Raw genomic sequence first — 230,686 nt, 5'->3', positions numbered from 1 at the left:
GGTCAGATAGTCCAGAAAGAGAAACCCGTGGCCAAGCAGGTGCAGAGGCGACGCCTTGGAATGGTGGACGATGTAGAGCATTTCTTCCATCATATTCATCCGAAGCTCCTTGGAATGGGAGTGGTAAACCGGCTGGTCAGGAGAAAGACCTGCCAGCTGCAGGGATTCTTTGACTCTCAGACCGTCGAATTCGATCCAGACATATTCCCACGGAAGATTGACATCAGCCCAGTAGGAGCAGACCTGCTGTGGAAACAGCATGAAGCCTTCCCCGCTTTTGATATGGTATTCATGAGATTTCCCATTTTTATTCTGAGCGGACAGCACTCCGGTGCCGGAAATGACATAGTGAAAGAGATAATGATCTTTGGCAACCGGACCAAATGTATGGGCGGGAGCACACTGCTCCCAGCCATATTGATAGAGTGCAAGGTCAATGAAATTTTCGTTTGGAAATACGGAAAACAGGTAGTTGTCCATCGGTGCGCTTCCTCCTTTTTTTGTATTATATACCAAAATGCTAGATCACTTCAAATAATTTTCATAATTCAAGCATATGGGTATAAAAGCAGGATAATACTGGTATTTTTGCAAGCATATTGCTATGTTATAATAATTCTACCATAGAGAACAGACAAGAAAGGAGACAAAATTATGAGAAAGGGGAAAAAAGTGATTGGTGCTGCCCTGGCAGGATGTATGACAGCGTCCATGTTTCTCACTGCGTGCGGAGATGGAAATGAAAACAGTGGGAAAACAGAAATCGAGATCCTGCAGTACAAACCGGAAGCGGCAACCTACTTTGATCAGGTGGAAGAAGAATTCAATGCCACACATGATGACATTCATCTGACCATTGATTCACCGAACGATGCTTCGACTATCATGAGGACACGGTTTATCCGGGAGGACTATCCGGATATTATCGGTATCGGAGGGGATATCAATTATTCCTATTATGTGGATGCGGGTATTCTTGCGGATGTTTCCGACAGTGATGTCATGAGCAATATCAAACAGTCCTACAAGGATATTCTGGAGGCGCTTGAGATTGTTCCGACCGACGGCACCTACGGTATCCCGTATGTGGCAAACGCGGCAGGAATCCTCTACAACCGGGATATGTTTGAGGAACATGGATGGGAGATTCCGACAACATGGAATGAACTGATGACACTCTGTAATGATATTCAGTCTGAAGGCATTCTTCCGTTTTATTTTGGATTTAAAGACACATGGACCTGTCTGGCACCGTGGAATTCCATGGCAGTTGCGCTGGCACCGGCGGATCTGTGTAAACAGGTCAACAGAGGCGAGGCGAACTTCACTGACGAATACAGAGAAGTGGCAGAGAAATATCTGGAACTTCTGGAGTATGGACCGGAAGATCCGTTTGCGTATGGATACAATGACGCATGTACGGCGTTCGCAAACGGAGAATCCGCGATGTACCCGATCGGAAGCTATGCAGTACCGCAGATCCAGCAGGTGAATCCGGACATGAATATCGATTCCTTCGTGACTCCGGCAAGCGATACAAAAGAGGGCAACACGTTAAACTCCGGTGTCGATTTGATGTTTGCGGTGACCGAGGCCTGTGAAAACAAGGAAGCGGCCTATGAAGTGCTGGAATTCCTCTATGAAGATGAAAATATTCAGGCGTATATCGACGACCAGAATGCCATTCCTTGCAAGGAGGGAGACTTTGAGCTTGCTTCCCAGCTGGACGGCATGACTGAATACGTTGAATCCGGAAATATGACAGACTATCAGGATCACTATTATCCTTCCGAGATGGCAGTGGATGCACAGATCCAGACTTTCCTGATCAATAAAGATGTGGATGCGTTCCTGAAGAAGTTCGACAGCGACTGGACAAGATACAACCGGGATATCATCCGGGAAGTACAGGAGTATGAGGAAGAAAACGGGAATGACTAGACAGGGGAAAGGAGAGCAAAAAGATGAGAAAAATGAACGATAGAAACCGTACCTTTCTGCTGATCACGATACCGATTCTGGCATTGTTTATCTGCTTTAACACGGTTCCGCTGATCAGAGGTGTGTACTACAGTTTTACAAACTTTAAAGGATTTGGAGACTATGATATGGTAGGACTTCGGAACTACATGGATCTGTTTACCGATTCCCGTGTGGGAAGATCCTACTGGTTTACCTTCCGGCTTGCGGTCTGCGCAACTATTATCACAAATGTGATCAGCCTGATTCTGGCCCTGGGACTGAACAGTAAAATCCGGGGGAAAAGCTTTTTCCGGGCTGCCTACTTCCTTCCGAACGTCCTGGGAGCACTGGTAGTCGGCTACATTTTCAACTATTTCTTTACATATATTCTTCCGGAATTTGGAAAGATGATCGGAAGCGAAGCATTGAGCGGCAGTATGCTGTCCAATGAAAAGACCGCATGGATCGCGGTTGTGATTGTCTGTGCATGGCAGTCCATCGCCATGAACACCATCATTTATATTTCCGGACTTCAGACCGTGCCGGAGGATGTGTACGAGGCAGGATCCCTGGACGGAGCAACGGGATGGAAGAAATTCAAACATCTGACATTCCCGCTGATTATTCCGTTCTTCACCATCAATATGGTTCTCTGTGTGAAGAACTTCCTCATGGTGTTCGACCAGATCATGGCTTTGACAAAGGGAGGTCCTGCGCAGAGCACGGAATCCATCTCCTACCTGATTTACAATAACGGTATGTCAGGCGGACAGTTCGGATTCCAGAGTGCGAACGCGGTTATCTTCTTCATCGTGATCGTGGCAATCTCAGTAGCACAGATGAGCTTTTCAGCACGGAAGGAGGAGCAGTTATAATGAAAGAAAAAGCAGAACATAGAACAAACTGGACTGTGATGGTCTTGTTAATTCTTGGATTGATTACGATAGCATTTCCGCTTTATATGACAATAATTATTGCATTTAAACAGCCTAGCGAAATGACGAACAGTATTGCCGGAATTCTTTCTTTACCGAAAAGCTGGAGCCTGGATAACTTCAGAGAGGCAATGAGAGTGACGGATTTCTGGAATTCCCTGAAAAACAGCCTGATTATTTCAGTCCTGACAGTGGGACTTTCCATTATCATTCATTCCCTGATGGGGTATGCCGTGGGAAGAAATAAAGCACACAGTAAATTTTACAATTTTGTCTATCTGTTTATCGTAAGCGGTATGTTTGTTCCGTTTGCAATCCTGATGATGCCGCTTGCAAAACAGACAGCAGAGATGGGACTTGGAAATTGGGTTGGCGTAATTATCTTATATGTGGTATTCTATATGCCGATGAATGTTTTACTGTATTCCGGATACCTCACCAACATTCCGATTGCGCTGGAAGAGGCGGCGCGTGTGGACGGCGCGAGCACATGGAGAACGTACTGGAAAGTCATTTTCCCGATTATGAAGCCGATGCATGCGACTGTAGCTGTCATTACAGCACTTTCCGTATGGAATGACGTGATGACACCGCTTGTTATCATGGCAGGTACAGGGCAGAATACACTGCCGCTGGCACAGCTGAACTTCCAGACTCAGTTCGGAACCAACTACAACCTGGCATTTGCATCCTATCTTCTGGCATTGATCCCGATCGTGATTTTCTATGTGATCTGCCAGAAACAGATCTTAAATGGTGTTGTGAACGGTGCAGTAAAATAAATATAAACTGTACAAGGAGAGCAAAATGGGTATTGGATTTGAGAAAGAGAACAGAATTTTTACATTACAGACAGACCATACAACATATCAGTTTCAGGTAGACGCATACGGATTTCTGCTTCACCTGTATTACGGAAAGACGATTTACGGCGGAATGGACTATCTTCTGACCTACTACGACAGAGGATTTTCCGCCAATCCGTATGACGCCGACCAGGATCGAACCTACTCCATGGACGCTCTGCCGCAGGAGTTCCCGACAAGCGGGACGGGGGATTTCCGGAGTCCGGCTCTTACGATCAAAAACAGCGATGGTACTTACAGCTGCGATCTGCGGTATCAAAGCCATCGGATCACAAAAGGCAAATACGGACTTCCGGGGCTTCCGGCGGTCTATGCGGACGAGGAAGAGGCGGAGACGCTGGAAATTCTGATGGAGGATGCTGTCACAAAGGTACAGGCAGTGCTTTTGTACGGAGTGCTTCCGAAATACGATATCATTACGAGAAGTGTCAGAATCATCAATCAGGGGGAAGATACGATTCATATCAGTAAGGCGGCTTCCGCTTGTCTGGATTTCGTTTCAGGAGACTATGATCTGATCAGCTTCTATGGACGCCATGCCATGGAGCGTAATTTCCAGAGAGTACCGGTAAGCCACGGAAAACAGATTTTACGAAGCCGGAGAGGAACATCCAGCCATCAGTACAATCCGGCCATGATTCTGGCGGGAAAAGATACGACAGAGGAAGCAGGAGACTGCTATGCCATGGTTTTTGTATACAGCGGCTGCTTCAAGGCGGAGGCAGAGAAAGACCAGTTCAACCAGACGAGAGCGCTGATGGGACTTGCTTCCGAGATGTTTTCCTATCCGCTTGGAACCGGAGAAAGCTTCGTGATCCCGGAGACGGTAATGACGTATTCTGCAGAAGGTCTGTCCGTCCTGTCACACAATCTGCACCGTTGTTTTAGAAACAACCTGTGCAGAGGCAGATGGAAAGATCAGGTCCGCCCTGTTCTTGTAAACAGCTGGGAAGCGGATTACTTTAATTTTACCGGGGAAAGTCTCCTGAGACTTGGAAAACACGCGGCAGAACTTGGAATCGAAATGCTTGTTCTGGATGACGGATGGTTTGGCGAGAGAAATGATGATAATACCAGCCTTGGAGACTGGGTGGTCAATGAAAAGAAGCTGGGATGTACCATGGGAGAACTGATCGACCGGATTCATGATCTGGGACTGAAGTTCGGACTCTGGATTGAACCGGAGATGGTTTCCGAAGACAGCGATCTGTACCGGACACATCCGGACTGGGCACTTCAGATTCCAAAAAGGAATCCGGTCAGAGGCAGAAACCAGCTTGTGCTTGATTTCTCGAGAAAAGAGATCCGGGATCATGTTTTTGACCAGATCTGCGCGGTTCTGGACCAGGGAAATGTAGAATATATCAAATGGGATATGAACCGGAGCCTTTCTGATATTTATTCGTCTGAGACGAAAGAACAGGGAAAGGTACTCTACGATTATATGCTTGGCGTATATGATTTCCTGGAACGCCTTACCGAACGTTATCCGGATACTCTGATTGAAGGATGCAGCGGAGGAGGCGGACGGTTTGATGCCGGAATGCTTTATTATACACCGCAGATCTGGTGCAGCGACAATACAGATGCCATCGACCGTCTGGAGATCCAGTACGGAACATCCTTTATCTATCCGGCTTCCTGTGTGGGCGCCCATGTATCCGCGGTTCCAAATCATCAGACCGGACGGATCACTTCTCTCAATACAAGAGGTATCGTTGCCATGGCAGGAACCTTTGGATATGAGCTGAATCTGGGACTGTTAACCGAGGAAGAAAAGAAAGAAGTCAAAGAACAGGTGAAGAAATTCAAACAATATGCTCCGCTTATCCAGAGAGGAGATTACTACCGCCTGTCCAGTCCGCAGAAGGATGAGTTTGGCGCCTGGGCTTTCGTATCGGAGGATCAAAGTGAGGCGCTCATCAGTATCGTAATGTTAAAACAGCATGGCAATATGACTGTCAACTATGTAAAAATGCGCGGCCTGATTCCGGATGCATTCTATCAGATTGAAGGACATGACCGGATCTACAGCGGGGCTGCATTGATGCAGGCAGGGCTTCCGGTGCCGATTGAGAGCGGAGAGTACCTTGCCTACCAGAGATATTTAAGACGTGTAGAACATAAAGGGGCTTAAGAACATTGGGAAGAGCAAAGAAAAGTGATAAAGAATTTCAGGCACGCATGGAGAAGCATCAGGACGAGCTGAAATGGCTTTATATGGAGCTGTATCAGAATGAAGACATGTATGCGGAACTGTGCAGCCAGATGTATCAATACTATACAGAAAGAAAAGCCGCGTTGAAAAAGCGGGATCGTGAGAGAGAAGCACATCCGGACTGGTATCGCAGGAAGGGTATGCTTGGCATGATGCTCTACATCGATAATTTTGCCGGTAATCTGAAGGGAGTGCAGAAAAAGCTCGATTATATTAAAGAGAGCAATGTCTCCTTTATTCACCTGATGCCGTTTCTCGATACCGTAAAAGGAAAATCAGACGGCGGATATGCGGTGGCAGACTTCCGGAAGGTCCGCCCGGATCTGGGAACCATGGATGATCTGGCAAGACTTGCCGCCAAATGCCATAACATGGGAATCGATGTGTGCATGGATTTCGTCATGAACCATACATCCGAGGAACATGAATGGGCTGTCCGCGCAAGAAACGGCGAAGGCGAGTATATGAGCCGGTATTTCTTCTACGACAATGCCTGGATTCCGGAACAGTTTGAAAAGACCGTGCCGCAGGTATTCCCGACGACGGCGCCGGGGAATTTTACCTGGATTCCGGAGATCGGACACTATGTGATGACGACGTTCTATCCATATCAGTGGGATTTAAATTACGGAAATCCAAGGGTATTTAACGAAATGATGTATAATTTCCTCTTCTTTGCCAACCAGGGAATGGACATCATCCGGATTGACGCGGTTCCATATATCTGGAAAGAGATGGGCACATCCTGCCGGAATTTAAAACAGGTACATACCATTGTCCGGATGATGCGTATAATCGGAGAGATCGTCTGCCCGGCCGTGGCACTTCTGGGAGAAGTAGTCATGGAACCGGAAAAAGTCGTGCCATACTTCGGAACCGTGGATAAACCGGAATGTCACATGCTTTACAATGTGACAACCATGGCAACCACCTGGCACACCGTGGCCGTACACGACATCAGACTGCTGAAAAAGCAGCTTGACATTGTAAACCGCCTTCCAAAGGAATATACATTCCTGAATTATCTCCGCTGCCACGATGACATCGGATGGGGGCTGGATTACGACACACTGAAACAATGGCAGATGGAGGAAATTCCACACAAACAGTATCTGAACGATTACTTCACCGGAAAGTATCCGGGAAGCGAAAGCAGAGGAGAACTCTACAACGATGACCCCGTGACAAAAGACGCCAGATTCTGCGGAACAACCGCATCCATGTGCGGCATCGAAAGCGCCGGGTTTGAACAGGATAAAGAAAAAATGGAAAAAGCCGTCCGCAAAGATCTCATGCTCCACGCCTACATGTTCATGCAGGCCGGCATCCCGATGATCTACAGCGGAGACGAAATCGGGCAGGTCAACGACTACACCTATAAAGAAGACGAAGAGAAAAAAACGGACTCCCGGTATATCCACAGAGGCACCTTCAAATGGGATCTCGCCCAAAACAGGGATGACCAGAACACCGTAGAAGGACAAATCTTCCAGACCCTCTCCTACATGGAAAAAATAAGAGCACAGGAAGATATCCTCGGACCGGAAGCAGAAGTCACCACCTGGGACACCGGAGACCAGGAAGTCCTCGGAATCATCCGGAAACACAACGGAAAAAGTCTCACAGGCCTTTTCAACTTTAACAATTGTAAAAAACAGTTAACACTTCCGGAAGAAGGGATCTACCACGAACTCTTCACAGGCGAAATCCTGGAAAACGGCACAATTACACTGCCCGAATACGGATTCACATGGTGCATAAAACAATAGATTTTATTTTTGGGGACGTGTTCCGATGCATCGGAACACGTCCCCAATGGAAAAAGTGTGACAAATATGAAGTGAATATTGTAAATGTTGAGATTCTGTTACGTCTGGGCGTAATGGAATTTTTTTAGTGTTTGTGTGTTACACACCGTTGTCCGGGTTACAGGAATCCGCCGTCGAACCCGATGATCTGTCCGGTCATGTAGGCGGGTGCGTTGAGGGTGTTCCAGATCATCCGGGCTGCTTCTTCGGGTGAGGCGAAGTAGCCGGCCGGGATCTCCTCTGCGAGGGCGCGTCGTTCTTCGGCATCGAGCATCCGGTTCATGTCGGTGTCAATGACGCCGAAAGCGATGGCGTTGACCTGGATATTGCTTGGAGCGAGTTCTTTGGCGAGGGCCTGGGTCAGTCCCTGGATGCCGGCTTTGGATGCGGAGTAGGCTGCTTCGCAGGATGCGCCGCTTCGTCCCCACATGGAGGAGACGTTGAGTATTTTTCCGGATTTTTTGGACACCATATGAGGGATGGCTTCCCGGCAGCAGTAAAAGGCGGAGGAGAGGTTGGTGGCGATCAGGCGGCTCCACTCCTCATCGGTCATGTCGCTCAGAAGGCCGATGTGGGAAATGCCTGCATTGTTGATCAGGATGTCGAGTCCTCCGTCTGTATGTTCGGAACTGGCAATCGTTGCGAAGATTTTACGGACCTGGTCCGGGTTGCCGACATCCCCCGGGCAGAGTTCGCAGGAGCCGCCTGGAATCGAGAGAATTTCCTGGCGGACTTCCTCCAGTGCTTCTATATGATGTGCGCTGTTTAAGAAAATATGAAAACCGTGTCCGGCAAGGAGAAGGGCGCATGCCCGTCCGATGCCTCTGGAAGCGCCGGTGATCAGTACACCTGATTTTTGTTTCATCTTAGATATCCCCTTTTTGAACATTTTTTGCATATATGTTGACATTACATATATGTTGACATCATCCAGTATACGTCAGAAGTGACATGTATGAAAGAAAAAACTTGATTTTATTTTTCAAAGTGGTAACCTTAAAGTGTAAATGCAAACAGTTGGAAAGGAAATCAAATATGATGATAGACCGGGCAATCGAATTTGCGACAAAGGCACACGAAGGACAGTTTCGAAAAGGGACCAGGCGTCCTTATATCGTTCATCCGATTGAAGTGGGAGATATCGTCTCGACGATGACAACCGATGAAGAGGTGATCAGCGCGGCGATTCTGCACGATACGATCGAGGACTGCAAGGGGGTGACGCGGGAGGTCCTTGCGGAGAATTTTTCGGAGCGTGTTGCATCGCTGGTTGCCCAGGAGAGCGAGGACAAATCCAAATCATGGATGGAGAGGAAAGGTTCGACCATCGAGCGGATCCGGACGGCGTCTTTTGAGGTGCAGATGATCGGGCTTGCGGACAAGCTTTCCAATATGCGGGATATTGACCGTGACTATCCGGTGGTCGGCGAAGACTTGTGGAACCGTTTCCGTATGAAGGATAAAAAAACAATCGGCTGGTATTACAGGGGAATTCAGGAGGCACTGCGGGGGAGATTTGCCAGAGTGCCGGCGTATGAAGAGTACTGCCATCTGGTGGACCGCCATTTTGGCGGGAACTGACAGAAAATGTGATAGATCAAAAAACAGCAGGTGAAGAAGTGGTATGATGCCCAGGCAGGACATTCACTTCCGCACCTGCTGTTTTCTTTCCTGAATATGTTATGTTACTGCGCTGCAGGCCGAAATGCCATCTTTTTAAAGGCTGCCGTAAGGACAAGCCCTTTGAAAATACTGGAAATCGTGATACTCCACCAGATTCCGTTCAGTCCGAGCGGCGTAGAGATCAAAAGCAGGGCAAGAGGAATTCTTGCTGTCGTAAGCGTGATGCTGACGACAGATGGAGGAAGTGTCCTCCCAAGCCCGGAAAATGCTCCGGCGGTCGTGATTTCCATACACATGAACAGCTGTGAGACCCCGAGGATCTGCAGGTAAGCCACTCCCATCGGGAGGACGTCCGCCTCCGGAATGAAAATCCGGAAAATCGGCGCCGGAAAGACGATCAGGACGATCGTACAGAAGACACCCCACAGCAGGACGACCACCATGGAGCAACGGTAGCCTTTCTTTGCCCTTGCAGCATTGCCTGCGCCGAAATTCTGGGCGATAAAAGAATTGACCGCGGCGGCGAATCCATCCGACGTCATCCAGGAAATAGACTCGATCTGAGAGCCGACTTTCTGGACAGCCACGGCTGAATCTCCGAACCCGGCAACAATCCGGGCGATTACCATGGAAATGCCGGTGAAAATCATGCTCTGGACAGAAGAAGGCAGTCCGATACGGATCAGCTCTTTTAGCACAGAAAGCTGAGGCTTTGTAAAAAAGTGAAGATTCATAAAAATATCCGGCTCTTTACGGACGGAAAGCAGGAAAACGACGGTAACCACAGCCTGGGCAAATACTGTGGCAATTGCAGCACCTGCCACATCAAGTTTCGGAAACGGACCGATGCCGAAGATCAGAACCGGATCCAGAACGATGTTGATGATAAGACCGGCAGCGGTTGCGAGAAAGGAAGTACGGCTGTTGCCCATGGCAGTCAGAATTCCTGTAAAAACCTGATTTAAAAAGGAAAAAACGACAAGCCCGCAGGTGATGGCAAGATAAATTTCTGCATTCTGGATGACTGCCGGAGAATTCAGCCGGAAAAATCCGATCAGCGGCTTTTGAAAAAGAAGGCAGATGATGCCGTAGGCAAGTCCGAGAATCAGGGAAAGCTGGATCGCATTCCGGGCATAGCCGCATGCCTCGGTCCGTTCGCCGGCGCCAAGAGAATGTCCGACCTTGACCTGTCCGCCCATTTTTGCAAGTACAGTGATTCCATTCGCAAACCACATGTACATGCCGGCAGCCCCGACAGATGCGACCGCGTCACTGCTGATTCTTCCGATCCAGATCATATCGGTGAGATTGTATGCCATCTGGACAAGAGATGTCGCCATAATCGGGAGAGCAAGTCTGGTCAGTGACGGGAAAACCGGTCCGTTCAGTAAATCAATCTTTTGTCTCATTTGTAATCCCCCATTTGTAAAAGCTTTATTGCAATCAGGCCTTGTGGCCGAATATCTACATTTTATCATAAAAGGATGCAAAATCCTATAAGCCGGTTGATTTCCGGCCGGAATTTCCTTATACTAAAATCATAGAATAATCCCCATCCGGACATCCGGTGGGGCTTTTCACTGATGGAACGAAGTATGTAAAGAGAGGAAAACCAAATGAAGAAAATATTGATGATTGGAACCGGAGGGACGATTGCCTCAAAGCAGACGGAAAACGGACTGGCCCCGGGCCTGACGCCGAATGACATTCTGGCCTGCATTCCTCAGGTGAAACATGTATGTGGGGTGGAGACGCTGCAGGTGTGCAATATCGACAGTACCAATGTAACACCGGAGCACTGGAAGCTGATGGTGGAAGCGGTGGAGAAGCACTACGATGCCTATGACGGGTTTGTGATCTGCCATGGAACCGACACCCTTGCCTACACAGCAGCGGCGCTTTCCTATATGATTCAGAATTCCCCAAAGCCGATTGTCGTGACCGGAGCACAGAAGCCGATCAATATGGACGTGACGGATGCAAAGACCAATCTGCTGGACAGCTTTATCTACGCGGCGGATGACGATTCCGAAGATGTCAGCATCGTGTTTGACGGCAAAGTCATTATTGGAACAAGGGCGAAAAAGGAGCGGGCAAAAAGCTACAATGCATTTTCCAGCATTAATTTCCCGTACCCGGCTGTGATTCAGGACGGTCAGGTGATCCGGTACATCCCGCCGGTACGGCATAAGGGAGAAGTACGGTTTTACCATGACATGAAAGATAGTGTTTATGTGCTGAAACTGGTTCCGGGCATGCGAAGCGGCGTGCTGACTCAGATTCTGGAACAGTATGACTGTGTCGTGATCGAGAGCTTTGGCGTAGGCGGACTTCCGGACAGCATTACTGCGGAAGTCTATGAGGGAATGAAGAAGTGGAAAAAAGAAGGAAAACTGATTGTCATGACGACACAGGTTGTAAGTGAAGGAAGCAATATGACAGTCTACGAGGTCGGAAAAAAGGTAAAGCAGGATTTTGATCTTCTGGAAGCCTATGACATGACACTGGAGGCTACGATTACAAAACTCATGTGGCTGATGGCGCAGCCGGCAAAAGATTATGAGGAAATCAAAAAACGATTCTACAGAATGATTAATCACGATATCCTGTTCGCGGGATTCAGAGAGGATAAGTAAAAGAGTATGGGAAAACGGGAACTAATGCGGGACAGATTGAAGACGCTGTCCGATGAAGCCTATAAGGAATTCAACGACCGGATTTTAAATGCACCGTCCATGCCGACGCTTGGCATCCGGATACCGAAGCTTCGGGAACTTGCAAAAGAAGCGGCAAAAGAGCCGGAGGGCGGATGGCTTGATGAAATGCTCCGGGATCATGGGAGCTGCGTCTATCAGGAAGAGCACATGCTCTTTGGGATGGCTTCCGGATACAGAAAAGCATCCAGAGAAGAACATGCGGCCATGCTCGATATCTGGGTACCGGGAGTTCTGTCCTGGGCGGACTGTGATTGCAGCACTTCCACGTATAAATGGATGGAAAAGGATTCGGAATTCTGGTTTTCCTATCTGGAAAAATGGCTGAACAGCAGCCGGGAATTTGAGCTCCGGTTTGGTGTAATCGCACTGATGGACCATTTTCTGAATGACCGGTATATAGATGAAGTACTGCGCCGGTATGCGGATATCAGGTCAGAAGACTATTATGTCCGGATGGGGATCGCCTGGGGCGTGGCAACCGCATATGTGAAGTACCCGGAAAAAGTACTTGGACTTCTGAAAGAAAAGAAGCTGGATATCTGGACCCACAACAAGGCGATCCAGAAATGCAGAGAGTCGAGACGGGTCAGCGCTCAGGACAAGGAAATGCTTAATGCACTGAAACGAAAACAGGAGGAAGAACATGGGAATACCAGGATTTGACACCGTCTTTCTGGATCTGGACGGAACGCTCATCGATTCGGAGCCGGGAATAATCAATTCAGTAGTCTACGCTCTGAAAAAATTTGGAATTGAAAAGGAACGAAAGGAACTGCTTCCGTTTATCGGGCCTCCGCTTCTCACTTCGTTCCAGAAATACACCGGGCTGAGTGAAACAGAGGCAAGAAAAGCGGTGGAATATTACAGGGAAAATTTCGGAACAAAAGGTGTGTATGAGTACCGTCTGTACGACGGGGTGGAAACCATGCTGAGGGAGCTCAAAGAAGCAGGCCTCCGCATTGTCATGGCCACCTCCAAGCCGGAACATTATGCCGGAATCATTGCCGGAGATGCCGGGATTGAGTCATACTTCACTTACATCTGCGGGGCGACTATGGATGAGAGCAGGCTGACAAAAGAAGATGTCATTGCCTATGCGCTGGAAACGTGCGGAAAAAAAACGGGAGATCCATCGGTTATCATGGTGGGGGACAGGGAACATGACATCCTTGGCGCCAGGACATTCGGACTTGCCTCAGCCGGAGTCCTCTACGGATTCGGAAGCCGGAAGGAGCTGGAGGCGGCCGGAGCGGATATGATTTTTGACTCGGTCGAAGAATTGAAAGAGTTTCTGAAGGGAGAGGCCTAGAACCTTAAGATTCCATGAAAATTCCATGAACTCCTTGACAAACCGGGGGCTGATGACTATGATTATCATAGTTTCATATTTAAAGGTGTTGATAAAGAGGAGTACACACCTGCCCTTGACAGAGAGAATTACCCGCTGGCTGGAAGGTGATTACAAGAAGGAGTTGTGGAAGGTAGCTTTGGAGCCGGATGTCTGAATGTGTCCGATTGAGAGAAAGGACAGTAGGAGATCCCGGAGTAGTTCCCGTTATAGAACGAAGAGATATACATCTGTCAGAGAGGACAGGTGTATAAAAAAGGTGGTACCGCGTTTTGACGCCCTTTACATATGTAAAGGGCGTTTTGTTATTCACAGGAACGCTTGAAATGAGGAGGTAATGATGAGCAGACAGTTGGACAAAACGTACAATCCGAAGGAGATTGAACCGAAGCTTTATGAAAAATGGTGTGAGAATAAGTATTTTCACGCAGAAGTAGACAGGAGCAGAAAGCCGTTTACGACGGTGATGCCGCCGCCGAATATCACAGGAAAGCTGCACATGGGACATGCCCTGGACAATACGCTTCAGGATATCCTGATCCGTTATAAGAGAATGCAAGGATACAATGCCCTCTGGATTCCGGGTACGGACCATGCGGCGATCTCCACCGAAGTTAAGGTGACGAATCAGTTAAAAGAAGAGGGCATCGACAAGAGGGAGTTTGGAAGAGAAGGCTTTCTGGATCGTGTCTGGGAGTGGAAAGAGGAGTATGCAGGGACGATTGAATCCCAGTTAAAGAAACTTGGCGTATCCTGTGACTGGGACAGAGAGCGGTTCACGATGGACGAAGGATGCAGCAGGGCTGTAGAGGAAGTGTTCGTACGCCTTTATGAAAAAGGATATATCTACAAAGGTTCCCGGATCATCAACTGGTGTCCGGTATGCCAGACTTCCCTTTCTGATGCGGAAGTAGAGCATGAGGAACAGGCAGGACATTTCTGGCACATCCGTTATCCGATCGTAGGCACGGACAGAAGCCTTGTGATCGCGACGACACGTCCGGAGACGATGCTTGGAGATACTGCGATTGTAGTAAATCCGGAAGATGAACGTTATACCGATATTATTGGAAAGAAAGCGCTTCTGCCGCTTGTAAATAAGGAAATCCCGATCATTGCGGATGCCTATGTAGACAAGGAATTCGGAACCGGTGCCATGAAAGTGACTCCGGCACATGACCCGAACGACTTCGAGATCGGAAAGAGACACGGCCTGGAAGAGATCAACATCATGAATGATGATGCGACGATCAATGAAAACGGCGGCAAGTACGCAGGCATGGGACGCTACGAAGCAAGAGAAGCGATCGTGCAGGATCTGAAAGACCAGGGATATCTGGTAAAAGTGGAAGATTATGCACATAATGTAGGTGTACACGAGAGATGTAAGCAGACGGTCGAGCCGTTAATCAAGCAGCAGTGGTTTGTCAAGATGGAAGAGCTTGCAAAGCCGGCCATCAAAGCGCTGGAGACAGGAGAATTAAAGCTGATTCCGGAGCGTATGAACAAAATATATCTGCAGTGGCTGAACAATATCCGTGACTGGTGTATTTCCAGACAGATCTGGTGGGGACACCGGATTCCGGCATACTACTGCGACGAATGCGGCGAAATGATTGTACAAAGAGGCGGAGCTCCGGCCGTATGCCCGAAATGCGGATGCACGCACTTTACACAGGATGAGGATACACTGGATACCTGGTTCTCCTCCGCACTGTGGCCGTTCTCCACACTTGGATGGCCGGATCAGACAGAGGAGCTGGATTACTTCTATCCGACAGATGTCCTTGTAACCGGATATGACATCATCTTCTTCTGGGTAATCCGTATGGTATTCTCAGGATTTGAGCAGACCGGAAAATGCCCGTTCCACACGGTATTCTTCCACGGCCTGATCCGGGATGACCAGGGAAGAAAGATGAGCAAGTCGCTTGGAAACGGGATCGATCCGCTGGAAATCATCGACGAGTACGGTGCTGATGCGCTCCGTCTTACGGTGGTGACAGGAAACGCGCCTGGAAACGATATGCGTTTCTATAAAGAAAAAGTAGAAGCAAACCGTAACTTTGCAAACAAAGTATGGAACGCTTCCAGGTTTATCCTGATGAATATGGAAGATAAAGTGATCAGCCGTCCGGATGCCCAGGATCTTACAGCAGCTGACAGGTGGATCCTTTCCAGAGCAAACCGTCTGATCAAAGATGTGACGGAAAACATGGATAAATTTGAACTGGGAATTGCAGTACAGAAAGTATACGACTTTATCTGGGATGAATTCTGTGACTGGTACATCGAGATGGCAAAATACCGTATTTACCATTCCGATGAAAATTATAAGGCAGCCAATGCAGCGCTTTGGACCTTGAAAACGGTTCTTGCGGACGCACTTAAACTTCTGCATCCGTACATGCCGTTTGTGACAGAAGAAATCTACAGTGCCCTTGTTCCGTCAGAAGAATCTCTGATGATGTCTGACTGGCCGGAATACGATGAAGCACTGAACTTCCCGGAGGAAGAAAATATCGTTGATCATGTCAAGGATATTGTAAGGGGTGTAAGAAATGCACGTGCTGAGATGAACGTGCCAAACAGCCGGAAGGCAAAAGTATTTATTGTTTGTGAGAATGAGACACTTTGTGAGGGGTTTGAAACATTAAAAGAATCAGTGAAACCATTGATGAATGCAAGCGATCTCATCATTCAGGGAACGAAAGAGGGAATCTCTGAGGATGCGGTTTCTATTGTAGTTCCGGATGGAGCAGTGTATATGCCGCTTGAGGATCTGATTGATTTTGAACAGGAGAAGGAACGTCTCTTAAAAGAAGAAGAAAAGCTGAAAAAAGAACTTGCCCGTGTAAACGGCATGCTGAACAATGAGAAATTCATGAGTAAGGCGCCGGAGGCAAAGGTCAATGAAGAGCGGGCCAAGCTGGAAAAATATACACAGATGATGGAACAGGTTCAGGAACGTCTTGCATCGATCATGAAATAGCAGACAAGGGGAAATCATGAAGAAAATCCATTTTAAGAAACCGGATATCAAAGGAAAAATAGAGAGACTGCGTCACCTGAGCAGAGAGGATATTAAGAACAATTTGAAAAAAAGAAAAGAACGCCGGCAGCGGATTCTGGAAGAACGCAAAAACAGCGCTTTTTCCAGAAAGATGGCGCCGGTGTACAAGTGGATGAATATTTTTTCCCTTCCGCTTCACGCGGTTTGGGCAATGGTCATCAACCTGATCATTGAAAGTATTTCACGCCATTCTGTTTTCGCGGCATGGAATTATATGGTGGAAACGCCGCTTGTATTTCTTTACAATGCGTTTATGATTTTTGTGACCTTTTCGATTGTGTATCTGTTCCGGCGGAGGGTGTTTGTTCGGATTTTGATCAGTGTATTCTGGCTGATGCTTGGAGTTGTAAACGGAGCGATGCTTTTAAAGAGGGTCACGCCGTTTAATGCACAGGACCTGAAGGCACTGACCGAAGGACTGTCCCTGTTTACCAATTATTTTGCTGTCTATGAGCTGATCATTATGGCAGTCGGTGTTGTTGCGGTGATCATATGGGTGATCGCTATGTGGCGCCGGGGCGGACAGTATCAGGGGAAGATGCACAGGTGGCTCGCGCTGGCCGGTGTCGGGATCTGCTGCGGAGCATATGTGGTTTTGACAAATCTTGCGGTTGACCATCGTGTGGTATCGACTTATTTTGGAAATATTGCTTTTGCATATGAAGATTATGGACTTCCGTACTGCTTTTCTGCCAGTCTGTTCAACACGGGAATTGATAAACCGAACGGATACAGTGAAGAGACGATCGATGAGATTAACAAGGACGGAACTTTGACAAAGAGTGAAACAAGTCTGAAAGAAGGCGAGATGCCAAATATTATTTTTGTGCAGCTGGAATCCTTCTTTGATCCGACGGAGGTGGAATTCTACCAGCTCTCCAAGGACCCGATTCCGTTCCTGAGGTCATTGTTTAATGAGTATTCGACCGGATACTTCAAGGTACCGTCTGTCGGTGCGGGAACTGCAAATACAGAGTTTGAGGTATTGACCGGAATGAACATGCGGTATTTCGGACCGGGCGAGTATCCATTTAAGACAAAATTAAAGACGGAAGTCTGCGAAAGTGCGGCAACAGCGCTTTCTGCTCTCGGATACGGGACTCACGGAATACACAATAACGGTGGAAACTTCTACAGCCGTGCGCGGGTGTACAATAATACCGGATTTGATACGTTTACGAGCAAGGAATTTATGAATATCCTTCAGACTACACCGAATAACTGGTCAAAGGATGATATTCTTGTGGAACACATCATGGACGCACTGGATTCGGATGAACAGCAGGATTTTGTCTTTACTATCAGTGTGCAGGGGCATGGTGATTATCCGACAGAGAAAGTGATTGAGAATCCGGAGATTACCGTTTCCGGAATGGAAGACCAGGAGAAGCAGAATGCATGGGAATACTATGTAAACCAGATCTATGAAATGGATCAGTTCGCCCGGCACCTTGTGGAAGAGGTGGAAAAAAGAGATGAGCCGAGCGTCATCGTATTTTACGGGGACCATCTTCCGACCATGGGACTGGAAGCGAAGGATCTGAAGAGCAGGTATCTCTATAATACCAATTACGTGATCTGGGACAACATCGGACTTGAGAAAGAGGACAGAAACATACCGTCCTACCAGATTATGGCAGATGTGTTTGAACGTCTGGGAATCCATTCGGGAACGGTGTTCAACTATCATCAGCAGAGAAGACAGACCGAGGATTATCTGAAAGATCTGGAACTTCTGCAGTATGACATTCTCTACGGAGAACAGTATGTGTACGATGGCGACCCGCCGATTACGGAAGGACATATGAGAATGGGTGTCAAGGATGTGACGTTGAATAATATTGTGCCGCAGCCTGGAGAGGAAAATTCCTACAGTCTGTACGGAGAAAATATGACGCGGAACAGCAAGATCTTTGTCAACGGGGAACAGCAGGACAGTAAGTTCCTCAATAATACCCATGTGGTGTTAAATGACTGTGCTTTGGAGGACGGAGATATTATCACTGTGATCCAGATGGGATCCAGCAGTACGGTATTTGCCACCTCTCAGAAATATGTCTACCAGAACGGAACGCTCACCTTGGCTCCGGAAGAGGAACAGGATGAGCCGGCAAAGAACTGGGTAGAAGCGTTTGAAGGCACAAGTGATGAGGAATAATATGATGAATTATGAAGAAGCGGTAAACTATATTGACAGGCTTCAGATGTTTGCAAAAAAACATTCCCTGGACCATACGAGAGTATTTTTATCGTATCTGGGTATGCCCCAGCGCGAGAAAAAGATCATCCATGTGGCAGGGACCAACGGGAAAGGAAGCGTGTGCAGATATCTGCAGGCGCTTCTGACCGGAGAGGGGAAGAAGACGGGACTGTTTACTTCCCCTCATCTTGTTACGATCCGGGAGCGGATCCGTATCGGCGAAGAAATGATATCCGAAGAACAATTTGTCCGGATATTTGAGGAAGTTCGAAAAGCCGCCGGAGAGATGGAAAAAGAAGGACTTGGCCACCCGACTTATTTTGAGTTTTTATTCGGAATGGCGATGAAATTCTTTGACGAAGAAGAGGCGGAATATATCATTCTGGAGACCGGTCTCGGAGGAAGACTGGATGCGACAAACAGCATTGAACATCCGGTCCTGACCGTGATCACGTCCATCGGAATGGATCATACGGAGATTCTGGGAGATACGATCGAAAAGATTGCTGCGGAAAAAGCGGGAATCATCAAACCGGGTGTGCCGCTGATCTGTGACGCGACAGATGAAAAGGCACTTGGTGTCCTGAAAAAAACGGCGGAAAATGCCGGCGCGGAATGTAGAGAAATCTCGGAAAATGCGTTCAAAATCATGAAAATTACGGGAAAGGATCTTGAATTTTCAACGTCAAATCGGTATGATGATACTGCAATGTGGAAACTGCCGACGACAGCATCGTATCAGCCGATGAATGCAGTGCTCGCGCTGGAGGCAATGAAGCGTCTGGTCAAAGAGCCGACGGCATCGTGGAGGAAGATTCTGGAGACGACGTCCTGGAAGGGAAGGATGGAGGAAGCGCTTCCGGGGATCGTACTGGACGGTGCACACAATATGCCGGCTGTCAGAGCGCTTGCGAAAAGTATCCGGATGCAGGAGAAATTTCGCAGTCCGGATGGAAAGCTGATCGTATTGTTTTCCGCGGTGAAGGAAAAGGACTATCATGAAATGATCCGTTTTGTCTGCCGTGAAATTCCGGCAGATTTGATTGTTGTAACAAAGATTCCGGATGAGCGGGGAGTAAATCCCGGAGAGCTTCAGAAGGATTTTGCTCAATGGACGGACAGCCGCGTGGTAGTCAAAGATACGGTAAAAGAGGCGTGCAGCTATGTCACTGCCTGCAAACGGGAACAGGATCAGGTATACTGTTTTGGTTCCCTGTACCTTGTAGGAGAAATGGAAACATTACTAAGGGAGGCAGCCAGATGTTAAATTTTGAAGAAGAACTGAAGAAATTTCAGCCAAGCCTGGAAGTAGACGAGATCGAAGAAGAGGCCTTGAGTGAGGATCTGACGGATCTGTCGGATCTTTTAAAAGATATCTTGGAAACAACGAGATAACAGAACGGGGAGATATAAATGGATATCAGAGGAGAACTGAGGTACCGGTCCCTGTACTGGTATAATGATGGATTGAGAAAAGCGAAAATACGGGACCTGACAGGAGCAGAAAACTCACTGAAAAAAAGTATTCAATTTGATAAATATAATAAGGATGCAAGGAATCTTCTGGGACTTGTCTATTATGGCAGAGGAGATGTGACGCGTGCGCTTGTTGTCTGGACAGTGAGCCTGAAGCTGGTTCCTGCTGACAATATCGCATCCGACTATATCGATGAATTCAAATCTTCCAGGGGGGATCTGGAAGCAGTCGATCAGACTGCGAAGAAGTACAACCAGTGCCTGCAGTACTGCAGACAGGGAGGGGAAGATCTGGCTGTCATCCAGCTGAAAAAGATCGTAACCGAACACCCTGATTTTCTGAAAGCATATCAGCTTCTGGCACTGTTGTATCTGCACACGGAGCAGTATGCTAAGGCAAGACAGGTGCTCAGAAAAGCACAGAAACTGGATACGACAGATCCGATCACGCTGAACTATATTTACGAGCTGAACCGGATGCACAGAAAACGTACGTCCGGACAGAAGGATGTGAAGGAACAGCAGACCGTAAGCTATAAACTCGGCAATGAAACAATCATCCAGCCGGTGGAAACAAAAGAACGGGAAAAAGGAATGGCGTTTACGATTGCCAATATTGTCATCGGCCTTGTGGTCGGAGCGGCAGTGATGTGGTTTCTGATTATGCCGGCGGTCAATGAGTCCCAGGCAAGACAGATGAATGAAAGCATTGTGGAGGCAAGCGACCAGATCGCTTCCCAGGAGTCTGAGATCAGCGCCCTGGAAAAGGAGCTGGAAAGCTACCGGACCCAGAGTGATGAGGCACAGACGGCAAAAGAGACCGCGGAGTCCACAAAGAGCAGCTACGAGTCTCTGATGGATATTCAGACCAAATACCGCAACGGCTCGGAGTCGAATGAAAACCTGGCGGATGAGCTTCTGGCCATCAATCAGGATTCTCTTGGAGATCTGGGAAAAGAACAGTTTACAGAACTGACAGAGAGCATTTACCCGTCAGCCTGCCGGAGACAGTACAACCGGGGAGTGGCCAACTCGGATGTGGAAAACTACGAGGCGGCAATCGAGAATCTGTCGAAAGTTGTCAGGATGGACGAGACTTATGACGATGGAAACGCCATGTATCTTCTTGCTCAGGCTTATGAGGAGACAGGCGACATGGAAAATGCAAAGAACTATTATCAGAAAGTAACGGAGCAGTTCTCCGGTACATCTCTGGCGGAGGAGGCGCAGTCGGCTCTTGAGAGCCTGAATGCAGCCGGTTCGGGAAATACAGGAGAATAACAGCCGGATAAAAGATCCGATACTACAAAAGAGGATGGTGCACAGTGTGCATCATCCTCTTTTTGTTCCGGCGGACATCCCGGGAAGGCGGTGTCGTGAAAAACCGGAAAGGAAACAACGGAAAGGGGAGAGACCGCATGAAATATCAGATAGAAGAAAACTGTCTGACAATCTTTCTGCCAAAGGAGCTGGACCATCATCAGACGGAAGAAATCCGCAGGGAGGCAGACCGGCAGATTGAAAGAAATCATGTGAAATATGTGATTTTTGATTTTGGGGAGACAAGCTTTATGGACAGCTCCGGAATTGGGGTGATGATGGGAAGATACAGAAAACTGAGCCTGACCGGAGGAGAAGTCTGGGCGGCGAATCTGAATGACCGGATGAAAAAGATCCTGAAAATGTCAGGAGCTGCAAAGATTATTCGAATTTACGAGGAGGAAAGACAATGAAACAGGATACGAATGAAATGGAGATTATATTTGACAGCTGCTCGGAAAACGAAGGGTTTGCCAGGGTGGCAGTGGCATCGTTCATGACACAGCTCAATCCGACACTGGAGGAAGTGGCGGATGTCAAGACCGCTGTCTCCGAGGCGGTCACCAATGCGGTGATTCATGGCTACAATCAGGAAATACATAAAATCTACATCCGATGTGTGACAGCAGGACATGCGCTGGAAATCGAAGTACGGGACGAAGGAAAAGGAATTGAAAATATTGAAGAAGCAATGCAGCCGATGTTTACGACACGGCCGGAACTGGACCGTTCCGGGATGGGATTTGCCTTTATGGAGGCCTTTATGGATGAGCTGACGGTGGAATCAAGTCCCGGATGCGGGACAACCGTCCGTATGAAGAAAATCATCGGCAAAGGACGTGACGGATGGATCATACCGCAGAGCTGATTGAAAAGGCACATCAGGGTGACGCGGATGCAAGAGCACTTCTTGTAGAAGAAAACGTCGGGCTTGTCTGGTGCATTGTTCGAAGATACAGTGGACGGGGAACCGAGGCAGAGGACCTGTTCCAGATCGGGAGTATCGGTCTGTTAAAGGCGATTGACAAGTTTGATCTGACATACGACGTTCGTTTTTCGACCTACGCGGTACCAATGATATCCGGGGAAATCAGACGGTTTCTCCGGGATGACGGAATGCTCAAAGTCAGCCGTTCTCTCAAGGAAATTTCCTGTAAAGCATGTCAGGCGAAAGAAGAATTTACGAAAAAGTACAACCGGGAACCGACAATCCGGGAACTGTCGGAGATTTCCGGAATCGGAAAGGAAGAACTGGTAGAGGCTATGGAAGCATCTGCCGAAGTGGAGTCTTTGCACCGGCCGGTCTACAAGAAAGACGGAAGCGAGGTGGAGCTTCTGGAAAAACTGGAAAAGGAGGAAAAAACAGAAGAAAAGATTATTGACCAGATGTTTCTATATTCCCTTCTGGAAAAGCTGGGAAAAGAGGAACGGCAGCTGATTTATCTCAGATATTTTGAAAACAAAACCCAGTCCGAGACCGGGAAAATGCTTGGCATGTCGCAGGTGCAGGTCTCGCGGCTGGAAAAGAAGATACTGAAACGGATGAAAGAATACGGCAGTCCGCCGGCGTAAAAAAGAATCAGGCATATCCGGTATAAAAAAAGCCAGAACAGACATACTACCTTTGAAAGAAAGGAAAGGTGAAGGAGAATGGAACAGGCAAAAAGAAGAATCCGGATATGCCTGATCTGCGTTGTCACATCAGCTGTTATCCTGGGAATTCTGTATTATGTAATGTCACAGCAACGGCCCGTATCGGAAGAAAACGGAACGCTTGTCAGTGTCAGCATGGAAGAAGGAGGAAACGATGGGAACATCCGGACATACACTCTATATCAAAGGGGAGAAAAATAAGGAACTGGCAAAAACAGAAGTGCTTCTTGGGGATGTGCTTTCGATGGAATGTACCGATCAGACTGTTGTCAGCCGGTTAAAGACAGTGAAACTTCTCCGAGGCTCTTTAAAGAAACGGTATGTCGTATCCATTCTGGAAGTCATCTCCAGAATCCATGAGATTTATCCGAATCTCACCGTGGAAAATATGGGCGAGACAGATCTGATTATTACCATCGAAGATCAGAAAAAGAACGGGAAAGTGATTCCGTTTCTGAAAAGTGTGTTTGTACTTCTTGTAACCTTTATCGGTGCCGGGTTTTCCATCATGTCGTTTAACAATGACGTGGATGTACCAAAACTGTTTAATCAGATTTATTTCCTTGTGACAGGAAACCGGTCGGACGGCTTTGGAATTCTGGAACTGACATACTGTATCGGGATGAGCGTGGGAATTCTGCTGTTTTTCAACCACTTTGGGAAAAGACGTTTTACTGTGGATCCGACGCCGATGGAAGTGGAAATGCGGACGTACGAGGAGGAAATCGAGATGACACTGATCGATGAATACTCACGGAAGAAGGAAGAAAAAGATGTGGGCTGAGCAGATCGTTCTTGGAATCATCGGATTTTCATCCGGCGCGGTCATTGCAGGGGGAATGTTTTCTTTTCTTATCGGGCTTGGGCTGATTTCAGTGTTTGCGGACAGGACCCATACCGGGAAACACATTTTGATGTATGAAAATGCTATTGCCCTCGGCGGAATTCTGTTCAATCTGTTCTTTATCTATCAGATAAAGATACCGGCAGGCAGCTTCCTTCTGGCGCTGTTCGGTCTGTTTTCCGGAATCTTTGTGGGCTGCTGGGCCATGGCGCTTGCAGATATTCTCAATGTATTTCCGATCTTTATCCGGAGGCTGAAAATCATTAAAACCATACCATATATTATCATCGGCCTGTCTCTTGGGAAAACAGCGGGAGCGCTTGTTTATTTTCTGGGAAGATGGGGCGTGTAAGGAGGGATCTGTTTGAAAGAACCGATTAACAGACAACAGGCGAAAAAGCAGAAAAGCTACGAAGAATATGTAAAGCAGAAGACACCGGTGCATAATGTCTGGAAAAACATGTTCCGCGCATTTATCACAGGAGGAACGATCTGTACGATTGGCCAGATCATTTCCAATTATGTGTCCGGCACCGGCATGGACAAGGAGATGACAAGCTGTTATACATCCATGATTCTTGTTCTGTTAAGTGTCGTTTTGACAGGACTGGGACTGTATCCAAAAATCGCGAAATGGGGCGGGGCGGGAGCGCTTGTCCCGATCACCGGATTTGCCAATTCTGTGGCGGCGCCTGCAATCGAATATAAAAAAGAAGGCCAGGTGTTCGGAATCGGATGTAAGATTTTTACTATTGCCGGACCGGTCATTTTGTACGGAATCGTCACGAGCTGGCTGTTTGGACTGATTTACTATTTCCTGCTGAAAGCGGGAATCAGCTGGTAGAGAAAGGTGGGATTGCAGATGAAAAGCGGAATGGCAAAAGGAGCGCAGAGTCTTGGCTTTACAGAGGCGCCCTTCCTGCTGAGCGCGGGAACGATTGTCGGGCAGAAAGAAAGCCAGGGGCCGCTTGGAAAACTGTTCGACGAGTATGGAGAAGACAAGGAAAATCTTTTCGGGAAAGAAACATGGGAGGAGGCAGAAAGCGAAATGCAGAAACGGGCCTGCCTGCGTGCCATACAAAAGGCGCAGATTCCGCAGGAGAAGATCCGCTTTCTGTTCGGCGGCGACCTGTTAAGGCAGGGAACGGCCACCTCCCTTGGAATTGAAAGCCTCCAGATTCCTTTATTCGGACTGTTTGGAGCATGTTCCACATCAGGGGAGGCCATTGCCCTTGGGGCGATGAGCGTGGCCGCCGGATATGCGGACTACGTTCTTGCGGTCACATCCAGCCACTTTGGAAGCGCGGAAAAGGAATTCCGGTTTCCGCTTGGATACGCTTCCCAGAGACCCCTCTCGGCACAGTGGACGGTAACCGGAAGCGGAGCCTTTGTCATCGGAAAGGAAAAATCGAAGGTGCGGATATCCGGAGTGACAGTCGGGAAAATCGTAGACTACGGGCTGAAAGATTCCCAGAATATGGGAGGATGCATGGCTCCGGCGGCATGTGACACCATTCTGGCAAACAGAAAAGATTTTGGCAGGGAGATGGAAGAGTATGATCAGATCGTCACCGGAGATCTCGGATATATTGGAAGCACGATCCTGTTGGAACTTCTGAAGAAAAACGGAGTGGACATTGAGGAAAGACACATGGACTGCGGGATGAAAATTTTCGATCAGAAGACACAGGATACCCATGCCGGAGGCAGCGGCTGTGGGTGCGCGGCAGTGACACTGGGATCTTATGTTCTTCCGAAAATCATAAAAGGTGAGTGGAAGAAAGTACTCTTTGTCCCGACCGGTGCATTGATGTCAACGGTCAGCTTCAATGAAGGCGAGAGCATTCCGGGCATTGCTCATGGCATTGTGCTGGAACGTTCATGTTGACAAAGGAGGAGAAACGATGGAATATTTTAACGCGTTCTGGGCAGGAGGCCTGATCTGCGCGCTTGTACAGATCCTTCTGGACAGGACAAAACTGATGCCGGGAAGAGTCATGGTACTTCTGGTGACATCCGGAACCGTGCTGGGGTTTCTGGGCGTGTATGATCCTCTGATTGAAATGGTCGGCTGCGGAGCAGGCGTTCCGCTTCTCGGGTTTGGAAACACTCTGTTTCAGGGAGTCAAAGAGGCCGTCCTGAAAGACGGATTCATCGGGATCTTTGAAGGAGGATTTACCGCAAGCGCGGCAGGAATCTCGGCGGCACTGGTCTTCGGATATCTTGCATCCTGGATTTTTGAACCGAAAATGAAAAAATAACGGAGGGAAGCCCTCCGTTTTACATAATGCAGCCGCTCTTAATCTTCTTCGATGACCTGGATTTCCAGAAAGTCAAAGTCAATACTGTCAATAAAACTGTCCTGGTAAAACCGCGCTTTGGCATGACGCCGGAACTCATTGATATTGCTGTCAAGCCAGATCGGCTGGCTTAAATCAAACTGATAACAGATCTCTTCCAAAGCCCGGAATACTTTATGTGTTCTTGTGTCGGATGAGTCGTCACAGATCACCGTATCTGACAGCATGCGGTTGTTCTTCCATGTCTTTGCCCACAATCGAAACATCCTGAAAACTCCTTTCTCTGTTTGATCATCATACCATTCTATTAAAGAAATGTAAAGTCTGTCCAGGGTTCCTTTACGCACTTTGGAAATCGTGTTACAATACAGAAAACATGCAGGGAGGAGGAAGAAAATGAAAGAACTTCTGGTCGTGATTGATATGCAGAATGACTTTGTGACGGGAAGCCTTGGGACGAAAGAGGCCTGCGGGATTGTGGACAATGTCAAAAACAAGATTGAGGAATATGTAAAGAAAGGGCAGGAGATTGTCTTTACAAGAGATACACATACAGAGCAGTATCCGGAAACTCAGGAGGGACGTCTCCTGCCGGTGGAACACTGTATCAAAGGAAACAAAGGATGGGAGCTGATTCCGGAGATCCGTCCGTATTCGGAAGGCCGCAGTGTCTTTGACAAGACGACATTCGGAAGCGTTCCGCTTGCAGAGTATATCCGGGACGGTGGATTTGATGCCGTGGAGATGATCGGTCTTTGCACAGATATCTGTGTTGTGTCCAATGCCCTCCTGGCAAAAGCGTATGTGCCGGAGCTGCCGGTCCGGGTTGATCCGGCCTGCTGCGCAGGTGTTACACCCGAAAGCCATGAATCGGCATTATGCACAATGAAGATGTGCCAGATTTTAATATAGTAGAGAAAATAATATAGAAAATGTGAAATAAATGACAAACATATGAAAATATGTTATACTATAAAATGGCGCGTAAATGCGGTAAGCATAAAAATGCAGTCTTTTTCGTGAAAGGTGGAAAAGGATGAATGTAAAAAACTATGAAGATGTAGACAGCTGGAAAACCATGATGTTTCTATATAACGCGGCATTAAAAGAAGTAGGCACAAAGCTGGAAATTTTAAATGATGAGTTCCAGCATGTACATCGGTACAATCCGATTGAACATATCAAAAAGAGAATCAAGACACCGGAGAGCATCGTCAAGAAGCTGAAGAGACAGGGACATGAAAGTTCCATTGAAAATATGGTAAAGTATATCAATGACATTGCAGGAGTCAGACTGATCTGCTCGTTCACTTCGGACATCTATCGTCTGGCTGAGATGATCGGCAATCAGAGTGATCTGAAAGTGCTTTCCATAAAGGATTATATCAAGCATCCGAAGGAAAGCGGATACAAAAGTTATCATATGCTGATCTCGGTTCCGATTTTCCTGACGGACAGTGTGGTAGACACGAAGGTAGAGATCCAGATCCGGACGATTGCCATGGACTTCTGGGCCAGTCTGGAGCACAAGATTTACTATAAGTTTGAAGGAAATGCGCCGGAGTATATCAGCAGAGAGCTGAAAGAATGTGCAAAAATGGTATCAGAACTGGACGATAAAATGCTCTCGCTGAATGAAGCGATTCTGAAATGTCTCGAGCAGGCGGAAGAGGAAAGCAGGCAGCTTGAACTTTTAACGGATCGGGACGGGAATCCGATTTTGAATGAATAGAGGAACACTATGAAATCATTAGTAATCGCAGAAAAGCCATCTGTGGCAAGAGACATTGCCAGGGTGCTGAAATGTAAGAAAAACGGACAGGGAACCATCGAGGGAGAACGGTATATTGTCACCTGGGGGCTTGGCCATCTTGTGACACTTGCTGATCCGGAAGAATATAAGCCGGAATGGAAAGAGTGGAAGATGGATGTGCTTCCGATGATGCCGAAGACATGGAAGCTTTCCGTGATCCGCCAGACAGCAAAGCAGTACAATGCGGTAAAGAGCCAGATACACAGAAAGGATGTCGGAGAGATCATTATTGCCACGGACGCAGGACGGGAAGGAGAGCTGGTGGCAAGATGGATTCTTGAAAAGGCAGGAAATCAGAAACCGGTGAAGCGGCTCTGGATTTCCTCCGTGACGGACCGGGCCATCCGGGAAGGATTTGGACGTCTCCGTGACGGAAGAGACTATCAGAATCTCTATGATGCTGCCCGGTCCCGCGCAAAGGCGGACTGGCTTGTAGGAATCAATGCGACCCGGGCGCTGACATGCAAATATAACGCAAAGCTGACCTGCGGGCGGGTGCAGACACCGACCCTTGCGCTGATCGCAAACAGGGAGGATGAGATTCGTTCTTTCCGGCCGAAGCCGTATTATGGACTGAAAGTTTATGCGGACGGGATCTGCTTTACCTGGCAGGATGGAAAGTCCGGCAGTACGAGATCCTTTGATCCGGAGCGGATCCGTCGGATTTCCGAAGAGATCCGGGGAGAACGGCTGGTGCTGGACAGCGTGGAGAAAAAATCCAGAAAGACGTATGCACCGGGCCTTTATGATCTGACGGAGCTTCAAAGAGAGGCGAACCGTCGTTTCGGATATTCTGCCAAAGAGACTCTCAATATTATGCAGAGATTATATGAGCACCACAAAGTGCTGACCTATCCGCGGACAGACTCCAGATATCTGAGTTCAGACATCGTACCGACCTTAAAAGAACGGATCGAGGCATGCCAGACCGGGCCGTACCGGGCGCTGGCACGGGCTCTTCATGGAAAGCAGTTTACAGCGGACAAGCGGTTTGTGGATGACAGCAAAGTCAGTGACCATCACGCGATTATCCCGACAGAACAGTACGTGGATCTGACTCATATGACTTCGGAGGAGCGTAAGATCTATGATCTTGTCGTACGCAGATTTCTGGCGGTGCTCTATCCGCCGGCTGAATTTGAGCAGATCAGCGTCAAGGCGTCGGTCAAAGGAGAACACTTTGCGGCAAAAGGCGAGACGATCCGGGAAGCCGGATGGAGAGCCGTATATGACAGTGATATCGAAGAAGAAGACGAAGATGACAGCCTGAAAAATCAGATTCTGCCGGAACTGAAGAAAGGGCAGAGCCTGCCTGTCAAAAAGCTGGAAGTGACGGAAGGAAAGACAAAACCTCCGGCACACTATACCGAGGCAACTCTTCTTACCTCCATGGAAAAAGGCGGGCTTGGAACCGTTGCCACAAGGGCGGATATCATTGAAAAGCTGTTCAATACTTTTTATATGGAGAAAAAAGGGAACGATCTTCTGATTACCTCCAAGGGCCGTCAGCTTCTGGAACTTGTTCCGTCAGATCTGAAAAAGCCGGAGCTGACAGCCAGATGGGAGAAGGAACTGCAGAAAATTTCGGACGGCAGGCAAAAAGAGAAGACGTTCATGAAAGAGATTGAGCAATATACCAACAATGTGATGCAGGACATCCGTACAAGCGAAGCGACCTTCCGGCATGACAATCTGACAAACCGGAAATGTCCGCGGTGCGGAAAACGGATGCTGGCAGTCAATGGAAAGAACAGTAAACTGCTTGTCTGCCAGGACAGGGAGTGCGGATATCGTGAGACGGTTTCGCGGACAACCAATGCCAGATGTCCGGTCTGCCATAAACGGATGGAGCTTGTCGGAAAAGGAGAGGACCAGACTTTTGTCTGTGCCTGCGGCCATAAAGAAAAGATGGCGGCCTTTGAGGCAAGAAGAAAGCGGGAAGGCAAAGATGTCAGCAGACAGGATGTCAGACGCTACATGAAACAGCAGCAAAAAGAAGCAGAGCAGCCGCTGAACAACGCGTTTGCGGAAGCTCTGGCAAAGATGAAGATAGAATAAACCGAACAGGAACGGACGTTTCAGTAAGTACCGAACTCGTCCAGATAGAGGTCGATCTTTTTGAGCTTGCGCTCGATGGATCGGCCTTTGCATTTCCTGCTGATGGTATTTAAAAGCACCTCTGTCAGAAACTGGGCGGCACTCAGAGAATTAAAGAAAGAAGTGCTGTTGACCGGAATGGTAAACAGAATGTCGGCATATTCACTTAACAGGGCGCTTGGCTTGTCGGTAAAGAGAATCACTTTTGCGCCTGCGGATTTAGCAAGTTTCAGGGCCAGTTCGTCTATGGAGGAGTAGCGCGGGAAACTGAAAACGATCACGCAGTCGTCGGACGAAATGTCCGCCATCAGGTCAAAAGGACTGACCGATGCGGAGGCGGTATGGATGACGTGATCGGTCATGTGGTGAAGATACAGATTCAGATAGACGCCAAGACAGGCATTCCCGCGGGAAGCAACAATGTATTTCCGGCCGGAAGCAAGAATCAGATCCGCAGCTGCATCCAGCGTCTCCGGACGGTTGGAGGCAAGGGCCTGCTCCAGATTGCCTAATGTATTCTGATATTCATTTGCAAGAATATCGGACGGAAGATCAAGCCGGGAAAGGGCGGCGGCACGGTCGGAAGGGACAGGGAGCCGGTCCGAGATCCGGAAGAGATCACCGTGGTATTCTTTCCGCAGCGCGTTTTGAAAATCGGTGTAGCCGGAAAAGCCAAGAGCCCGGCAGAACCGGATCACAGAAGGCTCACTGATGCCAAGTTTTTCCGCCAGCTTGGTGGAACTCATAAAACAGACCTCTACTGCATGGTCTAATACGAATGATGCAAGGGCCGACTGCACCCGCGTTAATTTTTGGTTTTGAATGAAATTCTGGATTGCTTTCATAGAGATCCTCTTTTCTGTTTGATATAGCTTGATTTAATCACAAATATCTGCAAAAGGCAAGCCTGAGGCAGAAATATGCAATAATTTAAAAATTAACAATTATTGCAAATGCAATTCCGATGTTGTATCATGAATTTAGAGAAATGTAGAAAACGATACAAAGAGAATCGAAAAATTAGGCGATTCTACAAAATGAAATGAAGGAGGGCAAACGATGAAAATCGGATGTGTGAAGGAAATCAAGAACAGAGAGTACCGTGTAGGACTTATTCCGGACAATGCAAAAAGCTATGTAAACGCAGGACATGAAGTATGGATTGAAAAAGGAGCAGGACTTGGATCCGGTTTTACGGATGCGGAATATGAAAAAGCCGGAGCAAAGCTTGTAGATACAGCAAAAGAAGTATGGGACGGCGTGGATATGATGGTTAAGGTCAAAGAGCCTCTTCCGGAAGAGTACGGCTATTTCAGAAAAGATCTCGTTTTATTCACCTATCTCCATCTGGCGGCAGACAAACCACTGACTGATGCGATGCTTGCATCCGGCATGAAAGGATTTGCCTATGAGACACTGATCGAACGGGACGGAAGTATTCCGCTTCTGGCGCCGATGAGCCAGATTGCCGGAAGACTCAGCATCCAGGAGGGAGCAAAGTACCTGGAAAAGACATTCGGAGGATCCGGAGTTCTTTTATCCGGTGTTCCTGGAACACCAAAGGCCAATATCGTCATTATCGGAGGCGGATCCGTGGGAACCAACGCCTGCAAGATTGCGGTCGGAATGGGCGCCAATGTGACGATTCTTGATATCAGCCTTCCAAGACTTGCGTACCTGGATGATATTTTCGGCGCAAGGATCCAGACACTGGTAAGCACGGACACCAATATTGAAAATGCAGTCAAGGAAGCGGATCTCGTGATCGGAAGCGTGCTGATTCCGGGGAAAGCAGCGCCGAAGCTGATGAAAAAAGCCTACTTAAAAGAGATGAAGCCGGGCAGTGTGATCGTGGATGTTGCTGTAGACCAGGGCGGATGCTGTGAGACAACGAAAGTCACATACCACGATGATCCGATCTACGAAGTAGACGGAATTATTCACTACTGCGTCGGAAATATGCCGGGGGCGGTACCAAGAACATCTACCATTGCTCTGACAAATGCGACACTGCGCTATGGACTTGCGATTGCGGAGCACGGACTGGAAGAAGCGTGCAGGAAGAATCCTGTCATGATCTCCGGCGTCAATACCTATGATGGAAAACTGACCTGTAAAAATGTGGCAGAAAGCTTCCAGATGGAATATACTGATCTGCAAAGTCTTCTGTAAAAGGAAATATTAAAAAAGAATGAATGCCGGCTTTCGGACCTTCAGAATATCTTCAGTTTCTAAAGAATATCTTTCGTTGAAGAAATATGAGGACAGTGCTAAAATTACCTCATACCAGAACGAAGGAGGGATATTTATGAAAAGAACTCTGGGAACGAAGGCCGGTTTTGGGATTGGAGCATTACTGGATAAACTGCACAGACACTTTTATCAGGATCCGAACGGGCGTGATCAGGATGAAATAGATATGATTATTGTGACAGGGGACGGCGTTATCGTGAACGATTCCTACTATAATAAAGAGCGGATTAAAGAACTGGTTCAGGAAGCCCTGGATACAAAAGGACGAAAAAGAAGAGTCCGAATTGAAAGGACAGGAGTGCTCTCATGCTGGATTCCTGAAGTCGGGAAAGCGGTACAGAGAAGCGATGGATCCATTGAGATCGGCGGCATAGAGATTCAGAAAAGATCCTGGCTTCATCACGAAATAGAAAAGCTGTTTGCGGAGGAATGTCCGGCGTAAAATAGAAAGAAAAAGAGCTCTGAAAAATGTTAATAATTTTTCGGAGCTCGTTTTTTGTGTCCTTTTATAACCGTTTTTCGAAGTTTCCTTCCACCGAACAGCCTTCGGTAAAGATCATAAAGGCGTTCGGGTCAATGCTCTGGACAATCCGGCGGATCTGGTTCACTTCGTATTTGGAAATCATGACGAAGAGAATATAGGATGTTTCGTTCGTGTAGGCACCGGCCCCCTCCCAGTTGGTGACGCCGCGGCCCGTCTCTTCCATGATCGCCTTGGAAATCCCAAGCTTTTTCGTGAAGATCATGACGCTCATATTGATGTTCTGGATATGGATCCGGTCACATGCTACGGAAGAAATGACTCCGTAGATCAGGGAATAGATCACGGTTTCCAGATTGAACATCAGAAGACAGATCCCGTACACAAAGACATTGATAATAGTTGCCATCTTGCCGACACTGAAATTGCGAAACTTCTTTGTAAAATAAAGGCCAAGGATGTCCTGGCCGCCGCCGGAACTGCCGCCGCGCAGTACCAGCCCGGTTCCAAATCCGGCCACCAGACCTCCGATGACACAGGAAGTCAGACGGTCATCGATGAGAGAGCGTTCCGGAACCGGGATAAAAGTAAGGGCTGCGGTTTCTACAATGACGGTGACAACGGTACGGAAAAAGAATCCACGTCCCATTTTGCTCCACGCCAGATACAGAAGAGGCAGGTTTACGATAAAATAAATGATACCTGCGATATCGGTCTGGCCGAAAGAAAGATGCAGAGCCGAAGTTAAAAAGGTACGAATCAACTGAGCAATTCCCATGAAACCGCCGTTGTACAAGTCAAGCGGTGTAATAAACAGATTGACACCGGCTGCGAAAAGCACCCCGCCGCATACGGAGTAAAGCAGGCCTGTGATCTGTTTTTTCTGATCTGATTTTACTGACATTTCTTTTCCCCTTCCTACTGATATAAAATCCACATTCCTTCTATAATAAAGAAATGGTTCAGTACATTTTGCACTCATTCTATCATTCTGTAATCGGAGTGGCAAGTATTGTTTGAAATATAACAATAAAATTCATGTAAAATTCTCGGATGGAAGAAAAGTGATTTTACAATTTCTTCATATAAAAAACTAATTTTCCGTTTCTGGAATGAAAAATCAAGAAAGGGAGAAGATATTTTACATAGATTTAACCGTTTATTTTTAACAGATTTAACATTTGTGCTTTATGATAGGCACTGTCGACAAGGAAACAAGAAAAAATGTAAAATATGAAATCAGGGAGAGAAAAAATATGAAATTCAGAAAAGTTACAGCAATTATTGGAGCAGCAGTTATGATGATGTCTCTTGCAGCATGCGGAAGCAGCAATGACGGAGGAAGCAGCGACGGCGGAGACGGCGGATCTTCTTCAGGCGGAAGCATCAACGTTATTTCCCGTGAGGACGGTTCCGGAACAAGAGGAGCTTTCGTAGAACTCTTCGGTGTAGAAGAAGAAGTAGACGGAGAAAAAGTTGATAATACAACAACAGATGCAACCGTTACAAACAATACATCTGTTATGCTTTCCACAGTAGCACAGGATCCAAACGCAATCGGATATGTATCCCTCGGATCTCTGAGCGATGATGTAAAAGCAGTGAAGATCGATGGAGCAGAAGCAACAGCAGAGAACATCGAAAGCGGTACTTATAAAGTGTCCCGTCCATTCAACATCGTAACAAAAGACGGACTCAGCGATGTAGCACAGGATTTCATCAACTTCATCATGAGCACACAGGGACAGGAAGTAGTTGCTGATGAAGGATATATTCCGGTAGATACAACAACAGAGTATGCAGCTTCCGGATTAAGCGGAACAGTTACAGTATCCGGATCTTCTTCCGTATCTCCGGTAATGGAAAAACTTTCTGAAGCATATCAGGAACTGAATGCAGATGTTAAAGTTGAACTTCAGACAAGTGATTCTACAACAGGTGTATCCAATGCGGTAGAAGGAATCAGCGATATCGGTATGGCATCCCGTGAACTGAAAGATTCTGAAACATCTCAGGGTGTAACAGCAACAGTTATCGCAACAGATGGTATCGCAGTCATCGTAAGCAACGACAACAGCGTAGATGAGCTTACAACAGATCAGGTAAAACAGATTTTCACAGGTGAAATCACTTCTTGGGATGAGGTAACAGAGTAATTATGAAAGATTGGAAGGAAAAAGGCATGCAGGGAGTATTCTTCCTTGCTGCCTGTGCTTCCGTTTTAGCGGTAGCACTGATTTGTATTTTCTTGTTCGCAAATGGTATCCCGGCCATGTCAGAGATCGGAATCTTTGACTTCCTGCTTGGGGAAGAGTGGAGACCGAGCAATAATATTTACGGTATTCTTCCGATGATCATGGGAAGTATTTATGTAACAGCGGGAGCCATCGTGATTGGTGTGCCGATTGGTATTTTTACATCCGTATTTATGGCACATTACTGTCCGAAAAAGATTTATCCGTTTTTAAAATCAGCGACAGAGCTTCTGGCAGGAATTCCGTCTGTTGTATACGGTTTCTTCGGTCTGGTTGTGATCGTACCGATGATCAGAAATTATACTGCAGCACAGGGAATAGGCGGAAACGGACAGACGATGCTGACAGCATCCATTATTCTTGGAATTATGATTCTGCCGACCATCATCGGGGTTACAGAATCCGCGATGAGAAGTGTGCCGGATCAGTATTATGAGGGATCTCTCGCGCTTGGAGCAACAAAGGAGAGAACGATCTTCCGTATCGTAATCCCGGCTGCCAAATCCGGTGTGATCGCCGGTATTGTCCTCGGTATCGGACGTGCGATCGGTGAAACGATGGCGGTTATCATGGTAGCAGGAAACCAGCCGAGAATGCCGCAGGGTATTCTGGAAGGTGTGCGTACGATGACAACAAACATCGTAATGGAGATGGGATATGCAGCAGATCTTCACAGAGAAGCACTGATTGCGACAGCAGTTGTGCTGTTTGTATTCATTCTCATCATTAACGCATGTGTATCATTATTGAACAGGAGGAGCGAAAATGACTAAAGGCAGAAAAATAGAAAGTATCATATTGCGGGTACTGATTTATGCAGCAGCCGCGGTCACATTTGCAGTACTTTTGTTCCTCCTTGCGTATATTCTGATCAACGGAGTTCCGAATCTGAAGCCGTCACTGTTTTCACTGGAATATAATACGGAAAATGCATCTTTGATGCCGGCCCTGATCAATACTGTCATCATGACGTTGCTGTCACTGGTGATCGCGATTCCGTTTGGAATCTTTTCCGCGATTTTCCTGGTGGAATATGCGAAAAAAGGAAACAGGTTTGTCGGAATCATCCGTCTGACAACCGAGACATTACAGGGAATTCCATCCATCGTATACGGACTTTTCGGTATGCTGTTTTTCGTTACGGCTCTCGGATGGGGATATTCCATTCTGGCAGGTGCGTTCACCATGTCCATCATGATCCTGCCTTTGATTATGAGAACGACAGAGGAAGCATTAAAAGCAGTACCTGATACATACAGGGAAGGAAGCTTTGGACTTGGAGCGGGAAAGCTCCGTACAATTTTCAGAATTGTACTTCCGGCAGCAGTTCCGGGAATCATGGCAGGAGTGATCCTGGCAATCGGAAGAATTATGGGAGAAACTGCGGCGCTCATGTACACGGCAGGAACGGTACCGGATATTGCGGCAACACCGATGTCTTCCGGACGTACGCTGGCTGTTCACATGTACAACCTGTCAAGTGAAGGTCTTTACATGGATCAGGCATACGCGACGGCAGTTATCTTATTGGTAGTGGTAGTAGCAATGAATGCATTATCTGCATTTGCGGCCAGAAAACTTACAAAGGGGACACGGTAATGGGTAAAATAGATATTAAAGATATGGACTTGTTTTACGGTTCTTTCCAGGCGCTGAAAAACGTCAACCTGGAAATTGAGCCGAATAAGATTACAGCGTTCATCGGACCTAGTGGATGTGGAAAATCCACACTTCTGAAGTCCTTGAACAGAATGAACGATCTGGTAGAAGGATGTCGGATTGATGGTAAAATCCTTCTGGACGGACAGGATATTTACGCAAAATCAATGGATGTCAACACACTTCGGAAGCGTGTCGGAATGGTATTCCAGAAACCGAACCCGTTCCCGATGAGCATCTATGACAATGTGGCTTACGGACCGCGTACGCACGGAATCCGTTCCAAAGCAAAACTCGATGAGATTGTAGAGCGTTCTTTAAGAAACGCCGCAATATGGGATGAAGTAAAAGACAGACTGAAAAAAAGCGCCCTTGGCATGTCCGGAGGACAGCAGCAGAGACTTTGTATCGCAAGAGCGCTGGCAGTAGAACCGGAAGTGCTTCTGATGGATGAACCGACCTCCGCGCTGGACCCGATTTCTACTTCCAAGATTGAAGACCTTGCAGCAGATCTGAAAAAAGATTATACTATTGTTATGGTAACACATAACATGCAGCAGGCAGTACGAATTTCCGATAATACAGCATTTTTCCTGCTTGGAGAAATGATTGAGTACAATAATACGGAAAAATTATTCTCTATACCATCAGATAAGAGAACAGAAGATTATATCACAGGGAGGTTCGGCTAAATATGAGAAACAAATTCGATATGCAGCTTGACTCATTAAAAGAGCAGCTCACAACAATGGGCGAGCTCTGCGAGGTCGCAATCACAAAAGCGACAGAAGCGATTCTGGAAGGAAAAGAAGAGCAGGCAAGAGAAGTCATTCAGGCTGACGAGGAGATCGACCAGGCGGAAAAAGACATTGAGAGACTTTGTCTGAGACTGCTCCTTCAGCAGCAGCCGGTGGCGAAGGATCTACGCCAGATTTCAGCGGCTCTGAAGATGATTACGGATATGGAACGTATCGGAGATCAGGCTTCCGATATCGCAGAGATTCTGCTTTCCACAGATCTGAAAGTGGAAAAAAACAATAAAGACATTGGCGTGATGGCACAGGCAGCGGCTAAAATGGTCAGAGAAAGTGTTCGTGCATACGTAGAACAGAATATGATGCTGGCCAAAAAGGTTATGACCGCGGATGATGAAGTAGACAGACTTTTTGACAAGATCAGACAGGAAATCATCGATTATATTGCCAAAGAAGGCGGCGATGGAGGCGAAGCAGCAGTAGATCTCATCATGGTTGCAAAATATCTGGAAAGAATCGGAGACCATGCAACCAATATTGCAGAATGGGTAGAGTTTTCCATCACCGGAAATCACCGCATTGCCACAGAAGTTCATGAAAACAGAAATTCAGGAGAAACGAAATGATTTTTTGTGTAGAAGACGACAGGAATATTAGAGAACTGGTAGTATACACATTATCAAGTACAGGCATGGAAGCGGAAGGATTTGAAGACGGCGAAGTGTTTTTTAAAGCTTTGGCAGAACGGCTGCCAGAGCTTATTTTACTTGATATTATGCTGCCGGGAGAGGATGGCATGGCCATTCTCAAAAAGCTGAAAAACAATAAAAAGACGAAAGACATTCCGGTCATCATGGTGACGGCGAAAGGAACAGAGTACGACAAGGTTTCAGGGCTTGACGCCGGTGCGGATGATTATGTGACAAAACCGTTTGGAATGATGGAACTTGTTTCCAGAATCAAGGCGGTCCTGCGGCGCGCGAAGAAAAAAGAAGAGATCGAAGTACTCAAGGCAGGCCCGATTGTACTGAATGAAAAGAAGCATGAGGTCCTTGTAGACGGAGCACATGTCAGCCTGACGCTGAAAGAATACGAGATGCTCAAGAGACTGATGCACAATAAAGGAATTGTCCTTACACGGGACCGGCTTCTTGAGGAAATCTGGGGATATGATTTCGACGGCGAGACACGTACAGTTGACGTACATATCCGGACGCTGCGCCAGAAGCTTGGAAAAGCGGGAGAGGAAATCGAGACCGTACGCGGTGTCGGTTACCGGATCACGGAGGACCAGGAGGAAGTATGAGAAACAAGATCCAGAGAAATATGGTGTTTGTCATTGTTCTGACGCTCCTGACATCATATGCATTTATTATCGGGATTGTCTACAACCAGACATACCGGATCATGCAGCAGGACGCAAGGCAGGAGGCTTCCTACATCAAGGAAGCCATCAATCTGCTGGGAAGTGATTATCTGCAGGAAATGGATGATGTCAATAGCGACACAAGGATAACACAGATCGACCAGAACGGGAAAGTACTGTATGATTCCCACGGAATTGACAGCAAGGACGAGAATCATGCCCGGAGAAAAGAAGTCATGGAAGCACTTGAGAATGGAACAGGACAGGACAAACGGGTCTCAGAGACGGTAGGGCAGGAGCTGTTTTATTATGCCACGCTTCTCGATGACGGGACGGTTCTTCGTGTCGCGAAGTCCATGGACGGCGTAAGCAGTACGGCAGTAAGGATTCTTCCTTACATGTTCGGCATCGGTCTGATCCTTGTGATTGTTGCGTGGAGACTTTCCAAGTGGGTGGCAAACCGGCTCGTTCAGCCGATTAATGAGCTGGATCTGGAACATCCGATCGATAACGATGTATACGAAGAGCTGACGCCGCTTCTGCTCAGCATGGAAAACCAGAAGAAAGAAAAAGAAAAAAATGAGCAGATGCGTAAAGAGTTTTCGGCCAACGTTTCCCATGAGCTGAAAACTCCGCTGACATCCATATCAGGTTATGCGGAGATTATGAAAAGCGGGCTTGTAAAGCAGGAGGATGTGCCGGGATTTGCCGAACGCATTTATAAAGAGGCAAGCCGTCTGATTGTGCTTGTGGAGGATATCATCAAGCTTTCCAAACTGGATGAAGGCGGTGTGGGACTGGAAAAAGAAAAAGTGGATCTCTACAGTATCTGCGAGGACGTTCTGATCCGTCTGGAAAATATGGCCAACCGTCACCATGTTTCGATGGAACTGAGCGGGGAGAAAGTGGAATATGAAGGAGTTTACCGGGTTCTGGATGAGATGGTCTGGAATCTGTGTGAAAATGCAGTCAAATATAATAAGCCGGGCGGACATGTACATGTCTGGGTCGGCAATACATTAAGCGGCCCGAAGATTATTGTGAAAGATACCGGAATCGGAATTCCGAAAGAAGAACAGGAACGGATCTTCGAACGCTTCTACCGTGTGGATAAGAGCCACTCCAAGGAGACGGGAGGTACAGGACTTGGCCTGTCCATCGTCAAGCATGGAGCGGTCATCCATAACATTCAAATCCGGACTGACAGTGAGGTTGGAAAAGGAACCGCGATTACTCTTTCCTTTTCAAAAGGCAATTCAGCGTCAGCGACTGAAGAGCAGTAAAGCCGATCCCGGCCAGAACCATGCCGATGACCGGATGAACCAGGATTGCATATCCCAGACCGTGCAGGACGGAAAACAGGATGAGATAACAGAAACAGCTGAATACGGTTCCTGTGAAAAATTTCTTTCCAATTGCCAAGAATCATGGAAAAACTTGTAACGCCCCCGTTTACGATCTCGTTTGGTACGGTAATAAAGGCATATGCTCCGGTAATCAGAAAATTGCCCAGAATGATTTTCAGACAGCGTGCTATGCTTTGACGTGTAACTGACAGTTTCATAACTTTTTCTTCCATTCTTCAAAAATAGTACGGTAGCGGGAAGCAAACATACTTCCCTTTTGCCATATGAGAGTAAAATCATGCGTGATAGAGAAATTTTCCGGCGTGACGTCAAACAGTATGCCGTTTTTCAGCTCTTCTTCAGCAGCGGAACGGTACAAAAATGTAATGCCAAGACCGGCAGAGACAACCGCTTTCAATGCCGGAATATTTCCGATTTCGGAAACACCGGAAAAATCGTGAATGGAAAGATTACGGGCTTCCAGATGTTTTTCAAGGATCTCCCTTGTACCGGATCCGGGCTCCCGGACAATCAGCTTCTGATCAAGAAGCTCCGAAAGAGAGCGGGGACGGCAGTCTTCAAAAAGCGGGGTTCCTGCAACGGCAATATACGGTTCCGAGGAAAACGTCAGATAGTCATACTGGGTCTTGTCAAAATAGCCTTCTACGATCGCAAAATCAATCTCTCCGTCCGAGATGCGGTCGAGGAGTTCGTGAGTGTTTGCCGTGATCATGGTCAGGACAGTATCCGGATGCCGTGTCTGGTATTCGATCAGAAAACGCGGCATGACATATTCACCGATTGTAAGAGTCGCGCCAAAGATCAGGGCCGGCTTTTTTTTCTGCATGGAAAGGAGCTGCTCTTTCAGATAGACCTGGTCATGGCTCAATGTCGTAAAGGCGTGGAGCAGATATTCCCCGGTCTCGGTCAGAACCGGCTTTTTTCCCTGAAATGTAAAAAGACGGGTCTGATAGTATTCCTCAATATAACGGATATGCTGCGAGACGGCAGGCTGCGTGATATGAAGCGCCTCGGCGGCTTTTGTAAAATTCATGTATTTACAGACTTCCAAAAATGTATAAATACGAAAATCCAGCATAAGAATGCCTCCTTTTCCTAATCATAACATATGTTTATACATAAATAAATATATATAATTTTTCATAATCCATTTCCTCTGATATGATACTTCCAGAAATAAAAGAGAGGAGATAACCATGAAAACAATTCAGGAAACTTATAAAGGTATTTTGTTCTGTCTGCTGATCTCCATTCCGGCGTTTCTGCTTGGAAAACAGTTTGAGGTAGTCGGCGGGCCGGTGTTTGCGATTCTGATCGGGATGTGTCTTGCCCTGATAGTGAAAAGGAGCGAGCCTCTTCAGCCGGGAATCAGGTTTACATCCAAAAAGATTTTACAGTACGCGGTGATTCTGCTTGGATTCGGCATGAATCTGACGGATATTCTGGAGAAAGGACGCCAGTCTCTTCCAATTATCATTGCGACGATCTCCACCTCACTTGTGATTGCCTTTGTACTTCACAAGGTCATGCGGATTCCATCCAAAATCTCGACGCTGGTCGGGGTGGGGTCCAGTATCTGCGGCGGTTCGGCCATTGCGGCGACGGCACCGGTCATTGATGCGGACGATGAGGAGATTGCCCAGTCGATCTCTGTTATTTTTCTCTTCAATGTGATCGCGGCGCTGATCTTTCCGAAACTCGGAGCCGTTCTGGGACTGAGCAATGAGGGGTTTGGTCTTTTTGCCGGAACGGCGGTCAATGACACCTCTTCCGTGACGGCGGCGGCAGCGGCATGGGATGGAATTCACGGCAGTAATACGCTGGATGCGGCGACGATTGTCAAATTGACAAGGACTCTTGCGATCATTCCAATCACACTGGTTCTCTCCATCTGGCAGATGCGAAAGGCAAAGAAAAACGGAGAGCAGGCAGGCGGAACCTTTGATCTGAAAAAGATCTTTCCGTTTTTTATCCTGTTTTTCGTGCTCGCTTCTATCATTACAACAGTATTTTCCCTTCCGGTGACAGTGACTGCACCGATTAAAGAGCTGAGTAAGTTCTTTATTATTATGGCAATGGCGGCCATCGGGTTTAATACGAATCTGGTGAAGCTGGTCAAGACAGGCGGGAAACCGATTTTCATGGGACTTTGCTGCTGGATCGGAATAGCGGGAGTGAGCCTTCTGATACAGCATTTTCTGGGAATCTGGTAAATGCGTAAAAGAAAACTTCGGAGCATATACTATAAGAACAATAGATGCTCCGGAGTTTTTTTATGTCTTTTCAGAAAAAAGCATGGAAGAAATACATCCTTTTTGCCGCGGCAGCCTGTTTCCTGCTGTCGGGCGGAATCTGGTATGTAAAAGAATACACCACTGTCGGAAACAGCGTAAACGGTCATGAAATGCCGGTCTGTTCTGTGGAGACGGATGAAAAACAGGCGGCCCTGACCTTTGAGACAGCCTGGGGAGACAAAAAGACCGGGGAGATCCTGGACATATTAAAAGAAGAGAAGATACGCGCCACCTTTTTTGTGACTGCCGGATGGATGCGGGAGCATCCGGATCTGGTCGGAAGAATGAAAGCGGAAGGACATGACATCGGAACGATGGGAGTCAGCCATGAAAATCTGTCGGAACAGACATCCGCGGAAATCAGGGCAGAACTGCAGGAAGCAGAACATACCGCTAAAGAGGAAGGGATTTCCATGGAACTTTTCCGCCCTCCCTATGGACGATACAGCGACACACTGATCCGGACTGCCGCGGAGGAAGGGTTTTTTACGATCTGCTGGTCAATCGATTCACGGGACTGGAAAAACTATGGGAAAAGAAGTCTGATCAAGGAAGTGGTCGAAAGTGAAGAGCTCCGGAATGGAGCCATTATCCGTCTGAACAGCGAAGCAAAATTTACAAAAGGTGCATTAAAAGAACTGATCGAAAACATAGAGGAAAAGTCATATGAGATTGTTCCGGTTTCGGAGATGATACTAAGAGAAAATTATCACATGGATGTAAAAGGAAGACAGATCCCAAGGATGACATAAAATGCCGCTTTTCTTCATACAATACCAGAAAACAACAGGAGGAATTTGTGCAGATGCATTTTGTAAAAATGGAGGGATGCGGCAATGATTATATCTACGTGGATCAGGAAAAAGAGCAGATCGTAAATCCGCAGACCCTGGCGAGAAAAATCAGTGACCGCCATTTTGGCGTTGGAGCGGACGGAATGATTCTGATCTGTCCGTCCGATATGGCAGACTGCCGGATGGAAATGTATAATGCGGATGGGTCCAGAGGGAAAATGTGTGGAAACGGTGTCCGCTGTGTGGCAAAATATCTCTATGATTATAAAAAGATACGAAAAGAGGAGATTGCGGTAGAGACCGACAGTGGAATCCATACGGTCCGGATTCTGGAAGATTCCGGAAAGGCTACAGTGGCCATGGGCACCCCGGTTATTGAGGAGGAGCCTTACGTGATCTCGATGGAAGGACAGAAGACGGAGATGATGATTGTCTCCATGGGAAATCCCCATGCAGTCATTTTCATGGAGCCGGAGGAGGGAAGCTGGAAAACATGGAATATGAAAAAGGCGGAAGCTGTCAGTACCCATTCGGACTTTCCGGACGGGATTAATGTAGAGCTGGTGCAGGTATATTCCGAGACCGGTATGAAAATCCGCGTATGGGAGAGAGGAAGTAAGGAGACCCTTTCCTGCGGAAGCGGAGCCTGTGCCGCGGCAGCGGCGGCCATCCGGAGCGGCAGAACAAAACAGAAAGTGAATATTGAAATGCCGGGAGGTATGATGGAAGTGGAATGGGACAGTGACGGGCAGATGTATCTGACCGGAGGATGCCGTTTTGTATGTGAAGGGGAGTACCCCGGAAGTGTCGGATAGATAAAAAAATAAGCGTAGTACGAAATTGTACTACGGATCTGAAAAATCTCCTTTACGTGTTTCGTGAAATGTGTTATGATAGACGCGGCATGAGTTTAATACACTAAAGAAATAAAGAGAAGGAGACAGGGTATGTTTAAAATTAATGAAAATTATCTGAAACTTCCAGGAAGCTATCTCTTTTCAAATATTGCAAAAAAGGTAGCGGCATATACCGAAGCAAATCCGGACAAATCTATCATTCGGCTTGGAATCGGTGACGTGACACAGCCGCTGGCACCGGCGATTATCGATGCGCTTCACAGCGCGGTGGATGAAATGGCGCACGCAGAGACATTCCACGGATATGCCCCGGATCTTGGATACGAGTTCCTGAGAAGTGCAATGGCAAAGAATGATTATGAGGCAAGAGGCTGTGAGATCTACGCAGACGAAATCTTTATCTCCGACGGAGCAAAGGGAGATTCCGGAAACATCCAGGAGATCTTCGATCAGGACAATAAAATCGCTGTCTGCGATCCGGTATACCCGGTATATGTGGATACGAACGTCATGGCGGGACGTACCGGTACCTATGATCCGAAGTCCGAAATCTGGAGCGATGTGATCTACATGCCGTGTACGGCAGAAAACGGATTTGTGCCGGAGCTTCCAAAGGAAGTGCCGGATCTGATTTATCTGTGCTTCCCGAACAATCCGACAGGATCTGCCATCACAAAAGACCAGCTTCAGGTGTGGGTAGATTACGCAAATAAAAACGGATCCGTCATCATTTATGATGCAGCATACGAGGCATATATTTCCGAGGAAAACGTACCGCACACGATTTACGAGTGTGAAGGCGCAAGAACCTGTGCCATCGAGCTTCGCAGCTTTTCCAAAAATGCCGGATTTACAGGAGTGCGTCTCGGCGCAACAGTGATCCCGAAGGATCTCAAATGCGGCGACGTGATGCTTCACTCCCTTTGGGCAAGACGTCACGGAACCAAGTACAACGGGGCTCCGTACATCGTACAGAAAGCAGGAGAAGCAGTGTATTCCGAGGCAGGAAAAGCACAGTTAAAAGAGCAGATTGCCTACTACATGAGAAACGCAAAGACAATCTATGACGGGCTGAAAGACGCAGGCTATACTGTATCCGGAGGCGTAAATTCGCCGTATATCTGGCTGAAGACACCGGACAACATGACGTCCTGGGAGTTCTTTGATTATCTGCTTGCACAGGCAGGCGTTGTAGGAACACCGGGATCCGGATTCGGACCAAGCGGAGAAGGATATTTCCGTCTGACTGCATTCGGTACTTACGAAAATACAAAGGCGGCAGTAGAGAGGATCAAAAATCTGTAGGACGCTCCGGAAAGCGAAAAAGCAGGCCGAAAGAATCAGGTGAAAAATAAAAGCATCAAAAAAGGACATCTCCGAAAAACGGGGATGTCCTTTCAGGTGACAAGAAGCTGAAGTTCTGTGATGTGTTCATCCGGGTCCGCAGACTGATGGATATCAACCCAGAGCAGCTCAAGAAACCATGGCCCGGCCGTAAGTCCATGCTCCTGGGCGTAGGAGAGCAGTTTCGGGATGCCTTCGGCATTGTGGACGGTGCTTCCATGGTAGCTGTAGGAAAGATAACGTCCTTCCGGCAAGGTATCCGGACCGTCCTCGGCAATGAGAAATACTCCCTCGTAGCCAGTGTAATTTCCTTCCCTGGCAGATGCGGCAGGCAGCAAAGAACCGATATGATTGCTGCCGATAATATAGAGAGTGTCCTGGGACTGGTTAAACAGCTGTTTCATCAGTACATCCATCTCTTCGTCCTTCTGATAACCAGAGTGAAGAATATGGCAGGACCGCGCCGGAAGCCATTTTTCCGTGACGGTCTCAAGAGGCTGATCCTCCGCCTTCCGGATCGTTGCAAGGCGCTCCTGCACATTAGACTGAAGCTTCGTAAGGTCTGTGATTTTCAGGCGGATCGCATCCAGCTCATCCCGGAGCAGCTGTTCCGTCGTATGAATACTCCGGTCATTTAAATATTCCCGGATCCGCTCCATGGGAAATCCAAGCCCCCTAAGATCCCGGATCACATTCAGACGCCAGATATCATTGAGACGATAGAGGCGGTATCCGTTTTCACCGCGCTTCGGTGTCAGGAGACCAAGCTCCTCATAGTAACGCAGTGTGTCCACACTGATCTGATACAGCTTTGAGATTTCTCCGATTTTAAAATACTGTTTCATAAGCGCCTCCTGAAAAACCATTGTTGTTCGTATTATATCAGGGTTTGGAAGAAGGTGGAAGAGAAAATGAAAAAAAGTGTTGACAATCAAAATTTTTTTGATATAATAGTCTTGTTCGCTGATAAAACAGTGACACGGCAAATGCTGATGCGGATTGGTGTAATGGCAGCACAGCAGACTCTGACTCTGTTAGTAGAGGTTCGAGTCCTCTATCCGTAGTTATCGGAGTGTGGCTCAGCTTGGTAGAGCGCTACGTTCGGGACGTAGAGGCCGCAGGTTCAAATCCTGTCACTCCGATCACCGGAAAAACTCAATTTTTGCCGATGAAAACAACATATATTAAAAACGCTTTGAAAGACAGAAAGCAGCGATGCGGATTGGTGTAATGGCAGCACAGCAGACTCTGACTCTGTTAGTAGAGGTTCGAGTCCTCTATCCGTAGCTTTCGGAGTGTGGCTCAGCTTGGTAGAGCGCTACGTTCGGGACGTAGAGGCCGCAGGTTCAAATCCTGTCACTCCGATTTTTTTATTAGATACCGTAAAGCCTTAATATCAGGGTTTTACGGTGTTTTTATTTTTTGCGAAAATATAACTGAATTTCTAAAAAGGTTTTGTCAATACTTATCCAATGAAGTAATTTTTAAAAAGAATGATCCAGTCGGAAAGGGCTACATCCGGTCCGTACTCGTGGCTCTGGCATGAGTATAGTACGGTTCTTAAATCAATGCGGCGCCAGTTAAAAAACTCCCTTTGCCTGTAGACGGGCAGGGGAGTTTTTTGATGAATGACTTTTTAAAGATCTCCTAAAAGAGCTTATCAGACAGAGCAGGAGGCGGAAGTGAAAATAACTGAGATGAGAGATAAAAAGACACTATGAGCGAAATGAAGGACAAAATAGGATAACCTTCTTGTTAAACTGCTGATTTTATTGTAAAAATAAAGAAACTTGATTGTAAAATTTTTATAAAAGGAGATTGACGAGATGAGCACAAAAAGGATGAAGAAGATTGTGGCAGCTGCCATTGTAACAGCAACTGTATGCGGAATGATGGCGGGATGTACGTCGAAAGAAGAAAAAATTGAAGTGAATGCGTCCACTTCTCCATACGAAGATATGGTGGATTATTTTGAGCAGGAAGGACTCATTTTGGAGGACTGCGAACCGGTAGATATCAATGAAACACCAGGATATCTCACAGACAATACGAATGGACAGTTTACTGAGACGAAAGTGGCGGATAAAGCATATGATTATGATGGACTCTGGCTGTTCTGGTGGGATCCGGAAAACAAGACGGATCTATATGAAAACTATGAGTCTATGGCTGCCAACCAAGGAACGATAGTCCTTGCCGGAGGCGCTGCGGTCCTTGAGACGGAAGCGGTAAACGGAACTTACGCAATTGCATTTTCAGAGGATTATGAAAAGAAACAGGATGCGGTTAAAGTGTTTGAAATGATAGAAAACGAATAACAGTTCAATGTGATTTGCACTATTTATATTCTAGTACCAATGCTCTGAAATTAAGAAAAGGTAGGGAAACAATATGGAACGGGTTTTTGGAAAAGACAGGGGCAGCATGGGACGCTTCTTCCGCATGCTGCAGAAGGCAAGACTTCCTTATCTGTGGATTCTTGCATATATTGCCATTACAGCTCTTCTTAGCAATGTAGGAATCAGCGTAACGGAATACACGGCCGAATTATTTGCCGGGAATGTGAATTTTGGTACTGTGGTTCTTCCGTTTTTGGCGTTTACATTATTATCTCAGCTGATCAATTCGGTCAGCAAGATTATGAGTAACTTGTGTGTTGCGCGAATTGACCGTAATATCAGGAAAATGATCTGGAGTAAGACCGTCAGGCTGCCGCTTCGATATTACGAAAAAAATAAGCCCAAAGAAATGATTTCCCGTATTACAACGGATATCACGGCAATCAGTCAGTTAATCATGCAAGTATTTGTTGCGATTCTCACTTCCGCATATACGCTGGTCATTACGCTGAGAAAAATCGGATCCTACGACCAGAAGCTGATGATTGCTCTGATCGCGGTTCTTCCGCTGAATTTAGTCATTGCATTTGTCATGGGAAAGATGAAATTCGGAGTATTGGATCTGGTAAATCAAAAAAATGCAGAGCTGACACAGACGATTGCAGAAAAAACCAATAATCTTCTTCTCGTCAAATCTTACGGAAAAGAAGAAAAAGAACTTCAGACAGGGCGGGAGAAAATGAAAGAGCTCTATAAGAGTTCGATTCTGAATGCATGGCTGGGATTCGCAACTCCAATGTATGCATTGGTGGGAGCTATGCAGTTTATTGTGATCGTGATGGTAGGCCGAAGCTTTTATTCATCCGGCGCATTGACTCTTACCCAATGGATTGCCTATTATGGATTCGCGGTGAATATCGTTAATCAGCTCAGCACGTACTGTGTATATTGGACAACCTTCAAGGGTTCCCAGGGAGCGACCAGAAGAGTAGCTCAGATTATGGAAGAAATGGAAGAAGACGTAGAAGCCGGCGAGCATGTGGAACATCTCAGCGGCGATATTGAATTAAAAGAGGTTGATTTTTCTTATGAAGAGAAACTTATATTCGATAAACTCAATCTGAAGATCCCTGCAGGGCGCGTGACGGCGCTTATCGGACCGTCAGGAAGCGGAAAGACGACCCTTCTGAATCTGGTGGAGCGTATGTATCCGGTTTCGGGAGGCAAGATTTTATTTGGGGGCAAAGATACCGCACGGTATTCGCTCAAGAGCTTCCGAAGCGAGATCTCATACATAACACAGGAAAGTACATTGTTTGCGGGAACGATCCGCGACAATATCCTGTTCGGCATTAAAAGAGAGGTGACGGATGAAGAACTGGAAAAAGCATGTACGGACGCGGGAATTATGGCTTTTATCAGAGAGCAGCCGGAGGGATTTCAGGCGAATGTAGGCGAGCAGGGAGAGAAGCTTTCCGGAGGGCAGAAACAACGGATTGCATTTGCGAGGGCGCTTCTGAAACAATCGGATTACCTTTTTATGGATGAGGCGACTGCGGCTATGGACATCCGGGGAAAAGATCAGGTATGGAAGAGTGTGAAACACCATATGGAAGGGAAAACCGTGCTTATGGTTGCCCACGACAGACAGACCGTACAGAAAGCAGATTATATCATAGTAATGCATAATGGAAAAATCATCTGTCAGGGGGAACCGGCGGAAGTATATGCCAAGAATACATATTATCGGGAATTAATAGGAAGTGAGGAACAGGGCAGATGAAAAACAACAAACATGTAATATCGTTTTTTCTGAGTTTTTATAGAAGGCTTTCAATTCCATGGTGGCTCTACTTGATCGCATTCGGAAGCGGTGTGGTTTATGCCGAGGTCGGAATGAGAGTATCGGAGTATCTGGTCCGAGTGAATAAAGGGGAACTGTATAATTCTGTTATTTTAGGTTATGTCTTTTTTACGATTTTTAATTCATTGCTTGGATTTTTGCGGCCGCTTGTGGAAGAGTATGCCAATCAAAAAGTGATCCTGCGGGTAAGGCTTTCGATGTGGAGGAAGATCCTGCATCTTCCGATGGATCAGTTAGAAAAGGAACAGCCGTCTTCTCTGGTGTCGGCTGTTACGAACGACGTAACGCAGGCGACTCTGGTGATCAGCGGAATATTCTCAGGAGCCGCGTCGCTGTTTGGATTTGTCCGTGCCTGTACGATCTTGTATCAATACAATTCTCCTCTCACAGCATACCTTTTGCTCTGCGTACCGGTTGCGGTGGCAATGTTTATCATCGTCGGCAGGCTGCAGTTTACTATAATGAAAAAGCGCTATGCAGCGTTGAATGAAATGACCACCTTTTTTTCCGAACATCTGTCGTCCGCGAAATATGTAAAAGCACAGGTAATGGAAGAAAAAGAGCTGGAAAGCGGATATGCGGCAATTGATTCACGGTATAAGGCAGATATATACTATGCTTTCATGGAGCAGATTCAGGTTCTGGCCAATTCCCTTTATTCGCTTCTTACGACTGTTGTAATGGCAGTGGGCGGTTCCAGATTGATTAACGCCGGGAAAATGGAATCAACAGGGATTAATATGTTCAGCACCTATATGACGCAGGTGAATCTTTATATGGCGGAGCTTTTGACGGTGTGGCAGAACGTGATGGGCTCAAAAGGCGCACTTGTCCATGTCGGGGATATTCTTGATATGGAAGAGGAACATACAGAAAAAGGCAATTCCTGGACAGAATCAGGGAACAAAGATATTGTATTCAAAAACGTGAACTTTGGATACGGGAACGAAAAAGAAATCCTTCATGACTTTTCCGTTTGCATTCCGGGAGGAAAGACAACGGCAGTGATCGGCGATAATGGTTCCGGAAAATCTACAGTCATGAAACTGATACAGGGATTCTACCAACCTGATTCGGGAGAAATATGGGTCGGAGGAAACAAAATAAGCGAAACGAGTCCCCGGGAATGTCATAAAAAATTTGGCTATGTACTCCAGAACAATCCGCTGATGTCAGGTACAATCCGGGATAACATTCTGTATGGTGCAGAGGGAGAAACGACGGAGAAAGAGATGAAAAAAGCAGCGGAAGAAGCCAGAGCGGATTCTTTTATAGATGCGCTTCCCAACGGATATGATACAACTCTTGGAGAGGCAGGAAACCGTTTGTCAAGCGGTCAGAAACAGAGAATAGCCATTGCCAGGGCATTGATTGCGAAGCCGGAGTATCTGATTCTTGACGAGGCAGGGGCGAGTCTGGATCATGACACGTATATGAAAATCTATCATAGTATCAGGAAAAAGATGGAAGGCAATACGATTGTTTTCATTGCCCATGATATGCGCGAGATTGCAGAAGCAGACTATCTGGTTGTTATGTGTCACGGACGCCTTGAAGCTTGCGGAACCCATGAAGAAGTACTTGCCGTAAGCAGGACTTATCAGGAATATCTGCAGTCTGCTGAGGCATCTTAAAAGAAAGAAGGAATGATTATGAAAAAATTTACGATTGTGTCTTCCCTGCTTTTCGTATTACTGTTTTGTGGGATGGTAGGATATGTGGCGTCGTCTAAAGACTTTATGCCTCCAAAAGAGGAAGAAGCGGCTGTGCCTGAAGAAGAGGATAAAGAAATGCCTGTCTGGAATAAGACAGTGGATGAACTTGTCTCATTTCTGGAGGAGAAGGGGCTGATCCATGCGGACACGAAAGTGACGCTTAGTGCGGAAGGCCTGTGTACGCTCGCGCTAAGGTATGACGGAGCCGAAATATACTGGTGGGATCTGGAAAATCTGGATCCGGAATCTGACGAGTATCAGGCATATGAGAGTCTCAGGACAAAAGGCGAAATCAATTTATATGGAGCCGGTACGATTATTATGCCGAAGAAAAATGGTCCTTTTGCACTTTTATCAACCTATTATGAAGGTGATGTGGAGGCATTAGAAAAAGCGTTTGAAGAATTTGGTCAGGAGAATTGATTGATGAAAATGAAGCTTGTTTTGGTAGAAAGTGATGAAACATTGTGTACAGAACTGAAAGAATTACTGGCGTTTTATAATGTATTTGACATTGTGCATACCTTTGACGGAATCAATGAAGCCAATAAATATATCTGTCTGAACGATGTGGACGCGGTGTTTATCAACATAAAAACAGGAAATCCAAGATATAGCGGGGACGGCTCCTTTCTGGCATACAATCTGTCCCAGATAAAGCCGGATGTCTTGGTGGTGTTGTATTCAGAAGAAAAGTTAGAGGCAGGGCAGGTATTTGACTGCTGCTGCGATGAATATTTTCGGCTTCCGTTCGATAACCGTGTGCTTCAGCGTGTGGTTAAGCGGCTGCAGTATTTGTTTGAGCTGCTCCAATACAAACGGTTATCTGTGAACCGTTCTATGATGATCAAGACGAGAAACGGATATCAGCTCGTGAATATTGATAAGGTTCTTTTTATCGAACGGACGGACCGAAAGAACAAGATGGTGATGGTGGACGGAAAAGAGATGGTCCTTGCCGGATATTCCATGAATGAATTGGAACAGATTCTGGAAGGTTATAATTTTTACCGGTGCTATCAGTCATTTATCGTGAATCTTTCCAAAGTATCTTATGTTCGGGCGGATAATGAATCGAAAAATTTTGCGCTGATTTTCGACGGATATGCAGGGGAAGTTATGGTGAGTCGCGAGAAATATAAGGAAGTACTCCAACTGCTAAAAAGTAAATATGCGAAGCTTACGCTTTAGGAGGAGAAAGATGAAGTCAAAAGTTTTATCGTTTGTCGAATATGATCAGGTGGATATCAGTATGTACAAGAAAGTATTCAAGCTTGATGAGAAGGCGTACAAGAAAGAAATAGATTTTATAAAAAACAAGAACAGCACATGGGAAGAAGCGGGGGAAGTTACGGACGGAGCACTTATTGTATGCGATATGGAATCGGCAAATCCGTTTTTTAACAGAGAGAACGTGAAAATTATGGTAGGACAGGGGTTCTTTCACAAGAAGCTGGAAACGATGTGCATCGGGCTGAAAAAAGGGACGGCCAGTGAGCTGGACATCGACGGAGAGAAAGTGACTGTAACGGTTCGTTCCATTCAGCAAAAAAAGATTCCTGTGATCACGGACGGGATGATAGAAGCTCTTGGAATTGAAGGAGTGAGCAATATAGAACAATATGAGGCTCGTCTGATCCGGGAACAGAAAAAGAAGATTGCAAAAAACGAGGGATACGAAGCAGTCCAATATGTGATAGACAAAGTTTTTGAGGCCAGTACGTTTGATCTTAAGAAGGCGGACTGGAAAGAAATGACAGATCATGAAATTAAGAGATTGAAGACAATTTCCAAAGAACAGGGGTTGAATCTGGAAACCATGACGCCAGAGGAATTTGAAGGAAAGATGCCGTTCTCAAGCTATTATGAATTATTCGCAAGCGTGCAGAACGATTCATGGGACAGACTCTGCGGCTACCTTCTGGGGCGGGAATACGCAGAAAAAAGCGGCGTTGGATATACGATGGAGCAATACCGGGACGATATAGATGAGTACGTGAAATTCTGGCATGAAACGAAAGAAAATGCAGAAAAAATCAATACTTATGAATATTCGGAAATTTTATTTTATGTAAATTATTATTACAATAAGGTAAAAGAATATGTGACAGAGAATTTTTTTAAGGAGGAAAAGTAGATGGCAATTCAATATGCGGATGATGAGAGTTTTAAGGAACAGATTAAGGAAGGATTTGTGATCGTGGATTTCTTTTCCACAACGTGCGTACCCTGTAAAGCCTTTTCACGTATTTTAGAAGAGTTAGACGCGGAACTTCCGTTTATCCATATCGTCAAAGTGAATACTACAGATTATCCGAAGCTTGCCAAAGAGAATCGTATTTTTGCTGTTCCAACCGTTCAATTCTACAAAGACGGTGAAAAGAAGTATGAAAACGTAGGTGTGATGGAAGTGGAAGAGATAAAAAAGAAGATCACAGAATTCATGTATTAAGAGGGAATGGATATGGAAATCGGGGAAAAAATCTATGGATTTGAAGTTAAAGAAAAGAAGTATGTGCGGGAGGTTGAGGGAGATATTATTCAGATGGAGCACCTGTCAACCGGGGCGCAGGTTATCGTCATAGACAATCAGGACGTTAAAAAGAGCTTTTTGATTGGATTTCGGACCATACCAAAGGACAGCACGGGAGTTTTTCATATTCTGGAGCATTCTGTGCTGAACGGTTCCCGCAAATATCCGGATAAAGATACGTTCGTCAATCTGATGAAACATTCCATGGCAGAATTCGTAAATGCAATTACGTATCCGGATCATACAGTATATCCCTTTTGTACAGAGAATGAAAAGGATTTTATGAATCTGGCGGATGTTTATTTAAACGCGGTATTTTGTCCGAATGTTCTTACGGATAAAGAGATCTTTGAACAGGAGGGCTGGCATTTTCAGTGCGAAGACGGAAAAACTCCGGAGATTAATGGCGTTGTTTATAATGAGATGAAAGGTGTCTTTTCATCCCTGGACAACATATTAGAGGATGAAATATCTAAAGCAATGTTTCCGGAAACGGCTTACCGTTTTGTATCCGGAGGATTTCCGGATACGATTCCTGCTCTATCTTATGAGGAATTTCTGGAATATTACAGGACGTTTTATAATGCGTCCAACTGCTGTATTGTTCTATATGGAAGAATGAATACGGAACAACTGTTTGAGTATATTGATAAAGCTTATCTGGGAAAAATGAAACGCTCAGAACCTGCGAAGCCGGTCATGAGACAGAAACCTGTAAAGGGAATCCGAAAAAAGCTGTATGACAAGGATAAGTTCGGGGATCAGGGGGTGTTTGCGTCATGCACCTATAGTCTGGGAGATTTTGACAACCGGGAACGTATGAATGCAGTCTATATCCTTATGCAGGCGATTATGGGGGAAGACGAAGCACCGATGAAAAAAGGGCTTATTCAGAGTCTTGGAATCCCGGAAATTCAGTATTTTATTATGGATGGTATCAGACAACCCTATCTTGCCATTAAAATAAAGAATACGGACAAAGAAACTGCCGGCCAGTTGAAAACGGTTATCAAGGAACAGGCGGACAGACTTTGCAGAGAAGGAATCAAAGAAGAAGTATTGATTTCGGCAATTAACCGTCTGGAATTTTGGATGAGGGAAAAAGGCGGAAACCAGCCGGAGGGAATAGAATGTGTACTGGATATTGCCGGAGGATGGGCACAGGGAACCGGACCTTGCGAGATGATAGAATTTGAAGAAACATACAGAAAGATGAGGACCCTTGTAAAGGAAAGATACTTTGAAGCACTTCTAAGAGAAACCTTCCTGGAAAATGATTATGAGGCAGAGGTTTTTCTGGAACCTCTTGAAAAGGTCGAAGAGAAGAAGCAAAAAGAAGAGACAGAAGATCTGCCGGCGCTGTCTGTGGATGACCTGTTTCAAAAGAAAGAGGAGCCGCTTACAAGGGTAGAGGAAGAGGAGGGGATTACATATCTGAAGCAGGAGATCCCTTCAAAAGGAGTGGCATATCAAAGCTGCTATTTTGATATCAGTGAGCTGGAACCGGAGGAAGTTCCTTATGCCAAGCTGTTTTCCGAACTTCTGGGAAGTCTTCCTACAAGAATACACAGTCTGGAAGAATTAGTGATTGAGAAAAATATGTGGCTTGGAAATGTAAGGACTTATCTGGAAGCGTACACCAATGCAGATGATATCCGGCATGTCAGGCTTAAATTTGTGATGGATGTAAGCTGTCTGGAACAGAATCTTCCAAGAGCGGTAAAACTGGGAGAAGAGTTGCTGTATGACACCATTCTGGAGCATCCGGAGATTATTCTGAAAAGGATCAGGCAGAGCCGGATGGAACTGGAGAGGGGATTTGTTACCAGCGGAGACAGTTATGCATCTGGCCGCGTGGCAGCACACTATATGCCGGAAGGAGCGGCAAGGGAACGTTATAACGGAATTCGCTATTATCAGTTCTTGGGAAAACTTCTAAAGAACTTTGACGTGGATCAGGGGCAGATTATCCGGGAGCTTAAGAAAATTCAGAAGAAGCTTTGCAGTAAGTCTAATCTGGTGATGAGCTTTACAGGCACAGAGAAATCTTATACCGGTTTCCGTAAGTTGATAGCAGCTTCGAGGTTCGTCGGTAGTGAAAGAAAAGGGGATCCCGGGTGGTATCAGGATAAATTGCTTCCCGGGAAATCAGAGGCATTCATTATTCCGTCGGAGGTATCCTATGTTGCGCTTGGAGGAATCGGGGAATATACCGGTGAGGATTATCTTCTTGGCAGAATGGTGAGCTTTGATTATCTGTGGGCCAAAATCCGCGCTGAAGGAGGGGCCTACGGATGCCGGATGTCTGTACTCCCAAATCAAAGCTGGATTATGAGCTCCTATCGAGATCCGAACGTAAAAAGGACGATAGAAGTCTTCCAAAGCGCTTCAGGGTGGTTGAAAAATCTTGAATTAGGAGAGCAGGAACTTCTGAATTATAAGATTGGTGCAGTTGCCGGATATGACCGGACTTCTAAAACATATGTACAGGCAAAACGAATGGATTCCTGGTATCTGAGGCAGGAAGAGCCACAGACCAGAGCAAAGATCAGAGAAGGGATGTTAAAAGCATCGGAAGAAGATTTGAAAAACAGGTATCAGACGATGGAGAGCTTTGCCAAAGAGGGAATTGTCTGTGTTCTTGGAAACAGAGCGAAGATTGAAGAGACAGCCGACCAATTTGACAATGTAACAGTACTGATGGAGTAAATCTTAATAGAGAAATGATAAAGATGGAGAAGGAGAATAAGAATATCTGGGAGAAATTCACCGAATCATGGAAGAAGCCGGTCAAAATCAAATGACCGGCTTCCCTGCTTTTGTGCTATACTGAAAACTGTGAGAGAATTGATCTAAAGAAATGGGTGAAACGATGAGAGAAAAGAAAGATATATCTTATACGATTCGCAGATCTGCGGATTTCCCGGTTATTATGATCGGGGAAGGAATTCTGGTGGGAGCCGTTGCCGGAGGCATTGTGCTTTTGTACCGGATCTGCCTGAACTATGCGGGGACATGGATGCGTCAGATTTTGGAGATGTGCAAAGGAGATCCGCTCCGGTCGGCGCTCTGGATCGGAGCGCTTCTTCTGATGGCGGTTGTGACCGGGCTTCTGGTCCGGTGGGAGCCGATGATTTCGGGCAGCGGTATCCCGCAGTTAAAAGGTGAGATGGAAGGAAAGCTGGAACAGCGGTGGTACCGGATTCTTCCGGCGAAATTTCTGGGCGGCTTTCTGGGAATGTTCGGCGGACTTGCCCTTGGTCGGGAAGGCCCGTCCATTCAGCTTGGAGCTATGGCGGGGAAAGGGATTTCCCGTGTGTTAAAACGCGGAAAGACGGAAGAAAAATTTCTTTTGACCTGCGGCGCCAGTGCGGGAATGGCGGCGGCGTTTCAGGCACCTCTTGCAGGCGTGATGTTTACCATGGAAGAGATTCATAAAAATTTCACGGCTCCGGTGTTCATTTCTGCCATGACCTCGGCGGTTGTTGCCGACTATATGACCTCTCATGTTCTGGGGATGGATCCGGTGTTTCAGTTTGACATTGCAGGGAATTTGCCGCAGAAATACTATGGACTGCTCATCATCATGGGGCTGGTTTTAGGCGTCTTCGGTGTGTTTTATAACTGGTTTACTTTGAAAGTCCAGAGCCTCTACAAGAAGGTCTCCTTTCCGGGCCCGGTCGGGAAAGCGGTGTTCCCGTTCCTGGCTGCCGGGATTCTCGGATTTACGGTACCGGAGATTCTGGGAAACGGACACAGCCTGATCGATACGATGACGCATGAGAGAATGGTGCTGCAGACGTTGATTGTGCTGTTCGTTTTAAGGTTTTTATTTTCAGCAGTCAGTTTCGGCTCCGGGGTCCCGGGCGGGATCTTTTTCCCGATGCTGGTGCTCGGCGCGTTTGCAGGATGCGTTTTCGGGACAGTATGCAATGAAATGTTCGGCGTTCCGGCAGAATATATCAACAATTTCATTCTGCTTGCAATGGCGGGATTTTTTACGGCGGTGGTACGCGCCCCGATGACCGGAATCATTCTGATTTTTGAGCTGACAGGATCGTTGAGCCAGATGCTTTCCCTGTCTGTTGTCACGGTCATTGCATACATAACGGCCATGATGTTAAAGTCAGAGCCGATTTATGAAAGTCTTCTTGCAGGACTTCTGAAAGGGCAAAACGGGCAGATGCCGGAAGAAGGAGGAGAAAAGGTACTGGATTATTATGCGGTGGCAGAAGGTTCTCCTGTTGCCGGATGCATGGTAAAAGAGGTCAGCTGGCCAAAAGCGTGCCTGCTTGTATCGATCCGGCGGGGTGAGAAAGAACTGATCCCGAAAGGAAAAACAAAGATTCAGACCGGGGATGTTATTATCACAATGACCGACGAAGCGCACAACGGCGAAGTGTGTGACCAGATGAAGCAGTTGTGCAGAAACGAGTAAAAGAGGCGATGAAATTTGGATACAAAAAATGATTTCAGTAAAGGAAGCGTGGCAAAGAATATATGGAGTCTGGCTGTCCCTATGACAGTGGCCCAGCTTGTCAACGTGCTTTACAGTGTGGTAGACAGGATTTATATCGGACATCTTCCGGATGCGTCGACAGAGGCGCTGACCGGGATCGGGCTTGCGCTTCCGGTTATTACGATGATTACAGCATTTTCCAATCTGTTCGGCATGGGAGGTGCTCCGCTTTGTTCGATTGCAAGAGGAGCGGGAGACGTAAAACGGGCTGAGAAAATTATGGGGAATTCCTTTACGCTGCTTTTGATGACAGGCGTGATCCTGATGGCGTTCTGCTATCTCACCATGAGACCGATGCTTTACCTTTTCGGTGCCAGCGACCAGACCTATCCGTATGCACAGGCGTATCTTTCCGTTTATCTGACAGGGACACTGTTTGTGATGATCAGTCTTGGTATGAACAACTTTATCAACGCCCAGGGCTTTGGAAAGATGGGAATGCTCACTGTTTTGATCGGTGCAGTCCTGAATATCGTGTTGGATCCGGTTTTTATTTTCGGATTTCATATGGGCGTATACGGAGCGGCGGCGGCGACCGTAATTTCCCAGGGAGTGTCGGCAGCCTACGTGTTCTGGTTTCTGAGAGGGAATCATGTTCTTTTCCGGCTGAATAAAAAAGATATGAGACTGGAGGGGAAACTGATCCGGGAAATTACAGGACTTGGACTTTCCGGGTTTGTCATGTCGGTGACGAACGGTTCGGTACAGATCGTCTGCAATGCCATGCTCTCCCGGTATGGAGGGGATCTGTACGTCGGAGTCATGACGGTAATCAATTCTGTCCGGGAAATTATTACCATGCCGGTGAACGGCCTGACCAACGGCGCACAGCCGGTGATCGGATTCAACTATGGAGCGGGGGAATACGAAAGAGTAAAGAAAGCCATCCGTTTTATGGGTACGAGCTGTATCGTATTTACCTGCGCGGTCTGGGCGGTTCTGTTTGCCGTACCGCAGTTTTTTATTCATCTGTTCAACAGTGAACCGGAGCTGCTTGAAGCAGGGGTGGGCGCGTTTCGGATATATTTTTTCGGAATCTTTCTGATGGCACTTCAGTTTACCGGCCAGTCTACCTTTGTGGCACTTGGAAAATCGAAGCAGGCGGTGTTCTTTTCCCTGCTCAGAAAGGCGATTATTGTCATTCCGCTTACCATCTGCCTCCCGATGATCGGAGGGCTTGGTGTAAACGGTGTATTCCTTGCAGAGCCGGTTTCCAATCTGATCGGAGGTGTGGCATGTTTCGCCACCATGTATGTGACTGTCTACAGAAAACTGGGAAAAAGAGGAGAATGATCTGTTTCTGGTTGCAAAACAGCAGGAACTCTAGTAAACTGATAATAAATTGAAACAGTTTAAAAAAATCAGAAAAAGAGGAGAAAGTTTTGAAAAAGAACCATCTCCGTCTTTCCGGATCCGGAAGGACATCTGACGTAAGGAGGTGTGACATGTGGACGCTCTGACACCGGAAACAATGAGGATTATCTGGCTTTTGCTTGTTGTGATTCTTCTGGTGATCGAACTGATTACCGTGGGACTGACGACAATCTGGTTTGCGGCGGGATCGGCGGCGGCATTTCTCCTGTCTTTGACAGGTGCCGGGATCGGATGGCAGACCGGCATATTTCTGGCCGTTTCCATCGTCCTGCTGATTTTTACAAGGCCGTGGGCCCTCAGGTATGTCAACAGAAACCGGGAAAAGACCAACTACGAAAGTCTGATTGGGAAAACAGTCAAAGTGACACAGCGTATCAGCAACACAGACCAGACGGGGGCAGCGGTCTATGACGGACAGGAGTGGACCGCAAGAAGCGTGAAAGATGACGGGACAATTGAAGCTGGAAAGTATGCGGTTGTCGAGAAGATCGAGGGCGTGAAGCTGATTGTGAGGGAAAAGGAGGAAAAGTAATATGATGAATGCATCCACGATTATGAGTATTCTTGGGATTATTTTACTGATTCTGATTGTGCTGATTCTGATCTCCTGCATTAAGATCGTACATCAGGCACAGGCACTTGTGGTCGAGCGTCTCGGCGCATATCAGGCGACCTGGGGCGTTGGAATCCATTTTAAGATTCCGATCATTGAGCGTGTGGCAAGACGGATTGATTTAAAAGAACAGGTGGTTGATTTTGAGCCGCAGGCGGTAATCACGAAAGATAACGTTACCATGCAGATTGATACGGTTGTCTTTTATCAGATCACGGATCCGAAGCTGTTCTGCTACGGAGTGGCAAATCCGATCATGGCGATTGAAAATCTGACTGCTACGACGCTTCGAAATATCATCGGAGATCTGGAGCTGGACCAGACACTGACATCCAGAGAGACAATCAACACGAAAATGCGCTCAGAACTTGATCTCGCTACAGACCCGTGGGGGATCAAGGTGAACCGTGTGGAACTGAAAAATATCATTCCTCCGGCAGCGATCCGGGATGCGATGGAAAAGCAGATGAAAGCGGAACGTGAAAGAAGAGAGGCCATCCTTCGTGCAGAGGGTGAGAAGAAATCTACGATTCTTGTGGCAGAAGGAAATAAGGAGTCCGCAATCTTAAACGCGGAGGCGGATAAGCAGGCGGCTATCCTTCATGCAGAGGCAGAAAAAGAGAAGATGATCAAAGAGGCAGAAGGTGAAGCGGAAGCGATCCTGAAAGTCCAGAAGGCTAACGCAGACGGTCTCCGTTTCCTGAAGGAAGCCGGCGTCGATGAGGCAGTCCTGACATTAAAGAGTCTGGAAGCATTTGAAAAGGCCGCAGACGGCAGGGCGACGAAGATCATCATTCCATCCGAAATTCAGGGAGTGGCAGGTCTTGTGAAATCCCTTGTAGAAGTCGGGGAGACAGAGAAAACAGTCGGCGAGTAATCGAGAAGCCAGCACTGGCAGCGTAGAATAGAAAGTAGAAATGAAACAGAGGTCCGGAAAAACTCCGGGCCTCTGATTTGCTTTCTGAAGTTATTTTACTGTGATTAATTCATAGGATCTGGTGCCGAGGCCGATTTTCTCAGCGTGGGAGAGACAATCTTCCCATCCGGCTTCCGGGGTTGTGTTGACGAAATGATCGTGGTGGTCACAGAAGCCATCCTCATGCATCCGGTCATCAAGAAGACTTCCAGGAAGCGGATTCTGTGCATTGCATGCGTCCACGCAGGCCTGATCCAGCGCAACCGGGTCGAAGCTTGCGAACATTCCGATATCCGGAAGGATCGGCACATCGTTTTCACCGTGGCAGTCGCAGTACGGGGAAATGTCGATCACCAGATTGATATGGAAATTCGGGCGTCCATCCAGAACTGCCTTGGAATACTCGGCGATTTTCATATCAAGTTCCTTCACCGCGGAAGAATTCTCGTTGTAGATGGCATCAAAATTGCAGGATCCGAGGCAACGGCCGCATCCGACACATCTGCTGTGGTCGATGGAGGCACGACGGTTTTCATCAAAAGAAATCGCTCCGTGGGCACAGTTCTTTGCACAGGTCCGGCAGCCTACACAGCGTTCCTGATCGACAGAAGGTTTCCCGCTGTTGTGCATCTCCATCTTTCCGGCACGGGAACCGCATCCCATTCCGATATTTTTGAGGGCACCGCCAAATCCGGTTGCCTCATGTCCCTTGAAATGATTCAGAGAAATGAAGACGTCCGCATCCATAATGGCAGTTCCGATCTTCGCATCTTTCACAAGCTCACCGCCCTCCACAGGTACATAGGTCTCGTCCGTACCTTTCAGTCCGTCGGCGATGATGACCTGACATCCGGTAGAAAACGGGGTAAATCCATTTTCGTAGGCACTTTCGATATGCTCCAGAGCATCTTTTCTGCGTCCTACGTATAAGGTGTTGCAGTCTGTCAGAAATGGACGTCCGCCAAGCTCCTTTACGACATCAGCAACAGCTTTTGCCCAGTTCGGACGAAGGTAGGAAAGATTGCCCGGCTCGCCAAAGTGGATCTTGATGGCTGTCATTTTCTTCTCAAAATCAATCTCCCCGATGCCGGCTTTTCTGATCAGTTTTTTCAGCTTGCCTGGAAGATTTGTTCCAGGAAGAGCCCGGAGATCTGAAAAATATACTTTTGCTTTTTCCATGTTTTTGTATCCCTCCAAAATATAGTTTCCTCTCAAATTAAATTTCCATTTCCAGAATATAATCATCCATCACAAAACCGTTTCCGATGTCGGTTACCTCAGAGCGGACATCGTGAAAACCAAGATGATGATAAACGTCCAGTGTATGGCTGTTGTACTTGTTGCAGGTCAGCCAGATCTTTTTAAGCCCTTTCTCACGGCAGTAGTTCTTTAAGAAATCCACAGCCTGTGTGGCAAGATGCTGTCCCCGGAAATCCTTGTGAAGATAAAGCTTGCTCAGAAACAGAGCATCCTTTTCCGGATGAATCCCCGCATAGCCTGCAAACGCATCGTCACAGAAGATCCGATAATATTCATATCCGTCTTTCACCTGGTCTTTCAGGGCCGGATAAGACTGGAACCTGCCGACCATGTAGTTGACCTGCTCAAGTCCGATGATCGGGACAAAATGCTCGTGCCAGATTTCATTTGCAAGCGCCGCGATCTTGTCCAGAGCAACATCGGTCACAGCCTGTTCCATTCTGAATGTTCCCATAAAAATTCCTCCTTCGGACTGTTTTTTCAATCCCTTATCTGTTATTATAAAGATAGTAAGAATTTGATGCAAGATAAAATTAGAGGTGACAGACAGCACATGACAAGCTTTGTAACATTGAAAGATGTACGCAAAATTTATAAAATGGGAGAAGTGGAAATCCGCGCCGTGGACGGGATCGATTTCGAGATTGAAAAGGGCGAGTTTGCCGTAATTGTAGGGCCGAGCGGCGCCGGAAAGACTACTGTTCTCAACATTCTGGGCGGGATGGATACGGCCACCAGCGGAGAAGTGTGGATTGACGGGACGGACATCACGAAATTTAAAGCCCGGCGGCTGACCGGCTACCGGCGGGATGATATCGGATTTGTATTTCAGTTTTACAACCTCATTCAGAACCTGACCGCACTGGAAAATGTAGAACTTGCGCTTCAGATCTGCAAGGATCCGCTGGACGCTGCGGAAGTGCTGCGGGAAGTCGGACTGGGCGACCGCATGAAGAATTTCCCGGCGCAGCTTTCAGGGGGTGAGCAGCAGCGAGTCTCCATTGCAAGAGCGCTGGCGAAGAATCCGAAGATTCTGCTCTGCGATGAGCCGACGGGAGCGCTTGACTATAATACAGGGAAAGCAATTTTAAAACTTTTGCAGGATACCTGCCGGGAGAAGGGTGTGACTGTGATCCTGATTACGCACAACTCGGCCATTACGCCGATGGCGGACAGGGTCATTCATATTAAAAATGGAAAAGTATCAAAGATGATCAGGAACGAACATCCGGTTCCTGTGGAGACGATTGAGTGGTAGACTTGAATTTACGATCAAAATGGCAGGTGAATGAATGGAAAATATCGGAATAGAAACGGAACAAATAGAATATAAGAAAACAACTGGAGAGCTAAAGGAAGCAATTTCATCTATTGTTGCTATCTTAAATAAACATGGTTCTGGAGAACTGTATTTTGGCGTCAGAAATAATGGAGATGTTTTAGGACAAGAAATTAATGATGAAACCTTACGTAAAGTAAGTCAGGCAATAAAGAATCATATTACCCCATCTATTTTCCCAGAGATTACAGTTAAGACATTTAAAGATGGAAAGCAAACGGTATATGTAAAGTTCTCCGGAGATCAGCAACCATATCTTGCTCATAATGTTGCCCGTATCAGACAGGCGGATGAAGATCTTGTTATGTCGCAGGAAATGTATTCTGATATGCTATTAGCAAGGGGTGGAGAGAAGTATAGCTGGGAGAACCAGCCATCTGAGTATACAATACAAGATATCGATATGGCAGCTTTTAAGTCATATTTGATGAAAGCAAAAGCTGTTGGCAGAATTGAATTGGATTCTGATGATCCGGCTGTGGTTCTGGAAAAGCTGGATCTTTTTGCTAAAGATGGAATACATTTGTTAAATGCAGGAGCTGCTTTATTTTGTCCGTGTAAGACAAATGACGTACAGATGGCAAAATTCGCTACAAATGTAAAAGCGACTTTTACGGATATTCGCCGTGAGGATAAAGGATCGATCATAGGACTAAGCAAGGTATGTGAGCAATATATTATTGATGCAATGGACTGGAAAGCGGATATTATAGGACTTGAACGGGTAGAAACCCCGGAAATACCAGTAGAAGCTATTCGAGAAGCAGTCATTAATTCGTATGGGCATAGAATGTACAATAACAATCAGTGTAATGAGATTGATGTTTTTAAAGACAGGATAGAAATTCATACAACGGGAGGTTTTCCGAAAGGGCATACACCGGAGGAATTCCTGGATGGTAGTAAGAAAGCAATTCGAAGAAATAAGCTGATTACAGGAGTTCTCTATTATTCAAAAGATATGGAGACGTTTGCTACTGGTTTAAAACGTATTAAAGATGTATGTGATGAGACCGGATGCAAAGTGGAGTTTAGAACCGAAAAAGACGATTTTGTGGTTGTATTTTACAGGAATCTCCGAGAGACATGGAAAGATGAGCAGAATAATAAGAATGCAGAAATTCCAAAACATCAAAATGATGTTTTGAATGATGTTTTAAAAGATGTTTTGCAAAATCAGATAATCCAACTTTTGACTGAGAATAATAGGCTGAGTCAAAAGCAAATAGCTGCAAAGACAGGTCGATCCATAGCATCCGTACAGAGGGCAATGAAGAAGCTTATTAAACAGGGGAAGATTATTCGTGAAGGTGGAAAGCGCTTTGGACATTGGAAAGTAAAGTAGAGTCGAGTTCGAATGGCGGTGATAATATGAAAAAGACGGCATTAAGAAAAGAGTTCTGGATGTCGATCAGAAAAAGTCCGGGCCGTTTCCTTTCGATCTTTCTGATTGTCGCTCTGGGAGTTTCGTTCTTTTCCGGAATCCGTGCCTCGGAACCGGATATGCGGGTTTCCGGAGACAGATATTACGATGAGACAAACCTGATGGATTTGAAAGTACAGGGGAGCCTGGGACTTACGGATGACGATGTGAAGGCGCTGTCCGAAGTAGAAGGTATCCGGTCCGAGGAGGGCGGATACAGCGTTGATGCGCTCTGTAAAGTAGATGAAAATGAAAAAGTCTTACATATTGCATCTTCTTATGAGACAGTGAATCAGACGACTTTATCCGAAGGAAGAATGCCGGAAGGCGATTCCGAATGTGTACTGGATGAAGATTTCATGGAGGCAAACGGCTATGAGATCGGGGATACGCTTGAGCTTTCTTCCGGCACGGAAGATCCTCTTACTGACAGCCTGAAAAAAGAAGAACTCACGATCGTGGGAGCAGGCAGCAGCCCGGAATATATCTCCATCGAAAGAGGAAGTTCTCTGATCGGAAACGGTGAAGTCTCCGCCTTTGCGGTGGTGGCACCGGAGGCATTTGCGCTGGATGTATATACGGAAATTTATCTTCTTGTAGACGGTGCGGAAGCAAAAACCTGCTATACAGACGGATATGACGATCTGGTTGCTGAGGTCAAAAAGCGGGTGGAAGATATTGCCGATGTAGAGTGCGTCCGCAGAACAGAAGAGATCAAATCGAAGGCGCTTCAGGAGATCGCAGATTCTCAGAGCGAACTGGATGATGCGAAAAAAGAAGCCGATGAGGAACTTGCAAAGGCAGAACAGGAATTACAGGATGCCGGGCAGCAGATCACGGACGGACAGAAGCAGATTGACGACGGCAAGGCAGCCCTGGCGTCCGGCAAAGCAGAAATCAGCAGACAGGAGAAGATCTTGCAAAATGCCGAGGCTCAGTATCAGAGCGGAACGGCAGCATTGAAATCTGGAAAATCGGAACTGGCAAGTCAGAAGAATGCCCTCGCGTCCGGAAAAAGTCAGGCTCAGGCAGAATTTGCAAAGCAGGAGGAAGAGATTGCAAATTTGCAGAATCAGCTGGATTCAGCCAAACAGCAGATCGATGCGGCCGAGCAGAAGTTGGAAGCTGAGCTTGCAAATCAGGAAGCGCCACTTCTTGCGGCAAGAGAAGAGCTAGAGCAGAAAAAAGCAGATTTTGCGTCTCAAAAGGAAGCAGAGCTTCAAGCGTTGGAACAGAAGAAAGAAGGACAATTATCTGAACTTGCATCATTTGAACAGCAGGTAGGGGATATACTTACTCAGCTTACACAGAAGCAGAAAGAAGCAGATGGCTTAAAAATAAAGGTTGATGAGTTGAAAGCAGCTATGGAGGCCGATCCATCTTCTGTCACAGAAGAAATGAATGCACAGCTTATTTCACTTCAGACGAAATGGGATAAGAGTAATCAGGAGATTAGCAGTCTGACGGATAAAAAAGCTGAATTAGAGGATAAAAAAGCTTCAGTTCAGGAAGCTTTGCAAGAGATTGAAGAACAAATTAAGCCTCTAAATGAAGAGAAAAACAATCTGGAACAAGTGGATCAGACCCTTTCGGAACAGGAAGCAGTCTTTCAGGAACAGGCAGCCGCAGCGAGAAAGAAGCTGGCGGATGAATTGGCTAAGCCGAAGGCTCAGTGGGAATCTGGTGTAACAGCGCTGGAAGAGGGAAAAGCAGCACTGGCAAGCGCAAAGCAGGCGACAGAAGCTAGGTTCGCCTCAGGAGATGAGCAGATTGCCGCTGCTGAAGCAAAGATCCGTGCTTCCGAGTCCGAACTTTCTTCGGCGGCATCTCAGATTGCAAGCGGAAGATCACGGATTGCGGCTGCAAAAAATACGATTACGGAGCAGGAGGCAAGTCTGGCACAGGCGGAAGCCGAGCTTGCGGACGGACGGGCCGAGCTGGAATCCGGCCGGAAAGAATATGAAACACAGAAAGCAGACGCCGAGAAAGAACTGGCGGATGCTCAGATAAAGATCGATGATGCGAAAGCAGAAGTAGATGAGATCGAAGATCAGGAATGGTATGTCAATGACAGAGACGTTCTGGCAGAATACACAAGCTACGGCGAAAACGCAGACCGGATGCGTGCTATCGGAGAAGTGTTCCCGGAACTCTTCTTCCTTGTGGCGGCCCTGATCAGTCTGACAACCATGACAAGGATGGTGGAGGAAGAACGAACCCAGATCGGTACATTAAAAGCGCTTGGTTACGGAAAAGGAGCCATTGCAGGAAAATACATGATGTACGCATTTCTTGCGACGATGGGCGGCAGTATATTTGGAGTATTGATCGGAGAAAAACTATTTCCATATGTCATTCTTTACTCATACCAGATTATGTATACCCATCTGCCGCACATTGTGATCCCTTATCAGTGGAGTTATGCGGTGATGGCAACGGGAGCGGCGCTGGCATGTACTCTGCTTGCTACGTTCTATGCATGTTATAAAGAACTGGCGGCACAGCCGGCCGAACTGATGAGACCACCTTCACCAAAAGAAGGAAAGCGGATTCTTCTGGAAAGAGTCACCCTGATCTGGAAACATTTGAACTTTACATGGAAATCCGCAATCCGGAATCTCTTCCGTTATAAGAAGCGGTTTTTCATGACAATCGCCGGAATCGGCGGCTGTATGGCGTTGATGGTAGTCGGATTCGGTATCCGGGATTCCATCATGTGCATTGGAACTATCCAGTATCAGGAGATTCAGGTCTATGATGGCATGATTTATCTGAGCAGCAGTGTGACAGAGGATGAGGTTCAACAGATCAAGAATGCCATGGATGGAATGGATAAGATGGACAGATACATTGAGATGGAGATGGCAAGAGAGCCGATATCCTTATCCGTCGATGGAAGTACAGAAGATGTTTACCTGTGTGTGCCGGAAGATAAAGATAAAATCGAAGACTTTATGAACTTCCGCAGTCGGGCGACAGGAGAGGTCTATCATATCCAGGATGACGGCGTCATTCTGACAGAAAAAATGGCCAATACACTGGATGTTTCCAGTGGAGATACCATTTACCTCGGTGCAGACGGGGAAGAAAAAGAAGTGACTATCACAGATGTCTGTGAAAACTATATGCAGCATTACGTCTATATGTCGCCGGAACTTTATCAGGAATTGTATGGAGAAGAACCGGAGTATAACAGCATTCTTTTTGATCTGAAAGACGCATCGGCACAAGAACTGTCACAGGCAGGAGAAGAGTTGTTAAAGTATGACGGTGTGATGAACGTTACTTATACGAACAGTATTGAGGATCAGTTAAATACCATGTTACAGAGCCTGGATCTGGTTATTGTGGTACTGATTGTTTCAGCAGGACTGCTTGCCTTTGTAGTACTGTATAATCTGAATAACATCAATATCACAGAACGGAGGCGGGAGCTTGCAACCCTGAAAGTGCTTGGATTTTATGATACGGAAGTCAGTTCCTATGTATACCGGGAGAATATTATGCTGACGATATTCAGTATTGTAGTCGGTATCGTACTTGGGGCATTGCTCCACCGTTTTGTCATCACGACTGTGGAGGTAGACGCGGTCATGTTCGGAAGAGTGGTTAAGTGGCAGAGTTACCTCTACAGTGCACTGTTCACCACAGCATTTTCCCTGTTTGTCAACTGGGTAATGTATTATAAACTGAAGAAAATCGATATGGTGGAATCACTGAAAAGTGTGGAATAAAAAGAACTCCTTTCATGAGAGGCAGAACTATAGATGCCTGTCGTGGAAGGAGTTTTTTATAGGAAATTTTTAGAAAAAAATTCACAGAGTTTTTTACTCTGTGAAATATTTTTTATTTCATTATAAATAGAGATAACATTTTCTTCTGTTACCCTCAATTATTATAGCACAATAAGTAAAAAAAGCAACGAGATTATCTACTGCGATGGCAGAAAACAGTTGATTTTATCTGTCCACAATGCTGTCCTTTACATATTTTAAACAAAATAGGGATCTATTTGCCGTCAAAAATCTCGTCTGTACGACAGAATTTTTCCTGAGCAGTCATAAAATCACATTTTATTTTTCCAAATTCTTTTCTTTTTATTTCACGTCAGAAAAAAACGTCAGCCAGAATACCGCTTAGAAAATATACCTTACTACCATGATATATCTGCCCTTTCGCAGAGTAAAAAACTTTACGAAAAGGGGGAAGCAGCCATCTGGTATATGCTGCATTGCAGAAAGGGACAGGAAGCAGAGGCCGTACAGAACTGGAAACAGAAGGATTCCACTGCCAAGGCACAAGCATTTCTGTTTACCTTTGAGCGGATGAAACGGTATGAGGGAAGCTGGCATTATCTCCATGCACCGCTGTTTCCGGGCATGTTTTTTCTGGAAAGCGAAACAGACTGCGTTCCACGGGATCAGGAAGCGGTTCCGGTCGATGAAGAGACAGAAGCATTTCTGCGCAGACTTGGCGGAGCGGATCATTATGTTCCCATGTCCAGAGGCATTATCCTGGACGGTGTGACGATAGTGACAGAAGGCCCTCTTGTTGGAAACGAAGCAAGAATCAGGAAAATTGACCGGCATCGGCGTCTTGCAAAAATCGAAGGACCGTCAGAACTCTGGCAGAATGAAGGATTCTGGACCGGCCTTGAGATTACGTCAAAAAGCTGAGAGGTGTGGAGCATGGAAAACTGGTATGCACTCAGGTCTGTACCCGGAAAAGAAGAAGCAGCGGCAGAGCTGTTACGCCAGACGGTAGATCCTGCACTGTGGGATGTCTGCAGCGTATTGAAAAAGCAAAAACTGTTCCGTGCAGATGGAAAGCTGATTCTGGATACGGAACTGATGTTTCCGGGATTTATTTTTGTAAAAACAGATCAGATGGGAGAACTGGCAGAAGTTCTGGAAAGATCGAGAGAATACCCACAGCCTGTCGGAGGAAAAGAATGTCCAGTCCGGATTGAAGAGGAAGATCTGCACTTTCTTCAACAAGTCTGTGGAAAACGGCTGGATGTTCCTATGGGACTGTCGGAAGTCGAAGCGGATGACGAGGGAAATCTGATCCGGGTCGGTGGAATTCTCAAACCATATTCCGGGCAGATTGTTAGGAAACGTCTGAGAAAACGCTATGTACTGGCAGAAGTAGGACTCTTTGGAAGACAGGAAACGATTCTGTTTGGAATCCGCCTTCCGGGAGATCAGATCTGGCAGAATGATAGAAAAATACAGCAGCAAACATTTTCACGACAGTAAAGACTGCCGGGAAAAGAACTGCCGTAAGAAAAGGGAATGAGTTCGGGGCGCAGGCCGTGAAATGGCGAAGCACGCCCTTTTTCAGGAGGGACTATGTGGTACGTGATACAGGTGATGACCGGAAAAGAAGAGGAAATGAAAACGATCATCGAAAGCAAACTTCACAGAGATCTCTATGAAGACTGCTTTTATATAAGAAGAGAAAGGATCTGGTGCCTGGAAGGACAGAAGATCTGCCATGTGGAAACTATGTTTCCGGGATATCTCTTTGTAACCACAAAAGATCCGGAAGCCCTGTACTGGGAACTCAAGCACATCCCCGGACTTACGAAATTATTGCGGGCCGAGGAAGACATCTTTCTTGCGGTTTCATCAGAAGAACAGGAATTTCTTGAGAATCTGATTGATGGAGACAAGGAAAAGATTGTCCGGCTGTCGGATGTAGAGCTGGACGACGAGAAGAAGATTCTTTCGGCAGAAGGACCGCTGAAACATTATGTTGGAAATATCGTAAAGAAAAAGATACGACTTTGCTATGTAATGATAGAAAAAGAACTGTTCGGACAGAAGAGGAAGATACTGATTGGGATCCGGACAGAAAAGTAAAGAGAAAGAAGAAAAACAAGAAGTCCTGTCTTGGGGCTTCTTTTTAATGTAAAAAAGGAATGAAAGAGGGAGAATCATGGGTGAAAGTATGAAACCATTTGAATCAAAGGTATGGCTTTCCAGTCCGACCATGCATGGTCCGGAATTGGAGTATGTAAAAGAAGCATATGAAACCAACTGGATGTCAACGGTTGGGGAAAATATTAATGTGACAGAACGACTTGCCTGTGAAAAAGTCGGTTGTAAGTATGCGGTGGCATTATCAGCCGGAACAGCAGCGCTTCATATGGCAGTGAAGCTGGCAGGGGTAAAGCCGGGAGATAAGGTGTTCTGCTCAGATATGACATTCGATGCCACGGTAAATCCGGTTGTTTATGAAGGCGGTGTTCCGGTATTTATTGATACGGAGTACGACACCTGGAACATGGATCCGGTAGCCTTGGAAAAAGCATTTGAACTCTATCCGGAAGTAAAAGTTGTGGTAGTTGCACATCTTTATGGAACACCGGGCAAAATCGATGAAATCCGGGAAATTTGTAAAAAACATGGTGCAGTGATTGTCGAAGATGCAGCAGAATCTCTCGGAGCAACCTATAAAGGTGTACAGACCGGAACTTTTGGAGCGTATAACTGTATTTCCTTTAATGGAAACAAGATCATTACAGGATCATCCGGAGGAATGCTTCTGACAGAAGATGAAGAAGCTGCAAAGAAAGTGCGGAAATGGTCTACTCAGTCCAGAGAGAACGCACCGTGGTACCAGCATGAGGAACTGGGATACAACTACCGGATGAGTAACGTGATTGCAGGAGTGGTCAGAGGACAGTTCCCATATCTGGAAGAACATATCGCACAGAAGAAAGCAATTTATGAGAGATATAAAGAAGGTTTCAAAGACCTTCCAGTGAAAATGAATCCATATGATGAAGAAAACAGTGAGCCGAACTTTTGGCTGAGCTGTATGATAATCGATCCGGAAGCCATGTGCAAGCAGGTACGGGGAGAACAGGAAGCACTGTATATCAGTGAGCCGGGGAAGAGCTGTCCGACAGAGATTTTGGAAACACTGGCATCCTACAACGCAGAAGGACGTCCAATCTGGAAACCAATGCACATGCAGCCGATTTACCGGATGAACGGCTTTGTCACAAGAGAAGGAAATGGACGGGCAAAGACCAATGCCTATATTGCAGGGGGAGCCGTAGGACAGGACGGAAGACCGCTGGATGTGGGAATGGATCTGTTCCACAGAGGCCTGTGTCTGCCGAGTGATAATAAGATGACGGTGGAAGAGCAGGAGAAAGTGATCGAGATTGTGAAGGGATGTTTTGAGTAGGTGTCTGGTATGAGAAGAAGAAAAGGATTTTATGAAGCGTGCATCAAAAGACCGTTGGATTTCGTCTGTGCACTTGGAGGAATCGTTGTATTGAGTCCGGTCCTACTGGTAACAGCAGGACTTGTGAAAATCAAGCTTGGAAGTCCTGTCATTTTTAAACAGGAACGGCCGGGGCTGAATGAGAAGATCTTCACATTATATAAATTCCGTACTATGACAGATGAAAAAGATGAACAGGGAAACTTATTACCAGATAGTGTGAGACTTACCAAGTTTGGGAGGTGGTTAAGAAGTACAAGCCTGGATGAGCTTCCAGAACTTTTTAATATCTTAAAAGGAGATATGTCAGTTGTCGGGCCACGTCCTCTTTTAGTGAAATATTTAAATCGATATAACGAACAGCAAAAACACCGTCATGACGTAAGACCAGGAATTACCGGATACGCTCAGGTTAACGGAAGAAATACAGTAGATTGGGAAAAGCGATTTGAGATGGATGTATGGTATACGCAAAATATTTCATTTCAAAGAGATGTAAGAATTATTTCCAAGACTGTACAGACAGTATTAAAAAGAGAGGGTATCAGTAGCGGAACATCAGAAACAATGGAAGAGTTTTTGGGAATGAATTCACGAGAGGAAGGATTATGAGAAAAAAAGTCATAATTATCGGCGCAAGTGGTCATGGAAAAGTTGTTGCAGATATTATCCAAAAATCAGGGGATATTCTTTTAGGATTTTTAGATGATAATAAAAGTCTTCCTGATCAATTGTCAGGTATTCCTATTCTCGGTACAGTCAATGATTATAAAAAATATTCACAGGCAAAATTTATAATTGCGATTGGTAACGCTGAAATCAGAGAAAGAATCTCTAAAGAAGTAAAGACGGATTCTTGGTATACAGCTATTCACCCTAATGCAGTTATTTCTAAATTGGATACTAGAATTGATCAGGGGACAGTTGTTATGGCTAACGCTGTGATTAATCCAGGGGCAGTTATTGGAAAACACTGCATAATTAATACAGGGGCGATCGTTGAACATGATAATACAATAGAAGACTATGTGCATGTTTCAGTTGGAGCCAAATTGGCAGGAAATGTTCACGTAGGAAGAAAAACATGGGTAGGAATTGGAGCAACAGTAAAAAATAATGTATCGGTCTGTGAAGATTGCATGATTGGGGCCGGAGCTGTTGTGATCAATAATATAGTGGAAAAAGGGACATATATCGGTATACCGGCAAGAATAGTATAGATAATAAGAAAAAATTAAAGACAGAGTAGTGAGTGTTGAAAGCTGAATAATAAGCTTGATTAAGAAGAATATGTAAACATAAAGGAGATACATAAGTGATGAAGAAGATGTTAATGCTTGCATCGGTAGCATCAATGATTGGTCAGTTTAATATTTCGAATATAGAGATTCTACAGACGATGGGATATGAAGTACACGTTGCTTGTAATTTTGACAAAGGAAGTGCCTGGACAGAAGAGAGAATACAAGAACTTAAAAGAAAGTTACGCCAAATGAAAGTACATTATTTTCAAATTGATTTTGAAAGAAATGTTATGAAATTAAATCAAGAGTGGAAAGCATATAAACAAGTACTGAAATTGGCAAGAAAATATCATTATACATTTATTCATTGCCATTCTCCGATAGGCGGTGTAGTAGGAAGACTTGTGGGACACAAAACAAATACGAGGGTGATTTATACAGCGCATGGATTCCATTTTTATAAAGGCGCACCGATTCAGAATTGGCTGATTTATTATCCAATTGAAAAATTCCTTTCAAGATTTACAGATGTGCTGATTACCATTAATCAAGAGGACTATCATAGAGCAAAAAGAAAATTTCACGCGAAAAGAGTGGAATATGTTCCAGGTGTGGGAATTGATGTAGAAAAGTTCAGAAATGTAACAGTAGATATACCGAAAAAAAGAGCAGAATTTGGAATTAGTCCTGACGACACAGTTTTATTGTCTGTAGGGGAACTGAATAAAAACAAAAACCAGGAGATCGTTATTAAGGCGCTGGTTAAATTACATCAATCTAACGTGAAATATTTACTGGTAGGACAGGGAACTTTAAGAGGGTATCTTGAAAAGCTTGCAAGAGAATTAGGAGTAGAAAAACAGGTTATTTTTTTAGGGTTCAGGCAAGATGTCGCGGAGATATACAAAATAGCAGATATTTTTGTGTTCCCATCTAAAAGAGAAGGGTTGTCAGTGGCACTAATGGAAGCAATGGCTAGTGATTTAATCTGTATAGCCTCAGATATTAGGGGAAATCGTGATTTGATTTTAAACAAAAACTTACTTTTTGATCAAAAAAGAATCAACGATGTTCTATTTAGTATAGAAAATGGTGTAGACATTTTGCGTAGTCCAGAGAATAGAAAAGAAGTAATTAATGAACAGAGCTTAGAAAAATTTTCTGAAAAAATTATAAAAAAAAGAATGAGATATATTTATATATCTCTACAATAAAAGAGGATGAAATGAAAGAAAAAAAACTAGTTACGATTGTTGTGCCAGTTTATAATGGCGAAAAATATTTAGAAGCTTGTATAAAGAGCATACTTGCTCAATCTTATTCGAATATAGAAATTTTACTAATTGATGATGGGTCTACTGATAATTCTTATAAGATATGTGCCCACTATCAAAAAAAAGACAACAAAATTACTGTAATATCAAAAAAAAATACAGGAGTATCTGATACAAGAAATATAGGTATTGAAAAAGGGAAAGGAGAATATATAAGTTTTATTGATGCAGACGATAAAATAGAACCTACATTCATCGAAAGATTAGTTGACGGAATGACAAATGGAATTCAAGCATGCTTTTGTCAATATAATTATTATTATAATGGATATACAATTAAAAAAAGTATGCGAATGAGAAGTGGAACATACGATGTAAAGGATATTTTTAATGAGATTATTGATGATGGAACTTTAACAGGAATTCTTTTTGGAAGTGTTTGGGCCGGTCTTTATAGCATGGAAATGCTTAGAAAATGTAATATTAGATTCAATAAAAAAATTAGAAAAAATGAAGATGGGTTATTTAATATTGAATATATATCTAAAGCAGATAAAATACGAGTTATACCGGACGAATTATATTTGTATCGACAATGGAAAGTGAAATCAAAAAAAGAGAATATTTATCCAATAAGTTATGAATTAGATAAATGCTCAGAAGCCATTGAAAAGTATTATGTTGATTATTTCCCGGAGTATGTTTGCAGTAAATATTTTAAGCAACAAATGATGAGGAGAAAGATTAGTGTGCTTTTTTGGAAAACACTTAAAATTGCAAACGCTCAACAAAATTATTTTGAATGTATAAGATATGTTAGAAAATTATCAAAACAAATTGATAGGGCAGATTATCAGTGTTTGCAATGGGAAAAAATGAATATATATAAAAAATTATTGATTACACTAATAAAACATAGAAATATACATATTTATGTTGCCTTAATTAAATATGTTTATCCAACATTAAGCAACTTTGTGAGAAGGTAAATTTGAAAATTGGTATATTTTAATTTGAATTAGAAATTAAGCGAAAGTTTAGATGGTAAGATGAAGATTTATAAACATAATATTCAAAATTTTTATTGGGCAGTACTATTAATTTTAGTCTTTTTGCTGTCGCCGATAGCAGCAATACCATTGGTATTATGCAGAGCAATAAAAGGTCGTTCCAAAACAGCCTTTTTTTTATTGGCAATTATTTTTGGTATTGTAGGCTATTATTTTAGGCCGTTAAGTTTGTGTGATGTTACAAATTATTGGATATATATTGAGACATATATAGGAAAACCATTTGGTCAAACACTAGGATTGAATTATAATAATCTATTCTTGATAGATATTTGGTTTTGGATTTTAGGGAATTTTGGTTCAAAATATTTCTTTTCTGCTATATGTGGTTTTATAACATTTGGAATAGTACTCTATTTAACCTCAGATTTTTGTTATAAAAATAGTATAAATGGTTGGGGACAGCTTCTTTTCATAGGGTTAGCTTTTCTGACCATAGATTGGTCTTTGGTATATTCTTCAGGAAGAAATATTATTGCTATTATAATTTTCTTATATGCATTATATCGTGACTTGATAAATAATAAGAGAAATATATGGACTTATCTTTGCTATATAGCTCCGGTATTTATTCATGATACTATGATCATTTATATTGGGGTAAGAATATTGGTTGAATTTGCAAAAGATGTCAGAAATACACATAATATTCTAATATTGTGTTCTATGTTGGTAGTTGTTTTAGGAATATCTTTTCTATATACAATATTCCAAGGAATGTCGGGTAACATTTTTGGAGAAATTATTGGAAACATTACAGAGAAGGCATACTCATATTTTAGAGATACTGAATCAGAATATGCAATAGCTTCTTCAGGAAGTTATTATTTGGCACAGCGGATAATATATATTTTTCTGTTTTTAGCAAATATTCTTATGTTTAATATGACTGTAAAGGGAAAAGTACTTGAAAAGAAAAGTTATGCAACAAATATATATAAATTCCTAATAACTGGACATGTGTTTTCATATTGTGGATTGATTACGGGGATTTTTGTACAAGGTGCGGTGTATAGCAGATTTATTACAATTCCAATTCTTTGTCTTTTATTTGAAATGATAGTTTTGATTTCTAGTAACGTTAAGGGAATAAAAATTATTATTATTGGGATTAGTATATTAATTTTGGCAAAAGAAGTACATGCGTTTTACCTGTTTATGCATATGGCGGAGATACAAATTGAACTTTCGGATATTATTTTTCCGTTGATAAACTTAGTGGAGTAAGGTGAGAGAAATGGATATATGTAAGAAAGAACTGTGTACAGGATGTGGATTGTGTGAATATGTATGTCCTCAACAATGTATTTCTAAAGTTATAGGTAAAGAAGGGGTTGCCTACCCATATATCGATGAGAATATATGTATTTCTTGTGGCAAATGTCAGAAGTTATGTCCTGCTAATAATAAAATAGAAACCCATGAAATAAAAGAGGTATATGCAGGGTGGCATACTGAGGAAGAGCAAAGAAGAAAATCTGCTTCGGGCGGGATCGCATTTGCTTTATACCAATATGCAATTGAGCATGGCCTTTATGTTTGCGGTTGCTATATGAATGCAGAACACAAAGCTAAATTTTCTATTACAAATGTTAGAAAAGAAATAGACAAGTTTGCTAATTCCAAATATGTCTGGAGCGATTTAACAGGGGTATATAGAAGAATAAAAGAGTTAGTTAGTAAAGAAGAGAAAATTTTGTTTATTGGAACTCCCTGCCAAGTGGCTGCAGTAAAGCAATTGGCTGAGAATATAAGGGCAGAAGACAGTATAGTTTTAGTGGAAGTGTTATGTCACGGTATGGCACCAGAAGAATATTTACTCCAACACATAAAAAAGGTTGAGCAGAATAAGAAGAAGAAGGCATTTTATATCAAATTCCGAGATGAAAAATTTGGTACAAGTAAATATTACTTTACTATGTCAGATAAACAGGGAAATATATTTTATAAAAAAAATGTTCAAGATAATGACGTTTACCAATTTGGTTTTCATAAAAATGTGAGTTTAAGAGAAAATTGTTATAACTGTAGATATGCTAAACAAGAAAGAGTGGCAGATATTGCATTGAGCGATTATTATGGCTTGGGAACATGTCAACCCAAAGTGAGTTATGGTTCTGAAAATGTTTCGTGCATTATGATTAATACTCAAAAAGGTAAAGAGTTTTTCGAAGACCTTGTTATGAATAAATATATATACGCGGATAAAAGACCAGTTGAAGAACCATTCAATGCCCAAGGTACGCTGAAGCGTCCTATTAAAAAAAATGCTAAGAGAGAAGAATTTTTAAGAAAATACAGAGAGTGTCAAAACTTTGATCAAGCCATGGAAGAAGTCTTTCATAAGGATTTAGTAAAAAATCATGTTCGGGTCTGTTTGCACACACATGAACTTTTTGAGTTTTCAAGGAGAGTTTTAAAAAAAATTTTCCCTGAAAAAATTATTAATAAGGTAAAAAAGTATACGAGATAGATTGGGAGTGAGACAAGTGAAAAAAATAGGCTTATTATCAATGCATTGCACAATAAATTATGGAGCAAGTTTACAGGCGTTATCGCTCTATAAATATTTAGAAAAAAGAGGGTATGATATAACAATTATTAATTACCGGCCCAAATATCTTACAGATATTTATGAAAAGAATCATGAAAATGAAAGAAAAAAAGTTAAAACGAAGCTTAAATATTTAGTTGTAGGAAAAAGATATAAGAAAAGATTTGATGCATTTAGAAAATTTGAGAATTACCTTAAATTGTCAAAGACATGTTATACTTACGAAGATTTACAAAATTTAAAGGAAAGCTACGATATATATATATGTGGAAGTGATCAAATTTGGAATCCAATAAATACTCAATATGATAAAGCTTTTTTCTTTGGGTTTGTAAATAATAATGCACTTAAATTATCATATGCTGCAAGTATAGGGCAGGACAAATTGGATGAGCAATCAATTCAATTTATTTCTGAAAATATTCAAAGATTTCAAGGAATTAGTGTAAGGGAAAAATCGGCAAAAGATCTTTTAGAACAAGAAATGAATATTTCATCGGTGCAAAACATTGACCCAGTGTTTTTAACTTCGGTAGATGAATGGAAAAGATATGAGATTCCTATAAAAACACCGCCAAAATATATATTACTTTATGCTATCGGGATGCAGCCTTTGTCAGATGAATTAGTTAGAGAAATTAAAAATAAAAGTAAAGTGCAGTGTATTACAATTCAATATAATGCATTCAAAGACAAGAACACGGATTATTTGATGGATGATATTGGGCCTGGAGAATTCCTCTATTTATTAAGAAATGCGGAGTATGTTGTTACAAATTCTTTTCATGGCATAGCACTTAGTCTTCTTTTTAAGAAAAAATTAGTAGCATATAGAAGTTTGGATAGAAATACAAGAATCGAAAGTTTATTACAATTAGTGGGGATGACAGATCTTCAAATTTCAAGCATTGAGGAATATAAAGCTAAAGATTGGGATAGAATATGGGAACAGTACAAAAATATAGATGTAATTATTGAAAAGGAAATAGAAAAAGCAGATTTATATTTCAAAGAGAATGGATTGTAAATAGAAAAGGGAGAAAATATGAGAGAATTAATTAGTATAATAGTCCCTGTTTATAATGTTGAAAAATATTTGGCCAGATGTCTAGAATCCATTCTAGAACAAACCTATAAAGATTTAGAAGTTATATTAGTCGATGATGGCTCTACAGATGCTTCGCCCCAAATTTGCGATCAATATGCTGAAAAAGATAAAAGAATTAGAGTTGTTCACAAAAAAAATGGGGGCTTGTCTGATGCGAGAAATTGTGGAATGAGAATTATGAGAGGCAATTATGTAATATTTATTGACTCAGATGATCTAGTACATAAGCAGGCTGTCGAATTGCTATATCAAAATATAAAGAAATATAATGCTGATATATGTTATGCTGAACATGTAAGATTCTCTAAAATGTCTGAGATAAGCGAAGAAGAATATAAACATGTAAAAGTGGATGTATTGACAGGAAGAGAAATGGAGAGAAGGGCAATTAGTATTAGATCTGAAAGGGAGGTTATAGCGCCAAATAAACTATATAAAAAAGAGATATTTAACGGTATTAGTTTCCCAGTAGGAAAATATCATGAAGACATGTATACGACTTATAAAGTTATTTATAATGCAAAAAAAAGTGTATATATTAATGCGAATTTATATTATTACTTTATGAATTCAGAAAGTATTACACATAATTTCTCTCTCAAAAAAGTGAAAGATTCTATTGATGCATCGGCTGAACAAATAGCTTTTTTTAAGAAAGAAAAAGATATGGAATTTTTCTTAAAAGCACAAAGAATATTTTTAGTAAGTGTAATATGGCAATATTATAAGATGAGAAATGAAGAAAAAAAATGTAAATTGCAATATATATCATTTATACAGGAGAAAAAATCGTACTTAACAAAACCACTATACAAACTGCTTTTTTCTATTTTCAAGAGTTTTCCAGATGTAGTTAGCTTTGGTATCAGCCTTTTACGAAGGATAAAAACGGGCTGTAAATCATATTGAAAAGAGGAAAAAGGAGTGTTTTATGCGAAAAATACATATAAATATAGATAAAAAATTATTAAGCAATACATTTTTTTTATATTTACTAACATTTTCGACACAATTGTGTAGTTTGGTAACAGTACCTTATTTGACGCGAGTATTAGGTGCAGTGGCTTATGGAAAAACTGGAATTGCCCTAGCATATATGTCTTATGTCACTATTATTATGGATTTAGGATTCATACTTTCGGCCACACAAAAGGTTGTTGAGCACAAAAATGACAAGAAGTATATTGAAGAATTACTTTTTTCAGTTACAGTAGCCAAGATAGGACTTGGAATATTAGTAACAATAATATTTGCTATCTACGTATCGTTTAATTCTTCAATGAATAATGATTTCGGGTTTTATATGTTATATTTGGCAGCATACATAATAAATGCTTTTCTTCCGGATTTTTTCTATAGAGGTATAGAGAAAATGAAAGTTATAACATATAGAACCCTATTAATAAAAGTCGTTTTTATGTGCTTAATTTTTTTGTTTATAAAAGAAGAAAGTGATTATTATAAGGTACCATTAATCAATCTTTTAGGAAATACAATGGCTGTTCTTGTCACATATTTTGACTTATGGAAAAATTATAAAATAGTTATGAGAAAAGTGCAACTGAGCAGTTTATTAATACATATTAAAGAAACGTTGCCTTTTTTTGTATCGAGGATTGCGTCAACAGTATATCAGGCTTTAAATACAATCATACTAAGCTATATATATGGCTCATCTGCGATGCTTGGATATTATACCTCGGCTGATAAAATTGTTTCATTAAGTAAAACGAGCGCTTCTCCGATTGCTGATAGTATGTATCCCTACATGATAAGAGAAAAAAATTTTCGATTAGTAAAAAAACTCTTATTTATTGTGATGCCAATTATTATGATAGGAGCAATCGTGCTCTTTATTTTTGCTAATCCAATTTGCATTTTTTTATTTGGAAAAGAGTATGGGTTTGCCGGAAATATTTTAAGATGTTTATTACCAATTATGGTTGTTATATTGCCAACATATATTTTGTGTTTTCCAGTTATGGTACCAATGGGGTTATCGAAATATGCAAATTTTTCTAATGTTATAGGTATGATTATTCAATTATGTGGACTTATTCTATTATTTGTATTAGAGAAATTAAACATTTACTCGATATGTATTTTATCTTCAATAGCGGAAGTCACTGTATTTCTATATAGGTTAATTATTGTTTTAATAAACAAAAATAGGTGCTCAAAATAAAGTGGGGTGTTTGAATAATTTGTTATATATGTCTACCTAATATTGGTGAACGCCAAATAGTAAGTACCTTGCCGTTTGACGTTTACGATATAAAAATGAAACTCTCCATATCAAGGGAAATCGGAGAACCCCATTGATATGGAGAGTTTTTCTATTTCAATTCATATTTTGAGCGCAGATCATTCGTAAACGGTAGGTAGTGCGTACCTCGAAAAAGCAGACCATGTATGGGATAATAGATTCAAATTCTATTATTGGGTATCAAAAGTTTAGTACTTAACTTTTGATACATGGTTGAAATGAGGTGAATCTATGAAATCAGAAACGTCTATTGTTGCCGCCCAGTTCCGGATACGGGAATGGGCCGAGCAGATCAGGGAGTGTGTTGTGGTCAAGCTTTTTTGTAACACTTGTGGCTAAAAAATATCGATTTATGCAATTCGAGCTTGATATGGTGTTTGATATCCATTGAAACTATGAGGGCGCACATGATTATACGTGACATATGCAAATTCCTCCACCGTCTGATAGAGTGCCTCCTCGGTACGAAATTCATATAGATTTGTGCATTCATTCTTCAAGGTATTGAAATACCGTTCCATTGGTGCGTTGTCATACGGGCATCCGGCTTTACTCATACTTTGTGTTACATGAACGGATTCACAATACTCAACGAATGCTTTCGATGTATACTGTGCCCCCTGATCGCTATGAAGGAGTACTTCTCCTTTCCTCATCGGCTGCGAATCCAGGGCCTTCTGCAAAGTACGGATGGCAAGTTCTGATGTGATATAACGGTCCGTTATACTCGCAATGATGCTGCGGTCATAGAGATCAAGAATACTGCAGTTATAACGTACCTCCCCATTTTTCAAGAACAGGTAGGTGAAATCTGTACACCATTTTTGATTTGCCCGCTCAGCAGTAAAATTTTGAGCCAGCTTATTTTTCAAATACCTTGTGTGGCTTCCCGTGTATATATTCTGGCTTTTTAGGACGTACAATCGCATACAGCCCCATCTCTTTATTCATATACTTATGAATGGTTATCGGACTGTAATGGAAGCCTTTGCGTGCCAGATAAACGGTTATGCTTCGGTATCCATCCACCCCATTGTGCTCGTGGTAAATCTCTCGGATCTGCGCCTGTACCATAGATTTTTGGGTATAGTAATCCGCCTTCCGGTGTTTCCGGTAGTTATAGTAAGCATTAGGGCAAATATTCAACCGACGCAGCAGCCAGCGCAGCCCAAAATCTTTCTGATATTTTTCAACAAACCGATAAGCCTCTAATCGATTTCTTTTGCAAAGAATGCCGCCGCTTTTTTTAAGAAGAGATTCTCCTTACGGAGTTCTTCATTCTCTTTGCGGAGCTTGAGCATTTCTTTCATATAATCGTATTCTTCTTTTGCTTCCGGGCTTGTCTGGCATTCTTCGCTGAATTCACGGCACCACTTGGAGATGCTGGCTTTTGATACGCCATACTCTGCAGTGATACTTTTATAGGTGCGTCCTTCTTCCTCATGGAGACGGACAATCTTCTTTTTAAACTCTGGTGTGTAATTCTGTGGCATGATAAGAACCTCTTTTCTTATTGTTTTTAGTATATCTTATTAGCCACTTCCGTTACAACTTTATTATAGCACTTCAAAGCTTAAAGCCACTCATAGCATAGGACTTACCACTTTCATAAAGCAGATAGCTTATTAAAGTGCGCCTAAAATATCCGGTTATCCACTTTTCATTCCAAAACTCCTTCCCTGTACGAATTTTCCTTGTTTTGCTTCAAGTTTACGAAGGAGTTTCGCAATTACCTATATTACGGATTCATCCGTTGGGTGTATATTACAGATAAACTGACCATCCCTCACGGTCAATCTGACCACCTTCCACGGAGATTTAGATCACTGATCTCGAAGAGGGATAGTCGGCGATCAAAGTCATTCTTATAATAAGGATGGCACACTTTCGTGTGACTATCATTTAAGGAGGACGATGATCATGGTAGATTATCGCGAAATCCTGAGGCTCCAGAGCCTTGGGTACAACATCACTCAGATCGCCGGATCGCTGCACAGCTCCCGCAATACTGTAAGAGAAGTAGAACGGCTTGCTGATGAGAAAGGGATCCGATGGCCACTTGGAATGGAGGTGACAAATTCACAGCTTTATGTCCTGCTTTATCCGGAACGGCAGGAAAAAGCAAACGTTTATCTGGAACCGGACTGTGCCTGGATCCACCGTGAACTGGCAAAAAAAGGAGTGAACCTGACACTGCTTTGGAAAGAATATCAGGCTAATTGCTCCAATGTTGGGCGCGTCCCATACCAGTATACACAGTTTTGTGACATTTACCGGGCATGGGCGAAAAAATCCAAAGCCACGATGAGGATCCACCATAAACCCGGAGATGCTATGGAAGTGGACTGGGCTGGCGGGACACTGCCGGTCAAAGACCCCATTACCGGGGGAATAGTTCCTGCGTACTTGTTTGTCGGAGTTCTTCCCTGCAGCTGCTATGTCTATGCCGAACTCTGCAATGACATGAAATCTGAAAACTGGCTGCTCTGCCATGTACATGCCTATGAATATTTCGGTGGCGTACCCAGGCTGACGATCCCAGATAATCTCCGCACTGGTGTGCTGAAAAACACCCGTATGGAAACGGTCCTTAACCGCAGTTATTCAGAGCTTGCTGACCACTATGGTACCGCAATCGTTCCCGCGCGCGTCCGCCATCCACAGGATAAGGGCCATGCCGAGAGCAGTGTCTCTTATGCCTCTACATGGATCCTGGCAGCGCTGCGAAATGAAACATTTTTCTCTCTGGCAGACGCAAAAGAGGCTGTAGCTGAAAAGTTGGAAGAACTCAATGGTTATCCCTTTAAAAAGCGGGAAGGGAATCGCCGCGATGCTTATATCCATGAAGAGAAAGCATTCATGCAGCCGCTCCCTGTCAATCCATACGAGCCGTCCGTCTGGTCAGACCAGACAGTCCTTCTTGATTATACTGTTACAGACGGATTAAACAAGTATTCGGTTCCGTATGACCTGATCGGCGAATCCGTCAGCGTTCGCGTAACACGCAATACAGTGGAGGTATTTTTTCACGGAAACCGGGTAGCTGTCCATCCAAGAGAGGTCAGCCGTAAGCGGGATCCAGTCATGATAACTTCGCATATGCCGGAGAACCATCGGCAGTATCTTACCTATACCAAGGATGATTTCCAGTCCTGGGCCTCCACGATCGGCCCCAATACAGAAAAAGTCGTCCGCTTTTTTCTGGAATCCGGAAAAGCTCCTGAGCAAGGCTTTAAGTCTTGCATCAGCCTGAAAAAATACGCAGATCGATACAAAGCTGAGCGGATCGAAGAGGCATGCCGTCAGATCCTTCTGTTCAGTGGTGATCCTTCCATCCGCGGGATTCAGGCATTGCTGAAATCCCCGGTAAAGAAAGATGCGAAGACAGATCAACCATCTACCCAAAGGGCGAATCGCCACCGGAGCCGGGGATTTACCCGTGGTGCGGAACAGTTCCGGGAAGGAGGCGATGAAAAATGATCGACCTCACAACCGTCAAAGAGCTGCGTGCCCTGAGGCTTCCCGGCATGGCCAGGGAACTGGAGTCACAGTTGGAAGATCCACAGCGTTATAAGACACTCTCCTTTGAGGAACGTTTAGCGCTGCTTGTAGACGCAGAAAGCGTTTCCCGAAGAAAAAACACAATCCAGCGCCGGATCCATGAAGCCAAACTCAGTGAAAGCCAGGCCTGTGTGGAAGCGATCGAGTACCATGAAGACCGTGAACTGGATAAAGGGCTGATCACAAAGCTTGCAACTTGCGCGTATATCCGTGACAACCACCATGTAATCCTGAAGGGAGCAACGGGCGCGGGAAAATCTTATATCGCAAACGCGCTCGGAGTTGCTGCATGCAGGCAGCTCTATAAGGTCCGCTACGTCCGTATGCCTGATCTGATGAATGAATATGCGGTCGCCAAAAGTCTGAATACACAAAACAAGGTGAAAAAGGCCTATGCCAGGTTTGATCTACTGATCATTGACGAGTGGCTTCTCCGACCACTTCCCGAATCGGAAGCCTATGATCTTCTGGAACTGATTGACGCCTGCAGCCAGAAAGGGGCGCTGATCCTCTGTACCCAGTATGATGTAGATGACTGGTATTACCGCATTGATTGTGACCGGGCCGAAGACGAAAGCAGTGCCGTCGCCGAAGGCATTCTGGACCGCATCATCAACAACAAGTACAGTATTGAGGTCAAAGGCCGTATTTCCATGAGAAAGCGCCACGCGTTTTCAGATGAAGAAAGCGGGGTGAGTGACAATGGCTGATAGCACTATCTATGCCCCTGTTGGACGAGGTTAACTGCGCTGATTCCTGTGAAGCCGTCACCGCACTCTGCGAGTTAATCGATGAATTACTGAAGGATATCCAGCACCTTGAGCCGGAAGTCATTAGCGCAAGAAAGGCGAATGTCTATGCCGGCACTAATATATCACTGAAACGGAGGCCGTTCTGGGGAGTGTTAAAATCATTCTCCAGGCGGCATAGCCACAGATGCTACAATGAAACTTTATAAGCTGCCTTTGGACACAATAAAGCAAACACGAAGATTTAGATCACTGATCTCGGAGACGAGATCGGTGACCTAAATCTCCGTGACAAGTGATCTATTTATCCGTGAACAATGATCTATTCACGCGTAATATACACTTCCCGACTGGTTATTGATTTTGCCCAGAACTGGAAGCCATAGCGACTTATTTGGGAAATAGCGAAAGGACGGGAATTCCCGTCCTTTTCTTAAAGCACATTGTCTCGCCCTGACAATCACATAGCTCCAGCTTCTCGATTGCTCTGAACCTCTTCCAGGGCAGCAATCGCAGTCAACAAAGCACTCCGCTCTTCATAAATCCCGGACAGGTCCGCTTCCGGACGGAATACTCTGCTGTACCCGATCACGCACTCCACCTGTTCCACACAGGAGCGCAGGTAGTTTAGGGCTTTTTCCATATCCCGCAGTTTGCCCAAGACCTTATAAGTCGTTGGGCGGTACGTTCCAAAGATGGAATTCCATGCCTGCATCCACGGAAGGATCACCTTTTTGTTAATGATCCAGCTCTTGTTGGTTTTCCAGCCATTATAGTAGTGGATGTTTTTGCTTAAGTCATTGTCGTAGGAGTGCTGGTAGAACAGTTCATCGAACAGTTTTATGATGCAGTCTTCAACTCCTTTTACCAGGTTTCGGCTCATTTCTTCCTGCAGGGTTTTGATATTGTAGTAAGAGAAATCGTAGCCTGACAGCTCTTCTACCTTCCCCCCGGTACTCCTCCAACTGGTTGGTCGTCATGTTTCCGACAATCCGTTGGTTCTGGAATAAGGCTGTCCAGTATTTTTCCGGACTACTCGAACAAACTCATTGATTTCCAAGTTTTGTCCCAGTATCTTCATTTCCAGGATCGGCATATTATAAGCACAATCCTTTACTCTGAACTTTTTTGCAAAGTTCAGAATATGCCTGTCAACCATCAGTTGTACAGCGAATGGGATAAGGCAAGGTTCCTGAAGTGGTCATCTGGTATCGGCAAGTCAACCAATCAGGTGGTCCAAGGGATTTTTGATTCCTACCGGATTGAAGAACAAGCTTATAAAGGCTGCCTGTCTCTCCCGAAACTGGCTGATAAATATACTCCGGAATGAATATTATGGTGCCCTTTTCAAAATAGGGTGTGAACTTTATGATGTTTCCTACATTTCAATCTCATAATCAAAAAATTTTTCTTGAAAGCAAACAGCATTCTCAATTTCTTTTTTAGAATACTCTTTATCTATAGGAGCTACTACTAATTTATCTTCAACATCGTTTTTTCGATGAATAATTGCAATAACTTTGCCTGCAAATTTCTTCAATGGTTTATCTACTCCCATTATATATGCATCTTGTTCTTCACCGTCTGGAGCCATAAGATTCTCTACATATCCATAATTAATGGAATAATATATGTTTTTATACTTAGGGTGCAAAGTACCTAAAGGACGATCAACTATAACTGTAACTAATTGCCCTAATAATTTTCCAATATTATTATTTACTCCGATGTAGAAATTATTTTCATTGATACACTTAATGATATAATCTTCTCCCATTGTATCTATTTTTTTTTCAAGGCTAAAGACGATCAGTGTTTTTAAAATTTCTACATCTTTAACAATCATAAGTTTATATTTTTGATATTGGCAATCATTCCCTTGAGTTCCTTGGGCCATTAAAATATCTACACACTCATAATACTCTTCCATGTTACTGTTGCACCATTGGTCAAAATATTTTCTTATTTTAATCACTTCTTCTGATCTATATTGACACTCTAAATATGGAAAGCCTTTTCGTTTACATACCCCTTCTTTAATAAGAATATCTGCAATAGGATCTGTAGATCTTATCCACAAATGTGAATTAATTCTATGAAATATACAATCTTCAATATGTTTTTCGACAAATTCACAATTTGCATTCAATCCTTCCAGGGTAATCATTGGATTAAACATAATAAAATTAGCCAAACATGTTATTTTATTTTTTCGCAGATAGGATATCGCTTTTTCACTTACTTCAATTCCAACCCCCTTATTGAATAAGCGTAAAGAATCAGTATCTGCACTCTCTACTCCAATAGCAACTACTACTACCCCTAATTGTTTAAGCAAACTTGCTCTTTCTTCCGTAATATCATTAGGTCTTGCAGATAACCTGAAGGATATATCCAAATCTGATATTAATTCTATTAATTCTCGTAAAAAGTTATTCGAATTATTTCTAAAGAAATTGTCATCCACAATTTTTAACTTTTTTATTTTATACTTATCTACCAAATTATGTATTTCACCAGATACTGACTTAGCATTTCTGAAAGTTTGTTTGATTTTAGGACTATTTAGCTTATAAAAACACGAAATACTACAAAAACTACATTCTCCATAACATCCTCTGCTCGTTGTGATAGCATAAGGCTGGCCATGCAATTTTTCTTTATCTAAATATCTTAATTGATATGGTAAAGAGTCCAAATTTAGAATTCTTCTTCTAGGAGAAAATGCTAGTTCAAAGTTCCTTTTATATACTCCATCTATATTTGTATTGAGCGGATTTATTACAAGTTCGTATAATGAAATCTCCCCTTCACCTACTATGATTGCATCTAGCCAATTATGTTTCTTAATCAAGTATTCCTTATTTAAAGACGCAAAATGGCCTCCTGCAAATAAATAGCATTGACGGTTTATCCTTTTTATATATGCGCCTAATTCTACGAAATAATTGTAACTTGTAACAAAAGGCGATATCCCACAAAATAGTTGCTTATCTGTATTTTTGCTCATCCAATTATTAATAAATATTTTACAGTATGCAATATCTTTTTTTTCAGCATATGCATCTAATATTTGAACATCAATTTTCTTTGATAAAAGATAAGATGCCAAAAAAGCAATGCCACAATGTTCTTCTGGCTTTCTTATAGAGTCACTCGGCAAATTAATAAGTAACACTGTTTTTTTATCTATTTTATCTGATTTTAAAATCATCTCTATACACCTACTATTAATATTGTTATTAATCATTTGCTTATCAAATAGCAAATCAATTTATAGATTGTTAAAATTATTGGTTCCGTAATTTTTTAATTACTATCCATCTAATAATGAAATAGCATAAAGTTCAAATTCCCCTTAAATAAATTATAAAAAAAATGGGATTCATCTTTAAAGATATTTTTCGTTACCAAGAAATTTGCTTGTGTCCCTAATTCTATTCGACCAGTAAAGCTACATTTATTATATGATTTAGCTGGAGCTTCTGTCATTTTTTCAAATAATTTTTCATATGATAAAAAAGGATATTTCATCTTTAAAGCCAAAGCTTGCTTTATCATAGAAAACGTTCTTCCAGTTGCAAGGCCATCGGTCGCTATACACCAGTTTATTCCTAGCTCTTCTATATAATTAAGATCAGCAAGCTGTGTATTCAAAAACAAATTGGAAATAGGGCATATTGCAATAACTGAATTTCTCCTTTTTATCAACTCTAATTCCTTTTTTGATGTATATCCACAATGCACCAAAATTGTATTGTTATTTAGCAATCCAAAATCATCTAATATATAAACCGGTTCTTTCTTATATGCTTTTAGTTCTTGGTTTCGCGTATAAGCATCTTCGGATATATGAACTGAAAGAAATTTTGCGTTATTCTCCAAACATTTATATGCTAACTTTAGGGAATCCAAATCATTTTTATATAAAGAATGAAAAAATACACCTACATTACATAACTCATTTTGATTTTTTTTATAATAGTTTGTAAATCCTTCTATGCCCTTTTCTTTATATTCAATTAGCTTTTCGCTATTCATTATTGGATACCCAGACATGTTATTAAATGAATATTTTTGACATATTTCTGCTGAACGTGCCGCACAAAAACCTACTGTTCCCTCTTTTTTTAAGGCTAGTATTGTATCTAAGGAGCTCTTTTCCCACTCCGCTTGTCGCCTTACAACTGACATGTTTTGATTTATTTTATTGGTATAATTTAAATATTTATCTAAAGTCCAATTTTTTCCTGAAATATTTTTGAATATACTTTCACCTAAATGGCAATGAAGATTAAAAAATGCTGGAAAGAAAGTACATTTTTCCATATTGATTTGAGGTATTGATTGATTATGATAATCAAATGCTACTATTGTATTATTCTGTATTAATAGATCATGCCTTTCCAATTTGTAATTTTCATCTATTTTTAATAATACATGTGCGCCTATTAAATTGATCAAATTCATCATTTTATTTTGTACCTTTTAACATTTTACTTGTTCGTTATTTATTACTTTTCGATATAAATCTAGTAACTTTTCGACATTTATTTCACATGTAAAATTTTTTAAAATCTGTTGATATCCTTCTTTTCCAAATTCAACGGCCTTTTTGGGATTTTTTAATAGATCTATAATATATCCCTTCATTTGGCTAACATCATTAACTTCATATAGAAATCCCGTCTCGTCATGTATCACCATTTCTTTCATTCCACCAACATTAGCACTAATAAGTGCTGTTTTTACAGACATTGCCTCTAAGCCCACCGTAGCAAAAGATTCCTGTAAACTTGGAATTACAACACAATTAGATCTTTGAAAAATCTCTAATACTTTTGTATTCTTGATATTACGATACAAATGTACATTTTTATCTAGCTTTAGAAAATAAATTAAAGACTGTATCTCTTCTTCTAAAGATCCACTTCCTATGATATTTAAAACAATTTTTTTGTAATTAATTTCTTTTAACACTTGTGAAAAAACATTTATTAAAGATACAACTCCTTTTACTTCTTCCAAACTACCACAAAAAGTAATTTGAGACGAAAAATTTTTTTCCCTTGAAGATATATATCTATTTACATTTATACTATTATATATCACGTTAATCTTATCTCCTGAAATATGATAATTAGATAATATCATATCTTTCAGATAATGACTTACGGCTATTACAGAATCCGAATTATTAATTAAATATTCTCTCAGATAGTATTTAATAGATTTTTTTGATGCATGCATTGAATGTATAGTAGTGATTAAGGGAATTTTTAAATAATTTTTTAATATTATTCCTGCAGCAGCTGCATATCCATCATGAATATGTATAATGTCATACTTTTCTAGGGGGAAAGACATTAATATATCTGTCAATATATTACCGAATAGAGAAAAAATTGCTATTTCTTTAGAATAGTAGTTTCCTAACTTCAGTGCTCTGACTTCTGATATGTCATAAAACTTATTAGGAATATCCACTATTATTATTCCATTTTTTCTAGTAATATGTGTTTTTTTATAGATTGAATCTTCCTTATTTACTCTCGTTACAAAAAGAGTAACTGTATGTCCTTGCTTCCTTAAATTTTTTGTAAGATGATAAACGTGTGTACCAATTCCACCATAGGATGGAGGATAGTCTGGAGAAATCATTAGAATATTCATAAATGCATCCTTTCTCTACTACAATATATTTATGTTTAATACCCCTTACAGCCAGTAAGGAATTCCCTTTCTTGTTGCTTAAGCTGTTAGAATGAATTTGGCAATAGGTCTGGCCTCAATTTTCTAAGACTAAACTTCCGTAAATAAGTCAATCAGCCAACCATCTCTCATTCGCAGTAATCGTTTTATGCATGTTGAACTATTGTTCATGTAAAATCCCAAGTAGATTGAATAGGCAATGAGTAAATCTGGTATTGACCATTGCTAATTCATTTCAAAGGAGTTTTTATAAATTACCAGCCGTAAAACCACATGCCTTTAGGCGTATGGATACACGGCGTCCTGGTTCACTTATCCCTGGTTTTGAATGTATTGCTCGATTGTCTTTTGCGACACCTGACCAATGCTGCAGGCAAAATATCCATCGGACCATAAGATCCGGTGCTTCCAATACTGCCTGGATAAATAGTTGCCGTGATGCATCCACATCTGGTAAATACTGTCCTGCTTTAACTGTTTTACAATCTCCGATACAGGCACTTTGGGTCTGTATTCCAGCAGGATGTGCACATGGTCTTTGTCTGTTTCCATTTGAAGTATCGTATAACCCCGTTTCTTTGCAGCGTCGTATAAGTATTGCTTCACGTCATCCGCACGGTTGCATGACTTGAATAACTTCTTCCGGTACTTTGTTACAAAGATCAGGTGGACTTTCAGGCTGTATTTTGAATGCCCGCTTCTGCGGTAGTCATCCATGAGCTGCGTGTCTCCAATCGCTGCATCCGGGACAGTTTTGGTGTCTTCTGTCCCCTTGGCATATGGGAAAAATCTGCTTTCTTACCTTCAAAATCCATCAGGATGGCATAACCGGAAGACATGCGCCCTTTGATGAAGTACTCTTTTCCCAGATACCGGACCTTATCAAACTTCTGGAACCCGCCAATCTTTCCGGTGGCTACCGGCTGTTCGGAACGGACGCCTTTTGTCTGCTGGAAGTCCCCTTTTGGAATACATTTCTTCCTGTACAGGAGGCTCTTTACCGTGAAGGGTTGTCCCTGTGTGGCGATGACACAGGCGTCCAGACAGTGCCGTTTTTCTATCCCGAGAAGCTGGGCATTTTCTTTTGTAACATACCCGTAAGTCTCTGCCGCCTCTGGATAAGCAAGTGACAGCTGCTTCCGGATACTGTTCATTTGGGTAGCGTATTTGAGCGTCCCTTTCTTTTTGCCAACGTTTGGCAATGTAATCTTCCCGTCATGCACGTCCTTGTGGCAGGAGCGGCATAAGGTGATCAGATTGTCACTGTCATCGGAACCACCCATGTGCCGGTACTGGATATGGTGGACTTCCAGACGGCTGTTTTTTCTTTTGCCGTGGCAGTACTGGCAGGTATACCCATCCCGGTTTAAAACCATGGCTTTGGTGTTGGCATACCCGTAGTTCGGACCTTTCTGGTAACCCCATAGGCGGGTTTTTGGATCCGCAAAGGCCGGATTCTTCATCAGATGTGTGTCAAACTGGCCTGCCTCAAACACCATGGTTCTAACTGGCAGGATCGAACGGATCCATTCGATTTCCTTTACATGGCTGTGGAGTTTGCTTTGCATGGTAGGGCTGAACCGCCCTTCCCGGATGGAATTCCGCCTGTTCAGGAACCGTGCTTTCCGGTACCGGGTCTTCCGGGATCTCCGGTTCCGGCGGTACATGGCACGCTGTGTCATCTTATCGGTAATATCATTCCGGACGGTTACTTCGGACAGATACACGATTTCTCCATTGTCCCGTGTTACGGCAGTGCCGAAGGTCCCGCTTCCGGTATCTACGCCCAAGGTTAAGTTTTGTGTGTAGTTTGTTGTTTCATAATTCAATTTGACGGTGAACGGCTGCCGTTTCCGGACTTTCGCCTTTCCCTGTTTCAGCAGCAGTCTTGCAATGACATTGCTGCAGGGCATCAACGGTTTGCCGTCTTTGGAAAGTACATATACCATTGAGATAAGTCCCTCCTTATAGATACTCTGCCTGATGGCAGGTAATGCGTACTGGGCTGCACTGTTACCATGCAGCCGTTTCCGACTTCAACTCGACAATGATATCCAGGCTTTTTGCATACCCATCACAAGGCTGTGCTTACTCTGACCTAACTTAACCTGGGTACGACAGAGCAACGGTCTGTTACGTCAACCGGAGGTGTCGTGACCTGAATATCGTAGGGCTTGTTTCCAAACCCTGAGTCTGGTGAACCTTTTAACAGAAGCCACAGACCTTTACGGTCTGTGGTAGTTCACTCTTCTATTAATATTCTAGTCACTAAAAGTTGAAACTTCCGATACTAAAGAAGATACTAAAGAAGCAAGTTATACAATAAGCCAAATATTCGAATAGAACATAAAACAGATACAATAATATCATTAGCCCTTAATTCTTGTTTATAAAAAACATTGTTGGCAGATAACCATCATGTACAGATCTAAATTTTTTATGAGACAAAACAAGTTGTTGTGGTAATAAACTTCTATCATAATAGGGGCCCTGGCAATAAGGATCCTTGCGTTCTAAATTATTATACCATAAATATCTTCTATCTATAACACCACCTTTACATCGATCTTTTAATATACAGTTGCCACATTCATCAGGTAATATATTGCAAATTATATTTTTTATATTATTCTCAATATTTTTTAATGAAGGATCTTCTCTAATATTTCCAATTACATATTCATCTTGGATTAAATATGTACTAGGTGTTATATCCCCATTAGCTAAAATACGCAAACTATCTATCCCTGATGGATCAATAAAAGATTGTGTTGTTAAAATTGCCGAAAATAAGGAATCATTTAATGACAAAATTTCATAATTCTTAGATATATATTGTAAAATGTCTAGTATCCTTTCATAGGATGGAATGAATCTCTTACTTAATGTATTAATTCCTTCAGTAGGTCGATATAAGTTCATACGTAATTTCGCATTATATCTTTCAGCAATTTCAAAAAGTCCTTTTATATTTTCTTTAATAAGATTAACTTCACTTCCAAGAAAAACTATGGTTGCATCTTTATTTTCTTTTTTGCAGTAGCTTAATGTATTAATTGCCCATTCAAACGCACCATTGGTTCCTCTAAAAGTATTATGCTCTTCAGGAGTAGAAAAATCTAAAGAGACATCTACTTCATCAATGGAATTTGTGACTATGCGATACAACTCTTTGTTTTTAATTCTTTCACTCAGATATCCATTAGTTGTTAGTGCCTGACGAATCATTGGATAATTTACTCGTACATAGTTAATTAGTTCAAACCATTTATCGCTCAAACTATTTTCACCTGTTCCATAATTAATTGTATTTATTCTTTGATTGTTTTCATCCACAAATTTTATCCAATCAGATAACCTCAGACTTTCTTCTGTTTTCCTTCTTTCTTTGCTATAGCAAAACTGACATTGCATATTACAATTTGCTACTGTTCCCCAACCTATATTCCATTTCTTCATACTACTACTCCTCCTATCTCAATATTTGAAATTTGTCAATATATCTCCCGATATATTTTTAATGTTTTATATCATCGTTCATAAATGGATGGAATGATTGGTAAATGTGTTTCTGCCAATGGTTATCCATTCGCTTACCCTATCAGTTCTCACTGGGCCTATGCCCTAACATTCCTTCATTCTGCTTTATGCATAAAGGCACGGGGCAGACTTGTGCTTGATTGCTGCCTCTTTGGGCTTGAATAGAATATCAATTAGCTTTTTCCGACTACTTTCTTTTCCATTGGAATCCCCGCCTCTCTTTTATTAGTTATGTTACGGTTATTATACTTATATTTTATTAATTTGTCATTTATTTATTTTTTTACTTCTTATTATTGTGACTTTTTATGAATTTTAAAATATTTATTTGCACAACAATAATTGATATGAACTTTTTTGTGCATAATTACTTTTTCTGTTTTATTTCTCTTTATTATATAGACGCATGAAAATTAAAAATCTTTCGCTATTTCAGAATATTTGTTATCAAAAAATGCATTTTCAGCATTTTGATGACAAATATCAATTTTCACGCAAAAAAAAGGTTCTTTATTTTGTGTATTTTTACTTCAAAACGGTTCCTATTGTTTCAATAGGATTCTAACCCTCAAAATCAGAGTAGATCCGTCAGATCTAATTATTATCTCTTAAGGACTCATGCCAGAACGATTGGCTAATATTTATCAGTTCATATTCTTCTCCCCTCCCGGAATTGTATGCAAACTCTTGGCCCGCAGGGATCTTTGTTATGATAACGTCTGTAATGAGACAGACATACTGTTAAAAGTATAGAAAAGCAGGAGGAAAAGAACATGAAAAAATATATGCTCTATCTGGATGATGGAAAAATTGCTTTAAAGTCGCAGTCCGGGCTAAGAATGTAAAAGCTGCACAGGAATATGTCAAAGGAAACGGAGATGTGGTTGCAGTTAAGGACATTACAGACGAGTTCCCGATCAGCGCAGAAAAAGTCGCAGATGCTTTGAGGTCTGCTCATTTCGGAAAAATAGAGATCGATCTAATTACAAGATGTCTCCAAATGAACGGTATTGCCGAGTAAGATATAGCTCAGCGGAAAACACAAAAAGAAGGTGACTTTCATATGTAAAACTGCAAACTGAGTCAAAATATTTCCCATTCAGGACCAAAGGCTGTAATGGAGGGCGGGCAAGCAAAACTATTTGATAATGTCCTTACACCACTGGTCGGTATATTCATCCATACTGGGGTCTTTAAAATATTCAGGATTCCGTCGTATTTTTCCTGGTGTGTTATGATTGTCAAAAACAGCAAAATTATCTTTGGATAGCTGATGCCCATATTTCGAAGACCTAAGACGTAAACCAAAATGTTCTATTGGTATTCCTTTCATTAGAGCAGCCGCATTTCCCTGAATTCCGGCGTTCACATTTTCAGAAGGAATTCCTATCTGGCACACCCCCTTTTCTCCCTTTATACAACAAATTTTCGGTAATTTCAAATCTTTCTTCTCATACCATTTCCCCCAGCGGCAGACGGTACTGTGCCGTCTCCCTCCGCAGCCGTTCTACTGCCATCCCGTACATCTGACCGTCGATCTCGAACCCCACGTAGTCCAGCCCTGCTTCCTCGTAGGCGATCAGGCTGCTGGCACTGCCTACATGGGTATCCAGAATCTTCCAGCCGGGCTTCACATACGTCTGCACGATCCAGCGGTACAAATTGACCGGCTTCTGGGTGGGATGGATCCGGATCTCGTTCTTCGCCTTATTTCCCTGCTGGATCCAGCCCTCCCGGATATTCTTCCCCTGGAACATCCCGTTCCACAGATACCGGAACAATCGGACAGAATCATGGAGGCTGCAGTAGGCAAGCTCACAATCGGAAAAACTGGAAGCCCCGTTGCATTTATCCCACACGATCCGCCCAGGGCCGAAGGGATAGCGGAAATAGTTCACGCCCCAGACGATCTGGTGCTTCGATACCCGGAACAGTTCCCGGAAATACTCCTCCCCTGGCACCTCCCAGCGATCCAATGTGCCATACAGCCGCTGGACACCGATTGAGCTGAGCTTCCGCCCATAATACTGTCTCCGCTCCGGGCCGCTGAAATACGGCGGATCCACCACGGCCAGGTCGAAGTACCCGTCCGGATATTCCCCCATCCCTTCCATGCAGTCCCCGCACACAAATTTCCCCATTTCAAAATCCGCTCCTTTCTTTCTCACCAATATGGCAGATCCCCCTCCTTCCCGTCGCTTTGGCTACCATTTTCGGCCCCTGGTTCCGAATTTCAAATTCTTGGGTTTTCACTGAGTAAGTAAGAACGAGCAGTCTTTTACAATCACATGGTTTCCGACAGGCGGGATGAAGAACAACACCGGTGTATCTGAGACAGGTGTCTCTTCCCATGACAGGACACTCCCCCCGCTGCCCTGTTCCTCCCTCTCTGCAGCAGGCAGTTGAACCCGCTGTCCGGCAGCAGACTCCCTGCATGGACTTCTGGCCTGCACCGTTTCCACTTATCTCCGCCTCCTTCCGCCTGCTTCACAGAGAACGAAACTGCCGGCATCTGCTATCAATGATGGCCTACAGCACAAAGGACAGGGCAAAGGGCAGACTCACAGCACCAAGGACACAGCAAAGTGCGGAGGAACAGCACTGCGAGCACTGCGGCATCTGATATAGGTGATGCGGGCAGAACCGCCCTCTCATTTCGGACGACAGGCTGCGGAGGAGCGTCCCTCCACGACATCTGCTATAGCTGCTGTCTGCTGCCACGGAGACAGAAACAGCGGACAAAAAGGACGACAAGGAAACGGCACGCAGCAAGGGGAACTGCATTAGGGCAACTGCTATAGATGGTGCGGTGCAAGGCAGAACTCATCCGTACATCTGCTATAGGTGATGTCAGGCCATGTCTGCAAGCGGTAGGGAACGCCGTACACGCTCTTTGGCATCTCCTATAGGTGATGTCGGCAGCAGGGTACGCCCCGGCGGCATCCAGCAGGGAGGCAGGGGGAAGCTGCGGGCATCCCATGGGCACGGCATCAGGTTTAGATGATGCGTCTGCCCGCTGTCCTGCGTGTGTGACGTCAGGTATAGGTGATGCGTCCGTCTTGTAGATAGCATCAGGTTTAGGTGATGCATTCCCCACGCAGAGAGCATCAAGTATAGTTGGTGCGGTTGCCCTGTCCGTGACGTCAGCTATAGGTGGTGTCAGAGATCAGGAACTCCCGTGGCATGGGCATCAGGTATAGATGGTGTCTGTTCGGTATGGATAGCATCAGGTATAGGCGGTGCTTCTGCCCTCTCCTATTGCCGGTTCTGCATCTCCTATAGGTGGTGTCAGGAATACAGAACCCCAGCGGCAACGGCATCAGGTATAGGTGGTGCGTTTCCCCTCTTTCTGGCATCAACTATAGGTGGTGCGTTCCCACGCAGAGGACGTCAGGTATAGGTGATGTCAGGGATGGATGATTCCTGCGATATGGATGTCAGGTATAGGTGGTGCGCTTCCCTCCCTGCTGCTGACAGGCGGCATCTGCTATAGGTGGTGTCAAACAACGGAAGGACGGAAAGCGGAACGGCAGGCAGAAAGGGCGGGCAGACGGCGGACGATGACATGGAACGGTGCGGCAGCGGGGGAACGCAGCGAGGAACGGCAGAACGGACGGGAAAGATGCAGAACGTAGGCAACTTTGCATGAAACAGAGGAATGTGATCGGCTGTGAGGATGGAATGGATGGGATGTGGAAAGGGCGTGGGAAGGTATGGGATGGGCGCAGGAAACCGCATGGGAATGGTGTAAAAATGGTATAGGAGCCATGCAGCGAGGGGCAGCGGGCAGCGGGAAACAGTGACGGAAAAGCGGGAATTTTATGCAACTTTATGCAGATTTGTGCATACGTGCGTGGGAAAAGGCAGCGGTACTGGCAAAACGGGAAGATGTGGGCGTTTTTGGTTGTAAATTGCGTTCCGTAAAACCTATTACGGAATTTGAAAAAATGTCAAACATTTTGTCAAACATTTTTTGTTCCGATCCCCCATATTCCATCCGAACAGGCTTGTATGATGCTGAAAATTTATGAATCACAGGAAAGGGGGAACGATATGGGTTACTGTTTCATGAGCACGCAGAAGATTAAGACCATGGGGAGCCTTGCTTCCAAGTACAACCACAATTACCGGAAGGTGGAGGTAGCCAATGCGGACCCGGATCTAGCTGACTGCAACCAGGAGCTTGTTTCCCTTGCGGGACCGGACGGCAGGGAACTGGACTACAACGAGGCATGGAAGGAACGGGTAAAGGATCTGGACTGGGCAGAGCGTGGACCACGAAAGAACGCCGTCCTTGCCATCGAAGTCGTGACCACTTTTTCCAGGGAGGAAAACCTGGACCTGGAGGCATGGAAACAGCAAAACGTGGAATGGCTCCAAAAAACCTTCAATGTTGCCCCGGATGGGAAGAGCAATGTGTTGAGTGTTATGTACCACGCCGATGAACCGGGGAACGTCCACTGCCATGCCATCATCATCCCGGTGGACGAACGGGGGAATTTGAATGCCAGCCGGTTCCTGGACGGACGCCAGAAACTGACGGAGATGCAGAACTCCTACGCAAAGGACATGGAGTCCTTCGGGCTGGAGCGTGGGCTGGAAAATGGACAGGCACGGCACCAAAACATCAAGAAGTACTATGCGGACTTAAACAACGCCATCAAGGTGTCGGAGCCGGAACCCCAGGAGACCGCCCTGGACTACCGGGACCGGGTACTGGAAGAACTGCAGACAGCCCAGGCGGCTGCCATGCGGGAACGGCGGGAAAAGGAACGGCAGATGGAACGGAGGCTGGCAGAACGCAGGATCGCCCAGGAAAAGGAACTGAAAAGTGAACGGGAAGCCCTGCAGCGGGAAAAAAAGGAAGCTGCCGAAGCCCTGAAAAAAGAATATGCTTCCCTGATCCAGGAACTCCGCAAGGGAAAACAGGAATACCGGGAGCAGGCAGGAGAGCTTGCCGAACTCCATGCCCGGATCCTGGAAAAGCGTCAGGAACTGGAAACACTGAAAGGAAACCTGGACGACGCCAACACCCTCTCTGCCAAGGCTGCCTTCTACGACGAGTTCCAGAAACAGTATGCCCTGCTGGAACAAATGGACCCCCAGAGGGCAGAACGCTTCCGGCAGGACCTCTCCTACATGAGCACCCTCTCCGAACGGAGCCGATAGGATCCTGTTCTCTCCTCTCCCATGCACAATCCTACATAGAAAGAAAACCCCTGACTCAAGACAAGTCAGAGGTTTGATACAGCCGGTATCCGTTCCCGGTTTCCACCACCGGGTATCCCTTCAGGTCCAGGTACAGCCGCAGGCTGGAACGGTTGTCAATGCAGAAATACTCAAACTGGTATTTCTCCAAAACGGCATCCATCTTCTTTTTGTCCGAAGACCGGACCAGCGTAGTGTAATCCTGGAATACATCCGCTTTCCCATTGACGGACTGGAAATAGAGTTCCGGCCTGGCGTCAATGAAACACCGGAAGCCACGGTACTCAAAGTACCCGCCGGCATTGAAGGTGGTAAAAACCCGGGCCGACTCCTTCCCGTTTTGTTCCAGGTACGATACGGCTTTCACCGGCGTATCGGTACTGTCCCCGGCTTCCCAGGGAAGGTTCTCTGCTGTCCAGATCACCAGGACCCCGCACAGCAGCAGGCCGGCAAGAAAAGACAGCGGCCCTGCCCCGTGTTTCAGCTGGAAGTTCCGTTTTCTTGTCCGGGTAAATTCCAGGGAAAAGATCAGCACTGCCGCAAGGAAATACACCAGGTTCCGGATATGCATACTCCCCAGGATGGCCGTTCCGCATAAGAGGTAGCAGTCACTGGAATACAAGCTTTTGCCCCTGTCTTTTGCTTTCTGGATTCCCATGGCAAGAACCACCAGGAGGACCACAAACAACAGGCCCAGGTTATCAAAGGCCGGGGCTTCCAGCTCCTGGATTCCGATGTCCTTTAATTCCGCCCCATAGGACCGACACAGGTAGGAAAGGCCGTCAAAGCCATACGGGTTCAGAAACCCCGTCACTGCCATGGCAGGCACCACCCACAGGAACGGCTTCCGGGAGAACTGCCGTTTCCGGAAGGTGCAGAGCGGGTTTGGGATCTCCGGCACCAGGTACGGAAGCAGGAACAGGAAGTGGAGGATCCACACTGCCCCGTGGAGGTTCGTTTCCAGAAGAGCCAGGAGCGGGAGTGCCAGAAGGACGCCCTGCTTCTGGTCCCGGACATACCGTTCCGTCACGTACACCTGCAGCAGCAACAGCAGCACCGTCACAAAGGTGGGCCGGATGCTCAAAAAGGAATACATACCAAGCAGCACCAGGACGCCCCGGAGGGTGGTGCTCCGCAGGCCAAACCCACGGAGCTTCCCGATCATCTGGAACACTGCCAGCACTGCCAGGGACAGCCCCGCACACAGCGCCAGGATGCCGGCGCTTCCGAAAGCCGCATGGATCCGGTAACAGAGCAGGCACCAGGCCCACTGCTGCACCACAATGTCCAGCCCTTCCACAAACGTAAAGGGATTCTCTTTGGGGATGCCACTGACCAGTTCCTTTCCCGTGGCAAGGATCCAGTACCCGTCGTTGTCCATCCCGGCGGCACTCACCAGGTACCACAGCAGTGCCATGGCACCCATGGACAGGGGGATCCAGAGCAGCCCCGTCATCCGGCTTCCTATCTGTTTTCCCATGTTCCATTCCTCCTTTTCTTTTGGATCATCTGCAGCCGGAACTCGAAGGCCTGCCGCTCCTTTTCGTTTAAGACGTCCAGAATCATGCCGGCAAAGAAGGCCGTAATACAGGCCACCGCCCCAAAACCGCACACCATGAGGGTGGGGAAATTCTGGACCAGGCCGGTCTTGAGGTACGGCACCAGGACAGCCGGAAGGAATAATCCAGCGTCCAGGACAAGGAACAGGGCGGACAGGGTGCCAAAGAACCAGAAAGGCCGGTATCCTTTCCAGAGCCTTAGAATGGTCCGCAGTACCGCCAGGCCGTCGGACAGGGTGTTGAGTTTGGAGACACTCCCTTCCGGGCGGTCCCGGTACCCCACGGGCAGGCTGGATACGGCCATATTCTTATCTACGGCGTGGATGGTCATTTCCGTCTCAATCTCAAAGCCCTTGGACAGCACCGGGAAACTTTTGACGAACTGATAACTGAACGCCCGGTAGCCCGTCATGATATCCCGGATCCGGCACCCGAACAGCCGGTTAATCATAAACCGCACCAGACGGTTGCCGGCATTGTGGAACCTCCGTTTATTCTCCGCAAAGTAAGCACCGGACAGCCGGTCCCCTACAACCATATCTGCCTGCCCTTCCAGTACTTCCCGTACCATAGCCGGGGCATCGGACGCCTCGTAGGTATCATCCCCATCCACCAGAAGATAACAGTCCGCCTCAATCTCCCGGAACATCCGCCGGATCACATGGCCTTTCCCCTGCCGGTATTCGTTGTGTACCACGGCCCCTGCCGCTTCTGCTGCCTTTGCCGTACCGTCCGTGGAACAGTTATCATAGACGTAAATGGACGCCCCTGGAAGGGCAGCCCGGAAATCCCGCACCACCTTGCCAATCGTCTGCTTCTCGTTGTAGCAGGGGATCAGCACGGCAATGGTATGATGTTGGTTACTCAATTTGCTTTCCTCCTAAATACAAGTTTTCCGAGAAGGTAATTCAAGACCGTCACGACTACCTGGACCACGGCCTTTGCCGCAAGCTGGGACATCCCGGCCTGAAAAATCAGGATCTGCATGAGTGCAAGGTCCACAAACAGGGTGGCAAGCCTGCCAAAGATAAACCCCAGCAGTTCTTTCCGGATCCCCTTCTCCCCGGGGCCAAAGACCCAGGAGCGGCTGATAAGAAAAGATACCGCCACTGCGCAGGCCCAGGACACCGCCGTAGCGGCCTGGACGGCCAGGGGGCCATTGCTCCCGCATCCTTTCAGGAATACAAAATACGATACAAAGCTGACGATGGTTGCGGTGATCCCGCAGACCAGATACCGAACGACTTCCATGTCTTACCTCCTCACCCGTAATATGGGAGATTTTCCCGCAGCTCCACGCAAAGAAAAAAGAGCCGGATCAACCGACTCTTTTCCTTCTGCTTTCTACAATCCCCAGAAGCCACGCAGGTTCCTGGAACAGAACCAATCCTCGAAGGACACGGGATACGGGTGGAACTCCACACCCTGTTCCTGCAGTACCCCAATCAGGTACTGCTGGTCCTCCGGGCTTTGCTGCAGGTCTTCTGCTGCATGGAAAATGCTTTCCAGGTAGTGGAATCCGTTATCGTGCCATTTGACAATATTCGGCCCGTCTACCAGGTACAGGATCTTTTCCCGTACCAAGGTCATAAGAAATTCCAAAATCTGAATGTATGCCATCTTCTGTCCCTCCTTATACCAGGTATTCCAGCATGAACAGGTCGAAGGCGTCTTTGTTCGCCCGGCCTTCCAGCGCTGCTTCCGTGTAAACCCAGTCCAGCACCCGGTCGCAAAGTGCCGTGTCTGCATCGACATCAAACATCAGACACCATGCGGTAAACAGACTCCGGATCTGGTACCTGATGTTTGGGTCGTCCCAGTCGTGATCCGCTGCGTAACGGTAAAGGTAATCGAGAAATTTCTGTTCGTCCATATCTGACTCCTCCTTATGCAAACTCCACAATATAGTTCAGCACCATGGCCGCTTCGTTGTAAAACACGATCTCGTCGTTGCGAAGCGCACTTCCGGCATGGGCATGGAGGCAGTCTTTCCCGGACCGCTTCACCTCTTCCTGGTAGTCCAGGCAGCTGCTCCAGCTGTCCGTATCATACGGCGTGTCATAGGCCACGGCATACAGTCCCATGTACGCCACATCGGCAGACCCGCCGGCCCAGTAGGTGCCACGGTAGGACGTATAGTTCCAGCTTTTTGCCGCTGACGGTGCGAAGTACACCCCGTTTCCGAACATCTTCCCCGTGATCTTTGCATCCGGGTTTAAGAGCAGGCTGTTGCGGATAATGCTCATCCAGTTCTCGTTCCTGGATCCGTGCCACAGCTGTTTGACCTGCTTGATCTGGTGGGCCTTTAAGTACTGGTTGAAGCGTTCCTGCTGGAATTTCGGGATCACACGGTATACCCGTTTCACCTTCTTCTGCAGATCCGCACCCAGGTGGGAGAAGACCTGTTTCTTCTGCTTCTCCGTCGCCTCGTACACTTCGATCTGGTACTGGTCAAAACTCTCCTGGCGTCCAATAACGGCAGTTCCCGTAATGGAACCTTCCATGGCCTGGATCAGGTCGGATTCCCGGTGGACAATGGACGCAAAGTCCTTTTCGCTTGTGGCCATCAGCCTGCGTACCCCGGTGCCATCCCCGGTCCGGACCGGACGTTGGAGGATGGAGATCAATTCCAGAAGATTGTCATTGAACTCTTCCACGGACACAGCGTCATACATCCTGCCCAGTAGTTCTTTGGATGCCCGGATAATGGCTTCATTGACCGGGACACGGACTTCCGCTTGTTCCACGGCCTTCTTTGCCAGGGCTTTCAGCTTCTGGAACAGCACGGCTGACGGCCCTTCCGGCTTGGATGCCGGTACTGCTTTTGCAGGTGCCGCTTCCGTTGTTTCCACCGAATCCGGCAGGTACAGTTCCGTGCGGTCCACATAACCCTTGGACAGCTTTTCCTGGTACTTGATCCAGAACATCCGCTTCGGATACGCAAAGGTCCTTGCGCCGAACAGTTCCCCTTTCTGGGTTCCCATGCGTCCATACTCCGCAATGACCTCTTCCCCTTTTGTTTCCAGCTTGTAGAACTTATAAGCGTTCTTTGCCGGATCCACGCACGTCAGGAATCGTGCCTTTTCCATGTCCGCCAGGTCATCCGGAAGGGAGTTGTCAATCTCCGTGATAAACCGGGTACCGGAACGGACAGAAATGCGGTAGATGACTTCTCCCTCGCCCGGGACACGAACCATCACCTCTTTCGGGCAGTCCGATAAGTCTTCCTCGGCAAGCAGTTTGGACACGTCCTGGTAGAAGTCTGTCACTTCCAGCTCCTGTGTCATTGTTCCTGTTTCATAGATTGCTTTCATATTGGTTTCCTCCTGTTTTCCTTTTTTTCAATGGAAAACATGGGGGAATGGCCGCAATCCGATTAAAAAAAGACCCGCCCCGGGACTGTTGTCAGTCCGGGATGGGTCTCCCTTATGTTGTGTTCTATTTTTCTACCAGCAGTTGCCGCACTGCCGCTGTGCCTGGTCCGGTGCCACCTGCTTGGAATAGGCTTCTGCTTCCTCATACGTCGGAAAGTACTGCGGGTTGCTCATGGCATTGCCTCCCGTCCCTGTTGCCGGACACTGGCCCGTCTGGTGGATCTTCCCGTTCCGTGGATTTACCGCAAAAGCTTCTTCCCCGCTGGTCTGCCCGGCATCCGTCTGTCCTGTGGCAGCCGGTGCTTCTGCCGGCGCCATACCAGAAGATCCCTCTGCCGGCTGGGATCCATTAACCTGGCTGTTTCCGTCTGCATAGTTGATGGAAATGCCCGGCTGGACATTGTAGCAGTACACATGGAACTGGATTCCTTCTCCCTGGTCTTCCACGGACTGGGCTTCCAGTACCACACCGCTTGCCAGCAGGTTGTCCCCTTCAAACACCGGTGTCACCCGGTAAAGGACATGGTTCCCGGTCTCTTTCACATAATCGGCAACCATATTCTCGAAGGGCAACATCCCGTCCACATTCAAGTACCTTGTGCCGGTGATCAGGTTCCGCTCATTAGCATTTTCCCCGCTTAATTGGAAGCCGATTAAGTGGCACCGGTTGTACAAATAATTCCCGTCCACCAGGCCGTTGTATTTCACTGTATGCCATCCGGTAGGCTTCACAGATCCGATTCCTTCCCGGTCTTCCGTCGGCATCAGATCCTGCCCGATACTTGCCACGCATACCCCGCAGCGTCCCAGGCTGTCCAGTTCCCCGTAGGACTCATAGGATGTCGCCGTTAGGTCTTCCGCTGTAAAGTCCGGTACGTTTCCGTTGAGGGCCACATACGGGCTTCCGCTGTATGCCGGGATGGAGGTAAGATCAACCGCTCCTGCCCCCGTATCGGTCGTTTCCTGGGCGTTTTGTTCCTCCTCCGGTTCTTCTTCCTCCAATTCTATTTCCTGCCCTGTCTGGGCCTCCTGGGTGGTCTCAGCGGCGTTCTGTTCCGTTTCGTTTCCTGTTCCACATCCGGATACCGCCACGGCACCGGACAGCAGAACAGCCATCAGAATGGCCTGTATCCGTTTTCTCATTTTTTGTAAACCTCCTCTGTCAGTTTTCCATGGGAGTAACCCTGGAAGTCCTTTTTGCTGACCATGCGCCAGCCCTCCGGTACCGGCGGGAGCCACACGTCTGCCGGGTAGTCCCGGTTCCAGCGATACAGGATCAATATTTCCATAGCCTCCGGAAATTCAGACACCGGTTCTTCCAGAAAACACAATTCCCCCTGCCCTGCTTTCAAAAGCGGCTGTGCTGCCTCCCGAATCCGGTCCGTTTCTTCCGTGAACTGCCGCCTGGTATACGGGCTGACCCACAGCCACGTATCCTTTGCTCGTTCCAGGATCCGCTTCCGAAGTTCCCGGTCACTGCTCTGCCGCCTTTCGTGGAACAGGATCCCGTCCCGGTTATCTGTCACTGCAATTAGAATCATGATTTCGCTCCTTTCCATTTCTTTTCCCTTTTCCCACAGTATACCATACCGGGTGATCTTTTTCGTATTTGTATACAAAAACGCCGGGAAACTCCCGGCATTTCTGTTCCACAATTTTGCTTATTATCGTTATGCTATCCCGCTTTTTTGAGAAACCGGATCTGCTTCCCATCCAGCTGCAGGGCCGCTGAGAAGGTGGTTCCGTCCTTCTTCCGGAAGCCTTTCCGCACCGGGAGGGATTTCTTTTCCAGTAATGTCTCCAGGTCTTTGTCGGAGAGTACCTTCCCGCAGATGTTCCGGTACATGATAAGGCCGCAGTCGCAGAAGATCCCGCCCCGGTTCATTTTCACTTCCTTCCCGCAGTACGGACACATCAGTCCGGACCCAAAGGAGAAGGCAGTCTTCCCGTCTTGCAAGACCAGTTTCGCCCGGAACTCCTTCCCTTCCTTCGACCGGAAGGCCATGTGCTTCGTCTCCCCGTGTTCCCGGAGGCTGTCCAGGACTCCAGGTGTGATTGCCTGTCCGCAGACTTTCCGTCCGATCTGGAACCCGCAGCCGTCACATTGGTACAGGTACCCGGCGATCCGCAGCGGCTTTCCGCATACCGGGCAGACAGCGCCACAGGACACCTGTTCCATCTGGGTGCAGGTTTCATGGAGGCCTGCAAGCATCTGGCGGTACACGTCCTGGTAGGACGCCTCCCCACGCTGGATCTTTTTGATCTCCATATCCAGGGATGCCGCAAACACCGGGGAGCAAAGATCCATCCCGTCCATCTGCTCGATATAGCGTTTCCCCGACTCCGTAATATGCAGCCCCCGCTTATCCTGGATATACCCGTGCCGGATCAGGTCTGTCACAATGGCGTCCCGGGTAGCTGGGGTACCGATGCCCTGGGATTCCGCCAGGGACTTCTTCATAGCCGCATCCTCGATCTGGTTGGCAATGTTCTTCATGGCCAGCACCAGGGTGGTCTGGGTTAAGCGTTTCGGCGGCGTGGTGGTCTTTTCTACCGGTTCAATCCTTTCTGCCGTGATGGCAGCCCCCTCTGTCAGGTCCGGCAGTTCCCGGGACCGTGCAGCCCCGTAGAGGCTCCGCCAGCCCTGGTCTTCCACCAGCTTTCCCTGTGCCTGGAACACGGCATCCCCATGGGTGATGGTAAGCTTCGTCTTGCACTCTTTTAAAGGCGGCAGGAACTGTGCCAGAAGCCGGGTATAGATCAGCCGGCAGACATCCCGTTCCCGTTCGCTCATTTCTGAGAGCTTCGGTGTTTTGGAGGTGGGTAACAGGGCGTCGTGGGATTCCTTTGCAATCTCCGCATCGTTGACCACCATACGGTCCCCGGACACCCGCCTGATATCTGCCTGGGTGACACGGGAAGCTGCTTCTTTCAGCTCCGGGAACACGGACATCTTTTTCAGCATATCCGGGAACTCCTTTGCCTTTTCCGTGGACACGTACCGGCACTGGGTTCTCGGGTAGGAGATCACCTTATGCTTCTCGTACAGGGACTGAACCGTCTCCAGCGTCTCCGATGGCGTCAGCCCCAGCATCTGTCCCGCATCCCCCTGCAAAGCCGTCAAGTCATAGAGTTTCGGCGCACGGGTATTCGTCGTCTGCTTTTTGACTTCCCGGATGGTGCCTTTCTTTGGCACCTTTACCGCCAATGCCTCCTGCCGGTTTTCGTAGGCAATGGGCTGCCCGGACTCCCCGACCTGCACCCCGGCAAATCCCGGATAGGATGCCGTCAGGTGGTAGTAGGTCTTTGGCACGAACCGCTCAATGGCCATGGAATTGTCATACACCAGTTTCAGTGTCGGGGCCTTCACCCTTCCCACTGTCATCAGTTCCCCGGTGCGAAGCGTCATGAGCCGGGTGCCGTTCATGCCGTACAGCCAGTCTGCATGGCTTCGTAGGAGGAATGCCTGGGTAAACCGCACATGGACCGGATCATTGTGGTAGTCCGTCATGGACAGGAGGCTTTTCAAGATTTCCGGTTCCGTCAGGGAATGCTCCATGAACCGGAGGGTGGGTTTTTCCCAAAGCCCCAGGTACTGCTCCACCAGGTAGTAGATCCCGTACCCTTCCTGGTCCGAGTCCGTTCCCACAATGTACCCGTCGTATTGGCCTATGCTTTTTTTGATTTTCGCAAGCACGTCCTGTTTCCAGCGGTTCTGGATGGCTTTCACCTTCCAGTGTTCCGGGATGATGGGATAGCTGACTTCGTGCCACGGTCCGTCCCATCCCGGATAGTCCTTTGGTTCCGCAAAGCAGCAGACGTGGCCGGACAGGGCCAGGAAGTCGATGGTGCCCACCGCCGCTTTCACTTCCGCATCGTGGTGTCTGTAGCAGTCCTCCACGGACCGCATCAGGGACGGCTTTTCGGCTATGAACAGGTATCTCATTCGTTCCCCTCCTCTTCGTCATCGCAAAGCTCCAAGTGGCGGTTGATGAACCCCCGCAGGGTCTTCCGGCGGTACTCCTCCTCTTTGGTTTTTGGCGGCACCCCGTGCTCTTCCAGATGGCAGGCAAACAGGATCCATTTCTCCGGGTCCTCCTCCATCAGGTCCACATCCTCAATGGGCGGCCAGAATGTCGGCGTCCCTAAGTGTTCCGTCACTTCCAGGAACCGGTCGTAGTCCTGGAAGGTCATCCGGACGATGCCATTGTCCGGCATTTCAGGTTCCCTTGTTTCGCTCATACTCGCTGTCCTCCTTTGCTTGATTGCTGTTCCAATTCGGCTCTCAGGCACTGCCCTACGTCTCCGGCCTGTTCCCGGGCGGATTCCGCAACCCGCACAAGAAGCGGAAACATGGGTGCCAGGGCTTTCCGGTCCTCCGGGGTTACCAGATACATGAACCGGTGGAACATCCCCGGCATGGGTTCCTCCGGGTAGGTCAGGCAGAGCCTCGTAAATTCGTCTGCCGCATAGCTGAAATCCATCATGATTGCTCCTCCCTCGTCTCAAAGTCCACCAGTTCAAACCGCATCCGGCATTCGCCCTGGTACCAGTCTTCCTGCAGGTGTCCGATGCACCACAGGTCCGCCGGGCATCCCGCCTCTTCGTACCGCTGTGCCAGGGAGAATCCCAGTACCGAACAGGTCCTGCCCTTGAACAGCAGGTGGCTTCCGTCCCCGATCCTGCGGTAAGATCCGGCGGAAACATGGAACGGCATCCGGAGAAGCGGTTTCGGGTTTCCCTCCCCGAACGGGGCGAAACACTGTAACTCTTCCTGCACGGACAGAAGGTTCTTCCGGGTTAAGTCCAGGTCGTACTTCCTGTCCGGGATCTCCCGGGTATCCTCCCCGATTTCTGCCTGAAAGGCGTTCCGGAACTCGTCCAGCTTCCCGGCTTCCAGCCGGATACCTGCAGCCCCTGCATGGCCGCCGTAGCCTGCCATGGTGTCCTGGATCCGGTCCAGGGCCTGTTTTAAGTCCACCCCCGGGATGGAGCGTCCGGAGCCTTTTAAGCTGCCGTCCTCACACTTGGTGAACACCACCGCCGGGCAGTGGTACTCTTCCTGGAGGTTCCCGGCAATCAGCCCGATGATCCCTTCCCCGAAGTCCGGGTGGTAGATCACTACCGGGGTGCCTTTCACCAGCCGTCTTGCAACCGGCATGGCCTCCGAGAGGATCTGCTTGCGTGTCTGGTTCGCACGGACCAGCGCTTCGGCACGCTCCGGAAGTTCCGGGTCATCCCCGTCGGACAAAAGCACCTGTAACACACGTTCCGCTCCGTCGTCGTAAAGCCGTCCGCTTGCGTTGCATACCGGGCCGAGCTTGAACCCGTAGTCCTCTTCGGTCAGGTGATCCGTAAGCCCCATGGCGGTTAGGATCGCCCGCAATCCCGGGACGCCTCCGCCCTGGTTTAACTCCTGCAGGCCTTCCTGCACCAGCAGCCGGTTGGCGCCTGTCAAAGGCATCACGTCTGCCACCGTGGCAAGGGATGCCAGGATTTTGAGATCCACGTCTTCTGCGCCGGTTATTTCCTGCACGAACCGGTAGGCAATGCCGGCTCCGCAGTATCCCCGGTAGGTGGATGTCTCCTCGGCATTCGGGTCCACCAAAGCGTCCGCCTCCGGGAGAACGCATCTGCCCTCCCGGTCCCGTACTGCCTGGTGATGGTCCGTGACGATCACGGTCAGCCCTTTTCGTTTGGCCTTCCGGACCGCCTCCAGTGCCGCAATCCCGTTGTCGCAGGTCACAACCACACCGCTTCGGATCTCGTCGATGATGGCTTCAGACAGGCCGTAGCCCTCTGAGAACCGGCGGGGAAGCCGGTAAGCAGCCCGGATCCCCAGTTTTCGCAATCCCAACACCAGGATTGCTGTGGCACAGATCCCGTCCACGTCGTAGTCCCCTACCACCGTGACCGGCTCGTCCCGGTGAGCCATAAAGCAGGCAGCCGCTTCATGAAGCCCGGCCAGGTACGGCATTCTCTCCGGATGCAGGAACGTGTCCGTGTCCATGCCTGTGTTTCTATGCACCACGTCAGCAATGCGCTGACTGGAATCTCGTTTTTCGTACATGCTCTTTCGCTCCTTCCCTTGGTCTGGTACCAGCATAACACAAGTGGCAGCAAGCCCTGAATTTGCCTACGTACCGGACCGGGAAGGCTTGAGATGTGAATTTTATTTGCGAAAAATAATATCTTGCCAGTTTTTCGCAAAATTAAAATTCGGAACCAGGTGCCGAATTTGTCAGTCCGAAGTAGGCAGCTAGGACTGGCCTCGGAACCCTTCACCGAGAATATGGCAGATTTGTCTTCCCGAAGACAGGAGGAGGAGAAAAAACTTGTATGTCTGGCTTCTCTCCAACACCGGGAAGTACTGTAGACTCCCTTTTGATGCTCCCCTGTTGTTCTTGTACTACCCCTCCTGTATTGACCCCTCTAGGTGATCTCCTGTTGTACGTGTACTACCCCTCTATCTCTCTAACCTACGTTATTGGCTGTTGTTAGTTATATCTCTTAAAGCCAGGTATTGGATGTTATTATATATATTCCAGTACGGTACTGTACTGCGATCATACTGTCTATGTTTGTAGGGTATGGCTAAGACTAGAGTTATAGACAACACTTACGGGTAAGGTTGAACATTGTGGTATGGGCAAAGTTACTCATCCCCTCCCCTGCTAGGCGGCCGTGGAACAGGCATAACAATGCCTGAAACTAGGTGGTCGCTTTCGCCGGAGCCGTTTGTACCGATGCGCCCAGTTCGCGCATGAGCTGCCGTGGAACAAACAGACTGCGAGCCTTACTTCTCGCCAGGATTCAGGGCCGGATATACCCAAGGGCCAAGGTCTGCGCTTAAAACGCCCTATCGTCACCGATTTTCCAGCCGCCCCTCCCAGGGGGGATACTGCCGCAGATGCTGTTTTCATCTGCGACTCCAGAATTCCATTCCGGTTTTTCTGGAGATCCCAATTACATTACAAAGTAAAAACCCAGGCCGCAGGACAGGTCTTTCTTGTCAGAGAAACAAGAGATATTCTTACATGAAAAACAGACACCCTCTAACGGTGGACTCTGCAATTCATGTACCTAGTTGTTCTCTGCAACTGTCGGTGGTCCGAAATCGCACAGGTTGTTTTATCGGTGATTATTTACATGGCTATTATCCTGACCCTCCGGCTTTCATCCTTCTTCCATTCCTCTCAACACCGGGCCAGCATCCATATTCAGTTGTCTTCCGGTATTCCGCCAGAAGGAAATCCGTAGTAATATTCTGGCATCCCCGCCCGCTGCCTTATTGAGGGCGGGTTTGCCGGATGCTTCAGTCTGTCTCCTCCTGCCTTCGAGGAGGCCGGACTGACATATGGGCAGTCATCCGTTCCCCTGCCTGGGAACAGGAACCAGCCGCCGTTTTTGCCAGCTGCTTCCCTGCCTGGAAGCAGATCCTGGCTGTCATTTTCAATATGGTAGATTGCTCCGCCCGTTGACGGAAATTCTTAAAAATTTTTTTTGAAATGCGAAAGATTAACCCTCCGCCATCTGTTCCTGCAGCTCTTCCAGAAGCGTGATTTCCGGAAGATGGGTCCGGATGGACGACTCTGTGATCCGGTAGACGCAGGGCGCTTCCTCCTCGGGTGCCTGGTACATGATATCCAGCATCAGGTCTTCCATGACTGTCTGCAGTCCCCTGGCACCAGTGCCGTTCTCGGAGGCTTTTCTGGCAATCCCTTCCAGAGCCTCATCGGTAAAGGTAAGCGCCACCCCGTCCAGTTTCAGCAGATCCTGGTAGTGTCCGATCAGGCAGCCTTCCGGCTCTGTCAGCACCCGCACCAGGTCCCGGCTTGTCAGTTCAGATAAGGAAGCAATGACCGGGAGCCGTCCCATCAGTTCCGGCGTCATGCCGTAACGGATGAAATCCTCCGCCCGGTGCTGTTTCGGCTTTCGGGGCTCCCGGGTTGCCAGAAATCCAGCCGGCTTTTCCTCTGGTTCATCCATGCCGGCAAACGCCCCGCCGCAGATAAACAGGATCTGGTCCGTTTTCACGGCAGTTTTCCGCTCCTGTGCCAGCATCCGTGCCGGGCCGGACCGTACCTGCACCGTAGTGCCCTCCATCAGCTTCAGCAGGGCATTCTGGACCCCTTCCCCGCTGATATCCCGACCGTTTCCCGGCGCACCGCCTTTCTTTGCGATCTTGTCGATCTCGTCCAGGTAGACAATCCCGTGCTCGGCCGCCCGGACATCCCCTCCGGCTTTCTTCAACAGCGCTTCAATGCAGGATTCCACGTCTGCCCCGATGTACCCCGCCTCCGTGAACGAGGTAGCGTCCGCAATGACGAACGGGACATTTAAGCAGTCCGCCAGTGCCTTGGCAAGGAGGGTCTTCCCGCTCCCGGACGGCCCTGCCAGGAGGATGTTGTTCTTCTGGATGCCACGTCCCAGCTTCCCTCGTTTGAAATGGTTGTAGGCCGCCACACTCAGGATCTTTTTCGCTTCCTCTTGCCCGATGACCCGGCGGTCCAGTTCCTCCCGGATCTGCCTTGGTGTCGGGATGGCCTCCACCGGCTGCCGTTGGTGTTCCTGCCGGTAATACCCGTACAGTACCTCCAGGCATTCCCCGCAGAGGTTCAGGGTCTTTCCGTCCCGGGTGTTGATCTCCAGGCACCCTTCCTGGCTCCTTCCGCAGAACAGGCACCGCCCCTTCCCGGATGGGCGTCTTCGTTCCTTTTCTTTCTGTTCCATAAAACATAAGTCCTTTCTTATGAGTCTTTTCCCCCATGGTAGCAGAAACAGAAATTCCCCGTGAATTTGCCTACGTTCCTGTTTTTCGCACACAAAAAGAGCCTCCTTAACTGGAAGCTCTCTTTGCTTTCCCCCAAGCGGAAGCCAGGGAATCCATGTCGGAAGCCCTGTATTTCCACCCATAACGGTTTAAACACTGCTGTTCGATGTTTTTCATGTCCAGGCCGGAAAACAGTTCCCTGGCCTTTCTGGTGGCCTTACAGCCCCATCCGTGGTTCACCACGTCCCAGAAGATGTCCCCGTATTCACCCCGGCTCAGTTTCAGTTTAATGCGCTTCTGGCTTTTCTGCCGTGGGTTCTCACTGTAGGAAGCATATTCCAGCCTTGCCTGGGCCTTCTTCGGCCCTTCTTCCAGGCCGGCATACCCGGACAGGAAACGGGACAGGCACCGGGCCGTCACTTTGGCGTCCTCTGCTGCGGAATGGAACTGTACGTCCTGTTCCGGGAACAGATACCCGGCTACCGTGGAGAGTTTGTAGTTTTCCACGTCCTCCTTCGGGATCAGGTCCCTGGCCATCTCCAGAATGTCCAGGCATTCCCGTTCCCGGAAGACAAGGCCGGTCCGCTCCTCCATCTGCCGGAGCATCCGGAGGTCAAACTGGCAGTTATAGGCTGCCCACAGGTCTGCGGACTCCAGAAACCGGTAAATCTCCGGTGCAAGGGTAGATTCGTTGCCGGCGTCTGCCACCATTTCGTCCGTAATGCCCGTCAGTTCCACGATCTTGTCGCTTAACGGCTCCTCCGGGTTGATATAGCGGTTCAGGTAATGGGTCGGCACCAGGGCATGGTTGCGGATCACATAGCGGATCCCTCCGAATTCAATGATCTTCGCATCCCGCCCAAGGCCGGTAGTTTCCGTGTCAAACACGATCAGGCTTGTGCCTTCCTGAAAGTACGGCAGTACCCTGTTTTTTGTACGTTCTGCATTTCTCCACATCTTACTGTCCTCCTGCTGCTTGTTCTTCCATTGGTACCATCTGGTTTGCCAACTGATGGAACAGTTCCATCACGGCGGCTTTCATCTGGGCATCCTGCTTTGCCGGAAGGGCAACACTGGATACCATGTCCAGGATATCCTGGAAAAGCGCCCTTGCCGGATACCATCCTTCCGGGATCGGTTCCAGGCCGGCACGCCTCCTTGCCCCGAAGGGACGTAAGACTGCATCCAGCATCCCCGGCGTAAACCAAACGGAAGCCTGACCCATGGCGGCATAGCCCTCCTCAAACCGGGACATGGCCTCCGCAGCCCCTTCAAACAGGGACTGGATCCGCTGTTCCAGCTGCGGGTCCGCATGGTTGGCTTTCTGTTCCAGCAGGGGCATCGAAAAGGATGCAAACTCTGCGGAAACCGTCAGGATGTACGGCATCCGGTTGGCATCGGAAGCCTGTACCCGGACCGTCAGGTCATAATCGGCAAAGGGGCGTGGGTAGCACAGCACCAGGCTGCTCTGGAAGTCAGACACGCTCCAGCTGCAGGTATGGAACACCCCAAGCTGGGGTGCCAGGTACTGCAGGCACTGCCTGTAGAAGTCTGCCTGGGGCATGGAACGGTACCGGTTGCCGGCAATCCCGACTACCGGGTGGACACGCTCGGTGCGTTTCCTGCAGATCACGTCCAGCCGGTTCCGGTAAGTCAGTTTCTCCGCCACCAGAAGGGCTGTCCCAAGCAGGTGCTGGTCCAGCTGCTGGAAGGCCATGGTACAGTCCAGAAGCCTTCCCATGCTCGGGTAGGCGGCCTCCGTCACCGGGTACAGGACCTCCGTGGTCTCACAGTACAGGGCAAGCCCCGTTTCCGTCAGGATCCGGAACTCCGCTTCGGATACGTGCAGTTCCAGGGTGTCAAACACCGGCACGCCGTCTTCCAGGCGGTACGGTTCCCAGGGATTGATGTTCACCCAGCGGGATACCACATTCCCTTCCCAGTCCTTCTTGAGGTCCCCGGAGAGGTAACAGAGTACCGCACAGTCCGGTGTCTCAAACAGGGTCTCTTTCCGGTCCAGCTCCTCCAAGGCTTTCATGAAGCTTTGGTAGGAGCGTCCGTTCTTCCCGGTCTTTGGTTCCGGGAGCTGTGTCCCGTCATAATACAGTTTCCATCCGGCGAACCCTCCCCGTTCCCGGACACATTCCAGGGTCACCTTCTGCCCGGACTTCACCAGTACATCCCGGTTGGTCAGGGCGTCCTCTTCTTCCAGGCACTGCAGGAATTCCTCCAGGCTGGTCCCTTCACGTAACATCATAGTTGTTTCCTCCTCTTTCCAAGAAGAAACACAGGGGGAACGATATTGCTGTCCTCCTGTGTTCTCTTTCGTTTTTCCGTCTTCAATATGGAAGAAACCCCAAAGAAACGATCCGAAGGTCTGGAATTATCCAAAGATCTGTTTCTTTGCCGAGGAATACTGTTCCTGCCGGCGTTCTGCTTCCTGCTTTGCCAGGTCTTCGTCCGTCATGTGCCCTTTTAAGTATTCCAGGGAATACGGGACAAACTCCGTGGTCACGTCCGGACGCAGGTACTCCCGTCCGCACACGGCACACTCCGTCGGGACTTCCACCTTCCGGTTTCTCATAAACCCGTCCATCAGGATGGTTGCTCCCGGGATCAGGTGCCGGGCATCGTCCTCGGCCTGGTCCCCGAAGGTATACACCCAGATATAGTCTGCTGTCACATCATCCTGGCTGGCGATGTAATACTTTCGGTTGATCCCCAGCTGGTACTTGCAGAACACGGACTTGCCGTAAGGCTTCAGGTCCGGTTCACTGACCACGGTGCCGCAGATGATGGCCTGGTTGGAGACTTCCCGGTAATGCTTTGCCAGGAGCTGTTCCGGCAGGGCATTGTCATGCTCATACGCCGTATAGAGGGCGTTCAGTTTCATCATGTGGATCGGGTACACAAAGGTACTGGAGGCACGGTACTTTACATTGGTGCTGCCGCAATACGGGCAGGCGGAATGCTTATTTAACGTCAGGACGTTGAACACCCCTTTGATATCCACGATATCATAGGCATGGAGGTGTTTCAGCCTTGCCATCAGGGACTCGTCCTTCCCGTCATAGAACACCATGATGTCCTGGAATTTCTCTTCCTGGTAGATGTCGATTTCCCTCGGCATGGTACGCAGGGACACAAGGACCCGCTCCCCGCCCGGGACGCCTTCCCCCAGCACCGTGACTTCCCCTTTGACATATCCGACCACACGGACTTGGTTGTGTACTGCCATACGTTGTCACTACTGGTTAGAAACCATTTCTCCTTTCTTTTGGTATTTCCCTTAATATGGCAGAATCCCGGACCCCTCCGCCGGACACAAAAAAGGAGGCAGGGATCATCCCTGCCTACCGTTCCGGTTCCTCTTCTTCCAGGAAGATCTCCTGGCCGGTGGAGAGGTCAATGTTCCTGCCGTCTGCGGTATAGCCCACCCGCATGAGGGCGTCGTAGTCAATGTCCTCCTCCCCTTGGTACAGCGGCTCCTCCTCCCAAAGCCCGAGATCCCCTTTTGGGGCTTCCGGTACGGCTTCCCGTTCCGGCTCCCGGGTTGGCTCCGCTTCCCTGGTTTCCGGTTCCTGCCGTTCCTCCCGGGAGGGCCGTTCCACGAACCGGAACCCGGATACGTCCATGCCGTCCAGCACTGCCTGGGTCTTCAGCCGTTCAAAGGCGGCGGTGCCGTCCCCGGTCATGGGCCGGTCAAAGAGGGACACATACGGCTCCCGTTCCGGTACCGGCTGCTGGTAGTCGGCAAATTCCAAGCCACGCCCCGGCCGTTCCATGGCGGTCTTGACCGCATCCAGTGCACGGTCTAAGTCCATCCGGCTTCCGTAGCCACGGAGGGAACAGACCGGTTCCCGCCGTTCCCGGATCCCGCCGTTTCCTGCAGACAAGCCCAGCCGCATAAGCTGGGTTTCCGGTCCGGTGATCTCCACCCGGAAGTCCCCGGGTACCTTCTTCTCCCCCGTGAACGGGTTGATGGCAAACCCGTCCGTATCCCGGGATTCCTTCAGTTCCGGGTTGGCGACAGCCCCCATGACCAGCGCCATGGCCCTGGCGTCCTCCGGGTGCCCGTGGGCTTCCAGGAACTCCGACAGGGGCTTTAAGTGCCGCTCCTCCGCTACCGGGAACGTCTGCTGTTCCCCGTCGGCAGTCACCCGGATCTGGTCCGGACCCACTTTTGCAAAGGACAGGTCCTGGATGGTATATTCCCGTGCCCGGTCTTCCTTATAGGTGTCCAGCACCCGGGTAAGGACATCTTCCGGCACCGCACCCGTCAGCGGGATCTCCCCGATCCGGTGGTCATTGTAATAGAGGTCTGCCCGGTCCGTGTGCCCGTTTGCCGTCACCGCCAGGAACGCCCTTGCATGGTCCGGCGTATCAAACACCGCACTGGACAGGATCACAGTGCCCTCCCCGCCCTTCTGGATGGCTTCCAGAAGCTCCGGCTGTACTATGGACCGCATCTTCGCCGTGGTGACGGCTGCCTGTACCACGCTTTCCATGCGGCTCTCCGGCGTCTTTTCCGTATAATGGCAGAGGGCGGCTGCCAGGGCATTGGCGTTCCCCGTCAGGCACTCTTCCTTGGAGATACAGGCCAGGTGTTCCTTGTCCATGGGTACCCGGGTGCTGAACAGGAACACCCGGTCAGATTCCTCCTCCTGCACCGGCACCACCCCCAGGTCCCGGAAGGCCTGTTCCAGGTCCGGGTGGCCGAGGCAGGCAGATACCAAGCTGTCGGTCTTCCCCGGGTCCTTTAACACGTCTGCAATCTCCTGGTCGGACTTCCGGACAATCTCCGCTGCCTGCGTGGGCTGCTCCTGCCCTGCCTGGTACATCCGCTCCTTCTGGGTGCCTGCACGCTCCGGAGCTTCCTGCCTCTCTGCCCGGTCTTTGCGCTCCTCCCGGTTTTGTCTCTTCTGTTCGGATCGTAGCTGCTGGGCATCCTGTGCCTGCCGCACCGCTTCCCCGAACCGGAACTGCTCCCGCTGCCCCGTCAGGGTCTTAATCACCACCCGGGCGATCTCCGCCGCAATGGCTGCCAGGGTCACCACGGCACCCCGTACCACGCCCACAATGCCGTGGTATCCTACATGGTCCACGATATGCTCATAGGAGCTGTCATAGTCCTCCCGCCGGTCAATGCCCGCCGCACGCTTGGCCGCTTCAATGGCCTCAGCCATCATGTCCGACACATCGTAGGGGCGGTCATCCTCCCAGTCCTCCAGGTCCTCTTCCCAGCCGTCCTCTCTGGACGGGTCATCGTATGTCCCATTGTAGATCCCGGTTTCCCGGTCAAAATGTTCTTCCAAATGTCTCACCTTCCTTTTTTTCTTTTCCGGAATATGGGATTCCCGGGGCAGGATCTTTCCCGGTTTCCCATTATGTATGCAAATTCGTAGGCAAGTGGCAAAAAGGAACCGTCTTTGGTATAATGGTTCCTGTAACAGGGAGACGGTTTTTTAAATCGGAGGTCGCTTATGAAGGAAACAGTTGTGAACTATCTGAAATCGTCGTTACAGGGATGGGACTGTCCGTCAGACAATACCTTTTACCGGCAGCTGACCTGCGGGGAGGCGTTACTGACCTGGACACTCACCGTGGAGGAGGACACCCTCATCTCCCACCTGGTTGCGGAGGTTCCCCGCCAGCTGGTGCTGCCCCAGAGTCTTGCGGTGACCGGACTGAGCTGGATGTGCATTGGGAACTCCATCAGACAGACTGCCCGTTGGGATCTTTCCCTGCTTACCCCACCGAGGCTGAAAGACAAGATGGGACGGATGGTGGCCCTGATGGGCATTGCAGTGGCCGCAGACTCCCATGTCTATGAGGATGTCCTGCCAGACTTTTTACCTCTATAACAGAAAAACAGGAACCATTGCGGGGATCTCCCGTTCTGGTTCCTGTTTTCTTTCTTTCTTAAAACTTGCCCCGTTTGTGGAGGACGAAGATCACACCGAGGCCTGCAGCCGTCATGATTAGCAGCGGCACGGCCTTTAACAGGTTGTTGGTCTCCTGCTGTTTGGGTGTCTGGGTTTCGGTTTCAGACGGTGTTTCCCGTTCGGTTTCCGTCTCCCCCGGGTCTACAACGTCCCCTTCCGGCTCCTCTGCCGTCCCGGTCTCTTCCGGAAGTTCCGAAACCGGGTCTTCTTCCGTCTCCCCGGAGTCTGATCCCGTTTCCTGCCATTCGGCAAGTTCCCCGGTGAGGGCACCGTCCTGCTTCATCATGACGGACTCATACATCATGTCCAGTTTCTCTGTCTCCTGTTTCCCGATGGAAATCCGGATTTCCTGATATGTGTCCCCCGGGGCAACCGAGAACTGGCTTGTCACGCCGTAGCCCATCTGTTCCACGTCCCCGTTGCCGCCGGAATAGGTAATGTCCGTGACCTGGTAGTCCCCTTCCGGGACGGAAAGCTCCAGGCCGGAATCCGGCACCTGGTCACAGTCAATCTCCAGCTCCCGGCTTCCCCCGGCACTGTCCTGGCAGGTGACGGTAAAGTAGTCCCCTTTCTTTAATTCCAGGCTGTCCTCATAGTTCAGCTGGACCGTCAGGGTACCGTCCGCCGCCAGCACCGGTACCTGTATGTAGAAGGCCGCCGCCAGTACCGGAAGGCACTTCCAGATTCGTCTATTCTTCCTCATGTGCTTCCTCCTTCGTTTCTTCCCTGTCATCGGTGAACCGGACGTTCGGGTGTTCCTCGCTCTCCCGCTGTTTCGCCGGGTCCCGTTCCTGTTCCTGCTGTGCCAACGGATGCCGGAGCCGTTTCTTCATGTCACGGTCAATCTGGTTCTCCTGGCGCTTCGCTTCCTTCTCCTCTTCCAGTGCCTGCTCGATGTCGGCGTCAATCTCTTCCTCGTACCGCCTCAGTTCCAGGTCAATCTCCCGGTGGATGGCCTCATAGTCGATCTGGTCCGTTTCCAGGATGCCGCAGGCCTGGTTGTCGAAGGCAAGGATCAGGCGCAGGGCGCCCTCCTTCTCATACCCGTCGCAGAACACCAGCTGGGTAAAGTGCAGGACCACCTGCCCCTCCAAAAGGAACGGCACCAGAATCAGGGACAGGACTTCCCGGTCATGGGCCGGGTCCTTCAACTGCCCCAGGTAGTCCCGGCACAGTTCCAGGCACCGGGTATAGGCTCCCCGGCTAAGCGCCGGGAAGTCCGCCGTGATGACGGCAGCCCCTCCGGATATGGAAAGGCCAAATACCGCCTGTTCCAGGACCTCTTCCCGGAGGCAGTCCGCATGGGATCCGTCTACCAGGTCCACGGACAGGCTTGCCGCACTGCGTGGGGATCCGTCCGGGTCCGTGCCCTTTGCCGTCTCCAGGATATCTTCTACAGTCAGTGTCAGTGTATTGTCGTTCATTTCTCCCCGCCTCCTAGTATGTTTCTTCCGGTTTCGTGGTCATGATCTGGTACAGCTTCGTCTTCTTCGGGAAGGAGTCGTCCATCGGGATGATGTCCTCCCCGATCCGGATCAGGCCCATGCCCGGTTTTGCGGAGCTGATGTATTTCTGCTCCTCCTTCGAGATATTCAGCATGGTGGACAGCTGCTCCTTGTTGATTGGTGCCTGCCCTAAAAGGATCAGGAAGGCGGAGTTGTTGATGATGGCCCTGGCATCTTCCGATTTCAGCATATCCTCAATATTCTGGGTAATGGCAGTCGGGATGCCGTTCCATTTCCTAGCACGTTTCCAAATCTGGGCAATGTACGCCGCAGACGTCGGGGTCTGCATCAGGTTGTGGAACTCGTCAATGTAGATCCAGGTACGCTTCCCTTCCGACGCATTTAAAATCATCTGGTTCCAGATATGGTCCAGGCAGATCTGCAGCCCCAGTTCCTTTAAGCCGGAACCGATATCCTTGACGTTGAACACCACGAACCGGTTGTTGATGTTGACGTTGGTGTGGTGGGAGAAAATGTCCTGGGTGCGCACGTACCGTTCCATGGACAGTGCCAGGTTCTGGGCTTCCATCTGTGGCTGACGGAGCAGCTCGTTGTAGAAATCCAGCATGGTCGGTGCCGTTTCCATATCAATGCTCTTCCCTGTCTCCTGCAGGTGTGCCAGGTACGGCTCGTAAATGTTCATCACACAGCGGTCGATAATGGAAATCTCCATAGGGGAGAGGCCGTACCTTCCGCCAATGGCAATCTCACAGATGGTTTCAATGAAGTCCGTCTTGACCTTTACCGCATCCCCGTTCTTGTCCTTGTTTTCGATGTTCAGGTCAAACGGGTTGATGTACACGCCCGAACCCTTTGCCACCTGCACCACGGACCCGCCCAGGGTCTCCGCAAGGCGGCTGTACTCGTTCTCTGGGTCGATGCAGTAGATCTGGTCCGTATGGATGTCCCCGCCCAGCAGCACATTGACCATTTCCCTCTTGGCCGCAAAACTCTTCCCGGCACCCGGCATACCCAGGATGCAGGCATTCGGGTTTAAGTTGCTGGTGCGGTTGTACAGGATCATGTTCCTGCTGGACGCATTGAGTCCGTAGTACAGGCCGTTCTTCTGCCGGATCTCCTGCACGGCAAACGGGATGATGGCAGACACGCTGTTGGTGGTCATGACCCGGTTGATCTCCACCTGTTTGTTCGCCAGGGGCAGGGTTGTATTGAAGCCCGCCTCCATCATCATGCTTAAGGATTTTAAGGTTACCAGGCTGTTTGCCGCAATGGATTTCAACTGGGTCTCCTGATTTTTCAGGGAATCCAGGTCCGGCGCAAACAGGGTGATGACCATGCACACGCTGAACAGGTGGCTGTTGTCCTTGGTGATCTCCGACATCAGGTCATTGGCTTCCCCCTGGGCCTCGGAGAGTTCCGGGGAAATGAGGGAGGCGTCAATGCCGCTTCGTGCTGCAGACTTCTGGGTGTCTACAATGCTGGCGGAGATATTCACCCTCTGGCGTTTCACCATCTTGATGGCATCGTCCTGTGGGATGACCTGGAAGTACACGCTGACGATCATGTTGGTGGACAGCTTCGCAAAGTCCGTCAGCAGGGTGCCCTTGATCCAGTTCGGGTAGTTGGCGATGTAATAGCTTTTGGCATAGCTGTCCCCGATGACGGCGTACTGGTCCGTGAACTTCATGCAGGCCGGCGCAATCACGTCCTTGGACGTAATGCCCTGTTTCGCACAGTTTTCAATGGAGAAGGCCTCCGCCTCATGCCCTTCGATCTGCCCTTTCCGGTACAACGGCAGGGCGGAATCCTGGTTGTATAAGGAGTTCAGGATTTCCAGCCGCTCCTCTAAGGACAGGGGCGGGCAGTCATGCTTGGTCATGTTGTACATCCCCTCCGAGATCTGGGCGTCCAGCGGCACAAACCGTTCCATGGCAGCGTCAATGCCGTTTGCACGTAAGGAAAGGGTCAGCAGCATTTCCGTCTCCAGGTTGTTCTTTGCCCCTGTCATCTTCTCCAGGAGCATTTCGTTGTACTCCTCACGGTACTCGTTTAAGGAATCCGGCTTCACTTCCAAAAGCACGTCTTCCTGGAATTTCATAATATCCACGGTTTTATTAATCAACGAAATCTCTGTCAGCACATCGGAACCCATGGCTCCTAAAAAATCAGCATACTGCTGTGCCAGCATCCACTGGGTCTTATTCCCGGCGGTCTTGAAGTTGACGTTGGGGATCCGGTAACTGCGGGAATAGACTCCCGGTTCCGTCTCAATGATCCCGTTATCGTAGACTGCCTCATATGGGATGGATTCCGTGGCAGTATTCGCAATCGGTTTCTTCTTCTTCTTTGACATGAATGTTTGCTCCTTCCTTTCTGAATCCGTTTCCCTCAATATGGAAGATTTCCCACGCCCTTGGGGAAACAGGCAAAAAGAGGGGTCCCGCCCACGGGGCGGAACCCTTTACTTGAATGCCTTGTAGGTTTTTGACTTCTTTGGTTTCTTACCGTCCCCCGGCTCTGCTTTCAGGAACCGGCGGACGTTTTTCCTCCTGGACGGTGCCAGGAACTTGGTCTGGACCAGGATCTTCAAATACTTTTCCAGCGGCAGGTCCATCGGCGTGCAGTAGCCGAAGGCCATGATGGGGATGTCCAGGAACAGGATCACGTAGAACAGAAATTCCACCGGCATCCCCAGGGGCTGGTAGGCCAGCTTGTAAAACAGGACGTCGAACGCCAGCGCAATTCCCAGGCAGAGGATCTGGCGGCTGGTGAACGGCCCTACCAGGCGGGTCTTGTATTTCAGTATGTCCTTTGGTACTTTTACTTCAATCATCGCAAATCTCCTTCCCTGATTTAATGTGCCCCAACGACATCGCTTGCCAGCTGGTTGGCTTTCATGATGGCACCGATGGCTCCCAGGTTGATGACCAGGATGGCCGCAACAAGTCCGTAGTTGGATACGATCTCCATGGCATTATCCGATGACACTGCAGTGATCCCGCTTGCATGGAGCACGGTGGTGGTCACGGTCGCCTGCAGCCGGGATGCGGCATACAGGATGCCCGCAATGACTGCCAGGGACAGGCCGTCCGCTGCGAACTTCTTCAAGTACCGCACGGCATTGCTGCGGGACTGGTCCTCAAAGCACTGCGCCACCGCAATGGGGCTGAAAATCGCACGGGTCACCAGCATGACGGCATTGGATACCGCAAGGAAATAGGCTGCGATCCGGGCTGCCCATCCGGTCAGATAAGTCAGCATACAGATAATCATGGCACCCAGGTTCCCGGTGATGGCTTTGATGCCGTTCCCGACAATCTTTTCGTCCTTGACCGTCTCCCAGGACGGGAAAGTGTTCTGTCCCCAGAACTTAACTCCTAAGTTCACATCGCTTAGGTCCTGGCCGCTGATTCCCTCATAGATCAGGTGGACGATGGTAAACAGGGCGGACAGGATTTCCGGCAGGTAGATCAGGATCATGATCCCGATCATCAGCTTGACAAAGGAAAGGATCAGGCGCTCCAGGGTAATCATGTCCCGGGATGCCTGCCCTGCCATGTCCATAAAGTAGTAAATCACAATCAGGGTCCCTGCCGCCGCCGAGAAGATGGTTACCATGTCCCGGATCTCGGAAATGGTCATGACCGCCGCAAGGCCGTTGACGATATAGCTCATGAAATCCGCCACGTTCTGAGCCAGGGTGTTGTCAAAGATCACTGACAAGGCATTGTAGATTAAATGATCCAACAAAATCCCCCTTTCTGAAAAAGAAGGAAGAAATGCGGGATTTCTTCCTCCGGTTTTGAACAAAATTAACTCAAATATTCAAGCAGATCCAACGCTTCGATAATGGTAGGCATTGCGATCAGCAGGATCCCGACTACCAGGATGGATGCAGATTTTGACTTGGCGTCCGGGTTTTCATCCTTGAATGCCAGGATCATCTGCCCAAAGGCATAGATGGCAAGCAGGATTCCGATGGCACGGAAAATGATGCCGATGTACTCAAGCAGTGTGCCGAGAATGCTTGTCAGCTCCGATGGTGCATCTGCAGCAAACGCCGGGCAGATTGTCACCATTGCTGTCAGCAGCCCCAGAAGGACGGCCGTCATGAGTAACTGCCGTTTCCCGATGTTCGGTTTGCTCATTGTAAGATTCATTGTGTGATACCCCTTTCTTCTAAGATGCCCCTAATATGGAAGATCGAAAGGGGGAACGAATTTCCGGTGCCGGGACGTGCGCCCCTGCCGGTTCCGTTTTTTGACGCCAGCGCCATCTATGAAATTAATTTCTTACAATTCTGCCATTTTTCTTTTATTTGCCTTACATCAATCTTTATTTTCTCGTTTTTGAGAAAACGGAACCTGATTCCGTTTTTTCGTCTCATCCTGCCGGAGGGCAAGGAACAGGGTCTCCAAGACCCACAGGAGTGCCACGCACAGGAACATCCCCATGGACTGGTATGCCGCATAGCCGATGAAGAGTACCTGGGGGAGGAGCCACAGAAGCCTGCCCTTCTGCCAGGTGCCGTTTTGCTGTTCCGTTGCGGCAAGCACCGCCACCAGCACCAGAAGGACGGGCAGCACCAGGCCCCAGGTTCCCCACAGGGATTTGTGGACGTCCGGGAAGATGCCCATGCCCCGGATCTGGTCCATGGTACGGAACAGGTGGGTGTACAGGTCCTGGGGGCTGCACTTCCAGGCATCCCGCTCTGCCGATGTCAGGTAATAAAGGAAAGATGCTATGTTCCCGCTGTCCCCGGCGGCTGCCGCCCCGATCCCCGACCGGGAGACAAAGGAGGCAAGGTAGTCCTCCGATGCCTGGATGATCCCGGCGGTGGTGGCAAGGGCCAGGTGCATCCGTTCATGGACCATGGGCATCCGTTCAATGACGTACTGGACCCACAGGGCAAAGGCCATGGACACCGGCCCCAGGGCAGCTTTCGGGTACCGTGGGATCCGGTAGAGGGTCAGGGAAACAAGGAGGGCAAACACCGCCGTCAGGACGGCAATCTGCAGCCCCATGCGGTCCGTGATGTGGGATAACAGGCCAAGGCAGGACTCCCCGGCCTGGTCCAATGCCGCTACCATAGGTCCTCCTCGTACAGGAGCACGCTGACTTTTTCATAGTAGGCGGCTTCCTGTTTGATTTTTTGGAAGACGGACTCTTTGAGTTCCATTTCCGGGTTCCGTTCCGTGACCGACCAGGACAGGTTGAACTCCTCGGCGTTGGAGGACCGCAGGATCAGTACCGTGAACCCCAACAGCTGCTGCATACTCAGCACCACCGTCTCCTGCATCCCGAACAGTTCCTTTTTGATGTGTTCGTGGAGGCGGTTCTGCAGTTCCAGCATCAGGAGGGCTTTGGCGTCGTCCAGCTGGTTATGGAACTCCTGGTACTCCTGCTTCTGCCCCCTGGTATTGAAGATCTGCTGCTCCACGTCCTTCCCGGAAGCCTCGGTCATCTGCTGGCGTGCCGGGGCAGGGCCTTTCCCCGACGGCTTCCCCGGTTTCTTTTCCCCACTGCGTGGCTTCCCAGGCAGCTTCCCCTTGTCCCCCTCCGGCATCTTGTGGCCTTCCGTTGCCAGGCCGATCATGTCCATCAGGTTATACTGCAGGTCTTCCTCCGGCTCCTTTTCTTTCCGGATCTGCTTGACCTGGAAGTTCTTGTGGAAGGTCAGGGACTCACAGGCCGCCGCCAGTTCCCCTTCCCGTTCCCGCAGCCCTTCCATGGTGCTCCCGATCAGGTACACCTTCTTTTTGGCCTCCTCCTTGTCCAGGTAGTCCCGGAGGATCCGGAGACCCGCTTCCAGCGGCTCCTCCCCGGAAAGCTCCATGACCTTGACCTGCGCCTTCTTCTTCATGTTCTGAAGGAGGTTCTTCTGGGCAGTGCTTGGCTCCTCCCCGCCGTCCAGGAGGAAGATGATATCGGTCTTTTCCAGGGTGTTCAGTACCGTGGCGCTCCGGCTTCCCCATTCCCGGATGTCGGCAAGGGACGCCAGGAACACCCGGTTATCAAAGGCTGCCATGTTCGTCCCCTCCCCCTGCCCGGTTCAGCAGGTCTGCCATGTCCAGATCCAGGGATTCCCGTGGCGGCACTGCCTCAAAACCGGAAGCGATTAGCAGGTGCTTCCGGATCCGGTCATCTGCCAGCTGGATCCGGTTGGTCTGGGCACTGTACACCAGATTCCGGTACTTGGTCCCTTTTTCCGTGTTCCCTGTCACGACGGAAAAGAAACACGGCAGATGGTGGATCTGGGCAAACTCCAGCAGGTCCTTTAACTTGTCTTCCAGCTCCTGCTCCTCTTTGGGTTTCAGTGCAATCTTGGTTGGTTCCATAGTATTTTCTGCTCCTTTCGTAAACTGTTAAATTAAGGCGGAGAAGAGGTCCGTCAGGTCTTCTTCCTCTGTCCCCGGAAGCGGCACGTCCGGGGATATGAACCGGGCATCCACAGGCGTCCCTGCCGCCTCCTGCTGTTTCATTCCCTCTCCGGGTGCGGACGCTGCCGGGGCACCTCGTTTCTCCCCTGTCCTGTCCGGTGCCTTGCGGGTTTCCGGTGCCGGTGTGTCCGACCCCTTCCCGTTTGCCGCCTCCGGTTCCGTTGCCACAGGCTTCGGCTTCCGGTTCCGTGCCGGTTCCCGTTCTGTAAAGGATGCGGCGTCTGCCAGGGGCTTCCCTTTCCGGAGGCACTGGTACCGTTCTGCAAAGGCGGCAAGGTCTTTCGGGTCACGGAAAAACTGCCCGGTTGCCGGATACATCAGGTACAGCCGAAGCAGGTTTTTGATAAAGTTGTTCCGGTACCCCGGCGTGATATGGTTTAAAAGCCGGATGATCTCCCGGTCTTTCTCTTTCTCTCCTGACAGCCGCAGGGTACGGGCATAGACCTTTTTCGCCGGCAGGGGTTCCTCACGGAGTTCTGGGATCCGGATCACGAAATGCTTCCCTTCCACGAACGCCGCCAGACAGCAGTACGCCGCCTTCTGCAGGCAGAACCGGTGGCGGGCCACCAGTTCCATCAGGTCCAGGTCATGGGGCTTGTACAGCCGGATTTGATATCTTGGCATTCCAATCACCTCTTATTGTTTTTGTCCATGCTGTAGCGGTACAGGTAGTACCCCCGCACATTGGAATACAGGAACGGCAGGGTCGGGTCGTTCCGGTTGCTCGGGAGGATCTGCAGGGTCTTCATCCCTTTCAAGTAGTCGCAGATCTTCGCATACCAGGCTTCCCCGGTTCCCCCGCCCACAATCAGGTACTTGTATTCCCGGAAGGAATTGGTGACGTTCCGTGCCTTTTCCATGGCCTTTTTGAACACGTCCCCGCTTGCCTGTTCCAGGTACGGGGAGAGGTCCTTTTCCCCGGCTTCCATCTGTTCCTCGTTGACATACTCCACGGTGCCACGCTCCAGGCATTTCTGCAGTGCCGGTACCCGGATGTCTTCCTGCAGGTCGTCTAAGATCCTGCCGGAGGTCTCCTTTAACACCTCCCGCATCCCGATGTCGTCAATGCTCTCCCGGCATACGATGGCACGGCTTTTTAACCCATAAAAGTCAAAGGTGCCAAAGCCGATGTCCAGCACCAGGGAATTGCTGTACAGAAGGTCCCTGGCATCCGGGGCATACTCCCCGTTGCTGCGGATCAGGGCCGAATACAAGGATCCTGCCGGCTGGGGCATGAGGTAGATCTGGTCCGGCCGGAAGTCCAGCCTGCACAGCTTCCATGGCTCCAGGCCCACTTTCAATTCAAACTCCCGGGTGCCGCATAAGGCTTTCCGCATGGCCTGGGAATCCGCTTCCAGGTAGGCAGGCGGCAATCCTGTCTGGACTACCGGGGAACGGTTGTCCTTTTTCTTTTGCATGGCAAGCGCCAGGGAGGCATTGCACAAGATCTGGAAGGCATGGCTGCTGTAGCGTTTCCTGGAGAACAACTCACTCTCCGTGTCGTTGGTGTCCGTGGAACTGACCAGGTTCTGGGCGGTTTTCCCAATGAGGTACAACTCCCCATTCCCGTCCCGGTACAGCAAATCTTCCGGACTTTGGATGGTCAGCTGGTTTTCGGTGATCCGTTTGACAAAGCTTGGGATACAGAAATACCCGGTTTCGTGGAACACCTTCATGCTGGAATAGCCGGCGTCCAGCCCGATGATGTAGTGGTTCCCCTTGGGCTGGATCCGTTCATGGAATTCATGTCTGGTTCGGTATTTTTTCGTATTCACAAATTGATGCAGGACACGCAAACACGGCGCATCCTGTCTCCTCCTTTCCTTTCCCCGCAGGCAGACCCTGCGGTAAACTCGAACATTCTTTCAGAATATGGAAGTTCTGTTATCAGCTTACATTATTGGGCTAATTCGGAAAAAGTTGCATACGAAAACGGACCCTTTCGGATCCGTTTATCAGGTAGGAAAAATCCCCCGGAAGGTTCCCTTCCAGGGGATTCCCCTTATTCTGCACTGTCTTCTGCTGTTTCGGTTTGGATTTCCCGGCCATGGTACATATTGTAGTAGGCGTTGGCCTGGGTGATCCTCCGGGACATATTCGGTTTCCCGGCACGTTCAAAGGAACGCTCGAAGGCTTCCACTGCCCAGGCAACATCGGTGGTCCGCTTGAAGTTTTCCAGGCCGCCGTAACGGTTGTTCATGATGCTCCGGCAGGTGGTATCCCCGCCCTGCAGTTCCCACATCAGGAAATCCAGCTGGACTTTCAGGTCTGTCCAGGACTTGCCTTCGGCCTGTGCCCTGCTGTTCAGCCGTCCCCAGCGTCCGGACCGGGTGGAATAATTCTCCCACTGGCAGATCCCGGCTGCCGGGCCGCCGCCGTTCTGGATCCTGGTCGGGTCCATACCGGACTCCTGGTACATATTCCCCATGATGCCCGCCGTAGCCTGTTCCGAAAAGCCCAGGGAACGGAAATAGTTCCATACCTGTTCCGCAACTTCCGTCCCCGCAAGGACGCCGCCGGAGGAACTGGTCAGGGAACATTCAAAGAGGTCATTGAAATAGTAGGTCGTCAGGGTGGCGTTGGCATCCACCACGGTGTACTCATTCCCCTCTTCGTCCGTATAGGTGTGTGGCGTCTCCACCACGCTTAACAGGTGGGAGCCGTTATACAGCTTTTTCACGTAGTCCACCACCTTGTCCTTCCCGGCCTCTTCCAGGTCGAAGTCAAAGTAGACCGTTGCCATGCATAGGAGTTCCGCCGAGTTGGTGGTCTCCACGAACGGGCTTTCCGGCTTATGGTCTTCCTGGTTGTACAAATCGAAGTCCTTCACCGTTTCATACTGGATGGTGAAGCTCCGGTACCGCCCGTCGTTCATGTCTGCGATCTGCTGGTTCTGGGCATCGTAACACTCCTTGATGGCTGCAAAGGACGCCTCAATGATTTCATCCTCATTGGCGGAGAAATCAAAGGCACCGATCAGGGCAGTGACAATCCCCGCAATGACGCAGACCAGGATGGCAATGACCAGGAACAGGGCGCAGGCAATCAAAAGGACCGTCATCAGGGCGGAGGCCGCTGCCATCAGCCCCGACAGCAGGTACCCCAGCGCACTCTTGACCACCTGGATGGGTTTCGCCACTGCCATGACCGGCTTTGCGGCTTTGGACTTTTTCAGTGACAGAAGCAGCTCCCGCCGACGTTTCTTTAAGGAAAACGGGTCTTTGGTAAACTGCCGGAAGCGTTCATGCCGCCGCTGGAAGGCGTCCATGATCTTCCCGAGCCGGGAGCGGTGGTACCGTTCCTTTAAGCTGGCCCGGTGCTTTGCCGCCTTCTCTGCCCCACGCTTTGCGCCCTGGGCAAGCGCCTGGGCTGCCTCCCCGGCCTTGGTCTGTGCCAGTTTCTGTGCCAGCTGGGTCTTGGCAAGCCGTGCCGCCGCCTGGGCCGCTCCCCGCATGACCAGCTTCCCGGACAGGGCGGCCATCCGGAGGGTCTTCATGCCAAGTCGCATTCCCATTCTCAGCACCTGTACGCTCCTGCGTAAGAGTGTCGTCAAAAACACGGCACCGAAACCCGCATCCGACTGCTGCATGTAGCGCTTCACTTTCATCTTCAGATGCCGGAACCTCTTTCTCCTGCCCTGCTTCAGGGACCCTTCCAGGGTTTTTACCTTTGCAATGTCCTTCCGCATCCGCAGGGCTGCTGCTTCGGTTGCAGTCAGCTTTTCCTTGTTCTTTTTCAGGAACCGGTTGATGGTGGACTGCTGCTGGACATAATTTCCTTTCAGCCGTTTCATGCCGGATTTTGCCAACATGGAATCCAGCTCATGTTCCAGCTCTTCCAGCTCCTGTTTGTTGATTCCCAGTTCCGGATTGGCAATGTACACCCGGTTCTTTCCAAATACGCTGCCCTCATTTGCCTTCCTGTTCAGCCGGAATCCCAGTTCCTTGCGCATGGCAGTGACCATGGAGGCTTTGGCACGGTCGGAAATCATTCCCACTGCAGCAGTGGACAGTTCCGAAGTCAGGCGGATGCCCTGGGCAGGATCCGTTCCTGCCGTGGAGTTCTCGTACAGATATGTCCCTGCGGTTCCGATGGTCTGCCGGACGTATCCGGCAATCCGGTACCGTTTCCCCGTGGTATGTTGAAAATTCCGGCTGGACAGTAGCTGCTTTAAGTCTTCCTCAGAAGCCCCTCCTGTTATCCGGGTAAAGTCCGACTTTGCTTCCCCGCCCCGGGCGCTCTGCTCATAGAGTTCCGATAAATCAATCCCGGTACGCCTAATCTTTGCGGGATCCACGCCCCGCCCTCCGTTGATCCGGCTGATGTAAAAGTTCTCCCCTTCCTCCGGCGTGTGTTCCGGAATCCTTTCCTGATCCGGGAACGTGGTACCCGGCTCCCGGTTCCTGCCTCGCTGTTCTGCTACCCGCTGTTCATATTCCCGCTGGGCCTGCAGAAGCGGAGAACGGGCTGCCCCGTCAAAGGCCTCCGTGCCGGGATGCGGGATTTCTCCCATGGCTGGTACAGACGGCTCCCTTCCAGCTCCCGGATGGTCCGGCTGCCGGATGGTTCTGGTGTCGAACGCAGTCTGCCTGACCGGTGGTTGGGAGTCACTGTCCCAGTGTTCCCCAGCTCCCGGGCTGGAAGGCCCGTTCAGAGAAGTGTGGCGTCCTTCTCCTGCGGCTCCGGCTTCATAGTTGGCGGGTTCTGCTTGCTGTGCAGGGGACTCCATCCGTCCCGGAACTTCTGACCGGGTCCAGCCTGCCTGGTATCCCCGTTTTGCCGCCACGTCCCGTTCGTAGTCTCTCTGGGCGTCCTGGATGGTCTGCCGGCTGGTGTAATCATACACCGGGGAGTCGGACGTGCCGGACGTCTGCCTTCTTCCCGGAGCGGTTCCCGCCCCGTAAGAATCTTCTGCTGCAGGGGATTCCCCGGTCCGGTCCGGTTCCCCTCCGAAAGCGAAGTTTTTTGCGGTAAACGGATTCCCCCATTCCTCCGGCTGCGCCTGCTGCGTGGACGGCTCCCACGGTTCTTCTCTCCGGGCGCTTCTGGAATTCCGGAATCCGGTATCCGGGCTCTCTGGCTCTTTGTTTCTTTTCCCTGGTTCCATATGCCGTTGCCCGAAATGGGATGGTTCCGGACTGCTATGGCGGGACTCCCGACCCATCCGGGATGGTTCCCAGTCTGGGGCCCTCTGAGCCGGTTCTGCCGGTTTCTCTGCCGCTTCCTGCTTCCAGGCGGGTGCGGCTTTCGCTTCTTTTCCGATCCCACGCTTTGCCGCCACGGTTTCCTCATATTCCCGCTGGGCATCCCGGAGGTTCTGGGAGACCCTGCCCTGAGCCGGCTTCTGGTCTGCCCCCGTGGATTGCAACAGGTCCCGGATATGCTGTTCAAAATCTTGCTGTTTCTGCTGTTTCTTTTTCAAAAGGCTGCCTCCTTTTCTGGTAGTTGTTAAAAAGGGCAGCAATCGTATGCTGCCCCCTCAATATGGAAGATTTCCCTTTTGGTTATGATTGTTACGATGCCTTCCGTTTTTGGAAAGCCTTCTCTGCCGCTTTCAGATAATCGTCCAGCAGATTTTTATTGACCCACGCAACGACAAACCCGTCCCGCAGCTCCACCCCTTCTGCAAACTGGTTTTTCATGCAGTCTATCAGGTCCGGGTCGGACACTGCCACCGCCACCTTGTGGTCCGGCAGGTGCAGGTCAGTGATCCCCAGCAGGGTCTTCTCCGGTATCACCGGGAGGCTCTGCTTTAAGATCCGGAGCAGCCGCTTCACCGGCAGGTGCTCTGCCCGTGCCTGTGCCAGGTCATGCTTGTCCTCCAGCCACTGCCGCTGCAGGTCCTCCGTATAGGCAAGGTAGGTGGCCTCCTCGGACGGGAATTCCAGCCGGTCCAGTGCCTCTTCCGTCGCCAGCGGCGTCCTTGCCTTCTTGTCCAGTGTCCGGCCATCCGTCACCATCTGCTCCTCCCTGGCCCTTGCGGCTTCCGCTTTGGCTTTCAGGAGACTGCTGATATTGCACCGATGGTTGTTGTCATAGGCCGGCATGGTGTTGTACTGGAATCCCAGGGTGTTGTCCGCATCGGCAGTCAGGTGGTACCTCGGGTGACGTTCGTACTTGTACTTGTCATCCCGCACCGGCCTCATGTTCTGGGTGAACACGATGCACTCACTGGACGGCATCCTTGCCAGTTCGTCCGGGAACATGAGTTCCCTTCCGGTGTTCTGGAAGGACTGGTTGGAACCGTTGGACTTCCCTTTGCTGACGCCCCGGCTTTTGTTCTTCACGGTTCCCTTTCCCAGCATTTCTGAAAAATACTTTAAGGTGTTTGGTTCCTGGGTACCCAGGAATACAATGCTGCTGCAATTTCCCACAATAGTCTTCCACTCATCCTTGTACATGGATTCGATCTGGCTGATGTCCTGCAGGATGACGGTGGCGGAAATGTTGTACTTCCGCATGGTGGACAGCTTGCTTGGGAACTGCGGCACTTCTCCAATGTTGTAGGCTAAGGACTCGGCGCCTTGCTTTCTCACGGCAGCAGGTTTCCAGACCCTCGCCACGGAACCGCACGTACACCTCTCGATGTATACGGCTCCCCACGGTCCTTTTCTACATTCCACGCAACGCTTCCCCACGTATGGGGCTTCCGGATTCCGGCATCAGGTCCACGTTCCCCTGTTTGGCGGTGTCCTGTTTCCGGAATCCCCCGTTGTAAAACACGGCGTCCTTCCCGTCCCGGTCCGGCACCCGGAATACCCGGTCCCTGGTATACTTTTGTTTCGCCTGGGTCATGGTGATCCGGTACTTGGCCGCAACCGTCTTATACAGGCTGTACTCCATGGCATAGGAGAACTTGTTTAAGACGGACACATTGCCCGCAAGGCGGTAGTAATCATAGATCCCCCGGATCCATGCATTGTACCTCCGGACCATGACCGGTACCGGGAGGAAAATGCTCGGGTTGTGCTGGATGGGCTTCCAGACTTCCGGCTCCCCGGGCCTGGTTACGATCCGAAGGACGCCGAACCGGTTCAGTTCCCCCACCCAGGCCTCTTTTGGCAGGTATAATTTGACCTTCCCGGTATACGCCCGTACAGTGCCTTTTCCCTTTGCCCTTTTCAGGGCTGGGTCCTGGCAGATGGTCACGTCATACTCCAGGAACCGGGCTTTTTCTTTTCCACTCCGGATCCGCAGGGCACTTTCCGGCAGTTCCAGGTGGTAAGTCTCCCGGCAGAACCGCCGGATCTCTCCTGCCAGCGCCGCCGCATCGGCTTTGCTGCCAATGACGCCGATCAGGAACTGGTTCAAGTACCGCACGTACTGGATTCTCCGGTACCCCGGATCCATCGGATCCCCCATGGGGATATCCTGGAACTCCTGTTTTTTTGCCTTCTGGGTACGGAGAGCCGTCCGGCGTTCCTCTTCCGAATAGCCTTCCCATTCCTGTTTGACCTTGTTCCGGTACCTCTGGTAACGGGACTTCTCCCGGATGTATTCCGGGTTCCGCTTCCTTGCTGTTCCCCGGAAAAAAGCTTCCTGGTACCCTTTCATAAACCGGTCCAGTTCATCCCAATAGATATTGGCAAGGAGGGGCGCAAGCCCCCTTCCGTATGCGGTTCCGCTGTATGTCCTGCCCGTTTCCCACTGGTCCAGGTATCCCGCTTTCAGGAATTTCCATACCAGTTCCAGGAATGCTTCATCCCGGATCCGCCGGCGCAGGATCCCTGTAAGGACCTGACGGTCCAAAACCGGGACTGGATTGGAAAGGCTGCCCTCCACGAACCACTTCGTGCCGGTAAACCGGTGTTTCACCTGAAGCAGTGCGGTCTGGCAGTTCCTTCCCGGACGGAAGCCGTGGGAACAGGGGGAAAAGGCCGGTTCATAGATGCACCTCAAAAGCATCCGCAAGGCTTCCTCCACCAGCCGGTCTTCCAGGGGCGACTTCTTTTGGTTTCCCTGCGGGGAAGCCTCCCGCTTTACGGATTGGGGACGATAACTGTGGTCCCGGAGGGAACCAATCAGCCGTTCCACCCGGTGCTTCCCAGTCTGGGAAAACGAAACCCCCGCTTTCCCCTGTTCCAGCAGGCTCCCCGTGGCAGGGAGGTTTTTGGCTGCCTGCAAGTACAAATCTTCGTGATACAGATTCCGGTACAGCCGTTCGTACCGGTAAGTTTCATCGGTTGCGTGTTGTTGTAGTATTTGGAAAACCATATCTGGACTTCTCATAGTGTCTCACACACCTTTCCTCGATATTGTTTTTGTTGGACCGCTGTCTCCCTTCGCCATGTGGAACGGTGTTACCGCCTCGGACTACTATGGAGACTCCGTAGCCATGCAGGATATTCAGGCACTCCCTGCCATAGCTTCCCCTTCGAAGCGTTCCTGTTTAGGCTATCCCCGTTTCGGCCTGTCTGCACAAGCGTGCCATGTTGTCGGTTACGGCGTTCGCCATTTTCCGCTGATTGCGGCCGGTCAGTGCGGAATGTGGTGTGTAAGCGCAGTTTGCACAACTCTGCGTACACCCGCACTGCCTGACGTATGATAGCTGTCTTCCGTCAGTGCTGACGATAAAGCCCCTCTGGCTGCCGTTCAAGCAGTGTAGCTGTTTAACCTCATACACGGAGTTTCATCTGGATGCCCGTTCACAGCCTGACAGCTGGCTGAATGGCACCGTTGCCGGCATGCTATGCTCCCCGTCCGGTTTCCCTTTCGGATAAGCCGGCTGATGATAGGATTTCGGCTTTCAAAAAGCCCCCACATCAAACCTACTGCCCTGCCAAAGGCAGATTACAGACAAGCCCACGCAAGGAACCCCCTGCTTACGGGCGCACGGCAAATTCGTCCATAATGCACCGTACCGGCACCTTCAGCTGTTCCGATCCCCCTGCTGCTTTCTGCTGCTCCCCGATGTAGTACAGGGTCTCAAACAGCTGGGAATAAAGCATGGAGGCCAGGAAGGAATAGGTCCGGTCTGCCTGCGGCGTGATAAGGAAGAGGGCCGTCTTTTCCTCCCCAATCTTTTCCAGTTCCATGTTGTCCGTCCGTGTCAGGTTCGCCACCTGGGGCGTCATGAACGGCTGGAGCCTGGTAATACAGCTGATGATGATACTTTTTAAGGTCTTTCCCGTTGCCTGCTTAAAGGAGCTGTAGAACTTCCATGCCAGGGAATCCTTTGGCAGGGCTTCAAACAGGCAGTCCAGCGGAGACTTGGCGTTAGGGTTCATTTCATCCACCGCCGAAGCGTTAATCATGTTGACAATGGACGAAAAGTTCTTCCGGCTTTCATCCCTGCAGAACTCCGTCAGGTAAAAGATGCAGGCGGAATACAATAACCGCTCGGCATTGGTAAAGAACTCGTCCCCCTTGCTGCCATCCTGGGTCGTGTTCTTAATCAGGCAGTCGATCAGCATACTGACCCCTGCCTCATCCCGGATATAGTGTAACGGGTTGTAGCAGTTACTGTGTGCCATGTCGGAAATGTTTAGGATCTTGATCTTGTACCCATAGTCCTTTAACACGTTTCCCAGGGAATAGATGATCTCCCCTGACGGGTCGGTGATGACATAGCTGGCGTTAAGCTGTAAAATATTCGGTTTAACGACAAACCTGGATTTTCCGGTTCCCGCACCGCCCACCACGAGGACGTTGTTGTTCCCGATCAGCATCCGGGAATTCATGGGACGCCGGAACCGGTTGCTCATAATCATGTTCGGGAAGGGCTTTGACAAGTCCTCCGGATCCGGCTGGATATACGCCTTTTCATATTCTGCCAGTTCCTTTTTGGACAGGAACCGTGCGGATCCTGCCACTTTCTTCTGGTCATAGGCACTGGTCCGTTCCTGGTTGATGGATTCCAGGAAATACACTGCCGCACCCAGGCCCACCCCTGCCGCTGCCCCAATGATGGCAGAGGAATTTAAGTGGAACCCAAACTGCATCTGCCCCAGGCGGGAAAACACTTCCCCGCAGGATGGCAGGAATGGCAGGGCAAGGCTCTCCATCAGGGATCCCGCATACCCCAGCAGGTACGCACCAAGCACCCCGGTCACGGTGCCAAAATACAGGTTCATCGCCTTCCGGTTTTCCTGCCGCTGTTCTTCGGTAATCTCGGCTGCCATGGTTATCCTCTCCTTTCATATTCGTCCGGGATATAGTTGTTGTTCTTGTCGTGCATCAGGTCCCAGGCCTCCCGGTTGAAGTCCTGTTCCTGGGACTGGCCATCCAGGATACGGTCGGCAAACTCCCGTTCCTCCAGGGTGTCCTCCTCCGCACGGTCCAGGTTCTGGTAGCGTTTCAGCCGCCTCCTGGCGTCCTGGAAGAGGTCCTCCCGGATGTTCCGGTTTTCCTCCTCATTGAGGTCATTGAACTCCTCAAAGGTACCAAGCCGCAGGTCCGCATCCTCAATATTGAACGCAATCCGGCTGTGGTCCGGGTCCTCCATGGCAAGCTTCATTTCATACAGTTCCTTCTGCTCCAGCTTTTCCCGTGCTTCCAGGTACTCTTCCCTTGTGATCTGGGGACGCCCGTGGTCTTTGGAAATCTCCGAGAGGATCCGCCGCTTGTCCGGGTTGGCGGACAGCCGTTCCATCTCCGCCTGGTTTAACAGGGTCGGGTTCCGGAATTCCAGCAGCAGTTCATTGGCACGCTCCCAGTATGCCTCTTCCAGCCGGTCGATGGTGATGACACCCTTGTCCCCTTCGTACCGGATCCCACGGTCCGTCACCTCCATGGTGTTCCCCGATAAGTCCACCACATAGAATGGTGCCTCCGTGGGCTGTACCAGCCTTTCGCTGATCTCCGTAAAGGTGCGGTTTTCATACTCCAGCTGCCCTTTTAGTGCCTCCCCGGACTTCCCGGACAGTTCCAGCGCCACCGTTGCCTTAATGCTCTCCAGTACCGGCATATCCCGGCCTGCGTAGTGGAGGGCAAACACCCCTTTCTGCGGCTCGTCCATGGAAACCAGGATGCCGGCCTTTTCCGCCTTTTCGGAAAACAGCATGGCCTCATGTACAGACAGTCCCGATATGGTACGGACATCATCCTTTGCGTAGGCCCAGAACACACCCTGGTCCGCAATGCCGGAACGCCCGTGTTCCGCACGGAACCTGGCAAATACCTGCTCTGCACGCTCCCGGTCACGGTCGGCATACAGGAAGATGCAGATCCCGCCGTTTGCCATGTCGTTGGAGCGGAGATACGTGATCCCCTCTTTCCGGAGGGCACGTTCCAGTTCCTCCCCGTAGGCTATCTGACAGATGGAAAATTCCAGCTTCCCGCCATGGTCCATGTAGGATTTCAGGGTCTTTGCCATGGGGTCCCTGTCCAGGTACTGCAGGGCTTCGGTCACTACGGACAAGAGGGTGTTGGCACCCTTCAAAAACAGGTCCGTCATCTTGTAGCCAAGATCCACGCCCCGTTCTGCTTCTAAGCTCATAGCTATTACCTCCTTTTGGTTTTTTGTTACAGCGGGAATATGGGAGATCCCGCCCCTGCTCCCCGGGGCCAAGCCGGACACGGGGCGCAAAAAAAACACCCGGACGGGAATCGTCCGGGCGGTTGGCGATCTGTGGTTGTGTGGACGGGGGATCAGATGCCGCAGAACTTCTCCACGACTTTCCGGCAGGCTTCCACGGCCTCCCATTCCGCTTCCGTCAAAGCGGCGGCTTTCCGGATCTTGCCGCACCAGGCAAGGACCGTATCCAGCTCCTCTTCCCCCGAGACGCCTCTGCGGGTCTGGTAGGTATTTAAGGTCTGTGTGGTATCTAAGGCCAGGGCTTCCGAATGGAAGGCATCCACCCCCAGCTCTTCCCACATGGCGTCCAGGTCCTCTTCCCCGCCGTCTGCTTCCGGTTCCCGGATAGGGTCTGCCATAGAAGGCGGGGCTTCCGGTCCCGGCTGCTGGCTGACCTGCTGTCCCGCCTCCGGAAAATCCGGAAGGTCTGGCATGGTCCTATTCGGAAGATCCGGTTCTGCTGGTGCCTCCAGGGCTTTGGCTGCTGGAACTGCGGCGCTTTCCACCCGCCTGGTATGTTCTTTGGAATAGCGTTCCACTACCTCGTCCTGGGGCTGTCCTGCCTGGACGTCCCGGATTGCCAGCTCCTGCAGGTCGTCCGGAAGCCCGGCGATGCGTCCCGCACGGGAAATGCTGATGGTATTGTCTTCCACCATCCGGGTCAGTTCCGGGTTGTCGTTTTCAAACACCTGGTTGTAGAACCTTGCGTACCGTTCCGAGCAGCGCATATAGTTCTTCCGAAGCTGCATTTCCTTGCGTTTGCTTAAGCCTTCCCGGTCCACCAGCTCCTTGATTAACCGGACGATCTTCATGTAGTGCATCTGCTTGTTCTGGATGTCACGGGTATCCACGTTGGACACCTCAATCAGTAGTTCCTGTTCGGTCTCCGGCATCTCCGCCGTGCCGATCACATAGCACGGCAGCTTCCCGTCTTCCGTCTCCCCCTGTTCCTTCAGCTTCCGGAAGGCAGTCAGACGCCGCTCCCCGGCAATCAGCCGGAAGGTCCCGTCCCCATACGGCCCAATCACCGTCAGGGGCGTGACAATCCCGTAAGACCGGAGGCTCCCTGCCATTTCCTCAATCCCTTCCACGGAAAAGTGGTTCAGGGGGTTGGGAACGATCTGTTCCTCGTCAATATAGCACAGTTCGGTTTCGTTTCGGTTTTCCTGCATCTTGTTTCCTTCCCGCCCGGTGTCCCTAAAAGGGACGTCCCCTCCTGCCGGGACACTTCCCGGGCGGTCTCTCCTTTCTTTTGTTGTTGTTCTGATCAAAATTGGATGTCCTTAGTCCGTCCCGCCCCGGATCCGGTCCGCCAACAGGGTGCGCCGTGGGCGTTCCGCCTGGTTGGATATGGCGAAGGCACAGGCGTCCTCCACCTCGTACAGGTGGACTTCCTGTTTCGCCCTTGTGATGGCCGTGTACAGGATCCTCCGGGTCAGCATATGCTCCGGCTGGCGGGGCAATACGATGTGCACCTGTCCAAATTCACTGCCCTGTACCTTGTGGGCGGTAATGGCATACGCCAGGGACATGACGTGGTAGTCCTCCCGGTCCAGGTGCAGGACACAGCGTTCAAAGGCCACCAGGATCCCACGTCCGTCCTTCCCCTCTATCCGGCCGATATCCCCGTTGTAATACCCTTTCTCATAGTTGGTCTGGTTCATCAGCACCAGATCCCCCACATGGTAGGTGACCCGGTTGTAGGTCAGGCACACCTCCCCGGTGTCCGCCCGTTCCTGCAGCCGGCGGTTCAGTTCCCGCACCCCGCAGGGACCGCCCTTTACCGGTGAGATCACCCGGCAGTCGTCCTTTCGGATCTTTCCGGTAAGGATCTGGTACACGTCCTCCTCCCGGCAGTGGTGGATATGGAAGTCCGGGCCTTCCGGCAGGTCCGTGCGCCCTTCCAGCACCCTTTTTGCATTCCCATAGATCAACCCCGACTGGCGCATGACTTTGGTCAGCCGGTAGACCTCCACCTGCCCGGAGGCCATCAGGTCCTGTAGGATGCTGCCATACTCCACGCTCTGGAGCTGGTTGTCATCCCCCACCAGGAGCAGGATGCTCCCCGGTTTCACTGCCCGGAAGAGGAGGGATGCCAGTTTTAAGCCCAGCATGGACACCTCGTCCACAATGAGGATGTCCGCTTCCACCGGGTTGGACTCATTCCTCGACCAGAGGCTGTCCCCAAAGGGACGGATCCCCAGAAGCTTGTGTACGGTTTCCGCAGGCCGGCCGCAGCTGGCGCTTAATACCTGGGATGCCCGTCCGGTGGTGGCGGATAACTGGATCCGCTTTTCCGGGGCAAGATCCTGCACCGCTTCCAGAAGCCCCCGGATCATGGCGGTCTTCCCGCTTCCCGGAGGCCCGGTCAGGACCTTGACGCCGCTTTCCTTTAACAGGGCAAAGGCAGCCCGCTGTTCCTGGTTGTAGGTGATCCCGATGGTTTTCTCAATTCGGTCCACCTCCACGTCCGGAAGGAACGGTTTCTTTGCACGGGCCAGCTTGTGGATGGCATGGATCAGCCGGGTTTCCTCTTCCCATACCGGTGTTTCATATAAGTACAGCCTGCCGCCTACCACATGGAACCCGAACTGTTTCGGGGCAAGGGAGACCAGGTACGACACCAGGGCCTTCCCCACCCGGGTGTCCGGGTACACCGACGGCTTCAGCCTCCGGTTCATGGTGCGGCACACTTCCTCCAGCGTCTGGCAGGTATGGCCGGCGGCACGGGCAAGCAGCATGGCATCCGCCAAAAACCCCAATAACCGCCGCTCGTCATAGGGGGCGATCCGGCTTTCCTCATAGGCCAGCTGGTCTGCCAGGTAGATGGAAATGTCATGGAACAGGAAGGGATAATACGGCCCCCGTTTCAGCTGTTCCAGGGATACCCCGTCCTGGATAAGGGCTTCGATCCGGTCTAAGGGAACCCCGTACCCCATGAGCTTCCGGGACAGGGCTTCCTGGGTCTGCAGCTGCCGCAGCTTTCCAAGAATGGCGCTCTTCTTCCCATCCCGGCTCCGTTTCAGGATGCCGTCCAGGATTTCCGGCTGTTCCAAAAGGGCAAAAGCCTGTCCGTTACAGGCGTCCACTACCTGCCCCATCTGGGTTTCCGTCAGGTCCGTCACAAAGTCCAGGATCTGCCGGCTCCCCTCCCGGGTGTCCGTGGACAGCCGGGCGTCCGTGACGGCATAGCTGCCCCCGTCCCACGCCCCGGTGATGCAAAGCGGAATTCCTTTGGCATAGATCCCGATCCGGCCCCTGCATTGCAACAGCCCGTCCCGTGCTTCCGGGCAGGGTTCCGTTGGCGAAAAGAGGAACCGGGTATCCCCCGTTGCCTCGTCCCGTTCCAGTGTCCGGTAGTAATGTCCAAGCACAATCTGTCCTCTCCTTTCCGGGAATCTTCCCGTTTGTTATCTGTATCATACGAAATTTCATAATTTTCCGTAATTTTGCATACGAAAATGGGAAAATCTCCCATATTGAAAAAGGATCCTTTCACAACATGGGAGAATTTTGGAATATCAGACTAAAAAAGGAGAAAAATTTTTATGAATGAATTGAAATTAGAATATCTGGAAGTATTACTGGGGAATAAGGACGGTATCAGCCCATACCACTTCGTCAATGCCCTGCCGGGCGGAAGCAACCAGCAGAAGGCCCTGGACTGCATCCGGTTTGCCATTGAGGACGTGCTGGGATGGGATGTCCAGACAGCCAGGCAAAAGTTTGACGGTTACATGATCCATTTCATGAAACTGGAACGCCTGGCTGATTTTATTGTGTACCCGCCGGAACTGGGTCCCCGGGACTGCCGCTATATCCTGGCGCTTCTGTATCCGAATGCCATCCACTTAAGCGAACGCAGCCTCATTGAGGAACTCTACCAGAAGATCCTGGACGGGAATGCCCAGTTCCCACGGGAATACTTCTTAGGCCAGAAAGGGTTCTACCGTTTCTGTGTCTGCCTCTGCTACCTGATCTCCCACTATCGTCCTTTCGGAGACCTAGAAAACCTGTACCGGTTCCTCTCCTCCCCGGACGGCCGTGCATGGCTGGACCAGTACCGCCTCCGTGTCCCGATGGAACACCTGGGGATCAACCTGTTAAAATGCGTCTGGGAGCTGACCAAAGACGAACCCCACTCCACCCTTTACTATTGCTACTACAGCTTCTGCCAAGCCTATTCCGCTTAAAAGAAGCAGGGATCTGCTCAAAACTGCAGGTCCCTGTCCTTTTTTTCTCTCCGGGAAAGCCGTCTCAGCTCCCCTGCTTCACTCTGTTCTTTTTCAGCCCCAGGCGAGCCAGGGTTTCCGGATGCACCCGTTTCCGCACCATGAGGGGGCATGGTTCCGGAACCGGGGCGTCTGCCGGGCCTTTCCAGAACGTAAAGATGTCGAGAATTTCCGTGCCCCCTTCCCAGTCGGCAGAAAGCACGTCTGCCAAGAGCTGGTAGGACTGCTGGGACTGGCAGACATACCCGTAGGTTTTCCGCACCGGCATCAGCCGTTCCATCCAGTTCCCGAACACGGTCCCTTCCGTTTTCGTGCCCTGCACCTTGACTACCCGGTGTTCCAGGTATTCCATCTGGCCCAGGTACCTGGCACTGCCGTCTCCCACAAACAGTACGTCCTGGGAAGCGCCTTTCCCCTGGATATGGACAATCAGCATGGGATTCCCCTTTTTGCTTACCTTTTCTTCATAGTCCGTGATATATCCGAAAAACGTGCATCGGCCCTCTTCCAGCTCCCCGATGGGCGTACAGCCGTAATAGCCGTCTTCCCGGTAGTCCCGCAGGGGATCTTCGCTTAACAGCCGTCCCAGGTACTCACTCTCCCACTGCCGGAGGGTGCGCCGGTCTGTCGGCCGCTGTTTCCACTGTGGTTCCTGGGCTTCTACTGCCGGCAGGATGCCTTCCTCCGGTGCCGTTTCCAGCCACTGTACCAGTGCCGTCCGGTCCGGTGCCAGGCAGTCAAACACCCCGCTCTTTGCCAGGGTCATAAGGAACCCCCGGTGGAGTAGCTTCCCGTTCCGGCTGACACGTACCGCAAAGTCCGACATGGACAGGAAGGGTGCAAACCGGAACCGGCCCCCACGCTTCTGCAGGATCCAGGAAAGGTCTTCGGACTCCCGGATCCCCTTAATGCCGGAAAATCCGTACCGGATGGACTTCCCTTCCTCTTCCACCACAAATCCCGTTTCTGACCGGTTGATATCCGGCGGAAGCAGGGCAATTCCATAGGATGCGCAGTCTTCCACAATGGGGCCGTAAGCTTCCTGTTCCTTGTTGTTGAACATGGCACACAGGAATTCTGCCGGGTAGTGGTATTTCAGCCATGCCGTCTGATAGGACACCATGGCATAGGCTGCCGCATGGGATTTGTTAAAGGCGTACCTGGCAAAGTCCATGATTTCGTCAAACAGGGCGTTGGCGGCCTCTCCCGGGATGCCATGGGCACGGCAGCCGGCAATGCCACGTTCCGGGTCACCCTCGATGAAGGCTTTCCGCTCCACCTGCAGTTTTTCCGTTTTCTTCTTGGACATGGCACGGCGTACCAGGTCTGCCTGGCCCAGGGAATACCCGGCCAGGTCCTTGAAGATCTGCATGACCTGCTCCTGATAGATGATGGCGGAATAGGTTTTGGACAGGATGGGTTCCAGCTCCGGCGTCCGGTAAGTTTCCGGTTCCTTCCCGTGCTTCACGGCAATGATATGGTCCAAAAACTGCATCGGTCCCGGGCGGTAGGCGGCAACCAGAAGGATCAGGTCCTCAAAACAGGTGGGGCGGAATTCCCGCAGCATCTGTTTCATGCCCGGGGACTCGAACTGGAAAACGCTGTTGGTATTCCCGGCGGCGTAAATCTCCCGGAAAATTGCATCCTCAAAAGGAAGGTGATCCAAATCTACTGCTACCCCATATCGATTCCAAATCAGATTCATAGTATCTGATATACAGTCAAGGGTGTTCAATCCCAATAGATCCATTTTTAACATTCCTTTTTGTTCTACTCGGATCATATCACACTGAGTTGCCCAGGTCTGTTTATCTTCCCGCCATAACAAAGGCACATAATCACACAGATCCTCATTATCCGATATCACAATTCCTCCAGCGTGAACCGAAGTACTACTTACCTTCCCTTCGATCAGTTTTGCTCGCTCCCAGATCAATCTCTCTTCTTTTCCTGAAAATTCTGCCAGGAATTCAGGTTCCAGACTGGAGAGATCACCATCCCACATCTCTGGAATAAATTCTGATACTTTTGCTAGCCGATCAGAATATTGACTTTTCTGAATCTTACGTTCTTTTGATGGAAGTTTTCCATATAACTCATCAGCGCGGTCACGCGTTGCCATTTTGAGCGCACCTCGTCCTGCATATCTCATAACTGTAGAGATCGATGCGACTGCTTTCTCTCCATGTTTCTGTTTTATAAACTGAATAAGGTATGGACGAAGAGACGTTTTAATGTCGGTGTCAATGTCTGGCATAGATACACGCTCTGGATTCAGGAAACGCTCAAACAGCAGATCATACTTCACCGGATCCAGGTTGGTGATCCCCAGAAGGTAGCAGACCAGGGATCCCACGGCGGAGCCACGCCCCGGGCCGACCCCCACGCCGATGCCGTACCCCTGTTTTTGGATCCACGAGAGGGCCTGGTCATACCGGAGGGGCATATCCGGGAGCCGATCTTTTGGCACCACACCCAGGGACCGCCCCATGATACAGAAGTCCCGGACCACCATGTGGTAGTCCACGTACCCCATGGAATGGATCACTTCCCGTTCCCGTTTCAGGCACTGTTCGTGGGCGTCATCCCATTCCCCTTTCTGGACCAGGGCTTCCCGGGCTGCGTCCAGCAGTTCGTCAAAGGACGGTCCCCCTTCCACCTTCGGGTAATGCTTCTCCTTTGGGAAGACTACCTTGCATCTCCCCAGGATGTTCAGGTTTTCCATGGCTTCCTCTACGGCTTCCGGGTCCACCGCCCGGCGTAAGGCATCCCGCAGTTCTTCATCGGATTTTAAGTACAGTTCCCGGTCCGCATCCCCCAGCTCCTGGTGCCGGCGGAAATAGTTGAACCGCAGGATCTGGCGGGCTTCCAGGGCGGCGTCCGAGGCGTCCGTCATGTGTGCGTCATTGGCTGCAATCAGGGGGATCCCCGTCTCCCGGGCGATCCGCACCAGCAGGGGCATCACGTAGGCCTCGTCTTCCAGGCCGTGGTACTGGAGTTCCAGGTAAAAGTGCTGGAACAGGTCCCGAAACCATTCTGCCCGCTCCCGTGCCTCCCGATAAGCTGCCTCCGGGTCCAGAGCCTCTACGGCTTTTAACCGTTCCGCCGCCTCCCGGTGCTTCTGTGCCTTTTTCGCTGTCCTGTCCAGGATCCCTTTCTGTTCCTTCCGGACTTCCCCCCACTGCTTCAATTCCCGGTCCAGTACCTCCAGCACCTTCCGGGCGTCTTCGTGGAGGTGTGCGCAGTCCCCGGCTTCCCTCCTGGCATCCCTTTCCTGTACCCGTAACTTCTCCAGAGCAGCGTCTTCCTTTGCGGTCCTGTCTTCCTTTCCTTCCAGGGCCTTAACCTTCGCCGCCAGCTGGTCCGCCTTCTTCTGTTTCTGTTCTGCCTGTTTCCCGTAAGGCTTCCCGGCATACTTCGCATAGGGCCTCCGTTCCTCCTTAAGCTTTGCAATCCGGGCAACAGCCTCCTCATACCGTGCCTTTGCCGCCCCGTAGGCCGCAGCTGCCTCTTCGGTGTGTTCCAGGATCCGGGCAAGGGTACGCTGTTCCCGGACGGCTTTCAGCAGGATGGACGCAATGGGTCCCCCGATACAGGCCGATGTGGCAAGGACATGGGTATTCCCCCGGAAGGATTCCAGGATCTCCGGTGTCATGATCGGATACACCAGCTTTTTATTGAAGTCCGAGGACACCTGATGGCGGTTGGCATCCCGGAGGGCATAGGCAATGGCCTGGTACCCTTCGTAATCCTTTGCCACCAGGATCAGGTGCTGTTTCCCTTCCAGGTAGGCCTCCACCCCTGGGATGGGATTGACGCCGTATTTTGCCCCGGCATCCATGAAGTCGTCCACCCCTAAGAGGGTGCCGTGGTCCGTCAGCGTGATATGCCTGCAGCCCATCCCTGCCGCCCGGGCCACAATGTCCTCCGGCGTCTGGGTGGAGTCGTGCAGGGAAAAGGTACTGTGTACGTGTAAGATTCCGTTTGTTACCATATAGTTTCACCTCACATCCAGTATACTTATTCTGGGTTTTCCCCGGAAAGTTACATACGAAAAGAACAGGCAGTGCCTGTCCTTTCGTTTCCTATTCTTCGTAGTATGCCGGCGAGGTAGCCTCCGGGTTTGGCGTTTTCCCGTTCACCAGCACGTTCCCGCTGTCACAGGTATTGGCCAGCACTTCCAGGTACCGGCTTCCTCCCGTTAAGTTCAGCCGGGTGGCGTTGCAGGCACCTGTCAGGAACCCGCTGTAGTCTTCCGGTGTGCAGTCAACCTTCAGTTCCCCGGACGCCCGACTGCAGCCCTCAAAACAGGAGCTGATATCCTGGACAGAAGCCGGGATGGCGCTCAGTTCCGATAGGGAAATGTCCCCGGAGAAGGTGCCGCTCATGGACCGTACCGTTCCGGAAATGGCCGGCATGGCCTTTAAGTTGATGCAGTCCTGGTACATCCCGTCCATCACTTCCAGTACCGGCGGCGTGGACGTAGCCGTCAGTTCCTGGCAGGCGGCAAACATTTCCGTTGCGTTCTCAAGCCCCGCAGCCCCGGTCATGTCCGGCGCTGTCTGGAGGGCGGCGCAGTCCTCACACATCCGGGTGGTGTTCCGCAAAGACGCCGGCAGTGCCGGGATCTCCTTCAGGGCGGTGCAGCCGCTGTAGGCTTCCGTGGCATCCAGAAGGCCGGTGCAGCCACTCCAGTCCGGTGCGGTTTCCAGCGCTTCGCATCCGGCACACATCCCCACAATGCTCTGGACGGAGGCCGGCAGCGGTGCAATGTAGCTTAAATCCGCAAGGCCTTCGAACCAGTAGTCCAGGCTCACCGGCTGGACCCCTTCCTCAAAGGTCACGGACTGGATCGGAATGTCTTCCTCACTATTCAGCCATGGGAACTCCCCCTGCTCAAACTGGAGGACATTGCCCTCCCCTTCAAAGCACAGTTCCCCGTTGGAGTACAGCACGGCCTTCACATCCCCTTTGGAAGGGCTGCCGCAGGCATATGCCGCAAGCTTGTTCCGGCTGTTCTTCACCTTGACGGTGGTCTGGATCTCTTTGTTGTCCTTATAAGTCAGCGTCACTTCCGTGTACTTCCCGGTTTTTGCCGGCTTCGTCCGGGAAAGCTTCACGTCGTCCCCACTAAGGGAAGAGCGTTTCCCGCTTTCGTGGACTGCCGTCAGCTGGAAGTCCTGCACCCGGATGGTGTCGCCTTTTTCGTAGGTCTTCCCGTTCTTCGCCTCAATGGACGCAACGGGTGTTTTGTTGGCATCCATTTCCCGGATGGCCGGAATGACCTGGGTAAAAATGACCAGGAACAGGAGAATGATCCCGATCAGAATCAGCGGCTTTTTAAAGGGCCGCAGTTCCTTGAGTATTCGTCTCATGTTCTAACCTCCTATTTCAGAATAATCAGTTTCCGCAGGACCTTGTTCACGTCCATGGTGACGTCCCGTACCTGCCTCCTGCAGGTGATGCCGGACTTGTCCAGGATATAGGACTCTGCGAAGTCCTCCCGGTTCCAGTTCGACACGTCCTCGTTGTATTTAAACGGCTTCCGCAGTTCCTTTGCGATCTGCACGATCCGCTGTTCCACATCAATCACAATGGTACAGCTTTCCTTGGTGCCACGAAGATACCAGTGCCCGGAAGCCTCTTCCGGTGTCACCGTAATGCCGGAGGTTTTCAGTTCCCCTGCCATGCGCTCTGCCAGGTTCTGCGGAAGCTGTGCTTCTTCCTCTTTCCTTGCGTCCACTTCGGCAGTCTCCTGCTCGTCTAAGAGTGCCTGGATCCGGTCCAGTAGAACTTTCTCATTGGCCGCCGCTTCCATTTCCATGTCCTGGATCTCCCTTTTGAGCATCCGGTTCTCCTTTCTTGTTTCCGCAAAGTCTTTCAGGACCTCTTCCGGTGTCCCGATATGCTCCATCTGCCGTTTGTATTCTGCCAGCTGGTCCTTCAGGGTGGTAATCTGATCCCGGTCCGCTTCCTGTTCCGCTGCCTTCCGTGTCAGGCTGCTGCGGAGGCGCTTTTCTGTCTCTTTCTGTGCTTCCAGTTCCTGTAAGAGGTCCGCCTGTTCCTCCCCTGTCTTCCGGAGTTCTTCTTTCGCTTTTCGAAGCTCCGATGTCAGCCGCTCGTTTTCCGTCTCTTTTGCTTCCAGGGATTTCTGGTATTCCCCGGCCTTGTGGGCATGGGCCAACGCTTCCTGCTCCTTTGCCTTCTGCAGTTCTTCTTGCGATCGGGCGGCTTCCTGAAGCTGTGCTCTCGTTTCTTTCAGGTCCTGTTTGCAGTTTGCGAGTTTTTTCTCTGTTTCTTCCTGCTCTGCCTTCCCCTGTTCAACGAGTTCCTGCAGCCGGTCCCGTTCCTCTGCAAGGGCGGTCTTTGCCTCGTTCAGGTCCTTCCGTTCCTGTGCAAAACTTTCCTCTGCAGATGCAAGTTTCCGCTTCCAGACCGCTTTGTTGGTTTCCAGTTCCTGTTTTAGTTCCGCGGCAATGCCCGCTTCCCGGATCTGTTCTTTTGCTTCTGCTTCCTTTGCTTCTGCTTCCTTCATCCGCCGGGACAGGGTTTCGTCTTCCTGCGCCAGCTGTGCCAGGGTGTTTTTTACCTCCTGTTCCCGCCGGTTTAAGCCCTCTGCCTTTTCTTCCAGCATGGCTTCCTTTTCTTCCAGGATGGACGACTTGGTCACCACCAGCTTTTCCCGTTCTGTGAGCGTCTCTTCCTTTTCAGACAGCTGGGACTTCTGCCCCTGCATGGCTGCTTCCTGTTCCTGTAATGAGGCTTCCCGTTTCTCTGCCTCAGAGATCCGGGATGCGGCATGGAGTTCCCGCTCCTTCAGCTGCTGCTCCTGTTCTGCCAGGGAGCCTTCCCGTTCTTTCAGTGACTGCTCGGACGCCTGGATCTCTGCTTCCCGTCTGGCAAGCTCCTCCTGCTGTGTCCGTGCCTGGTTTGCCTGTGCCTCTGCTTCCTCCTGCAGTTTGGCAAGATCCGCTTCCCGGCGGGTTACTTCGTCCTCCCGGTTTTTCAGGCTTTCTGCCCGGGCGTTCACTTCCCCTTCCCGGGTCTCAAATGCGCTCTCCCGTTCCTTGAGGGCTGCTTCCTTTTCTTCCGTGTCCTTCCTGCGTGCCGCAATCCATTCTAATTCCGCCATCCTGGACTCCGGTTCCGTTACGCCTGGCGCAGGTTCTTCCAGGGGAATCCTGTCATCTTCCTGCCCAGGCTCTGTAAAAACACCTTGCCGGCTTTCCCCTTTTTCCTGCGCTTCCGGTTCCTGTTCCTCCGTCTCCGGCACCTCTTCCATGGAAACCCCTTCCACATCCATCAGGAAATGGAAAAACCGGATGGTCTCCTCGTCAACCCGGGTCCTGGCTGCTTCGTCGGAAATGCCGGCCATCGGCAGGGACAGCTGCAGGTATAACTTTTCATCGTACCCGGTATAGTAGAAGGACTGCCCTTCCGAGAGCTCCCTTCCGATCTGGTCCAGTTCCTCGTCTGTCTTCCCCTTATAGAGTTTCCCGGCACGGATGGTAATGAAATCCCGGTTCAGCCGGAGATTGTAGTTGACATGGAACCGTCCGATGTCACAGTAAAATTCCAGGTCCTTCTTTTCTTCCGGATATCCTAAGTTCCGCACCCCTTCCATCGGCTTTAAGGTCTGGTATGCTTTCCGGTAGCACTCAATTTTTGTATCCTGATTCATTTCAGTATCCTTCCTTTCTCTTGAATGTTCAGCCGCTTGCGCAGCGCTTCGGTTGTTTCTTCGTCCGCCCCGCAGGCCGTACAGTAGGCCTCAAACATCTTCGGCGGCATCGGGGAGAGCTGATGCTCCCATCTCCATACAGTTGATTTTCCACATCCGAGTTTTTCTGCCAGCTGCTCCAAGGAGTAGTCGGCATTGGCCCGGATGGCCTTTAATTGCAGTTCCAAATGATTCATCCTCCTTTGCCTTCTACAATATGGTATATTTTCCCTCCCAAAGAACAAACGGCCTAAAAAAAGAAAAAACACCGCAAAAACTGCAGTGTTTCTCCTTTTCATGACTAGAACTGGAACAGATACTGTCCGGAGGCTTCCTCCCCAACCGGGAAGTGGTAGTCCACATGGTAGCCGGCAGGTGTCTCCGCCACACAGGCTTCCTGTTTTGGCTGAACGTGCACCTTCCGCTGGTGGAAGAACCCTTCCTTTTTCAGGTCGTAGAACAGCTGGTCAAAGAGTTCGTTGTAAAGCTCCCGCTCCTCCCCCTGGGGATGGGCGCACAGGCACTGGTTGTCAAATTCAAACTCGTACACGTCTGCGTGGGCGATCAGGTAATCGCTTGCATAGCTCAGGCAGTCCTTCACATAGCAGGCAAAGGCACGGGCTGCCATTTCCGCATTGCTCGCCCAGTAGCCGTAGCTTTCCTTTCGAAAATGCCGGTCGAACTGTCTGGAGCCCCGGTAGTAATCGGTCGGGTTACCGTCGTAGTCCGTCTTTAAGGAACGGATGAGCGTCCGGAAACTCTCCGGGAGTCTTGGGTCCTCCGCACCGTCGCTTGCCAGGACCTTGTTTTCCAGGCCGTAATGGCGGGCAAGGTGGTGGTCCAGGGCATGGAACCACTCATGGGCCGTACATCCGGCGCCACGCATCTTCGTCAGGTTGATGACCCGGCGCAGGGGTTCGTAGTGTGCCGATGCCCCGGACTGCCCCCTGGCACCAAAGGCAAGGGCAAGGTCCGTCTGGAAGGCAATGTCCCGGTCTTCCACCTGCAGGGCAAGGGCAAGGTCTTTTAAGGCGTCAAAGCAGTAGTCCATGGACGCCTGCCGGTCCTTCTGGCTTAACCAGTTGCCAAACTCCACCGCACGGAAGGAAAAGACGTCCTGCCACCGTTCCGGCGTTACGTGCCTGCCGTGGCGGTAGTCTTCGCCGCCACGTTCAATGTGCATCAGCTGCGGCGGCACAAAGGCCTTCTTCTGGGGTGTCCCCTTCTTCCCGGTTTTCTGCTCAAACGGGAACCCGGAGACCTCCACCCGGTTCTTCATGGAACCGTGCTTGTACTGTAACAGGTACACCTTCGACGAAATGCACCGGCGGTACGGACAGTCGTCCCGGAACCGGAAGGAACTGTAATGGGCACGGGTGAACCAGCCATTGATCTCTTCTTCGGCTGCCTTCACATCCTCTTCCGTCCTGCAGGACATCACCAGGCGTTTCACTTCCTGGGTGCCGGCCACATACGCCGCTGCCTCCTTAGCAAAGTCTTCCCCTTTCCAGACCACCGGGCTTTTGTAGATCAAGAGCCGCACTTTCCGCTGCCAGTATGCCACCCACGGTTCCACGCCTTCCTCCTGCACCAGCTTCCTGGCATTTGGGAGGGGCCAGACGTTCTCCCGTGTGACATAGTACTTCTGTTCTTCCTCGGTCATTTCGTGGAGATCTTCCTCCTGGATGCCGTGGGTCCTCCAGAGGTCCTTCCTTGCGCCCCCGATCTTTTCTCCGAAATCTGTAATCTTCCTCATGGTTTGTTTCCTCCTGTATTCTATGTTTTTCAAAAGGAAACATGGCGGTTTTGGGACAGAAACATACAAAAACCCCGGATATCTCCGAGGTCTTTGGTGTTAAGCGGTTTGGCAACGTGTTTCCAGGAGGGATCCCCAGAGGGTCTCCGTCAGGAAGCTGTGGGTGGTGGTACCGTCCTTTTCCCAGCCGCTTCCGTTCCAGCGGCTTCCGTCCAGGCGGACCAGGACCCCGTCCTCAAACCGGGTATGGTTCAGTTCATACTGGGCGTTTAAGTAGGACGTCTGCTGGGACACCGCCTCACAGAAGGCATCCAGCCCGGACAGGAACAGGGTGTGGATGAAATATTCCAGGTTGGCATGGAGGTGGTCCATGTTCCGTTTTTCCTCCACTTCCTCGTCTTCCGGCAGGGCATACCACGGATGGAACATCTCGTTTAGGTAGTACACCGCCCCGGTCATGTTCTTCTGCATCAGGTGCTTCACTGCCTTCTGGTATTTCTCGTCCAGCTGGTTTAATTTCAGGCGGACCTTCCCGTCCTGGAAGGTGATGTCCACGTCGAAGCCCAGCTTCTCATGGTTGATATCGTATTTCCTGCAGTCCGCTTCCCACGCTTTCGGGTCAAACTCCTGGTTGTGTGTTCTTTGTTCGCTCATATTGCTTCCTCCTCTATTCTGTTTCTTTCAGACAGGAATATGGAAGTTTGCCGCCAAACAGAAAAAACGCCCGGGATCCCTCCCGGACGCTGTTTCTTTATGCCGCTTTGAGGCGCTTTGTAATGCCCTCCACTGCCTTTAACTGTTCCTCACAGGATGCCCGGAACAGGGACAGGGTGCCTTCCCGGACGTCCCTGTCTTCCAGGGCGCCCTCCAGGCTTTGGAAATACGAAAGGCTCTCTTCCAGCCGCTGCCTGGTCTCCCGGCATTTGTTCCTTACCACTGCCAGATACTGTGCCTCCGTCAGGAAGTCCTGCCAGCGGACACGCTCCACCCGGCATTCCAGGTAGCTGTCCAGTTCCTTCTGGTAGTACTCCCGGCCGCCCGGAAGCTTCCGTTTCTGGTCCGCCATCCGTTCCGGCAGGTAGGCCTTCCCAACCGGGTGCATCCCGATCAGCTTTGCCTCCTCCCGGGTCAGGGTAAACCGTTCCTTCTTCTGTTTCCGGTTATGGTACCAGGACGGGCACCCTTCCAGCTCCCACAGGTAGTCAGCGGCTTCCCCGTAATCGCAGCCCAGGGTGTACATAATCAGGTCAATGGCCTGGAAGCTTTTCCCGCAGGCACAGCAGTACACGTTGTTCCAGCCATCCTTGTAGTAGCAGTTGGTGGCGTGTTCGTCCGAATGCCCCGGGTTCGGGCAGGGGATGAACCAGGCGCTCCCCCGGCGGGTGGCCGGGATCTGCAGGCTGTTTACCACCATGGCAATGTCCGCTTCCTCTTTTAATCTCTGGTAATTGTTTGGCATATCCATTCCTCCTCTTTTCCCATTTCATTCCCTTACAATATGGGAAAACACGAAAAAACAGATGACATTACTTATGTTCGTAACATCATCTGTCCTTCCGTATGGCTTGACTACATGAAAGAAAGCTGCTCATAGATTACCGGCTCCGCTTCCTTCTCCTCACTGTGCCCTTCCAGGTCCCGGCTGGCTTTCGGCCGTCTTCCAGTCCGCATATAGGCCAGTGCCTCTTCCACCGTCGGGTAGATGCGGGATTCGCCGTCTGCTGGGTCCGGTTCCCCTAAAATACAGTACAGTAAAGCTGCGTCGTTCAAAGACAATCCATCCATCATTTCGTTCCTCCTGTCTTCTTGTTTTCCAAGAATATGGGAGAACCCCTCCGGTTTCGTTTCCTTGTTTTTTTGGTTAGCCATAACTAATTCGGCACCTGGTTCCGAATTTTTATTTTCTGATTTTTTAATAATTTATCATTTCCAAAGTTTCGCTATCACATCATCCTGTCGGACCGCCCCAAACCTGCGGCTGTCCGTGGAGTGGTTCCGGTTGTCCCCCAAGACAAAATAACTGTCCTCCGGGACCTCCCAGGTGCCTTCTTCCGTCTCCATGGGTTCCCTGCAGAAATCCTCTTTAAGCCGTTTGCCGTCCGCATATACATGGCCGTCCCGGACCTCGATGGTTTCCCCCGGAAGGCCGATGACCCGCTTCACCAGCACGGCATCCCCCTGCCAAAAGGTGATGATGTCGTACCGCTTTAAGTCCTTTGGGTGGCGGAACCCTGCCGCAAAGGACCGGGATGGAAGGGTCGGCTCCATGGATCCGGTCGGGACATACACCACCTGCAGCACCTGGGTATTGAGAAAAAATACCGCCGCCACCACCGCCGCAAGAACCCCCAGCTGCCGCAGTGTGGCAAAGGCCCAGTGCCGTGGTTTCTTAGCTTTCATCATCTTTGACCAGCCTTTCCCGCAGTTTCCGCAGTGCGTGTTTCTCCACAGCGGAGACGTACTGCCTGCTGTAATGGTATTTGTTCCGGATCTCCGTGCGGCTCTGTTCCGGCCTCCCGCACAGCCCGTACCGGTCACACAGGATGTCCCGCTCCCGAGGCGTCAGGTATTTTGGCAGCACTTCCAGCACGGATTCCAGCTGGGCACGCTGCAGTACCTGCTCTTCCAGGTTCTCCTCCGAAGGCAGCAGGTCCATAAGCCTGACCTCCCCTTCCCAGCCGTCCCCGGCCGGCACCCGGATATCCAGGGAGACCACTGCCTTTTTCTGCATTTCGTACCCTTTCTTGCCATGGGCGTACCAGGGCAGGGAAATGAGCCGCCCTTCCCGGTGCAGGTACCCCTTCAGCCGGTTCCGGATGCATTTCCCCGCATAGACCGCAAAGGGTGCGCTATTGAGCGGGTCGTAATGCCGGATGGCATCATATAATGTCAAAAACCCTTCCTGGATCAGATCCTCGTATTCCGGGCTTCTACGGAACCTGGCCGTTTCCCTCCTGACCAGTCCCATGTTCCCGGAAGCGATCAGGTGCCGGATCCGATCCGGGTCCTTGTGCAGCTGGGAAAACAGGTACCGGGTCTCGTCCTCCGAAAGGGATCCCCCGTTCCTGATTTTCCGTTCCAGTTCTTCTAACATCTTGTTTTTTCACCGTCCTTATCGGCGTATCGTTGCAGAACGTCATAGAACCGGTTCACATCCTCCGGGTTTAAGCTGTCATCCTTCAGGATCTGGTCCGGGTGGCATTTCCGGATCAAGGCATTGCGTTTCTTTTTCAGGGTCTCCGCCGTAAAGGGGATGGAAAGCCCATAATAGGCAAGGGCTGTCTCCAGGGCGGAATCCTGCCTTCCCTGCCCGGCAGTCCTTCCCTGCTGCCCCTGCTGTCCCTGTCCTGCAGTCCTTTCCTTCTGCCCATCCCAGGAGGCTCCCCTGGCCCGGGACTGTCCCCCTGCCTGTCGGTATGCCCCGTCAAACTTCACATTCCGGTAGCCGGACAGGTCGTGGGTCACAAGCTTTGCCCCGGCGTTGATCAGCACGCAGAGGATCCGAAGGTCTTCCGGCAGGTGGACCTGCCCGATCCTGGTAACGAGAAAGTCCGGATAGGCGTCCCGGATACTTAAGAACATCCGGGCGGACTTCACCAGGGTGCGGATCCGGTAGCCGGAAATGGTAAACACCATGCAGAGGTCCCCGTAGGTGGACCAGAAGCCGCCCAGCTCCGGACGGCAGCCCTCCCGCTGCAGGAACTCCAGCTTTGCTTCCTGGACGTACCGGAACGCCACCTGGAACCCTTCGATATGGACGTGGGTGTTGCTGACCCCTACCTGCCCTGCCACCCGCCATGGTGTCTCCATGCCCGGCAGGGTCGGTTTAAAGATTCCGGCAAGTGTCCTCACATCCTTTGCGGACAGGGACGTAAGGGACTCCTTCACACAGGTAGGCAGTTTGTTATAGCAGTCCTCACAGACGAAGCAGAACTTCCCCCGGTGCAGCAAAAACACCGATTCTTTCTTTCCGCAGATACAGCATTTCATGTTTTACGGCTCCTCTCGTTGTTCTACCACCCCGAACTCAATCAGGATGTTTTTCTTAGCACGGGGCGGCACCACAATCCCGGTCATGACATACTGGTACGGGTGGGCATTCTCCCAAACCCGTTTTGGTGCCAGGGCCGTGGCATCGCATCCCTGGAAGGTTTTGTCTTCCTTGAGTTCGTCGATGACATCTTTGATTAATTCCATGGTAACGTCCTGGATGGATTCCCCATATTCCACCGCTACAATCGTATGCTTCTTGACGTCCCGGGCGATCTCTCCCCGGGAACGGTACAGTACATATTTCATTTCATTTTCTCCTTTCCGGAACCGCCCTGTGTGGCGTCCCCGATATCTTTCTGAAGCTGTTCCCGGTCCCGGCTCCTTGCCGCCCGGATCAGGTGTATGTGTGGGATGTCCGAGTTCTGGACACTCCGCTGGATGTCATAGGTATCCCGGATGACGATATGGTACGTGCACAGGTTGGTGACCGTCCCCAGGACGTCCTCCTTCCGGTCGAACACGCAGCCATCTACCGCCACGAAATCCCCTACCTGGATCTTTCTCATTGTGCCACCTCCCCGTCTGTCTTCACCGGGATGCCGTCCAGGCGGATCCTGCCGTCCGGCCGCACCACCAGGCAGTCCACCCCGTCCACCTTCCGGATTTCTACCAGGTCGGCAAGGTCCGATGGCACACGGATGGTCACATGGTCCGTGGAGACCACGGTTTTGTTTTTGTCAAACAGGTTTGGCGCAAACAGGGCGGATACCTGGCTGTGTTTCATGGCCTCTTCCAGGTCTTCCGTCCGGATGCCAAACTGCCGGCACAACCCGTCCCGTTCCGGGCGGTCCAGGGTCAGGTCCCCTTCCGATTCTTCCCGGAGGGCAAGCTCTTCTTTCAGCGCCATGGCATTTTCAAAGGTCAGCCCCGACGCATCGGCCGCAGCCAGGAAGGCTTCCTTCTGTTTTGCGGCGGTATCCGGCAGGCTTGTCCCGAACACGTCCCGGATCAGTGCCTCTTCCAGGACGTCCGGGCGTCTTGTGTAATACAACAGGGCGTTTGTGTCTGCCCTCCGTTCCGTAAAGGCCGGGTACAAAAAGCCGCAGTCCGGGTTCCCCAGCACCCAGTCCCGTTCCTTGTTTTCTACGTCCTGGGTTTTGGCGTTATATACAAGGGACGGCTTGTCCAAGCTGACCGGACAGATCATGCCGATCAGGTGGTCGTACACCTCCTCCGAGGCATCTTCCTGCTCCTGCCCGTCTGACGTGTGCCCCGGGATGTCATAGGTGCCATGTACCAGGACAATGTAATAGTTCCCTTCCCCCTGGTAGGAATCCGCAACCTTCCGGTAGAAGTTGTCCAGGGCTTCCCCGGGTTCCAGGCTGCTCTGTAACAGGGAACGCATCCCTTCCTGCTCCGGACAAGGGGCAGGGTAGTCCAACGTGAGAAGCGACTTCCCAATGGTACCCGACAGTGTTTTCTGGAACAACTGGAAAAATTTCAGCATTTCCTCCTCTTCCAGGCTCAGGAACCGCTTGCGGAAGGTACTGATGATCTCCCGCTCACTGTTGACGTAGCAGCCGGCAATGTGCGTCAGGCAGCACCGCACCGGGTTCAGCTGTTTCTTAATTTCCAATACTTCTTTCTTATTCAATGGAAAAGACCTCACTTTCTTTTTTTTCATGATAGCAATATGGGAACTTTTCCCCGGTTTTGCATACGTTCTGGAAAAATTTCCGGGTTTTGTGTAAAAAAAAGGCACGCACACTGCGCACCTTCTCTTTTTTACCGCATGCTTAAGGATGGTTCCCCCTGCTGCAGGTGGGCATACTCCGTATCCCCGTGTTCCTTTAAGTACTTCTTTAAGTCATCCAGACGGATCTTGTCCGGCTGCGGTACCTTGAACTCCTCCGGCAGCTTCTCCGCATCGTCCACTACAGCGGAGTAGGAACCCTGGCGGATACTGAAAGTAAACTTGTCCGTCCGGACGTTTTCCTTGTCCATGGCGGTCATGGAGCGTTTCAGGTAGTCTTTTAAGTTTGCAATGTTCCGCTCCCAGGACTTCTTTTTCTTCTGGAGACGCTTGATCTCCTTGTCCACCGCATCGTAGGACGCCTCAAAGTTGCGGATCAGCATCCCGATGTTGTCGGCCTTGTCCTCAATCTCCCCGTCCAGGGACTCCATGGAATCCCAGATCAGATCCGGGTCAATGTCCGGGTCGTCCATCATGTCCATCAGCTGCAGGTACATCCCTGTCAATTCATACAGTTTCATAGTGTTCCTCCTGTTGTCTTATAATTTTTCAACCACAATATGGCAGAACCAGAGAAAAAGGATATGGTTTCCCATACCCTTCTTCCTTTCCCAAAGCTAACGGATCCGGCACAGGCAGATCAGTTCCAGCCTTCCCGGTTCCTCCATCGTGACGCAGGCGTCGCTGACCTGGAGGCGGACTGTCTCCCCTTCCAGTGTCTTCAGCGCATCCAGCAGGTACTTCGGGTTCAGCCCGATCGGGACGGCACGGGTCCGGTCCCCGTCATAGGCAGCCGGGATTTCACAGTCCAGGCTGGCAGTGCCCGCAGCCTGTACCCGTACCTGGTCCCCGTCCATCACAAGCCTGGCCGGTTCACCGGACTGTAAGATGCCCAGGGCCAGGGTAAAGGCCTCCTGGAGTTCTGCCCTGGACACGGCGGCTGTGTACACCGGCTTTGCCAGCAGGCGTTCCACATCGAAGTAGTTGCCGTCCACCGTCCGGAAGTACACCGTAGTCTGCCCGTCATGGAGCATGGCGTCCTCCCCGCTGAAGGCAAGGCGGGCGTCCTCCCCGAACACCCCTAGTACCGGGGCCAGCTTGATCCCCTGTAACAGGTTCCGGCTGACGACGCTTCCCCGGATGTCGCCCCGGATGGAGATCCGTTTCCCGTCCAAGCTGGTTACTTTCCAGCGGTCCTTTGTGCGTTCCACGCAGTAGGACCCTAAGACCGGCAGCACCGTCTCACTTGCCGGGAGGGAATGGCTGCATTCCAGGAACGCCTCCAGAAGCTCCCCTGCCGGGAGTTCGTAGTCCGGGTCCCCAAAGGCTGGCTCCTTCGGCCATGCCTTCTGGTCCATGCACGGGATCTGGATCCGGATCCTGCCCCCGGTAAGCTGGACTTTGTGTTCCAGAAGCTCCAGCACCACCGTCTCACTCCGTGCGGTTTTTAAGGTGGCCAGGAACTGGTCGTAAGGGAACGCACAAGAAAACGGCTTGTCCGCCGCCTCGTACCCGCAGCCGGTCTTTAAGTATGCCACCTGGGTGCAGGCGTGGATGGTGATCCCATCCTGGTCCACCCCGAACAGGAAACATTCCTCCAGCTGGGATGTATCGTAGGATTTCCGTGTGACCTTCATGGCACGTTCTGCTGCCTGGAGCAGTTCTTTTCTGTTTGCTTTGACTTTCATATTAGATTCCTCCTGTTTTTTCCATTTTCGTCTGCAATATGGCAGAAAGCAGAAAAGAACATACCCCGTCTCCGGGATATGCTCTTCCTTCCATTACGCAAACGGCAGGGCACTGATTTCCAGTTCCAGGACATCATCCGGCTCTGCTTCCGCCGCTTTCTGTTTCCCATGGGCTTCCCAGCCGCTGCCCCTGCCAAAGGTCCAGCTGAAGCTGTCTGCCTCCACGTACATGGTGTAAACCTGGTTGCCGCCGGCGTCCGTGTAGTTATCCGACTTGATGGCACCGGTCAGTACCAGGCGGTCCCCTTTCTGGATCCGGTGGGCGTGTTCCATCCGCTGGATGCCGTCCAGGTGTACCGGCAGGAAATCTGCCCTGGTCGATCCGTCGCTGCACTTATAGTTCCGGGATACCGCCAGCACAAAGCGGCAGGAAAATTCCTGTCCGTGCCTGTTCTTGATGAATTTCGGCTCATTCGTCACCCTTCCCACTAGGATACTTGTGTTGTTCGGGTTTCCCATTTCCTTGTTCCTCCTGTCCTCGTCAATCTTTTCCCCTGTAATATGGAACAGGCCGGCGGTTTTCGTTCCAGGTGGATTCCTGCATAAAAAAAAGAACGCCCGCCTTAAGCGGACTGTTCTTTCTTCTGTGGGATGACATGGGCAGGGATCACCCGGTAAACAAACAGGTCTGTCAGTGCCGGGTCAAAGGACGTCCCCTTCCCCTCAAGGAGGAATGCGAGGGCATCCCCCACCGTCCACGGCGCTTTGTAGCTCCTCCTGGACGTCAGTGCGTCAAACACGTCACACAGGTGCAGGATCTTGGCACCCGCCGGGATCTCCTCCCCGGTAAGCCCGTAGTAGCCGCTCCCGTCCTCGTTCTCATGGTGGTACCGGACAATCTCCCGGATCCCTTCCGGGTAGCCCTGGAGCATCCGGTAGCCCGACTCTGCGTGGCTTTCCATGACCTTCCGTTCCTCTTCGGTGAGTCTCCCCGGCTTGTCCAGAATGGACTCCGGGATCATCAGCTTCCCGATATCGTGGTATTTTGCCGCAAAGGCAAGGCTGCGGATCTCCTCCTCTGCAAGCCCTGCCTCTTTTGCCAGTAAACAGGCCAGCACCTCCGTCCGGTTGCAATGGTTTCTCAGTTCTGCTGTCATCATGTTCTGTCTGCCTCCTGTTGTATTCTATTTTTTTTCGAACACAATATGAGGCATCCCCAGGAAAAACATTTTTCAGCGGCCGAGGAAAGATTCCAGGACCGCAAGGGCCGTGAGATAAAACAGGAGAAATGCGATATGCCACTGTGCGGCAGCAATTGATCGGTTGCATCTGTTTCGCCTCCTATCTGACGTACACCCGGTTGCCGAAGAAGTTCCGGTCCTGGACAATAGCATCATGGCCGCTGTCCTCTGCAATGGAAGCGATGGCTTCCGTTTCCGTCACGATGGCGTCCAGGTGCCGGAGCGCACAGGCTTCCGGGATGGCTGTCGGGATGCCCTTCGCCCGGCTTGCCAGGATGTGTTCCAAAAGCCGGATGTCCGTGTCGTCCAGTGCTTTCTTCAGCTCCTCGTCCTTCCCGGCACGGATCTCCTGGACTTTCGCCTGGACGATCATGGCCGCCGCCATACCGTTCCCCAACAGCACGTCGTCCGGCGTGTAGTTGTAGGCATGGTCAATGGTCTGGGTACGCCCGATGTAGTAGAGCATGGCACCCGCAATCATCAGGTCCCGGTCCAGGTGGAGCGTTTCCGCCGTCTGTTCCGCCAGAAGGGTCAGCTTATAGGACGCTTCCAGGATCCCGGAGCCACGGGCAAAGAGTCCGCTGCTGCTGAACGGGTAGGTACTGAATGCCGTCACATGGTCGTTTAACACCCCGGCCACGATCTTCCGAAGCCCCATCCGGATGCCCTGGCTTTTGGCAGACAGCGCTGTCAACGTCTTCTTCCGGTCAATGGCCGCCTTCGGCAGGAACTGGTCCGCCTTCGCCTTGCTGTCAATGCGGTAGGACAGGATCCGGATGCTGGCGGACTCCCGGTACTCACTGGTATCCACCATGGCATTGACCACAAGGGGGAACTTCCCCTCGATCCTGTCTTTAAAGTTCAGGACAATGGTTTCGTGGTCGTTCTCGTCCCGGACCACAAGCCGCTGGTAGTTGTCGCCGGTGCGGGTCTTGGCGTTCTCCGCACTTTTAATCAGGATGCGGATCTCCTGCTGTTTCCCGATTTCCAGTTTTTTAATGTCATTCAACATATCTGTTCCCTCCAATCTTCTGATATTTATCATACAGAATATGGCCGGAACGCACCGTTTTGCATACAAAAAAAGGGACAGCCCACGGGCCCTTTTTCTACTGTTACGCCTTTAAAGAAAGAGTTTTTGCTTTTTCAATTTGTTCATCTGTCGCATTCAGGAATTTCTTCACGGACAGTTCGTCCATCCCATTATCCAGGGCTTGACGAATTGTCATTAATGCGCCTTTTTCAATACCCTTTTCTTCGATACGATCACTTAAGTCAGACATCGTTCCAACCTCCTCACCAAGGTACAATTACCAGTATCTCCGGTACCACGGGTTTCTCCAGACTTTTACGATACAGACTACCTGTCCCGGCTGCGGAGCATGGATCATCTGCCCGCCGCCGATGTAGATGCCCACATGGCCGGAATAGCAGACAATATCCCCCGGTTCCGGTGAGGTGACTGCCATCCCGCCGCTGCCCTGGGGACCGGACGTCCTCGGGATGGTCACACCGGCCATCCGGTGGCAGTACTGGGTCAGGCCGGAACAGTCCAGCCCACGGTAAGGCGTTGTCCCGCCCCACACATACGGCGTCCCCAGCTGGGTGTAGGCGGCTTCCACGATCTTCCTTGCCACCTCGTTGTCCTGGTTTCCCACGTACTGGGAACCGGACTGGGTTGCGGTGTACCGCTTCCCTACCTCCCGGGCGAAGGAAGCCGACGGGTTGCCGTGGAGATCGTCCTTATGGGCGTTGATGTAGGCCTGGGCGTTGCTGACACTGTACTTTTCCGTCTCCCGGGAGTACTTTGTGCCCAGGACCACGCCCTGCACCACGGCCTGCAGCGCCTCGTTATTGGCATACACGCTGGTCTCCCCGTACTTCACGGCATGGGCCTCCTCACAGGCAGTCAGGCGGTAGAACAGCTTCCGGATGGATTTCTCCTCCGTCATGTCCTGGGCGTCCGGGTCAATGTAGGTCTTGATGCAGCACGGGTCATCCGCACTGGGGTTTCCGCCTGAGAGCACCTGGATCATGGCAAGCATCAGTTCCGTGTAGGCGGTATTCTTGTAAAGCCCCGGATGTCCGTCCAGGTTTTTTAAGGTGTCCTTGACGGTATTCCTAAGACTGTTGACCTGGGTGCTTAAATTCAGCGCCTGGGTGGAGCTGGAATTGTTTTCCAGTACCAGGTACTCCGCCATGGAGTTCCAGTCCGTAGTGGTATACACGGTCCAGGCATCGTCCTTGTTCTCCGCATTCCACCCCGCAAACCCTTCCGCAGCAGAGGCGGCGGTGGAACACAGAGTCACGCTTGCCAAAAGGGCGGCAAGCACTTTTGGATATCGTTTCACGTTCTTCCCATCCTTTCTTTTTAGTTTTTCACCCCGTAATATGGCAGAACCGCCCCCTCTTTTTCCGCCCGTGGCGTGCCGCTTCCGGAAAAGGTAGGATGCCGGGAAAATTTTCCATTTTTATGTGGATTTTTCGGTGACATTTCTTCCAAATTTACCTATAGGGATAAGGGAAGGTTTCCCAGAAGATTGTTTGATAGAAGACACGAGAAAGGAGATACTAGATATGACAAAGGAACAACGGATTTTTTACGTCGGCCTGAAAAAGCTCGACCAGCTCGACCGGATCAAGGAGGAACGGAACCTGACTTATGGGGAATTGAAACAGGTGGATGATATCAAGGCAGTCCTCTTCGGGACCGTCCGCTCTTACGGGATTGACCTGGCAAAGACTATGACGAAAAAATACCGGCTCCCAAGCGACTGTTTTGCGGACCTGTGCCAGGACATGGCCATCATCTTCTTCGAGAAATACCGGGACTATGACCCGACACGTACTACGCCGACTACCTACTTCGTGCGGTACTTCAAGCAGGTGATTTCCGAATACCTGATGAAGAACATCCACAAACTCTCCCAGTACGATGCCGCCAATGTCTTAAAAATCCGGCGTGCCGTGGCAGCCTACGAGGAACAGGGCGTCCAGTGGACAGAGGAAATGCTTGCAAACAAGACCGGACTCTCCCTGCGTGTGGTGCGGTCCACCCTGTATTACGCCTACGCATCCAACTACGCACCGATTGAGGAGGCCTGCGAACTGAAAAGCAGGATCAAGACGCCGGAGGAATCCCTGGCGGAAAAGGAAAGCCAGGAAGCCCTGATCCATGCCCTGAAAGAACATACCACGGAAGAGGAACTGGACTACTTCCTGCTGCGGGTCAACTTAAACGGCCCAAAGGAACTGCCCTATGAGAAGATTGCGGAAATGAAGAATGTTTCCGTCCGGGAGGCGAAACGGAAGGTCAACAGCTGCATTACCCACATCAACCAGGACCGGCGGCTGGTGGAACAGTTCTCCGTCAAGACCTATAAAACTTACCAGAATACCCTGCGGATCCAGCCGGACACCGCTTCCATCCTTGAAGAGCAGTTTGCGGACTGCTTCTCCGAAGGTACATTATAATTTTCCAACCCGGAAACAAAAAACAGCCCTGGGCTTTGCTGAGTGTGTATAAGGCAGTATCCGAAAAACACACAGAAACCGGCATTGCAGGAAGGAAACAAGAGTACGAATCAAAAGGTTCGTACTCTTTTTCTGTATATGCTATTAAAACTGCAATCGGCACATTGGTCTTTCCTGAGAATCTTCTGTAGAATGAAAGTACCAAAAAACACAGGAGGTTTTTACGATGAAAAACATTTATGAAGAAGCAGGCGGCACATATACCCGTCAAGGCGATTATGAACTACCCAATCTGAAAGTACCGCCCGAAAAAGAAATTGAAATCGGAGTTTGGGGACAGCGATACCGGCAGTATTTGAAGCAGCACCACTGGATTCGGTATTACAATCTGCTGACTTCCGGAACGCTGAACGAACATCTGGCAGCGGTAGATCAACAGGCGGAGCGGCTGTTTCAATCGCTTGTATCCGCACTTTCTAAGCAGGAAAATGTCACGGAAAAGCTGAAAGCCAATCGTCCTATGGAGTGGGTGCAAAAGACGAACAACATCCGAAACCGAGCCTCTGAAATCGTCAACAGCGAGTTGATTTACATATGAAAGAACAGAAATTTCATCTTTATCTTTCGGAAGTTGAGCGAAGATTTCTTGTCCAAAATCTCCTTTGGGTTCAGAGCAAGCTGCGGCAGGAAGGGCGCTATACCGACGCTGTAGATAATTTGATTATAAAGCTTTCAAAAGCAAAGTCGAAGAAAATCAGGGTAACATAGAACGAACCGGAGAAAGCATTGCTGCCTTCTCCGGTTTTTCTGTATCATCTTAGCGAGCAGACTGTTTGTATCCCCATATGGCTACAAACAGTGATTCTCGTTAGGGCGCTGCCCTAAGACCCGATTGATTTTATATGCTTTTAACCGGCGTACTTCTTAAAGTTTTCCGCCTGCTCCAGCACTTCCTTATAGACGTCATCCAGCGTTACCGGCGGATAGCCGTATTCGTCCAGCAGCAAAATCAAATCCACCTGCAAATTTGCTTTGATGTCATCACGGGTAGACCAATCGGTATAGCGGGACTTATCGTCAACAATGACTTTGATTTTCTTTGAAAGCTCAAGCATTTTTTCATCCGGATATTCATTATCGAATTCATATTTCTTTGCAACGGCTTTCAAAATATCATAAAAGGCTTTTTCCTCGTAGTCTATCCCTAATTTTTTGAAGGAGTCCTTCTCTGTTTTCAGCTCTGCAAGCAGATCGGCAAGCTTCCCGGCAATATCGTCAAGCACCTCATTGGCATAGGATTCATCTCTGCGGCGGTTATTGTATTCGTCAACCACCCGCTTTAATCTGTCCGCAAACTCTACACCCATGATTTTGTTGACCTTCTTGAATTCGTCGATTGCCTGTGAAAGTAGTTTTTGCAAGATTTTGATTTTGGTGTTCGGCAACTGGATAGCATTTATCTTGTCCATGTACTCATCGCTGAAAATGTCAACAGAGATATGTTTTCCGGTTTCAAACAATTCCTCGATGCCGTCCGACTGGATAGCGCCCTCCAGCATTTCACGCACACGGGCGTTCATCTGTGAAATATCCGGGGCGTCTCCCTTGGTCAGCTTGAAAAGGATAGAGCGGACAGCGCAGTAAAAATGGATATAATCTTTTTCTTCGTCCGAAATCTTTTCGCTGGAGCTGCAAAGATTGAAAGCCTGCTTCATCCGCTTGACCGCTGCCATAAAACGTGTTTCCAGTTCCTCCGACAGCTGTACATATTCGACCGCCCGATTGAGGCAGGCAAGCTGTTCCGTCGGAGAGCCCTCAAAGAAATCCCTGCTGTTAAAACTGTGGAACATCTGCGCCAGCACTTCTAATTGGTCTTTGACAATGGTAACCGCCTGCTCCACACCTTCAAACTCATCACATTCAAAATTCGTGTATTTCTTTAAAGCAAGGTTCATATTCTTTTTGATGCCAATATAGTCCACAATCAAGCCCTTGTCTTTGCCTTCGCAGACACGGTTGACACGGGAGATCGTCTGAATCAGAGTATGCTGCTGAATCGGTTTATCTATGTAGATGGTATCCAGCTCCGGAACATCAAATCCGGTCAGCCACATATCGACAACAATGGCGATTTTGAAATTGGATTTCGGATTTTTGAACTGCCGGTCAAATTCCTTACGATCATCCTTTGTTCCAAGCATTTCATAAAGAGCAGGCTCATCATCTTTGTTACGAGTCATCACCAGCTTGATTTTCTCAATAGGCTTCAGTTCCTTTTTCTCTTTATCGGTAAGCGCTGTTTCATCTTCACTGATTTTCTTTTCCGACCACTGGGGACGCATCTCTACAATGATTTTATAAAGGTCATAAGCGATGTTGCGGTTCATGCAGACAAACATTGCCTTTCCAGCAACCGTAGCGCCCTCTGCCACACGGGTTTCGTAATGGTGAATAAAGTCCTTGGCAACTGCACGCAGCCTGTCCGGATCGCCGATAATTGCTTCCATTTGGGCAACAGCTTTCTGGCTTTCCTCAATTTGATGCTCGTTAGCGCCCTGCGCCTCACACTGATCGTAATACTGTTCGATTTCTTTGACTTTTGCATTGTCCAGCGTCACCCTCGCCGCACGCCCATCGTAAACAAGATTGACGGTAATGCCGTCACGCACCGATTCGGTCATGGTGTAGAAATCTACCACAGGACCGAATACTTCAATCGTCCCGTCCACCGGCGTTCCGGTAAAGCCGACATAGGTAGCATTCGGCAGGGAATCATGCAGATACTTGGCAAAGCCATATTTACGCTCCACACCCGTTTCGGTCACTTTGACCTTTTGGTCAAGGTTGATCTGGCTCCGGTGCGCCTCATCAGAAATACAAATGACATTGGTTCTATCGGTAAGAAGCTGCAAATCCTCCGTAAATTTCTGAATAGTCGTTAAATACACGCCGCCGCTTTCCCGTCCCTGCAATTCTTCCCGCAGCTTCTCACGGGATTCAATGCTGATCACCGTTTCGTCTCCAATGTATTTTTTAGAGCCCACAAATTGGCGGGAAAGCTGGTCATCCAAATCGGTGCGGTCGGTGATAATTAAAATGGTCGGACTGTGGAACAGTTTGCTTTTCATCAGCATACGGGTCAGAAACAGCATAGTATAGCTCTTGCCGCAGCCGGTAGCGCCGAAATAGGTGCCGCCCTTTCCATCACCGTCAGGACGCATATGCAGCTTGATATTCTCAAACAGCTTGGTAGCGGCGAAAAATTGCGGATAACGGCAGACAATTTTCAGCTCTTTATCCGAGTTGTCGGGGAAATAGATAAAATCCTTAATAACCGCAAGCAGCCGGTCTTTGCGAAACAGCCCTTTTATCATGGTGACAAGGGAGTTGATACCGTCCAGCTCCTTGTCTTCAGATTCAACTTTCCGCCACGCATAGAAATAGTCGTAGGGACTGAAAAGAGAACCGTATTTGTTGTTCGCCCCGTCGCTGATGACTACAAATGCATTGTATTTAAGCAGTTCCGGAATATCTCTGCGGTAGCGAACGGTAAGCTGCTTGTAAGCGTCCATAATCGTTGTGTTTTCTTTGACGGCGCTCTTAAATTCCAGCACCACCACGGGAATGCCATTGACAAACACAATGCCGTCGGGAATGCGGAGCTGACCACCCACGCCCTCGATTTCAAATTGGTTGACCGCCTTGAAGATGTTGTTTTCGGGATTGTCATAGTCGATGAGCTCAATATATAAATCCTTCTGTGTCCTGTCCTCACGGTTAAGGATAAAACCGTCGCACAGCAGTTTATGTATCGCCTTGTTCGCTTCGTACACCGTGCCGGAGATGTTGCGAAGGCGCAAAAGGATACCTTCCACTTCGCCGGGAGTGATACCGTCCTTGGCGTAGCGGTTATATAAATACTGCCGCAGGTCATCGGCAAGCAGGACTTCTGTGCGCTCCCGATGGATCTGCTCTCCTGCGAGATAGGTATATCCTTCATCCTTGAACAGCTCCATGATGGATAACTCCAAGGCGTGTTCGTTAAAGTTTGCCATTGTGGTCACTCCTTCGCATGTGAATTATTCAAGTTACAGTTTTATTTGTTTTTTAAGTTTTTCCATTACATGATTCTTAGATACCTGTAAATATGCCATTTTGATATTTGCATAAGCATGAAGTAATTTTTCTCTATAAGCTGTTTCATTAACTCCTTTTTGAGCCATTTCTAATGTCGCCTTGAACTGTTCGGAATAATTTCGCATATTATTTAAAAGAATTTGGTACTGATACATTTTAAAGAGTAACTGTTCATAATCAGAAATAAAACAACTGATAGTTTTTGCCGATCTTCCTTTGAAAATAAGCTCTGCTTCCGCCGAAAGCATTTTCAGTTCTTCACGCTTTACCAGAAATTTCTTGTGTTCCGGATTTTCTAACGGTTTTTTAATCGCTTCGCTTGCTTCTTCCAAATAAGTGTTATTAGTAAGCCATAAAAACTCCAAATCCACTGCAAATAGCGGTTCGTCTTTTCGCTCAGCCTCAAGTAATTTCTGATTTTCTTTATATAATTGCATCAATCCATCAATTTTAAGATAACATTCCAATCGTCTTTCAAAAAGACTTTGTTTATTACTTAAACGAATCTGCATCAAAGTTAGTACAAGGGCAATAACTGCAGTTAATCCGGTTATTAATGACAACCAAAAATTCCAGTCTTTAAATAGTTCTAATATATTTTCATTAATGTTCAATACTCTAATCACCTACTTTTTAGAAATTTTACACTGATAAATTTCTAATGATACTTTTTGCTTTTCCGATAAAGTGGCAGTAGCTTTTTCCTTCTGTATCTGTTGCATACATATAAACTTTAGCATTAGGTATTTTAGCGAATGCTAAAATCAAATCAGAGGTATTATAATTTGCTTCATTAAGCTCTGTAGGGTGAATAATACCTTTCCCGCCAATATCTTCATTAATTCCAACCATCTTTTGTTTTTTACCAAAAAACATCTTATCTTTTACCGCTAACCCTAAAAAAGAAATATTGATGTCTCTAGAGCCGATATTTACAGCAGTTATAGACATTCCTACCGTCTGACTGTTTACTTTAGAAGTAATTGGATGCTGACTAAATAATATGTTGTAAGACGACCCAAGTTTCAATCCTTTTTTATACGGCATACGAGCAGTTTTTATTGATACAATAATTGCAACCGCACTTAAAATCAAACTTAAAATAGCTAAAATTGCCATAACAAAGCCATCATTGTTATTGCACCAATTAATGATTTCACTCATAAACATGTTCTCCTAAAAATGATAATTTAGCGGCTTGATAACTGAGCTAATACTGTGGATTGCAGTTTTTCAAGTAAGGCAATTTCCTTTGTGTTCAAAGTCATTTGCTCAACGATTGCGGCAAGATTTAGCTTTTCGATGAACTCAGACGGAGGAACTACAATCTTTATGTTGTCAATGAAGTTTTTACTAAGGTTATCCTGTGCTCCACCATTGGAAAGTCTGCTTATCGTCGCTTGACTTTGAATAAGTGAGAAGTACAAGTATGCCGCTTCAGCTTTTGAGCGACATATCATACCACAAATTGCTTGATTGGTAGTTGCCTCGATTGCGAGATACCCAACTTCGCCTGCGGTAACACCATACATTGCCATTAAAACGGTGTCTTTGGGAAGCAGTTTTGTGGAACTCTCACTTAACCCCAACGGAGTAATATATTCTTCTGTCTGCAAAGTGATATTGTTATGTACCTCGCCAGATTTGACCCAAGAAATCGTTCCGTTTTCCCAATATTTATTATTGGTGCGGGAAGGAGTCGAACCGGATTTTGTTTCAGCACAAAACTCGGACACGGTTTGAACCTTAAAATCCTCTGGGAATGTCAATCTATCCATTTCTGCCTCGGTCAAATTTATCAATGCACCTCTGCCGATGTTCTTCTGGATAGAAGTAGTTCCAACCGCTACTAAATTATCATTTATCCGTTTCTTCAAAGCGATTCTGTCGGTGATTGCCTTGTAGGCTTTGACGATACTTCTCTGCTCCTCGATAGAAGGAACAGGAAGTTCAACATTACACACCTCGTCCCAGTCAAAAATTTCCCGCACACTACCGTGGGATTTATAGCGTGCATAACGGTCAAACTCCGGTCTGCTGAACCAGAGCATGAGATATTCAGAATCAAGTTCTTCTTTTTTTATCACTTCAAAAACAGTATACGAGCTGGAAATAATGCAATCATCACTATCTAAATAAGCGATAGATACCTTTTCGCCATTTCGGGAAGTAACCGGACCATAGGCAAATTGCCCTGTTCTGACAATTTTATAATTTGATAAATCCGTCCCGACAATATTAGCAATCGAGGGAATAAACCGTTTTTCTATACTAACACCAAGCAGTCTTGTAATGGCAAGGTCTTTATTCCTGTTATCAACTATTTGGATATACGGTCCGAGTTTTTTATAATTCGATTTCATAGCCCAACTCCTTAAACACGGCCAGCAAATCCGCCTTTGACTTTTCTTCCTGCACAAGCAGTTCTTTCAGTTCGCTTTGCAAAGTTTTCATCTTCGCATCAAAGTCGATATTCTCATCACGGTTGACAAATTCAATATACCGGCTGGGCACAAGGGTAAAGCCTTTTTCTGCGACTTCCTCAAAAGAAGCGGAATAGCAAAATTCCGGAATATTCTCGTAGGTTTCCTCATATCCCTCCTGCTGCCAGTTGTGATAGACCGAAGTAACCTTCGCCCGATCTTCCTCCGTCAGCTCAATATATTTTTTCTCGTAGGGGCTGCCCATCTGTCGCAAATCCATAAAGAGAATTTCCCGCTCTCTGTTGCGGTAACGCTTGAGCTGCCCGTTCTGCTCTATAACACGGGCTTTTTTATTTTTGTTCAGTATCCAAAGCGTGACGCTGATGTCGGTGGTATAAAACAAGTTTCTCGGTAAGATGATAATTGCTTCCACCAGATTGTTTTCAATCAGCTGCTTTCTGATTTTCAGCTCCGTTCCGTCGTCGGACAGTGCGCCGTTTGCAAGCAGAAAGCCGGCGACGCCGTTCTGCGAAAGCTTGGAAACGATATTTAAAATCCAACCATAGTTTGCGTTGCTGGTAGGCGGCACTTCATAGCCGTCCCATCTGGGATCGTCGATCAATTCGTTTTCCGCTCTCCACGCTTTTTGATTAAAGGGCGGGTTTGCCATAATGTAATCGGCTTTCAGATCCTTGTGCTGGTCGTTGGTAAAGGTATTCGCCGCCGTCTCGCCAAGATTTGCGGAAATGCCACGGATAGCAAGGTTCATCTTACATAGTTTATAGGTGGTATTTGTATATTCCTGCCCATAAATGGAAACCTGCTTTTTGTTGCCGTGGTGCGCTTCCACAAACTTCATGGACTGCACGAACATACCGCCCGAACCGCAGCAGGGATCGTACAGGATTCCATCATAAGGCTCCAGCATTTCGGCAATCAAATTAACAATACATTTTGGCGTGTAGAATTCGCCCTTGCCTTTGCCTTCGGCAAGCGCAAATTTGCTGAGGAAATACTCATAGATGCGCCCGATGATGTCATTCTCTTTATCATCGGTATTGATGCGGTTGATTTCGTCCAGTAGGGAAGCCAGCTTTGCCGTGTCAAGCTGCAAGCGGGAATAATAGTTATCCGGCAGAGCGCCCTTCAGCGCCGGATTTGATTTTTCAATGGTGTATAGCGCCGTGTCGATTTTCAGGGCGATGTCGTCCTGCTTGGCGTTTTCCATAATGTATGACCAGCGGCTTTCCTCAGGCAGATAGAAAACATTGTCTTTTGTGTAGAACGCCACCGTGTCCACAAATTTTTCGCCGTACTGCTTTGCAATCATTTCCCTCTGAGCGTCAAATTTATCACCGGCGAATTTCAGGAAAAACAGGCTCAGGACAACATGCTTATACTCCGCAGGCTCTACTGAGCCACGCAGCTTGTCCGCACTTTTCCAAAGCGCTTCCTCCATAGATACTTCTTTTTTCGGTTTCGCTGTCCGTGCCATTGTTATTCCTCCGTTATCTTATCCGTATGATCCGGAATGATCTCCATGATATCATCCATCGTACAACCAAGCGCAATGCAGATTTTTGCCAGCACCTCAGTAGTAACATTGTCACCACGGTTCAATTTTCCAATGGTGTAATGGCTGATTCCCGCCGCCTGTTCCAGATCTTTTTTCTTCATGTCTTTATCTATCAGTAGTTTCCATAACTTTTTATAGCTGATTGCCATAGCATATAACCTCCCGACAAACGGCAAAATCCATAATGTGATGCTTTATTATAACACTTTTTGACGAATTATTCAACCAATATGTATGCGTTCGCTGTATTTAAGAAGGCTAATTATATTTTTTGTATCGAAAGTGTGCCCGCCAATATAGGCGGGCAAATTTTTTTGCCTTTTTTCTGAAAAACAGGGTGCGTTTTGACCTCTCAATTCCAAATAAGTGAAGGGATAAAAATTTTTTGAGATTCAGGGTGTGCATTTGGCTGTTCTCAGTGGGAATAAGTGAAGGGGCTTTTTCGGAGCAAGCAAAATAAAGCGCCCGCAATCGAAAAGATATTTTCTTATTTTTCTGTGAAATAGGGTGTCATTTGGCTTTGCAATTCCAAATAAGTGAGAGGGATTTTTGCCGAATAATAATTTTTCTTAGAAAACCTCAAAAATGGGTGTGCATTTCGGCACCCTTTGTCCAAATGAGTGAAGGGGTCTTTTTAATTCGCAAATATTTTTCCGTTTAGGGTTGGAATTTGAGTTCACCCAGTGGGAATAAGTGAAAGGCCTTTTCATTGTACCTTGAAAACTGAATAACGATCCGAATGGGATATGACTTTGCCATGACCTTGCAGGAGCGAACAAAGTGACGCTGCGGTGAGACTCCGGGGCAGGAACGGCATTCGGAGAAAACAGCAGGCTCTGTAAATCAATGGATCATCAAATCGTGAGGAGGTGAAAAACATGGTCATAAAAATCACGCCAAAGCAGTCAAAGCGGATCAACGCTCTTGTCAGAAAGCTCTGCTGCAATTATGTAGGCGGCAACTGCCTGCTGCTGGACGACGGCGAGGAGCACGCTTGTGTGCAGTGCATCAGCCGGTACGGAATCTACTGCAACTATTTCAAAAACGCAGTCCTTCCCGCAGACAGGGAGCTGTTTGCCGAGATCATGCAGCCAAGCCGTCAAAAGAGATGCCAAATCTGCAAGTCGTACTTCGTACCAAAGGCAAAGAACCAGCGCTACTGCCCGGACTGCGCCGCCATTCAAAAGCGGAAGAAAGCCGCCGAGCGCCAGCGCAGGAAACGGGCGGCACTTCCCCAATCAGGTTTCAGGACGGAGTCCTGACGAGTGATACTGTTTTGCGACGGTAGGAGTGCAAACAGTCTGCTCGCTCCGATAGGGCGGGGATTTAAGAAAGGAATATTCTGCTGCTTAAAGCAAGCAGAAAAACGGTATAGGTGTCACGCTTTTGGAATCCGTAAAGCCGCAGAAATCAAGGCTTTTCTTAAGCGAAAACGCCATAAGGAATACCGTAATACCCGAACATACAAAATCACGGTTTGAAACCGTGACAGAAAGAAGGTGATGATCTGAATCCATACTTTAAACTATCCGAAGCGGAAAGCTATGTCTTTTACAAAGTCCCCAAGGCTTTGTTCACAGAGGAAAAATACAAGCCGGTTTCCACCGACGCTAAAATGCTCTACGGCCTGCTGCTCGACCGGATGCACCTTTCCGCCAAAAACGGCTGGACGGACAAGCGTGGACGCATATACCAGTTCTTTACTGTCAAAGAGGCTCAGGAAAAACTGCGCTTCGGGCACGAAAAGATATGCAGATTGTTCTCGGAATTAGAGCAGGCAGACCTGATTGTCCGCAAGCGGCAGGGACAGGGCAAACCGAACATCATCTACTTAAAAAAGTTCTGACTTCCGGTTTTCGTACTTCTAAAGTTCCGAAGATCAGAAGCTATTAAGACGAATAGAGTAAGAATGCTTACTACCCGAAAAAAGAAAAACAACGGAGGTTTCACAATATATGAAAGAAAAAGAAACGATTGAATATCTGGATTTCAAACATCTGGTTCCCTTTCGGAATCACCCGTTCAAGCTGCGGAACGGAGAGGAAAAGGAACAGCTTTTAAAGAGCATAAAGGCACAAGGTACAATCGAGCCGCTGATCGTCCGTCCTCTTTCGGAAAGTGAATACGAGGTCATATCAGGACACAGAAGAATGGAGATTTGCAGGGAGCTTGGAATAGAAAAACTGCCTGTTATCGTCCGAAATCTGACCGACGAGCAGGCGGTTTCCATGATGGTAGACGCAAACCTGCACCGGGAAAACATATTGCCAAGTGAGCGTGCATTCGCCTACAAAATGAAATGGGAAGCAATCCGGAAACAAGGTCAGCGTACCGATTTAACTTCGTCGCAGCCTGCGACAAAGTATCGAAGCGATGAAAGAATCGCAAATGAATTTGGTATCGGCAAGGATACTTTGCACCGGTATATCCGTTTAACTTACTTAATTCCTGAACTGCTTGAGATGGTGGATGAGGGCAGAATCGCCCTCACGCCTGCGGTGGAATTGTCGTACTTGACGGAACAGGAACAGCATTTGCTTCTGAACGAAATCGAATATGCGGACGCTACACCTTCCCTTTCACAGGCGCAGAGGCTCCGTGGCTTTTCCCGTCAGGGCAGGCTTAATTCTGATGTTATCTTTGCCGTAATGAGCGAGGAGAAAGCCAATCAGAAGGAACAGATCCGCTTTCCCAAAGAGGAACTGCAAAAGTATTTTCCCAAAAGCTATACGGGCAAGGATATGCAGAATACCATTCTGAAACTGCTGGAAAAATGGCAGCGGCAGAGAGAACGAAACGCAAGGGAGGAACGGTAAATGGACGATAAAATAATTCCTTTGGGAAGTTTCGTTCCCTACTTTTATTCGCCAGACAACGATTCCTTTTCCATGCAGATCGGCGGCACGGTTTATGAGGTGACCACCCATTTTGATACAGAGGGCAGAGAAACCGTCCTAAAGCAGTTCCGTGATTTGCTTCTGGAGCTGCAAAATATTTAACCCTGCACATTCGACAATGCGGGCACTGCACGGTATACTGGCATTACCCTGCAATGCCCGGTTGTCAGAAAGGAGACTGAAGAATCAATGACAACGCAAAACAAAAACGGGCAGGAAAAAGAAAAGATCACCGCCCTTTACTGCCGTTTATCGGTGGACGATGACAAAAAGGATATGGAGTCGAACTCCATTACCAATCAAAAACAGATTTTACTGGACTACGCTAAAAAACATGGGTATTTGCACCCGTTTTTCTTTGTGGACGATGGGATTTCCGGGACGACTTTTCAAAGACCGGATTTTCAGCGAATGCAGAGAATGGCAGAAAACGGAGAGGTCGGGACGATCATCGTAAAGGATGTTTCCCGCTTCGGCCGTGAGCAGGTCGAGATGGGCAGACTGACGCAGGTAGTCTATCCGTCTCTCGGCATTACCTTTATCGCCATACAGGAAAACATCAATTCCACGACCGGTGAGGGAATGGAAATGCTGCCCTTTTACAGCATCTTCAACGAGTGGTATGCGGCGCAGACCAGCAAGAAAATCCGTGCGGTCAATGAGCTGAAAGCCTCACAGGGCAGGCGGGTCGCCTCTGCTGTTGCCTATGGATACAAAAAGATCGAAGGCGACAAAGAGCAGTGGTATATCGATGAGCTAGCGGCGCAGGTGGTGAGAAAAATATTTGCTCTCTGCCTTGCCGGGAAAGGGCCGACGCAGATTGCACGGCAGTTGGAAAAAGAAAAGGTTTTGACGCCAACAGCATATTTTCACTCGATTGGCAGAAAGACAAGCAATCCCGTTCCGGCAAATATCTACGGCTGGCACGAAAGCACAGTAGAGCATATTTTGGAAAACCAGCAGTACACGGGCTGCACGGTAAACGGGAAATCTTCTACGGTCAGTTACAAGGTGCATAAGGTGATTGAGAATCCGAAAGAGGAATACCAGATCATTCCCAACACGCAGGAGGCAATCATTGACGAGAATGTATGGCTGCGGGTGCAGGAGCTCAGGAAGAACAAGCGCCGGCCGACGAAAACGAATCGGAAAAGCCTGTTTTCAGGACTGGTATTCTGTGCGGACTGCAAATCAAGGCTGCACTTCTGCGCCGCCAAGTCACTGAAACGCAATCAGGAGTTTTTCCGCTGCGCCAACTACAAGGACGGCAGAGGAAGCTGTACGATTCATTTCATTCGGGATGTGGTCTTGGAAATGATTGTGAAGGAAGCAGTTGCGGGTTTGGCGGATTTTGTGCGCTGCTATGAGTCGGTATTTCTCTATATGCAGAAGCAGAAATGCGGGGAATTCCAGAAAAAGCGGCAGCAGGAATTAAAGCTTTCCATGGAAGGCAACAGAAAGCGGATCGCCGATCTGGATAAGCTGTTCAATCGGATTTACGAGGACAATGTGATCGGGAAGCTGTCAGATGAACGCTATGCAAGGATGGCGGTGGAGTATGAAGCTGAGCAGAAAGAGCTACTGGAAAAGGTCAGGGAGGAAGAAAAGCAGCTGTCCGAAATGGAGCAGAAATCGGTGGATATGCGCCTGCTTTTGCAGGGGCTGCGGGAGTTTACCGATATGAAAGAACTGACGCCGACGATCGTCAACAAGCTGATTCGGCGCATTGAGGTACACAATCCGGAGAAGAAATATGCGCACAAGTCAGTGAAGGTCGACATCTATTTTACAGCGGTGGGACTAGTGAGCCTTCCTGACGAGCAGGAGATCCGAAAGATGATGGAACAGATGCGAAGCACATCACAGCTTCCAAAACAGCTGACTGCATAAAAAAGAAAACGGTGTAATCCGCCGCATATCGGGGGTTACACCATCTTCTCTACATTTTACTGCCTTATTAGCACCGGGCATTTGAGTGCCCGGGGCTTTCTTTTTGGCCGTACATGGGAAAAGGCCGGCACAAACGCCGGCCCTTACTATCGTATTTTGCAAACAGAGTATGGAGATGGGTTCTTCACCCGGAATGCAGGTTTCCCCAGTGCGTTGCGGGCATTTAAGTGGATCCGGTGTACCGGGTCCAGGATCTCCCGCAGTACCCGCAGCACATTGTCGATCAGTACCGCACCGAACCCGCCCGTGAAGCAGAACCCAAACAGGTTTTTTGCCAGAATCACCAGGAAGTCCACCTCGTCAAGGTACAGCTCGTAGAAACCATGTCCCAGGAAGTACACAAGCATCACCGCCGCAAATACGCCGCCGGCCTCCATGCGTTCTAAAAACCGCAGCCCCCGGTAGATCCAGTAGCCCGGTGCGGAAACCACACATACTGCCCGCTGTACGCCCCTTCCTGCCATTTTCATTGCTTTCTCCATGTCCTTCCCTCCTTGTCTTCTGGCAAGCCCCTGCACGTCCGGCAGGGGCCTATCCTGTAACTTATTTCTTTCTTCTTCTGAGTTTTGCAATCACGCCGCCTGAGAGTGCTGTGAGGGATGCCCACAGTCCCATCATGGCCGGATCACCTGTCTTGACGGTATCCTTACCGTCCTCGGTAGAAGCGCTGTCCTTATCTGCATCCTGGGAATCCGTGCCGGAACCTTTGTCCGTGTTGGAATCCTTGCCTGCATCGGAACCTTTGTCTGTATCGGAACCTTTGTCCGTATCAGATCCGTTGTCTGTGTCAGAGCCATTGTCTGCATCGTTTCCGTTATCTGTATCGGATCCGTTGCCCGTATCGGAGCCATCGCCCGTCTGGTCATTGCCGCCATTGTCCTGTCCGGAGTCTGTATTGCCATCGTCCGGTTTCTGGTTGTCGCCATTATCCGGTTTCTGCTCATTGTCTCCGCCGTCAGGTTTCTGGTCTTCCCCGCCGTCCGGCTTCTGATCTTCGCCACTATCCGGTTTTTCTTCGTCTCCGGAATCTGGTTTCTGATCGTTGTCTCCGCTATCCGGCTTCTGATCTTCCCCACCGTCCGGTTTCTGATCGTTGCCATCGTCCGGCTTCTGGTCTTCTCCACCGTCCGGTTTTTCTTCGTCGCCGCCGTCTGGTTTCTGATTATCCCCGTCATCCGGTTTCTGTTCCTCGTTACCGCCCTGGTTTCCATCGTCCGGGTCTGTCGGTTTCTCCGGATCTTCCGGTGTTACCGGCGGTACGTCCGGGTCTTCCGGTCCGTCCGGATCCTGCGGTGCAGTAACGGTTACGATGCAGCTTACGGATTTTTCTCCGGCAGATGCTGTGATGTTTACCGTACCTTCTTTTAATGCATGGATCGTTCCATCTGCATCAACAGTAGCAATGGATGTGTCGGAGGAAGCATACGTTACTTTTGCTTCTGTTCCATCACTGTTTGTCGCTTTTGCAGTCACTTTTCCGGTATTTCCTTCTTCCAGTGTCAGTTTATCTTTGTCGATGGTAAGATCGGTTACTACCACTTCTTTTTTCTTTACTGTTACAACACAGCTTGCGCTCTTATCCTGTGCAGATGCAGTAATTGTAGCAGTTCCCTCGCCAATCGCTTTGATATTACCAAAGGAATCGACCTGGACAATGCTCGGATCGCTAGATGACCAATTCACGGATACTACGTCTCCGCCAGACTGTTTTACAGTTGCTTTCAATTTCGCAAGATCGCCAACCGTTAAGTCCATAGACTGATGATCCAGTGTCACACTTTCCACTATTGTGGCTTTTGCGTATACTACCACGCGGATTGATGCGCTCTTTCCTGCAACAGTTGCTGTGATAATTGTAACGCCTTCGCCGTGTGCGGTAAGTGTTCCATCGCCCTCAGCAGTAGCCACATTCGGATTGCTGGAAGTCCATGTGATTGTACGATCCACTGTTGTGTTCTCTGGTGCATAGTATACTGTCAGCTTATCCGTTTCTCCCTCTGTCATTTGAACCATATTCCGATCGCCAAAATTGATTGCATCTAACGGAATTTCCGGTTTTGTGACAGTAACAGTACATGACGCTGTTTTTCCGTCTACTGTCGCTGTGATTACCGCACTTCCTTCGGATCTTCCAAATACTTTTCCGGTTCCATCGACAAATGCAACCTCTGGATTGGAAGAAGTCCATTCTGCTGTCCGGTCTACTGTTGTATTGTCCGGATTGTAGATGACATTCAGAGTTGCATCTGCATCTACATCCAAGTTCAGCGTTGTCTGATCCAGAGAAATGCTGTCAAGCGGCACCTCTTTCTGAGTTACAACAACATCACGGGAGTCAGTCAGGCCGGATTCGTGTGTTACTGTAATAGTAGCCTCTCCGGCTTTCTTTGCTGTGATTTTTCCATTTTCATCAACAGATGCTACATTAGGATTGCTGGAAGTCCATGTTACATCTTTATTGTCTGTTGTATCTTCCGGATAGTAGGTTACATCAAGGTCTACCTCCTGTCCTTCCTCTAAATAGTAAGTATAAATATCTCCGTCAATAGACAGACCCAGCAGAGGATTTTTCACTGTTACTTTACAGGTTGCTTCAAAGCCGTTGCATTCTGCCTTGATGGTTGCAGTTCCTGCGCCTACAGCCATTAAGAAACCGTTTTCATTTACTGTTACGGCTTTCTCATTGGATGAACTCCAAGTTACGGCTGTATTGTCTGTCGTATCTGTTGGTTTCCAGATTGCGTTCAGGAAATGAGTATCGTTCAGATTCATTGTAAGCTCAGTCTCTTCCAGTTCAAATCCTGTCATCGGTACTTTTACAGTAACATTACAGAACACCTGGAATCCATTGCAGTAACCCATGATCTGTGCATCTCCATTTCCTACAGCTGTAACAGTACCGTCTTTAGAAACAGTGACTGCATTTGTGTTGCTAGAAGACCACTCTACTGTCGTATCATCAGTCGTATCGGCTGGAGTGATTGTCACTTTCAGTTTTTCGGAATCCCCTTTATTGAGGGTCAATTCTTTATGATTGATCGTCATGCCTGTCATTGGAACTTTGACAGTTACCTCACAAGTAGCTTTCGTGTTGTTCGCACCATTTGCAGTAATTGTTGCTGTTCCGGCTCCAACAGCTTTCACGTTTCCATTCTGATCCACAGTTGCTACTTTTTCATCGGAAGACTTCCAAGATACGTCCTTGCTGTCTGTCGTATTGTCTGGGTTGTAGCTAACTGTAAGGCTCTGTGACTCTCCACGGTTTAATGTCAGTTCCTTCTGATCCAGGGTAATGCTTTCCAGCGGCAGGCGGACTGTTACTTTCACCGATGCAGTCTGGCTGCCCATAGTCACATCAATGGTAGTTGTTCCGAAACCGACTGCCTTAATTTTTCCGTTTTCAACGGTTGCAACATTTTCATCATTGGATTTCCATGTCATCTGTTCCGTTGCATAATACGGCTCGTAGGAGGTCTGGATGGTTGTCTCTTCGCCCGGCTTTAAGGAAACGGATTCCTGATCTACAGAAAGGCTGGTAGCCGGAATGGTTTCCACGACTGCTTCCACGTTTCCATAGAGTCTTCCGTTGGAATTTAATTCATCCGCAAAGGCCTGGTTGTTGACACAGACAGTAATCTTTTCCGCGCCGTCTGATACAAACAACGGACTGGAATCTTCTGTATTTAAAGTGCTGTCCCCTACATACACTTTGATCGGTTTTGCAGGGTCATAAACCGTACCTGCTCTTAACTGCACGCCAGCCGGGATCACCAGTGTTTCCAGATTTTGTGTTTTATGGAATGCATAGGCGTCAAATCCCTTGACATCCTCGGAAAGGATGAAAGTATCCCCTGCTTTGTTTGCTGGGTACTTAGAGATTACAGACCCGCCGGTTCCTTTGTATCCGTAAAGCACACCATCTTTAGAGAACAGAGTGTCAGAATTGGATACATGGAACGCTTTCAAAGATGGGAGATCCGTCAATACTTTCCCTCCAAAAGCAGTCGGGGTTCCTTCGATATAGACCTCTTCCAGGTCCGGGCAATGGCTGAAGCTTTCAGCTGAGTATCGGCAGCTTGCTTTAATGGTTAACTTTTTCAAGCCATAGCAATCCCTTACTACCACATCGCCCATTTCTTCTATTCCTGAACCAATTACCAGTTCTTCTAATCCGGTTGTAGATGCAACAGCGCCAAGTTCTAGCGTTTTAACGGAATCAGCTATTGTTATTTTCTTAATCGTTTTGATATAGTCCATAGCTATGCCTAACACCTTCGTAACTGAATCTGGTGTAGTGTATTCTTCCATGTCCGCGCTTGCCGGGAGCGTAATCAACTCTGTCATCTCCTTATTATAAAGGACTCCATCTACCGACTTGTAATTCGGATTACCTTCCGCAACATCAATTCGTTTTAAATCTTTTGCGGAAAAGGCATCATATTCCTTCAAGGTGGATGGCAAAGTGATTGTTTCCAATCCATAATTATGGTTAGAAGTTGATGCACCGCCATTTAAGTGCTGTCTGAACGCTTCAACACCTTCTTCGATAACCAGATGTTTGATAGATCCAAGTGGAACTTTAAATGTAGCCTGAACTGCTTTTACCTTAAAATCCCTGCCCTTGATATGCACAGCTGCCGGAATAGTAAGGGTATCGCTCTTTCCAGCAAAAGCACCTGTCACTTCTACTTCGTTTTCCCCGGTAACGACATACTGAATGTAGTCTTTTTCCAGTTCGTCCCCAACCTGCACTTCCTGTTCAGCTTCGCTTCTCAGGCGGATGTTGCCGTCTTCCAGGACAAATATCGGGTTGTCTTCTGAAAGGATGAATTTATCAATTCTCTGTCCGTATCGGTCATCATAGAACGGTTTGATACAAACGTCCCCATTGGCATCTGTTTCTGTTTCCTGGCCAAAGATATGGTTCAGGGATGCCGGAAGACTCAAAGTATCTAATCGGAACTGATACAGGGCAACATTCAGATCTTCTACTCCTTCTCCAATTGTCAGGTTCTGCGTATGCCATACAACCGCAACCGACACATCACTGACTTTGGATACCTGATACGTGTTGCCTTTATACGTCACCTTGCCGGAGATCGTCATGTTCGCCGGCGCCTGGTCTGGTTTGTCCGCAATCATTTCATACAGCTCCACCTTCCCGTCCGCAATGACCTTGTATTTCATGGTATGCTGCTGGTCTGCCACTTCAAAGGTTTCCCCTACCTGGAGGACCGGTCCTTTTTCTTCGTCTGTGTTGCCGTTATCTGTTTCCGTATCTCCCTCTTCCGGGATTGGCACACAGTTTCCGTTTTCATCGAACATCCATCCTTCGTCCGGCACAACTGTTCCGTCCGGCAGTTCTGTCCAGTGCTGTTCGTCATCTTCGGCAGATTCCCCGGATTCCGTATTATTCTGAACCGCAACAGTATTATTTGCTGCTGCTTTATCTGTTGTTGCGGCTGTGCTGTTTGCTGTTGTTGTTTTGTCAGCTGTTGTAGCTGCTGCAGTTTCTTCCTTCTTCTCTGCTGTCTCTGTGGACGCAGAAGCGTTCTGGGCAGAATCGGAAGTTTCATTTTTATTGGAAGCTGTAGCTTCTGGCGCTGTCTCCTGTGTTGTTGTTTCTTCCTTATTAGAAGATGCCGCTGTTTCTGTTGCTTCCGCTGTTACTTCCTGTACCGCTTCTTTTGTCTGTGCTACCGGATCCGCAGCTGCTTCCTGGACTGCCTGAACGGTTGCTGTGGTACCTACCTGATCTGCCGCACCAGCTGTCATAACATTTCCGGATACGACGGTTGCGCTTAACATCAGTGCCAAAACCTGTTTCTTTTTCATAATGTTGTTTCTCCTTTTCTGTTTGCTGTTTCGTTGTTGATGTTAGTATATCAATTCGGGAAAATTTCCCGGAATTTGCATACGTTATTCGATGACGAGGTTATCTAAGGCAAATTGGAGGGCCATGACCATCAGTTCGTTCCTGGAGCGGTTTGTCTGCTTTGCCAGATCATCGTATTCCGACAGCAAAATGCTGTCCAACCGGACGGTGACTGTTTCTGTAGAATCTCCAAGTTTTTTTACAATGAATTTCTCCATGCTCTGCCCTCCCTTATATAAAAAACAATTTAGGACATTGTTTCCAGTAATTTCCATGCGATATTATTTTATCACTCGGATAGCAGGGATAATATCACACATAACGCTGTAATTTTGTGTTCGTTTTTGATGTCGCTTTGTGTTTTTCTGCTGTCTGGAATTATCATAACAGGAACGAGGAAACGGCGTGAATTTGCATACGTAATCCCTTATGTAACAATAATTAATACAATATTTATCGTGAGCATTGTTTATCTATATTGTTTTGTTCCAAAGTGAATCTATATAAAAACGATCCGCCTCGTCCAATTCGAAGCGGATCGTTTTATTTCTCAAATAATGGAATGATACTCTCTCATTTTGCCGGATGCCTGACTATCCCAATATGCCTCACACCAACAGCTGCCATCATGCATTGTGTGGCAACACAGATCCAGCCCATACGCAAGGAGCTTTTTCTTAATCCATTCCGGCAAGTCACAGGTTCCGCTGCTCAGAAGATAGCAGTGCATATCTCCGATTCTGCTCGATTCCTCGATTTTTTCAACACACCGCTGGTACAGTGCTTTCTCTGTGTCGTACTGCAGCGCATGGATGTTCCGTTTGAAGTCTCCTGTTTGTTTTTTCTTCTCCAGTTCTGCATCCTTGCCCTTTCGTGAGTCCAACCATTTCCGGATCTGGTACCCAGCAATTCCTCCAACTGTTGCAAACGGTAATACTTTGCATGCCTTCCAAATGATTCTCATTTTTCGTTCCATTTTCATTTCCTCCTGTATTCTGTATTTATATAGAATATAGGAGAAACGGAATCGCTTTGTACATATAAAAAGGAGACCGCTTTCACGGTCTCCTCTGTCAATCCTTTGACTTTATTTAATTAAAGCTAAAATTTCTAAGGCATCTGCTTCGTGATTGATTCTCACGAAAACATAAGTAAAGTTTTGTTATTGGTTATAATTTTTACATCCGAACTATAATTCGCAAAATCCCTGTCGTCTGTAATTAGCATAGCATGGTTTTGACTGGCAATTTCAAGCAATAAAGAATCATTAAAATCATACGAAAATCCATATCTGAATATTTGGTCATTCTGCATTTTACTAAATCCATCGTCTATGAATGTATAATTGGGAATAATATCAAAATTTATAATATCCAATATAGCCGTCATAGAATTTCTATAATCATCTGTATTCCGGTAGTCTTTCTTAAAATCAAACTCCCTGTTGTCTTCGGAATCTTTGTATAAGGCAAATTGAAACCGTATACATCTATTAATAAATTCCGAAATTTGAATAGAAGAAATAAATAACTTTGATTTTGCAGCTAAAAGTGCTGCATATAAATTTTCATATGGCATAACATTCTTATCATTCATTGCAGGATAAAGAATTTTGATAAGAATATTGGTATCCAACATAAAAATATCTGTCTGCTTTGGAACGACGCTGGAAATAGGTAGTTTCTGACTTGACATTAACCGATCACGTCCTTCACTGTTGTAGTATATCTTTCTTTATTACTATAATACTTCTTTGCGTTGTCAATTACGATTTTTAGAGTGGATTGTTTTGCATCTGGAAAGTTTTCTACATGTAAGTAACTACTGATAATCTCAGGAGAAAAAGATCCATAAAGTTGTCCAATTGCAGTATTTAAAAACGGAGAAATCATACTCTCTACATTTTCAAAATCCAAAGTAACTCCTTCTTCTCTACTCATAGAATCGGTAATAATAGAATATATCTTTTCGCCTTGTTCTTGCGTTAGCGCTGAAGGAGAACCTATAACCTCAGCAACATCAATAATTTTACTCATCAAACCTACCTCCTTATAAGAATAAATCCAATTCCTTTTCACTGGTTAAGCAGTAACTAGAATCGTCAGCTATATTAAAAGCCATTGTTACAATAGTGCCAGAAAAAGCAAAATCTAAATATCTGCACCGAACTCCTCGATTAGTCTGTTCGAAAGTTTCGTTACCAGAAACAATAAACAGCTCTCCCTTGTTCATCTTTATGAAGTCAGACAAAAGATATAGACCTAACCCTCCTGGACTTCCTGTCTGGCGAGTGGAATTTCCCGATTGAACTGCCCATTTAACTGCAAAATCATTCAATGGTAGATGCTGATTAGTGAAAAAACGTGTAACATTATAAGGAATCGTTTCTCCAGCGTCAGCTACAGTAAAATATAGAAGCTTTTTCTTCGGGAAATATTGTCCGCAAGTGTATAAATACTCCGCATTCGTATGTTCTTTTACATTATTAAATATTTCCAATACATTATCAATCATGCACTCTTTTACGCCTGAAGACATTCTTGGAATGTCTGAACGGTTAAAAAGACTGATAGTAATATACTTTTCAAATTCATCAATCTGTAATACGCTAAATATTTTATATGGAATTGAAGTATTATATCTGTCCGGTAACGGCTCCAAAGAAAAATGTTTGCTGAATCCGTTTACCCTTATAATGGATGAGAGCTTATTATTCATTCCAGAGATCGCTATCTTCTTGTTTCTATTTTTACGTTGAAACTCTGACAATATACATCCTAAGACAGCAAACTGATTAGAAGAAATAAAAGTAACTCCTGTAAAATCTAAAAGCAAATAATTGCCAGAAAAGGAATTTATTTCTTTCGACAGTCGAGCAAGCTCATTATGTGAGCTATGTGAAGTTTGCAGGTTTTTCATATAAATGAATTTATAATCATTATTCATATATTTCTACGCAAGATATCCTACTTATTGTCCATAAAATGTATGGGATAGATTTCCAGCCTATCTTTCCTTTCCATGACAGTATATCACAAATGATTCTTTATTTCTATTATCTTTTTCGGAACCGGGTTCCGTTTTTTACACACAAAAAGGAGGCCGCTTTCACGGCCTCCTCTGTCAATCCTTTGACCTTATTCGATGTTAAACTTCTCAGCAAACTTGTCCAGTGCGTCTGCTTCCTGGCTGTTGCCGACTCCGTGCTCGTCTACAAACTCACGCATCTCTTCAATGTCGTCCAGTGTGTAGCTGTATACCGTTCCGCTGGTCTTCTGGAAGGTTTCCTGAATCAGATCCCGGTAGTCTTCTTCCGTGTACCACTTGGAATCCACGTTCAGACCGCCGTTTTTATTTGCCTGGTCCTTCTCTTCTTGGGTCATGGTATCCGGGTTGCAGTCCTTGTTCTTGTTGTAGTTCTTCTCATCAATAAAGCGGACATTCTTCGCTTTCTCGACTTCCGGGATCTCCCCGTCTTTTACAACGTAAACCGTGATCTGCTTGGTTGTCTCTTTTCCCTTTCCGCCAGGTCCCATGCTGTCCTGGACATGAAGAGTGACTTTCCGGTATCCGGACTCCTCGAAGTGTTTGAACTCGTCCGCATTGAAATCCAGAAGGGTCAGCCTGTTCGTCAGGTCGTTTTCTTCGTTGTCCCATGCAAATGTTTTCCGGGTTCCGTCCACGTTGGTATCGTTCAGGAGCGCATTGGCTGTGATCTTTCCGGCTTTCGCCTCATCCAGTGTAAAGTACCGGTCTTCCGATGTAATGGTCGGGAACTCATTGTACCGTACTTCAATCTGTGCGGTTGCCGTGGTCACGTTGCCCACACTGTCCGTTACCTGGTAGGTGACTGTGTGGACTGCCTTTTTGTCTTCTTTTGCCAGCTGCAGGAACCAGGTATCGAGGTTTTCACTTGCCGGCATGCCGTTGGTCCAGGTTCTCTGGTAGGCTGGCTGTTTCGTTCCGTCTACCACTTTTCCTGCTGAGTAGGCGATCTTGGTGATGATGATCTTATTGGTCAGACTTCCATCCACATCATCGCTTGCCGTGATGCCTTCCAGCAGGTCATCCCGTGTGACCGTAGTGCCTTCGTAGTACCATACTCCCGCTTTACCAGTGGTATCGATCGTTGGCGCCTCATCCCAGGTCGCATTCAGAGGCGCTTCCTCAATGGATGCTGCCTTGGTATCTGCTGAAGCTGTCATGGTCCGGACAGCCATCCTGGATTTTGCCTTCTGGGCTTTCGCATAGTCACGGATATCTTCCAGATCTTCCCATGTAATGATATTCACATTGGATTCTCTATAAGCAGTTTCCTTTGCGTTTACTTTTGTACGTTTATCCCATCCTATGTACGTTGCCCGATTCTTTTTATAGGCGGTATATCCGGCATTCTTCTTTACCGTATAACCGCCGGCTTTCCGTACCTGAGATTCCGTTACAACTTCGGATTTCTGGGAACCGGATGTTGCGCCATTGCCTAAGTAAACCACCCGGATCTGCTCATCCCAGATGGCGTAGACCTTGATAACATCCCCGTTCTTATCGGTAAGGTTGGTTACCTTATCGCCCGGCTTGTAGCTGGTACCGGAGCCGTCCGGCTTCGTGTTCCACTCCACAAACACATGGGATTCCCAGGTATATCCGTTCTCTGCCACCGTTCCCGGCGTATCGTAAGTCAGGCTGGTATTCGGTGTAGATCCACCTGTTGCACCATTGCCGTCATAGCTGATCTCGTACTTGATTGGTGTCCATTTTGCCGTTACCGTCTTGTTTCCGGTGGTCCGTGTAGACAGCTTGCTGTACAGATCCGATGCGCTCGTAAAGGAAGCGGTTGCACCAGGGTTGATGCCCGTTACCTTCTTGCCGTCCATGTACCATCCGCTGAAGGTGTAGCCTTTTCTGGTCGGGTTCTTGAACGTCACGCCATAGAGGACGTTATAAGTGGACGGGTTTCCGGAATGGGTGCCGCCTGCCAGATCGTAAGTGATCTTGTAGGTGGTCGGGTAATAATCATACTCAAAGGATCCAGCCTTTGCCTGCTGTGTTACAGATGTACCCATTGCATAGCTCTTCCAGGATCCGGAAATATAGCTTGTTCCAAAGCTCGTATTCAGATAGAAGCCGTTCGGAATAGTCGTCTTCCTGCTGGAATCCATGACGTATTTGCTTGCATAATCTGCTTTGAAGTTGGTATCGGTCAGCTTGAACATCGTCTTGTTACTGTTATTGCCTTCGCTGTTCTTGAAACCGCCTGCCCAATGAGAAATCGTATTGGTATACGTATTGATCTTCCACTGTGCATACAGAGTGATCGTTGCTCCATTCACAGATGTCAGGTTTTTCACGGACTGTCCATTCGTGTATTTCACACTTCCGGATGCTGTTGTGGACCACCCAATAAAGGTATATCCGGTGCGGGTATATCCGTTGGCAGTCAGGTTTTTCGCCACATCGTAGGTATGGCTGCTGCTTGCAGTGGATCCGCCTGTCGCTCCGTTACCATTGTAGACTACGGTGTAAGTAATCGGTGTCCATTTTGCATACAGGTTCACCGTTCCGCCGTTGACAGAAGTCAGGTTCTTCACGGACTGTCCGTTTTTATAAACCACGCTGCCGCCGGAAGAAGTTGCCCACCCTGCAAAGGTGTAACCGGTCTTCGTAAAGCCGTTTGCCGTCAGGTTCTTCGCTACGTCATAAGTATGGCTGCTGCTTGCAGTGGATCCGCCTGTTGCGCCGTTGCCGTTGTAGACTACCTTGTAGGTGTTCGGCGTCCACTTCGCATACAGGTTGACTTTCGCACCGTTGGTTGTGGTCAGGTTCTTGACGCTCTGCATATTGGAATATACGACACTGCCAGTTGCGGAAGTTGCCCAACCGCCAAAGTGGTATCCCGTCTTGCTGAAGCCGTTTGCTGTCAGGTTCTTGGCTACATCGTAAGTATGACTGCTGCTTGCAGTAGATCCTCCCGTTGCACCGTTGCCGTTATAGATGACGGTATAGCCGATTGGACTCCACTTCGCATACAGGGTCACGGTTCCGTTATGGGTAGCGGTCAGGTTCTTGACGCTCTGGCCGTTGGAATATACGACACTTCCGTTTGCACTGGTTGCCCAGCCCTGGAAGATGTATCCGGTCTTCGCAAAGCCGTTGGCTGTCAGGTTTTTGGCTACATCATAGGTATGAGTGCTGGTTGCGGTTGATCCGCCCGTTGCTCCATTGCCGTTATACACTACTTTATAAGTGTTCGGTGTCCACTTCGCATACAGAGTTACTGTTCCGCCATTTACAGAAGTCAGGTTTTTCACGCTCTGCTTATCTGAATATACGACGCTGCCGGATGCCGATGTTGCCCATCCAGCAAACCGATAACCGGTTTTTGTAAAGCCGTTGGCTGTCAGGTTTTTGGCTACATCGTAAGTATGAGTACTGGTTGCAGTAGATCCGCCCGTTGCACCGTTGCCATTGTACACTACCTTATAGGTATTTGGCGTCCACTGTGCATAGATTGTCAGCGCCTTATTTAAAAGCACAGTCTGTCCCTTGCTGTAGGATGTTCCGCTTCCGGAAGCTGCTGTGTTCCAGTTTTTGAATGTATATCCAGTCAAAGTCGGTGTCAAACTGGAAAGTGTCGTGTTCTCGTTCCAGTAGGAAAAGCCATTGGACGGCATATTGGATACGGATCCAGATGCACTGCTTGGTTTATTCGCTACATAGTTCAGGTTATAGCGTGTACTGATTACCAGGTCACTGTCTGCCACAGAAGACGAAGACGCATGCTTATTTCCCGGACGAATAATATAGGATCCGTTAGCTGCCAGCTGGAATTTTTCAGCGCCGGAGCTGTAGGCAAATTCTGTCGTAGCAAGCTTCGTACCATAAGCTACTCTGGCAAGGACACGTCCGTTATAGTAATCCTGCGGCGTAAACTTCGCCACCAGGCCGGATGTCTTCGTCAGTGCAGCATTAATATCTACCCGTTTCCCTGTCGGAAGATAGATATCGGATGTAGCATCCATGGCAAGGGCACCATTCAGATACATGGTTCCTGCCTGGTACGCACCGCCGCCCTTCTGGGATGCTGTGTTGTTCGTAAACGTAACACCGGAAAGAGTCGTCGTTCCCCAGTTGCAAACACCGCCGCCAAGAGTAGAAGTATTGCCGGAGAAGGAACCTCCGGTAATCTTTGCTGTTGTGCCGGATGCAATGTAGGCACCTCCACCGCCGATGCTTCCCGTATTCTTGTTGCTCTGAACCGTGTTGGATGTCATGTTCACAGATCCCTTTTTGGTATCGAAGTAGAATCCACCGCCGGCACGAGTTGCAGAGTTACCGGAAACAGTATTGCTACTGTAATTTGCTGTATACGAAACGGTTTCGGCCGGATCATACATGGAAATTGCCCCACCGATGGCAGCAGTGTTCCCAGTAAAGGTACAACCGCTAATGGTTCCACCCAGACGCATACGGATCGCTCCGCCATGTCCGTAGTATCCGAACTGCTGTTCCGACCAGGAATCGTTCACCTGTTTATTGTTGGTAAAGGTAGACCCGCTGATGGATACGGCCATGTGCGAACTGATTGCCCCGCCACCGCAGGATCTTTCCTTACTGTTCGCTATTGAGGAATCCGCATCATATCCGGCAGCCGTTGCGGTATTGTTCTGAAACTTACAGTTTTTAATCGTAATTGTATATCCCGTCTGGGTTTTTCCATCCGGCCCCGCAAATACTGCTCCTCCAAATGAGCCGGTATTTCCGCTGAATGTAACATTAGAAATCGACGGGCTGTTATGTGCTCCTGTAAAGATGGCTCCGCCGTTCCCCGCAAACGGACTAAAATCGGTACTATCCATGGACAAGCCCAATTTACGGCCTTCCACCCAGCCATTAATGGTTGAGTTGTTGGTAAAGGATCCGCCGGTGATATTCAGGGAACCATTGTAGCCGCTTACGCCAGCTGCGTTATAGATTCCCGCCCCATAGTGAGCCTTGTTCCCGCTAATGGTACCGCCTGTCATGGTCAGTTTCCCGCCATTAAAGATCGTTCCCAGCATCCAAGTATAGTTATTGGAAATGGTGCCAGAAGATATGTTCAGTGTCCCTTTGTTGTAGATACCGGAACCATTATAATGCTTTGCTTTTGTAAATCCGTCTCCTGTCGTCCTCGGTGTATCGGAAAGATACCCTCGTTCTCCTCCTGTGATGGTTCCGCCCTGGATGTAGGTGGTACCCAGGTTCAGGACAGAAGTACTGTAGGAGTTGGACAGGGTTGCTCCGGACTTCAGATAGAAGATTGACCCGGACTTTACATCCACCGTCGGCTGGTTGCCGTTGTTGGCGTTGATGGTCAGGGTATTGGAGCTTCCGCCCAGTGTCAGGGTCTTTCCAGACTGTACTTCGAACACACTGTCATTTTTGTTGCTGTTGGTGACCGTATAGTTTCCACCGTAGGAATAGATCGTGATATTCTTGTTGATCACAATCCCGGAGGTGGAATGGCTGGCAATGACACCAATGGTCTGTCCGGCACTGGCCGCATTGACTGCTTCCTGGATGGAGCAGTAGGTTGCGCCGGTATTGATGTTCCTTGCCACCACCGGCACCAGGCGGATCTGGATGGCCTGGACGGCCTTGCTTTCGCCAGTCGTTCCGGCAGTAGCGCCGTTTTCCACCCAGTTCATCCAGCCGATATCTTCCACGTGGGCACGATACTGGATATGGTATTGGTTTGCAATGGCTCCCGTCAATTTGATCTGAATGGCCTCCATCCGCTTGCTCTGGCCGGTCGTTCCACCGGTTGCCCCGTTGCTCACCCAGCCAATCCAGCCCTTAGTCTGCACGTGCGCACGGTACTGGATGCCGGATCCGGACGGGAATCCGCTTCCCTTGATCTGGATGGCCTGCATGCTCAGGTTCTGGCCAGTCGTTCCGCCAGTTGCTCCGTTGCTCACCCAGCCAAGCCAGCCCTTCTGGTCTACATGGGCCTGGTAGGTGACGCCTACGCTTGCACGTGGTGCCGCTGCTGCTGCCTTTGCTGCTTTTGCAGGGGCGCTCTTCTTTGGGGTTTCAGTCTTTGCCGGTTCTTCTTTGCTTTCTGCGTCAGCTTCCGGCTCTTCGGTTGCTGTCTCCTGCGAGTCGAAGCCGTAGACCTCTTCCAGGTAGGACTTGAAATTTTCCAGCTGTTTTTGGGCGGTGTCCTTTTTGGTGTCCACGTCGTCCAGGTTCTGCCGGATCGTTGTGAAGTCCTTGCTGGCGCTCAGTTCCGCTAAGTATTCCATGTAGGATGCATGGTCTTTGATGCCCTGCTCCTTCCTGGTTTCCTTACCTACTGCCGCTTCCAGGTACTGGGATGCGCCCTCCGTGCGGTAGTCCGCTGCGGCTTTGGCGTCCCGGCCCAGGACCGTTCCGGCAACCGTCCAGTACACGTCTGCATATTCCTGGAACTTCACCGTATCCGCCTGTTTCGTCCGCAGTGCTTCCGAAAGGACGGATGCGTAGGACAGCTCTGCTGCTTCCAGGTACTGGTAGGCCTCCCGGTCTTCCAGCTCCCCAAAGTAAACGGCTGCTTTCTCTGCCCCCATGGCCGCAAACACGGCAATCGTGGATGCCTTGCTGACATCCGCAAAGGACGTTTCGCCAAAGTCCAGAAGCATGGCCTGTGCCGCTGCCTCCCGGTCTTCTTTTCCCGTGCTTTCCAGCTTATCCAGCCAGTTTAAGCGGTTGTTGACCTGAAACTCCGGCGCTTTCTCGTCCAGGTAGGTTGCATAGTCCGAAAGGCTTGCAAGCCCTTCTGCTTCCCAGTCCACTACCGTGTCATGTTCCGCAAACCATGCGCCGGTATCTGCCAGCGCCTGTTCCCGGTCTTCCCCGGAGAGCGCTTCCCGCTCCTCGATGGCATTTAATGCGTTGATATAAGGTGTTAAGGATTGACGATGATCGGACAAGGCAGAATCCCTCAAGTACAGGTATTTGGCGGCAAGCACCGCCTCATAGGCCGTCAGGTCATCGAGTTCCTCAAACTTCAGCTGTTCCAGTGACTGGTTTGGATCCTTTGGATCCAGTATCTTCGCCAGTTTCGACCCATCCCCTTTGGGAAGTTCCGTTATGCCGGACGCCTCCGTGGATGTGCCCCCGCCGGTAATGTCTGCGGCGGTGACGTAGCCCATCGGGATGGAACATACCATGACAGCCGCAAGGGATCCCGCAAGGAATCGTTTCCATGTTCGTCTCATAGTCAATTTTACCTCCTTATGGTTCGGCAGTTTCCCGTCTTTCGACAGGCTTCAAATCGGGCTGCCGTCGCCCTACTGTATTCAGTTGTCTTGAAAGGACGGTTATCTGTCCAAGGGTACCTCCTCCTTCCTTGTTTGCCCTTTCAGGCTCCGTCACTAATATGAAAGATCGGCCGCCCCTTTCATTCCGGCAAAAAAAACAGCCCGGCAGGATGTTGCCTGCAGGACTGCTTCTTTTCATTTTTTTCGTATCTTAAGATACGGCTTCCAGCGTCAGGTTCTTCGTGACGGCAAGGGTGGCGATATTGGAAGCGGTATACACGGTGCCGCTGTCCTTGTCCTTCCACTTCGTCACGCCGGTGCCCTGTGGGAGCAGCGCCCCGGACAGGAAATCCCCGCCGTGGACCTGGATCTGTTTCACCACGTTCCCGCTTTTCTGGAACGTCACGCTGTAGTACACGTCGTCCTCGTTGGTGTAGTCGTCCAGCACGACGGTCTTCCGTGCGGTGACCTTCCCGGGCACGAACAGCTGGGTATAGGTCTCCGTGACCTCTGCGTCCAGGATGCCCTTCTCCGTGTCCACGCTGTACACTTCCACGTCATACTCCGAGTCGGAGTTCATCCGCACCAGGGCGTTCTGGATCACGTCGGAAACGAAGGCTTCTTTATCTTCCATTTCGTAGTCCTTCGACATGGTGAGGATCTCCATGGACTGCACCATGGCAGCGCCCAGGGTACTGTCCAGCTCGTTCTGGCGCATGGTCCGACCTTCCGCCGTGCTGATGGCCATGCCCGCAAGCAGGAGGATGATGATACTGCAAAAGCCGATGACTGCGTTCTTCATGCGTCCCCCTCCTATCTAGCATAGCCCACGATCTCATGGTCCATGACCATGTTGAGGATCGGGATGCTGTAGTTGTAGTCCAGTGTCACTTTCGCATAGCTTTCGCCTGTGCTGTCGCTGGTCTTCTTTTCAATCTTCAGTTCATTGTAATTGTTCTCCAGCGCTTTTGCCTGTTCTTCCGCAATCACGCTGTCCGCAAAATCGGAATTCTCCAGTTCCTGCACCACGGACGCATGGTAGTTCTGCGCCCGCTGGGTGTTTAAGGACGCCGTGATGTACGACGTGCCAAGCACCGCCATAAAGGTCAGCACCAGGATTCCGATCATGGTTTCGATTGCACCTTTCATCGCAAAACCCTCCTTTAATCTGCCACGAACGTGGCGGTCTTCTCCGACCGGTTGACCACGGTCTTATAGGTCTCCTGGGCGCTGTAGGTGACTTTATAGTTCCCCTTCTTCGCCTGGATGATGCCGTTTGCCGGCACGGAAAGCTGGGATCCGTCCGGCTGGATGATCTTCTCGATCTTTACCGTCATGGCATCCCCGTCCGCATCCACGGCGGACACGAAGGACGCCCCCTTCAGGTTGTAGCTGTTCCCGGCTTTCAGCTTCACTTTCTTTACCGTGATCACCGGGGCCTTCCTGGCGGCAATGTCGTCCACCAGCACCCCGCTGTCCTCCTTCCCGGCGGTTGCCACCGGTTCCGGGATATAGGAGCGGAAGGACCCGCCCCCTGCCGACAGGAGGAATACCACCAGGCCGGTGACGCAGAGGGCAATCAGGATCACTTTGGCGTATTGGCCTAAAAATGCTTTCATGTGTGTCTCCTTCCTACGGCATGGAGGCGGTCAAGAGGTCCCGCACGCCGTCATAGATCGGGTTCCCCGGCGTGAACATGGCAAACAGGAGTCCCACGATAATCAGGGCAGTAATGACTGCTGCAATGATCCCGCCGTATTCTTCTAAGATTTCTTTCATGTACGCAGCCCCCTTTAAATGTTACATATCTGGACTAGCGCCAGTGTAAAGGCAGCAATGATGCCAAGCCCTACCAGGGCAATGGCCACGATGCCCCCGTATTCTTCCAGAAATTCACTCATACAACCGCCTCCTTGTCTACATACTGATCTGGCCCAGGATATAGCCCATGACCAGGAACAGGTCTACCAGCATCTTGATGATACCTGTTAGCATCGGCAGCAGCATGGCAAAGCTGATGCCTGCCAGGTTGTCTTCCATGCGCATCCGGTCCGCCTTGTCCATGATCTGGATGTTCCGTTCCACCAGCCCCTGGATCTGTTCCTGGGCGTCATCGGAACCGAACTCCGACATGGCATAGAGCATTTTCATGGCGGTCAGGATGTCCGCACTGTTCAACTTCCGGAAGAAGCCGATGTACGGTTCCAGTTCGTTCGGGTGCTTCTCCAGGTTGTCCTGGAGTTTCACCAGCTCCTCCCGGAGGATCTCCGGCGCATCCATCATGGTCTTTGCGATGGACACATGGACGTTATCCGTCTGCAGCTGCAGCGCCAGGGCCATGAGCCAGTCCGGGAAGGTCTTTTCCACTTCCCGCTTCACACGCTTGAAGCAGGCCTTGTACTTTCGTCCCGGCTGGGTAACCAGGATCCCTGCAAACAGCGCCAGGGCTACGGCCGGTTGGATACCCAGGGCAAAGTAGGCTGCCACGGCACCCACGGCACAGATCCCGGCTGCGATCTTGTACTGCCCGGTTTTCTGCTTGTCGTGCATGACCAGGTTGTAGGCACGCTCCACCTCGGAGAACGGCAGGTCCATGTCCGCTTCCAGGAGGCTCTTGGCGAGGGCTTTCTGGACAAAGTACCAGATCAGCATATTCAGGGCAAAGGTTGCCGTTGCCGCCAGCTGGGACGGCCACTGGCTGTTGATGCCAAACTCCGACGGCACCATGTAAGTGCTCATGGCAACGACGATCATGGAGAGGCCGATGCCGATGGTGACGTTGATCCGGACTTTCTGTTTCTCCTGGACAAATTCCTGGATCCGGTTCACCCACAGGTTCCGGTCCTGGAGCATGATGTCGATGGATTCCTTGACCGTACCGCCGCTGTTCTCCACCCGTACCAGGAACTCATGGACCTTGTACAGACGCTTGCAGCCGTACTCCTCTTCGATAAAGGCGAAGGCTTCCTTATATAAGTCCTCCTCAAAGTGCCCTTCCCGAATGTAGGCGATGGCCTTCTGGATGGCCTGGTACAAATGCCCGTCTTTGCGGTCCTCGAACAGGACAACCGTGTCTTCCAGGGACGACAGGATCTTTGGCTGCCGCTTGAAGGAGTACAGGAGCTGTTCGATGTAGGCCGCAATGTCCTCAAACTTCTTCTTTTCGTACAGGTTTTTGAACTGCAGGTAGAAGGCCATCGGGAGTCCCAGGGTCTCCAGGGCAATGAGGGCCAGGGCATACGGCCACTGGAGCTTGAACACGAAGATCAGGACGATCATGCCCACATAGCAGATGGCAAGGAACTTTAAGTAGTTGAGGGCGGAAAACTCACCCACGTCCATCTGCTTAATCTCCTTTTTCAGGGCAATGGGATTGAGTACCTGGTAGAATTTCAGGCCCTTATTCTTCCTTGCCCGTTTCGGCTTCTGTTTCTTTTGTCTCTTTGCCATGGCTTATGCTCTCCTTTCCGTGAACGGGTCATTGACGCCGTTCCACTGGAATTTCTTCCTGACGTTTTCCGGCAGGTCCTTGGACACCAGCTTCCCGCCTTCCACTACCAGACTGTAGGTGTTCTCGTCCCCTACCCGGTCGAAGAAGCAGATCTGGTCCACCACCCTCTGGATCTTCCCGTTTATCAGTTTCTTCCGGAGCAGGATCCCTACATTAATGAAACTGTAGATATCGTTCTCCAGACGGGACGCCGCATAGGCATCCTGCATCATGTTGGCCACACGGTCCGGGATCTTCCGGGTATCGTCCGTGTGGAGGGTGGTCAGCCCGTGGAGACCGGTGGAGAAGCATTCCAGGAGGTATTTGACTTCCACGGAACGTGCTTCCGAGAGGAGCACCCACTGCGGGTTCTGCCGGAGGGCGGTCTTGATGGCCTTTGTGTACGAGAACAGCTCCTCGTCTACCTTCAGTTCCACACAGTTGGCCCCCGGGTTGATATCCTTATAGTGGATCTCCAGGTTGTCTTCAATGGTCATGACTTTTTCATAAATTGGGATGTACTGGGTCAGGTACTTCAAAAGTTCCGTCTTCCCGGCACCCGGTGTCCCGCAGAACACCATGTTCATCTTTGCGTCAATGCAGTGCTTCAGGAGGTTTAAGATCTCCTTTGTACAGTACCCGGTTTTCAGCATTTCCTCGTCATTGAGCCGCATAACCGGCGGCGTCTTACGGATGGAGATGGAATAGCCGGTATTCGTAACACTGTGATGGATGATGGAAATTCGCAGCTCGTCCGTTTCTGCTTCCACGACGTTGTGGTACTTGTTCAGCTGGTCGCTCACCACGTTGGCAATCCTTGTGCTGAACTGGTTGACGAACTCCTGTGTCAGCTGCACGTCCGTCTTGTAGATGCCCTTCGTCAGGTGTTCCACCCAGACATCCGTGCCGTTGAAGTTGATATCCGTAATCTGATCGTCCTCGATATACGGAAGGAGCGGGCCAAAGCTGCTGTCCTTAAATTCCCATTCGGAACCAAATACTTTTGCCATAATTTTCCTTATTACACTTTTCAAGTGTTCTCCTTTCTTCCATATTTGCAAACAATATGGCAGATTCCCTGCCCTTATGGAACAAAAAAGAGGGCCGAAGCCCCCTCATGTGCATACCAGATTATGGTAACTCCGGATCCGGTACTTACGGTTCTGGTGGTTCCGGTGTTTCCGGCCCTAAGTCCGGTCCTGTATCGGACCCGTTGGAATCCCCCAGTGCGTCCGTCAGCCTGTCCACCGCCGATGTGATTCCGTTCCGGATGCTTGTTCCAAGTGGCGTCGCTGCCACAACGATAATCATGATGATGATCGCTGCCACCACGATGATCCCGTATTCTTCCAAAAATGTTTTCATATATACTGTCTCCTGATTCTAGTTGTTTTTCGTTTTTGGAAATGCCCGGGCTGTGACCACCCGGGCAGGTATTTTGACGCTGTGCCTATTACGGTGTTACGCCGTTGTCAGCGCCGTTCGATGCATCCAGTGCTGCTGTCAGTCTGTCTACTGCAGATACGATACCTGCACGGATACTTGTTCCAAGTGGTGTTGCTGCTACAACGATGATCATGATGATGATCGCAGCCACAACCACAACACCGTATTCTTCGAGGAATGTTTTCATTGGCTTGTTCTCCTTTTTCTTTTATTTATTTTGTGCCCGGGCTGCGGCCCCGGGCCGGCCGCCTGTTCTCGCAGGAACTTACGGTGTAACGCTTGTGTTTCCGCCGTTTGAGTTGTTGAGTGCTGTAGTAAGTCTGCTTACTGCGGATACGATTCCGTCACGGATGGATGTTCCGAGTGGTGTTGCTGCTACAACGATGATCATGATGATGATCGCTGCCACAACAACAACGCCGTATTCTTCAAGGAATGTTTTCATGGGCTTGTTTCTCCTTTCTCAGTTTTTTTTGCCGGCGGCAGGTTTGGTATCCGCCGCCGCTTTGAATATGGAAGATCGGTCAGCCCCTCCGATTTCGGGATGGGAACCTGCCATGCCTGGGATTTGCGGACGTACCTGAAATGCCCGAACTCCTGTAACCCGGACCGAACCTGTCAGTTTCAGTACAACAAAATGAGGTTCCTGGTTCCCCGGTCCTGGTCCTTTCCCGGCATTATGCCTGCCGGATACCCGGAAGGCTTTTGTTCCCGTCCCCGGGGCGGCTGCCCTGCCGCTTTTCCTGCGGCAGTTCCAATATGGAAGATCACTCCGCCCTTCCGTTTTTGTCCGGAGGGTGCGTCCCCAGGGAGGCTACTTCCCGCCCATGCGTTCATGGAGATACTGCTCTTTGTCAAATACGGTTCCGTTCGCTTCCGCTTCCTGTTCCGCCTGGTCCATCTGCTTTTTCAGTGCCTTCGCCCGGCTGACTACCTGTACGTAGCTCAAACCGGTCTGCTTCATGATCCTGCGGATTTCCTGGAGGGAAAATGTTTCCCCGTTCCTTACCCTGCGTTCCACTTCGTCCCGCAGCCCGTAAGCGTCGATTGCCATTGGCCATGCCTCCTTTCCCCATGGGCTTCCCCTGCCCCGGCTGACCCTAATATGGAAGAACGGAAAGCCCGTCCACTTTTGGCCTGGATTTCCCGTCCCCTTTCGTTTCTTTCCCCTGTGGGGGCCCCGGCACTTCCGGGTTTTTTTTACGTCTGCCATCTTGCAGGGCAGGCTTCCGTTTGCTATACTGAAGGTGTCCTTTTCATAAGAAAGGTTTCAAAAGGCTGTTTCCCGGAAAGGGGGACAGCTTTTTTTCGGAACCTGGTTCCGAATTTTCATTTCTGTAAAATTTGTTATTTTATTAATAAAGGAGAATGGATTGATATGTCAGAACGAAATGCCAGCGATCCGTCCGGATCAGAAAACGTAGCGTTTTACCAGAAGGTACTGGATGGATTTGCACAGACCATAAAGGAGACCCTCCGGCATATATCCACAAACAGCCAGGTCTTCCAGGGAATCCCGGTCCACCTGAAAAAAGAAACGGTATGTCCGGATCTTGTGGTCTGCCCGCCGGGGCAGGTGACGGATGCCGAATGCAATGGCGTCCCGGACTGGATCCTGGAGATCGTCTCCCCGGGCGCTGAGACAAAGCACGTCAACCTTTATGTCGGTGCCGGGGTTAAGGAATACTGGATTGTGGAACCGGAAGCCGGGCAGGTCATCACCTACTGCGCCAACCAGGACCACTTCCACACCCACCTCTACCGGTTCGGGGACGTGATCCCGGCCCATGCCATCCCCGGTGTTTCCGTGGATACCTCCCGGGCTGCCGCTGCCTGCAGGGCACGCCGGGTGGTTCCGCCATCCACGGATCCCGCCGACTGGATCTGTTAAAAAAAACAAGACAGCTGCCTTCCTGGATGCCGGGAAAGCGGCTGTCTTTTTGTGTCTATAATACGAGGATCCCCACTGCCAGCACGGCATAGAACGCCAGCACTGCCGGGATCATGGCACGGGCAAAATTGACCCGGATGGGATATTTCGTATGCCCGGAAGCCCACTCAAAGAGGACCACCAGGTTGGCCGCCGGCACCAAAAGGAGCAGTACCGTGCCCACCCAGCCCAGGAAAGACGGGAACACCCCTTCCTCCTCTTCCGGATCCCGGAGCCATTCTTCCGTCTCCTCCATCCCTTCAGCAGCCTCCTCTTCCGCTGCCAGGGCGTCCGCCCCTTCCGGGGCTTCTGTCAGTGCTTCTTCTTTGGCTTCTTCCTGCGGTTCTTCCCGCTGTCCCCCTGTTCTCTCTTTCTGCATTTCTTCCTGTGTTGCTTTTACTTCTTCCATATCCATCGCTCCTCTCTCTGTTATGCCCCAAACCAGGCCAGTACCAGGAACAGGAACATTGGCAGTGCCGCCAGGATCCAGACGGTGTACATGACCGCTGCCACTGCCCGGACGTACCGGTAATGGGGCTTCTCTTCGTCCGTGAAGACGATTTTATATAAGTAGAAAATATTCAGGACCGGCATCCCCGCCAGGAAGATCACCCCCAGCCACTGCCGGGTGCTTAGTCCGCTGTCTGTCCGCTGCTGCTGCATGGTGCGTCCACCTCGCTTCCCTTTTGCTCTTTTTCCAGGGCTGCCAGCCGCTTTGCCCGGTGCGCCTGTCCGATCTTTTCCAGGATCGGATCCAGGAACCGGAACAGGATCCATACCTGCATCAGGAGGTTGGCAATATTGGTCACACGGCACGGGTACACGGCCGTGGCAAGGCCGACCGCAACGGCACAGGCCGCATAGGCCAGGAAGGGCTTATTGAAATGTCCCAGCATGGTGCGCTGGGTATCCAAGAGGAAGATGTACAGCACCACCTGCCCGAACAGCAGTAAAAACGGGGATTCCGTAAACTGCCGAAGGGCCAGCCATGCAAGGGAGGCCAGGCACAACACCAGGGATACGGGACGTACCCGCCCGGTCTTCCAATAGGCTTTGATAAACCCTGTCACATAGGTCACGCCGAACAGGGCGATGGATGCCCAGTTCAGGGCAGGCAGCCAGATACCGGCAATGATACATACAAACCCGAAGATCAGCGCATACTTTTCGATCTTTCCCAACAATACTTTCTTGTCCACAATCATTCTCCTTTCTGTCTCGTCCCCTCCAATATGGGATTTTCTCCCGCCGGACGAAATCCGCCCCGGGATGCCATATTGGATAGGAATTTAGAAAACACAGGAGGAACAAAAGATGAATGCAAAATTAAAGGAATTGGATCTTGGGATCCGGGAACAGGTAGACGCGCTGGTACTGGACGTGATGGAACGGGAAACGAAAACCGGGAAGCCGTATGTGGTATTGAAGGTCACGGACGGGGATACCACCGCAGAGGTGAAGAAATGGGATGCAAGGCTGGATGACTTCCTGCCGGTGAAGAACACGGCGGTGGTCTTAAACGTGAAGGCGTCCCTGTATGGGAACGAGACAACCTACGACACGGACAGCTGTGTGCGCTCCAAACGCCCGCCGGAGGACTTCATCCGGAAAGCGCCGATTGACCTGGACGGGACACTGGATGCCATCGGCTCCCGTCTGGATGCCATTGCAGACCCGGACTTAAAGGCCCTCATGACGGCCATCTTCCGGGATAAGAAATCCCAGCTCCGGATGTGGTCCGCCGCCAAAACGGTACACCATGCCATCTACGGCGGGCTTTTATACCACTCCTACCGGATGATGCAGGCGGCAGACGCCCTCTGCCAGTTCTACCCGGCAGTGGACAAGGACCTGGTAGCCTCCGGTGCCCTGCTCCATGATATCGGGAAGCTGGAGGAACTGGATACCAACACCTTCGGGGCTGCGGACTATACCACAAAGGGAAGCCTCCTCGGCCATGCATACCTGGGGACCGACCTGGTATCCTTTTATGCAAGGACATTAAAGACACCGGCGGACCTGCTGATGAAACTGCAGCACATGATCCTCAGCCACCACGGCACGTATGGAGCCACGGTACTGCCTCAGACACCGGAAGCAGAGCTTTTGCACCATCTGGACATGATCGACAGCCGGATGTACCAGGTAGAGGAAGCCCTGGCAAATACCGAGCCGGGTACCTTCTCCGATAAGATCTTCGGCCTTGGCGTCCGTGTTTACCATGACAACGGGAAATAGGTTTTGCAAAAAAAAAGGAAAGCACCGCTTACATGGCGATGCTTTTCTCTTACAGGAACGGCGAAGGCTTCACCTTGTCCCTTCCCTTTTCTTCATACGTGCACAAATACAGGTTTTCCTTTGCCCGGGTCATTGCCACATAAAACAGCCGGCGCTCCTCTTCCTTTGCCGCATCCGATTCTGCCTTCTCATAAGGGCAGATCCCGTCCACGCAGTCGATCAGGAACACCTGTTTCCATTCCAGGCCCTTGGAACAGTGCATGGTGGAAAGGGTCACGCCTTCCCGGTTCTTCTGGGCTTCTTCCATGGTATGGTTATAGCGCACAATGTACGCTCCCCAGTCCTTCCAGGTTTTCCATTTCTTTGCGTCTTCCTGATACCGGTTCCAGATGTCCAGAAACTCCGTCACATCCGCCTGCATATACTTGGCATATTCTTCCAGGTAGTTCCGGTACGGTCCCAACAGGGACAGGATCTTTAAAAACTCTTCCGGCTCCTTCCCTTTCAGCATCCGAATCAGACGGAAAAACGCATCCACCTGCTCCACGGCCTTGTCCCGCTTCCAGGCTTCCCCTCCGGTGCGGTAGGCTACAGCCATCATTTTGCTCCGGCTTAAGCCTGCACGCAGGTAGCCCGGGTCCTGCAGGAACCGCTGAGGATGGTTCAGTACCCGTGCCAGGTCCCGGCGTGTCCAGTCCCGGTCATTAGCCAGACGGTAAAAGGCCTGCAGGTCCCCAAACATCCAGTGCTTATATAGGCTCTGGATCTTTTCTGTTGTCACAAACGGGATCCTGGCATCCGTCAGGATGGCCGCCGGGGCTTCTGCCTGCCGATTCGTCCGGTACAGGATGGCGATCTGGTTCGGGTCTTCCCCGGAACGGATCAGGTCCTGGACCTTCGTGACCACGGCATACAGTTCCGCCATCCGGTTCTGCTTCCGGATCCGGGTGATATTCCCTTCTTCCTTATGGAAAGACAGGAACTGCTTCGGGAACCGGGCAGTGTTCTGCCGGATCAGCCGGTCTGCCAGGGCGATGATCCCGCTGCAGGACCGGTAGTTGGTACTCATCCGGATCATCCGTGCTCTGGGATAATAGTCCTGGAACTTCAGCATGACCTCCGGCCTGGCACCACGGAACCCGTAGATAGACTGGTCGTCATCCCCTACTACGGCCAGGTTCCCGTCCTTTCCGGCGATCAGGTACACCAGGTCTCTCTGAAGGAAGTTGGTGTCCTGGTACTCATCCACCTGGATATACCGGTATCGGTCCCGGATCCAGGCAAGGCAGTTCCCGTCCTGTTCCAGCAGCTGGTAGGCCCGGATCAGCATATCGTCAAAGTCGATCAGGCCTTCCTGCTCCTTGTACTCTTCGTAGTTCCGGAACAGGGACTCAAACAGCTGCTGGTCGCTGCAACACTGGGGCTGGTACTCTGCCAGGGTGAGGGAATTATTCTTCACAACGGAGATATCCGTCAGGAGCAGCTTAATGAAGCTCTCCTTATCATTGATGCTCTTTTCCTTCCGCAGCCGATCGTAGAAAAACGCCCTGGCATCGGAAAGGATATCGTCATTGGCAATTCCCGCAAACTTCCGTAATATGGCAAGGCAGAGGGAATGGATGGTACAGAACGTCACTTCATCCTTCCCGTACTGTTTCTGGTAACGGGTCCGCATTTCTTTTGCTGCCGCTGCCGTAAAGGTAATCATCAGGATGTGTTCCGGCTGGATCCCGCAGTCTTCCACCATGTGATGGATCCTGCGCACCAGCGTGGTAGTCTTGCCGCTTCCCGGGCAGGCAACCACGATCAGCTGCCCCTCCACGGTCCGGATGGCTTCTTCCTGTGCTTGATTTGCTTCCATATTGTTTCCTCCTCTTTTCTGATTTTCGTTTCCAATATGGGAGATGCCGCCGGATTTCCATAGAAAAGGAGAAGACAGGGATGCCCTGCCTTCTTCTTTCTTCCTTATGACAATGCTGCACATGCCCGGTAGGAATCCAGGATTCCCTGTACCTCATAAAAGAGGGGCGTCCGGTTCTTCTCGGAACGGTCTGCGCACAGGCGGTAAAACCGCTCTGCCTGCTCAGCACTACAGGCCAGGTATTTCCGGAACATCCGGATGGCAACCGGTTTCTGTCCTTCCATCATGCCAACACCACCTCCCCGCTTGGGAGCAGTTCGTAAACCGAATCAGACAGGCGGTCCTCCGGCAGGACTTCCTTGCAGTTCACGGCCTTCACCGTCTCCTGTAAAAAGTCCCGCCGGGACGGGTCATCGGTTTTCTCCGCACAGATCACTTCGTGGAGGCTGGACGGGAGGATGTATACCCCATCCGACCAGCATTCCAGCAGCTTCCTGCGGACTTCCTGCAGCAGGATGGCCGCTGCCCCGTAATTGCTTTCGTTGGACTCTGTTTTGACAACGTACATGGTCTCCGGAGTCGGATCCGGCAGGGCACCTTTCCGGAAGAGGTTTGTTGTTTTTCCTGACAAGAAGATCATATTCTGGACAATCTCCTGCATATCCTGAATGCAGGCATCTGCTTCCAGATTGTCCAGGCACCGATCCCAGAAATCAGTTTCTGAAATCTCGTAATATTCCAGCAGATCCTTCGTGATCCGAAGCTTCACAGGCTCCCCTTCCACCGGCAGGAACAAGTATGCCGCCACATACAGGTCGGCCATCTTGGTGTATACAGTGTTCTCATCCGGTGAAGTAAGCTGTGGACAGAATGCCGGCCTGCAGTAAGAAAGCCACTCTGCGGACTCCGGTTTCCTTGTTACCTGTCGTTTTGTTTCCAGCATGTTGTTCATTGTTGTTTCCTCCTGTATTCTAACTTTTTTTACACCGGTAATATGAATGACTTCCGGCATTCCGATTCCCCGCCCCTCCACGTCCGGAAAAGGCAGGGCCGGAATTCCGGTTCCCTTACGTAGGCAGCCTTGCGGAACCAGGAGATATTCTGGTATGATAAGAGCAGAAAATAAATGCTGTCAGATACAAGGAGGCGTCGGAATGTACGGAGTGAGAATCGAACAGGACCGGATCATCATAATAGAAGGGACAAAAGAGGACCTGGCCGGGATGCGGACGGCACCTACCAGGGAGCAGGCGGAAGCCCTGGGGAAGAACCTGTTATATGCCGCACACCGGAAGGAGTTTCTTGCCATGACAAAAGAGGAACTGGACACCCCACGGGCACGGTTCCTGGAAGAGCAGGTCTGGGGACGTCACCCTGAGTATGAGGAATATGTCCCTGGCGAAATGATCGCAAAGAGAAAAGCCGCACTGTCTTAGTGCGGCTCAGTTCTCAAAAAAATGGATAGGCTGACGTGATGACAAAATGATTCGCAGCGTGCGGATCTTTTTTAATGGAGATTAGGTACTCCGAACACGGCAGGGCACCCTGTTTCCAGTCATGCTCCGGAGATGTCGTAATCACTTTCCCTGTGATGTTCCCATGGATGACACCAACCAGTTCCCACGGCTCCGTATCTTCTTCGTTTGCCAGGTACTCTATGAGCTCCTCCCGGTTTTCCAGAAGGCAGCCCCTGATCAGCGCCATGACGTCCTCCGGCGTTCCTACAAAGGATGACGTGTTCTTATGGATCCGCTTGCACCGGCCCATAAGGTACCGGTCCGACTTGTTCAAATGGTATTCCATCAGATGACCAAACCTGCTTAATTTCGTATATGTCTCGTTGACATAAGTATCATACCATCCTGCGATGGCTTCTTTTCGTTTCTTGTATTGTTCGAATGTCATGTTTACATTCCTCCTCATTCCCGTATTATCCGATATAATCTGACCAAGCCCTTTGGTCCGCCTTCAGGATGCGGAACCCGTTCCTGCCATACAGTGCGGCCAGGCGGGCCCGTTTCTCCCTGTTCCGGACTGTGCGCAGGGAATACACCGGGATGCCGCTGTGACTTTCTGCCTTCTGCTTCTCACAGAGGGCGTCTTCCACCACTTCCCGAAACCTGCGGTTGGAGATAGCAATCCCAAATTCTGCATGGTCCCCTTTATGCCTCCTCTGGTAGGGGATCAGGTCCCGTTTCAGGACCCCTTCGATATACGGTTCCATCACGAAAGAAGCCTTTCGAAATTTTTGTTCCATTTTCGTTTCCTCCTGTTTTCCCAAATCTTTCCCCCACAATATGGCAGTCTGCCGGGAATCCGATCCAAAAAAAGAAAGACACCGCAGCTGCTGCGATGTCCTCACGTAAAGATTGATTTAATTTTAAGATACAATTAGAGCACGAATATCGTTTCTTATTTTTTCGTAATCATACAATTTTCCTCGTTCTTCCAAAACATAAATACGAATGAATTCTCCCTTGTAATTTGCGAGTTTGCTGATAATTGACATTTGATCACCAGCTAAATATGAAATCCTTTTGGTTTCTGGATCATATAATTTCACAGCCTCTCTTAAATCTTCTGGATTTGCTGTTTTTTCGGAAATGTTATATGAACCATGCACTTTTTCTAATGTAATTGGAACTATTTGATATCCCCACCTGTCGCTTCCAACAATTTTTGTGATTTCTTCTGGGTTTCGTTTTAATTCCCATTTTAATACGGAAAATTCCTGCCGTGGCGAATTTTCATATAAGTCTTTCATCTCAAATACTACTTTGGGGCGGATGCGATCCCTGTACATTTCATAAAGCCGTTTATACTCTTCATCATCTGTAGAATCATAATATTCTCTAAATGCCGTTTCAAGAAAAGCATCATTAAATTGCAAAAAAATCTCATCATTGACTTTTTGATGGATATCATCTAAAGATCGAAATAAAAAATGACCGCTCTGAATCAATTTAATATACATACATTGAATCATGCCCTCAAATGCCGCATTCGTTTTATGAAAAATCACTTGTGAATAATGAAAGTATCTTGACATAAGAAAGTGTTCGACCACATGTTGACCTTTTTTATTGCAAACAAGAACTTTATTATTTTCAGATAGCGACGGATCTTCTACCACTAGAAGCAGCCTTATCAAATATTGAAGATCTACCAGACCATATTTTACCCCTGTCTGATAAGAATCTCTCAATAAATAGTCTAACCTATCTGCATCTAAGCTGGAATGAAGCAGTTGTGTATACACCATATTTCTTGACCCGTACTCACCTGTAAAAATCTGTGCGATTTCCAAAGGATTTAAGCCATTCCGTATCAGTATTTCTTTAATTCCTTCATGATTTGTTACGATATATTTTCCGAGTTGCTCATGATGCGCTGATTTAGAATGAGAAGACGCCATTTCATAGAGACATTTGTCGTTTTTAACAGGAGAATTTTCGAAAATATCTTCTGCAATTACGTTATCGAGGCAATACCCATAGACACTTTCTCCAAGGTGTGAAAGAGGATAGTGCCCAATATCGTGAAGCAACGCTGCAACCCTTAATTTAATAACATCATCTTCATCAAGCATTCCCTGGTTATATAAGTGCTCTGTCATTAGTCCCATAATATACAACACACCAAGCGAATGTACGTAACGGGAGTGTTCCGCTCCGGGAAAAACCAAGTTGACTCTGGCTAACTGTCTTAAGCCTCTCAATCTTTGAAAAATTGGGGTATCAATCAATTCCAGTTCCAACTGGGTAATTCCAATTCCTCCATAAACAGGATCATTAATATATTTAACAATCCGTAATTTTTCACTAACCATGCTACTCTGTTGCTCCTATAAATCTTTTGGATTTCAAAATGCCAAACGCATATTTGCACTGTTCTTGATTAAACTGTGGTTTGTGACTAGTCAAAGCAGAATAGAGTGATTCTTCTTTATCATCAATATTCCAGCTTTCTCTATTATTGTAAATATACATTAACGATGCTAATAATTCGTACCAAGATGCTACCGTAAAATCCGATCTCTTTTCTTTTTCTAAATCTTGCACGCATTGAATATTCTTTTCTACTGTTTGTGCCAACTTGTATTCACTAAAATTCTCATGTGACAGAAGTTCCAAATTTGAATATACATATGTTGTCAAAGCTGGAGAATAAGGCCCTCTTACATACCAATTATAAGTGTATCCCAAATTGGTACCAAGCGACTGAAGCAAATAGACTTTTTTTTGACAAATCAGTCTGTCATCAAAACTTTCTTTACTGACGTGTAACTTTTGAAACACAATTCCATTCGCAATATCAATATTGTTCACGTTATTCACCTTCCTTTAAAGTGTACTCTTACTGTATCATATTCTGTACATATTCTCAAGAATTTACGGAAATGCAATTTTATTTTTTTAATGAAAAGACACCGCAACTGCTGCGATGCCTCTCTGTATCTCGGGAAGCCGAGGACCCGTCTACTCTGAAAAATAATACTGCAGATCGTATATCTCGTCTGCCTCATCATAAAAATCCCAGATATCCCCTATACATTCTTCCGACAGGGAAATCACGTCCACCTGGTACTGTGCTTTCAGGCTGTCCAGAAAGGTGTTCTCCCCATTCTCCAATTCTTCTGCATACCGCCGGCACCAGTCTTCTATGGCTGACTTCGGGGCATCAGTTCGGAAATAAATATAATCTCTGAAATCCATTCCCGATGTAATCAGTACTGTCTTTGTCTCCGCCGGCAGGTCTCCTGCGCACCGGATCTCCGTGACCGTATCTTCCGGGAATTGGTTTTCCTTGCAAAAGCCACTGAATAATTCCGATAGTTCCCGGACAAATTCCGAAAAGCTGCGGGTGCCCGGAAAATCAAATTCCGTTTCGTCCAGATACCCTTCCGGGTTCCAGAAACTGATGTCGTATGCCACCTCCACAATCGGCCGGTTTTTGTCTACGTGATGCCGTTCCATGTACTCTTCCACTGTCATTTGCTGTTTCCTCCTGTTCTTTTCTTTCTTTTCACCGGAAATATGGAAGATGACAGGGAAAAAGATGCCGCCTGTCGGCGGCACCTTTCCGCAATACCTCAATGATGGGTTCGTTCCGCATACAGCGTGACATGGTATAGTACATAGGATACCAGCAGCGTCCCCGTGGATGCGGCCAGCTGCACCAGAAACTGGATGGTAGTCAGGTCCATGCGCTCGTAGCCCCCGAAGGATCCGAAAAAGGAAATCCCTCCCAGGATCCCGAACCCGATGCAGAGTCCTTTGACGATTTCGTACCCAATACTCATTGTTTGTCCCTCCTGTTTTTTCTTGTTCTTTCCTGATAATATGGAATTTTTCCATTATCTTCTGTTACATGGCGGCAGCCACACGGCGGTCTTTTTCCAGCTGAAACCGGTCATGCTGGACAATGGAGCGGACTGCCTTTTCCAGACTGCTGCTCTGCCCATGCCGGTGGTAAGGATGGCTACAGCGGTGCTTGTGGTAGATCAGTACCGCCAGGTTCCCGGTTGCCCCTGTACTCCGAAGATACCAGTAATGCCCCGTGTTCTTGGACTGGATGGTAATGTCCCGTTCCCCTTTCACAATAATGTGGAAATACTTCGGGTCTAAGCATGCATATTCCTGTTTCTGAAACATTGGTCTCCTCCTTTCAACTAACGGGGCACATCACATTAACGGCCCCGTTTCTTTTTCCACTCCTCGTCTGCTTTCCTGCAGGCCTCCTCATTCGCCTTGACAAACCCAAAGGCAGCAGCGGTTTCCCAGGCAGCCAGATAGGTATGCGCCTGTTCCATCAACGCAAAGAAGTCCCCGTCCGCCAGGTTGATGGAAGCGCTTTTCTCGCACTGGAAAGTACCTCTTTTACAGGAATACCCGCCGGATTTAGCGTTCTGTTCCCGGATGCCTTTCCCGTTCTGGACCACGACCCGCCATGGGAAGTTTTTCGTGACGGTCTTCCCACCCTGCTGGAAACTGCCCTGCCGGGTGATCTGGATAGTGCGTACCGTGGAGTACCCTTCCCCGTCCGGCTCCCCAAAGATCTTCTGCCCGTTTCCGGAAAAGGAATAATTGTTCCGTTTCATGATGGATTCCTGGTACAGTTCCTTTAACTGGGATGGCGTCAGGTTCTCTTCCACGAACACGGACGGCTCCGCTTCATAGTCCACCAGGTTGATCCCGATCAGGGAGTTGGACAGGCGATTCCCCCGCTCGTCCTTTTCCCCGGAGCGGTGCAGGTGGCTGCCCATCCCCGGCGTGGCCAGGTGCAGCTTGTTCATCAGTTCAATGACGGCCTTGTTATTGGTAAAGCAGCTCATTTGGCGTGGGTTTGTTTCTCTCATAAAGGTTCCTCCTCATTTCGTTGTCTGTACTTAGTATGGCATTTTTGCCCCGGTTTCGTTTCTTTGCATACGTTCTTGCAATGCTTCACAGGAAACGTATGCAAAAAAGCGGAGGGGATCAAGGATCTGGTAGAATAAAGGAAAGAAAGGGGCGTGAAATAAATGAAAGTATACGCAGTGCGGAAAGGGCGCAGAACCGGGATCTTTTCTACGTGGGGAGAATGCAAAAAACAGGTTCACAAGTACCACGGGGCAGAATTCAAGTCCTTCCCGACAGAACAGGAAGCCCGTGCCTACCTGCAGGCATCCCCCTCCACGAAGCCAAAAGCGGCGGGGAAGCCAAAGAAAAAGAAAAGCGCTAAGACCGCCGACCCACTGTACCGGGACTATGACCTGACCTTCTTTGTAGACGGCAGCTTCGACCAGGGATCCTGGACCTATTCTTATGGCATGGTGGCGTTAAACCCGGAAGGGGAAGCAGTCTGGGAGGACGGGGAAGCTTTTCGGCACGGGCGGTTTGCGTCCATGTGGAACGTGGCCGGGGAACTGGAAGGTGCCATTGCCGCCCTCCAGTTTGCCAAGAGCCATGGCGCTTCCCGTGTACTGATCTGCCATGACTATGAGGGGATCGGGCGCTGGGCCAACGGGGAATGGAAAGCCAACAAGGCCGGCACAAAAGACTATGTGCAGTTTGTAAAAGAAATGCGGGAGTCCGGGCTGGACATCCAGTTCCGGAAAGTGAAAGCCCACTCCGGCGTGAAGTGGAACGAGCGTGCGGATCTGCTTGCAAAAGAAGCGATCCAGGGATCCCGGCGGTGGTAATGGGCTGATGCCATGACCTTTAAAAAGGAAAAAAGCCTTTCCGGGCTTCAAGCTCTGGAAAGGTCTTTTTTTCTGTCCAAAATTTTTGCGGTTTGCATGGGCTTCCCGGTGACGTTTCCGCTTCAGGAACCCATGCCATTTTTAACTTCGCAGGGCAGTGACCGACAGTGCTACCTGCTATCCGGGGAGCGACCCCGGTCTCTTCGGGATGGCCAGATTCGAACCGGCGTCTGGCTGATAAGGCAGCTGTTCTGCCATCTGAACTACATCCCGTGCGCGAATTGTCTCCTACTTATGAAAAATACAACTGATACGCCAAAAGTACCGTAACGATCAGACTGACTCCAAAAGCAAGAAGACCCAGCACAACGAAGATCGCTCCTATGACATTCCAGAAATGATACCAAAAGTCTGTATACTTTCCCATCATAACTCACTCCATTCTTTCTATGTTATTATGTAGGAATTGACCATCTCTTCGGGATGACATGATCCTTAATATTCCCGATCGTTTCTAATCTTCTCCATTTTTTCATTTTTTTCGTCAGTTCAAATGCCGCCCATCGGTAGCGTGACGGGCGACTTCGGCGTAATGATGGGCACTGTCTCTGCCAATGCACCAAGAAACCTTTTCTGCGCTTTACAGATAGGTAAACCAGTAATCGCCGCGCGAAAACCGGATTCCTGTTCTGCACCTGGCAGACAGATACCTGGCTGGGCATGACAAGTCTGACCAATACAGACCTGCCAGAGGCATCGTATCCGGGAGATCAGCCCCTTCCACTTAGCCCCTGACGGCCATGGACCGCGCGCGCACCAACGCCGTCTCCCAGCCAATGCGGCAGCCTTTCACGGCTGATTGGGCCGCCGTCTTACCGCATTTGAAGTGCGGCAGACTGAGCTGCCACAAAGACTGCCAGTGGATTTGAACCACCGCCATGCTGGACCCCTGCGTGTTCCGTGCACGGTCTGCACAGAAATCCAGCTGTGTGCACGTTCCTATCCTACTTTGCCGCTCATGTGCACCCTTGCGGCATTTTGGCTGTGCATGGCTGCCATATAAGCACTCGTGTCCGGACTTGCACCGGTTCTCGGTTCTCTCTCTACCCTTATCATGAATCAGGTGCGGTCTTCGCTTTCCCAGATGATCAGTCCGGTACTCCCTTCCCGATACGAGCGTATTGTTCTTATTGTACAGATTCCTGCTGTACAAAATACAGTTCTTTTTCCCCGTCCAGGATTCCATCCACGTATACCCTTGCTTTGTATGCGCCTTCCGCCGGGACTTTCATGTTCAAAATCTGAAATGACACATAGACTATATGGAACGGTTCTGGAATTCTATTATCAAACGTAAACACCGGCATCATTTCTTCTATAACAAACAGTGTTTCCCTGTCCGGTCCCTGCAGTTCGATACGAAGGGAATGCGGGACATTCCAGTTATGTCCTGTCAGGGCAATGGAAAGTCCGAAGCTGTACGCCCCCGGGATTGCGTCCAGATAAAACACATCCTGCAGTCCGTACAAGCTGTTCCCTTCCGGTCCGTGTTCCGCCTTGTAACAAAATTGGATATCTGCTGCCATTGTTTTGCTCCTTTCTTTTTTTCTTATTTTAAACCACTTCTTTTTTCTCTTCTGTTTTGCATACCAGTGTCCGCCGGTGCGTCCAAGAATGCCATGTACTGCAAATCCAGAACCCACGGTCCATGCGCTTCCTTCCGCCAGTCTTTGATCCGGAAGCGCTTCGTCTTTGCCCGCCCATCCTTCCGGTACGTCACATACAGGTACGGACGCCCCTCCCGGATCCGTAACAGTTCGACTTTCTCCCTCTTCAGGATATGGTTTAACTCAATTCGTTTGTCTCCTATGGCACGGAACAGCTCCCTGGCATTGACGGCGCAGTAACATGGGATCAGTACTGCCGCAGTCAGGAGCACTTCCCCGGATCCGTAAACCACAAGGAATGCAAACAGGAGGCTGGGGAACCACAGTGGCAGCAGGGAGACCAGGAAGAAGGATACCCAGAAGCCAGCCGGAAGGTACCTGACCTTCCCTTTCACCGCCGTCGTGGATTTTTCTGTCTCGTAATAAATCATGCTCATACTCTCATTCTTTCCTTCCTGTTCAATTTCCTGCCGCCGCATGGGTGTGGCAGCAGGCACCCCCCCACCCGCCGGTCTGGCAGGCACGGAGGTGCCGATCATCCCTACCAGTCGATGCCGATGGCATCCAGGACGTCCCTGGTGTCACAGCACACCTCAGCCAGGACGTCACAGTCCTTTTTCGCCTGACGGATGGTCTCCTCCTGGAATATCAGGAGTCCGCTTTCGTGCTGGTATTCCTTCCGGTCGGCAAAAGTCATCCCATAGCGTTTCCGCAGTTCTTCCCGTTCCGCCACCCTTGTTTTCTCACTCATGCCGTACACGTATCCGCCGTGCTTCAGCACATCCGTGGCAATCAGGCACACGGCATCCCGCATCGTTTTCGCATCCTGGATCAGTTTGACAATCTCATAGCATTTCTTCCGGATATCCATGTCCGGTGTCATGCCGTAACTGACTGCCAAGCGTTCCTTTCCATTCATTCCAATGGCAATGACTGCCTGTTTTGTTGTTTTCATGAAATCACCTCATTTGTTATTTTAATATGCTGACTGCTCTCCACACTGTTACCAGTGGGAGGTTCCCAAAACATAATCACATCACTTAGGCAATGCCTTTTCAGGAATTGGCAGGTCCTTTGGAAGCCACCGTTTCCCTTGCGAAAAGACAATCCGTTTGTTATAGTTTTCTGTTTTTATCAGGAGTTTTTTTGCCAAGGCGCCTGTTGGCACCATTTGCGGCATCGGACTCAGCCGGGCCCGGGATTCCATTTATTTATGCAGCCTGGAAACCAAAACTGCGTGGTATTTTTGTTTTCGTGTTACGAATTTGTTTGATGCAGGCATCGTGGTTATTAACAAATTGATCATATGTTTTTATACAACGCTCACGGTCTGCGTGAGCCAGGTCTTTGGCACTGTTTCTGGGTAAACCCGTATGGTTTTCGTTTAAATGCACGTACAGCGTCTTTGGATTTGTCCATTTTCTCCAGGCTGTACATCCGCTTCTTATCACATTCTTTTTTGTCTTTTTGATATGTTATCATTTTTTCTCCTTTTTAAAATTCGGAACCAGGTTCCTTTTTTTTGAATCTTCAAGCATTCCCTTGCTTTGAATATGGGAGATTTGCTTCTTTGTTACACGTTTAAGATACAACATTGGAAACATTCCCGTTATTTTGCATACGTTCTTTTCTGGCGGGCATCCGGGATCCTGTTACTGCCATTCTGCCATATTGTGGGGGAAAACATAGAGAACACAGGAGGAAACAAAAATGAGAAAATATGAATTAACACTGACAAGCAGCTATGTACAGGACTGGGACTTCCCAATGGCCATCCGGGAGCTGATCCAGAACGGCGTGGACCAGGAAACGGTCAACCCGAACGCCGCTTTTACCATCGAATATGTGGACGGCTTTATCCGTTTCACGAACCGGAACACTAGGCTCCGCTGCAACACCCTGCTTCTGGGACGTTCTTCCAAGCAGCGCAGCGACGAGACGGTCGGACAGTTCGGGGAAGGCTACAAGATTGCAGCCCTGGTGCTGACACGTCTGGGGAAACCGTTCGTGATCCACAACAACGGCAAGAACGAAGTCTGGACCTGCCGCTTCGTGAACAGCCAGCGGTGGGCGGAACGGATCCTGACCTTCTTTGTGGAAGACCTGCCGTCCCCGTCTGATGACCTGGTGATCGAAGTCGGGAATGTGACAGAAGACGAATGGGAAAGCCTTTCCGATATCTGGCTGGGATTCCAGGACTATCAGGCCATCGACACGTCCTACGGCCAGATCCTCACAGACGAGGACCAGAAAGACCGTGTTTATGTGAACGGCCTGTACATCCAGTGCAACTCGTCCATGGAATACGGTTACAACTTTAAACCGGAGTACTTAACCCTGGAGCGTGACCGGAAGAGCTGCAGCAGCTGGGATGCGGAACGGATCACCTCCAAGATGATCCAGGAAGCCCAGGAAAAGGGGCTGCTTTCCGATGAAGCTGTGTACGAAATGCTGGAAGAAGGAAAAGACGATATCTCCAACGCAGGCTGGGGACTGGACGGCGTACAGCGGGAACAGATGGCCGAAAAGTTCATGGCGGCTTTCGATGAAAAGCACCAGGATGATTTTGACACGGATATCCCGGAAGCCAAACGGGTGCCGATCCCGGTGGCCGGCACGTCCGATTATAGGAAGGTGACAGCGTATGGCGGAAACCCGGTCTTTGTGCCAAGCACTACCCACAGGCTGGTGGACCATATCGCAGAACAGCGCATGAAAGACTTAATGGACTGCTCTGCGGAGTCGGAATCACTGACTGTCAAAGAACAGCTGGAGCGCTGGAAGGAATTTTATGAAGCTTATCTTCCAAATGGTGCAGCAGAAGAACTGGAACGCATACTTTCTCAAATGTAGAAAAAAAAGGAGCTGTAGTTTTGCAGCTCCTCTTTCTCTGTCCTTATGTACGTTCCATTGCCCGGATCACATTCCCGACAAACCTTCTTGTCTGCAGAACTGCCTCCCAGGCATCCTCAATGTCTTCCTCCGAAGGGATAAAACTGTCGTCGCCCGGTTCCGTTGTAGCAATCGAAAATATGTCGATTCTCTTCAGAATTTTCTCTGTCTGTGCCGGAATTTCCAGAGCCAGCTCCTCTTTCAGGTACCGGATCAGCCGGTGAAGGCTGTGTGTGCGAAGGACGCTTTCCTTTTTCAGGGTTCCAGGTTCGTCTCCCGGCTCTGCATGAATATCCACGATGTGCTTCAGGTACCGCTCACAAATATTCTGCCCCAGTGCCGCCAGGGCTTCTCCGCTGAACCCGGCTTCTCGCACTCGTGAAAAGAACTGATAATCTCGTTCCGCAAACGCAAAATAACTGTTTTCTTCCATAGTTTTCCCCGCCTTTCTTCTAATCATACAAGCACTGCCATTCACGAAAAAAGCACCGCAGACTGCAGTGCTTCTTCCAATCTCTTATACCGGCTGTTCCGTGAAGGATAACAGCGGTCCCGGAAGCAGGTACCCCAGGTCCAGGTAGGTTGCATCTTTCAGCATCCAGTCCGGATCATCATTCGGGATATGTGCCCCCATAATCTCCTGTACATCGTCTTCCGTTCCCCCGTTCTCCAGGATCCGGTGCAGGGTATCTTCCAGCGCCCCTGCAATGTCCGTGTTCCCCGGTGTGGTAATGCAGTTCCACACACAATAGGAACCGGCTACAATGTAATCCGCAATCACTTCCCCTTCGTTTAACAGGCTTTGCAATAAGATCATATTGTCTCCTCCCATTTTTCTTTTTCTTCAATATGGGAGGAAAACGAAATTCAGATTCCTGTCTGGATCATTGGTGATCCGGTTTCGCAAAATGGTAAGCTGCGGCAATGTTCTCTTGCACGTCGTCATTTGTGGAATCCTCCTGTGCCGGCATCTGGGTTTTGGCAAGCCGGGAAAGATGATCCGTCCGACGTCTGGCAGACTCCTTAATTGCCTGTACACGGGTTTCGTCCATATAGGCTTCCGTTCCTTCCGCCGTCAGCACCTCTTCAATCAGGCTGTCTACGTCCTTCAGCCGCTCAAAGTCAATCCAACTGAAATCCGATACCAGTTTCAGCTGCTCTTCATGGTGTTTTTTGAAAGGTTTGCAGGTGATATCCTGCCCCGACCGGATCTGTGCCGGCATTTTATCATACCCAAGGGAGGAACCACTGTCATAAATCGGTGCAAAGCCGATCCATTTCAGGGTTTCTGCTTCACGGAGCACACCGAAATTATTAAAATGACGGTCTTCGTTTGCAATCAGGTAGTCCAATACGATCATCCGGTCCAGGAATGGAACAGCCCCGTCAATCCCAAGTTCCCGGCAGCAGTCAATGAAATGCTGATATACAGAAACATGGTTACTTTTCTTCTGCGTTTTCAGGATGCGCCATGCAGGAACCAGATCCAGATCTTCGGTAACAAAATCCTTACACAGACTGTATGGTACCCCTTGTTCCCAGACAACCTGGTAAGGGATGTGCGGGATGCCAAGGCGGTCCATGATCCCGGACGCAATCACCTCATTGAGCGGCTGCTGGCGGAACGGACTGCTCCCGCCTTTTACCAGATACCGCTTCCCGTTTATGATCTTCCACCGTTTTTTCAAATTTCCGTCCGACGTATTATCCGGGGAAGAAAAATTGAAGGCGTCTGTCTTTTTTGCAGCCCCGAACAGGACGTCCCCTATATCTTCCGAAAAATCGTTGTAAAAGAAATTGATCGTATCCCACGTCAGATCCGATCCTTCCGGACAGATCCAGTATTGGTCAGACAGACTTAGGCCATAGCAGCGCACCAAAAGCATCTTTGTGTTTGCGATCTCCAGTGTCTCCAATGCTTCCCGGATACCGGAACGGCTTGCGGGTATGGAGCGGTCCGTCCACCACTCGTTGAATGCCGCCCGGTCTGCAACGCCTCGTTTCACCGTGACACCGACCGGGAAATGTTCCGGCGCATAAATGGTATTCACTTTCTGTATCATCCCGGTGGCATCATCCAATTCCAATTCTGCCACCGCAATCCGCTTATGCATGAAGGCACATTTCAACTTCATCCCTTCTTTCTCTTTTCTTCTAGCCAAATGATAACCGCTTTCTTAGCTTTTTGTCAATGGGCTGGATACGGAGTCCTTGACTTTCCAGCCGGTTTTGGTGATGCGGCCTTTTCTTTTCAGATCCTCCAAAATCAATTCTGCCTGGTTTGAGGATACCCTGCAAATACGCATGATCCGCCCGACAAACACATCCTGCCGCCCACATAAGGCTGCCTCAAGCTGCTCTTCCGCTGCTTCCCGTTCTGCCTTTGAAAGACACTCTGTACGATCCGCCTCCGGAAAAGTCCCTAGCTGCGGCTCTTTCTTTGTTCCCGGTTTCTTCTTTTTGTCCAGTCCTTTCCCGTCTCCCGGCGCAGGTGCTTTGCTTCCATCCCCTCTGCCCGTGTCTTCCGTAAAAATCAGTTCCAGCTGCTGGTATCCCTGTCCGAATGTCTGTCCCGCTTTCTTCCGTCCTGTCATAAAATTCTCCTCTTTTCCTGCAGATTTTACCGTTTTTTGAAAAAATCACCCAAATTACCGAAAGTTTTTCCGGTTTCGTGCGTCTATTATATAGATGGGGAAAATGGCCCGGGGCTTGCCTGACTGACAACCTGCCCCGGGCCGTTGTTTTTAAATCTGTTCGAGGACCGATCTGGCATCATCCAGATAATTAGATGTCTCCTCGATCATTTCGATATAAGTCTGCATTTCTTCCCCTCGGTCTCCGTTTCGGAAGTTGTCCGGGAGATTTTCGAGGCTTTCGTATTCTTCCGCTTTCACCTCGTCCAAAATGTCCATCGCTTCGGAAATTTTGTTAAATGCCTGTTCCATTTTTTTTCTTCTCTGTCTGTTCATTTTTTCTCTCCTATTCTACCGTCAGTGCATCCCATGCTGTCCGCAACTGTTCCAACGGCACTCTTTCTAGCTTGTTAAATGCCTGGCAGAACAGCCGGATCTGTTTCCTCAGCGATTCCGCTTCCAGTTCCGCAAGCAGGTCTTCCTTTGTAAAAAATAACTTGTAGTCTTCACATGGTTCCCCCACATTACAGAAATCCTCTTCCATGGAAAACTTGGCATCCCAGCCTCTCCCGTCCTTGGGTCCTGCAGTGAGATACTTCCTTCCCACACTTTTGACTTCCCATTCCTGGATCCGGTTGTCTTCCGTGACTCTTCTGGCTGCGTTGCCGATCAGGTAGACCCAGACCGTCTGTCCCTTTTTAAACTCTTCTTTCTTCACGATTCTTTCCCCTCCTCAATCAATTCCAATTCGTTCCTTGAAACTCCAGTGATATAAGCATACTGCCCACAGTGTGGGCATTTCTCCGTTTTTACATACAGCCCTTTTCCACGCACTATATTAACGATTGTGACCGTGGATCCTGCACTGATGCCATGCCCTCCTTTGTTGGAGATATCACACAGACATCTCGCCTTTCGGCCTTTCAGCATCTCACCCGTATATTTCTTTGGTATCATGCCAATTCCCCCTTATCACTATTCTTCTGTATCTTCTAAGCACTGCCGCAGATCATCAATCACGTCCGCATACAAATCAGCTCTTGCGCCATGGTAACCCAGGGACCAGTGCCCATGGGATGACAACTGTTCTTCCCTGGACTGGTAGTCCGCTTCTTTTGCTGCGGCACGCTTTTGCTGCCGTTCATAGCCCCGAATCAATTCCGCAATTTTCTTTTTCAGATCTTCCATCATGATTCCTCCCTTGCCCGTTAATACTTTTCTTTTGCTTCGCTTAACGAAGCCAGATTTCCTGTCTTTAAATCTTCATAAAATGCTTCTGTCGGATGGTCCACCTTGTAGCACGGTCGTCCATTAAAAAATACCAGGTACGTTTCCGTGACCAGTTCATGCATGACGGTGGTGTAGGCCTTTGTCATGGCACAGCCGCCCATAACCGGGTCCCCGTCTTCTGTCACATCGAATCCAGTATTGGTGCTGCCCCAGATCTGCGGGAATACAACTGCCTCCCACTCCGGGCGCAGAAATTTATCTTTCTTTCGTTTCTCTTCCATCGTTTTCTGGAATGCTTCGTCGGAACGCATGATGGACCCGGCGATATATTCCAGAAGTTCCAGGTTTGGATAATCTGCTTTCATGGACATCCCCCTTTCGTTTCTAATCTTATTGTACCGGATTCCGGATCAACATAAAAAGTTGCATACGAAAAGACACCGCCCTTTGCGATGTCCTTTCTTTTTCAACTAGTGGATGGAATTTATAATCACTGCCAGCTTCCGGTTGATGCTTGCCAGTTCCGCCATTATCAGATACATAGCTTGACGGTCCCATTTTGGAAACTCCTCCTCTGTCGTGTCAAGTGATTTCTGTGGGATGCCATCCGCAGCCTGTCCGCCGGATGCTCCCTGCTTGTGTTTTGGGGAATACCAGCCCAGCTTTTTGAATTTGTCGATCCCGAAAGCCTCAATGGCTTCGTAATATTCCCCGTCCTCTTCTTCGGAATACCAGTCCTCGAACTCTTCTGCCCAGTCTTCCAGGTTGTCGTACAGGCGCTCCGTTGCCGAATCCTCTTTTTCCAGGTCCAGCTCCCCTGCCTCTGCCAGGCGTCCGAACAGCACAGCAAGCTCCGTTACATTTTCCAATATTTTTCGTTCCATCTTTTGCTCCTCCTGTCTTTCTTTTATCTTTCATAATATGGAAGATTGCCGAAATCTGAGCACAGAAAAAGCACCGCTTATGCGATGCTTTTCCGGAATCCATCCAGACATTTGTCGTAGAGAAATTGTTTCAGGTCTTCTTTTTTGCTTTCATCCTTATAGTATGCCGCCAACAAAGCGAAAAACCGTTCCCGTTGATCCTGGACTACGGTGAGGATCCCGCACCCGTGGGAAATCAAGATTTTGTTCGCTGTCATCATGGCAATCCCTTTGTTCCCGTCGAGAAACACCCGTTCCTTGGCAAGGTACAGCATCAGATCCAGTGCCTTCTCCGTCCACCCGGAATTCCCGTCCAGGATCCGATGCATGGAATCTTCCACTTCCACCGGATTGTGGACCGGCGGACGGCTGGGATCCTCACAAGAACAGGCCGGGCCGGTTGATTCTCTGCGGAGGTTCTGCAGATACTGCACAGTAACATCCTCGTCCAGCGTAGACAGCAGGTACTGCCAGCCACGCTTCATCTGCAGGATCCGGTTGAGGTCGTCGATGCGTTTCCCGCCGACGCTGACCCCTTCCAGGACCGTCTGGGTTTCCGGAAATGTAACTGCAATCCCTTCCAGGTTTGCACTTTTCCAGATGTAGTCTGCCAGATTCCGCTTTGCCCAGAACACGTTCTCTTCCACCGTCATCATAAATTTTCTTTCGTACATCTTGTACCTCCCGGACAATACTGTACCTTTATTTTGCCAACAAGTCAATCAGTACCTGCAGGATCCGTAAATACGGCCTACGTCCGGAGCGATGGAACGGGTGTAATAATTGAGGGTTCTTCTGGAAATTTCTTCCCCAGAAAGATACCGGTCCACAAAACGGTCGATGGTTTCCGGACGGCGCACTTCCCGGTAGGTATAATAGTTGGTTCCGTCGTGGTGGGTCTCCCGGCAGCAGATGTCTTTCCCGTCACAGTACCAGCATTGCTCTGATGTTCCTCTGACCATGGATTCCAAGATGTCTTTGATATTTCCGGACAGAATTCTGGCAACACCACGCCGTCTTCCGTTCCACAGTCCCAGGTCTGCAAGAACCAGGATCGAATGTTCCAGCCGCACGTTCAGGTTCACCCGTTCATCTTCCAGGTATTCCTGGTTCAGGTCACTGATCAATGCCCACGCCGCTTCTTCGAAATCACAGCCCTCAAAGTAGGACGGGTTTAACTCCTTTTCCTCTTCCAGGTAGTCTTTCCAGTCATCCAGATTCAATTCACTGTTCCAAATGGTAAATGGTTTCATATACGTTTCCTCCTGTTTTTTTTAATTTCACCCGGAATATGGCAGACAGGACGCATTCCGGTACAGGAAAAAGGCACCACATATTGTGATGCCTTTCCGGAAATCCGATTATTCATTTTTCACAGTTTTGGTCAGCGTGGAACTGTACATGCTGGTGCTGTCGTCCAGGGTGCTTAAGTAAACCCTTCCGGTTCCCCGGTATACGTTCACCAGGCCTTCCCCGCTGACTGCGGATCCTACCAGTGTCTTCCCGGACCGTTCTACCGTAAATTCCAGGCTGCCAGACCAGCAGACTGCCAGGTTGCCGTCCACCTTCAGTACATCATTATTCAGCACCACTTCCACCAGCTGCTGGCGCATGACATTGCTTTCCAATGCGGCAATTCCCTCTCCTACCAGCTTCAGGTTGAAAAGGCCTTCGTTTCCAAGCACTGCTGAGGATACACTGTTCCTTGCCTGAGTTTTCAGTTTGACGGATCCTTCTGACGCAAGGTACATCCCGTCTTCCAACACCAGACCGCCTTCCCACTCTGATACGTCTTCCAGCAGCAGGTACTTATACGTCGGTTCCAGCATCAGGTAGCCTGATCCGACGTATTCCGGCTTAATGGCGCTTTCCTTTGTTACAAACCCTTTGGCCAGTTTCCCGAAAAGATCCCCGGCACCTTTCACGCCTGTGGTTGCCTGGATATTCCCGGCCATCCACTGCATGGCACCTGCCTGGACGGTAACGCCTTCGCTTCCGTCCAGGGTACACAGGATCTGTTTCCTGCGGACATCCATTTTCGCCATGAAATACTCTTCCATGGCCGTAATTGGCGAAACCGTCAAATCCCTTGTGTGTTCTACAATCGAGAACATCCCTTTCTGCTCTGTGATGATGTGGTCTTTGTCATCAAACAAACCATTGACTTGAATCATGTTGAGTTACCTCCTTTTTGAATGTTGACTTTGATGGTTGTCTATAATATGGGTTATTTCCACAGTGATTGTAAACAGGTGCCAGCATTGTTGCTGATTTGCCACCATAATGTCCTAGACCTCCTTTTTCTTTTTGCAATATTCCCCTGCCCTTTTCTCCAATATCTCTATTGGAATTTTCAATTCTTCCGCCGCTACATAGGGATAAAATTCGTATGTTTTCCTTGACTTGCCGCATACAACCCGGCTGTATCCATTTCTTTTATTGCGGGCCTGCATCCGGAAAGCTTGCGGTGGGATCTGTAAGACATACGCAGCTTCTTCCGCATTTCTGATGATTGGTTTCATAAGCAAACTTCCTTTCTCCTACTTCTATGTTTGTAAGAAATATGGAAGATTTCCTCTGCCTTTCACCGGTAGCCCGTCATGTTTTGCGGGAACGTATGCAAAATCAACGCACTTTGCCTTTTTTTGGTATAATTTCAGTAAATACATAAAGGAGATACGGTTATGTCGAAAAAGAAAAAACATCCAAAACTTCCAAATGGATATGGTTCAATCCAAAAACTTTCTGGAAATCGTCGGAATTCATATGCTGTTTATCCTCCGACGACACACTATACAGAAGAAGGAAAAGTTGTTCGTCCGAAAGCTCTGTGCTATGTATCGGATTGGTATATTGGCTTAGCCATACTCACTGCCTACAAAGCAGGAACATATAAACAAGGAATGGAAAAGGAACTTGTCAGAGATAGCCATTTATCCAGTTCGGAAATGAATAAGTTTGTAGAAAAGCTCCTTGCTGATTATATGCTTATTACACGTAAAACGGAAGATAAAGTATTAACTTTTTCGGAGCTTTACCAGCTTTACTATAACTGGAAATATAATGGTAAAAGAGTATATTCTCAGCAATCCAAAAACTCTACTCGTGCCGCTTATAAAAACTGCAAATTGTTACACGATATACCGATCAATGAAATTACATATGAGCAATTACAGGACATTGTTGATTCAGTCCCTTTGAAATATTCATCTTTGGAAAACGTGGTTTTACTTCTAAAACAGATGTTTCGATATGCAACAGGAATTTTTCTGATTGACAAAAATCCTTCCGTTCTTTTACGAATTAATAAGGAAGATGATGATGAATCTGGTGTGCCATTCACAAATTCCGATTTAGATAAATTATGGAGCCATGAACAGGATGATATTGCACAGATTCTTTTAATTCTTTGTTACTCTGGCTTTCGAATTATGGAACTGAAGGCAATCACTGTTAATATAGACGAAATGTATTTCAAGGGTGGACTGAAAACAAAAACAAGCAAAGAGAGAATCGTGCCAATTCACTCGGCAATTCAACACATCGTTGTATCCCGTATGAAAGAGAAAGGCACAATATTAACGGATTCATACAGTACTTTTCGAAGAAAGCTTGTTGAATATCTGCCTATACTAAATTTAGAGGACGAACATACCTCTCACGATTGCCGACATACTTTTTCAATGCTCTGCGAAAAATATAAAGTGGAAGAAAATGATCGGAAACGATTGCTCGGGCATTCATTCCTGGATGTAACAAATTCTGTATACGGTCATAGAGAATTGGAGGAGTTAAGGAAGGAGATTGAAAAAATACAATGTCGTAAATGTGTCGTCAACGAACACGAAACAAGCGATAAATAGCCATCAGTATTTCTTAATATAATGCCCCAAAAAGCTCGAATTTGTACGCTTTTTGGGGGTTTTTCAGCAATTTAGCAGCTTTTTGTGCATTAAATTTTCCTTAAGAATCGACAACGTATTTACAGAGCTTGCAGGCACTCTTGTCGTCAATGTGTCGTCAATAAAACCCTTAGTAAAACGCAGCCAGTTGTCGAACATCAGCCTCTTAAATAAAAAAGGCACCGCCAGTTTGCGATGTCTTCTTTGTATGCAGGAAAATCCACTCTTCTTTTTCTGAAAATTACTCATAAGAAAGACTGTAAATCTTATCATATAAAGAAATATTCTCTTCTTTCAAATGATGGGTAATCAAAATCAATGTAAGTGTCGGGCAGGCCAATAAGGCTTCCTCTACAAGTGCAGCGTTTTCTTTATCTAACGCAGAGGTCCCTTCATCTACGAATAAAATGGTTCTATTATGAATCAGCGCCCTTGCTATGGCAACCCGCTGTTTCTGTCCCCCGGATAAGTTCTTTCCGTTCTCTCCAACTTTCGTATCCAACCCATCCGGTAGTGCCTTCAAATCATTCTGCAATGCACTCATATCCAATACTTCCTGCATTTTTTCTTCCGGGAAGTCACTTCCAAGAGTAATATTATCCCTTATAGAGCAATCAAAAAGATACACATCCTGTTCGATATATGCCATCTGTTCATAATAAGTGTCCCCATCAAAAGAAGAAATTTCTTCTCCGTCATAGTAGATTTTCCCTTGATAATTTCCTAACTGTCCGAGCATAATCTTTATCAGCGTTGTTTTTCCGCTTCCACTCTTTCCTACAAGAGCATATTTCCCATTCTTTTCAAATGTATAATTGATATTTTCAAATACTTTCTTCTTCCCATAAGAAAAAGATAAATTTTCAAGAACAATTTCTTTCTTAAGTGCCGGAAGTTTTTTGCTTATTCTATTTTCTTCGGTATTTTTATCACAATCTACTTTTGCAAAATATGGCCTTGAACCCGCAATTTGCAATTTTGCTGAAATCAACTGGCTGAATGCATTTCCTACTTGATTTGTAAGATTCAAACTTCCGAAAATTATTTCAGGCGCGATGATTCGCAGTACACAAAGCACAAATGTCAGAATATTTATTGCATTGATTCCAAAAATACTAATTACTGTTGATTTATAATTTTCTTTGCCCTTGTTCTTTGCAAAATCACATTTTTCTTCTTCAAATGCTTTGCCCGCTTCCATGATTTCTTTATAAAATTTCTGCGGATTTCCAAAGGATTTTAAGATGCAGATTCCTGCAATCTGTTCTTTTACTTTGTCCGTATACCGTTCCATTGCCAGTGATACTTTTTCTGCATATTTTTCCACTTTATCACTGAATCTTTTACTTACATACATAGAAATACCGGACACGACCAATGTCAATGCCAACAATTCCCATTTAATAAAAAGCAAAGAAATAGCTCCCATCAAAAGTCTGAATCCTGTATCCATATAACTGTAAAAAACTTGGAAGCCCTGGTTTTCAGCTTCTCTGACATCATTAGTATACCAGGATACATACTCTCCGCTATCTGTTCCCACATTCTTTTCAAATGATTCATGAAGTATCTTTTTACTAATGTCATTTCGAAGCTCCGTATTCATGGTGGAAATAAGATATGTTTGATAATTTTTCCTTATATATAAAAGCACATAGAAAAAATATGCAAGAGCTGAATTAAAAGCCACAACAAGCAGTACTTTTTTAATTTCTCCCTCTATAACCTGCTTACCTATATACATTTGCAGAAATGCAAAACTCGTCTCGATTCCATTTATAAAAATCATCAAAAAGAGTAATACGGCATTTTCTTTTTTATAGTGCAACAGATACTTTTTCATTGTGCCACCTTCTCTCCCAGACAGTATACATTTGTATATTTCTGCATGTCTTTTTCTTCCAAATGATGACTAACAAATAGCAAAGTCACATCTTTGGACTTTAAGAGAGCCGTTTCTATCTTCTTTGCGTTTATTTTATCGAGCGCCGAAGTTCCCTCATCCACAACAAGAATGTTTCGCTTATGAATCAATGCCCGTGCCACTGCCACTCTCTGTTTTTGTCCTCCTGAAAGACAATCTCCATTTTCGCCCACATCCGTATCAAGCCCTTGAGGAAATGATTTTAAATCCTCATAAAGTGCGCTGTTGCGTAATGCCTCTTCCAGTTCTTCCTTCTGAAACTCTGCACCGAGAGTGATATTTTCCCGAATTGTCGTATGAAATAGAAATACATTTTGTTCTATATATGCCATCTGTCGATAAAACGATTCTGTATCATACACAGCAGCATCCACGCCGTCAAAAAGTAATTCTCCGCTGTATGAAGTTAATTGTCCCAAAAGAATTTTTAATAATGTTGTTTTTCCACTCCCGCTTTTTCCTATGATACCATATTTCCCACCGACTTTAAATTTCAGATTCAAGTTTTCAAAAACCGGCTTCTCCGAATAGGCAAAGCTCAAATTCCGGAATTCAATTTCATTGTTAATCATCGGAAGTTCTTTTTTCTTTTCCGTTTCCTCCGCCATTCTATTGATTTTTTCAAAATATGGTCTGGCTCCATCCATGGCAACCCGCAGTTCAGAAAGTGTGAGGATAGAATTTTTTACCTGATTGATTAAGTTTCCTCCTCCAAAAAATATTTCTGCTGGAATCACACGAAGAGCGCACATTCCGAACAACACCATATTATTGACAAAACTCGCAACGGAATTAATCCCTCTAATTTTCAGCGTTGCTTTTCCCTGGGTTTTCACATATATATATCTTTGTTTTTCCAGCTCTTTTGATTCTCCTTCAATCTGACGTTGAAATCGATCTTGGTATCCGAAATATTTAAGAACTCTGACTCCCCCTATCTGTTCTTTTACTGCTTTCGTAAATTTTTCCCATATTGCAGACACTTTTTCAGACTCTTGTTTCACATCGTTTCCAAAACGATGGGACAATACATAAACCATACCTGTTGTAATCAGTGTGCAAAGCAAAAGCTGCCAATTAATTGCTCCTAGTACAATAATGCCTAACACTAACTTAATGATTTCATCTATGGCATCATAAAAATTACGGATGCCTTTTTCTTCCGCTTCTTTTAAATCATTAATGTACCAGGATAAATACTCTCCGGAATCACCTTTTTTTAATTGTTCAACAGATTTACTTAACATCTGATGATTCAGATTCTCCCGCATGGCTTGATTGATTTTTGCGATTACTTTCGTGAGATGAACATCGTAACTCCAAAATAAGAGGTGAAGTATCAGATAGAGAATCATGATCCCAGCAGAACAAATCAAAATTCCTCGCAAATCCCCTTCCATTACAAGCTTTGCCATGTACATCGTAATGAGCGTACTACCTAAGAGAAGTAAATTTTGAAACAGTAATTCGAAAATAATAATAGAACTTTCAAATTTGTAATGTTTCATAAAAGATTTCATTCTTTATCCCTCATCTTCAAAACTTTGGTAATTATCACAGATATAATTTTCAGTCATTATTCTTTTAAATGGACACATGTTATTTAAACATGAAAATATCTTATTGCAAGAAAAACATTTGTCATATAAAATGTTTTCGCTCCACACTTCATTTTTTTTCAAATCCAAATGTAAATTACCATATCCGTCTATATATCCTACTTCATTTTGTGATTTATTTAATGCAACCGTACATTTTTCGACTTTCCCACTTGCCCGAATAGTAAATCCATTTTTATACGAAGCATAACACATTTCATTTCCCAATCCTATATTTCCAGTGTTATCACACCTGATTTTTAAATTATCAATATAATTAATATGATCTTTAATTAATTTCTTTCCTGTGATTACATGAAGTAAATCAAGACTTTTAACTCCCTCACCTCCCAAATCACATACCTGACGTACAAGTATACCAAACCGAACATCTCCTTTTTAACTTTTCGTGCAAATCGCTATTCTTCACCTGAATAATTTCCATATTTGCTCCTCCTTCCTACCTGAAAATTAATTTTATATTAACACATTTTTCTATATTAGTCTATATTGGTCCTATGTCAAGATTTAGCGCAAGTTAAAATGAGAAATTTATCCTCATCTTAACTTACTAAGAGCAGTTCGTTTGTCTGTGTCTGCTCATATAGTT

At 48.6% G+C, this 230,686-nt stretch carries 226 protein-coding genes, 5 tRNA genes, 1 pseudogene and 1 other annotated feature (1 of these 233 cut by a window edge); of the genes and pseudogenes, 92 read left to right on the top strand and 140 right to left on the bottom strand.

Features of this window, described 5'->3' with window-relative positions:
- Nucleotides 1-480, bottom strand: partial view of an AraC family transcriptional regulator gene (locus B5E64_RS06590; protein ID WP_087167726.1) — the 5' portion only. 405 nt of this gene lie to the left of the window's left edge; the window shows 480 of its 885 coding nt (coding positions 1-480); it begins with the start codon at nucleotides 478-480; its stop codon lies beyond the left edge, outside the window.
- A gap of 174 nt (nucleotides 481-654) precedes the next feature.
- Here B5E64_RS06590 and B5E64_RS06585 point away from each other — a divergent pair, with 174 nt between their 5' ends.
- The 5 genes from B5E64_RS06585 to B5E64_RS06565 are packed head-to-tail and all read left to right on the top strand — an operon-like array spanning nucleotide 655 to nucleotide 7,750.
- A complete protein-coding gene (locus tag B5E64_RS06585) occupies nucleotides 655-1,941 on the top strand; it encodes an extracellular solute-binding protein (protein WP_087167725.1) in 1,287 nt (428 codons plus the stop codon).
- 32 nt (nucleotides 1,942-1,973) lie between these two features.
- Nucleotides 1,974-2,837 (top strand): sugar ABC transporter permease, encoded by an 864-nt coding sequence (locus tag B5E64_RS06580; protein WP_343284050.1) that lies wholly within the window; start codon nucleotides 1,974-1,976, stop codon nucleotides 2,835-2,837.
- Nucleotides 2,837-3,679, top strand: a complete 843-nt coding sequence (locus B5E64_RS06575; protein ID WP_087167723.1) for a carbohydrate ABC transporter permease — start codon at nucleotides 2,837-2,839, stop codon at nucleotides 3,677-3,679. The genes B5E64_RS06580 and B5E64_RS06575 overlap by 1 nt, the downstream gene beginning before the upstream one ends.
- Before the next feature lie 25 nt (nucleotides 3,680-3,704).
- Nucleotides 3,705-5,900, top strand: a complete 2,196-nt coding sequence (locus B5E64_RS06570) for an alpha-galactosidase (RefSeq protein WP_087167722.1) — start codon at nucleotides 3,705-3,707, stop codon at nucleotides 5,898-5,900.
- A gap of 47 nt (nucleotides 5,901-5,947) precedes the next feature.
- Nucleotides 5,948-7,750 carry an alpha-amylase family protein gene (locus tag B5E64_RS06565; RefSeq protein WP_087167749.1) on the top strand — a complete coding sequence of 601 codons (1,803 nt, stop codon included), beginning with the start codon at nucleotides 5,948-5,950 and terminating at the stop codon, nucleotides 7,748-7,750.
- A gap of 157 nt (nucleotides 7,751-7,907) precedes the next feature.
- Here the strand turns inward: B5E64_RS06565 and B5E64_RS06560 are convergent, their stop codons facing one another.
- The gene (locus B5E64_RS06560) at nucleotides 7,908-8,654 is read right to left on the bottom strand and encodes an SDR family NAD(P)-dependent oxidoreductase (protein ID WP_087167721.1); all 747 of its coding nucleotides are present in this window, start codon (nucleotides 8,652-8,654) and stop codon (nucleotides 7,908-7,910) included.
- 170 nt (nucleotides 8,655-8,824) lie between these two features.
- Here B5E64_RS06560 and B5E64_RS06555 point away from each other — a divergent pair, with 170 nt between their 5' ends.
- Nucleotides 8,825-9,370, top strand: coding sequence for an HD domain-containing protein (locus B5E64_RS06555; protein ID WP_343284049.1), 546 nt, complete (start codon nucleotides 8,825-8,827; stop codon nucleotides 9,368-9,370).
- A 104-nt stretch (nucleotides 9,371-9,474) separates the two neighbouring features.
- Here B5E64_RS06555 and B5E64_RS06550 read toward each other — a convergent pair whose 3' ends face one another.
- Nucleotides 9,475-10,821, bottom strand: a complete 1,347-nt coding sequence (locus tag B5E64_RS06550) for an MATE family efflux transporter (protein ID WP_087167720.1) — start codon at nucleotides 10,819-10,821, stop codon at nucleotides 9,475-9,477.
- Between the two features lie 207 nt (nucleotides 10,822-11,028).
- Between B5E64_RS06550 and B5E64_RS06545 the strand changes: the two genes are divergently transcribed.
- From B5E64_RS06545 to B5E64_RS06470, 17 genes are all read left to right on the top strand, one after another.
- Complete coding sequence (locus tag B5E64_RS06545; RefSeq protein WP_087167719.1) at nucleotides 11,029-12,048, top strand: asparaginase; 1,020 nt, start codon at nucleotides 11,029-11,031, stop codon at nucleotides 12,046-12,048.
- A gap of 24 nt (nucleotides 12,049-12,072) precedes the next feature.
- Nucleotides 12,073-12,792: a DNA alkylation repair protein gene (locus tag B5E64_RS06540; protein WP_162610153.1), complete on the top strand. Its 720-nt coding sequence runs from the start codon at nucleotides 12,073-12,075 to the stop codon at nucleotides 12,790-12,792.
- Nucleotides 12,773-13,438, top strand: a complete 666-nt coding sequence (locus B5E64_RS06535; RefSeq protein ID WP_087167717.1) for an HAD hydrolase-like protein — start codon at nucleotides 12,773-12,775, stop codon at nucleotides 13,436-13,438. Before B5E64_RS06540 ends, B5E64_RS06535 begins: the two co-directional genes overlap by 20 nt.
- 79 nt (nucleotides 13,439-13,517) lie before the next feature.
- Nucleotides 13,518-13,763: a binding site (T-box leader), on the top strand.
- Nucleotides 13,764-13,817: 54 nt separating this feature from the next.
- Nucleotides 13,818-16,469: a valine--tRNA ligase gene (locus B5E64_RS06530; RefSeq protein ID WP_087167716.1), complete on the top strand. Its 2,652-nt coding sequence runs from the start codon at nucleotides 13,818-13,820 to the stop codon at nucleotides 16,467-16,469.
- 16 nt (nucleotides 16,470-16,485) lie between these two features.
- Nucleotides 16,486-18,708: an LTA synthase family protein gene (locus B5E64_RS06525; protein ID WP_087167715.1), complete on the top strand. Its 2,223-nt coding sequence runs from the start codon at nucleotides 16,486-16,488 to the stop codon at nucleotides 18,706-18,708.
- A 1-nt stretch (nucleotide 18,709) separates the two neighbouring features.
- Entirely contained in the window at nucleotides 18,710-20,017 is a 1,308-nt protein-coding gene (locus B5E64_RS06520) for a folylpolyglutamate synthase/dihydrofolate synthase family protein (protein ID WP_330680297.1), read from the top strand.
- Nucleotides 20,011-20,145, top strand: coding sequence for a hypothetical protein (locus B5E64_RS18630; RefSeq protein WP_255396431.1), 135 nt, complete (start codon nucleotides 20,011-20,013; stop codon nucleotides 20,143-20,145). Before B5E64_RS06520 ends, B5E64_RS18630 begins: the two co-directional genes overlap by 7 nt.
- An 18-nt stretch (nucleotides 20,146-20,163) precedes the next feature.
- Entirely contained in the window at nucleotides 20,164-21,507 is a 1,344-nt protein-coding gene (locus tag B5E64_RS06515) for a tetratricopeptide repeat protein (protein ID WP_087167714.1), read from the top strand.
- A 137-nt stretch (nucleotides 21,508-21,644) separates the two neighbouring features.
- Nucleotides 21,645-21,959: an anti-sigma factor antagonist gene (locus tag B5E64_RS06510; RefSeq protein WP_087167746.1), complete on the top strand. Its 315-nt coding sequence runs from the start codon at nucleotides 21,645-21,647 to the stop codon at nucleotides 21,957-21,959.
- Entirely contained in the window at nucleotides 21,956-22,414 is a 459-nt protein-coding gene (spoIIAB, locus tag B5E64_RS06505; protein WP_087167713.1) for an anti-sigma F factor, read from the top strand. The genes B5E64_RS06510 and spoIIAB overlap by 4 nt, the downstream gene beginning before the upstream one ends.
- Entirely contained in the window at nucleotides 22,393-23,118 is a 726-nt protein-coding gene (locus B5E64_RS06500; protein ID WP_087167712.1) for a SigF/SigG family RNA polymerase sporulation sigma factor, read from the top strand. The genes spoIIAB and B5E64_RS06500 overlap by 22 nt, the downstream gene beginning before the upstream one ends.
- A 78-nt stretch (nucleotides 23,119-23,196) precedes the next feature.
- The gene (locus B5E64_RS06495; protein WP_087167711.1) at nucleotides 23,197-23,400 is read left to right on the top strand and encodes a hypothetical protein; all 204 of its coding nucleotides are present in this window, start codon (nucleotides 23,197-23,199) and stop codon (nucleotides 23,398-23,400) included.
- Nucleotides 23,354-23,983 (top strand): stage V sporulation protein AA, encoded by a 630-nt coding sequence (locus tag B5E64_RS06490; RefSeq protein WP_087167710.1) that lies wholly within the window; start codon nucleotides 23,354-23,356, stop codon nucleotides 23,981-23,983. The genes B5E64_RS06495 and B5E64_RS06490 overlap by 47 nt, the downstream gene beginning before the upstream one ends.
- Complete coding sequence (locus tag B5E64_RS06485) at nucleotides 23,973-24,395, top strand: stage V sporulation protein AB (protein ID WP_087167709.1); 423 nt, start codon at nucleotides 23,973-23,975, stop codon at nucleotides 24,393-24,395. The genes B5E64_RS06490 and B5E64_RS06485 overlap by 11 nt, the downstream gene beginning before the upstream one ends.
- Nucleotides 24,396-24,407: 12 nt before the next feature.
- A complete protein-coding gene (gene spoVAC, locus B5E64_RS06480; protein ID WP_207753146.1) occupies nucleotides 24,408-24,887 on the top strand; it encodes a stage V sporulation protein AC in 480 nt (159 codons plus the stop codon).
- Between the two features lie 18 nt (nucleotides 24,888-24,905).
- Complete coding sequence (locus tag B5E64_RS06475) at nucleotides 24,906-25,931, top strand: stage V sporulation protein AD (RefSeq protein WP_343284048.1); 1,026 nt, start codon at nucleotides 24,906-24,908, stop codon at nucleotides 25,929-25,931.
- Between the two features lie 16 nt (nucleotides 25,932-25,947).
- Nucleotides 25,948-26,304, top strand: a complete 357-nt coding sequence (locus tag B5E64_RS06470; protein ID WP_087167708.1) for a SpoVA/SpoVAEb family sporulation membrane protein — start codon at nucleotides 25,948-25,950, stop codon at nucleotides 26,302-26,304.
- Between the two features lie 38 nt (nucleotides 26,305-26,342).
- On the opposite strand, the gene B5E64_RS06465 is transcribed toward B5E64_RS06470, so the two are convergent.
- A complete protein-coding gene (locus B5E64_RS06465) occupies nucleotides 26,343-26,609 on the bottom strand; it encodes a hypothetical protein (RefSeq protein WP_087167707.1) in 267 nt (88 codons plus the stop codon).
- Between the two features lie 130 nt (nucleotides 26,610-26,739).
- Here B5E64_RS06465 and B5E64_RS06460 point away from each other — a divergent pair, with 130 nt between their 5' ends.
- The 3 genes from B5E64_RS06460 to B5E64_RS06450 all read left to right on the top strand — a co-directional run bounded on the left by B5E64_RS06460 (nucleotide 26,740) and on the right by B5E64_RS06450 (nucleotide 30,214).
- Nucleotides 26,740-27,255 (top strand): isochorismatase family cysteine hydrolase, encoded by a 516-nt coding sequence (locus tag B5E64_RS06460; RefSeq protein ID WP_087167706.1) that lies wholly within the window; start codon nucleotides 26,740-26,742, stop codon nucleotides 27,253-27,255.
- Nucleotides 27,256-27,379: 124 nt separating this feature from the next.
- Nucleotides 27,380-28,075 (top strand): GTP pyrophosphokinase family protein, encoded by a 696-nt coding sequence (locus B5E64_RS06455; RefSeq protein ID WP_087167705.1) that lies wholly within the window; start codon nucleotides 27,380-27,382, stop codon nucleotides 28,073-28,075.
- Between the two features lie 9 nt (nucleotides 28,076-28,084).
- On the top strand, nucleotides 28,085-30,214 hold the full coding sequence (locus B5E64_RS06450) for a DNA topoisomerase III (protein WP_087167704.1): 2,130 nt from the start codon (nucleotides 28,085-28,087) through the stop codon (nucleotides 30,212-30,214).
- 20 nt (nucleotides 30,215-30,234) lie between these two features.
- On the opposite strand, the gene B5E64_RS06445 is transcribed toward B5E64_RS06450, so the two are convergent.
- Nucleotides 30,235-31,098, bottom strand: a complete 864-nt coding sequence (locus B5E64_RS06445) for a MurR/RpiR family transcriptional regulator (protein ID WP_087167703.1) — start codon at nucleotides 31,096-31,098, stop codon at nucleotides 30,235-30,237.
- A 214-nt stretch (nucleotides 31,099-31,312) separates the two neighbouring features.
- Between B5E64_RS06445 and ald the strand changes: the two genes are divergently transcribed.
- Together ald and B5E64_RS06435 are read left to right on the top strand one after the other, a co-directional pair.
- Nucleotides 31,313-32,425 carry an alanine dehydrogenase gene (gene ald, locus B5E64_RS06440; protein WP_087167702.1) on the top strand — a complete coding sequence of 371 codons (1,113 nt, stop codon included), beginning with the start codon at nucleotides 31,313-31,315 and terminating at the stop codon, nucleotides 32,423-32,425.
- A gap of 136 nt (nucleotides 32,426-32,561) precedes the next feature.
- Nucleotides 32,562-32,948, top strand: a complete 387-nt coding sequence (locus tag B5E64_RS06435) for a hypothetical protein (RefSeq protein ID WP_087167701.1) — start codon at nucleotides 32,562-32,564, stop codon at nucleotides 32,946-32,948.
- 64 nt (nucleotides 32,949-33,012) lie between these two features.
- Here B5E64_RS06435 and B5E64_RS06430 read toward each other — a convergent pair whose 3' ends face one another.
- On the bottom strand, nucleotides 33,013-33,891 hold the full coding sequence (locus tag B5E64_RS06430; protein ID WP_087167700.1) for a YitT family protein: 879 nt from the start codon (nucleotides 33,889-33,891) through the stop codon (nucleotides 33,013-33,015).
- A gap of 352 nt (nucleotides 33,892-34,243) precedes the next feature.
- On the opposite strand from B5E64_RS06430, the gene B5E64_RS06425 reads away from it, so the two are divergent.
- The 7 genes from B5E64_RS06425 to B5E64_RS06395 are packed head-to-tail and all read left to right on the top strand — an operon-like array spanning nucleotide 34,244 to nucleotide 40,305.
- A complete protein-coding gene (locus B5E64_RS06425; protein ID WP_087167743.1) occupies nucleotides 34,244-35,143 on the top strand; it encodes a substrate-binding domain-containing protein in 900 nt (299 codons plus the stop codon).
- Between the two features lie 2 nt (nucleotides 35,144-35,145).
- Nucleotides 35,146-36,015 carry a phosphate ABC transporter permease subunit PstC gene (gene pstC, locus B5E64_RS06420; RefSeq protein ID WP_087167699.1) on the top strand — a complete coding sequence of 290 codons (870 nt, stop codon included), beginning with the start codon at nucleotides 35,146-35,148 and terminating at the stop codon, nucleotides 36,013-36,015.
- On the top strand, nucleotides 36,008-36,841 hold the full coding sequence (pstA, locus tag B5E64_RS06415; RefSeq protein WP_087167698.1) for a phosphate ABC transporter permease PstA: 834 nt from the start codon (nucleotides 36,008-36,010) through the stop codon (nucleotides 36,839-36,841). The genes pstC and pstA overlap by 8 nt, the downstream gene beginning before the upstream one ends.
- The gene (gene pstB, locus B5E64_RS06410) at nucleotides 36,841-37,593 is read left to right on the top strand and encodes a phosphate ABC transporter ATP-binding protein PstB (protein WP_087167697.1); all 753 of its coding nucleotides are present in this window, start codon (nucleotides 36,841-36,843) and stop codon (nucleotides 37,591-37,593) included. The genes pstA and pstB overlap by 1 nt, the downstream gene beginning before the upstream one ends.
- A gap of 2 nt (nucleotides 37,594-37,595) precedes the next feature.
- Complete coding sequence (gene phoU, locus B5E64_RS06405; protein WP_087167696.1) at nucleotides 37,596-38,282, top strand: phosphate signaling complex protein PhoU; 687 nt, start codon at nucleotides 37,596-37,598, stop codon at nucleotides 38,280-38,282.
- Complete coding sequence (locus B5E64_RS06400) at nucleotides 38,279-38,962, top strand: response regulator transcription factor (protein WP_087167695.1); 684 nt, start codon at nucleotides 38,279-38,281, stop codon at nucleotides 38,960-38,962. The genes phoU and B5E64_RS06400 overlap by 4 nt, the downstream gene beginning before the upstream one ends.
- Nucleotides 38,959-40,305 carry an ATP-binding protein gene (locus B5E64_RS06395; protein ID WP_087167694.1) on the top strand — a complete coding sequence of 449 codons (1,347 nt, stop codon included), beginning with the start codon at nucleotides 38,959-38,961 and terminating at the stop codon, nucleotides 40,303-40,305. The genes B5E64_RS06400 and B5E64_RS06395 overlap by 4 nt, the downstream gene beginning before the upstream one ends.
- Before the next feature lie 277 nt (nucleotides 40,306-40,582).
- Here B5E64_RS06395 and B5E64_RS06385 read toward each other — a convergent pair whose 3' ends face one another.
- Nucleotides 40,583-41,467 carry a LysR family transcriptional regulator gene (locus B5E64_RS06385; protein WP_087167692.1) on the bottom strand — a complete coding sequence of 295 codons (885 nt, stop codon included), beginning with the start codon at nucleotides 41,465-41,467 and terminating at the stop codon, nucleotides 40,583-40,585.
- A 118-nt stretch (nucleotides 41,468-41,585) separates the two neighbouring features.
- Here B5E64_RS06385 and B5E64_RS06380 point away from each other — a divergent pair, with 118 nt between their 5' ends.
- From B5E64_RS06380 to B5E64_RS06365, 4 genes are all read left to right on the top strand, one after another.
- Nucleotides 41,586-42,602: a YeiH family protein gene (locus B5E64_RS06380; RefSeq protein WP_087167691.1), complete on the top strand. Its 1,017-nt coding sequence runs from the start codon at nucleotides 41,586-41,588 to the stop codon at nucleotides 42,600-42,602.
- 62 nt (nucleotides 42,603-42,664) lie between these two features.
- Entirely contained in the window at nucleotides 42,665-43,435 is a 771-nt protein-coding gene (locus B5E64_RS06375; RefSeq protein WP_162610152.1) for a polysaccharide deacetylase family protein, read from the top strand.
- 53 nt (nucleotides 43,436-43,488) lie between these two features.
- Nucleotides 43,489-44,292 carry a diaminopimelate epimerase gene (gene dapF, locus B5E64_RS06370; protein ID WP_087167689.1) on the top strand — a complete coding sequence of 268 codons (804 nt, stop codon included), beginning with the start codon at nucleotides 43,489-43,491 and terminating at the stop codon, nucleotides 44,290-44,292.
- A 132-nt stretch (nucleotides 44,293-44,424) separates the two neighbouring features.
- On the top strand, nucleotides 44,425-45,639 hold the full coding sequence (locus B5E64_RS06365; protein WP_087167688.1) for an LL-diaminopimelate aminotransferase: 1,215 nt from the start codon (nucleotides 44,425-44,427) through the stop codon (nucleotides 45,637-45,639).
- A 92-nt stretch (nucleotides 45,640-45,731) separates the two neighbouring features.
- On the opposite strand, the gene B5E64_RS06360 is transcribed toward B5E64_RS06365, so the two are convergent.
- Nucleotides 45,732-46,523 carry a MerR family transcriptional regulator gene (locus B5E64_RS06360; protein WP_087167687.1) on the bottom strand — a complete coding sequence of 264 codons (792 nt, stop codon included), beginning with the start codon at nucleotides 46,521-46,523 and terminating at the stop codon, nucleotides 45,732-45,734.
- A 148-nt stretch (nucleotides 46,524-46,671) separates the two neighbouring features.
- Between B5E64_RS06360 and B5E64_RS06355 the strand changes: the two genes are divergently transcribed.
- From B5E64_RS06355 to B5E64_RS06280, 16 genes are all read left to right on the top strand, one after another.
- Nucleotides 46,672-46,742, top strand: a tRNA-Gln gene (locus B5E64_RS06355).
- A gap of 4 nt (nucleotides 46,743-46,746) precedes the next feature.
- Nucleotides 46,747-46,820, top strand: a tRNA-Pro gene (locus B5E64_RS06350).
- A 74-nt stretch (nucleotides 46,821-46,894) separates the two neighbouring features.
- Nucleotides 46,895-46,965 (top strand) — tRNA-Gln (locus B5E64_RS06345).
- 4 nt (nucleotides 46,966-46,969) lie between these two features.
- Nucleotides 46,970-47,043 (top strand) — tRNA-Pro (locus B5E64_RS06340).
- A 461-nt stretch (nucleotides 47,044-47,504) separates the two neighbouring features.
- Nucleotides 47,505-47,996 carry a hypothetical protein gene (locus tag B5E64_RS06335; RefSeq protein ID WP_087167686.1) on the top strand — a complete coding sequence of 164 codons (492 nt, stop codon included), beginning with the start codon at nucleotides 47,505-47,507 and terminating at the stop codon, nucleotides 47,994-47,996.
- A 73-nt stretch (nucleotides 47,997-48,069) separates the two neighbouring features.
- Nucleotides 48,070-49,800, top strand: coding sequence for an ABC transporter ATP-binding protein (locus tag B5E64_RS06330; protein WP_087167685.1), 1,731 nt, complete (start codon nucleotides 48,070-48,072; stop codon nucleotides 49,798-49,800).
- On the top strand, nucleotides 49,797-51,515 hold the full coding sequence (locus B5E64_RS06325) for an ABC transporter ATP-binding protein (RefSeq protein ID WP_087167684.1): 1,719 nt from the start codon (nucleotides 49,797-49,799) through the stop codon (nucleotides 51,513-51,515). Before B5E64_RS06330 ends, B5E64_RS06325 begins: the two co-directional genes overlap by 4 nt.
- Before the next feature lie 18 nt (nucleotides 51,516-51,533).
- Nucleotides 51,534-52,019 (top strand): hypothetical protein, encoded by a 486-nt coding sequence (locus B5E64_RS06320; protein ID WP_087167683.1) that lies wholly within the window; start codon nucleotides 51,534-51,536, stop codon nucleotides 52,017-52,019.
- Between the two features lie 3 nt (nucleotides 52,020-52,022).
- The gene (locus tag B5E64_RS06315) at nucleotides 52,023-52,787 is read left to right on the top strand and encodes a LytTR family DNA-binding domain-containing protein (protein WP_087167682.1); all 765 of its coding nucleotides are present in this window, start codon (nucleotides 52,023-52,025) and stop codon (nucleotides 52,785-52,787) included.
- Between the two features lie 10 nt (nucleotides 52,788-52,797).
- Nucleotides 52,798-53,733: a hypothetical protein gene (locus B5E64_RS06310; RefSeq protein ID WP_087167681.1), complete on the top strand. Its 936-nt coding sequence runs from the start codon at nucleotides 52,798-52,800 to the stop codon at nucleotides 53,731-53,733.
- Nucleotides 53,734-54,048: a thioredoxin family protein gene (locus B5E64_RS06305; protein WP_087167680.1), complete on the top strand. Its 315-nt coding sequence runs from the start codon at nucleotides 53,734-53,736 to the stop codon at nucleotides 54,046-54,048.
- 12 nt (nucleotides 54,049-54,060) lie between these two features.
- Nucleotides 54,061-56,838: an insulinase family protein gene (locus tag B5E64_RS06300; RefSeq protein WP_162610151.1), complete on the top strand. Its 2,778-nt coding sequence runs from the start codon at nucleotides 54,061-54,063 to the stop codon at nucleotides 56,836-56,838.
- Nucleotides 56,839-57,001: 163 nt separating this feature from the next.
- A complete protein-coding gene (locus B5E64_RS06295) occupies nucleotides 57,002-58,567 on the top strand; it encodes a ClC family H(+)/Cl(-) exchange transporter (RefSeq protein ID WP_087167742.1) in 1,566 nt (521 codons plus the stop codon).
- Between the two features lie 15 nt (nucleotides 58,568-58,582).
- On the top strand, nucleotides 58,583-59,941 hold the full coding sequence (locus B5E64_RS06290) for an MATE family efflux transporter (RefSeq protein ID WP_242959032.1): 1,359 nt from the start codon (nucleotides 58,583-58,585) through the stop codon (nucleotides 59,939-59,941).
- Between the two features lie 154 nt (nucleotides 59,942-60,095).
- Nucleotides 60,096-60,554, top strand: a complete 459-nt coding sequence (locus B5E64_RS06285) for an NfeD family protein (protein WP_330620393.1) — start codon at nucleotides 60,096-60,098, stop codon at nucleotides 60,552-60,554.
- Between the two features lie 22 nt (nucleotides 60,555-60,576).
- Nucleotides 60,577-61,512, top strand: coding sequence for an SPFH domain-containing protein (locus B5E64_RS06280; RefSeq protein WP_087167739.1), 936 nt, complete (start codon nucleotides 60,577-60,579; stop codon nucleotides 61,510-61,512).
- A gap of 90 nt (nucleotides 61,513-61,602) precedes the next feature.
- Here the strand turns inward: B5E64_RS06280 and B5E64_RS06275 are convergent, their stop codons facing one another.
- Both B5E64_RS06275 and B5E64_RS06270 read right to left on the bottom strand, forming a co-directional pair.
- The gene (locus B5E64_RS06275; RefSeq protein WP_087167738.1) at nucleotides 61,603-62,730 is read right to left on the bottom strand and encodes a DUF362 domain-containing protein; all 1,128 of its coding nucleotides are present in this window, start codon (nucleotides 62,728-62,730) and stop codon (nucleotides 61,603-61,605) included.
- 37 nt (nucleotides 62,731-62,767) lie between these two features.
- Nucleotides 62,768-63,265 carry a GNAT family N-acetyltransferase gene (locus B5E64_RS06270; RefSeq protein WP_087167678.1) on the bottom strand — a complete coding sequence of 166 codons (498 nt, stop codon included), beginning with the start codon at nucleotides 63,263-63,265 and terminating at the stop codon, nucleotides 62,768-62,770.
- A 99-nt stretch (nucleotides 63,266-63,364) separates the two neighbouring features.
- Here B5E64_RS06270 and B5E64_RS06265 point away from each other — a divergent pair, with 99 nt between their 5' ends.
- From B5E64_RS06265 to B5E64_RS06190, 16 genes are all read left to right on the top strand, one after another.
- Nucleotides 63,365-64,069 carry an ABC transporter ATP-binding protein gene (locus B5E64_RS06265; RefSeq protein WP_087167677.1) on the top strand — a complete coding sequence of 235 codons (705 nt, stop codon included), beginning with the start codon at nucleotides 63,365-63,367 and terminating at the stop codon, nucleotides 64,067-64,069.
- 34 nt (nucleotides 64,070-64,103) lie between these two features.
- Complete coding sequence (locus B5E64_RS06260; RefSeq protein WP_087167676.1) at nucleotides 64,104-65,495, top strand: ATP-binding protein; 1,392 nt, start codon at nucleotides 64,104-64,106, stop codon at nucleotides 65,493-65,495.
- A gap of 26 nt (nucleotides 65,496-65,521) precedes the next feature.
- Nucleotides 65,522-69,307, top strand: coding sequence for an FtsX-like permease family protein (locus B5E64_RS06255; protein ID WP_087167675.1), 3,786 nt, complete (start codon nucleotides 65,522-65,524; stop codon nucleotides 69,305-69,307).
- 489 nt (nucleotides 69,308-69,796) lie between these two features.
- On the top strand, nucleotides 69,797-70,249 hold the full coding sequence (locus B5E64_RS06250; RefSeq protein WP_087167674.1) for a hypothetical protein: 453 nt from the start codon (nucleotides 69,797-69,799) through the stop codon (nucleotides 70,247-70,249).
- A 12-nt stretch (nucleotides 70,250-70,261) separates the two neighbouring features.
- Entirely contained in the window at nucleotides 70,262-70,831 is a 570-nt protein-coding gene (locus tag B5E64_RS06245; RefSeq protein ID WP_087167673.1) for a transcription termination/antitermination NusG family protein, read from the top strand.
- Between the two features lie 93 nt (nucleotides 70,832-70,924).
- Complete coding sequence (locus tag B5E64_RS06240) at nucleotides 70,925-71,437, top strand: transcription termination/antitermination NusG family protein (RefSeq protein WP_087167672.1); 513 nt, start codon at nucleotides 70,925-70,927, stop codon at nucleotides 71,435-71,437.
- An 88-nt stretch (nucleotides 71,438-71,525) separates the two neighbouring features.
- Entirely contained in the window at nucleotides 71,526-72,773 is a 1,248-nt protein-coding gene (locus B5E64_RS06235) for an aminotransferase class V-fold PLP-dependent enzyme (RefSeq protein WP_087167737.1), read from the top strand.
- Between the two features lie 9 nt (nucleotides 72,774-72,782).
- Nucleotides 72,783-73,424, top strand: coding sequence for a sugar transferase (locus tag B5E64_RS06230; RefSeq protein ID WP_087167671.1), 642 nt, complete (start codon nucleotides 72,783-72,785; stop codon nucleotides 73,422-73,424).
- A complete protein-coding gene (locus tag B5E64_RS06225) occupies nucleotides 73,421-74,032 on the top strand; it encodes an acetyltransferase (protein WP_087167670.1) in 612 nt (203 codons plus the stop codon). The genes B5E64_RS06230 and B5E64_RS06225 overlap by 4 nt, the downstream gene beginning before the upstream one ends.
- A gap of 98 nt (nucleotides 74,033-74,130) precedes the next feature.
- The gene (locus B5E64_RS06220; protein ID WP_087167669.1) at nucleotides 74,131-75,270 is read left to right on the top strand and encodes a glycosyltransferase family 4 protein; all 1,140 of its coding nucleotides are present in this window, start codon (nucleotides 74,131-74,133) and stop codon (nucleotides 75,268-75,270) included.
- Nucleotides 75,271-75,281: 11 nt separating this feature from the next.
- Nucleotides 75,282-76,319 carry a glycosyltransferase gene (locus B5E64_RS06215; RefSeq protein WP_087167668.1) on the top strand — a complete coding sequence of 346 codons (1,038 nt, stop codon included), beginning with the start codon at nucleotides 75,282-75,284 and terminating at the stop codon, nucleotides 76,317-76,319.
- A 60-nt stretch (nucleotides 76,320-76,379) separates the two neighbouring features.
- Nucleotides 76,380-77,627, top strand: a complete 1,248-nt coding sequence (locus B5E64_RS06210; protein WP_087167667.1) for an EpsG family protein — start codon at nucleotides 76,380-76,382, stop codon at nucleotides 77,625-77,627.
- 10 nt (nucleotides 77,628-77,637) lie between these two features.
- Complete coding sequence (locus B5E64_RS06205) at nucleotides 77,638-78,873, top strand: Coenzyme F420 hydrogenase/dehydrogenase, beta subunit C-terminal domain (RefSeq protein ID WP_087167666.1); 1,236 nt, start codon at nucleotides 77,638-77,640, stop codon at nucleotides 78,871-78,873.
- A gap of 16 nt (nucleotides 78,874-78,889) precedes the next feature.
- Entirely contained in the window at nucleotides 78,890-79,981 is a 1,092-nt protein-coding gene (locus B5E64_RS06200; RefSeq protein ID WP_087167665.1) for a polysaccharide pyruvyl transferase family protein, read from the top strand.
- Nucleotides 79,982-79,999: 18 nt separating this feature from the next.
- On the top strand, nucleotides 80,000-80,971 hold the full coding sequence (locus tag B5E64_RS06195) for a glycosyltransferase (protein WP_087167664.1): 972 nt from the start codon (nucleotides 80,000-80,002) through the stop codon (nucleotides 80,969-80,971).
- Nucleotides 80,972-80,993: 22 nt separating this feature from the next.
- Nucleotides 80,994-82,247 carry an oligosaccharide flippase family protein gene (locus B5E64_RS06190; protein ID WP_087167663.1) on the top strand — a complete coding sequence of 418 codons (1,254 nt, stop codon included), beginning with the start codon at nucleotides 80,994-80,996 and terminating at the stop codon, nucleotides 82,245-82,247.
- 431 nt (nucleotides 82,248-82,678) lie between these two features.
- Here the strand turns inward: B5E64_RS06190 and B5E64_RS06185 are convergent.
- A pseudogene (locus B5E64_RS06185) lies at nucleotides 82,679-83,821 on the bottom strand (IS3 family transposase).
- A 427-nt stretch (nucleotides 83,822-84,248) separates the two neighbouring features.
- Between B5E64_RS06185 and istA the strand changes: the two are divergent.
- Both istA and B5E64_RS06175 read left to right on the top strand, forming a co-directional pair.
- Nucleotides 84,249-85,808, top strand: a complete 1,560-nt coding sequence (gene istA / locus B5E64_RS06180) for an IS21 family transposase (RefSeq protein WP_242960104.1) — start codon at nucleotides 84,249-84,251, stop codon at nucleotides 85,806-85,808.
- Nucleotides 85,805-86,599, top strand: a complete 795-nt coding sequence (locus B5E64_RS06175) for an ATP-binding protein (protein WP_087167661.1) — start codon at nucleotides 85,805-85,807, stop codon at nucleotides 86,597-86,599. Before istA ends, B5E64_RS06175 begins: the two co-directional genes overlap by 4 nt.
- 499 nt (nucleotides 86,600-87,098) lie before the next feature.
- Here B5E64_RS06175 and B5E64_RS06170 read toward each other — a convergent pair whose 3' ends face one another.
- The 7 genes from B5E64_RS06170 to B5E64_RS06130 all read right to left on the bottom strand — a co-directional run bounded on the left by B5E64_RS06170 (nucleotide 87,099) and on the right by B5E64_RS06130 (nucleotide 95,809).
- Complete coding sequence (locus B5E64_RS06170; RefSeq protein ID WP_087167660.1) at nucleotides 87,099-87,572, bottom strand: DUF4942 domain-containing protein; 474 nt, start codon at nucleotides 87,570-87,572, stop codon at nucleotides 87,099-87,101.
- Nucleotides 87,573-88,016: 444 nt separating this feature from the next.
- A complete protein-coding gene (locus B5E64_RS18740; RefSeq protein ID WP_162610150.1) occupies nucleotides 88,017-89,852 on the bottom strand; it encodes a radical SAM protein in 1,836 nt (611 codons plus the stop codon).
- Nucleotides 89,853-89,962: 110 nt separating this feature from the next.
- Nucleotides 89,963-91,111 (bottom strand): amidohydrolase family protein, encoded by a 1,149-nt coding sequence (locus B5E64_RS06150; protein ID WP_087167656.1) that lies wholly within the window; start codon nucleotides 91,109-91,111, stop codon nucleotides 89,963-89,965.
- Between the two features lie 15 nt (nucleotides 91,112-91,126).
- Entirely contained in the window at nucleotides 91,127-92,311 is a 1,185-nt protein-coding gene (locus B5E64_RS06145; protein ID WP_087167655.1) for a glycosyltransferase family 4 protein, read from the bottom strand.
- 351 nt (nucleotides 92,312-92,662) lie between these two features.
- Nucleotides 92,663-93,067: an IS200/IS605 family transposase gene (tnpA, locus tag B5E64_RS06140; protein ID WP_087167736.1), complete on the bottom strand. Its 405-nt coding sequence runs from the start codon at nucleotides 93,065-93,067 to the stop codon at nucleotides 92,663-92,665.
- Nucleotides 93,025-94,299: an RNA-guided endonuclease IscB gene (gene iscB, locus B5E64_RS06135; RefSeq protein WP_087167654.1), complete on the bottom strand. Its 1,275-nt coding sequence runs from the start codon at nucleotides 94,297-94,299 to the stop codon at nucleotides 93,025-93,027. The genes tnpA and iscB overlap by 43 nt, the downstream gene beginning before the upstream one ends.
- A 427-nt stretch (nucleotides 94,300-94,726) precedes the next feature.
- The gene (locus B5E64_RS06130) at nucleotides 94,727-95,809 is read right to left on the bottom strand and encodes a radical SAM protein (protein ID WP_087167653.1); all 1,083 of its coding nucleotides are present in this window, start codon (nucleotides 95,807-95,809) and stop codon (nucleotides 94,727-94,729) included.
- A gap of 961 nt (nucleotides 95,810-96,770) precedes the next feature.
- Between B5E64_RS06130 and B5E64_RS18010 the strand changes: the two genes are divergently transcribed.
- Nucleotides 96,771-96,911: a hypothetical protein gene (locus B5E64_RS18010; RefSeq protein ID WP_162610149.1), complete on the top strand. Its 141-nt coding sequence runs from the start codon at nucleotides 96,771-96,773 to the stop codon at nucleotides 96,909-96,911.
- 117 nt (nucleotides 96,912-97,028) lie between these two features.
- Here B5E64_RS18010 and B5E64_RS06125 read toward each other — a convergent pair whose 3' ends face one another.
- The 3 genes from B5E64_RS06125 to B5E64_RS06115 all read right to left on the bottom strand — a co-directional run bounded on the left by B5E64_RS06125 (nucleotide 97,029) and on the right by B5E64_RS06115 (nucleotide 98,352).
- A complete protein-coding gene (locus tag B5E64_RS06125) occupies nucleotides 97,029-97,331 on the bottom strand; it encodes a hypothetical protein (protein WP_087167652.1) in 303 nt (100 codons plus the stop codon).
- Between the two features lie 10 nt (nucleotides 97,332-97,341).
- Nucleotides 97,342-98,058: a DNA methyltransferase gene (locus B5E64_RS06120; RefSeq protein WP_242960103.1), complete on the bottom strand. Its 717-nt coding sequence runs from the start codon at nucleotides 98,056-98,058 to the stop codon at nucleotides 97,342-97,344.
- A gap of 81 nt (nucleotides 98,059-98,139) precedes the next feature.
- The gene (locus B5E64_RS06115; protein ID WP_087167651.1) at nucleotides 98,140-98,352 is read right to left on the bottom strand and encodes a hypothetical protein; all 213 of its coding nucleotides are present in this window, start codon (nucleotides 98,350-98,352) and stop codon (nucleotides 98,140-98,142) included.
- A 972-nt stretch (nucleotides 98,353-99,324) separates the two neighbouring features.
- Here B5E64_RS06115 and B5E64_RS17830 point away from each other — a divergent pair.
- The 3 genes from B5E64_RS17830 to mobV all read left to right on the top strand — a co-directional run bounded on the left by B5E64_RS17830 (nucleotide 99,325) and on the right by mobV (nucleotide 101,059).
- Nucleotides 99,325-99,525 carry a hypothetical protein gene (locus B5E64_RS17830; RefSeq protein ID WP_140398840.1) on the top strand — a complete coding sequence of 67 codons (201 nt, stop codon included), beginning with the start codon at nucleotides 99,325-99,327 and terminating at the stop codon, nucleotides 99,523-99,525.
- A gap of 186 nt (nucleotides 99,526-99,711) precedes the next feature.
- Nucleotides 99,712-99,921 (top strand): hypothetical protein, encoded by a 210-nt coding sequence (locus tag B5E64_RS18005; RefSeq protein WP_162610148.1) that lies wholly within the window; start codon nucleotides 99,712-99,714, stop codon nucleotides 99,919-99,921.
- 22 nt (nucleotides 99,922-99,943) lie between these two features.
- Nucleotides 99,944-101,059 (top strand): MobV family relaxase, encoded by a 1,116-nt coding sequence (mobV, locus tag B5E64_RS06110; RefSeq protein ID WP_162610147.1) that lies wholly within the window; start codon nucleotides 99,944-99,946, stop codon nucleotides 101,057-101,059.
- A gap of 55 nt (nucleotides 101,060-101,114) precedes the next feature.
- Here the strand turns inward: mobV and B5E64_RS06105 are convergent, their stop codons facing one another.
- From B5E64_RS06105 to B5E64_RS06025, 18 genes are all read right to left on the bottom strand, one after another.
- Nucleotides 101,115-102,578 carry a hypothetical protein gene (locus B5E64_RS06105; protein WP_087167649.1) on the bottom strand — a complete coding sequence of 488 codons (1,464 nt, stop codon included), beginning with the start codon at nucleotides 102,576-102,578 and terminating at the stop codon, nucleotides 101,115-101,117.
- Nucleotides 102,563-103,525 carry a glycosyltransferase family 2 protein gene (locus B5E64_RS06100; RefSeq protein ID WP_087167648.1) on the bottom strand — a complete coding sequence of 321 codons (963 nt, stop codon included), beginning with the start codon at nucleotides 103,523-103,525 and terminating at the stop codon, nucleotides 102,563-102,565. The genes B5E64_RS06105 and B5E64_RS06100 overlap by 16 nt, the downstream gene beginning before the upstream one ends.
- A complete protein-coding gene (locus B5E64_RS06095; protein ID WP_087167647.1) occupies nucleotides 103,522-103,908 on the bottom strand; it encodes a GtrA family protein in 387 nt (128 codons plus the stop codon). Before B5E64_RS06095 ends, B5E64_RS06100 begins: the two co-directional genes overlap by 4 nt.
- A 93-nt stretch (nucleotides 103,909-104,001) precedes the next feature.
- Nucleotides 104,002-104,277: a hypothetical protein gene (locus B5E64_RS06090; protein WP_087167646.1), complete on the bottom strand. Its 276-nt coding sequence runs from the start codon at nucleotides 104,275-104,277 to the stop codon at nucleotides 104,002-104,004.
- A 13-nt stretch (nucleotides 104,278-104,290) separates the two neighbouring features.
- Nucleotides 104,291-104,530 (bottom strand): hypothetical protein, encoded by a 240-nt coding sequence (locus B5E64_RS06085; protein WP_087167645.1) that lies wholly within the window; start codon nucleotides 104,528-104,530, stop codon nucleotides 104,291-104,293.
- 13 nt (nucleotides 104,531-104,543) lie between these two features.
- Nucleotides 104,544-105,971, bottom strand: a complete 1,428-nt coding sequence (locus tag B5E64_RS06080; protein ID WP_087167644.1) for a WGR domain-containing protein — start codon at nucleotides 105,969-105,971, stop codon at nucleotides 104,544-104,546.
- A gap of 132 nt (nucleotides 105,972-106,103) precedes the next feature.
- Entirely contained in the window at nucleotides 106,104-107,174 is a 1,071-nt protein-coding gene (locus B5E64_RS06075; RefSeq protein WP_242960102.1) for a DNA/RNA non-specific endonuclease, read from the bottom strand.
- Complete coding sequence (locus B5E64_RS06070; protein WP_140398839.1) at nucleotides 107,171-107,572, bottom strand: ribonuclease Z; 402 nt, start codon at nucleotides 107,570-107,572, stop codon at nucleotides 107,171-107,173. The genes B5E64_RS06075 and B5E64_RS06070 overlap by 4 nt, the downstream gene beginning before the upstream one ends.
- A 134-nt stretch (nucleotides 107,573-107,706) precedes the next feature.
- On the bottom strand, nucleotides 107,707-109,977 hold the full coding sequence (locus B5E64_RS06065; RefSeq protein ID WP_087167642.1) for a type IA DNA topoisomerase: 2,271 nt from the start codon (nucleotides 109,975-109,977) through the stop codon (nucleotides 107,707-107,709).
- The gene (locus B5E64_RS06060; RefSeq protein WP_087167641.1) at nucleotides 109,974-110,273 is read right to left on the bottom strand and encodes a hypothetical protein; all 300 of its coding nucleotides are present in this window, start codon (nucleotides 110,271-110,273) and stop codon (nucleotides 109,974-109,976) included. Before B5E64_RS06060 ends, B5E64_RS06065 begins: the two co-directional genes overlap by 4 nt.
- Nucleotides 110,270-110,518 carry a hypothetical protein gene (locus tag B5E64_RS06055; RefSeq protein WP_087167640.1) on the bottom strand — a complete coding sequence of 83 codons (249 nt, stop codon included), beginning with the start codon at nucleotides 110,516-110,518 and terminating at the stop codon, nucleotides 110,270-110,272. The genes B5E64_RS06060 and B5E64_RS06055 overlap by 4 nt, the downstream gene beginning before the upstream one ends.
- Nucleotides 110,515-112,101 (bottom strand): DHH family phosphoesterase, encoded by a 1,587-nt coding sequence (locus tag B5E64_RS06050; RefSeq protein WP_162610146.1) that lies wholly within the window; start codon nucleotides 112,099-112,101, stop codon nucleotides 110,515-110,517. The genes B5E64_RS06055 and B5E64_RS06050 overlap by 4 nt, the downstream gene beginning before the upstream one ends.
- 1,245 nt (nucleotides 112,102-113,346) lie before the next feature.
- Entirely contained in the window at nucleotides 113,347-113,481 is a 135-nt protein-coding gene (locus B5E64_RS18625) for a hypothetical protein (RefSeq protein ID WP_275532787.1), read from the bottom strand.
- A 68-nt stretch (nucleotides 113,482-113,549) separates the two neighbouring features.
- Nucleotides 113,550-114,764, bottom strand: coding sequence for an ATP-dependent Clp protease ATP-binding subunit ClpX (gene clpX / locus B5E64_RS06045; RefSeq protein ID WP_162610145.1), 1,215 nt, complete (start codon nucleotides 114,762-114,764; stop codon nucleotides 113,550-113,552).
- A gap of 106 nt (nucleotides 114,765-114,870) precedes the next feature.
- Nucleotides 114,871-115,761, bottom strand: coding sequence for a 3'-5' exonuclease (locus tag B5E64_RS06040; RefSeq protein WP_087167637.1), 891 nt, complete (start codon nucleotides 115,759-115,761; stop codon nucleotides 114,871-114,873).
- 1 nt (nucleotide 115,762) lies between these two features.
- Entirely contained in the window at nucleotides 115,763-117,061 is a 1,299-nt protein-coding gene (locus B5E64_RS06035) for a hypothetical protein (RefSeq protein WP_087167636.1), read from the bottom strand.
- Nucleotides 117,062-117,187: 126 nt separating this feature from the next.
- The gene (locus tag B5E64_RS06030) at nucleotides 117,188-118,042 is read right to left on the bottom strand and encodes a single-stranded DNA-binding protein (protein ID WP_087167635.1); all 855 of its coding nucleotides are present in this window, start codon (nucleotides 118,040-118,042) and stop codon (nucleotides 117,188-117,190) included.
- 115 nt (nucleotides 118,043-118,157) lie between these two features.
- Nucleotides 118,158-120,128 carry a hypothetical protein gene (locus B5E64_RS06025; protein ID WP_140398838.1) on the bottom strand — a complete coding sequence of 657 codons (1,971 nt, stop codon included), beginning with the start codon at nucleotides 120,126-120,128 and terminating at the stop codon, nucleotides 118,158-118,160.
- Between the two features lie 159 nt (nucleotides 120,129-120,287).
- Here B5E64_RS06025 and B5E64_RS06020 point away from each other — a divergent pair, with 159 nt between their 5' ends.
- A complete protein-coding gene (locus B5E64_RS06020; RefSeq protein ID WP_087167633.1) occupies nucleotides 120,288-120,668 on the top strand; it encodes a hypothetical protein in 381 nt (126 codons plus the stop codon).
- Between the two features lie 58 nt (nucleotides 120,669-120,726).
- Here B5E64_RS06020 and B5E64_RS06015 read toward each other — a convergent pair whose 3' ends face one another.
- From B5E64_RS06015 to B5E64_RS05930, 18 genes are all read right to left on the bottom strand, one after another.
- Nucleotides 120,727-121,452, bottom strand: a complete 726-nt coding sequence (locus tag B5E64_RS06015; RefSeq protein ID WP_087167632.1) for a hypothetical protein — start codon at nucleotides 121,450-121,452, stop codon at nucleotides 120,727-120,729.
- The gene (locus tag B5E64_RS06010) at nucleotides 121,439-122,173 is read right to left on the bottom strand and encodes a hypothetical protein (protein WP_087167631.1); all 735 of its coding nucleotides are present in this window, start codon (nucleotides 122,171-122,173) and stop codon (nucleotides 121,439-121,441) included. The genes B5E64_RS06015 and B5E64_RS06010 overlap by 14 nt, the downstream gene beginning before the upstream one ends.
- A 13-nt stretch (nucleotides 122,174-122,186) precedes the next feature.
- Complete coding sequence (locus B5E64_RS06005; protein WP_087167630.1) at nucleotides 122,187-124,568, bottom strand: hypothetical protein; 2,382 nt, start codon at nucleotides 124,566-124,568, stop codon at nucleotides 122,187-122,189.
- Between the two features lie 108 nt (nucleotides 124,569-124,676).
- Nucleotides 124,677-125,048 (bottom strand): PrgI family protein, encoded by a 372-nt coding sequence (locus B5E64_RS06000; RefSeq protein ID WP_087167629.1) that lies wholly within the window; start codon nucleotides 125,046-125,048, stop codon nucleotides 124,677-124,679.
- A 20-nt stretch (nucleotides 125,049-125,068) separates the two neighbouring features.
- The gene (locus B5E64_RS05995; protein ID WP_087167628.1) at nucleotides 125,069-125,962 is read right to left on the bottom strand and encodes a hypothetical protein; all 894 of its coding nucleotides are present in this window, start codon (nucleotides 125,960-125,962) and stop codon (nucleotides 125,069-125,071) included.
- 65 nt (nucleotides 125,963-126,027) lie between these two features.
- On the bottom strand, nucleotides 126,028-126,375 hold the full coding sequence (locus tag B5E64_RS05990; RefSeq protein ID WP_087167627.1) for a hypothetical protein: 348 nt from the start codon (nucleotides 126,373-126,375) through the stop codon (nucleotides 126,028-126,030).
- Nucleotides 126,376-126,543: 168 nt separating this feature from the next.
- Nucleotides 126,544-127,305 (bottom strand): hypothetical protein, encoded by a 762-nt coding sequence (locus tag B5E64_RS05985; protein ID WP_087167626.1) that lies wholly within the window; start codon nucleotides 127,303-127,305, stop codon nucleotides 126,544-126,546.
- Nucleotides 127,299-128,243, bottom strand: coding sequence for a hypothetical protein (locus tag B5E64_RS05980; RefSeq protein ID WP_087167625.1), 945 nt, complete (start codon nucleotides 128,241-128,243; stop codon nucleotides 127,299-127,301). Before B5E64_RS05980 ends, B5E64_RS05985 begins: the two co-directional genes overlap by 7 nt.
- Entirely contained in the window at nucleotides 128,230-128,553 is a 324-nt protein-coding gene (locus tag B5E64_RS05975; protein WP_087167624.1) for a hypothetical protein, read from the bottom strand. Before B5E64_RS05975 ends, B5E64_RS05980 begins: the two co-directional genes overlap by 14 nt.
- A gap of 27 nt (nucleotides 128,554-128,580) precedes the next feature.
- Nucleotides 128,581-129,279 carry a hypothetical protein gene (locus B5E64_RS05970; protein WP_087167623.1) on the bottom strand — a complete coding sequence of 233 codons (699 nt, stop codon included), beginning with the start codon at nucleotides 129,277-129,279 and terminating at the stop codon, nucleotides 128,581-128,583.
- A gap of 5 nt (nucleotides 129,280-129,284) precedes the next feature.
- Nucleotides 129,285-130,430 (bottom strand): ParM/StbA family protein, encoded by a 1,146-nt coding sequence (locus B5E64_RS05965; protein ID WP_140398837.1) that lies wholly within the window; start codon nucleotides 130,428-130,430, stop codon nucleotides 129,285-129,287.
- A gap of 227 nt (nucleotides 130,431-130,657) precedes the next feature.
- On the bottom strand, nucleotides 130,658-134,077 hold the full coding sequence (locus B5E64_RS05960) for a phage tail tip lysozyme (RefSeq protein WP_087167621.1): 3,420 nt from the start codon (nucleotides 134,075-134,077) through the stop codon (nucleotides 130,658-130,660).
- Nucleotides 134,078-134,168: 91 nt separating this feature from the next.
- The gene (locus tag B5E64_RS05955) at nucleotides 134,169-135,191 is read right to left on the bottom strand and encodes a TraG/TraD/VirD4 family protein (RefSeq protein ID WP_140398836.1); all 1,023 of its coding nucleotides are present in this window, start codon (nucleotides 135,189-135,191) and stop codon (nucleotides 134,169-134,171) included.
- Nucleotides 135,192-135,267: 76 nt separating this feature from the next.
- Nucleotides 135,268-136,884 (bottom strand): reverse transcriptase/maturase family protein, encoded by a 1,617-nt coding sequence (locus B5E64_RS05950; RefSeq protein ID WP_087167619.1) that lies wholly within the window; start codon nucleotides 136,882-136,884, stop codon nucleotides 135,268-135,270.
- 593 nt (nucleotides 136,885-137,477) lie between these two features.
- Entirely contained in the window at nucleotides 137,478-138,776 is a 1,299-nt protein-coding gene (locus B5E64_RS05945) for a type IV secretory system conjugative DNA transfer family protein (RefSeq protein WP_087167618.1), read from the bottom strand.
- Between the two features lie 2 nt (nucleotides 138,777-138,778).
- Nucleotides 138,779-140,092, bottom strand: coding sequence for a hypothetical protein (locus tag B5E64_RS18000; protein WP_087167617.1), 1,314 nt, complete (start codon nucleotides 140,090-140,092; stop codon nucleotides 138,779-138,781).
- A 152-nt stretch (nucleotides 140,093-140,244) separates the two neighbouring features.
- The gene (locus B5E64_RS05935; protein ID WP_140398835.1) at nucleotides 140,245-141,441 is read right to left on the bottom strand and encodes a ParB/RepB/Spo0J family partition protein; all 1,197 of its coding nucleotides are present in this window, start codon (nucleotides 141,439-141,441) and stop codon (nucleotides 140,245-140,247) included.
- Nucleotides 141,442-141,453: 12 nt separating this feature from the next.
- On the bottom strand, nucleotides 141,454-143,544 hold the full coding sequence (locus B5E64_RS05930; RefSeq protein ID WP_087167616.1) for an AAA family ATPase: 2,091 nt from the start codon (nucleotides 143,542-143,544) through the stop codon (nucleotides 141,454-141,456).
- Between the two features lie 174 nt (nucleotides 143,545-143,718).
- On the opposite strand from B5E64_RS05930, the gene B5E64_RS05925 reads away from it, so the two are divergent.
- Nucleotides 143,719-144,363 (top strand): hypothetical protein, encoded by a 645-nt coding sequence (locus tag B5E64_RS05925; protein ID WP_087167615.1) that lies wholly within the window; start codon nucleotides 143,719-143,721, stop codon nucleotides 144,361-144,363.
- Nucleotides 144,364-144,427: 64 nt separating this feature from the next.
- On the opposite strand, the gene dnaE is transcribed toward B5E64_RS05925, so the two are convergent.
- The 21 genes from dnaE to B5E64_RS05825 form a co-directional block, all read right to left on the bottom strand.
- A complete protein-coding gene (dnaE, locus tag B5E64_RS05920; RefSeq protein WP_087167614.1) occupies nucleotides 144,428-148,396 on the bottom strand; it encodes a DNA polymerase III subunit alpha in 3,969 nt (1,322 codons plus the stop codon).
- Nucleotides 148,397-148,487: 91 nt separating this feature from the next.
- Nucleotides 148,488-149,777, bottom strand: a complete 1,290-nt coding sequence (locus tag B5E64_RS05915; RefSeq protein ID WP_087167613.1) for a bacterial Ig-like domain-containing protein — start codon at nucleotides 149,775-149,777, stop codon at nucleotides 148,488-148,490.
- A gap of 11 nt (nucleotides 149,778-149,788) precedes the next feature.
- The gene (locus B5E64_RS05910) at nucleotides 149,789-152,083 is read right to left on the bottom strand and encodes a hypothetical protein (RefSeq protein ID WP_087167612.1); all 2,295 of its coding nucleotides are present in this window, start codon (nucleotides 152,081-152,083) and stop codon (nucleotides 149,789-149,791) included.
- Complete coding sequence (locus B5E64_RS05905; protein ID WP_162610144.1) at nucleotides 152,080-152,310, bottom strand: helix-turn-helix transcriptional regulator; 231 nt, start codon at nucleotides 152,308-152,310, stop codon at nucleotides 152,080-152,082. Before B5E64_RS05905 ends, B5E64_RS05910 begins: the two co-directional genes overlap by 4 nt.
- A gap of 113 nt (nucleotides 152,311-152,423) precedes the next feature.
- The gene (locus B5E64_RS05900) at nucleotides 152,424-153,878 is read right to left on the bottom strand and encodes an LPD1 domain-containing protein (RefSeq protein WP_087167610.1); all 1,455 of its coding nucleotides are present in this window, start codon (nucleotides 153,876-153,878) and stop codon (nucleotides 152,424-152,426) included.
- Nucleotides 153,879-153,977: 99 nt separating this feature from the next.
- Nucleotides 153,978-154,532 carry a hypothetical protein gene (locus B5E64_RS05895; RefSeq protein ID WP_087167609.1) on the bottom strand — a complete coding sequence of 185 codons (555 nt, stop codon included), beginning with the start codon at nucleotides 154,530-154,532 and terminating at the stop codon, nucleotides 153,978-153,980.
- A gap of 97 nt (nucleotides 154,533-154,629) precedes the next feature.
- Nucleotides 154,630-155,337, bottom strand: a complete 708-nt coding sequence (locus B5E64_RS05890; RefSeq protein ID WP_087167608.1) for a CHC2 zinc finger domain-containing protein — start codon at nucleotides 155,335-155,337, stop codon at nucleotides 154,630-154,632.
- A 110-nt stretch (nucleotides 155,338-155,447) separates the two neighbouring features.
- Nucleotides 155,448-155,666: a hypothetical protein gene (locus B5E64_RS05885; RefSeq protein WP_087167607.1), complete on the bottom strand. Its 219-nt coding sequence runs from the start codon at nucleotides 155,664-155,666 to the stop codon at nucleotides 155,448-155,450.
- 135 nt (nucleotides 155,667-155,801) lie between these two features.
- On the bottom strand, nucleotides 155,802-156,281 hold the full coding sequence (gene lepB / locus B5E64_RS05880) for a signal peptidase I (protein WP_087167606.1): 480 nt from the start codon (nucleotides 156,279-156,281) through the stop codon (nucleotides 155,802-155,804).
- Nucleotides 156,268-156,972, bottom strand: coding sequence for a sigma-70 family RNA polymerase sigma factor (locus B5E64_RS05875; RefSeq protein ID WP_087167605.1), 705 nt, complete (start codon nucleotides 156,970-156,972; stop codon nucleotides 156,268-156,270). Before B5E64_RS05875 ends, lepB begins: the two co-directional genes overlap by 14 nt.
- A complete protein-coding gene (locus B5E64_RS05870) occupies nucleotides 156,966-157,868 on the bottom strand; it encodes a DUF4428 domain-containing protein (protein ID WP_087167604.1) in 903 nt (300 codons plus the stop codon). The genes B5E64_RS05875 and B5E64_RS05870 overlap by 7 nt, the downstream gene beginning before the upstream one ends.
- 3 nt (nucleotides 157,869-157,871) lie before the next feature.
- A complete protein-coding gene (locus tag B5E64_RS05865; protein ID WP_087167603.1) occupies nucleotides 157,872-158,177 on the bottom strand; it encodes a hypothetical protein in 306 nt (101 codons plus the stop codon).
- On the bottom strand, nucleotides 158,174-158,437 hold the full coding sequence (locus tag B5E64_RS05860; protein WP_087167602.1) for a hypothetical protein: 264 nt from the start codon (nucleotides 158,435-158,437) through the stop codon (nucleotides 158,174-158,176). Before B5E64_RS05860 ends, B5E64_RS05865 begins: the two co-directional genes overlap by 4 nt.
- The gene (locus B5E64_RS05855) at nucleotides 158,434-159,525 is read right to left on the bottom strand and encodes a DUF4317 domain-containing protein (RefSeq protein ID WP_162610143.1); all 1,092 of its coding nucleotides are present in this window, start codon (nucleotides 159,523-159,525) and stop codon (nucleotides 158,434-158,436) included. Before B5E64_RS05855 ends, B5E64_RS05860 begins: the two co-directional genes overlap by 4 nt.
- A gap of 131 nt (nucleotides 159,526-159,656) precedes the next feature.
- Nucleotides 159,657-160,145 carry a siphovirus Gp157 family protein gene (locus B5E64_RS05850; RefSeq protein ID WP_087167600.1) on the bottom strand — a complete coding sequence of 163 codons (489 nt, stop codon included), beginning with the start codon at nucleotides 160,143-160,145 and terminating at the stop codon, nucleotides 159,657-159,659.
- A 96-nt stretch (nucleotides 160,146-160,241) separates the two neighbouring features.
- The gene (locus B5E64_RS05845; RefSeq protein WP_087167599.1) at nucleotides 160,242-161,312 is read right to left on the bottom strand and encodes a DNA polymerase III subunit beta; all 1,071 of its coding nucleotides are present in this window, start codon (nucleotides 161,310-161,312) and stop codon (nucleotides 160,242-160,244) included.
- 93 nt (nucleotides 161,313-161,405) lie between these two features.
- On the bottom strand, nucleotides 161,406-161,831 hold the full coding sequence (locus B5E64_RS05840; RefSeq protein ID WP_087167598.1) for a single-stranded DNA-binding protein: 426 nt from the start codon (nucleotides 161,829-161,831) through the stop codon (nucleotides 161,406-161,408).
- A gap of 104 nt (nucleotides 161,832-161,935) precedes the next feature.
- Nucleotides 161,936-162,472, bottom strand: a complete 537-nt coding sequence (locus B5E64_RS05835; RefSeq protein ID WP_087167597.1) for an HD-GYP domain-containing protein — start codon at nucleotides 162,470-162,472, stop codon at nucleotides 161,936-161,938.
- Between the two features lie 181 nt (nucleotides 162,473-162,653).
- A complete protein-coding gene (locus B5E64_RS05830) occupies nucleotides 162,654-163,565 on the bottom strand; it encodes a hypothetical protein (protein ID WP_087167596.1) in 912 nt (303 codons plus the stop codon).
- Nucleotides 163,566-163,668: 103 nt separating this feature from the next.
- A complete protein-coding gene (locus B5E64_RS17995; RefSeq protein WP_162610142.1) occupies nucleotides 163,669-163,836 on the bottom strand; it encodes a hypothetical protein in 168 nt (55 codons plus the stop codon).
- A 27-nt stretch (nucleotides 163,837-163,863) separates the two neighbouring features.
- The gene (locus B5E64_RS05825) at nucleotides 163,864-164,904 is read right to left on the bottom strand and encodes a C40 family peptidase (protein ID WP_242960101.1); all 1,041 of its coding nucleotides are present in this window, start codon (nucleotides 164,902-164,904) and stop codon (nucleotides 163,864-163,866) included.
- 226 nt (nucleotides 164,905-165,130) lie between these two features.
- Here B5E64_RS05825 and B5E64_RS05820 point away from each other — a divergent pair, with 226 nt between their 5' ends.
- Entirely contained in the window at nucleotides 165,131-166,027 is an 897-nt protein-coding gene (locus tag B5E64_RS05820) for a hypothetical protein (RefSeq protein WP_087167595.1), read from the top strand.
- 226 nt (nucleotides 166,028-166,253) lie between these two features.
- Nucleotides 166,254-166,625 carry a TnpV protein gene (locus B5E64_RS05815; RefSeq protein ID WP_087167594.1) on the top strand — a complete coding sequence of 124 codons (372 nt, stop codon included), beginning with the start codon at nucleotides 166,254-166,256 and terminating at the stop codon, nucleotides 166,623-166,625.
- A gap of 310 nt (nucleotides 166,626-166,935) precedes the next feature.
- Here the strand turns inward: B5E64_RS05815 and B5E64_RS05810 are convergent, their stop codons facing one another.
- The 6 genes from B5E64_RS05810 to B5E64_RS05785 are packed head-to-tail and all read right to left on the bottom strand — an operon-like array spanning nucleotide 166,936 to nucleotide 174,312.
- A complete protein-coding gene (locus B5E64_RS05810; RefSeq protein ID WP_087167593.1) occupies nucleotides 166,936-170,082 on the bottom strand; it encodes a type I restriction endonuclease subunit R in 3,147 nt (1,048 codons plus the stop codon).
- A 33-nt stretch (nucleotides 170,083-170,115) separates the two neighbouring features.
- A complete protein-coding gene (locus B5E64_RS05805; protein ID WP_087167592.1) occupies nucleotides 170,116-170,778 on the bottom strand; it encodes a hypothetical protein in 663 nt (220 codons plus the stop codon).
- A 28-nt stretch (nucleotides 170,779-170,806) separates the two neighbouring features.
- A complete protein-coding gene (locus B5E64_RS05800; protein ID WP_087167591.1) occupies nucleotides 170,807-171,328 on the bottom strand; it encodes a hypothetical protein in 522 nt (173 codons plus the stop codon).
- A 26-nt stretch (nucleotides 171,329-171,354) separates the two neighbouring features.
- Complete coding sequence (locus B5E64_RS05795) at nucleotides 171,355-172,527, bottom strand: restriction endonuclease subunit S (RefSeq protein WP_087167590.1); 1,173 nt, start codon at nucleotides 172,525-172,527, stop codon at nucleotides 171,355-171,357.
- The gene (locus B5E64_RS05790; protein ID WP_087167589.1) at nucleotides 172,511-174,082 is read right to left on the bottom strand and encodes a class I SAM-dependent DNA methyltransferase; all 1,572 of its coding nucleotides are present in this window, start codon (nucleotides 174,080-174,082) and stop codon (nucleotides 172,511-172,513) included. The genes B5E64_RS05795 and B5E64_RS05790 overlap by 17 nt, the downstream gene beginning before the upstream one ends.
- 2 nt (nucleotides 174,083-174,084) lie before the next feature.
- On the bottom strand, nucleotides 174,085-174,312 hold the full coding sequence (locus B5E64_RS05785; RefSeq protein ID WP_015517850.1) for a helix-turn-helix transcriptional regulator: 228 nt from the start codon (nucleotides 174,310-174,312) through the stop codon (nucleotides 174,085-174,087).
- A gap of 729 nt (nucleotides 174,313-175,041) precedes the next feature.
- Between B5E64_RS05785 and B5E64_RS05780 the strand changes: the two genes are divergently transcribed.
- The 5 genes from B5E64_RS05780 (at nucleotide 175,042) to B5E64_RS05760 (ending at nucleotide 178,950) form a co-directional block, all read left to right on the top strand.
- On the top strand, nucleotides 175,042-175,425 hold the full coding sequence (locus tag B5E64_RS05780; RefSeq protein WP_087167588.1) for a cysteine-rich VLP domain-containing protein: 384 nt from the start codon (nucleotides 175,042-175,044) through the stop codon (nucleotides 175,423-175,425).
- Nucleotides 175,426-175,670: 245 nt separating this feature from the next.
- Nucleotides 175,671-176,009, top strand: a complete 339-nt coding sequence (locus tag B5E64_RS05775) for a replication initiator protein A (protein WP_087167587.1) — start codon at nucleotides 175,671-175,673, stop codon at nucleotides 176,007-176,009.
- 109 nt (nucleotides 176,010-176,118) lie between these two features.
- Nucleotides 176,119-176,979 carry a ParB/RepB/Spo0J family partition protein gene (locus B5E64_RS05770; RefSeq protein WP_087167586.1) on the top strand — a complete coding sequence of 287 codons (861 nt, stop codon included), beginning with the start codon at nucleotides 176,119-176,121 and terminating at the stop codon, nucleotides 176,977-176,979.
- Nucleotides 176,980-177,162 (top strand): transposon-encoded TnpW family protein, encoded by a 183-nt coding sequence (locus tag B5E64_RS05765; protein WP_087167585.1) that lies wholly within the window; start codon nucleotides 176,980-176,982, stop codon nucleotides 177,160-177,162.
- An 87-nt stretch (nucleotides 177,163-177,249) separates the two neighbouring features.
- Entirely contained in the window at nucleotides 177,250-178,950 is a 1,701-nt protein-coding gene (locus tag B5E64_RS05760; protein ID WP_087167584.1) for a recombinase family protein, read from the top strand.
- A gap of 146 nt (nucleotides 178,951-179,096) precedes the next feature.
- On the opposite strand, the gene B5E64_RS05755 is transcribed toward B5E64_RS05760, so the two are convergent.
- The 18 genes from B5E64_RS05755 to B5E64_RS17985 form a co-directional block, all read right to left on the bottom strand.
- A complete protein-coding gene (locus tag B5E64_RS05755) occupies nucleotides 179,097-179,492 on the bottom strand; it encodes a hypothetical protein (RefSeq protein WP_087167583.1) in 396 nt (131 codons plus the stop codon).
- 61 nt (nucleotides 179,493-179,553) lie between these two features.
- Entirely contained in the window at nucleotides 179,554-184,845 is a 5,292-nt protein-coding gene (locus B5E64_RS05750) for an Ig-like domain-containing protein (protein WP_087167582.1), read from the bottom strand.
- A gap of 84 nt (nucleotides 184,846-184,929) precedes the next feature.
- Nucleotides 184,930-185,103, bottom strand: a complete 174-nt coding sequence (locus B5E64_RS05745) for a CopG family transcriptional regulator (protein ID WP_087167581.1) — start codon at nucleotides 185,101-185,103, stop codon at nucleotides 184,930-184,932.
- Nucleotides 185,104-185,435: 332 nt separating this feature from the next.
- Nucleotides 185,436-185,861, bottom strand: a complete 426-nt coding sequence (locus B5E64_RS05740) for a hypothetical protein (RefSeq protein WP_087167580.1) — start codon at nucleotides 185,859-185,861, stop codon at nucleotides 185,436-185,438.
- Nucleotides 185,862-186,022: 161 nt separating this feature from the next.
- Nucleotides 186,023-186,580: a PIN domain-containing protein gene (locus tag B5E64_RS05735; protein WP_087167579.1), complete on the bottom strand. Its 558-nt coding sequence runs from the start codon at nucleotides 186,578-186,580 to the stop codon at nucleotides 186,023-186,025.
- Nucleotides 186,580-186,921, bottom strand: a complete 342-nt coding sequence (locus tag B5E64_RS05730) for an STAS-like domain-containing protein (protein WP_087167578.1) — start codon at nucleotides 186,919-186,921, stop codon at nucleotides 186,580-186,582. Before B5E64_RS05730 ends, B5E64_RS05735 begins: the two co-directional genes overlap by 1 nt.
- 13 nt (nucleotides 186,922-186,934) lie before the next feature.
- The gene (locus tag B5E64_RS05725) at nucleotides 186,935-187,831 is read right to left on the bottom strand and encodes an STAS domain-containing protein (RefSeq protein ID WP_087167577.1); all 897 of its coding nucleotides are present in this window, start codon (nucleotides 187,829-187,831) and stop codon (nucleotides 186,935-186,937) included.
- A gap of 191 nt (nucleotides 187,832-188,022) precedes the next feature.
- Nucleotides 188,023-195,120 (bottom strand): InlB B-repeat-containing protein, encoded by a 7,098-nt coding sequence (locus B5E64_RS05720; protein WP_087167576.1) that lies wholly within the window; start codon nucleotides 195,118-195,120, stop codon nucleotides 188,023-188,025.
- A gap of 253 nt (nucleotides 195,121-195,373) precedes the next feature.
- Entirely contained in the window at nucleotides 195,374-195,964 is a 591-nt protein-coding gene (locus B5E64_RS05715) for a hypothetical protein (protein ID WP_087167575.1), read from the bottom strand.
- 11 nt (nucleotides 195,965-195,975) lie between these two features.
- On the bottom strand, nucleotides 195,976-196,311 hold the full coding sequence (locus B5E64_RS05710; protein WP_087167574.1) for a hypothetical protein: 336 nt from the start codon (nucleotides 196,309-196,311) through the stop codon (nucleotides 195,976-195,978).
- A gap of 14 nt (nucleotides 196,312-196,325) precedes the next feature.
- The gene (locus B5E64_RS05705; RefSeq protein WP_087167573.1) at nucleotides 196,326-196,781 is read right to left on the bottom strand and encodes a bacterial Ig-like domain-containing protein; all 456 of its coding nucleotides are present in this window, start codon (nucleotides 196,779-196,781) and stop codon (nucleotides 196,326-196,328) included.
- A gap of 13 nt (nucleotides 196,782-196,794) precedes the next feature.
- On the bottom strand, nucleotides 196,795-196,941 hold the full coding sequence (locus tag B5E64_RS17990) for a hypothetical protein (RefSeq protein ID WP_162610141.1): 147 nt from the start codon (nucleotides 196,939-196,941) through the stop codon (nucleotides 196,795-196,797).
- Nucleotides 196,942-197,079: 138 nt separating this feature from the next.
- Nucleotides 197,080-198,612 carry a hypothetical protein gene (locus B5E64_RS05700; protein WP_087167572.1) on the bottom strand — a complete coding sequence of 511 codons (1,533 nt, stop codon included), beginning with the start codon at nucleotides 198,610-198,612 and terminating at the stop codon, nucleotides 197,080-197,082.
- 3 nt (nucleotides 198,613-198,615) lie between these two features.
- Nucleotides 198,616-199,662 carry an ATPase, T2SS/T4P/T4SS family gene (locus B5E64_RS05695; protein ID WP_087167571.1) on the bottom strand — a complete coding sequence of 349 codons (1,047 nt, stop codon included), beginning with the start codon at nucleotides 199,660-199,662 and terminating at the stop codon, nucleotides 198,616-198,618.
- Nucleotides 199,663-199,807: 145 nt separating this feature from the next.
- Complete coding sequence (locus tag B5E64_RS05690; RefSeq protein WP_087167570.1) at nucleotides 199,808-200,017, bottom strand: hypothetical protein; 210 nt, start codon at nucleotides 200,015-200,017, stop codon at nucleotides 199,808-199,810.
- An 88-nt stretch (nucleotides 200,018-200,105) separates the two neighbouring features.
- Nucleotides 200,106-200,285, bottom strand: a complete 180-nt coding sequence (locus tag B5E64_RS05685; RefSeq protein ID WP_087167569.1) for a hypothetical protein — start codon at nucleotides 200,283-200,285, stop codon at nucleotides 200,106-200,108.
- A 78-nt stretch (nucleotides 200,286-200,363) separates the two neighbouring features.
- The gene (locus B5E64_RS05680; protein WP_087167568.1) at nucleotides 200,364-200,543 is read right to left on the bottom strand and encodes a hypothetical protein; all 180 of its coding nucleotides are present in this window, start codon (nucleotides 200,541-200,543) and stop codon (nucleotides 200,364-200,366) included.
- Nucleotides 200,544-200,912: 369 nt separating this feature from the next.
- Nucleotides 200,913-201,152 carry a hypothetical protein gene (locus tag B5E64_RS17985; protein ID WP_162610140.1) on the bottom strand — a complete coding sequence of 80 codons (240 nt, stop codon included), beginning with the start codon at nucleotides 201,150-201,152 and terminating at the stop codon, nucleotides 200,913-200,915.
- A gap of 324 nt (nucleotides 201,153-201,476) precedes the next feature.
- Here B5E64_RS17985 and B5E64_RS17980 point away from each other — a divergent pair, with 324 nt between their 5' ends.
- The gene (locus B5E64_RS17980; RefSeq protein ID WP_162610139.1) at nucleotides 201,477-201,989 is read left to right on the top strand and encodes a Uma2 family endonuclease; all 513 of its coding nucleotides are present in this window, start codon (nucleotides 201,477-201,479) and stop codon (nucleotides 201,987-201,989) included.
- A gap of 55 nt (nucleotides 201,990-202,044) precedes the next feature.
- On the opposite strand, the gene B5E64_RS05670 is transcribed toward B5E64_RS17980, so the two are convergent.
- From B5E64_RS05670 to B5E64_RS05660, 3 genes are read right to left on the bottom strand one after another with little or no spacing between them, the layout of a single operon-like run.
- The gene (locus B5E64_RS05670) at nucleotides 202,045-202,437 is read right to left on the bottom strand and encodes a hypothetical protein (protein WP_087167566.1); all 393 of its coding nucleotides are present in this window, start codon (nucleotides 202,435-202,437) and stop codon (nucleotides 202,045-202,047) included.
- Nucleotides 202,438-202,457: 20 nt separating this feature from the next.
- Nucleotides 202,458-202,691 (bottom strand): hypothetical protein, encoded by a 234-nt coding sequence (locus tag B5E64_RS05665; protein WP_087167565.1) that lies wholly within the window; start codon nucleotides 202,689-202,691, stop codon nucleotides 202,458-202,460.
- Nucleotides 202,661-203,227, bottom strand: coding sequence for a hypothetical protein (locus B5E64_RS05660; RefSeq protein WP_140398832.1), 567 nt, complete (start codon nucleotides 203,225-203,227; stop codon nucleotides 202,661-202,663). The genes B5E64_RS05665 and B5E64_RS05660 overlap by 31 nt, the downstream gene beginning before the upstream one ends.
- Nucleotides 203,228-203,342: 115 nt before the next feature.
- Between B5E64_RS05660 and B5E64_RS05655 the strand changes: the two genes are divergently transcribed.
- Nucleotides 203,343-204,266 (top strand): HD domain-containing protein, encoded by a 924-nt coding sequence (locus B5E64_RS05655; RefSeq protein ID WP_087167563.1) that lies wholly within the window; start codon nucleotides 203,343-203,345, stop codon nucleotides 204,264-204,266.
- Nucleotides 204,267-204,315: 49 nt separating this feature from the next.
- Here the strand turns inward: B5E64_RS05655 and B5E64_RS05650 are convergent, their stop codons facing one another.
- From B5E64_RS05650 to B5E64_RS05640, 3 genes are all read right to left on the bottom strand, one after another.
- Nucleotides 204,316-206,127 carry an ATP-dependent helicase gene (locus B5E64_RS05650; protein WP_162610138.1) on the bottom strand — a complete coding sequence of 604 codons (1,812 nt, stop codon included), beginning with the start codon at nucleotides 206,125-206,127 and terminating at the stop codon, nucleotides 204,316-204,318.
- Nucleotides 206,128-206,231: 104 nt separating this feature from the next.
- Complete coding sequence (locus tag B5E64_RS05645; protein ID WP_087167561.1) at nucleotides 206,232-206,414, bottom strand: hypothetical protein; 183 nt, start codon at nucleotides 206,412-206,414, stop codon at nucleotides 206,232-206,234.
- Nucleotides 206,411-207,079 carry a DUF5688 family protein gene (locus B5E64_RS05640; protein ID WP_140398831.1) on the bottom strand — a complete coding sequence of 223 codons (669 nt, stop codon included), beginning with the start codon at nucleotides 207,077-207,079 and terminating at the stop codon, nucleotides 206,411-206,413. The genes B5E64_RS05645 and B5E64_RS05640 overlap by 4 nt, the downstream gene beginning before the upstream one ends.
- Before the next feature lie 154 nt (nucleotides 207,080-207,233).
- On the opposite strand from B5E64_RS05640, the gene B5E64_RS05635 reads away from it, so the two are divergent.
- The gene (locus B5E64_RS05635) at nucleotides 207,234-207,563 is read left to right on the top strand and encodes a hypothetical protein (RefSeq protein WP_140398830.1); all 330 of its coding nucleotides are present in this window, start codon (nucleotides 207,234-207,236) and stop codon (nucleotides 207,561-207,563) included.
- Nucleotides 207,564-207,576: 13 nt separating this feature from the next.
- Here the strand turns inward: B5E64_RS05635 and B5E64_RS05630 are convergent, their stop codons facing one another.
- From B5E64_RS05630 to B5E64_RS05595, 8 genes are all read right to left on the bottom strand, one after another.
- On the bottom strand, nucleotides 207,577-208,032 hold the full coding sequence (locus tag B5E64_RS05630) for an RNase A-like domain-containing protein (protein WP_087167558.1): 456 nt from the start codon (nucleotides 208,030-208,032) through the stop codon (nucleotides 207,577-207,579).
- Nucleotides 208,033-208,057: 25 nt separating this feature from the next.
- Nucleotides 208,058-208,384 (bottom strand): hypothetical protein, encoded by a 327-nt coding sequence (locus B5E64_RS05625; protein ID WP_087167557.1) that lies wholly within the window; start codon nucleotides 208,382-208,384, stop codon nucleotides 208,058-208,060.
- A 123-nt stretch (nucleotides 208,385-208,507) separates the two neighbouring features.
- Entirely contained in the window at nucleotides 208,508-209,956 is a 1,449-nt protein-coding gene (locus B5E64_RS05620) for an HD domain-containing protein (protein WP_087167556.1), read from the bottom strand.
- 1 nt (nucleotide 209,957) lies between these two features.
- The gene (locus B5E64_RS05615; protein ID WP_087167555.1) at nucleotides 209,958-210,455 is read right to left on the bottom strand and encodes a hypothetical protein; all 498 of its coding nucleotides are present in this window, start codon (nucleotides 210,453-210,455) and stop codon (nucleotides 209,958-209,960) included.
- A gap of 150 nt (nucleotides 210,456-210,605) precedes the next feature.
- Complete coding sequence (locus B5E64_RS05610; protein ID WP_140398829.1) at nucleotides 210,606-211,121, bottom strand: hypothetical protein; 516 nt, start codon at nucleotides 211,119-211,121, stop codon at nucleotides 210,606-210,608.
- A 98-nt stretch (nucleotides 211,122-211,219) separates the two neighbouring features.
- On the bottom strand, nucleotides 211,220-211,429 hold the full coding sequence (locus tag B5E64_RS05605) for a hypothetical protein (RefSeq protein ID WP_087167553.1): 210 nt from the start codon (nucleotides 211,427-211,429) through the stop codon (nucleotides 211,220-211,222).
- Nucleotides 211,430-211,493: 64 nt separating this feature from the next.
- The gene (locus B5E64_RS05600) at nucleotides 211,494-211,781 is read right to left on the bottom strand and encodes a hypothetical protein (RefSeq protein WP_087167552.1); all 288 of its coding nucleotides are present in this window, start codon (nucleotides 211,779-211,781) and stop codon (nucleotides 211,494-211,496) included.
- A 35-nt stretch (nucleotides 211,782-211,816) separates the two neighbouring features.
- Nucleotides 211,817-212,485 carry a hypothetical protein gene (locus tag B5E64_RS05595; protein ID WP_140398828.1) on the bottom strand — a complete coding sequence of 223 codons (669 nt, stop codon included), beginning with the start codon at nucleotides 212,483-212,485 and terminating at the stop codon, nucleotides 211,817-211,819.
- A gap of 162 nt (nucleotides 212,486-212,647) precedes the next feature.
- On the opposite strand from B5E64_RS05595, the gene B5E64_RS05590 reads away from it, so the two are divergent.
- Nucleotides 212,648-213,307: a ribonuclease H family protein gene (locus B5E64_RS05590; RefSeq protein ID WP_087167550.1), complete on the top strand. Its 660-nt coding sequence runs from the start codon at nucleotides 212,648-212,650 to the stop codon at nucleotides 213,305-213,307.
- 203 nt (nucleotides 213,308-213,510) lie between these two features.
- On the opposite strand, the gene B5E64_RS05585 is transcribed toward B5E64_RS05590, so the two are convergent.
- The 7 genes from B5E64_RS05585 to B5E64_RS17975 form a co-directional block, all read right to left on the bottom strand.
- A tRNA-OTHER gene (locus B5E64_RS05585) sits at nucleotides 213,511-213,580 on the bottom strand.
- Between the two features lie 19 nt (nucleotides 213,581-213,599).
- Nucleotides 213,600-213,734 carry a hypothetical protein gene (locus B5E64_RS18620; RefSeq protein WP_275532785.1) on the bottom strand — a complete coding sequence of 45 codons (135 nt, stop codon included), beginning with the start codon at nucleotides 213,732-213,734 and terminating at the stop codon, nucleotides 213,600-213,602.
- A 357-nt stretch (nucleotides 213,735-214,091) separates the two neighbouring features.
- Nucleotides 214,092-214,520 carry a hypothetical protein gene (locus tag B5E64_RS17825; RefSeq protein ID WP_140398827.1) on the bottom strand — a complete coding sequence of 143 codons (429 nt, stop codon included), beginning with the start codon at nucleotides 214,518-214,520 and terminating at the stop codon, nucleotides 214,092-214,094.
- The gene (locus B5E64_RS05580) at nucleotides 214,495-214,893 is read right to left on the bottom strand and encodes a hypothetical protein (RefSeq protein ID WP_087167549.1); all 399 of its coding nucleotides are present in this window, start codon (nucleotides 214,891-214,893) and stop codon (nucleotides 214,495-214,497) included. The genes B5E64_RS17825 and B5E64_RS05580 overlap by 26 nt, the downstream gene beginning before the upstream one ends.
- Before the next feature lie 23 nt (nucleotides 214,894-214,916).
- Nucleotides 214,917-215,411 carry a hypothetical protein gene (locus B5E64_RS05575; protein ID WP_162610137.1) on the bottom strand — a complete coding sequence of 165 codons (495 nt, stop codon included), beginning with the start codon at nucleotides 215,409-215,411 and terminating at the stop codon, nucleotides 214,917-214,919.
- Nucleotides 215,412-215,515: 104 nt separating this feature from the next.
- Nucleotides 215,516-215,929, bottom strand: coding sequence for a hypothetical protein (locus B5E64_RS05570; RefSeq protein WP_087167547.1), 414 nt, complete (start codon nucleotides 215,927-215,929; stop codon nucleotides 215,516-215,518).
- A gap of 368 nt (nucleotides 215,930-216,297) precedes the next feature.
- On the bottom strand, nucleotides 216,298-216,456 hold the full coding sequence (locus tag B5E64_RS17975) for a hypothetical protein (protein ID WP_162610136.1): 159 nt from the start codon (nucleotides 216,454-216,456) through the stop codon (nucleotides 216,298-216,300).
- 228 nt (nucleotides 216,457-216,684) lie between these two features.
- Between B5E64_RS17975 and B5E64_RS05565 the strand changes: the two genes are divergently transcribed.
- Nucleotides 216,685-217,827, top strand: a complete 1,143-nt coding sequence (locus B5E64_RS05565; protein ID WP_087167546.1) for a hypothetical protein — start codon at nucleotides 216,685-216,687, stop codon at nucleotides 217,825-217,827.
- A 43-nt stretch (nucleotides 217,828-217,870) separates the two neighbouring features.
- Here B5E64_RS05565 and B5E64_RS05560 read toward each other — a convergent pair whose 3' ends face one another.
- The 14 genes from B5E64_RS05560 to B5E64_RS17820 form a co-directional block, all read right to left on the bottom strand.
- Entirely contained in the window at nucleotides 217,871-218,299 is a 429-nt protein-coding gene (locus tag B5E64_RS05560) for a HEPN domain-containing protein (RefSeq protein ID WP_087167545.1), read from the bottom strand.
- Between the two features lie 84 nt (nucleotides 218,300-218,383).
- The gene (locus B5E64_RS05555) at nucleotides 218,384-218,683 is read right to left on the bottom strand and encodes a hypothetical protein (RefSeq protein ID WP_087167544.1); all 300 of its coding nucleotides are present in this window, start codon (nucleotides 218,681-218,683) and stop codon (nucleotides 218,384-218,386) included.
- A gap of 67 nt (nucleotides 218,684-218,750) precedes the next feature.
- Nucleotides 218,751-220,001 (bottom strand): HipA domain-containing protein, encoded by a 1,251-nt coding sequence (locus tag B5E64_RS05550; RefSeq protein WP_242960099.1) that lies wholly within the window; start codon nucleotides 219,999-220,001, stop codon nucleotides 218,751-218,753.
- A 42-nt stretch (nucleotides 220,002-220,043) separates the two neighbouring features.
- On the bottom strand, nucleotides 220,044-220,460 hold the full coding sequence (locus tag B5E64_RS05545; RefSeq protein WP_087167543.1) for a hypothetical protein: 417 nt from the start codon (nucleotides 220,458-220,460) through the stop codon (nucleotides 220,044-220,046).
- 150 nt (nucleotides 220,461-220,610) lie between these two features.
- A complete protein-coding gene (locus tag B5E64_RS05540; RefSeq protein WP_087167542.1) occupies nucleotides 220,611-220,835 on the bottom strand; it encodes a hypothetical protein in 225 nt (74 codons plus the stop codon).
- A gap of 10 nt (nucleotides 220,836-220,845) precedes the next feature.
- Nucleotides 220,846-221,217 carry a hypothetical protein gene (locus tag B5E64_RS05535; protein ID WP_087167541.1) on the bottom strand — a complete coding sequence of 124 codons (372 nt, stop codon included), beginning with the start codon at nucleotides 221,215-221,217 and terminating at the stop codon, nucleotides 220,846-220,848.
- Nucleotides 221,214-221,456, bottom strand: coding sequence for a hypothetical protein (locus B5E64_RS05530; RefSeq protein WP_087167540.1), 243 nt, complete (start codon nucleotides 221,454-221,456; stop codon nucleotides 221,214-221,216). Before B5E64_RS05530 ends, B5E64_RS05535 begins: the two co-directional genes overlap by 4 nt.
- An 18-nt stretch (nucleotides 221,457-221,474) precedes the next feature.
- Entirely contained in the window at nucleotides 221,475-221,687 is a 213-nt protein-coding gene (locus tag B5E64_RS05525; RefSeq protein ID WP_087167539.1) for a hypothetical protein, read from the bottom strand.
- A 20-nt stretch (nucleotides 221,688-221,707) separates the two neighbouring features.
- Complete coding sequence (locus tag B5E64_RS05520) at nucleotides 221,708-222,094, bottom strand: hypothetical protein (RefSeq protein ID WP_087167538.1); 387 nt, start codon at nucleotides 222,092-222,094, stop codon at nucleotides 221,708-221,710.
- 105 nt (nucleotides 222,095-222,199) lie between these two features.
- Nucleotides 222,200-222,613 carry a hypothetical protein gene (locus B5E64_RS05515; RefSeq protein WP_087167537.1) on the bottom strand — a complete coding sequence of 138 codons (414 nt, stop codon included), beginning with the start codon at nucleotides 222,611-222,613 and terminating at the stop codon, nucleotides 222,200-222,202.
- Nucleotides 222,614-222,690: 77 nt separating this feature from the next.
- Nucleotides 222,691-223,326 (bottom strand): hypothetical protein, encoded by a 636-nt coding sequence (locus tag B5E64_RS05510; protein ID WP_087167536.1) that lies wholly within the window; start codon nucleotides 223,324-223,326, stop codon nucleotides 222,691-222,693.
- A gap of 48 nt (nucleotides 223,327-223,374) precedes the next feature.
- Nucleotides 223,375-223,905, bottom strand: coding sequence for a hypothetical protein (locus tag B5E64_RS05505; RefSeq protein WP_087167535.1), 531 nt, complete (start codon nucleotides 223,903-223,905; stop codon nucleotides 223,375-223,377).
- A gap of 108 nt (nucleotides 223,906-224,013) precedes the next feature.
- Nucleotides 224,014-224,826 carry an AIM24 family protein gene (locus B5E64_RS05500; RefSeq protein WP_087167534.1) on the bottom strand — a complete coding sequence of 271 codons (813 nt, stop codon included), beginning with the start codon at nucleotides 224,824-224,826 and terminating at the stop codon, nucleotides 224,014-224,016.
- Nucleotides 224,801-225,064: a hypothetical protein gene (locus B5E64_RS17820; RefSeq protein WP_140398824.1), complete on the bottom strand. Its 264-nt coding sequence runs from the start codon at nucleotides 225,062-225,064 to the stop codon at nucleotides 224,801-224,803. Before B5E64_RS17820 ends, B5E64_RS05500 begins: the two co-directional genes overlap by 26 nt.
- Nucleotides 225,065-225,336: 272 nt before the next feature.
- Here B5E64_RS17820 and B5E64_RS05490 point away from each other — a divergent pair, with 272 nt between their 5' ends.
- Complete coding sequence (locus B5E64_RS05490; RefSeq protein ID WP_087167532.1) at nucleotides 225,337-226,515, top strand: tyrosine-type recombinase/integrase; 1,179 nt, start codon at nucleotides 225,337-225,339, stop codon at nucleotides 226,513-226,515.
- A 280-nt stretch (nucleotides 226,516-226,795) separates the two neighbouring features.
- On the opposite strand, the gene B5E64_RS05480 is transcribed toward B5E64_RS05490, so the two are convergent.
- From B5E64_RS05480 to B5E64_RS05470, 3 genes are read right to left on the bottom strand one after another with little or no spacing between them, the layout of a single operon-like run.
- Nucleotides 226,796-228,397: an ABC transporter ATP-binding protein gene (locus tag B5E64_RS05480; RefSeq protein ID WP_048621756.1), complete on the bottom strand. Its 1,602-nt coding sequence runs from the start codon at nucleotides 228,395-228,397 to the stop codon at nucleotides 226,796-226,798.
- Nucleotides 228,394-229,986, bottom strand: a complete 1,593-nt coding sequence (locus B5E64_RS05475) for an ABC transporter ATP-binding protein (protein WP_162610135.1) — start codon at nucleotides 229,984-229,986, stop codon at nucleotides 228,394-228,396. The genes B5E64_RS05480 and B5E64_RS05475 overlap by 4 nt, the downstream gene beginning before the upstream one ends.
- A 15-nt stretch (nucleotides 229,987-230,001) precedes the next feature.
- Nucleotides 230,002-230,430: a hypothetical protein gene (locus B5E64_RS05470; RefSeq protein WP_087167529.1), complete on the bottom strand. Its 429-nt coding sequence runs from the start codon at nucleotides 230,428-230,430 to the stop codon at nucleotides 230,002-230,004.
- Nucleotides 230,431-230,686: the final 256 nt, after the last annotated feature.

The sequence above is a fragment of the Drancourtella sp. An12 genome (assembly GCF_002160935.1).
Lineage (GTDB): Bacteria > Bacillota > Clostridia > Lachnospirales > Lachnospiraceae > Sellimonas > Sellimonas catena.
This window is presented reverse-complemented; position numbering and strand designations above follow the sequence as displayed.

Bases quoted from the DNA above. Each gene is read 5' to 3' on its own strand.
- B5E64_RS06560 (WP_087167721.1), bottom strand. From the start codon at position 8,654: ATGAAACAAAAATCAGGTGTACTGATCACCGGCGCTTCCAGAGGCATC.
- B5E64_RS05630 (WP_087167558.1), bottom strand. From the start codon at position 208,032: ATGACATTCGAACAATACAAGAAACGAAAAGAAGCCATCGCAGGATGG.
- B5E64_RS06320 (WP_087167683.1), top strand. From the start codon at position 51,534: ATGAAAAAATTTACGATTGTGTCTTCCCTGCTTTTCGTATTACTGTTT.
- B5E64_RS05605 (WP_087167553.1), bottom strand. From the start codon at position 211,429: ATGAGTATTGGGTACGAAATCGTCAAAGGACTCTGCATCGGGTTCGGG.
- B5E64_RS17990 (WP_162610141.1), bottom strand. From the start codon at position 196,941: ATGAAAGAAATCTTAGAAGAATACGGCGGGATCATTGCAGCAGTCATT.
- B5E64_RS06055 (WP_087167640.1), bottom strand. From the start codon at position 110,518: ATGATGGATTTCAGCTATGCGGCAGACGAATTTACGAGGCTCTGCCTG.
- B5E64_RS05715 (WP_087167575.1), bottom strand. From the start codon at position 195,964: ATGAAGAACGCAGTCATCGGCTTTTGCAGTATCATCATCCTCCTGCTT.
- B5E64_RS06260 (WP_087167676.1), top strand. From the start codon at position 64,104: ATGGAAAATATCGGAATAGAAACGGAACAAATAGAATATAAGAAAACA.
- B5E64_RS06515 (WP_087167714.1), top strand. From the start codon at position 20,164: ATGGATATCAGAGGAGAACTGAGGTACCGGTCCCTGTACTGGTATAAT.
- B5E64_RS06450 (WP_087167704.1), top strand. From the start codon at position 28,085: ATGAAATCATTAGTAATCGCAGAAAAGCCATCTGTGGCAAGAGACATT.
- B5E64_RS06475 (WP_343284048.1), top strand. From the start codon at position 24,906: ATGAAAAGCGGAATGGCAAAAGGAGCGCAGAGTCTTGGCTTTACAGAG.
- B5E64_RS06220 (WP_087167669.1), top strand. From the start codon at position 74,131: ATGAAGAAGATGTTAATGCTTGCATCGGTAGCATCAATGATTGGTCAG.
- pstC (WP_087167699.1), top strand. From the start codon at position 35,146: ATGAAAGATTGGAAGGAAAAAGGCATGCAGGGAGTATTCTTCCTTGCT.
- B5E64_RS17820 (WP_140398824.1), bottom strand. From the start codon at position 225,064: ATGCGGCAAGTCAAGGAAAACATACGAATTTTATCCCTATGTAGCGGC.
- B5E64_RS17985 (WP_162610140.1), bottom strand. From the start codon at position 201,152: ATGGCAATCGACGCTTACGGGCTGCGGGACGAAGTGGAACGCAGGGTA.
- B5E64_RS05745 (WP_087167581.1), bottom strand. From the start codon at position 185,103: ATGGAGAAATTCATTGTAAAAAAACTTGGAGATTCTACAGAAACAGTC.
- phoU (WP_087167696.1), top strand. From the start codon at position 37,596: ATGAGAAACAAATTCGATATGCAGCTTGACTCATTAAAAGAGCAGCTC.
- B5E64_RS06330 (WP_087167685.1), top strand. From the start codon at position 48,070: ATGGAACGGGTTTTTGGAAAAGACAGGGGCAGCATGGGACGCTTCTTC.
- B5E64_RS06000 (WP_087167629.1), bottom strand. From the start codon at position 125,048: ATGATTGAAGTAAAAGTACCAAAGGACATACTGAAATACAAGACCCGC.
- B5E64_RS06015 (WP_087167632.1), bottom strand. From the start codon at position 121,452: ATGAGGAAGAATAGACGAATCTGGAAGTGCCTTCCGGTACTGGCGGCG.
- B5E64_RS06580 (WP_343284050.1), top strand. From the start codon at position 1,974: ATGAACGATAGAAACCGTACCTTTCTGCTGATCACGATACCGATTCTG.
- B5E64_RS06040 (WP_087167637.1), bottom strand. From the start codon at position 115,761: ATGTGGAGAAATGCAGAACGTACAAAAAACAGGGTACTGCCGTACTTT.
- B5E64_RS06295 (WP_087167742.1), top strand. From the start codon at position 57,002: ATGAGAGAAAAGAAAGATATATCTTATACGATTCGCAGATCTGCGGAT.
- B5E64_RS05910 (WP_087167612.1), bottom strand. From the start codon at position 152,083: ATGAATCAGGATACAAAAATTGAGTGCTACCGGAAAGCATACCAGACC.
- B5E64_RS05915 (WP_087167613.1), bottom strand. From the start codon at position 149,777: ATGAGACGAATACTCAAGGAACTGCGGCCCTTTAAAAAGCCGCTGATT.
- B5E64_RS18620 (WP_275532785.1), bottom strand. From the start codon at position 213,734: ATGGGAAAGTATACAGACTTTTGGTATCATTTCTGGAATGTCATAGGA.
- B5E64_RS05705 (WP_087167573.1), bottom strand. From the start codon at position 196,781: ATGAAAGCATTTTTAGGCCAATACGCCAAAGTGATCCTGATTGCCCTC.
- B5E64_RS05590 (WP_087167550.1), top strand. From the start codon at position 212,648: ATGAAAGTATACGCAGTGCGGAAAGGGCGCAGAACCGGGATCTTTTCT.
- B5E64_RS05830 (WP_087167596.1), bottom strand. From the start codon at position 163,565: ATGTTGAATGACATTAAAAAACTGGAAATCGGGAAACAGCAGGAGATC.
- B5E64_RS05790 (WP_087167589.1), bottom strand. From the start codon at position 174,082: ATGGCACGGACAGCGAAACCGAAAAAAGAAGTATCTATGGAGGAAGCG.
- B5E64_RS06145 (WP_087167655.1), bottom strand. From the start codon at position 92,311: ATGAATATTCTAATGATTTCTCCAGACTATCCTCCATCCTATGGTGGA.
- B5E64_RS06065 (WP_087167642.1), bottom strand. From the start codon at position 109,977: ATGAGATACCTGTTCATAGCCGAAAAGCCGTCCCTGATGCGGTCCGTG.
- B5E64_RS06315 (WP_087167682.1), top strand. From the start codon at position 52,023: ATGAAAATGAAGCTTGTTTTGGTAGAAAGTGATGAAACATTGTGTACA.
- B5E64_RS05480 (WP_048621756.1), bottom strand. From the start codon at position 228,397: ATGAAAAAGTATCTGTTGCACTATAAAAAAGAAAATGCCGTATTACTC.
- B5E64_RS05550 (WP_242960099.1), bottom strand. From the start codon at position 220,001: ATGAAGTTGAAATGTGCCTTCATGCATAAGCGGATTGCGGTGGCAGAA.
- B5E64_RS06005 (WP_087167630.1), bottom strand. From the start codon at position 124,568: ATGTCAAAGAAGAAGAAGAAACCGATTGCGAATACTGCCACGGAATCC.
- B5E64_RS05730 (WP_087167578.1), bottom strand. From the start codon at position 186,921: ATGAGTAAAATTATTGATGTTGCTGAGGTTATAGGTTCTCCTTCAGCG.
- B5E64_RS06335 (WP_087167686.1), top strand. From the start codon at position 47,505: ATGAGCACAAAAAGGATGAAGAAGATTGTGGCAGCTGCCATTGTAACA.
- B5E64_RS06130 (WP_087167653.1), bottom strand. From the start codon at position 95,809: ATGAAGAAATGGAATATAGGTTGGGGAACAGTAGCAAATTGTAATATG.
- B5E64_RS06275 (WP_087167738.1), bottom strand. From the start codon at position 62,730: ATGGAAAAAGCAAAAGTATATTTTTCAGATCTCCGGGCTCTTCCTGGA.
- B5E64_RS06030 (WP_087167635.1), bottom strand. From the start codon at position 118,042: ATGGCAGTACACAACCAAGTCCGTGTGGTCGGATATGTCAAAGGGGAA.
- tnpA (WP_087167736.1), bottom strand. From the start codon at position 93,067: ATGGATGACTACCGCAGAAGCGGGCATTCAAAATACAGCCTGAAAGTC.
- B5E64_RS05900 (WP_087167610.1), bottom strand. From the start codon at position 153,878: ATGAGGAAGATTACAGATTTCGGAGAAAAGATCGGGGGCGCAAGGAAG.
- B5E64_RS05985 (WP_087167626.1), bottom strand. From the start codon at position 127,305: ATGGTAGCGGCATTGGACCAGGCCGGGGAGTCCTGCCTTGGCCTGTTA.
- B5E64_RS06245 (WP_087167673.1), top strand. From the start codon at position 70,262: ATGGAAAACTGGTATGCACTCAGGTCTGTACCCGGAAAAGAAGAAGCA.
- B5E64_RS05780 (WP_087167588.1), top strand. From the start codon at position 175,042: ATGGTCATAAAAATCACGCCAAAGCAGTCAAAGCGGATCAACGCTCTT.
- pstB (WP_087167697.1), top strand. From the start codon at position 36,841: ATGGGTAAAATAGATATTAAAGATATGGACTTGTTTTACGGTTCTTTC.
- B5E64_RS05785 (WP_015517850.1), bottom strand. From the start codon at position 174,312: ATGGCAATCAGCTATAAAAAGTTATGGAAACTACTGATAGATAAAGAC.
- B5E64_RS05755 (WP_087167583.1), bottom strand. From the start codon at position 179,492: ATGGAGAAAGCAATGAAAATGGCAGGAAGGGGCGTACAGCGGGCAGTA.
- B5E64_RS06205 (WP_087167666.1), top strand. From the start codon at position 77,638: ATGGATATATGTAAGAAAGAACTGTGTACAGGATGTGGATTGTGTGAA.
- B5E64_RS17995 (WP_162610142.1), bottom strand. From the start codon at position 163,836: ATGTCTGACTTAAGTGATCGTATCGAAGAAAAGGGTATTGAAAAAGGC.
- B5E64_RS06565 (WP_087167749.1), top strand. From the start codon at position 5,948: ATGGAGAAGCATCAGGACGAGCTGAAATGGCTTTATATGGAGCTGTAT.
- B5E64_RS05770 (WP_087167586.1), top strand. From the start codon at position 176,119: ATGAAAGAAAAAGAAACGATTGAATATCTGGATTTCAAACATCTGGTT.
- B5E64_RS05740 (WP_087167580.1), bottom strand. From the start codon at position 185,861: ATGGAACGAAAAATGAGAATCATTTGGAAGGCATGCAAAGTATTACCG.
- B5E64_RS17975 (WP_162610136.1), bottom strand. From the start codon at position 216,456: ATGATAACATATCAAAAAGACAAAAAAGAATGTGATAAGAAGCGGATG.
- B5E64_RS05860 (WP_087167602.1), bottom strand. From the start codon at position 158,437: ATGAGAAAGATCCAGGTAGGGGATTTCGTGGCGGTAGATGGCTGCGTG.
- B5E64_RS06175 (WP_087167661.1), top strand. From the start codon at position 85,805: ATGATCGACCTCACAACCGTCAAAGAGCTGCGTGCCCTGAGGCTTCCC.
- B5E64_RS05765 (WP_087167585.1), top strand. From the start codon at position 176,980: ATGGACGATAAAATAATTCCTTTGGGAAGTTTCGTTCCCTACTTTTAT.
- B5E64_RS06425 (WP_087167743.1), top strand. From the start codon at position 34,244: ATGAAATTCAGAAAAGTTACAGCAATTATTGGAGCAGCAGTTATGATG.
- B5E64_RS05610 (WP_140398829.1), bottom strand. From the start codon at position 211,121: ATGACAGTGGAAGAGTACATGGAACGGCATCACGTAGACAAAAACCGG.
- B5E64_RS05560 (WP_087167545.1), bottom strand. From the start codon at position 218,299: ATGGAAGAAAACAGTTATTTTGCGTTTGCGGAACGAGATTATCAGTTC.
- B5E64_RS05580 (WP_087167549.1), bottom strand. From the start codon at position 214,893: ATGGCAGCAGATATCCAATTTTGTTACAAGGCGGAACACGGACCGGAA.
- B5E64_RS06445 (WP_087167703.1), bottom strand. From the start codon at position 31,098: ATGAAAGCAATCCAGAATTTCATTCAAAACCAAAAATTAACGCGGGTG.
- B5E64_RS05975 (WP_087167624.1), bottom strand. From the start codon at position 128,553: ATGGAACCAACCAAGATTGCACTGAAACCCAAAGAGGAGCAGGAGCTG.
- B5E64_RS06375 (WP_162610152.1), top strand. From the start codon at position 42,665: ATGTCTTTTCAGAAAAAAGCATGGAAGAAATACATCCTTTTTGCCGCG.
- clpX (WP_162610145.1), bottom strand. From the start codon at position 114,764: ATGGAACAGAAAGAAAAGGAACGAAGACGCCCATCCGGGAAGGGGCGG.
- B5E64_RS06225 (WP_087167670.1), top strand. From the start codon at position 73,421: ATGAGAAAAAAAGTCATAATTATCGGCGCAAGTGGTCATGGAAAAGTT.
- B5E64_RS05710 (WP_087167574.1), bottom strand. From the start codon at position 196,311: ATGAAAGGTGCAATCGAAACCATGATCGGAATCCTGGTGCTGACCTTT.
- B5E64_RS06075 (WP_242960102.1), bottom strand. From the start codon at position 107,174: ATGAGAAAACGGATACAGGCCATTCTGATGGCTGTTCTGCTGTCCGGT.
- B5E64_RS17830 (WP_140398840.1), top strand. From the start codon at position 99,325: ATGTCAGGTATAGGTGGTGCGCTTCCCTCCCTGCTGCTGACAGGCGGC.
- B5E64_RS06360 (WP_087167687.1), bottom strand. From the start codon at position 46,523: ATGAAACAGTATTTTAAAATCGGAGAAATCTCAAAGCTGTATCAGATC.
- B5E64_RS06495 (WP_087167711.1), top strand. From the start codon at position 23,197: ATGGAACAGGCAAAAAGAAGAATCCGGATATGCCTGATCTGCGTTGTC.
- istA (WP_242960104.1), top strand. From the start codon at position 84,249: ATGGTAGATTATCGCGAAATCCTGAGGCTCCAGAGCCTTGGGTACAAC.
- B5E64_RS05645 (WP_087167561.1), bottom strand. From the start codon at position 206,414: ATGATGGAAGGACAGAAACCGGTTGCCATCCGGATGTTCCGGAAATAC.
- B5E64_RS05690 (WP_087167570.1), bottom strand. From the start codon at position 200,017: ATGAAAACATTTTTGGAAGAATACGGGATCATCGTGGTGGCAGCGATC.
- B5E64_RS05505 (WP_087167535.1), bottom strand. From the start codon at position 223,905: ATGAAACCATTTACCATTTGGAACAGTGAATTGAATCTGGATGACTGG.
- B5E64_RS06535 (WP_087167717.1), top strand. From the start codon at position 12,773: ATGGGAATACCAGGATTTGACACCGTCTTTCTGGATCTGGACGGAACG.
- B5E64_RS05760 (WP_087167584.1), top strand. From the start codon at position 177,250: ATGACAACGCAAAACAAAAACGGGCAGGAAAAAGAAAAGATCACCGCC.
- B5E64_RS06395 (WP_087167694.1), top strand. From the start codon at position 38,959: ATGAGAAACAAGATCCAGAGAAATATGGTGTTTGTCATTGTTCTGACG.
- B5E64_RS06105 (WP_087167649.1), bottom strand. From the start codon at position 102,578: ATGGGAAAACAGATAGGAAGCCGGATGACGGGGCTGCTCTGGATCCCC.
- B5E64_RS06195 (WP_087167664.1), top strand. From the start codon at position 80,000: ATGAGAGAATTAATTAGTATAATAGTCCCTGTTTATAATGTTGAAAAA.
- B5E64_RS06530 (WP_087167716.1), top strand. From the start codon at position 13,818: ATGAGCAGACAGTTGGACAAAACGTACAATCCGAAGGAGATTGAACCG.
- B5E64_RS06280 (WP_087167739.1), top strand. From the start codon at position 60,577: ATGAGTATTCTTGGGATTATTTTACTGATTCTGATTGTGCTGATTCTG.
- B5E64_RS06070 (WP_140398839.1), bottom strand. From the start codon at position 107,572: ATGATTCTAATTGCAGTGACAGATAACCGGGACGGGATCCTGTTCCAC.
- B5E64_RS05530 (WP_087167540.1), bottom strand. From the start codon at position 221,456: ATGATACCAAAGAAATATACGGGTGAGATGCTGAAAGGCCGAAAGGCG.
- B5E64_RS06510 (WP_087167746.1), top strand. From the start codon at position 21,645: ATGAAATATCAGATAGAAGAAAACTGTCTGACAATCTTTCTGCCAAAG.
- B5E64_RS05840 (WP_087167598.1), bottom strand. From the start codon at position 161,831: ATGGGAAACCCGAACAACACAAGTATCCTAGTGGGAAGGGTGACGAAT.
- B5E64_RS06060 (WP_087167641.1), bottom strand. From the start codon at position 110,273: ATGAGCGAAACAAGGGAACCTGAAATGCCGGACAATGGCATCGTCCGG.
- B5E64_RS05525 (WP_087167539.1), bottom strand. From the start codon at position 221,687: ATGGAAGATCTGAAAAAGAAAATTGCGGAATTGATTCGGGGCTATGAA.
- B5E64_RS06010 (WP_087167631.1), bottom strand. From the start codon at position 122,173: ATGAACGACAATACACTGACACTGACTGTAGAAGATATCCTGGAGACG.
- B5E64_RS05890 (WP_087167608.1), bottom strand. From the start codon at position 155,337: ATGCCAAACAATTACCAGAGATTAAAAGAGGAAGCGGACATTGCCATG.
- B5E64_RS06455 (WP_087167705.1), top strand. From the start codon at position 27,380: ATGAATGTAAAAAACTATGAAGATGTAGACAGCTGGAAAACCATGATG.
- mobV (WP_162610147.1), top strand. From the start codon at position 99,944: ATGGGTTACTGTTTCATGAGCACGCAGAAGATTAAGACCATGGGGAGC.
- B5E64_RS05750 (WP_087167582.1), bottom strand. From the start codon at position 184,845: ATGAAAAAGAAACAGGTTTTGGCACTGATGTTAAGCGCAACCGTCGTA.
- spoIIAB (WP_087167713.1), top strand. From the start codon at position 21,956: ATGAAACAGGATACGAATGAAATGGAGATTATATTTGACAGCTGCTCG.
- B5E64_RS05720 (WP_087167576.1), bottom strand. From the start codon at position 195,120: ATGAGACGAACATGGAAACGATTCCTTGCGGGATCCCTTGCGGCTGTC.
- B5E64_RS05565 (WP_087167546.1), top strand. From the start codon at position 216,685: ATGAGAAAATATGAATTAACACTGACAAGCAGCTATGTACAGGACTGG.
- B5E64_RS06500 (WP_087167712.1), top strand. From the start codon at position 22,393: ATGGATCATACCGCAGAGCTGATTGAAAAGGCACATCAGGGTGACGCG.
- B5E64_RS05515 (WP_087167537.1), bottom strand. From the start codon at position 222,613: ATGGAACGAAAAATATTGGAAAATGTAACGGAGCTTGCTGTGCTGTTC.
- B5E64_RS05665 (WP_087167565.1), bottom strand. From the start codon at position 202,691: ATGCAGCAGCAGCGGACAGACAGCGGACTAAGCACCCGGCAGTGGCTG.
- B5E64_RS05670 (WP_087167566.1), bottom strand. From the start codon at position 202,437: ATGGAAGAAGTAAAAGCAACACAGGAAGAAATGCAGAAAGAGAGAACA.
- B5E64_RS05795 (WP_087167590.1), bottom strand. From the start codon at position 172,527: ATGAAATCGAATTATAAAAAACTCGGACCGTATATCCAAATAGTTGAT.
- B5E64_RS06435 (WP_087167701.1), top strand. From the start codon at position 32,562: ATGAAAAGAACTCTGGGAACGAAGGCCGGTTTTGGGATTGGAGCATTA.
- B5E64_RS06215 (WP_087167668.1), top strand. From the start codon at position 75,282: ATGAAAGAAAAAAAACTAGTTACGATTGTTGTGCCAGTTTATAATGGC.
- B5E64_RS06520 (WP_330680297.1), top strand. From the start codon at position 18,710: ATGATGAATTATGAAGAAGCGGTAAACTATATTGACAGGCTTCAGATG.
- pstA (WP_087167698.1), top strand. From the start codon at position 36,008: ATGACTAAAGGCAGAAAAATAGAAAGTATCATATTGCGGGTACTGATT.
- B5E64_RS05510 (WP_087167536.1), bottom strand. From the start codon at position 223,326: ATGTACGAAAGAAAATTTATGATGACGGTGGAAGAGAACGTGTTCTGG.
- B5E64_RS05685 (WP_087167569.1), bottom strand. From the start codon at position 200,285: ATGAAAACATTCCTCGAAGAATACGGTGTTGTGGTTGTGGCTGCGATC.
- B5E64_RS05800 (WP_087167591.1), bottom strand. From the start codon at position 171,328: ATGAGTGAAATCATTAATTGGTGCAATAACAATGATGGCTTTGTTATG.
- B5E64_RS05925 (WP_087167615.1), top strand. From the start codon at position 143,719: ATGAATGAATTGAAATTAGAATATCTGGAAGTATTACTGGGGAATAAG.
- B5E64_RS06020 (WP_087167633.1), top strand. From the start codon at position 120,288: ATGAAGGAAACAGTTGTGAACTATCTGAAATCGTCGTTACAGGGATGG.
- B5E64_RS06050 (WP_162610146.1), bottom strand. From the start codon at position 112,101: ATGTACGAAAAACGAGATTCCAGTCAGCGCATTGCTGACGTGGTGCAT.
- B5E64_RS05540 (WP_087167542.1), bottom strand. From the start codon at position 220,835: ATGAACAGACAGAGAAGAAAAAAAATGGAACAGGCATTTAACAAAATT.
- ald (WP_087167702.1), top strand. From the start codon at position 31,313: ATGAAAATCGGATGTGTGAAGGAAATCAAGAACAGAGAGTACCGTGTA.
- B5E64_RS06555 (WP_343284049.1), top strand. From the start codon at position 8,825: ATGATGATAGACCGGGCAATCGAATTTGCGACAAAGGCACACGAAGGA.
- lepB (WP_087167606.1), bottom strand. From the start codon at position 156,281: ATGATGAAAGCTAAGAAACCACGGCACTGGGCCTTTGCCACACTGCGG.
- B5E64_RS06300 (WP_162610151.1), top strand. From the start codon at position 54,061: ATGGAAATCGGGGAAAAAATCTATGGATTTGAAGTTAAAGAAAAGAAG.
- B5E64_RS06255 (WP_087167675.1), top strand. From the start codon at position 65,522: ATGAAAAAGACGGCATTAAGAAAAGAGTTCTGGATGTCGATCAGAAAA.
- B5E64_RS05950 (WP_087167619.1), bottom strand. From the start codon at position 136,884: ATGAGAAGTCCAGATATGGTTTTCCAAATACTACAACAACACGCAACC.
- B5E64_RS05835 (WP_087167597.1), bottom strand. From the start codon at position 162,472: ATGATGACAGCAGAACTGAGAAACCATTGCAACCGGACGGAGGTGCTG.
- B5E64_RS05595 (WP_140398828.1), bottom strand. From the start codon at position 212,485: ATGAGAGAAACAAACCCACGCCAAATGAGCTGCTTTACCAATAACAAG.
- B5E64_RS05735 (WP_087167579.1), bottom strand. From the start codon at position 186,580: ATGTCAAGTCAGAAACTACCTATTTCCAGCGTCGTTCCAAAGCAGACA.
- dnaE (WP_087167614.1), bottom strand. From the start codon at position 148,396: ATGGTAACAAACGGAATCTTACACGTACACAGTACCTTTTCCCTGCAC.
- B5E64_RS05600 (WP_087167552.1), bottom strand. From the start codon at position 211,781: ATGTTTCAGAAACAGGAATATGCATGCTTAGACCCGAAGTATTTCCAC.
- B5E64_RS05845 (WP_087167599.1), bottom strand. From the start codon at position 161,312: ATGAAAGTCAAAGCAAACAGAAAAGAACTGCTCCAGGCAGCAGAACGT.
- B5E64_RS05700 (WP_087167572.1), bottom strand. From the start codon at position 198,612: ATGGCAAAGAGACAAAAGAAACAGAAGCCGAAACGGGCAAGGAAGAAT.
- B5E64_RS05820 (WP_087167595.1), top strand. From the start codon at position 165,131: ATGACAAAGGAACAACGGATTTTTTACGTCGGCCTGAAAAAGCTCGAC.
- B5E64_RS05875 (WP_087167605.1), bottom strand. From the start codon at position 156,972: ATGTTAGAAGAACTGGAACGGAAAATCAGGAACGGGGGATCCCTTTCG.
- B5E64_RS06540 (WP_162610153.1), top strand. From the start codon at position 12,073: ATGCGGGACAGATTGAAGACGCTGTCCGATGAAGCCTATAAGGAATTC.
- B5E64_RS05990 (WP_087167627.1), bottom strand. From the start codon at position 126,375: ATGAATCTTACAATGAGCAAACCGAACATCGGGAAACGGCAGTTACTC.
- B5E64_RS05725 (WP_087167577.1), bottom strand. From the start codon at position 187,831: ATGAATAATGATTATAAATTCATTTATATGAAAAACCTGCAAACTTCA.
- B5E64_RS05695 (WP_087167571.1), bottom strand. From the start codon at position 199,662: ATGGCAAAAGTATTTGGTTCCGAATGGGAATTTAAGGACAGCAGCTTT.
- B5E64_RS05625 (WP_087167557.1), bottom strand. From the start codon at position 208,384: ATGGAACAAAAATTTCGAAAGGCTTCTTTCGTGATGGAACCGTATATC.
- B5E64_RS18000 (WP_087167617.1), bottom strand. From the start codon at position 140,092: ATGAGCTTAGAAGCAGAACGGGGCGTGGATCTTGGCTACAAGATGACG.
- B5E64_RS05885 (WP_087167607.1), bottom strand. From the start codon at position 155,666: ATGATGGATGGATTGTCTTTGAACGACGCAGCTTTACTGTACTGTATT.
- B5E64_RS06380 (WP_087167691.1), top strand. From the start codon at position 41,586: ATGAAAACAATTCAGGAAACTTATAAAGGTATTTTGTTCTGTCTGCTG.
- B5E64_RS05680 (WP_087167568.1), bottom strand. From the start codon at position 200,543: ATGAAAACATTCCTTGAAGAATACGGCGTTGTTGTTGTGGCAGCGATC.
- B5E64_RS06575 (WP_087167723.1), top strand. From the start codon at position 2,837: ATGAAAGAAAAAGCAGAACATAGAACAAACTGGACTGTGATGGTCTTG.
- B5E64_RS06095 (WP_087167647.1), bottom strand. From the start codon at position 103,908: ATGGAAGTCGTTCGGTATCTGGTCTGCGGGATCACCGCAACCATCGTC.
- B5E64_RS06325 (WP_087167684.1), top strand. From the start codon at position 49,797: ATGAAAAACAACAAACATGTAATATCGTTTTTTCTGAGTTTTTATAGA.
- B5E64_RS06585 (WP_087167725.1), top strand. From the start codon at position 655: ATGAGAAAGGGGAAAAAAGTGATTGGTGCTGCCCTGGCAGGATGTATG.
- B5E64_RS06090 (WP_087167646.1), bottom strand. From the start codon at position 104,277: ATGGCATACATTCAGATTTTGGAATTTCTTATGACCTTGGTACGGGAA.
- B5E64_RS06210 (WP_087167667.1), top strand. From the start codon at position 76,380: ATGAAGATTTATAAACATAATATTCAAAATTTTTATTGGGCAGTACTA.
- B5E64_RS06150 (WP_087167656.1), bottom strand. From the start codon at position 91,111: ATGATGAATTTGATCAATTTAATAGGCGCACATGTATTATTAAAAATA.
- B5E64_RS05815 (WP_087167594.1), top strand. From the start codon at position 166,254: ATGAAAAACATTTATGAAGAAGCAGGCGGCACATATACCCGTCAAGGC.
- B5E64_RS05850 (WP_087167600.1), bottom strand. From the start codon at position 160,145: ATGAAACTGTATGAATTGACAGGGATGTACCTGCAGCTGATGGACATG.
- iscB (WP_087167654.1), bottom strand. From the start codon at position 94,299: ATGGTATATGTACTTTCCAAAGACGGCAAACCGTTGATGCCCTGCAGC.
- B5E64_RS06190 (WP_087167663.1), top strand. From the start codon at position 80,994: ATGCGAAAAATACATATAAATATAGATAAAAAATTATTAAGCAATACA.
- B5E64_RS06485 (WP_087167709.1), top strand. From the start codon at position 23,973: ATGTGGGCTGAGCAGATCGTTCTTGGAATCATCGGATTTTCATCCGGC.
- B5E64_RS06235 (WP_087167737.1), top strand. From the start codon at position 71,526: ATGAAACCATTTGAATCAAAGGTATGGCTTTCCAGTCCGACCATGCAT.
- B5E64_RS05650 (WP_162610138.1), bottom strand. From the start codon at position 206,127: ATGGAAGCAAATCAAGCACAGGAAGAAGCCATCCGGACCGTGGAGGGG.
- B5E64_RS18005 (WP_162610148.1), top strand. From the start codon at position 99,712: ATGCAACTTTATGCAGATTTGTGCATACGTGCGTGGGAAAAGGCAGCG.
- B5E64_RS05570 (WP_087167547.1), bottom strand. From the start codon at position 215,929: ATGAAAACAACAAAACAGGCAGTCATTGCCATTGGAATGAATGGAAAG.
- B5E64_RS05980 (WP_087167625.1), bottom strand. From the start codon at position 128,243: ATGGCAGCCTTTGATAACCGGGTGTTCCTGGCGTCCCTTGCCGACATC.
- B5E64_RS06365 (WP_087167688.1), top strand. From the start codon at position 44,425: ATGTTTAAAATTAATGAAAATTATCTGAAACTTCCAGGAAGCTATCTC.
- B5E64_RS06305 (WP_087167680.1), top strand. From the start codon at position 53,734: ATGGCAATTCAATATGCGGATGATGAGAGTTTTAAGGAACAGATTAAG.
- B5E64_RS06250 (WP_087167674.1), top strand. From the start codon at position 69,797: ATGCTGCATTGCAGAAAGGGACAGGAAGCAGAGGCCGTACAGAACTGG.
- B5E64_RS06035 (WP_087167636.1), bottom strand. From the start codon at position 117,061: ATGATGTTACGTGAAGGGACCAGCCTGGAGGAATTCCTGCAGTGCCTG.
- B5E64_RS06465 (WP_087167707.1), bottom strand. From the start codon at position 26,609: ATGTTTCGATTGTGGGCAAAGACATGGAAGAACAACCGCATGCTGTCA.
- B5E64_RS06430 (WP_087167700.1), bottom strand. From the start codon at position 33,891: ATGTCAGTAAAATCAGATCAGAAAAAACAGATCACAGGCCTGCTTTAC.
- B5E64_RS06570 (WP_087167722.1), top strand. From the start codon at position 3,705: ATGGGTATTGGATTTGAGAAAGAGAACAGAATTTTTACATTACAGACA.
- B5E64_RS06085 (WP_087167645.1), bottom strand. From the start codon at position 104,530: ATGGACGAACAGAAATTTCTCGATTACCTTTACCGTTACGCAGCGGAT.
- B5E64_RS06400 (WP_087167695.1), top strand. From the start codon at position 38,279: ATGATTTTTTGTGTAGAAGACGACAGGAATATTAGAGAACTGGTAGTA.
- B5E64_RS05520 (WP_087167538.1), bottom strand. From the start codon at position 222,094: ATGAAAGCAGATTATCCAAACCTGGAACTTCTGGAATATATCGCCGGG.
- B5E64_RS05575 (WP_162610137.1), bottom strand. From the start codon at position 215,411: ATGAGCATGATTTATTACGAGACAGAAAAATCCACGACGGCGGTGAAA.
- B5E64_RS05870 (WP_087167604.1), bottom strand. From the start codon at position 157,868: ATGAAATGCTGTATCTGCGGAAAGAAAGAATCGGTGTTTTTGCTGCAC.
- B5E64_RS05865 (WP_087167603.1), bottom strand. From the start codon at position 158,177: ATGAAATATGTACTGTACCGTTCCCGGGGAGAGATCGCCCGGGACGTC.
- B5E64_RS05970 (WP_087167623.1), bottom strand. From the start codon at position 129,279: ATGCCAAGATATCAAATCCGGCTGTACAAGCCCCATGACCTGGACCTG.
- B5E64_RS05620 (WP_087167556.1), bottom strand. From the start codon at position 209,956: ATGGTTAGTGAAAAATTACGGATTGTTAAATATATTAATGATCCTGTT.
- B5E64_RS05545 (WP_087167543.1), bottom strand. From the start codon at position 220,460: ATGACAGGACGGAAGAAAGCGGGACAGACATTCGGACAGGGATACCAG.
- B5E64_RS05490 (WP_087167532.1), top strand. From the start codon at position 225,337: ATGTCGAAAAAGAAAAAACATCCAAAACTTCCAAATGGATATGGTTCA.
- B5E64_RS17980 (WP_162610139.1), top strand. From the start codon at position 201,477: ATGTCAGAACGAAATGCCAGCGATCCGTCCGGATCAGAAAACGTAGCG.
- dapF (WP_087167689.1), top strand. From the start codon at position 43,489: ATGCATTTTGTAAAAATGGAGGGATGCGGCAATGATTATATCTACGTG.
- B5E64_RS05655 (WP_087167563.1), top strand. From the start codon at position 203,343: ATGAATGCAAAATTAAAGGAATTGGATCTTGGGATCCGGGAACAGGTA.
- B5E64_RS05810 (WP_087167593.1), bottom strand. From the start codon at position 170,082: ATGGCAAACTTTAACGAACACGCCTTGGAGTTATCCATCATGGAGCTG.
- B5E64_RS05945 (WP_087167618.1), bottom strand. From the start codon at position 138,776: ATGGCAGCCGAGATTACCGAAGAACAGCGGCAGGAAAACCGGAAGGCG.
- B5E64_RS18630 (WP_255396431.1), top strand. From the start codon at position 20,011: ATGTTAAATTTTGAAGAAGAACTGAAGAAATTTCAGCCAAGCCTGGAA.
- B5E64_RS06270 (WP_087167678.1), bottom strand. From the start codon at position 63,265: ATGGGAACATTCAGAATGGAACAGGCTGTGACCGATGTTGCTCTGGAC.
- B5E64_RS05555 (WP_087167544.1), bottom strand. From the start codon at position 218,683: ATGATCTTATTGCAAAGCCTGTTAAACGAAGGGGAAGTGATTGCGGAT.
- B5E64_RS06470 (WP_087167708.1), top strand. From the start codon at position 25,948: ATGGAATATTTTAACGCGTTCTGGGCAGGAGGCCTGATCTGCGCGCTT.
- B5E64_RS06385 (WP_087167692.1), bottom strand. From the start codon at position 41,467: ATGCTGGATTTTCGTATTTATACATTTTTGGAAGTCTGTAAATACATG.
- B5E64_RS06240 (WP_087167672.1), top strand. From the start codon at position 70,925: ATGTGGTACGTGATACAGGTGATGACCGGAAAAGAAGAGGAAATGAAA.
- B5E64_RS05895 (WP_087167609.1), bottom strand. From the start codon at position 154,532: ATGAGCGAACAAAGAACACACAACCAGGAGTTTGACCCGAAAGCGTGG.
- B5E64_RS05475 (WP_162610135.1), bottom strand. From the start codon at position 229,986: ATGAAACATTACAAATTTGAAAGTTCTATTATTATTTTCGAATTACTG.
- B5E64_RS05640 (WP_140398831.1), bottom strand. From the start codon at position 207,079: ATGAACAACATGCTGGAAACAAAACGACAGGTAACAAGGAAACCGGAG.
- B5E64_RS18740 (WP_162610150.1), bottom strand. From the start codon at position 89,852: ATGATTTTAAAATCAGATAAAATAGATAAAAAAACAGTGTTACTTATT.
- B5E64_RS05635 (WP_140398830.1), top strand. From the start codon at position 207,234: ATGATAAGAGCAGAAAATAAATGCTGTCAGATACAAGGAGGCGTCGGA.
- B5E64_RS06230 (WP_087167671.1), top strand. From the start codon at position 72,783: ATGAGAAGAAGAAAAGGATTTTATGAAGCGTGCATCAAAAGACCGTTG.
- B5E64_RS06545 (WP_087167719.1), top strand. From the start codon at position 11,029: ATGAAGAAAATATTGATGATTGGAACCGGAGGGACGATTGCCTCAAAG.
- B5E64_RS06550 (WP_087167720.1), bottom strand. From the start codon at position 10,821: ATGAGACAAAAGATTGATTTACTGAACGGACCGGTTTTCCCGTCACTG.
- B5E64_RS18625 (WP_275532787.1), bottom strand. From the start codon at position 113,481: ATGACAGCCAGGATCTGCTTCCAGGCAGGGAAGCAGCTGGCAAAAACG.
- B5E64_RS06265 (WP_087167677.1), top strand. From the start codon at position 63,365: ATGACAAGCTTTGTAACATTGAAAGATGTACGCAAAATTTATAAAATG.
- B5E64_RS05500 (WP_087167534.1), bottom strand. From the start codon at position 224,826: ATGATTCAAGTCAATGGTTTGTTTGATGACAAAGACCACATCATCACA.
- B5E64_RS06080 (WP_087167644.1), bottom strand. From the start codon at position 105,971: ATGAAAGCAATCTATGAAACAGGAACAATGACACAGGAGCTGGAAGTG.
- B5E64_RS06310 (WP_087167681.1), top strand. From the start codon at position 52,798: ATGAAGTCAAAAGTTTTATCGTTTGTCGAATATGATCAGGTGGATATC.
- B5E64_RS06460 (WP_087167706.1), top strand. From the start codon at position 26,740: ATGAAAGAACTTCTGGTCGTGATTGATATGCAGAATGACTTTGTGACG.
- B5E64_RS06490 (WP_087167710.1), top strand. From the start codon at position 23,354: ATGGGAACATCCGGACATACACTCTATATCAAAGGGGAGAAAAATAAG.
- B5E64_RS06525 (WP_087167715.1), top strand. From the start codon at position 16,486: ATGAAGAAAATCCATTTTAAGAAACCGGATATCAAAGGAAAAATAGAG.